Here is a 230686-nt window from a genome sequence, read left to right on the forward strand (position 1 = left end):
CCGACGACCGTCAGTTCGCGGCTCGCGGCGTCGGCGGTGCGGCGCTGGAATTCACTCACTTTGAGAATCACCTTCCTTCGCCGGAATGACCCGGATCAGGTTCGACGGTCAGCGGAGACGGTCCGCACTCTCAGCCCGGCTGTCCCGGGCTCCCGTGTGTTCGTGCGGTCCAGCCTACGCCCGGCCGAACCTCCTCCGGAGTCGGGCTAGCCTGGTCGGCGTGACTTCGACGCGCACCGAACAGGGTCTTGGAACCGACCGGCACCGGCGGCTCGAGTCGGCTCGGCTCTACCTCTGCACCGATGCCCGGCGAGAACGCGGCGACCTCCTCGACTTCGTCGGCGCCGCACTCGCCGGTGGCGTCGACATCGTGCAGCTCCGCGACAAGGGTTCGGCCGGTGAACGCGAGTTCGGCACCCTCGAGGCGCGCGAGGAACTCGAGATCCTCGCCGGGCTGCGGGAGGTCGCCGACGCGCACGGCGCACTGCTGGCCGTCAATGATCGTGCCGACATCGCGGCGCTGTCGGGCGCCGACGTCCTCCACGTCGGGCAGGGTGATCTCCCGCCGCGGGTCGCACGCGACATCGTCGGCCCGGACGTCCTCATCGGCGCCTCGACCCATGATCCCGAGCAGGCCGCCGTCGCGATGGTCGACGAGGACGTCGACTACTTCTGCGTCGGCCCGTGCTGGACCACCCCGACCAAGCCCGGCCGGACCGCGGCCGGGCTCGACCTCGTGACGTCGACGGCAGCGGCAGGGACCACGAAGCCCTGGTTCGCCATCGGCGGCATCGACGCGTCGCGGGTCGGCGAGGTGACCGCCGCGGGTGCCGGGCGCATCGTCGTGGTGCGCGCCATCACCGGCGCGACCGACCCGGCGGCCTCGGCTCGGGAACTCCTCGGCCTGCTGTAGACGCGCCTGCGCACAGACAAATCTGTTTGCTCCGCCCCACCACCGGGTCTATGGTGGACCGATCATGTTGTGCATGCCGAGCGCCCTCGTAACCCGCCGCAGCGGGGTCTGAATCTGACCGACCCCCCGCTGCGGGTCGGTTGCGCTCTCCAGTCGGTCATCCTTTCTTCGACCGGAATCGGCTTCAGAGATGCACACACTTCACCTGTCCCGACCATCCTGGCCGTGTGACGAGCCCGGCGCCCAGCTCACCGGCGCCCACCCCACCGGCCACCGCTCGGGCGCGCAGCCCACGGGCGATCCCCTCTCGGTCCGCTTCGGTCGCCCGCTTCCCCCGGGCCTTCGCGAAGAGGCGACCGGTATGACCCTCCAGGCGTTCACCACCGAATACGCGTCCGGCGGCACCATCCGGCTCGGGTCGTGGTCGATGTCCTCGTGCCGCGACGATCTCGTCGAATGCCGCGCCACGCTGGCCGTCGCCGACCGGATCATGTCGTGTACCGCCGTCGCCGCCGGTCCCGTCGGCGCGATGACCTCGATCCTCGCCGACGTCGGCGCCCCGGTGCAGATCGTCCGCCTTCATCAGCGCGAGGTCGACGGTCGCATCACCACGTTCCTGCTGTGCGAGAGCAACGGCCGGCAGGCGTGGGCGGCCGGAGAGGGTCGCAGCAGCCAGGAGGCGAGTGTCCATGCGCTCGTCGCCGCGGCCAACCGGCTGCTCGAGGCGGCCGGATCCGCCGAGACCGGCGGTGCTGTCAGGACCCCGGCGCAGTGATGCGTCAGCCCTGCGGGTCGAGCATCGCGATGCGCTCGCGCAGCGTCGGCCAGGCCAGGCCGAACGCCGGGTGCAGCGGGAGTTGGTCTACGCGTTTCTCGTCGACCCAGCGCAGCTCCGTCGATTCGAAGTTGGCGACCGTGCTCACCGGTTCGTCGGTCTCGGCGATGACGGTGGTGTAGGTCCAGCCACCCGGCGACTCGTGGGTGACGACGGCCGCCACCACGCGCAGATCATCACCGGAGATGCCGGCTTCCTCCTGGGCTTCCCGGATCGCGGTGTCGATGGCGCCTTCGTGCGAGTCACGGGCCCCGCCGGGCAGTGCCCAGGTGCCGCCCTGATGCGACCATGCGGCGCGGTGCTGGAGGAGTACACCCGTCGTCCCTTCGGGCAGGGGCGCCCGCAGCAACAGTCCCGCTGCGCCGTGGATCCCCCAGTACCGTGAACCGTCGGGATCGATCACCCAGCCGTCGCCGTCGCCGCGCACCACGCCTCCTCGCACCCCGGCCGACTCGGCCGGGTGACCTCCACCGTAAGTGAGACGCGCTCGACCTGCCAGGGACATCGGATTCCGGGCCCCGTCCGGGCCGGCGACGAAAGGTGCTCGCGCGGCGTCGAAAACCGTGCGGCGCCGCCACGTGCGTGGGCGGGTGCCGGGATCGGCGGCGACGATCCCCGCCTGCGACTCGGCCGTGAGCAAGGCCGGAGGAACTCCGCGCGATGGCATAGGCTGAAACGCGCACGACCCGGTGGACGATGAACTGACTGACACCACAGTGGGACGACCAGCAGCAGGGACGACCAGCAGCAGGAATGACCCGCATGTGGGGTGACACGACATCCGGCGTTGATCGCCCGGTCAGGAGAAGCCGGTAGGGGGACCCGGTGGACGAGGAACCGCACCGGAGACGATCCAGCGTTTGAGAAGGGATCAGGTAGGTGACCGGCGACGCGTCCTCCGTGCGGACGGCACTCACGCGTGGCGGTCGCACGATCCGACCGGCCCAGTCGTCGCCGCCGATCCGACAGGTGCTCGCCGATCGACGCGAGCTCGTCGCCACCGCGCGGGAACGCGCCCAGTCGCCCTTCCAGACCATTCGTCACTTCGCGGTCACGACGCCGGGCAAGCTGATCATCATCTGCGGAATCCTCGCCCTCGGCTGCCTGGGCACCGGACTGTATGCCTCGACCGTGCTCGAGGACCGCACCCAGACACTGCAGCGGCTCATCGACCGGACCGAACCCCTCGCCGAGGCCGCGCAGGTCCTCTACAGCTCCCTGTCGATCGCCGACGCCTCGGCCAACGCCGCGTTCATCTCGGGCGGCCTGGAGAGCCCTGAGCTGCGCCAGCGCTACTCCGACGCACTCGCCACCGCGTCGTCGTCGCTGATCCTGGCGACCGGCACGTCCAGCGAGCCCGGGTCGGGCATGACCTCGGACCGTGCCGAGCAGGCGGTCAGCGCCGACCTGGAGACCCTGTCCACGTCGATCCCGGTGTACAGCGGACTGATCGAGACGGCACGGACCAACAACCGTCTCGGCAACCCGGTCGGGTCGGCCTACCTGGGGCAGGCGTCGTCGATGATGCAGGACAAGATCCTGCCCGCCGCGCAGCGTCTCTACGAGCGCCGGTCGATGGCGATCGCCGATCCGCAACAGAGCCTCACCCGGCCGCCCTGGACGGTGTACGCACCACTGTTGCTGCTGCTCGCGGCGCTGGTGCTGACGTCGAGGTACCTCGCGCGCCGTACCCGGCGCCGATTCAACATCGGGATCGTCGCCGCGGTCGCCGCGCTCGCCGGCGGCACGCTGTGGCTGCTCGCGTCGGGACTGATGTCGGTCGCGGCCACCAGCGACGCCCGCACCGAGGGCGCCGATCCGTTGCGTGACCTGACCGCCGCACGCATCCTCACCCAGCAGGCTCGATCGGCCGAGACGCTGTCCCTCATCCGGCGCGGCGACCAGGGTGGGCTCGAACGCAGCTTCTCCGCGGCGACCAACGAGATCGGCGATATCGTCGACGATGTGCGCGCCGGGACCGAGGACGGACACAGCGCGGTCACCGTCGAACAGCTCGACGCGGTGACCGCCGCCCTCGCGGAATGGCGACGTACCGATGCCGCGGTCCGCCGCTACATCCAGACCGGGAACTTCGGTCTCGCCCGACTCCACACCGTGGGTGACGGACCGGACAGCTCCGCGCGCGCCTACACCACCGTCGACACCGGACTCGTCGACGCGATCACCACGGCCCGCACGTCCTTCCGCGACGACATCAACACCGCCCAGCGAGTGCTGGGCTTCACGGGCACGGGAATCCTGCTGCTCACCGTGTTCGCCGGTCTCGCCGTCATCGGTGGACTCATCCCGCGGATCCGGGAGTACCGATGAGGCGTCCGGGGTCGTACCGCAGCCGGGTGACCGTTCTGGTCCTGCTCGCGGTGATCGGTTTGCTCGCGACCGGTTGTGTCCGCTTTCCCGCGCCCGACTCGCCGCCGCCCACCGCCACCGCCGGACCGCCGGTCCTGCCCGGTGTCCAGGTCGACGTGCCGGTCGAGCCGCCGCCGAGTTCGGAGGCGTGCAACGCGACGCTGACACTGCGGCCGCCGGCAGAGATGCCCGCCCCCGGCCGGATGCCCCTCAACTCCACGATGGGCGGAATCCTCGAACGCGGCCGACTCATCGTCGGACTCGACATCGGGTCCAACCTGTTCAGCTTCCGCGATCCCATCTCCGGCGACATCCAGGGCTTCGACGTCGACATCGCCCGCGAGATAGCGGGCGCCATCTTCGGCGACGAGCGGCGGGTGGAGTTCCAGGTCCTGAGCTCGGCGCAGCGGATCGACGCCTTGCGGGACATGACCGTCGACCTGGTCGTCAAGACGATGAGCATCACCTGCGACCGACTCGAGGACATCAGCTTCTCGGCGCCCTATTATGTTGCGTCGCAACGAATTCTGTCCTTCCGTAACTCCGATGTCACCGGGCCCGCGCAACTCGGCGGCAAGCGGGTGTGCGCAGCGCGTGGAACCACCTCGATCGGCCGCCTGCAGTCCATCCAGCCGCAGGCCAGGATGGTCAGCACCACCACGTGGGCCGACTGCCTGGTCCTGATGCAGCAGGGCCAGATCGACGCGGTGACCTCCGACGACGCCATCCTCGCCGGACTGGCCGCGCAGGACCCGTGGGTGCGGGTCGTCGGGCCCAGCCTCGGTGAAGAGTTCTACGGCGTGGGCATCCCGAAGGGACAGGACGACATGGTCCGCTTCGTCAACGGAGTGCTCGAACGGATCCGCGCGACGGGCCGGTGGCAGCAGATCCGTGACCGCTGGCTGTCCATCCTCGACAGTGGGTACGGTGCGCCGCAGCCGTACTACCGGGACTGACACCCATGTACGACGACCACACAGGCAACGGCGGCACGGACGCGGAGCAGTCCGATGTCGGCACCCAGCGGGTCTCCCTCGACGACCTCATGGCCGACCAGCCGGGGGACACCGGGACGACGGCACAGGTCACCGACAGACGGGACGAAGGCCCGGCCGCCGACCAGGTCGGCACCCAGAAGGCTGATCTGAACGCACTCACCGAGGGCTCGGACGACACCACGGACCCGAGTCTGCGGGCCGATCCCGACATCGGAACCCAGGCGGCGGCACCGATGTTCACCGTCGGCACCGACCCCGACAGCAGGTTCGACGATCAGACCGACCGCGTCGTGCGATCGCGACCGGTGATGGGGCCGGACGAGGCCGATTCGGGTCCGCTCGGGAGACGTCTGGTGCCGCGTCGTCGGCCCCCGGTGCATGAACGGCGGCTCGGCAGCGGCCTGGTCGAGATGCCCAAGATCACCGACATCGAACCCGAAGACGCGGTCATCGACGACCCGGTGATCGCCGAGAGCAAGCGGTTCTGCTGGCGCTGCGGCAAGCCGGTCGGACGCCTCGAAGGCGAGGGTGCCGGTCCGCCGACCGGCGACTGCGTCAACTGCGGCGCGCGCTACTCGTTCGTGCCGGGGCTCGCGCCCGGAACGCTGGTCGCCGAGCAGTACGAGATCGCCGGTGCGATCGCCCACGGCGGCCTCGGCTGGATCTATCTGGCGATCGACCGCAATGTGAGCGATCGGCCCGTCGTTCTCAAAGGCCTGCTGAATTCCTCGGATTCGGAGGCCCAGCGCGTCGCGGTGGCCGAACGCCAGTTCCTGGCCTCGGTGAATCATCCCGGCATCGTCAAGATCTACAACTTCGTCGAACACGTCGACGACAACGGTGAACGCTTCGGCTACATCGTGATGGAGTACATCGGCGGGCAGACGCTGAAGCAGATCACCTCCGGGGACCCGCGCAGCTCACTGCTGTCGGTGGAGCAGGGTCTTGCCTACATCCTCGAAGTCCTTCTGGCGGTGGGTTATCTGCATTCGGTGGGGTTGGTGTACAACGACGTCAAACCCGAGAACATCATGGTCGGCAGCGACGAGGTCAAGCTGATCGACCTCGGCGCGGTCTCCCCGATCAACGGGTACGGTCACCTCTACGGCACGCCCGGCTTCCAGGCGCCCGAGATCGTGAAGACCGGCCCGCAGATCGCCACCGACATCTACAGCATCGGACGCACTCTCGCCGTGCTGACCGTGCCGATCGAGATGCGGCACGGCCGCTACGTCGACGGACTACCGGCGGCGTCGAAGACGCAGGTGTTCCGGGACAATCCGTCGTTCTACCGTCTGCTGCAACGTGCCACGGCTCCGGAACCGGCCGACCGGTTCGTGTCCGCGGAGGAGATGAGCACCCAGGTGCTCAATGTGTTGCGCGAGACCGTGGCCGTGCACACCGGAGTTCCCCGGCCCGCGTTGTCGACCGTGTTCACACCGCAGCGTTCGACTTTCGGCACCGATCTGATGCTGGCCCCCGTCGATGGCTTCTTCGATCCCGATCAGGCGGCGTTCTACGACCCGGTCGACATCGCCAACGCGTTGCCTGTGCCACTGGTCAATCCGCTCGATCCCGCGGCGAGCCTGCTCACCTCGGCGGCACTGTCGGATCCGCGACAGACCCTCGACTCCATCAACACCGCCCGGGCCGAGGGTTTCGCGTCGCTCTTCGGTGGTCGCCCGGTCGAGAGTGCACACCCCTCCAGGGAGATCGACCTGGCCGAGGCACGTGCGCACCTCCAGCTCGACGACGTCGACACCGCACTCGCCCTGTTGCGCGAAGTCCGTATCCACCATGGGGATTCGTGGCGCGTCGAATGGTACATGGGCATCTGCGCGCTGATGAACGACGAGCCGGAGCTCGCGTATGAGCGATTCGACGAGGTGCTGGGTGCGATGCCGGGCGAGGTGGCACCCAAGCTGGCCGTCGCGGGTACGGCGGAACTCATCGGTCGCTGGCTCGCCGACGAGAAGGGCCCCGGTAAGTCCGCGGACAAGATCGCCCGGCTGTATGACATCGCGCAGCACCACTATCACGACCTGTGGCTCACCGACCACAGCATCGTCACGGCGGCCTTCGGTCTGGCGCGGCTGGCGGTGGCGGCGGGTGACATCGACGCGGCGATCCAGCCGCTCGACGAAGTCCCCGCCACCAGCAGGCATTTCAACACCGCACGGGCGACGGCGATCATCGCGCTGGTCCATGGCCGGCCGACGTCGCAGGTGTCCCGTGAACAGATCGTCGAGGCGGCACGGCGGTTGGAGCAGATCCCCGACACGGAACCACGCAAGGCGCGCATGTTGCTCATCGTCCTGGGGACCGCGCTCGGGTGGATTCACGACAACCCCGACGACGCGGCCCAGGACAAGGAACCGTCGACGCTGCTCGGGTTCCCGTTCACCGAGTACGGAATCCGTACCGGCACCGAGCGTTCGCTGCGCCAGCTCGCCCGGTTGACGCGCACCAACCGGGACCACCGGTTCATGCTCGTCGACCTCGCCAACTATGTTCGGCCCAACACCCTGTTCTGAGAACGCATCCAGTGCCGGCCGAGAACCTCGGTGAGGCGTGCTTCCACCACAGATGAGGGGCGTGTGTGTGATGTCCACGCCGCGCCGCGGTGGGTTCGGCTCCTCCGGGCGTGGATGATCGGCGGGCCGGCAGGGTCCGTGGATCTCGTTGCGCACGTTGTTCATATGTGTGGCCAGCCGCTTCGGTGTGTCGGGTCGGCGGTTGATGTGCTCGGGGTTGGGTGGTGCTCCTGGTTCGCTGTTCAGTCGCCATGCGCAGCGGCCTTCATCGGGTCCGTGACGGACGATGCGGGTGGTGTACTGGCCGGGGTTCTTGCCGACCATGCGGTTGTGCCGTGGGCAGGCGGGGGTGAGGTCGTCGATGTCGGTGAGGCCGCCGTCGGCCCAATCCTGGTGGGCGTGGTGCATCTCGACCTGGGTGGCGGGTTGATCGCAGCCGGGTGCCGAGCAGACATCACCGTCGGGTCGGGCGAAGGAGGCCAGGCGTTGTCCGCGGGTGGCCAGGCGTGTGCCGCGTCCGAAGTGCAGCGGCACCGTCGTCTGGTTCTTGAACACGGCCAGCCACGGTTGGGCATCGGCTGCGAGGTCGAGGACGTCGGCGATCGGCAGCAGGGTGCCGGTGGCGGTGGTGGCGAGTCCGGCTTCGCGGATCAGGTCGTCGAGGTCGGCTTTGATGATCAGTTGTACGGGTAGGCCGCGGTGGGTCGTGCCGAGGAGTCCGTCGTCGAAGACTGCTTTCAGCAGCGCGTTGAGGGCGTCGTGGTTGATCTGCGCGGGGGTGCGGGCGTCACGTTCGGCGGCGGCGGCCAGGGTGTTGGGGTCGGCGTCTTCGAATGACCCTGTGGGCGAGTCTGGGTCGCCGGGGTTGTTCATGCCGGGTTTGGCCCACACGGCGAGCAGCATGGTCACGCGTGCGGCGAGTTCGGGTGTGAGGGTGCCGGTGAGTTTCGCTGTGCCGTCGGCGCGTTGGCGATTGATCCAGAGGTTGCGTCGCCGTGTGCGTTCGGTGTCGTCGGCGAGGGTGCCGTCGGGGTCGAGGTGGGCGATCAGCCGTGCACCCAGCTGGGTGATGTCGGCGGGGGTGTGATCGACGGCGATCTCGGCCATCTGTCGTTCGGCAGCCCTCACGTCATGCCCGACGGCGTGCGGAATCTGGTCGAGGACGTCGATGACGGCCTCGACGTGAGCAGATCCGACTCTGCCCTGGGCGAAAGCGGCTGCGAGTGTGGGATGTTCGGGTTCGAGTTGCTCGCCGTCGAGGCATGTGAGGGCGGCGGTCGCGGTCAGGTGTTTGCGTCGTCGCATCGGATTGGAGATCCGTAGGCGGTGGGTCATGAATGATGCGAGGGTGCGGGTGCCGGTCTTGCGGGGGAGATCGCGGGTCTCGACTTCCGCGATCTGCCGGTCGCCCGCGAATGTGGTTCGTGCGATGGCACGTTCGGTTGCGGCGGCGATCTCGATCAGCTCGGCGTCGGCACACGGCGACAAGTCGACCGTCTGCAACTCATCGATGACCCGATGCAGCTCGGCGACCAACTCGGCAGCACGCGGCTGTGGCGTAGCTGATTCGACTGGGATGGTCACCCCCCGGAGACGTCGAGCGAATACATGTTCGAATGTACCCGTTACTCCGCTCCCCGGCAATGGAATTCGAGGATCAGTGGCATCGACGATGCATGTAGGTGGGCTGCGCTATTGAGGCTCGCCGAACACCGTTCAGGGGCGGTATCGACCGCTAACCCGCCACCACCGCCGCCGATTGTCGCGCGATGGCGAGCTCCTCGTTGGTCGGGACCACGAGCACGTCGACCGCGCTGTCGTCGGTCGAGATCCGGCGAGCCTGCTTGGCACGCACCGAGTTCCGCTCCGCATCGACGATGACCCCGAAACCCTCGAGCCCCTCGAGTGCGCGGGCGCGGACGACAGCAGAGTTCTCCCCGACACCGGCCGTGAAGGTGATCGCATCGACACGTCCGAGCGCGAAGGCGTACGCACCGATGTAACGACGCAGTCGATGGATGTAGACGTCGAAGGCACGGCGCGCGGCGTCGTCACCGGCGTCCATCATCTCGCTGATCGTGCGGAAGTCGTTCTCGCCGCACAGTCCCCGGAGTCCCGATCGTTTGTTGAGCAACACGTCGATCTCGTCGACCGACAGGTCGGCGACCCGGTTGAGATGCAGCACGAGTCCCGGGTCGATGTCCCCGCTCCTGGTGCCCATGACGAGTCCCTCGAGGGGCGTCATCCCCATCGAGGTGTCGATCGGCTGCCCGCCCGCGATCGCCGACGCCGACGCACCGTTGCCGAGATGCAGGACGATCTGGTTGAGATCGGCGGCATCTCGCCCGAGGAACTCCGCCGCCCGAGCCGACACGTACTCGTGACTGGTGCCGTGAAAGCCGTAACGGCGGATCGCGTGTTCGGCGGCGACTTCCCGGTCGATCGCATACGTCGCGGCTGCATCGGGCAGACCATGGAAGAAGGCCGTGTCGAACACCGCGACCGAGGGGACATCGGGCAGCAGTTCCTGCGCCGCCAGGATGCCGACCAGATTGGCGGGATTGTGCAGCGGCGCCAACGGTGAGATGCGCTCGATCTCCGAGATGACCCTCGAGGTCACCAGCGTCGGCTCGTGGAATGACCTGCCGCCGTGGACCACCCGGTGCCCGACCGCCGTGAGTCCGGCGCTCGCGAGATCGGTGCCGTTGTCGGCGAAGAAGCGTTCCGCACGCCGGACCGCGGCGAGATGATCGTCGAGCGGCACTGTCTCGGTGACACTCTCACCGTTCTGGTCGTGTGTGATCGACGATCCCTCGTCACCGATCCGCTCGGCGATCCCCTCGGCCAGAACCGAACCGGAGTCCGGCTGAACCAGCTGATACTTCAACGACGACGACCCGGCATTGAACACCAGGACCGCCCCGGTGACGTCGCTCATCGGCGCGCCTCGGCATCGGAGGCGGCGGCCTCGGTGTCGGCCGACGCCGGCGCCCCGGCCTCGGGCTGCTGCGCCTGGATCGCGGTGATGGCCACCGTGTTGACGATGTCGGACACGAGCGCTCCCCTGCTCAGATCGTTGATCGGCTTGTTCAGACCCTGCAGCACCGGCCCGATCGCGACGGCCCCGGCGCTACGCTGGACCGCCTTGTAGGTGTTGTTGCCGGTGTTGAGATCCGGGAAGATCAGCACCGTCGCACGTCCCGCCACCGGCGAATCCGGCATCTTGGTCTGCGCGACCGACGGTTCCACCGCAGCGTCGTACTGGATCGGCCCCTCCACGAGCAGCTCCGGTGCGCGTTCGCGCACGAGTTCCGTTGCCGTCTTCACCTTCTCGACGTCGGCCCCCGCCCCCGATGTGCCCGTCGAATACGAGAGCATCGCGACGCGCGGATCGATCCCGAACGCCGCCGAGGTCTGCGCCGAAGAGATCGCGATGTCGGCGAGCTGTTCGTCGGAGGGATCCGGGACGATGGCGCAGTCGCCATAGGCGAGCACCTTGTCGGCGAGACACATGAAGAAGACACTCGAGACGGTCGAGACGCCCGGCTTGGTCTTGATGATCTCGAAAGCCGGCCGGATCGTGTGCGCGGTGGTGTGCGAGGCGCCCGACACCATCCCGTCGGCGCGTCCGGTGTGCACCATCATCGTGCCGAAGTACGACACATCGCGCATCTTCTCCTGCGCGCGTTCGAAATCCATTCCCTTGTGCTTCCGGAGATCGGCGTAGATGCGGGCGAACTCGTCGAGGTACTCCGAGGTGGCCGGATCGATGACCGCCACATCGGAGAGGTCGAGGCCGAGCTCGATCGAGCGTTCCCGGACGGCGTCCGGGTCGCCGAGGAGAGTGAGTTCGGCGACCCCGCGACGGGCAAGACGATTGGCGGCCCTCAGGATTCGATCGTCGTCGCCCTCCGGCAGGACGATGTGCTTGCGATCGGCCCGCGCGCGGGAGATCAGCCGGTACTCGAACATCTGCGGCGTCACGACCGTCGGCATCGACACGTTCAGGTTGTGCATCACCTGCTCCGGATCGACGTAGGTCTCCATGAGCGCCAACGCGGCCTCGATCTTGCGGACCGACCCCAGGCCGAACCGCCCCCGCGTGTGCGCGGCGGTACGGGCCGTGTCGTAGGTGCCCTGCGGGCAGCTGATGATCGGCAGCGTCGGCCGCAGACCGCTCACCAGCGCCTCGATCATGGGATGCGGCTTCAACCCACCGTTGAGGATGATGCCGGCGAGCCGCGGGAAGCCCTGTGCCGTATTGGCGTTCACAAGGGCGAGCAGGACATCCGACCGGTCGGCGGGTGTGATGACCACCGTTCCGTCGGTGAGCCGTTCGAGGATGTGCTCCACCGTCATCCCGCCGACCATCACCCGAAGCGCCTCGCGGTCGAGCAGGTCCTCGTCACCGCTGTACATCGTGGCGCCGAGCGCATCCTTGAGCTCCCCCATCGTCGGCGCGAACAGCACGGGTTCCTCCGGAAGGCACAGCGCCGGAATACCGGTGCTCCGCAACTGTTCCCGGATCTCCTCGAGGCGATCGGGATCACACCGGTTGGCGACCAGGGCGATGGGTGTCGCATGCGCGGCCGTCACCTCGGCGATCAAACCCTCGGCGAGCCCGTGCAATTCCTGCGGAGACCGGTCGATGGCCTTGACCGCCAGCACCATCGGCGCCGACAGGTTCGCGGCGATCCGCGCGTTGTAGCTCAGCTCCGAGGGGGTACCGACATCGGTGTAATCCGACCCGACGATGACCACGCGGTCGCACCGCGACTGGATCGCGTGGAAGCGGGCGACGATCTCGGCGATCGCTCCCTCCGGGTCGTCGTGGACCTGTTCATAGGTGACCCCGAGGCAGTCCTCATAGGGAATGTCGACCGAGTCGTAGTCGAGCAGCAGGTCCAGGATGTGGTCACGATCGTCGTTGCCCGCACGCGAGATCGGACGGAACACACCCACGCGGCCGCCGGTCGCCGACATCAGCGCCAGCAGACCGAGGGCGACGATCGACTTGCCGGTCTCACCTTCCGCCGAGGCGATGTAGATGCTCGTCGTGGTCCCGGCGACGGCGTGTTCTGCGCTCCCGGGTCGGTCTGCGTGCTCGGCGAGATCTGCATCCGTGGCCATGCGCCCCAGCATAGTGGCGCGCGACCGGGCCGCAGGGGTCGTCGACCGAGTGGGGTCGCGGGGTCGTCAGACCAGGATGCCGGGATTGCAGATGCCGGCCGGATCCAGCGACGCCTTCACCGCACGCAGCGCATCGAGTGCGAGCGGCCCGATCTCGTCGTGGTAGGCATCCCGATGGTCGCGGCCCACCGCGTGATGGTGCGTGATGCTCGCGCCCGCAGCCCGGATGGCCGTGTTGGCCGCGGATTTCGCCGACGCCCAGTCAGCCGACGGGTCCTCCCCGAACGGTGCGACGACCGTGAAGTACAGCGACGCCCCCGACTCGTACACGTGGCTGATGTGGCACATCACCAGCGGCGGTGTCCCCGACGCCGTGAGCGTGTCGGTGATCGCCGCCGTGACCGCCGCGCGCAACTCGTGCAGACGCGACCAGAAGGTGACGGTCTCCAACGTCTCCACCAGCACACCGGCATCGAGCAGCGGGTCCCGCAAGTAGGGAGCGGCGAATCTGCCGGTGCGCCAGGACTCGCCGGGCGCGGCCCCCGATGCCACACCCCCGGCGTCGACCAGAACCGACGACGCCGCATCCCGTCGCCGCGCGACCTCGCCGTCCTCGCCCTCATAACCGGCGATGACCAGGCAACCAGAAGCGCCGCTCGCTTCGCTCCCGGCGCCGTACCCACTCGGCCCGCTCGCTTCGCTCCCGGCGCCGGCAGGATCCGCGAGATTCAACGCCGTCTCCACCTCGTCCGACAACCGCAGCACCGTCGGCAGCGGGCCGTCCTGCGCGAGACGCCGGAGAGCGGTGGCCCCGTCGGCGAACGACGGGAAACGCCACGCGTCGAAGACACGAGCCGACGGCGCGGGCCGAATACGTACGCGCACGCTGGTGATGATCCCGAAGACGCCTTCCGATCCCAGGACCAGTTGCCGCAGATCGGGACCCGCGGCCGAACGCGGTGCGGTACCCAGTTCGATGGTCCCGCGCGGTGTCGCGAGGACGAGCCCCTCGACCATCTCGTCAAAACGCCCGTAACCGGCCGACGACTGACCTGCCGAGCGCGTGGCCGCGTACCCGCCGATCCCGGCACCCTCGTAAGACTGGGGAAAGTGTCCGAGCGTCCAACCCTGTTCCCGCAGAAGCGCTTCTGCGGCCGGACCGCGAAGACCGGCCTGCAGGTCGGCGACCCTGGAGATGCTGTCGATCTCCAGCAGCCGGTCCAGCCTGCGCAGGTCGACGCTCACGACACCGGTCGTGCCCGAGCGCTCCGGCGCCAAGCCGCCGACCACCGACGTGCCGCCGGTGAACGGCACCACCGCGAGATCATGACGGCTGCACAGCTCGAGGATCGAGACGACCTCGTCGTGGTCGCCGGGATACACGACGACATCGGGCGCGTCGGTGGCGTCGCCGGCGCGCAGGCGCAACAGGTCCGGCGTCGAATAGCCACGGGTGTGCTGTACCCGTACATCGTCGGCGGCGGAGACGTGCTGCGCCCCCACGACGGTCGCGATCTGTGCGCGGAGCTCGTCCCCGATCCGCGACTCGGGCGGTGCGACGGCGGCCGGGTCGACACCGGGGTCCGGCTCAGCGCCACCCGCGAGCGCCGCCGCCGCGGCCGGGAGTTCGGTGGTCCGTGCCGGATCGCCCCAGCGGGGCCGGACCATCGTCACGACGGGCACCGCGGTCTCGTCCTCGCCACGCCCGCCCAGCATCTCGCCGCCCCGCTCGTCGCCGGTCATGCGCCGGGACGCCCGTCGGTGCGGGTGTCGGCCGAGCCGGCCGGCGGGGCGTCCCGCCGGACCACCGCCCGGACGACGAGTTCGGCGATCTCCTCATCGCTGAGGAAGCTGTCGGGGATCAGCATGAGCGAGTAGATCGTCCGCACCAGGAACTCCGCGGCGCCGCGCGGGTTCGGGAACAGCTGATCCCCGATCTCGGGCTCGAGGTCGGGCAGCGTCTCGGCGACGATCTGATGGATGAGCGTCGGGCCGGCGGAATCGCTGGTGGCGACCAGCGCGCGCACGATCTCCTCGGGCTCCTTGTGCAGGACGTACTGGAGCGCCTCGTGATCGCGGATGTAGGGCAGGACGTTCACGACCTGGGCACGCACCTTGCCGGCGGCATCGGGTGCGGTCTCCGACCACTCCATCAGCTTGACCCGCAGCAGCGACACCTCGCGTTCGACGATCGCGGCGACCAGCGCGTCACGTCCGCCGAACATGCGATAAGCGGTTGCCCGCGCAACCCCGGCGTGACGCGCCACCGATGTCAAACTCAGCGTCTTGGCACCGAAACGGGACACCAACCCCACTCCGACGTCCACCATCCGGTCACGATCCATGCGAAAACCGTAGCGAATCAGGATGCGGCGGGAACCGTCGTGGTGGTCGTCGTCGTGGTCGGAGTCGCGGTGGACGTCTGCTCGGGCACCGCGGCGTCCCCCGTGCTCGTCGCCGCGCCCCCGTTGGACGGCTCGCTCGTCTCGGGCGTCACGGGAGGGGCAGAGGGCGCCGGGGCCCGCGAAGAGCGGCGTGCCGACGGCGTCGTCCGCTCCGCCGTGGGCGCCTCGGCGCGCGCGACGATGGTCGTCTGCCGTGCCACGCGATCGTTGCCCGTGCCCCCGCCGCGGCAGTCGACGACGAAGGTCCGCGAGACGCCGGAGAACACCGCGGCACCGAGAGTTCCGCGCCCGTCCGGGCCCATCGCGGTGGTGTCGGTCGGCTGCAACGCTCCGCTCGGCGTCAGCGTGCAGACCACCGGCGGGGTTCGTGTGGCGTTGTTGTGGAGACTTATCTGCAGCCGGCTGCCGTCCACCCGGAACGCACATCCGGGGATGGGTCCCGACCCCGAGAACGGGCCGCAGACGGCACTCGTGGGAGCGGCCGGCGACTCCGCATCGACCACCGACAGCGTCGCGATAGCGCCCAGGGTCAGAGATCCGCCGATCGCGAGACCGGCGACGAGCTTGCGCATGACGGTGTCTCCTCGATTGCCTGCGCGGCGGGGGCCCGTCGCGACTCTGAGGGCATCGCCGCTGGTGACGATGCGTCAAGGCTACGCGCACCGACCGGGCCGCGCCGCCTCATCGGCAGGAGCCGTCGCGCGATCGCCACACCGGCGATACACATCACGCCGCCGACGATTCCGACGCCCGTCGGCAACTCGTCGAGCAGCGCCCAGGACAGGACGATGACGATCGCCGGGACCACCAGCGTCGTGGCCGCCATCGCACTGGCGTCGGTGCGGGCGAGGGCGTACGCCCACGTCGAGAAGGCGATGGCGGTCGGCCCGACGCCGAGATAGATCACCGCCCAGATCGCCGTGGCGTCAGCGTCGGCGAGTTCGGCGAGGGCCGTCGGCACGAACGGCGTGGTCGCGAGCAGACCGGCCAGCGCGCCCAGCCAGGTGGCCGTCAGCGCGTCGACCGTGCGCAGCGCCGACTTCTGGATGAGCACACCGGTGGCGTAGAGGATCGCCGCGCCGACGCCGAGCACGATCCCGAGCCAGTCGGCCTGCGCGTCGGAGGTCGCCGACCCGCCGAGAGCGATGAGGACGACTCCGGCGAAGGCGATGGTCATCCCGATGACGAGATGACGCGGGAAACCCTCTCCCATGAAGAGTCCCGCCGCGACGGCGACCAGGATCGGTGCCAGGTTCACGAGCAGCGCCGCGGTCCCGGCGTCGAGATGCTGTTCGGCCCAGTTCAGCAGCACCGTGTAGCCCGCGAACCAGGCGACGCCGTAGGCGATCACGAGGACGAGGGCCCGCCCACGGGGCAACGACATCCGCTTCGACGCGTCCGCGGATCGCCCGCGGAAGCGCACGATCAGCAGGATGACCGTCAGGGGGATCACGGCGGCCAGCAACCGGAGGAAGGCCATGGAACCCGGTGAGAACGTGTCACCGAGCGCGCGGATGCCGACGAAAGCCGAGGCCCAGAGCACGACGGTGATGAGGGCCGCGATCGCCGGCAACGACGCCACCGGTACGCGGAACCGAGACGACGACGCTGACTCTGTTGTCGAGGGCATGGACTCAGAGTGAGCCATACCGACCCGGTTTCATAGCCCGAAGCCGCGGCGGGCGCGGTTTCGGGCTATGGCTTCGGCAGGGTCAGCCGAGCTTGCGCAGGCGCGGCGCCAGATCGCGCTCGAAGTTCTCGAGGAACCGCTGCTGGTCGTGGCCGGGAGCGTGGAACACGAGGTGGTTCAGTCCGGCGTCGGTGTAGAACTTGACCTTCTCCACGGCCTCGTCGGGATCAGAGGAGACGATCCAGCGCTTGGCGACCTGCTCGATCGGCAGTTCGTCGGCGAGGCGCTCCATCTCCGTCGAGCTGTTGACGCTGTGCTTCTGCTCCGGGGTCAGCGACAGCGGCGCCCAGAACCGGGTGTTCTCCAGCGCCAGTTCGGGATCGGGATCGTAGGAGATCTTGATCTCGATCATCTTGTCGATCGTGTCGACGTCGCGTCCGGCCTTCTCCGCACCCTCGGCCACCGCGGGCAGGAGCTTCTCGGTGTAGAGCTCGGGCCCCTTGCCCGAGGTGCAGATGAAACCGTCGCCGGAGCGACCCGCATAACGTGCGACGACCGGACCACCGGCGGCGACGTACACCGGGATCGGCTGCTCGGGGATGTCGTACATGTAGGCACCCTGCGTGTGGTAGTACTCGCCGTCGAAGTTCACTTCCTCGCCGGTCCACAACTCACGCATGAGCGTGATGGACTCGCGCAGACGCGCGAAGCGTTCCTTGAACTCCGGCCACTCGCCCTGGAATCCGGTCGCGTACTCGTTCAGGGCTTCGCCGGTTCCGACACCGAGCATGATGCGGCCGGGGTACATGCACCCCATCGAGGCGAAGGCCTGCGCGATGACCGCCGGGTTGTAGCGGAAGGTCGGGGTCATGACCGAGGTGCCGATCTGCACCCGCTTGGTGCGCTCGCCGACCGCCGCCATCCAGGCGAGCGAGAAGGGTGCGTGCCCGCCGTTGTGCCGCCACGGCTGGAAGTGATCGCTCACCGCAACCGAATCCATGCCGTGCTCCTCGGCCGCGACCGCGATCTCCACCAGCTCGCGCGGGTCGAACTGCTCCGCCGACGCCTTGAAACCGAGCTTGAGTTCTGCCATGTCCGTCGCTCCTCTACCGCCTGCCCGGATCGGCCCGCAAGTGCGGCCGAGTCGTGTTGTGATCTCTCCGACCAACCTAGAGCATCACGCGAAAGCTCGACGTCAGAGGCCATTCGGCGACCGAGGCCGACCACGAGTGGACTTGAAGTTGACTTGAAGTTCTACCGTGGACGTCATGAGCATGCAATCGGTCGCCTGGGACATGATGTACAAGTCCTCCACCCAACCGGACAGCAAGCGACTGCGCGGAGATCGCCGCGTCACGCTGCGTCGGATCGGCGACTTCGCACGGCCACACCGGAGGCGCATCGGCCTGTTCCTGGTGCTGTCGGTGTTCACGGCGGTCCTGACGGTCGTGACCCCTCTGCTCGCGGGACGAGTCGTCAACCTCATCACCCAGAGCGGGTCGGAGACGATGATCGTCTGGCTCGCCGTCGCCATCGCGCTGATCGCCGTCGCCGAGGCCGGTGCGGGCATCGCCGTCCGATGGCTGTCGTCGAACATCGGCGAGGGCCTCATCCTCGACCTCCGCCGCGCCGTCTTCGACCACGTCCAGAAGATGCCGGTCGCATTCTTCACCCGCACCCGCACCGGCGCCCTCGTCAGCCGCCTGAACAACGACGTGATCGGCGCGCAGCGCGCGTTCAGCGACACCCTCTCCGGCGTCGTCTCCAACATCGTGACCCTCACGCTGACGCTCGGCGTCATGATCGCGATCAGCTGGCAGATCACCCTGCTCGCACTGGTTCTCCTGCCGATCTTCGTGATCCCGGCTCGGCGGATGGGCCGCCGTATGGCCTCCCTGTCGCGCGAGGCCGCCGAGCACAATGCCCGCATGTCCACCCAGATGACCGAGCGCTTCTCGGCACCGGGCGCCACACTGGTGAAGCTGTTCGGACGGCCTGACCTGGAGTCACGCGAGTTCGCCGACCGCGCCGACCGCGTCCGCGACATCGGCGTGCGCCGATCGATGCTGCAGGCCTACTTCATGACCACCTTGATGCTGGTGTCGGCTCTCGCGCTGGCCCTGGTCTACGGCCTCGGCGGTTGGCTCGCCGTGCAGGACCACCTGTCCGCGGGCGCGGTCGTCTCGCTGGCACTGCTGCTGACGCGGATGTACGCGCCGCTCACCGCGCTGGCCAATGCCCGTGTCGAGATCATGAGCGCCCTGGTCAGTTTCGAGCGGGTCTTCGAGGTACTCGATCTGCGTCCGCTGATCACCGACGCACCCGACGCGATCGCGGTGCCGGGCACCGAGAGCGGACGGCCCGTGCCCGTCTCGATCCGCTTCGACGATGTGTCGTTCGCGTACCCGGCGGCCGACAAGGTGTCACTGGCGTCGCTGGAAGAGGTTGCCCAGCTGGACAATCGAGCCGGAACAACGGTCCTGCACCACGTGGACCTCGATGTCCCGGCCGGCAGCATGGTCGCCCTGGTCGGCAGTTCGGGAGCGGGCAAGTCGACCATCGCGAGCCTCGCCACCCGCCTCTACGACGTCGACGAGGGGTCGATCGAGCTGGCCGGGGTCGACATCCGGAAGTTGCAGACCGCGTCGGTGCATCGGACGGTCGGCCTGGTCACCCAGGACGGCCATCTCTTCCACGACACCGTCCGGGCCAACCTCGTCCTCGCGCGACCGGAGACATCCGACGACGAGATCTGGGACGCCCTGCGCCGTGCCCGCCTCGACGAACTCGTCGGCTCGCTCCCCGACGGGCTCGACACTGTCGTCGGCGAACGCGGTTACCGGCTGTCGGGCGGCGAACGTCAGCGGATGACGATCGCACGACTGCTTCTCGCGCAACCGTCGGTGGTGATCCTCGACGAGGCGACCGCCCACCTGGACTCGACGTCGGAAGCGGCGGTTCAGGAAGCCCTCGGCGAGGCACTCGAGGGTCGCACCTCGATCGTGATCGCGCACCGGCTCTCGACGATCCGGGCCGCCGACGAGATCGTGGTGCTCGAAGGTGGTCGCGTCGTCGAACGCGGAGACCACCCGACACTCCTCGCTCGCAACGGCCGTTACGCCGAGCTCTATCGGACGCAGTTCGCCGACGACGAGTCGGACTCGGGGACCCTCACCGCGTGAGCCCTCCGGGGCCCGCACCTCAGTTTCCGCGGACCCCACAGGTGCGCTACTTCGACCCGATCTGCGCTACTCACAACCCGCGCAGATCGATGTCAGGTAGCGCACCTGTTGTGCCGTCTCACCCGCAGGCCGGAAAGCTCTACCGGAAGAGGCGGTCGTGACGGCGTTCAGTCGTCGAGGTCGTCGAAGTTGTCGATGAGGCCGCGGCGGCGCGGGCGATCGTCGGAGTCCTTGACCCGTTCACTCAGCCTGCGGCGCAGCTGCATCGCGATGAGCACGATGTTCACGACCACGACGGCGACGCCGATCGCGACCCAGAACCAGCGGCCCTCCTGCCACCAGCCGACGGTCAGCCAGCCGATGCAGAAGATGAGGATGGTCGCGCCGACGATGGTCAGCGTCATCGAGAACGTCTGCGCGCTGCGCGAGAAGTCGGGACCGGTACTCACGAGAAACTCCTGCACTGTTCACTGCTGAGGTCGTACTGCTGAGGTCGTACTGCTGAGGTCGCGAGCCGGAAGACACTTCTGCTCAGGACTGCAGCACCATGACGACCGCGACGAGGATGGCCACCACCACTATCGCAGCGACGACACCCAGCACCTGCCTCGGGCCCGGCATCTCGCCGCCGCTGACCAGAGCCGTCGTCGTCCGGCGCCACCGCCAGGCACCGAGCAGGGCCAGGACGGCGCCCAGCCCCACCATCACGACACCGAGCACGACGTCGAGAGCCGGCGCCTCCTGGTCGGGTGCCAGATAGACCACCGCGATACCGGCGGCCATGAACCCGAGAGCCGTACGGACCCAGGCCAGCATCGTGCGTTCGGCGGCCAGGGTGAACCGGGCATCGACCGAGCCCGGCGGCCGGGGTGGGGTGTCGTCGGACAGGCCGGGAGCGGAGTTCGTCGCGTCGGGGACTCGTGGGGCTGGATCCGGTGCGCTCACGGCAACCAGCGTGCCATCAACCGGCCCGTTGGCTCGCCCGCTCGTCGGCTGTCTTGGCCTCCCGAACCGCCTCCACGGCGAAGGTGGCGGTCACCTCGACCGCGTCCAGCGTCTCCGGGTGCCGCGAGCTCAGCACCGGGAACGCGTGCACCTGCCAGGCGTAGCTGTGTGCGACGGCGACGACCCCCGCCTCGTCGAGGGACTCGACCAGGTCGATGACGTCGGGTTCGAGCATCTCACCCTCGGCGGTGACCATCACCGTGGGCGGGAACTCCGACAGGTCGGCGTCGGCGATGCGCCGAACCCCGGTCAGCGGGATCGGACCCTTGTCGAACTGGGGCGCCAGCCGGGCCATCTTCGACTTGGGCAGGTAGGCGTCGGACCGGCTCGACCGGTCGGGGTGGATGCCCAGATCCATGTCGAGCAGCGGGGAGAACCCGATCAGTGCGGTGGGCGTCGGCAACCCGCGCGCGACAGCGGCCTCGACCACCTTGGCGGCGAGGAATCCGCCGGCCGAATCGCCGGCGACGACGACGCGGCGGAAACCGCGCTCGTTGATCAGCTCCGCATACGCGTCGACCGCGTCGGTGATCGACGTACCGACACCGGCCTTCGGCAGCTGGCGGTACTCCAGCGAGAAGACAGGCACCTCGCAGGCCCGGGCCATGCGGGCCGAGATCGAACGATGCGTGCCGAGCCCGCAGACGACGAAGGCCCCGCCGTGCAGGTACAACATGGCCGTGTCGCTGTCCCGGCGCGACGGCCCGACCGGCATGATCAGCTCGGCAGGACGACCGGCGAGGACGAGCTGCTCGCGGACCACCCCTCGGGGTTTGGGACCGACGGCGACGATCCGGTCGATCAGGAACAGGCCCGCGAGTCCCGTCTTGTTGACCGGCCACAACGACAGGGCCGGCTTGAGGAGCACACGGGCGCCGAGCCACATGGGATACGACAGGAAGCTCGGCCGACGGTGGTGAACGATGGGCATCAGATTCCTCCTGGTCTGAGGCCGAAGCTACACCGGATGTCAGTCCGTTTCAGTACGTTCGTCCGGGACGGCGTTCACCGAGCCGAGGTCGGACGGTCACCTTCGTCGGCTATATTCTCGAACTCGTGACCAGATCGCGGATGTGCCCGGCAGGTGCCGGCTAGGTGCAGACACCACCCCAGTTCCTGTTGTCCGCGCAGGCAGACCCCCCTCGCACCCTGTGCGACGTCCTCACCGCGACCGCCCGGGAACATCCCGATGCCGCCGCCATCGACGACGGCGATATGACCCTGACCTACGGCCAGTTGCTGGCCGTGGTCCGACGCACGGTCACCCGTCTCGCCGAGGTCGGTGTCGGGCGTGGCAGCCGCGTCGGCATCCGCATGCCGTCGGGCTCACGCGACCTGTACGTCGCGATCCTGGCGACCCTCTACGCCGGGGCGGCGTACGTGCCGGTCGACGCCGACGACCCTGACGAACGGGCCGAGCTGGTGTTCGGCGAGGCCGGGGTCGACGCCATCGTCGACGCCGACGGCCCCCGATCGACGTCGACGACCGCCGATGCCACCGCGCCCGCCCGTCCCGCACCCGACGACGACGCGTGGATCATCTTCACCTCCGGATCGACGGGCAAACCCAAGGGCGTGGCCGTCACCCACCGCAATGCCGCGGCCTTCGTCGACGCCGAAGCCGACATGTTCCTGCAGGATGCCCCGATCGGTCCCCACGACCGCGTCCTCGCCGGCCTGTCGGTCGCCTTCGACGCGTCGTGTGAGGAGATGTGGCTGGCGTGGCGCAACGGCGCCTGCCTGGTCCCCGCGCCGCGCTCCCTCGTCCGTAGCGGGATGGATCTCGGGCCGTGGCTCGTGGCTCGCGACATCACCGTCGTCTCGACCGTGCCGACCCTGGCGTCCCTGTGGCCGCCGGAGGCCCTCGAAGCCGTGCGGTTGCTCATCTTCGGCGGCGAGGCGTGCCCGCCCGAGCTGGCCGATCGTCTCGCTGTTCCCGGCCGCGAGGTGTGGAACACCTACGGCCCCACCGAGGCCACCGTCGTCGCGTGCGCCGCCCCGCTCGGTGGAGGCGGCCCGGTCCGCATCGGATTACCTTTGCGGGGCTGGGATCTCGCCGTCGTCGACGCGCAGGGACAACCTGTCGCGGAGGGTGAGGTCGGCGAGCTCGTCATCGGCGGCGTCGGCCTGGCCCGCTACCTCGACCCGGCCAAGGACGCCGAGAAGTATGCGCCGATGCCGACCCTCGGGTGGGAACGCGCCTACCGCAGCGGCGATCTCGTCCGGTTGGACACCGCGGGACTGCTCTTCGTGGGTCGCGCGGACGATCAGGTCAAGGTCGGCGGCCGGCGCATCGAACTCGGTGAGATCGACAATGCCCTCCAGAATCTGCCCGGCGTCAGCGGCGCGGCCGCCGCGGTCCGCAAGTCCGCCGCGGGCAACAGCCTGCTCGTCGGCTATCTCGTGTCGGCCGATCCCGCATTCGACGTGTCCGCGGCACATGCCGAGCTGCGCAGGCAACTACCCGCGGCCATGGTGCCCACCCTTGCTCTCGTCGACGAATTGCCCACGCGCACTTCGGGAAAGGTCGATCGTGATGCGCTGCCCTGGCCCCTGCCGGGCAGCGACAGACCAGTCGATGACGATGTAGAACTCAGTGAGACCGAGTTCTGGCTGGCCCAGCTGTGGACCGATGTACTCGGATCGACCATCTCCAGCCCCGACGTGGATTTCTTCGCCGAGGGCGGGGGTTCGCTGGCCGCGGCGCAGTTGGTCACCGCGGTGCGCGAACGCCATCCCGACATCTCGGTCGCCGACCTCTACGACCATCCGCGCCTGGGCTCGATGGCCGAGATGCTCGACGCCCGCCGCCCGACCACCAGCATCGACGAGCGACACATCGAACCCACTCCCCGTTCGGCCGGTCTGGCGCAGCTGGCGCTCACCGTTCCGCTGACCACGCTCACCGGATTGCAGTGGGCGACATGGCTGGGCGTGGCCAACAACGTCGCCCTGCTCGCCGCGGACCGGATGGGCCGCACCGTCGAGTGGCTCGTCGAGATCAACTGGTGGGTGCTCCTCGCGGCGTTCCTGGTCTTCATCACCCCGCCCGGACGCATGTGCATCGCCGCCCTCGGCGCGCGACTGCTGCTCGCCGGCGTGACGCCGGGAGTCCATCCCCGAGGCGGGTCCGTCCACATCCGCCTGTGGGTGGCCGAACGACTCCTCGACGCCAGCGGCGCCGCCAACCTGTCGGGCGCGCCCTGGATGATCTACCTGGCCCGTGCCCTGGGTGCGCAGGTCGGCCGCGGCGTCGACCTGCACACCATCCCGCCGGTCACCGGGCTGCTCACGGTCGGCGACGGCGCCTCGATCGAACCCGAGGTCGACATCTCGGGATGGTGGATCGACGGCGACGCCGTGCACATCGGTGAGATCGCCATCAAGCGCGGCGCGTCCATCGGCGCACGGTCGACGCTGACCCCTGGGGCGGTCGTCGGGCGCGACGCCGTCGTCGCACCCGGTTCCGCGGTGTTCGGCCGGGTCAAGGCACGGCAGCACTGGGCAGGCTCGCCCGCCGTCAAGATCGGCAAGGCAGAGCATCCCTGGCCCGACCACCGGCCACCGCGTGCCGCGGGATGGGTTCCGGTGTACGGCCTGTCGTCGCTGGTACTCGCGGCCATCCCGCTTCTCTCACTGGCCGCGGGCCTCGCGGTCATCGGGTCCTGGGCGATGACCGCCGACCGGTTGCGCGACGCCGGGATCCGAGCGCTGATCCTGCTGCCCGCGGCCACCGTCACGAGCCTGTTCGTCTTCGCGGCGATCACCGCCGTGCTGGTGCGCCTGGCCGGGCTGGGTCTCCGCACGGGTTATCACCCGGTGCGGTCGCGCGTCGGGTGGCAGGTGTGGATCACCGAACGGCTGCTCGACGCCGCTCGCACCTACCTCTTCCCGCTGTACGCCAGCCTGCTGACCCCGGCGTGGTTCCGCCTCCTGGGAGCGAAAGTCGGTGCCGGGACCGAGATCTCGACCGCACTCGTCCTGCCGCGGTTCACCACCATCGGCGACGGCGCCTTCCTCGCCGACGACACGATGGTGGCGTCCTACGAGCTCGGCGGCGGCTGGCTCCACATCGACGAGGCGAAGATCGGCAAACGCTCGTTCCTGGGCAACTCCGGCATGACCGGGCCCGGCCGCAAGGTACCCAAGAACGGTCTGGTCGCGGTGCTGTCGGCCACGCCGGACCGGGCGAAGTCGGGGTCGAGCTGGCTGGGCAGCCCGCCGGTCCGTCTGCGGCGGACCGCCGCCGAGATCGACACCTCACGCACCTTCGATCCCCCGCTGCCGCTGAAGGTCGCGCGCGCCTCGATCGAGACGTTGCGCCTGCTGCCGGTCATGGTGTCCTACGGGCTGGGCCTCGGGCTGCTGCTCGCACTGCAGTACCTCGCGGTGCACGTCCACTACGGCGTCGCCGCGCTGGCGAGCGGACTCGTGCTGTTGGCCGTCGGGGCCATTGCGTGCGTGATCGCGGCCGCGGCCAAGTGGCTCGTCGTCGGCCGCATCACCGTCAGCGAACACCCGCTGTGGAGCTCGTTCGTCTGGCGCAACGAGCTCTCGGACGCGTTCGTGGAAACGGTCGCGGCTCCCTGGTTCGCCAACGCCGCGTCCGGCACGCCGATCCTGAACCTCTGGCTGCGGATGCTCGGTGCCAAGATCGGTCGCGGAGTGTGGTGCGAGACCTACTGGCTACCCGAGGCGGACCTGGTCACCCTCGGCGACGGTGCCACCGTCCAGCGCGGCTGCGTCGTGCAGACCCACCTTTTCCACGACCGGGTCATGGCGATCGACCGGGTGACCCTCGGTGCGGGCGCGACCCTCGGACCGCACTGCGTGGCGCTGCCGGCATCGGGGCTCGGCGAGTCCGCCACGGTCGGCCCGGCATCGCTGGTCATGCGAGGTGACGTCGTTCCGGCACACACGCGCTGGCAGGGGAACCCGATCGCGCCCTGGCCGCGCTAGGTCGCGACAGCTCAACGGCAGACCGGTGTTCGACCGGTCAGGCAGCCAGTCGAGTCAGATCGCGGGCTCGCCCGGAGTGGGCTGACCCGGGGCGGGCTGACCCGGAGTGGGCTGCTCAACCTTCTTCGGGAGGGTGAGCAGGGTGGCGATCGACAACGCGACCAGCATGATGCCGCCGACCCACGCGAGGACCTCCAGTGAGAAGGCCGGGAGGATCATCATCACGATGCCGGCGCCCACGGAGAGGATGCCCGACAGGATCAGGAACCACGTCGGGCTGTGGCCGGACTTGGTGACCGCGGCGTACAGGTCGGCGACGCCCTGGAAGATCCATCCGATGCCGATGAACACCGCGAGCAGCCACACCGCGTCGCCGGGGCTGAAGAGCGCGATCACGCCGGCCAGCAGGACGATGGCGCCGACGATGCCCAGCATGACCCGCACCCCGGTTCCGAGGAACGACGCCGCGAACGCCTGGTAGATGCGGAAGATCCCGGCGATGATCAGCGAGATCGCGAACAGCATCGCGACGACGACGATCGTCGGGCCCGGCCACACGATCGCGATCACGCCGAGCACGATGCCGACGATCGACGTGATGATGAGTGCGCTCCGGACGGCGCCGACCAACTCGTCCGGGAAGTGTTTGGTGTACACCGTGGCGAAAGTCATGGTCGGAGGTTATCGGTCCACGGCGCCGTCGGCGCGCTATTCACCCAGGCCCGGCACAAACCCGACCGCCCTCCTTGCGTCCGGGAGCAGGCAGGTAATAAGTAACGATGACCAACATCGCGTTCTTCGAACCGATCGACGCGCCCGGCGGCGAGCTCCGGTACCGGCCGACCACCTTCGCCGCCAGCCTCTGGGCCCCCGGGACGCTGAACGGGCCGGCGGTCTGCGGGCTCGCGGCGCGTGCGGTGGAGATGGAGTACGGCGACGACGAGTTCGTCCCGGCGCGCTGCACCATCGACCTGTTCAAGGCCGCGCGCGACATCACCACCTCGACACGGGTCCGTCCGGTGCGCTCGGGCGGGCGCATCCGGGTCGTCGACGTCGAGGTGGTACAGCATCCCGCCGACGCCGATGAGGTGGTCGTCGCCCGCGGGACCACCGTCTTCCTACGGACCTCGAGCAACCCGCCCGGCGAGCGGTGGCACCGTCCGCCGGAAGCGGTCACCTTCCGTCCTCCCGCAACCGACGCCGACGACCTCTCCCCCAGATTCGCCTCCGACGACGCCCAGGACAGCGTCGGCGAGTGGGAGAAGGACATGTCGAAGCACCAGAACGGGCACCGCAAGAGGATGTGGACCCGGGCCGCCCCGATCGTGCTCGGTGAACAGCCGACCCCGTTCCAGCGTGCGGTGGTCAGCGCCGAGTCGGCGAGCCTGATCTCGAACTGGGGCACCACCGGCATCGGATTCATCAACTGCGATCTCACCGTGGCGATCAGCCGCCTGCCGCGTGGTGAGCGCGTCGGCGTCGAAGCCGACGTCCACGTCGAGGACGACGGGGTCTCGGTGAGCAACGCGGGCCTCTACGACACCGACGGGATGTTCGGAACCGCCCTCGTGACGGCGGTGAACAACGCGGCGGCACAGATCGACTTCACCACCGTGGACACCTCGGAGCGCTATAGAGAGGCTTGAGCCCGCACGATTTCTTAGCGGCGCAAAGCACGTAGCGCACCTCACACATGTCTCTCAGGTCTTGATAAGGTCACGGCCATGACACGGCGCCTTTCACGGCTTTTCCTGGGTCTTGTCGTCTCCGTACTCGCTCTGGCACTGACGACCACCCTGGCCGCCTCACCCGCTCACGCCGCCCGACATGCGGCCGGACCTGCGACGATCGTCAACCGGTTGACCGGGCCGTTCGCGATGAACGACACCATCGGACGGTTCAACATCGTCGGCACCGACCTCGGCGTCATGTGGGACAACGGACGCGGCGAGATCCTCACGGCCTTCGGCGACACGCAGTCGTTCAACGGATGGTCACTGCTCTACGGTGAGCTCTTCTACTGGCGGTCCAATGTCCTGCTCCGCAGCACCGACAGGCATCTCAACGACGGCATGACCTTCACCTCGCACGCCGGCCGCCCCGGTCACGCGAAACGTCTGCTGAAGCCGAACGTCCGGCGTGAGGTCACGATCATCCCGACCGCCGGCGTCGCGGCCAACGGTAAGCAGTACATGACCGTCATGTCGGTCAAACGCTGGGACCAGCCGGGAATCTGGACCACCAACTGGGCCGGCCTCGTCGTCTCCGACGACAACGGCGAGAACTGGCGATCGGCCAACGCGTTCCGGCCCAACGGTGGCGGCAACAAGAAGTTCCAGATGGGCGCCTTCCTCAAGGTCGGCAAGACCGTCTACTACTACGGCACCCCCGACGGACGATGGGGCGGTGTGTATCTCGCGCGCGTGAACGAGAAGGACATCGAGAAGCTCGGCAAGTGGGAGTACTTCTCCTACGGCCGCTGGGTTCCGAACAACCCCGACGCCGCGACACCGGTGATGGGCGCACCCACCGGTGAGCTGTCGGTGCAGTGGAACGACTACCTCGGCAAGTACATCTCGCTCGCCAGCCAGGACGTCGGCGTGACCCTGCGTACTGCCGACAGCCCTTCGGGCCCTTGGTCTTCCGGCGAGATCGTGGCACCGTCGGTCGATCCGTACACCGGATACGCGCCCTACATCCACCCCTGGTCGAAGGGCAGCACCCTGTACTTCACCTACTCCATCTCCATCGGATACCAGGTGTACCTGATGCGGTTGCCGCTGCGTCGCGGCTGACCTCACCCGCGGCTTCAGCCTCCGGCGGACCGCCGGTACCCGATCGACAGGGCCCCACTCATCAGAGGCGCATCATCGCGCCCTGTGGACGTGGCATGACTCGATCCTGCAGACCTCCACCCAGAAAACTGTTGCCCACGTCACTCGCCGGGCGTACATTGGAGCAATCACTCCAATTGGAGTGATTGCTCCAATCGAAGGTTGCGACGATGACGTCCGTTCTCCCGCCCCCGACAACCCACCCGCCGGCATCGGCAGTGCACCGCGCTTTCGACATTCTGGGCGCCTTCGCGCACTCGCCGTCCGCTGGTGGAGTGTTGACCCTGAGCGACATCGCTCGTCGCACGGGTCTACCGAAGTCGACCGTGCACCGTCAGTTGAGAACACTCGTCGACGTCGGCGCCGTCGAGGTGGTCGAAGGCCGGTATCACGTATCCCTCAAGATGCTGTCGCTCCTGAAGACCTCACCGGAGTCCGTGATCCGATCCGAGGCCATGCCTCACCTCCTCGCCCTCCACCGCGCCGTCGGGCACACGATCCACTTATGCGTCTTGCGCGAAGCGGACGTCGTGTACTTGGAAAAGCTCCATGGGCCCGAGTCTCGCCTGTTCCCTACGGATGTGGGGATGTCTCTGCCGGCTCATTGCACCGGCGTCGGCAAATCGCTACTGGCGTTTGCACCGCCCGCCGACCCGCCCGGCGCCACGGGAGCACCTGCGCTCGCTCGACTGACCGACCGCTCCGTCGTGGACCCGCGGCGGTTACGCGCAGATCTCGCGCGCGTACGGCAGCGAGGAATCGCGACCGACGTTGACGAGGCCGTCCAAGGCCGTTCCTGCGTGGCACGTCCGATCATCGTGGGCGGCAACGCCGTAGCAGCCGTGTCCATCGGCTTCGAAACCACGAAACAGCCTGCCACACATCTGATCCCACCTCTGGTCACAATTGCTGATTCGATCAGCCGGGCTCTTGGCCGTCATCCGTCGCGAATCGGTCAACAGGCATGACCACGACACCCCCATCCGACACCAGACGTGCACGACGGGTCAGTGCTGCACGGGTCGCCCTGATGGATGCAGCGGAAGTCGAGATGGGCACTCGGGGGGTGGGCGCGGTATCGATAGCCGACCTCGTATCCGCGTCGGGTTGCCCCAATGGAACGCTCTACTACCACTTCGGGTCCAAGACCGGGCTACTGGCGGCCGTACTCGAAAGAGGATTCCGCAGAGTTCACTCCGATGTCGCAGCCGCCATGACCCCGGCGGTCTCCGACGCCGAGGCAACGATCGTCTTCTATGAAGCGGTGGCCCGGTCAGTCGACTCACACCCCGACTTCCACCGGTTGGTGGTGTCGGTGTTTCTGAATCACCTTGGGGGAGACGAGATCGGCTCGATCGTGGAACCTTTTCGTCAAGCCCTGTTGAGGGACGGCGCAGAGCAGATCCGCACGACGCTCGCCGAACGGGGCCACCCTACGACACCCGAGCACTGCCAGGATCTCGCCACATCGCTGAACGCCTGGCTCATGGGCCTGTTCATCCTCGGAGCACCTGACATTCCCAGCCGAGTGCGCGCCCACGTGGACGCACTCATCGAGGCCGCGATCCGACACACCGAATCGGGATGCTGATCGGGCCGCCGGGCTCGGCGCCGAGCGATCTGCGCAAGTCGACGAGTCAGCGGCCGCTCATGCGCCGTGCCAGCCGCGGAAACAGGACCTGCGCGTTCCGACCGATGCTCGCCGCAACCCCCTCCGGCAATAGCGGACTGGATGTGAGGTTTTCCAGATTCCGCTGCAGGACAGCGTCATCGGCGCAAGGTGCACCAAAGTCTGAGCCGTACAGGATGTGATCCGGCGACGTCACGCTCAGCACCGGCGCAAGCGAGCCCTGCGACGCAGACATGGCGGTGTCGTAGTAGACCTCGGCGAGGGTCGACCGGATGCCCTCTCGATGAACGCCGTCGTGCGGCACCCACTCAGCGTCACAGAGCAAGTCGAGTCGCCCCGCGAGTGCCGGCAGCGCCCCGCCGGCATGGGTGAAGATCACCTTCACATCGTGTGCGTCCTGAAGGGTGCCGGCCCACAACATACTCACGGCGGTCCGTGCGGTGTCGAACGCCACCTCGAACAACGGGGGTGGCAACGGGAGCGCTCCGGGAGTAAATGGGTTGGGGTGCACCAACACGGTTGCGCGGCGGCGACTCAGCTCGCGCCACACGGGACGGAATCGTTCCGCCCCCAGGAAGTCTCCATCGTAGGTGGCGCACAGGGCGAAACCTTCGGGCTGATGCTCTCGAACGACCCGGTCGATCTCATCCAGGGCCGCTTCCGGTTCGGTCAGCGGTAGAGCGGCGAGTAGACCGAAACGGGTCGGATCCCCCTGCACCGAGGCGGCACCGTAGTCATTGGATCGCCGCACCGCCTCGTGGTCGTAGACCGTCAGGTCAGACAAGAGTTGTGCACCGATTCCCATGCGTTCCATATGGTCTCGGGCTGGGTCGAGATCCAGCGCACGGCGATCGGCAGGCACAGTGAAGTGGCTGTGTACATCGATCCATCCCTCTGACAGGTCCGACATGTCGTGATCTCCTCGAATGTGACTTCTTCCCAGCGAGATTCGACCGTAGCCCCGATCGCCTCACCCGCCCTCGAAGTGTTCCGCGTTGCGGAACACTTCGTTGGCAATCGGTTCGGTTGTTGCGACAGTGATGTGAATCACCCATGTCGCAGTTCGTCTGTGACGCTTGCTCGAGAAAGGGCTTCGATGTCCGAACAGAAATCTGCACCGACCACAGCACCCGAGGTAGTACCCGAACACACGCCCGTCCTGATCGTGGGATCGGGTCCGGCGGGTCTGACGTCCGCACTTTCCCTGGCCCGACTCGGGATCCGGAGCATCGTCGTCACCAGGTATGTCGGTCTGGCACACACCCCGCGCGCTCACATCACCAACCAGAGGACTCTGGAGATCTTGTCCGACCTAGGGGTGGAGGTGCCCGTCCGTGAGGCAGGTCGGGTGCTCGAGGATCTGCCATACAACGTCTGGTGCCTGTCCCTCGAAGGGCCGGAGATCACCCGGACCACCGCCTGGGGTGCCGGCATCAGAGATCAGGCACGGTACCGAAGCGCTAGTCGGCATCTGCCTCTCAACCTCTTTCAACACCGGCTCGAGCCCATCCTCGCCGAGGCCGCCGTCGCCACGGGAATGGTCGATCTCCGTTTCGGGCACGAGTTCTTGAGGTTGCAGCAGGACGACACCGGTGTCGATGCGACCGTCCTCGACCGTCATTCCGGGCGCGAGTACCGGGTTCGCGCCCAATATCTGCTCGGAGCCGACGGAGCGAAGAGCCGGGTGCTGAAAGAGATCGGACTGTCGGTTCGCGGTGAGCTCGATCTGGGAACCAATGCCTTCGCCTGGATCAAGGCCGACCTGAGTCGCTACGTGGCGCATCGACCTGGCGCGCTGTACTGGGCTGTGGACAACGATTACGCGACATGGATTCTCGTCGACGGGTTCGACGAGTGGATTGCCGGCTGGGCGGTGCCCGACGGACACACGCCGTCGGAGGACGAGGTCACCGAGCACGTCCGGCGTTCGATAGGGGATCCACTCATCGACGTCGAGATCAAGCACATCAGCACGTGGTCGATCAATCATGCTGCCGCTGACCAGTATTCCTCGGGTCGAGTCTTCTGCATGGGCGACGCCGTGCACCAGCATCCCCCGGCGAATGGCCTCGGGAGCAACACCTCGATCGCGGACGCTTACAATCTCGCCTGGAAGCTGCACCTTGTCTTGACCGGTGTCGCGGGACCCGGCCTGCTCGACAGTTACTCCACAGAACGCGCACCCGTGGGCCGACAGATCGTCGATCGGGCCTACGCATCTGTGGCGAGGATCTACGCCCTCGGCCCCGCATTGGGTATCACCGGAGACCTGACCGCCGACCAGAAATGGAACGTGGTGAATGAAATTGGGGAAAATTCCCCTCGCGGAGCCCAATTGCGCGAGACAATCAACGACTTTCACGAGACGATGGACTTTGCTTTCAATGCACTCGACGTCGAACTCGGTTACCGCTATGACCTCGGTTACCCGGATCCTGCGCCCACTCCAGCCGACCCGGACGGGGTGGAGTACGTCCCGTCAACCGCACCGGGACAACACATCCCGCACGCATGGGTCGAATGCAGTCGTCGCCGTGTCTCCACTGTCGACCTGGTCGGACACGGAAAATACACCCTGATTCTCGGACGCGCGGGAGACGGCTGGCTGCCTGCGGTCGACCGTATCCGAGCGATCTACGGCCTACCGCTGGTCGTACAGGTCATCGGTGGGTCCCGCGGTTTACGCGACCCCATGGGTGAGTGGGAGCGGGTGCGAGGAATCGAGGACGACGGTTGTCTACTCGTCCGACCGGACGGACACATCGCCTGGCGCGCCAGGACAGCCGACGACACCACCGGCCTTGTCGACGCAGTCGCTCGAAGTCTCGGCTACGACCCTGGTTCGCCGCAGGAGCGGCCTTTCGCCTCCGAGCTGAACCTTCAGAACCAGTAATCAGATCATCCGTTCACAAGTCAACGAAAGAAGATTCAGATGACCATTTTCACGTCCCTCGGGTATGTCGTCGTCACCGGCCCCGCCGACGAGTGGGAGCGCTTCGCCACCGACAAGCTCGGTGCGGCGGCCGACCGTACCGATTCCGGGAGCATCCGGATCCGCCTCGACGACCGCGCCTACCGGATCGTCGTCGAGGACGGACCCGCGCAGGGCCCGCAATCCTTGACGGCACTGGGGTTCACGGTTGCCGACGGCGCGATGGACCGGTTGAAAGCTGAGCTGAAGGCGGCTGGTGTCGAGTTCCGGACCGACGACGACGCTCGCCGTCAGCGAGGCGTCCGTGGTGAACTGGTGCGATTCGCCGACCCCGACGGCAACGTCATCGAAGCGGTCACCGACATTCCAGCGGCAACGGAGCCGTTCGAGTCGCCGGCAGATGTCCAGTTCGTCACCGGCGACCTCGGCGTCGGTCACGTGTTCATGACGGGAGCGGGCGACCCGGTAGAGCTCTCCAACTGGTATCGCGACGTCCTCGGTTTCAAACTGACCGACACCATCGCGCTCACGGCGTTGCAGTCCGACGACGACGCAGTGTTCCTGCACTGCAACCCGAGACACCATTCGATCGCCGTGGCTCGCAGTCCGATCCTCCCACCCGGCCTCGGTCACATCATGCTCGAGGTCACCGATTTTCGCACCCTGGGCCGCATGATGACCCATGCGCAGGAAACTGCCGGCGACATCGTGATCACCCTGGGGGAGCATTCCAACGACAGGATGACCTCCTTCTACATCACCACCCCTTCCGGATTCGACATCGAGTACGGATGCAACGGGTTGCTGGTGGACGACGAGGTCTGGGTACCCGGACATTACGAGGCCCTGAGCAACTGGGGACACACCTTCGTCGGCCAGTTGAACTGACGAGATCATCCGGAGTCCCCGCGAACACTCTGCTCGAACCCCTTTCATGTCAACGAATTCCGACGGAAGCGACCAATGACCACCACCCATGACACGATCACCGAAGAGAAGACCAGCAAGTTCGTCCAGACACGGAAATGGAAGATCCACTACAACGAGGTAGGGACCGGCGCACCCCTGGTACTCCTCCACGGAGGCGGCCCGGGTGCGAGCGGGTGGTCCAACTTCGTCCGGAACATCCCATACTTCGCCGACCGGTATCGCGTTCTCGCAGTAGACATGCCCGGTTGGGGAAAGAGCGACACGGCTGTGCCCGGCGACCGTGATCACGTCGAGGCGCTCGAGCTAGTCCTCGACGAGCTCGGTCTGGATACAGTGAACATCGTCGGCAACTCCATCGGCGGGGCTACCGCGATCCGATTCACTGCCAATCACCCGGATCGGGTTGCCACACTGGTTCCGATGGGCGCTCCGGCACCCGGGCCGAACATCTTCGGTCCCCCCACTGCCCACACTTCGGGGATTCGCGCGCTCGCCCGAGCCTATTTCGACCCGACACCCGAGAACTTCCAGCAGGTCGTGGCGGCTTTGACCGCCGACCCCGAACTCGCAGCAGACGAGAGTATGGCGGCGAGCCGCTCAGAGGCAGCACTGTCCCGTCCCGATCATCTCGAGAACTGGCGTCAAGCGGTGATGCACGGCGGTGAGACGAACGGCCCTCCGCATCTCTACGAGGAAGTGGTGCCCGCGCTCGCCCGGATCGACGTACCGACCCTCATCGTGCACGGGCGCGATGACGCCGCCGTGCACTACGAAAATGCTCTACGCCTGCTCTCTATGATCCCGTCTGCCCGGCTCCACATCTTCAACCGCTGTGGGCACTGGACCCAGATGGAGCATCCTGACGAGTTCAACAGCCTCGTGCACAATTTCATCGCGGAGTCCTGAACCACAACAACCGGGTGGGTGGTCGCTACGGCGACCACCCACCCGGTTGTCTCGTCAACCGACTCACAACGACTTGTCGGGCAACCCGATAGAAACCTGACGGCCACGGGCCCGGAAGTCGTCTGGTGATCATCGGGCCCTTGCTCGGTCCGCCGACCCAGAAAGGCCCCCGGGGGGACATCCATTGCCTCAGAACACATGAGACCGCGACGGGCACAATGCCGCCGCGGTCTCGATGCCGTCGACCGTCGGGTCAGAGAGTGCGCACAGTCGCGGTGTCACGCAAATCCAGCGCGATGTCGACGATCAAATCCTCCTGCCCGCCGACGAGTCCGCGGCGACCGACTTCGAGCAAGATGGTTCGCACGTCGACCCCGTAGCGGTCTGATGCGCTCTCCGCATGGCGGAGAAATGACGAGTAGACCCCCGCATATCCGAGAGTGAGGGTCTCGCGATCGACCCGAACCGGACGGTCTTGCAGCGGTCGGACGATGTCGTCCGCGGCATCTTGGAGGGCGAAGAGGTCGGCGTTGTGCTTCCACCCGTACTGATCTGCGACAGCGACGAAGGGTTCGATCGGACAGTTTCCGGCACCCGCACCGTGGCCGGCCAGCGAGGCATCGACCCGAGTGGCTCCTGCCTCGACGGCAGCGACCGAGTTCGCAACCGACAGCGACAGGTTCTCGTGCGCATGGATGCCGATCTCGGTGGCGGGGTCGAGGACCTCCCGGTAGGCGAGGACCCGCTCTCGGATACCCGTCATCGTCAGTTTGCCTCCTGAGTCTGTGACGTAGACACAGTTGGCCCCGTAGCTCTCCATGAGGGCGGCCTGTCGGGCGAGCTCGACGGGTTCGGTCATATGGCTCATCATCAGAAACCCCGACACGTCCATGCCGAGCTCACGGGCCGTCGCGATGTGTTGAGCCGAGACATCGGCCTCGGTACAGTGCGTCGCGACCCGTACCGACCCGACACCGAGTCTGTGCGCCTGCTCGAGATCAGCTATGGTCCCGATCCCGGGGAGCAGCAAAGTGGTCAGCCGCGCGTGGCGCAGACGGTCCGCGGCGGCTTCGATCCACTCCCAGTCGGTGTTGCTGCCGGGCCCGTAGGTGAGACTGCCGCCCGCGAGGCCGTCGCCGTGGGCCACCTCGATACCGTCGACCCCGGCAGCATCCAGCGCGCCGACGATCGCGCCCACGTTCTCGGGCGAAATGCGATGGCGTACCGCGTGCATGCCATCGCGCAGGGTCACGTCCTGTAAGAAGATCTGGACCGCACTCATGCCCGGGCCCCTTCCGAGTCGTCGGTCATCCGCGACGCGACGCTGTCGGCGTACTGCACCGCTGCCGAGGTCATGATGTCGAGGTTTCCCGCGTACGCGGGAAGGTAATGCGCAGCGCCCTCCACCTCCAGGAACACAGTCACCTGATGGGTTGGGATACCTCCGTCGGCCGGAATGAGGGTGTGCACGGGCTGATCCGCCGGAACAGGCGTGATCTGTACTTGCTGCTTGAGCCGATATCCGGGGACATAGGCGGCGACGCGCGCCACCATGTCGTGAACCGCATCCACGATCGCCTCGCGATCGGCGGCCTTCGGCGCCGTCGCGAGGCAGAGTACGGTGTCGCGCATGAGCAGCGGCGGATCGGCTGGGTTCAAGATGATGATGGCCTTACCTCGGCGAGCACCTCCGACCGATTCGATTGCGTGCGAGGTCGTCTCGGTGAATTCGTCGATGTTGGCCCGAGTCCCGGGTCCGGCCGACTTCGATGCGATGGACGCCACGATCTCGGCATAGGCCACCGGCACGATCGAGGACACCGCTGCCACGATCGGGATCGTCGCCTGGCCGCCGCAGGTGACCATGTTGACGTTCGGCGCATCACGGTGAGTCTCGAGATTGACTGCCGGGACGACAAACGGGCCGATTGCGGCGGGGGTGAGATCGATCAGGCGCTTCCCGTACGGCGCCAACTTCTCCGCGTTCGCGACGTGCGCTCTGGCGGAGGTGGCGTCGAAGACGATGCCGACATCGTCAAAACCGGGCATCCTGATGAGGCCGTCGACTCCCTCGGCCGTCGTCGGGACACCAAGGCTTCGAGCCCTGGCAAGGCCATCGGAGGCGCTGTCGATTCCGACCATGGCGCCGATGTCGAGGTTATTCGAGTTTCGCAGCACCTTCATCATCAGGTCGGTGCCGATGTTGCCCGATCCGATCACGGCCACCGATACGGGACCCTTTGCATGCATACCGATCACTCCTGAATGAAAGTCGCTGTGACAGAGCCAAGCCCAGATATCGTCGCGCTGACGGTGCAGGCATCGATCACCGAGGCCATCGGTCCGAGAGCTCCCGAGAGGACGACCTGGCCTGCGCGCAGCGGCTGACCGTACTCTCTCGCCGTCACCGCCAGCCACCTCAGGGCATTGAGCGGATCGCCGAGACAGTCGGCGCCGGTCCCTCGGGAGACGACATGCCCGTCGACCGCCATCTCCATGATCACGTCGATCGGCTCGACCTCGTCGAGGCTGCCACGAGCGGCGCCCAGGACGAAGAGTCCACTTGAGCCATTGTCGGCGACAGTGTCCACAAACGTGATGTCCCAGTCGGCAATCCGGCTGTCAACGATCTCGAGCGCGGGGACCATGCAGCTCACTGCTTCGCGAACCTGTGCATACCCGAGGTCCCCCTCGGCCAGATCTGCCCCGAGCACAAAGGCCACCTCGGCCTCAACCCTCGGCTGCAACAACCGCCCCATCGAAATCGGCGAATCCTCCGGACAACGCATGTCGTCGAGGAGCATCCCGAAATCGGGCTGATCAACCCCCAGTTGATGCTGTACCGCGGTGGAGGTCAGCCCGACCTTCCGGCCGACGACTCTGGCGCCTCGCGCGACCAGGCCGGCGACGACTTCCTGCTGCACCGCGTACGCGCTCGTCGTGTCCTCCGGAGCGATGAGGTCACGGATGGGCTCACAAGGTATTCGGGTTTGCATCGCTGACATCAATCTGCGACGCGCGGCGTCGACGGCGTCGCCGTCTCTGCCCACGCTGTTCACGGCCTCGGCGCTACTCATGACTACTCCCGGTTGCTGATCGAGGAGGCGCTTTGTGCGCCCCCAGTGACCTTGACCGAGCGAAGTTAGTTGCACCAGTGCTCGTTCCGCCCACTCGAACACCTGCGGTGCGTATCACGGCCGGCGGTCGACGGGCGCGGCCGGCTCTCACACCGGCCGAAGGGACGCGCGGTAGCTGCCCGGCGGTCAGATCGTCAGGCGGAGTAGCCTGGCAGCGGTTTCCCCCGCCACTGCCCGCGCGGCGGCGGTGTCGAGCACCGAGAGCCGTTCCATGGGAGCATCTTCTGCCATGTCATAGGGATAGTCCGTTCCCAGAACCACCCGGTCGTGACCTGCGGCAGCGATCAGCGCCTCGAGAGTATCGGTGCGGTAGACCAATGAGTCGAAGTACAGCGACTCCAGATAGTCGCTCGGCGGCCGGGCCATCGTGCGCGATTCTGGACGTACCCGAAACGCATGGTCGGCGCGCCCGAGGTAGTGGGGAAAGTAACCGCCACCATGAGCACCGCACACGATCAGGTCCGGAAACCGGTCCAACACACCGCCGAACACCATGTGATACAAGGCTGTGGTGGTCTCCAGCGGCTGGCCGATGATGTTCCCGAGGTAGAACGACGAGAGACGGTCCGAGTAGTCACACCCCCAGGGGTGGACGAAGATCGGAACTCCCAATTCTTGCGCGGTGTCCCACAGCGGATCGTATCCGCGATCCGAGAAGTCCCGGCCACGCGCGTTGGACGAGATCTGAACCCCCCGCATTCCCAGTTCGGTCACCGCGTGGCGGAGCTGGTCGGCGCCGCAGTCCGGAAACTGCAATGCCACGGTTGCCAACGCCACGAGACGGTCGGGCGCGTGCGCAGCTGTGCATGCAAGCGACTCATTGATCGTTCGGACAATCACTTCCGAGAGCTCGCGGCCCGCCCAGTAGTGGTACTGAAGGGGTGTGACGCTGACCGCCTGTACGTCGACACCCATCGCGTCCATCGCTCCGAGCCGAACATCGATGTCGGTCATCCGGGTATGCCATTCGCCGGCGAATCTCTTGGCGTTGACCTCTATCGATTGCTTGCCGAAGAGAGTCAGCTGCGCGGCACGTTCGGCCGACGCCTCGGGAACACCGGCGATGACCCGATCTACCTCGTCGACGTAGCAATGGGCGTGGACATCGACGACCGGGCCGCCGATGATGTTCTGTGTCATGAGTAGAGATCCTTTACCTGCCGATTCCACAAAGCGGGATCACGATCGGCAATTCGACTGACGCCAAGCCGTTTCGGAACGGGCCGGTGCGGAGTTCTGGCGGAGCGTCCATGAGCGCAGCGCTCGCAACGATCGGTCCTGCGCGGACCACTGGCGTTGGCGTCGAGCTTAGGAGCTACGAAGGTCCCTGTGAACCGCGGATCACGGATACCGGCTATTCGCGCGACGCATACATCGGCGCGCGTGGGCTGTCTGCACGGACGCCGGACACGTCGAAGGCGACGATGGAGGCCGCTTTGTCCAGGCACTCCTGCCACTCGGCCGCCGGATCGGAGTCGATTGTGATTCCCCCTCCGACGCCGAGGACGGTCTGTCCCGCTGCATCGACGGTCACGGTCCGAATCGCCACGTTCATGTCCAGACCTACTGCGGGCGAGCGGACACCGATACTGCCGCAGTACACACCCCGCGGCCGCGATTCCCATTTCGCGATGAGAGCACGAGCGCGCAGTTTGGGCGTGCCGGTGACCGACGCCGGTGGGAAGGCAGCGGTCACGAGCGTACGATCGTCGACGATCGGCGCGACCTCGGCTTCTATCGTGGAGGCGAGATGCCATACCCCTGGCGCAGGAACAACGCGCAGCAGCTCGACGGCACTCACTGTCCCGACCTCTGCGACACGACCGAGGTCGTTGCGCACCAGGTCGACGATCATGATGTTCTCGGCCACGTCCTTGTCCGATGCCCGCAGGTCAGCGGGGTCGCGTGACAATGGCAGGGTGCCCTTGATCGGGCTCGAGCGGACCACCGGTCCCCGTCGGGACAGGAACGTCTCCGGAGAGAAAGAGAGCACAGCCCCGCCGTGATCTCCGGTTTCCATGTACGCAGCCTTCCGTGATCCCAACGCGGACACGACATCTGCGAAGTAGTCGACACCGGATCCGACCAGGCGCCCCTCGAAAGCCGTACAGACACAGGCTTGATACACCTCACCACATCGAATCGCCTCGAGACACAGATCGATTGCCGACAGGTGAGGATCACTGCTGGGCACCGTCCAGTCCGCGCGCCACGACTTGTGCGGCACCGGTCTGAACGCCTGCATCACCCACTCCGGGCACGGCGCTCCGCACGTACTCGTCCACCACCAGCACCCAGCACGATCGCGACAAAGCACTGAATCCGCTGTACCCCCGACCATTGCGAAGACCTCGGCGTCGGTCGACTCGTCCGGGAAGGGTACGTACCCGAACCAGAACGCGTCGACGTCGTGGTCCACGCCGATTCCCTCCTGAATGAGGATCGACGGTGCGATCACCGCGGTGTGATCCAGCCAGTCGCCGATCAGAGCGGCCGGCGCCGGGATGCCGCGTTCACTTGCCGCGCGGTGCAGGGACCGGAGCAGTTCGGTGGCCGAGACGTCTTCCGCTCCGATCCGGAACGTGTCCCGCCCGGGAGGGGATGTCATGTGCCGGTGATCTTCTCGTCGCCGCCTTCCCCGGGTTTCTCCCTTGGGGTCAACGGGGATCGGGTCACAAGGACCCCTCCGTGTCCGCATCCAGACGATCGTCGGACGTCGACGAGCCGTCCGCGTTGTCGCTCGCCGCGGTTGAACTGTGGTCGTCGGCGGCTGACTCTCCGATCTGATCGAGAGAGAGACCATGCGCGCACGCCATTGTCACGCTCGCGCAGAGCGCGGTCGATCGTGGGATCGTGTCATCACCCACCGCTCGCGGCGACTTGCGCCGATTCAATGGACTCCACATGTCAGTCAGCCGCTTTGACGAGACCACTCGATGACGGAAAGGACTGGACGCCAACACTTCCGGACAACCCGGCCACGATGAAGGACCGGAGGAACTCGGCCTTGTCCGCGTGCGGCACAGCCCCCAGGCGGTGGGCTCGCGGCTCGGCGACACTCTGGGTCAAGGCACCGACGCTGAACAGGTAGGCCCACTCGTGGAATCCCGGAGGGCGGTCCGGAAGTGCCGAGCGCAGCGCGTCGATGAATGCCACCGCGAGCGGATCGAAGAATCTCTCCATGACCGGCCTGTCGACATTCGACGGATCGGCCGTCTCGCGCAACACCAACTGTGCGAACCATCGATCCTGCGGATCGTCGTGTAAGGCCAGGGAAGGCCCGATCAATGCGTCGATGATGGCAGGCAGAGCATCGGGTGACGATCGATCCTCGATGCCCTGCAGGAGCTGCAATCGTCGCTCGTTCACGTACTGCCGGCGAGCAAAGATCTCGGTGTACAGCGACATCTTGGTCTCGAAGTGGTAGACCACCAGTGCCACTTTGACGCCTGCGTAGTTCGCCACCTGGCGCATGGTGGTCCCGTGGTAACCCTCTGTCGCGAAGAGGCGTTCACAGGCGTCGAGGATGAGATCACGGGTTCGTTGCCCCTGTGCCGATCTCTTCACTTCCGAAGGTCCGGGCCTTCGGGCGTCAGGGCCCCCGGCCGTCGGTTCCGCGAGTCTTGTCAGGTCGTCGATCGGGTCCACAACCCTCCGTGGTCCAGGCGGTGAGGGGGTAACGCACTCACCTGGGATCAATGACCCGAAAAGCGAGTTCCTGTTCACCGCTCGTACCGCAACGTAGATGAGACCACCACCTTAACCCTGTACGTACGTTTAGTCCATCCATTGCTTTTGCATTTGTACGTACGTACAGTCAGCGTTCGAGTCGGTCTCCGAGGGGGACATTCGCCTACGGAAGGAACACAATGGCGCTCGAATCAAGAAATCCTGCGGATGGGGTTCTGCTGCAAGAGGTCCCGGAGATGACATCCGACGCGGTCGAGACCGCTGTCCAGTCGTCGTGGGATGCGTTCGCGCGATGGCGGGCCGTCCCGATGAAGCAGCGAGCCGACCTCGTTCGCGCGCTCGCGCAGGGATTGCGGAAGAACCAGAAGCAGCTGGCGGAACTCGCCACCCTCGAGGTGGGCAAGATCATCGCCGAGTCCGAGGGCGAAGTCGAGAAGTCCGCTGTTTTCTGTGAGTACTACGCCGACAACGCCGAGCATCTCCTCGCCGCGCATCCGATCGACGGGGGCCAGTGGGAGAACTGGATCGAGTACGAACCGGTCGGTCCCCTACTCGCGGTCATGCCGTGGAACTTCCCCTATGTGCAGGTCTTTCGATTCGCACCGGCCGCCCTGATGGCAGGAAACACCGTCCTGCTGAAACATGCGTCGAATGTGCCGCAGTGCGCGTTGGCGATCGAAGAGCTGTTCAGGGCTGCAGGTTTCCCGGACGGCGTTTTCCGATCGCTCCTCGTCGAACCGACCGCGGTGGACGGCCTGCTCGCCGATCCACGAGTCCAAGGTGTGACACTCACCGGAAGCGAACGTGCCGGCAGTGCTGTCGCCGCTGCGGCCGGTCGCCACCTCAAACGTTCGGTCATGGAACTCGGTGGATCGGATCCCTTCATCGTCCTCGAGGACGCGGACATCGACCAGGCCGTCGCGGCCGGCGTGACGAGCCGGTTCACCAACGCCGGCCAGGCGTGTATCAACGCCAAGCGACTCATCGTCGTCGACGCGATCGCCGACGAGTTCGAGGAACGTTTCGTCCGCGCCGTCGAGGCGCTGCGCCTCGGCGATCCGATGGACCGCGACACGCACATCGCCCCGGTCGCCGAGCCGCGCTTCGCACAGACACTCAAACGACAGGTCGACGACTCCATCGCCGCAGGCGCTGTCCTGCGTACCGGCGCTTTCCTCGACCGCGAGCCCGGCACCTACGTCAAGCCGATCGTCCTCACCGGCGTGACGGCGTCGATGCCCGTCTTCCGGGAGGAGACTTTCGGTCCCGTCGCCGTCATCGTGCGCGTCCCCGACGAAGACGCCGCGATCGCCGCCGCCAATGACTCTGCCTACGGGCTGGGCGGATCGATCTGGACCGGAGACACCGAACGCGGGAAACGGATCGCACGCCAGGTCCAATCCGGCATGGTGTTCGTCAATGCCATCGTGGTCTCCGATGCGCGCCTTCCCTTCGGAGGTATGAAGAACAGCGGATACGGACGTGAACTCGGCCCCTGGGGTCTCCGGGAATTCACCGAGATCAAGTCGATCGCCGTCGCCGAACCACGGGATCAGTGATGACTTCGGACATGCACCAGTCCCTCGACAGCGACCTCGTCTCGCTTTTCGGCGTCGCCACCCGGGTGGTGGATCTCAGTCAGCGCCTGAGTAACTCGACGTCCGCCCACGAGACGATGCCGCACACGATCGAGTACTTCGAGCACGAACAGACCGCAGAGTCGGTGAGTCCGGCACTGGGCCTGCGGCCCGAACATTGGTCCCACCGGCAGGCGTGGGCTTGGGAGCGCGTCACCCTCACCACCCATTCGGGTACGCACATCGATGCCCCTTACCATTACGGTCCCGTCGATGATGCCGGCCACCGCCCGCGTACGATCGACGAAGTTCCGTTCAGCTGGGTCATCGGCAACGGTGTTGTTCTCGACATGCGGGAATGCACCCGGGACGACGGAATCACCGCCGCTGACATCGAGGCCGGGCTCCAGCGGATCGATTATTCGATTCGGCCACTCGACATCGTGCTCATCCGCACCGACGTTTCCCTCCATTACGGCGAGCCGGGTTACGACCTGCTCCACCCGGGACTCCGGCGCGATGCCACGGCCTACCTCGTCGAACGTGGCGTACGACTGATCGGCATCGATGCGTGGGGCCTGGACCGCCCGATGGACGTCATGGCTGCGCAGGCGCTGGCCGGAGACACCGATCAGCTGTGGGAATCACACAAATACGGTGTCTCCCATCAATATTCGCAGATCGAGAAGCTATGCAACCTCAACCTATTGCCCGCCAAGGGACACGGCTTCCACGTTCTGGCATTGCCGGTCTGCCTCGAACGCGCGAGTGGCGCATGGTCGCGGGTCGTCGCGCTCGTACCCGAGGTGTGACCGCGCACGATGGGGCACCCGTCGAACGGCTTCGCCGCTTCCGGCCCGCGGAATTGGACACTGAGCAATCAGCTGTCTACAACTCCATCGTCGGCGGCCCCCGTACACAAAGCCGTCAGTCCTTCGACATCCTTGCTCCGGACGGGACGCTACACGGGCCCTTCAATGCGATGCTGCTCAATCCGCACGTCGGAGATGCACTGCAGCGCCTGGGTTCGGCCATCCGCTTTCACACCGAACTCGAACCGCGGGTCCGCGAGGCGTGCATCCTGCTCGTCGCCAACACCCTCAACAGCGATTTCGAAAAGTACGCCCACGAAACAGTGGGCGCCGGCGTCGGACTCACCGGACAAGAACTCGAGATGCTACGAATCGCGGAGGCCGACTCGTTGCCATTTGCCGACGGGAGCCCCGAGAGGCTCTGTCTCGAACTGGTACTCCGACTGATCAGAGACGAACAGATCGACGAGCCCTTCTACACAAGGTGCGCGGATGAACTGGGCCGACCGTGCCTGTTCGAGCTCAGCGCGCTGGTCGGGTACTACCGACTACTCGCCACTCAACTCGACCTCTTCGACGTACGCCGACCGGATATGACGAGCGGATAGGACACATCAGTGCATTCCAAGGTGTTCAGCACGACCGCGGACGCGGTCGCCGACATCAAGACCGGGTCATCCCTGGCAGTCGGCGGCTTCGGCCTGTGCGGGATCCCCGATCAACTCATCGCCGCGCTGCGGCGCCTGGGTCCCCGGGAGTTGGAGATCTTCTCCAACAACTGCGGGGTCGACGACCACGGGTTGGGCCTCTTGCTGGCGAGCGGTCAGGTCAAGCGTGTGACCGCATCGTATGTGGGAGAGAACAAGGAGTTCGAACGCCAATACCTGAGCGGGGAACTCGAGGTCGAGTTGACGCCCCAGGGCACACTTGCGGAGCGACTGCGAACGGGCGGTATCGGAGTACCGGCATTCTTCACCCCGGCAGGGGTCGGGACTTCCGTTGCTGACGGTGGAATGCCCTGGCGCTACGCCCAGGACGGTGCCATCGCGATCGCGTCGCCGGCAAAGGAGACGCGCGCCTTCGGAGATCGTGAGTATGTGCTCGAGACGTCGGTCACCACAGACTTCGCACTCGTCCATGCTCGCATGGGTGACACGGTGGGGAACCTGGTGTTCGACAAGACCGCAATGAACTTCAACCCGCTGGTGGCGATGGCCGGGCGGGTCACGATCGCCGAAGTGGAAGAGTTGGTGCCGCAGGGCGTCATCGACCCGTCGCACGTGCACACACCCGGGGTCTTCGTCCAGCGAATAGTCGACACGGGCCCACAGGACAATCGGATCGAGAAGCGCACAGTTGCGAGCGCGACGACAGGAGGGTCCCGGTGAGCTTCACACGGAGGAGGGGCTGGACACGGCCCGAGATGGCAGCGCGTGCCGCGGCGGAGATGAGAGACGGGGAGTACATCAATCTGGGCATAGGATTGCCGACCTTGATCCCGGACCACCTCGACCCCGCCATCCGTGTCACATTGCATTCGGAGAACGGCATTCTCGGCACGGGGGGATATCCCACCGACGATCAGGTCGACCCTGACCTGATCAACGCGGGAAAAGAAACGGTCACCGTTCGACCTGGCGCAGCGTACTTCGATTCCGCCGTCTCCTTCGGCATGATCCGAGGCGGCCACATCGACACCGCCGTCCTGGGCGGAATGCAGGTATCCCAGAGTGGGGACCTCGCCAACTGGATGGTTCCCGGAAAGATGGTGAAGGGCATGGGCGGCGCAATGGATCTGGTCCACGGTGCCAAACGGGTCATCGTCCTCATGGAGCACACCGATCGCCACGGAGTCAGCAAGATCGTCGAAGAATGTACGCTGCCACTCACTGGTAGACGCGTCGTCGATCGCATCATCACCGATCTCGGAGTCCTCGACGTGATCGACGGTCATCTCCGACTCGCCGAGCTCGCACCGGGAGTTACGACGGATACGGTTGTCGAAGCAACCGATGCGCCGATCGTCGTAGCCGCGCATTGAACCGAGTTCCGGCGACCTGCACCGAGCGGTCACCTCGAGACGAGAGCTGATGAGCCATGTACACCCCAGCCCCACGACTTGATGTCAGCGACGACGATCTGATCGTCACAGGCGAGAAGGATCATGCCGCTGGGTTGAAAGCCGTGTTGGTGTCGTTGCAGCGCGGTGTGGAGCAGATGGGGGTCGGGCGTACGGTTCGTACCCTGACAAAGCTGAACCAGCGCAACGGCTTCGATTGCCCTGGTTGTGCCTGGCCAGAAACGCCTGGACACCGCAAACACGCCGAGTTCTGCGAGAACGGCGCCAAAGCGGTGGCCGAGGAAGCCACCCGCCGCGTCGTCGACCCCGAGTTCTTCGCCACGCACCCGATCGCCGAGCTACTCCAGCGCAGTGACTACTGGCTGGGCCAGCAGGGCCGCATCACCCACCCGATGGTGCTGCGACCCGGAGCAACCCACTACACACCGATCGACTGGAACACAGCACACGCGATCATCGCCCGCGAACTCAACGCGCTGGAATCGCCAGACCAAGCCGTGTTCTACACCTCCGGCCGCACCAGCAACGAAGCCGCGTTCCTCTACCAACTCATGATCCGGGCATTCGGCACCAACAACATGCCCGACTGCTCCAACATGTGCCACGAATCATCCGGATCCGCGCTGACCGAGACCATCGGCATCGGCAAAGGCTCGGTATCGGTACCCGACATCGAACACGCCGACCTCATCCTCATCGCCGGCCAAAACCCCGGCACCAACCACCCCCGCATGCTCTCCACCCTGGAACAAGCGAAAGCCAACGGCGCCCGCATCATCGCCATCAACCCACTACCCGAAGCCGGACTCCTACGCTTCAAAGACCCCCAAAAACTCCACGGCATCATCGGCCACGGTGTCGCCATCGCGGACGATTTTCTCCAGATCCGCATCGGCGGCGACCAAGCACTCTTCCAGGGTTTGGCCAAACTCGTCCTCGACGCCGAAGACGCCGCACCCGGCACCGTCCTCGACCACGACTTCCTCACCGACCACTGCACCGGCTGGGACACCTACGCCGACCACATCCGCCAGGTCGACCTCGACGTCGTCGTCGAGGCGACCGGCCTCACCCTCGACCAGATCCGCACCACCGCACACGCGCTCATCACCTCACGAGCCACGATCATCTGCTGGGCCATGGGATTGACCCAACAAACCCACGGGGTCGCGACCATCCAGGACGCCGTCGCCCTGCTGCTGATGCGCGGCATGATCGGCAAACCCGGGGCAGGCGTATGCCCCGTCCGCGGACACTCCAACGTCCAAGGCGACCGCACCATGGGCATCTGGGAAAAGATGCCCGAGGAGTTCCTCGACGCCCTCGACACCGAATTCACCATCACCAGCCCCCGCCACCACGGACTCGACGCCGTCGACTCCATCCGCGCGATGCGCGACAGAAAAGCGTCGGTGTTCATGGCCATGGGCGGCAACTTCGTCGCCGCCACCCCCGACACCGAAGTCACCGAAGCCGCCTTGCGTAATTGTTCACTCACCGTGCAGGTGTCGACCAAACTCAACCGCTCACACGTGGTGACCGGACGCACCGCGCTGATCCTGCCGTCTCTGGGTCGGACTGACAAAGACATCCGCGGTGGTCGCACACAACTGGTCACAGTTGAGGACTCCATGTCCATGGTGCATCTGTCCCGCGGCGGCCTCACCCCCGCCAGCAAACACCTGCGCAGCGAAGTCACCATCGTCTGCGAACTCGCCCAACAACTACTCGGACCCCACCATCCGGTGCCCTGGCAGCAGTTCGCCGACGACTACGACACCATCCGCGACTCCATCGCCCGTACCGTCCCCGGCTTCACCGACTTCAACACCCGCGTACGGCAACCCGACGGCCTCGCCCTACCCCACCCACCCCGCGACGAACGCCGCTTCGACACCGCCACAGGCAAAGCCACGTTCGTCGTCAACAGCCTGCGGTGGGTGCCCATACCCGCGGGCCGACTGATCCTGCAGACCATGCGCAGCCACGACCAGTACAACACCACCATCTACGGACTCGACGACCGCTACCGCGGCATCAAGAACGGACGACGCGTGCTGTTCATCAACCCCGCCGACATCGAAGCGCTGGGGTTCGACGACGGGGACCACGTCGACCTCGTCTCCGAATGGACCCGCCCCGACGGCACACTCGAAGAACGCCGCGCACCCAACTTCCGACTCGTCACCTACCCCACCCCCATCGGCAACACCGCCGCCTACTACCCCGAAACCAACCCCCTCATCCCCCTCGACCACGTCGCCGACGCATCCAACACACCAGTGTCCAAAGCAGTCACCATCCGACTCGAACCCCGCGACCTCTGAACTGTCTCGCCCCGCCTGAGAGCTACCCGAAGCCGGCCGGCACGACGTGCCCGTGGCCCGACACCGTCGAGCAACCGCTCGAGACCCGAGCCTACTTCTGGGGGGAAGGTGACTCCGCCGTCGTTGTGCGACCGGCGAACGGGGGTAGACCGAAGAACGGCTTCCTGCTGTTCGAGTCCTCGGCCACCACACGATGACGCTGGCTCCCCAGCCCGGTGATACGTATGTCGATGACGTCACCCGGCACGAGCCACTTACCCCCATGCACGGCGCCGTTTCCGGGAGGAGAACCCATCATGAGCAGATCCCCGGGCAGTAGCGAAAGTCGTTCGGAGGCATACGCGAGGTACGTCTCGGGCGAGAAGATCATGTCGTCTGCCGGCCAGTCCTGCATGCGCTCACCGTTGACGTCGAGCTCGATCTGCATCTCAGAGCGGTCCGGGAAGAACTGCTTCGGAACGACCAGGGGCCCGGCCTGTGTGAATGTCGGCGGGTGCTTCGCGATCCAGTCAGCGTTCCACTTGATGTCGTCTCGACTGAACAGCTCCCCGGTGTGCATGTCGTTACCGATCGTGTATCCCGCAATGAAATCCCCGGCCTCTTCCGGGCTGAGATACCGTGGCGCGCCGCCGGCGATCACGACGGTCAGCTCTGCTTCCCAATCATGCTGCACACCCACCGCGGGCAACACGATGTCGTCATCAGGACCCACCAGTGACCCGTGCGCCGCCAGCCAGATGAAGGGCATCCCCTGCGCGCGGGTTTCCTGAACGAACGTCAGGTTGCGCTCGTAGAAGTCTTCATCCGACTCGCCTTCACGACGCTGCTTCTGATAGTTGCCGTCGTTGAAGGTGTACATCTCTGCGGCATGCTGCCGATAATTGGAACCCGCACAGAGGATCTGAGGGCGCACGGTGGGGGCCAACAGTTCGTAGTCGCCGAGGCCCCCGCCGGTGGCCGGCGCACGTGACGCAATCCGCTCCAGAGCGTCGAAGGCTCGGGGCCAGTCGCCATAGAGTGAATCCTGGTCCGGGAATTCGGCGGACACGTCGACGATCTCTCCACCCGGACGCACAAGTGCATTGATGACACGACCCTTGTCGAGCAATCTCGCCAACCCAAACGTGTTCTCAGCCAGACCCGTCGCCGGATCGATTGCAGTCATGACGTTCACCTCTGAAGAGTCGGAAAGCACACCAATACCCATGTCGCCCCGGGGAGACGCGTTGGCGCGCCGGCGTCCGGAACTCCCGGATCGATCCCAATCAGGCTGGATATCAGAGGAATTCGTCGGCCGACTCGGTGAGCGCCTTGGATTCCGCCCAGCCGCACGGACGACCACAACTCACGTGCAGCACGCGATCGTCCTTCCTCGAGCCCCAGCAGCGTCCGACCACGGTTGCGGTCGCGTGGTGGCCGCACTGCGGGCATCGTTCGAAGAAGTCAACCCGCTCGTATGTCCACGTCCGGACCGGACGGGACAACCACGCCTGCGGCCCTGATTCACCAGTCACGTTGCTTCTCCTTGCCTGTGGCCCTACCGCTGCCGAAGCACTTGCGCGCCATCACGCCTCAGGTCATGATGTCGCGAAGCTCGAGCCCTTGCAGCTCGTCGACGTACTCGCGAATCTTGTCCGGATTCATCGGCGCTCGCGTTCGGAGCGCTGTCTTGAACATGAGGAATGGGTGGGCACCGACGGTCAAAAGGGCTCTGTAGTCGAGCGTTTGCAGTGCTGTGCGCTCATCGTCGGTCAGGTCGAATCCGGCGGCGAAGTCGGACGGGTTGTTCACCACACGCCGCGTCTGCTCGGCGGATGTATATATTGTCCAGAGAGCCTTGTTCAATTCGTACGTACTCATTCTTCATCTCCTTCATGAAGGCAGGCCTCATCCCACTCGAGGTACGCCTGGGCGAACGTCACGGGCGCGGATGTCAGCTCGCACCAACTGGGAACACGTCCGCCGGCCACCCCCCACCCGACGAGATGCACCATGAACCCTGGCGTGCCGTTTCCGTGCGCGTAGAGCTGTTCCCACGTGCACTCCGGAAGAAGGTCGTCGACCCTCCCCGTCGTAAACAATTCCCAGGTACGAAGATCCCAGGCCGTCACTGGTTCCTTCGAGTAGTTCAGCATCGCCGGGCCACCGACCGAGTTCTTCATGTGCCCGGTGGCGATCACCGCGACCCGGATGTCCGCTGGGTAGGCCTCGATGACGTCTCTCAGTGTTCGTCCGAGGTCGAAGTATCGCCGGCCCGGTGGAAGCGGTGGCAACAGGACGTTGGTCCAGAGCGGGACGACGGGGATGTCTTGCTCGGGCCGCACGTACGTGAGGGGAACCGTGAATCCATGGTCGATCTGGTACTCGTTGGAGGCCGTCAGGTCGAAGTGGCGAGCGAGACCCTCCTCCAGGATATGTTGTCCAAGAGCATGATCACCGGCGGTCGCATAAGGAGGAAGGCCGTAGACCTCCAGCTCCCACGGGAAGGGGCCGGTGGTGCGGGCACTCTTACCCACCGCGAACGCTGGAACCCCGTCGTAGAACCATTGATTGAAATGGTCGCCGGAGGCCATCACGATCACATCAGGCTTCGCAGCATGCAGGGACTGCCGCACCCGTTCGAAATTGTCGAGCATTCGGCGGAAGATCGGATGCCCGTCCTCGACAGCGGCGAAAGCTCTCGAAAGGGTCGGATCGTGCGGAACAATGCAAACATGCACTAGGCGTGCCACGTCATCTCCTCAGTGGTGGTCTGGTATCCGAAAATTGTTCGCCGCGAGAGAGAATCGATCGCGGCGGCGGGTATTCCGACTGGCGAGAAAGCGAGGGAACAGTCCAACGGTCGGCGGCCCGCAATCGTTGAGCCCCGGGAGGTGGTCGGCCCTGGAGCCGACCGACGCCGCGAACCCGAGGCAATCGCCCAGACGCGCCCCGACGCCGGCCGGTTCGCGTGTGCTGTTACTGAGCTCACATGGGTTCACCGTAGCGGGTGCGCATTCGACGAGGAACAGCGTCATCTGGATAGGTGCCATTCGCCCTATCGATAGCCGATTCGGCCCCAAACCGGCAGCACGCGTTCGCTCGGCACTGCAGCATGTTCGGTACACGCACGATCGACCCTGACCGGTATTCATGAGACTGATGGTCCGTATAACGGAACACCGCTTCCCGGATCGATGAGGTTCAGGTCACACTGGTGTCAGCAAGCAATGCGGATCCCAGCGGCCGACGATGTGGTGACACCTCCGCCCTCCGCCGCTGACGCGCGCTCAAACCCACCAGGCCGCAACAGGTATGGCATTCTACAGATTGGCACCTACATGACCGACGAGAACCTCACCACAGGACTGGCCACAGGAACTTTCGGACTCGCCAGGCTCTCCGAGCCCGAGCGCACGTTCCAGGCAATCGTCCGCCCCGACGGATCAGTTCTCGATATCAGCTCGGATTTTCCGACTTCATCGACGCTGTACCGTGATTGGGACCGAACCTTTGATCGCCTGGTTGCATTGAACGAGACAGGCGTTCCTCTCCCTGAGCCCTACAGCCATTTCGGTGTTCTGCCACCGACCGAGCACCCTCAGGTTCTGGGTGCGGGGTCGAACTACTTGCAGCACGCGGCGGAGATGTACACCCACACAGGTGAATACGAGAAACTCCGGGCTGAGGGCGAGTCGAACGAGTCCTTCTTCGGCCGCAACATGGAATTCATGAAGACGCGTCGGGCCACGGGTATCCCGTTCATCTTCATGGTCACCCACGGCGCTGTCGTCGGAGCCACAGATGACATCGTCCTGCCTCCGATCGGCGTCAAGCACGACTGGGAAGGCGAGCTCGGGCTGGTGCTCACCGGAGACTCACCACGCTTCATGGACCCGGAGGAAGCCATGTCGCACATCGCGGGCTTCACGATGATCAACGACATGCACACGCTTGACTACTTCACTCGCTCGGATATCCGCTGGAGCCACGACTGGATCATCAAGCAGCAACCAGGGTCCAAGATCGCCGGCCCATTCGTGGTTCCCAGACAGTTCGCCGATGCTCTCGGTGACATACGGATCGAACTGCGGGTGAACGGTGACGTCAAACAAGACTGGCCGACCTCGGACATGATCTTCAGCCCCGGCGAGATCGTCGCGTACGCATCCGAGCGCATGAAGATCCTCGCCGGCGATCTGGTCATGACCGGTTCTCCTCCGGGTAACGGTGGCGTCCACGGCCAGTACCTCAGCCCTGGCGATGAGGTCACGTTGCACCTCACCGGGCTCGGTTACCAGCGAAATTCCGTAGTGGCGGAACCGCTTCCGGTGGGTCGCACCCCGTTCTACGGGCTTCCTCCCCAGGACTGATCCGACTACTTCTACCCACGCCGAACCGCCCTCACCGGGTTACACGAGCCACCATGTCGAAAGGACGCGATCATGAACACCTACTCCGCCAAGGCGGTCGTCGAGCAACTACGAGGCCCCGTCGTGGGCGACATGAACTGGCTGTGGGGGCAGCTGGAGCATTCCGGGTGGGTCAAAGAACAGCTCTCCTGGAAAGAGACGTGCTACATCGGCGACTGGTCTTTCATCTGGCAGAAGCGGTTCTCCGGACCTGATGCGCTTCGGCTCTTGTCCGATCACAGCGTCAACAGCTTCGAGAAGTTCGAGCTGTGGCAGGCCAAGCACCTGTCGATGTGTGACGACAACGGGAAGATCATTCACGAGGGAATCGCCATCCGCGAAGGTGAAGACCAGTTCATGATCTACGCGCTTGGTTGCTACTACCTGGAATGGCGTGCACAGCGGCTGGGATATGACGTCACGGTCGAAACGCTGGAGGGATACAGCCTCCAGGTATCGGGACCGAACGCACTCAAGACACTCGAGAAGGCATCGGGAACCACACTGCGCGACATCAAGTTCATGCACGTCGGCCACATCGAGATCGCCGGAACCCGGGTCGGGGCCCTGCGCCAGGGGATGGCCGGTGAGGTCGGATTCGAACTGATCGGCCCGATGACCGATCGCGACAAGATCCACGCCGCCGTGATGGACGCCGGCGAAGAGTTCGGCATCGAGGAAATGGGTGCCCGGGTCGCAATGATCAACCACCTCGAGGCCTGCTTCCCGACAATCGGCTGGGACTACATCCCGGCCATCTTCGGACCCGACATGGTGTCTTATGTGGACAAGATCCGCACCGAGATCCCCGGCCTGCTCGAAATGTTCATCCGCATCAAGGGCAGCTTCGAGTCGGACGATCCAGCCGACTGGTACCGCAGCCCCGTTGAGCTCAACTGGGGCCGGAACATCAAGTTCGACCATGAGTTCCGCGGCCGCAAAGCGCTCGAAGAGGAAGTGGCGACGCCTCGCCGCAAGATGGTCACCCTCGAATGGAACGCCAACGACGTGATCGACGTCTATGCGTCAGCTTTCGATCCGAGCCGCCCGATGTACACGCCCATGGAGATCCCCCGCGACATGCGCGGTCATATCGTCGCCGACAGTGTGCTCAATGCCGACGGCGACGTCGTCGGTGTGACGACATCCCGGGGTTACAGCGTCTACTTCCGTCGGATGTTGTCGCTCTGCACGATCGACGTCGCACACGCCGAACCAGGAACCGAGGTGGTGGTCGTGTGGGGAGACCCGGGTACTCCGCAGAAGCAGGTCCGGGCGACCGTGGCCCCCGCTCCCTACAAGGAAGACAACCGGAGGGCTGACCTGACCGCAACGGTCTGAAATGCCGAACCTCCCACGCTGACCGTTACGTCACCACTTCGAAAGAGATCCGCCGTGCCACAGTCGCTTCAAGACAGAATCAACGAGTCCGGCAGCCCGGTCGAACTGCTACGCGGGGTACCCGCACTCAACTACCCGTTCTGGTACCCGCCCGAATGGTCCACCTGGTACGACGAGCAAAAGGCATGGATCGAAGGCGCAGTCCTCTTCGACCAGACCCACCACATGACCGCGGTCACCTTCCGTGGCCCCGACGTCAAACGCCTGCTCAGCGACACCGGTGTCAACAGCCCGGCGAACCTGGGCAACAACCGGGCCAAGCAGTTCGTCGCGTGCGCACCCGACGGACACGTGATCGGCGACGCCATCCTGTTCGGACTGGCCGACGACGAGTTCAGTCTCGTCGGGGTTCCGAGCGCGGCGAACTGGGTCGAGTTCCAAGTCCGGCGAGGAAATTACGACGTCGAGGTAACGCGTGACGAAGCCACCCTGTTCAATCGTTCCGGGCAACGTCGGTTCTGGCGATTCCAGTTGAACGGTCCTCGGACCCAGGACATCATCGAGGCCGCCGCAGACGCGAAGTTCGACCACATCGGCTTCTTCCGGATGGGCGAACTGTCCATCGGCGGGACGCCCGTGTACGCACTCAACCACACCATGTCCGGCGTACCGGGCGAAGAATACACCGGCCTCGAACTATGGGGTCCGTACGAACACCTGCACACCGTGCTGGACGTCCTCATCGACGCCGGAACCGAGCTGGGGCTACAGCGCGGAGGAGCGACGTCCTATGTGACGACATTGGCCGAATCAGGGTGGATCCCGATGTTCGTTCCGGGCATCTACACACAGGACGACATGCTTGCCTATCGCGAGTACCTTCCGACGCACTCGCTGGAAAGCGTTCTCTCACTTCAAGGCAGCCTCGAATCCCACGACATCGAGGACTTCTACATGTACCCCTGGGACCTCGGGTACGGAAACCTCGTCAAATTCGACCACGACTTCATCGGCCGGCAGGCGCTCGAGGCCCGGGCCGACGAGTCCCGTCGTCGAAAAGTCTGGTTGCGCTGGAACACCGACGACGTGTCGCGCATCTCGCGAGACAGCATGTTCGGCACCGGTGAGCGACCGAAGATCATGTGCCTGCCGAACTGCACCCCCGTCACCGCCTACTACGACGCGGTACGAATCGACGATCGGATCGTCGGGGCATCGATGTGGGGCGGTCTGTCCACCAACATCGGTGAGGTCGTGAGCCTCGCCTCCCTGTACGAGGACGACGCACGCGACGGGGACGAGGTCGAAATCACCTGGGGGGAACCGGATGGCGGGGCAGGGCGGCAGTACATGCAACCGCACGTCCAGACGACGCTGCGGGCCACAGTCAGCACGCAACCGCCACGGACCCACTAGCCCGGGATTGAAGCCTTGACTCCCTACTCAGCCGCTGACAACCCATTCACACGCGATGCTCTGCGCGATGCCGTCCAGAGCGCACCCGTCGAGATCATTCCGTTCACCTCCACCGGCGACGCGGTACTCGAACACGTCCCCCGGTCCGTCCGTCTGACGGTGACCGCATCGCCAGGTCGCGGCCAAGACGCCACCATCGACCTCGCCGAGAGACTTTCCCACGCGGGTTATGCGGTCACACCGCACCTCTCGGCGCGCCTGATCCGGGATCGCGGCCACCTGGCCGACATTCTGAGCCGTTGCCGAGATTCAGAGATCACCTCGGCGTTCGTCATCGGAGGCGATGCCACCGACACCGCGACATCCTTCGCCGATGCGCTGGCTCTGCTCACCGCGATCCACGATGGCAGCAGTCCATTCACAGATATCGGTATCGGGGGGCACCCCGAGGGCATTCCCGGGGTGGACGACGCGGTCCTGATGAACGCGCTGTCGGCGAAGGCGATCCTCGCCGATCACATCACGACGCAGATCTGCTTCAATCCCGGCACCACTGTGGCATGGGCTGCAAGGCTCCGGGATTCGGGTATCGACCTCCCGATCCTGGTCGGCGTCCCGGGCGCGGTGCGACGAAAGAAGCTGCTCCGGATCTCCGCCACACTCGGTCTCGGGGAATCGACCCGCTTCCTGACCAAACAACAATCCCTGCTGTATAGGTTCTTCCGGCCGGGCGGATACCGCCCCGATCACATCCTGTCCCGGATCGGCCCTGTCCTCGGCGACCCGCGTTACGGGCTCGCGGGGATACACATCTTCAGCTTCAACGACCTCGATCAGACCATTGCATGGCGTCAGCGCACGCTATCAACCTCGACGGAGACACCATGAACACGGCGGTGATGGCACCCCAACCCACCTCAGCGGCGGGCCGAGACACCGCGGACATGGGGCGGTTGATGATCCAGTGCCCGGACCGGCCCGGAATCGTCGCGGCAGTCGGCACCTTTCTGTCCGAGCACGGCGCGAACATTGTCACACTCGACCAGCATTCAACCGAAGAGACGGGCGGACAATTCATCCAGCGCACCGAGTTCCACCGACCGGGCCTGGCGGCTGCGTGCGAAGACATGCGCTCGGATTTCGCTGAGCACGTCGCCGGACCTTTCGACATGGACTTTCGGATGACGGAGATCGCCCGACCGAAGCGCGTCGCCATCATGGTGTCCAAGACCGACCACTGTCTACTGGACCTGTTGTGGCGCAATCGACGTGGCGAACTCGACATGTCCGTGGCGATGGTGATCGCCAATCATCCGGACCTCGCGGAAGCCGTTCGCCCGTTCGGCGTGCCGTTCTTTCACATACCCGCTTCGCGCGACAATCGCGCCGACGCCGAACAACGACAACTCGAACTCCTGCAGGGAAACGTCGACCTCGTCGTACTCGCGAGGTACATGCAGGTGATCACCCCGGACTTTCTCGAGCGAATCGACTGTCCGCTCATCAACATCCACCATTCGTTCCTACCCGCGTTCATCGGCGCCGGCCCCTACCAGAAGGCGAAGCAACGAGGCGTGAAGCTCGTGGGGGCGACTGCTCACTATGTCACCGCCGAACTCGACGAGGGGCCCATCATCGAACAAGACGTTGTTCGGGTCACTCATGAGCAGTCGACCGAAGACCTGGTCCGCCTCGGCGCGGATGTCGAACGCACCGTTCTCTCGCGAGCCGTTCGATGGCACTGCGAGGATCGCGTCGCACGTACGGGCAACACCACAGTCGTCTTCTAGGAGAATCATGACAGCACAGATCATCGACGGCGTGGCCATAGCGCGGCAGGTCCGTGAAGGCGTCCGGTCAGAAGTGACGCGGCTCGTCGAATCCGGTTTTTCTGCACCAGGACTGGCGACCGTCCTCATCGGCGATGACCCCGCCTCTGAGGTGTATGTCCGGAACAAGCGCCGGGCCTCGGTCGCTGCGGGCATGTCCGATCTACATCAACATCTGTCCGGCGATGTTTCCCAGTCCGCCGCGGTCGAACTCATCGACGAGCTCGCCACGGACCCGCGGGTGTCGGGCATACTCTTGCAGCTGCCGACGCCTGGCCACCTGGATTCCGCCGCGCTGATCGAACGCATACCTGCTTCGAAAGACGTCGACGGACTCACCACGGAGAATGCTGGAAAACTCCTGCAGGGCAAGGAGGGTATCCGCCCATGCACGCCCTCCGGCGTGCTCAGCTTGCTCGACTCTCATCATGTCCCTCTCACCGGTGCCGACGTTGTCGTCGTCGGCCGCTCCGAGTTGGTCGGGAAACCCATGGCGCAGCTGCTCCTGGGGCGCGATGCGACCGTGACCGTGTGCCATTCCCGAACACGCGACCTCGTATCCGTTTGCCGCACTGCGGACGTGCTCGTCGTCGCCGCAGGCGTCCCCGACCTGATCGACGGCTCGGCGATAAAGCCCGGCGCCACCGTGATCGACGTCGGAATCCACCGGGGACCGAACGGATTGAGTGGCGACGTCCACTACCACTCGGCCGTCGAGACCGCCGGATTGATCACGCCGGTGCCCGGCGGAGTCGGTCCGATGACTATCGCCACGTTGCTGGCGAACACCGTGACTGCCGCAAAGATGCAACAGCGGGACACCGCCTCCGACGCCGGGGGCAGCGGGCGCGACCCGTCAACGGCCGGCGCCTGACCGTTACGACGGCCACCGGCCGCAGACAACGAGGTGTGACATGACCCAGAAGGACTCTCGCCACCAGCCGGCCGGCCGATGTCGTGTCATGGGGATAGTGAACGTGACGCCCGATTCCTTCTCCGACGGAGGCCGCTATGTCGACTCCCGATCGGCAATCGAGCACGCATTACAGATGTCGCTCGCCGGTGCGGACATGATCGATGTCGGGGGTGAGTCGACCAGACCCGGCGCGGAACGGGTCGATCCCGATGAAGAGATGCGACGAGTCCTACCCGTCATCGGTGAACTCAGCCGACTCGGCGTGTCGGTCAGCGTGGACACGATGCGCGCGTCGGTGGCCGCGCGGGCACTCGATGCGGGTGCCATATTGATCAATGATGTGAGCGGCGGTCGGGCCGATTCACACATGATCCCACTGGTCGCCGAGGCCGGGGTGGCGTGGGTGTTGAACCACTGGCGCGGTCACAGCCGGACCATGAGCTCTGCCGCGCAGTACGCCGACACTGTGACAGAGGTGCGCAGCGAACTGCTCACGCAGGCCGATCGAGCGGTGTGCGCGGGGATACGGCCTGAACAGATCATCCTCGATCCTGGATTCGGTTTCGCGAAGCGACCGCACGATGACCTCGCGCTCCTCGCCGGCATCGACGACATCGTGGCGATCGGGTTACGTGTACTCGTCGGCACTTCGCGAAAGAGCTTCCTGGGAACGCTCCTGCAGGACCAGGGCGTCCCCCGGCCGGTCCAGTCGAGAGACGCCGCCACCCTTGCCACCACGGTGCTGGCCGCGCGCGCCGGCGTGTGGGCCGTTCGTGTGCACGATGTCGCAGGGAGTGTTGACGGGGTACAGGTCGAAGCAGCAACGCGTAGGGCTTCCCGCGGCGACCACTCGACGCGCTCGTGTACGGGTCGCACGCAGCCGTGGCCGGCCATCTCGGGCGGGCTCGCGCCCTCGTTGAACACCTGAGATCGAGCGATGGCGCGAGAGGTCGATTTCAATCTGCTGCGCACGCTCGACGCGTTGCTGGTCGAACGCAGCGTTTCGCGGGCTGCCGAGAAGCTGATGCTGAGCCAGCCCGCGACCAGCGCGGCGCTGGCCCGTCTGCGGCGCCACTTCGATGACGAGCTACTCATGCGTGACGGGAACACCTACCGACTGACTCCGCTGGCGGCCCAACTCCTCGAACGTACTCCCGACGCCCTGAACGGTCTCGATCGCGTGTTCTCGCATCAGACGTCATTCGATCCCAAGGAATCAGGCCGCCATTTTGTGCTGTCCTGTTCGGACTACTCGTATGTCGGCCTCAGCGATCGCCTGGCGATGATCCACCGCGACGACTCCACTCGGGTCAAGGTGGAGCTCAGACAGCTCACCACAACTCTTCTCGCGGAAGCGCCGGACTCCCTCCAGACGGTCGACGGCGTGGTTCTGCCTCACGGGATTCTTCTCGACGCCAAGAACACTCCGTATCTCGACCTCCTCCGTGACGAGTGGGTCTGCCTCGTCGCCAACGACAACGATCGGGTTGGGGACACACTGACCCGCCAGAATCTCGCCGAACTCCCATGGGTCATCACGTCGTGGCGGCCGGTCACCGACACCAGCGCAATGCGCGAACTACGTCATGAAGGCATCGAACCGCGTATCCAGCTCATCGTCGACAGTTACGCGTCGCTCCCTGCTCTGGTGTCCGGGACGAATCGCATTGCGTTGTGCCAGAAACGACTCACTACTCGGGTGCAGGCCCGGTGGCCGGTGCGGGTGCTGCCCTGCCCGGTGACACTGACACCGTTGAGCCTTGCTCTCTGGTGGCACCCCTCACAAACCGACGATCCTGGTCACGAATGGTTCCGGCACATGTTGTCCGGCGACGGCCCGGCGGAGGCCAGCCTGTGAAGGACCCCGCTCGGGGCGGTTGACGTCCGTTCGCGGACGTCAACCGCCCCGATGTCATTCCTGGGCGCTCAGCTCTGGCCGAGCATGCCCTTCATCTGATCGATCTCGGCCTTCTGCGTCTTCTTCACTTCCGCCGCAAGTGCTTTGGTCGCCGGATCGACACCGTCGGTGAGGACGGCGTCGGCCATCGCGATGGCTCCCTCGTGGTGGCGGATCATCCCTTCGAGCCACAGCGTGTCGAAGGCCGAGCCCTGCGAGTTCCGCAGTGCCGTCATCTGATCCGACGACAACATGCCGGGCATGTCGTCGTGTCCACCGTGACCGCCGTGGGAGTCCGTCTCGGAGGGGTCGACGCCCCACGACTCGAGCCGGCTTTCCATCTCGGTGATCTCGGTGTTCTGCGCCTTCTCGATCGATGACGCGAGCGCGATCAGCTCGGCGTTGTCGGTCCTGCCCTCGACGAGTTCGGCCATCATCACCGCCTGACGGTGGTGCCCGATCATCGTCGAGGTGAACTCCACATCGGCTTCGTTGTGATCAGCCGATGCCGAAGCCGAGACCGACGAGACGGGCTGGGAGGCTCCCGTGGTGGTCGTGGCCGGCTCCTCGTCCGGCGAACATCCGGCAAGGGCGAGCACGGCAGACGCCGCGAGTCCGAGTCCGGCGACCGCGCGCACTCGGCGTCGAGATGTTTTGTGTGCGTACATGAGTGGGATTCCTTTGCTGCTGAGATCCGGCCGCGTCGATGCGCAGGCCGGTGGTGGAGAGAGGACGACATGGCGAACCGAGCGGTCCGCCGAGGTCTCCTCAGCAGCGGATCACCTGCAATTGCAGATGCGAGGGGATCGCCCAGGGTGGTGGACGGCCCAGCACGGTCGTGCGGTGTCGAACCGTGTCGGTGACGCGCGGCAGCACCGCCAGCGCCCAGACGAGCAGGACCAGCACCACGGCCGGGAGGTCGACGTCCGCCGCACGGGTGAAGACGCAGTCGTGGACGTGATCCCCGCAGTCCTCGGAGGCCGTCATCTCCGGCGCCGACACCATCACCGGCGACGCGACCATCGCGGCGTCGTCGACACCATGCGACTCAGGGTGCCCCGCAGAATGACCGGGCATCTCGTGCCCCGCGGTGGCCGCGGCAGGCGCGCCCGCATGTCCCGACACCACGGTGTGCATGAGCATCACGGCCAGGACGAGCACGAACACCAGCCCGCGTCGTCGTACGACCACGCGGTGACCCGGATGGCGGCGTCGGCTCACGGTGTCCACACTACGAGTTCACGACGCGCTGCTCGAGGCCCTCGCTGTGTCGTCGCGGGAGTCGGTGTCGGCGGGCTTCGGATCGGCGGCTTGCGCGTCGTCCTCCCCCGCGGCCGCGCTCTCGGCGGCCAACCGTCTCTGACGCGGGATCAGCCATTGCCGGTCGATGAGCCGGTAGGTCACCACCACCGCGGCCGCCAACGCCCAGCCGAGGACGATGTCGAAGATGTAGTGCTCGGCGGTGTAGACGAGCGCGAACGCCATCGCGAACGCGTACCCCATGTACAGCGTCTTGCCCAGGGCCTTCACCCGCGGCCACATGAAGAGCGCGAGCAGCATCGTGAGCCCCGCATGCAGTGAGGGGATCGCCGCGACCAGGTTGGACTTGCCCTGCCCGACTTCCACCAGGTTCGACGCGGCGTGGATGTTCAGGAAGCCCCATCCGCGCGAGGAGATGCGTTCGACGTAGGGGTTGGCGTCCGGATACTCGTTGTCGAGCGGACCGAGGAGGCCGCCCGGCTCCTTCGCCTCCTCCGAGTACATACAGATGGGGTCGCGCGGGAAGTCCTGGACCTCTGCCGCGGTGCATCGTGCGGCCGCCCACGGCGGCGCCCCGGGAACCAGTGTGTAACCGACCAGCGCGAGGAATGTGGTGGCCACGAAGCACGCCGCATACCGGCGCCATGCCGATCGGTCCTTCAGCCACAGCACGGCGGCGACGGCGTACGGGACGATGAAGTACGACATGTAGACGACGCTGACGATGACCTCCCACCAGGGCGGGCTCGCCTGCTTGAGGTTCTCCTGCAGCCAGGCGGTGGGATTGACCCCACCGGTCAGCCATGCGTCGAAGTCGATCGCGAGATGCCAATGTGTGGGCATGTCGACGATGCGTGCGACGTCGCGCGTCCAGTCGTAGAGGATCAGGATCAACGCGAACGGCGCCCAGTCGATGAGGATCGTGATGAACTTGCGGCGGCCGATGCACGCCGCCGCGAGTCCCAGACACATCAGGATGATCAGGCGCGTGCGGTCGAAGGCCAGGCCATAGAGCGCGACGTGGACCGCCATCAGAACGACCCAGGCGCCGATCGCGATGCGCCGGACCATCGTCAGGTCGCGACGGCTCTCGGGGTCGGATTCCATCTCTGCCGCGGCGGCCAGATCGTCGACGACCGGGGACATCTCCGGCGGATCGGCGTCGGCGGGAGAAGGTCTTGCACCTTCGGCTGCGGACGCACCATCGGGCGCCTTCGCGGCTGTCGTTTTCGTGGCCTCGCGCTCACCGCGCCCGGAAGGCCGGCCCGGTTGCGGGACGCCCACCGTCTCGTCGACACTCACCCGACACAATCCCGCCCGTCACACCCCGCAGGGCAACCACCCACTTAACCTGCCGTCAGTGTAATGGCCATCTTTTGTCCGCCACCCACCGCGACGGCCAGGCATGTCGCACTCGGGCTTCTCGGCGCGCATGGATTCGAGGCGCTGGGCTGGGGTAAATGACCGTTTTTGCCGGACCACTCGCCGGTCTCGGTGTTGTGGATCACACTGGAGCCACCGTTCGAAGGAGGTCTCGGTGCCCAATCGCTATCTGCGCTACGGCGACCAGCGCTACATCATCAACAAGGAGGCCGAAGCCCGGCTCAACCGCACGCTCGACGCGGTCTACGCCGACGGCACCCGCGGCCACGAGTGGCTGAACCTCTATCACGACAGCGCGGCACCCTGCCGGCTGCTCATCGCCCCCGGCGTACCGATCACCATCGAGACCGAACCCTGCCTCGGCGAATGAGTCGCCGCCGGCGCTGACCGCTACCGGCCGATGTCGGCCCCGACCACCGCCCGCCCGAGACCGGCGACGGGCATTCCGGGCCGTCGGTGGCGGCCACTATCGTTGTCGCATGCGCATCGGAGCACATCTTCGCGAGGACGCCGACCCACTGGCCACGGCCGAAGAACTCGGCATCGACGTCTTCCAGATGTTCGTCACGGATCCCCAGAGCTGGAAGAAGCCCCAGCCCAATCCGCGGGCGGCCGAGTTCCGGGAATCCGACATCGACGTCGTCGTGCACTCGAGCTACCAGATCAACGTCGCGAGCCTGAACAACAGGCTGCGGATGCCCTCACGCAAAGCCGTCGAACAGCAGGCAGCTGCCGCCGCGGAACTCGGCGCGTTCGGTCTCGTCGTCCACGGCGGTCACCTGCGGGACGGCGAGGACAGCGCCGAGGGATTCGCGAACTGGCGCAAGCTCTTCGATCGTCAGGTCGACAAGGGCGGCTTCGGCGTACCGATCCTGATCGAGAACACCGCCGGCGGCGACCACGCGATGGCCCGCACCCTGGAGGCGATCGACCGGTTGTGGGAGGCGGTCGGCGACTTCGACCAGGCCGGCTTCTGCCTCGACACCTGTCACGCGTGGGCGGGTGGCGAAGACCTGGTCGGGCTCGTCGAACGCGTCCGCCAGATCACCGGACGAATCGACCTGGTGCACCTCAACAATTCGCGCGACGAGTTCGACTCCGGACGCGACCGGCACGCCAACCTCGCTTCCGGCCACATCGACCCCGAGGTCCTGGTGGCGGTCGCCGAGGCGGCGGGTGCGCCGGTCATCCTCGAGACGCCCGCCGAGGGCATCCCCGACGATCTCGCCTACCTCCGCGAATCCCTCTGATCCGTCAGGTCATGAGACCGGGTAGGCCGCCACGTTCATCACGACGGTCCCTCGGCACGGACCTCCGGAGATCGTGGTCCGCCACACGCCCTTGAGCGAGCCGTCGCTCTGCGGCCGGTAGGTCGCGACCGACCGCGCAGGCCGCCACACCTTCGGGACACCCGCGCCCTGCCAGCAATCCCACTGCCAGCTGTAGCGATGTACCCAGGCGCCGTTCTGCCAGGTGTAGCGCGGCGGCTGGGGCAGCGTCGGGTTCGCAGGCTTGGGGCCGCCCACGACGGTCGCGGTGCACCTGGTGCGGAGACACTCGGTGACGAAGGTGTAGTCGTCGGCGAAGTCGGGTTCGCGTTGACGTGCCGCGAGGCTGGTCCCGGTCTTGGTCGCCGCGAACCTCTTGAGCGAGTACACCCCGTTCCACGCCGGCTTGGGTGCGGCGTCGGCCGGGGCGACACTCACCAGCAGACCGGCTGCCAGAGCGAGAATCGCGATCACGACCATCGCCGTCCGAGATGTGCCGATTCGGGATCTTCTCATGGCTCATTGGAGCGCACATCGAACCGAGATGTCGGAGTTGGGGGATTCTCGTCGGCGGGATCGACCGCCGGGGGCGTAGATCACACGTTCATCGATTGCCCCGACGCGAGGATGGGTCTATTCTTGGGGTTACCGGCGAGTAACTTAGCTCGAGCCGAACAGCCACATCGCCCGGCCGGTACGCGCCCTCGCGACGCGATCGGACCGGGTCGAGGACGCCAAGCACACGGCCACACCAGATAAGGAACCACGATGGGCCATTACAAGAGCAACATGCGCGACCTGCAGTTCAACCTCTTCGAACTGTTCGAGCTCGACAAGGTACTCGAAGCAGGCGACTTCGGTGACCTCGACCACGAGACCGCCGTCGACATGCTGCGCGAGGTCCGCGCGCTCGCCGAGGGCCCCATCGCGGAATCCTTCGTCGAGGCCGACCGCAACCCGCCGGTCTTCGACCCCGACAACCACACCGTGACGATCCCCGAGTCGTTCAAGAAGTCCTACAACGCCCTCGTCGAAGGCGGCTGGGACAAGATCGGCATCGCCGAGGAGCTCGGCGGTCTGCCCGCTCCCCGTTCGCTGTACTGGGCCATCGGCGAGATGATCCTGGGCGCCAACCCGCCGGTCTTCATGTACGCCGCCGGTGCGGGTTTCTCGAACATCTTCTACGACAACGGCACCGACGAGCAGAAGAAGTGGGCAGCGATCTGCTCCGAGCGCGGCTGGGGCGCCACCATGGTGCTGACCGAGCCCGACGCCGGTTCCGATGTGGGCGCCGGCCGCACCAAGGCAGTGCAGCAGGAAGACGGCTCCTGGCACATCGACGGCGTAAAGCGCTTCATCACCTCGGCCGATCAGGACATGACCGAGAACATCTTCCACCTCGTGCTCGCACGACCCGAGGGTGCCGGACCGGGCACCAAGGGCCTGTCGCTGTTCTTCGTACCGAAGTTCCACTTCGACTTCGAGACCGGCGAGCTCGGCGAGCGCAACGGCGTCTTCGTCACCAATGTCGAGCACAAGATGGGCATCAAGGCCTCGGCCACCTGTGAGGTCACCTTCGGACAGCACGGTGTCCCGGCCAAGGGCTGGCTCGTCGGCGAGGTCCACAAGGGCATCGCGCAGATGTTCGACGTCATCGAGCACGCTCGAATGATGGTGGGCACCAAGGCCATCTCGACCCTGTCGACCGGTTACCTGAATGCACTCGAATACGCCAAGGAGCGTATCCAGGGTGCGGACATGACCCAGATGACCGACAAGAGCGCACCGCGCGTGTCGATCACCCATCACCCGGATGTCCGTCGCTCGCTGATGACCCAGAAGGCATACGCCGAGGGACTGCGCGCGATCTACCTGTACACCGCGTCGCACCAGGACGTCGCCGCCGCGAAGATCGTCTCCGGCGCCGACGCCGAGATGGCACACCGCGTCAACGACCTGCTCCTGCCGATCGTCAAGGGCGTCGGTTCCGAGCGCGCCTACGGCACCCTCGGCCACGAGTCGCTCCAGACCCTCGGTGGCTCCGGCTTCCTGCAGGACTACCCGATCGAGCAGTACATCCGCGACTCCAAGATCGATTCGCTCTACGAAGGCACCACGGCCATCCAGGCCCAGGACTTCTTCTTCCGCAAGATCATCCGCGACAAGGGCCAGGCCCTGGCACACGTCGCCGGACAGATCCAGAGCTTCATCGACTCCGAGGCGGGCAACGGCCGGCTCAAGACCGAGCGTGCACTGCTGAAGACGGCCCTCGACGACGTCCAGGGGATGGCGGCGTCGCTGACCAACGATCTGATGGCGGCACAGGAGAACTCGTCCGAGCTGTACAAGGTCGGTCTCGGATCGGTCCGCTTCCTGATGGCGGTCGGCGACCTCCTCATCGGCTGGCTGCTCCTGCGCCAGTCCGAGGTGGCCCTCGCCGCACTGGACAACGGCGCCACCGATGCCGACAAGTCGTTCTATGAGGGCAAGGTCGCAGTGGCCAGCTTCTTCGCCAAGAACATGCTGCCCCTGCTCACCGCCGTCCGCGTCACCGTCGAGAACATCGACAACGACATCATGGAACTCGACGAAGCGGCTTTCTGAGCCAGAACCACCTGAGACGAGAACTCCCACCGGCGAATCCACCGGTGGGAGTTCTCGTTTCCTTCGGTCGGCGTAGATCCACCAGCGATGGACAGACACGCCCCCGATCTCGGGGTGGACCTGTCCATTGGTGGTGGGTGTGCCCGGTTCACACCGCGCGGGTCGACGGTGTCACTCGATCAGACTGAAGCAGTAACCAACGGGCCTGGGCTTTTCCGCGAAGTAGGTCCCGTCGGAATCGGTGCACTGCGGTTCACCCGACGTCTTCGAATCGACGCGAATGTTCGTCCCTCCGGAAACCGGTGAACCGCACTGGATCTCGCGCGTCTCGGCGAGCGCGTTGCCGCCGGTCGCGGTCGGCAGGAAGTAACACCGTCCCTCCTGATAGACCTGCGCCAGGCAGAGCGCGCCGTCCTCGCCCGCGATCCAATACCGGGAGTAGTCGGGACCGCACAGTCCCTCGGTGATCGCCTTGTCCGCCACGACATAGTGGAAACCGGTGTCCGCACAGGACACTTCGCGGGCCTTGAGCGTGTCCGGCTCCGCCGTCACCACGATGCACTCACCCACCGCGACGTCGCTGGTGTCCTGAACCCCACTCCCGCCCTGAGCCGCGCCGATCACCACTCTCGCCACCCCGCCGATCACGACGATCAGCAACAACGCACCGACGACGGCCAGCGCAACCCACAACCCCGTGCGCTTCTTCTTCGGCGGCGGCGGGAACGGCGGCCCGGGTGGATACGTCCCTCCCGGCATCGGACCCGGGTACGGAGGCGGGGCGCCATAGGGCATCTGATTCGGTGGCGGCGCCCCGAAGGTCCGGTTGGGCGGCGGGAACCCGCCGTGCGGTGGGTACTGCCCGGGCTGTGGTTGTGGCCCGAATCGAGGGTCCCCCGGTTGATACGGCGAGTTGGTCACGCCGCGAAGACTACCGGCACCGGTCCATGGGATCAGCGCACCGGCAGACCTCAACTCGACCGATGGACTTCGATCGAAGTCCTTCGGTCGGATTGAAGTCCGTCGGTCGGGCGATAGTCCGGGGGACCGAGCAGGTCGATCGGTGGGTGGACATCTGGGGTCGACGTCTGCGTGAGCTCAGACCACAAACCAATATCGACCAGATCGCCCCCTGCTGCCTGCCACGGCGAGTAGTCATGCGAGATAGGTGAGGCAGTAACCGGCCGGCACCGGCTTGGACACGTAGTACTTATCCTGGGTTGGGGCACATCGTGGTTCCGCCGAGATCTTTGTGTCGATGCGGAAGTTGATCGCGCCGGGCCGGAGGACTGGCTTGCCGCAGTCGATTTCGCGCATCTCCGCCAAAGCAGTACCGCCGGTCGCACTCGGTTCGTAGTAGCACCGACCCTGTTTGTACACCGGCGCCAGGCAGAGAACGTCACTTGTCCCCGAGCGCGCATGGACAAACCAGGACCTCGAGTAGTCCGGACCGCACGCAGCCTCATTGACAACCTTGTCCGCTACGACGAAGTGGAAGGTACCCACATCGCAGGATGCACGGTAAGTGCGCGCCTCGCCGTTGAGAGTCTTCATCGTCACGCACTCGCCGACGGCCACATCATCGCTAGTGGTGATAGTGACACTCGGTGGTAGTGAGTCCACCAACTTCGACATCATCACAAAGGCGGAAACAGCCACCACGACTGCCGTCACCCCCAGCGAGACCCACAACCAGGCGCGCTTCTTCTTAGGCCGCGGACGAAACGGCGGTCCTGGCGGGTACATGCCTCCGGGAATCGGACCACCGTACGGAGGCGGAGCCCCGTACGGCTGAGTCGGCGGTTGAAAACCCGGATGCGGAGGGTACTGCCCGGGTGGGGGTGGTGGTCCGAATCGCGGATCCCCCGACTGATATGGCGAATTGGTCACGCGCGAAGACTATCCCGAACCTCGCGATCGCTGCCCGTCGTATCCACTGTCGGATCTGTTGTCCGACTGGGACGCCTACCGGTCGGCCCCACCGGCGAACCTCAAATCGACCGATGGACTTCGATCGAAGTCCATCGGTCGAAACGAAGTTCGTCGGTCAGACGGCCTTCTTGCGCTTCCGCTGTCCCGCCCGGGCGGACACAGCCGCGCCGAGCAGGATCATCCGCATGGTGCGCTCGGCGGCATCGGCGAGGAGTTTCTCGCCGTTGGCCACGGCCTCCGACAGCGGCATGGGAACCGGAATTATCGACGCGATCGCGCCGATCCCCACGTCGTGCACGGACGGGGCACCATGCCCGAGCGAACCCGCGAGCGCGACGACAGGCACACCCCGCAACTGGGCGCGGCGCGCCACCTCGGCGGGCACCTTTCCGTGCGGGGTCTGGAAGTCGATGGACCCCTCGGCCGTGATCACGAGGTCGGCCTTGCCGATTCGATGGTCGAGGTCGATCCCCGACAGTCCGGAATCGAGCAACGCATCGAAGCGTGAACGTAGGACGCCGCCGACGGCGGCCAGTCCCGCCCCCAGCCCGCCCGAGGCGCCGGAACCCGCCCCGTGGCGATAGTCGTTGCCGGGCAGCCCATCCCGCTCCAGGACGCCCGCCCAGACGTCGAGCGCCGCCGACAACGAATCGACCTGGGCCGGCGTCGCACCCTTCTGCGGCCCGAAGACCCGCGCCACGCCGTGCGGCCCGGTGAGCACATTGTGTGGATTACCCGCGATCACCATCTCCGTCTCCCGCAGCCGGGGATGCAGGCCGGCGAGGTCCAGTGCCACGGCTCGAGCGAGTTGATCTCCACCGCGACCGATCTCGCGACCGTCGTGGTCCAACACGCGCGCCCCGAGAGCCTGCAACGCACCCGCGCCGCCGTCGCACGTACCCGAGTCCCCGCACCCGACCAGGATCGCCGAAACACCGGCGTCGAGCGCCGCGGCGATCAGTTGTCCGACACCGAAGGTGGTGGTGGCGCCGGGATCTCGCTGCCCGGCCGGAACGAGCGCCAAGCCCGCGGCGGCGGCCATTTCGACGACGCCGATCCGGTTCCGGCCGACGCCCACTTCAGCCCAATGCGATTGCACGGGTTCACCTGTGGGACCGCAGACGGTCAGTTCGTGGAGCCGGCCGTTACCTGCGGCCGCCAAGATGCGCGCCGTTCCCTCACCCCCGTCGGCGATGGGCGCGATGTCGACGCGCACCCCGGGAAGGGTGCGCCGAACCCCCGCGGCGATGGCGGTGGCCACCGACAGGGCGTCGAGGCTCTCCTTGAAACCGCTCGGGGCGACCAGGATTCGTTGCGGAACTCGGACAGACATCGGGACTCCTGTTGATCGATGGGACGGCAGAACTCGCACCCGCAGGCAGAGTCGGTGATAGTCGCGGCGCGACGGTCAGGACGAGAGAAGGGGAAGCCCGAGGTGGGGCCACACCCAGCAGGCGAAGACGATCAGCAACCCCAGCGACACCGGCGCGAGCAACGCCGACATCCCGAGGAGATGCCGCGGTTGGTAACCCGGCACTTCGGCACTCGCGGCGAACATGGCCACCGGCTTCGCCGAGCTCGTCAGTGTGATGCAGAATCCGGCGGCCGCGGTGGACAGGAAGGCCGCGGCCACGGGGTCGACCCCGACAGCGGGGGCGGTGACGACGATGATGGGGATCAGCACCGCCGAACGGGCCGAACGAGATTGGATCACCAGGTGCGCGAGTAGTGACACGGTGGCCGACACGACGACGAACACCATCGCGGCCGCCGGGCCGCTGTCGGCGATGGAACCGAAAGCCCGGTCAGCCAACCACTGTGCGGCGCCGCTGGAGTTGAGGGCCATCCCCAGCGCGAGGGTCGCGGCCATGAACAGCAGAAGCGTCCACGGGATGGTCTTCAGCGCCGCGCCCAGCGTGGTCGCCCCGACCGCAGGGGCGGACGCGGCCAGCGCGCCGAGCACCGCGACGATCGCCGGGTCGACGCCGTGCAGAGGCTCAGAACACCAGAGCGCGACCACGAGTCCGAGAATGACCGACACTCGTCGTTGAGCGGTCGTGAGCGGGCCCGAAGTCGCCGTTCCGGTCGACTCGAAAGCAGCCGGCGGCACGCGCAGTGGACGCGCCCGTTCGTCGTGGTCGGTCATCAACCACAGCGCGACCTCTGCCGCCGAGTGCGACCACACGACTGCCAGCGGCACGCCGAGTACCGCCCACTGCAGGAATCCGATACCGGTTCCGGTTGCCGCCGAGACGATCTCGGCGGTGATGAGGTGTGCGCCGGCACCCAGGAGCGATCCGACCGCCGAGAACAGGATCACGAACGGGAAGACCAGCGCGAGACACAGCACCAGTCGCGGCCTGTCACGCAGCACCGCGGCGAGGGCGAGGAAGATCGGAAGCGCGAGGGCTGCGCGCCCGGACGTCGCCGGGATCGCGAAAGTGGTCAGCAGCAGCGCTGCGGTGAGGAGATGGACCAGCTGGCGAGGCGTGCGGGCTCGGCGAACGACCCGCGCCGACACACGAGCCGAGAGGCCCGACGCCGTGATCGCGGCCGCGATCACGAAGGCACCGATCAGAAGCCAGATCACCCCTGAGCCGAGGCTTCCCACGAAGGCATCGGCGTCGATGATCCCGAAGATCACCAGGGCGATGCCACCGCCGAGGGCGACGTAGGTGTCGTCGAGGGGCGAGAAGATCCACGCCCACACCGCGACCAGGAACACGAGCAGGGTGACGACGGCGTCGAACGACAGCTCCCCCGACCATCCGGCGTGCCCGACGAACGCGCCGGCGACCACGACGACGACCAGTCCTGCTGCCGCCCACGGGGACAACGCTCCGCCGAGGATTTCCCGGAGGGGCCGGCGCGGCGGTGGCGGCACCACCCTTTGCACAGGCGGGCGCGTCGCGAACATCGTCACCGGCCCCGGGTGCCCCGGGTCTCGGTCGATCGTGTGCGGAACGTTCATGCCGACAACTATCGGGCGCCGGCGTGACACCTCCATGAGACGCGAATGAAAGTTCTTTCACACGAGCAGGTCACGAAGAACGAACAGACGCACCGCCGGATCGGCAGTGCGTCTGCTCATCGACGTCGATCGTCGCGAACGCTGTTCAGCTGCCCTGGAGGAGCAGGTTGTCCTTGAGGAGCATGTCGGGGTCACCGACGCAGAAGGCGCGGAACAACAGGTAGCTGTTGGGGTTGCTCTTGACCAGCTCCTTGTCGTGCCGGTCCGCGAATGCGTTGACCGTGGCGATCTGTTCGTCGTCGGTGAGCGACAGGTAGGTCTCGCAGGTCATCTCGTCCGGGTCGGTCGCCGCACCCGACTGCGGCGGGATCGCCGCCCGTGACCGGGTGGTCGAACTGGTCGTGGCGGGTGCCGACATGCTGGTCGTCGCTGTCGACGATGCCGGTGTCGACGATTCTGGTGTCGTCAGGGCGATCGGCGAGACCTCGGGGACAGCAGTCCCCGAGGTCTCGGTGGCGCACGCGGCTGTGATCAGCACGGCCGCAAGCGCTCCGATCAGACCCACGCCGCTGATTCGGCGGGCGTCGATCATCGTGGTCTACTTCGGTGGCATCCGGATGCCGCCGTCGACGCGGATGACCTCGGCGTTCATGTAGCTGTTGGTGACCAGTTCGACGACCATCGAGGCGAGCTCGTCGGGTGCGCCGAGGCGATGCGGGAACAGGACCGACTCGCCGAGCTTGGCCTTGAACGCGTCTGCGGCTTCGCCCTCACCGTAGATCGGGGTGTCGATGAGGCCGGGTGCGATGGTGTTGACGCGGATGCCGACCGCGGCCAGGTCACGCGCGACCGGGAGGGTCATGCCGACGACGCCACCCTTGGACGACGAGTACGACGCCTGCCCGATCTGGCCGTCGAAGGCTGCGACGCTGGCCATGTTGACGATCGCGCCGCGCTCGCCATGGGCGTCGAGCGGCTCGTTGCGGCTCATCGCGGTGGCGGCGAGGCGGATGAAGTCGAAGGTGCCGATCAGGTTGATCGCGATGACCTTCTTGTAGGCGTCGAGGTTGTGTGCCGAACCGAATTCGCCGTCGCGGCCGATGGTGCGCTGTGCCCAGCCGATACCGGCCGAGTTGACCAGCGCGCGCAGCGGGCCGAGTTCGGTGGCCGCGTTGATGGCGGCTTCGATTTGTTCGGTCGAGGTCACATCGACGGCGACGAACTGCCCGCCGATCTCCTTGGCGAGTTCCTCGCCCTTGTCCGCGTTGAGGTCGGCGACGATGACCTTCGCACCCTTGGCCGCCAGCTGGCGAGCCGCAGCTGCGCCGATACCCGACGCGCCACCTGTGACGATTGCACTAGCTCCGTTGATATCCACGTCCCGGAGCCTATCGAGCGATCTATCGTTCGGTAAAGCCCTTCGGTGGAACAGTCCACACCGCCGTGCGGGGGCGACGCGGGGCAGATGGGCTTCAGACGCACTTCACGATGGGTTCGGGCGCGTACCGCACGGTCCGGGTGGCGCGGTTGATCTCCCGACCGGTGCGGGCGTCCTTGACGACGCGGGTGTCCGATGTCGTGAAGCCCTTGCTGCCGCTGCTGGGGATACAGTCATCGCCCCGTGGCACCCGTACACGCTGCGGTTCGGTGGTGGCGAAACGTTCGCCGGTGATCGACTCCACCTCGAAAGCCTTGGTGCCCCAGAGTCTGACGGTCACCTCCGAGGGTGACCACGAGGTCTCGATCAGGACGCCGTGACGGGTGTTGTTGCGGAACTTGAGGTCGATCGCCCCCTCGAACACCGTCGCCTCGCGCGCCTCCGGATACCGCGAGATGTAGTACGCGTGCTCCGTGTGGTCGACATCCTCGAGGCCGGCGAAGTAGGCGGCGTTGTAGAGGGTCGTCGCGAACTGGGAGATACCGCCGCCGACAGCGGTCGACGCGCGGCCGTGATCGATGATCGTCGAGTCGACATACCCCTGCGCCGAACCTCGCGGGCCGGTGTGTCCGTTGAGCGAGAACACCTTTCCCGGCATGACCAGCGCGCCGTCGACCTCTTCGGCGACGAGCCGGATGTTCTCGCCCGATGCGCTCGAGAAGCCGCCGGTGGTGTACTCGCTGATCAGTTCGCGGACGCCGAGTTTGCGGGCGGCGTCGGTGGTGAGCCGGGGTTCCACGTCCTTGTAGACGACCTCGACCGTCCGATCGCCCCCTTCGCCTGCCGCGCGCGTCGCCAGTCTGTCCAGTGTTTCGGGCCAGTCGATCGACGCGCCGTCGACGCCGGGCACCACGGTCGGGCGACCACTCTCGAATTCGAACCGCGCGTCGACGGGCGCGCGCTGCGAGGCATCGAGGTCGGGCGCGAGGATCTTGCGGGCCGTGGGCTCGTCGGCGCGGGGAACCAGCCCGCCGCGACCGTCGGGGCCGAAGGTCAGCATCGCCGCCAGGTCGCCCGCGGGAACCTCGACCGTCCGCTTCCGGCGATCGACCAGCCGCATCGGGGCCGATGTCACCCGCTCCGCCGGTCCGGCGACCGTTGCCGCGACGACCTCGGAGCTGACGGTCGGCGAGAACGGTTCCATCGGGAGGTCGACGGGCGCGCCGTCGAGCCAACGGTCGACGAGCGTCGCGGCCGCCGCGTCCCGGGCGATGCGTTCACCCGCAGCCGGCTGATCCCCGACGGGTCTGGTGCCGTCGTAATGCACGCCGCCTTCGACCGCGGCCTTCTCCAGCGCTTTGCGCTGGGCATCGAGGGCGGTGTCCATCGCACGACGATCCAGGGTGACGACCGGCTCGACGTCGTGGTCCCATCCGAAGAGGGCAGCCAACCGGGTGAGCGGATTGCGGGGCTGTTCGAGCAGGCGGGCTCGCGTCGCATCGAGATCGAGGGTGAGACCGAGGTCGGACGGGGCGACCTCGGCGGATCCCTCGGGCGTGCGCAGGATCACCGGCTGCTCCGAACGAGCGGTCAGCTCGTCGAGGACGGGTGCCAGCGTGGCGGAATCACGGCCTCCGGCGTCGATGCCGCCGATGACGGCGTTGCGTGCGGAGTCGGAGCGGGTGACGACGAATTCGGCTGCGAGCACCAGCGTGATGACGGCGACGAGGGCCAGTACGGCGCGTAGGGCATGGCGGGCTCGTCGTGCGCCTGGGGTCACAACTCCATCCATCACGGCTGACAGCTGGGCCAGTCGGTGGATGGCCGCAGAACCACGGTCGGAAACGTAGGCGCTCCGGCCGAGCTGTCGGGTCGGGGGTCTGACAGCGCAGCCGGAGCTATACACATGTTTACGCTACTTTTCGGCTGACGACATCTCCGGACACCGATTTCTGTCGAATATGTGACGAAGTACCCGCTTTCGTCCCACGAAACCGAGACGGATCGGCGAATGTGTCGCTGATCCGTCTCAGTTCGTGAGATCCAGGGCCCGATCGGCCTTTTCGGTCCTCGCGGTCGGACGACGCGGTGGGGTGTCGCGCTGCAGATCAGCCTTCGATGATCGCGGTGACGCCCTGGCCCCCGGCGGCACAGATGGAGATGAGCGCGCGACCGCCGCCGTTCTCCTTGATCTGCTTGGCCGCCTGCGCCACGATCCGGCCGCCGGTGGCCGCGAACGGATGCCCGGCCGCCAGCGAGGAACCGTGGACGTTGAGCTTGCTGCGATCAATCGAACCCAGCGCCGAGTCCAGTCCGAGGCGCTCCTTGCAGTACTCCTCGGACTCCCAGGCCTGGAGGGTGGCCAGCACCACGGAGGCGAACGCCTCGTGGATCTCGTAGAAGTCGAAATCCTGCAGGGTGAGGCCGTTGCGGGCCAGCAGGCGCGGCACCGCATAGGTCGGCGCCATGAGCAGGCCGTCCGGACCGTTGACGTAGTCGACCGCCGCGGTCTCGCTGTCCACGAAGTAGGCGAGAACGGGCAGGCCACGCTCGGCGGCCCACTCGTCGCTGCCCAGCAGAACGGTCGACGCACCGTCGGTGAGCGGGGTCGAGTTGCCGGCGGTCATCGTCGCGTCGCCGAGCGAGACGCCGAAGACGGGCTTGAGCTTGGCCAGCTTCTCGGCGGTCGAGTCGCCGCGCAGGTTCTGATCGCGCGTGAGGCCCATGAACGGGGTGATCAGGTCGTCGAAGAAGCCTGCATCGTAGGCGGCCGCCATGTTCTGGTGGCTGCGGGCGGCGAGTTCGTCCTGGTCGGCGCGCTTGACGCCGAACTCCTTAGCGGTGATGGCGGCGTGTTCGCCCATCGACATGCCGGTGCGCGGTTCGCCGTTGCGCGGGATCTCGATGCCGAGCTTGGTCAGCAGCTTCGCGGCATTGAGGACCTGGTCCTTCGTGCTACGCGAACGGTTGACCTGCAGCAGCTGGCGGCGCAGGCCCTCGCCCACGGCGATCGGGGCGTCGGAGGTGGTGTCGACACCGCCACCGATCGCGGCGTCGTAGCGGCCGCGCGCGATGCCGTCGGCGACGGTGGTGATGGCCTGCAAACCGGTGCCGCATGCCTGTTGGATGTCGAAGGCCGGCGTGTACGGCGACAGGGCCGAGCCGAGCACCGACTCACGGATGAGATTGAAATCACGGGCGTGCTTGAGCACGGCACCACCGGCGACCATGCCGAGCTGCTCGCCCTGCAGGTTGAACCGGCTCACCAAGCCGTCGAGGGCGGCGGTGAACATCTCCTGGTTGCTGACCGTCGCGTACGCCTTGTCCTGGCGGGCGAACGGGATGCGGTTGCCGCCGAGGATCGCGACCGGGCGTTCGCTGCGGGTCTTGGGCTTGCTGGTGGGGTTGGACTGTTCGGCCACGTCGATCTCCCAGGGTCGTGTGCGGTATCTATAGCGTATTCTTACTCATCAGTAAGTTCGTTGTCGAACGACAGTCAGAGGAGATCAACGTGGCCGCCAACGGAAACACTGGCCTGTACTCGAGCTTCGTCCATTCCGCGCCGGGCGCTTTCATCGCGAAACAGGCCGGACTCCCCGTCCCGCCACCGCTGCGGCGCTACAAGCCGTCCGAGCCCGCATTGCCGGGACCGGTGCTGCTCGGCGGATCGGGACGGCTCGTCGAACCGCTTCGGGAGATGCTCTCGACCGACGACTACGACCTCATCCAGAACGCGACGACCGGCCGCAGCGCCGACAAGTACGGCGGTCTGGTCTTCGACGCGACCGGCATCACCTCCCCCGCCGAACTCCGTCAGCTCTTCGAGTTCTTCCAGCCCGCCATGCGCTCGACCGCGCCTTGCGCGCGGTTCCTGGTCATCGGCACCACGCCCGAGCTGGTCACCGATCCGTCGGAGCGGGTTGCCCAGCGCGCTCTCGAGGGCTTCACGCGCTCGCTGGGCAAGGAGCTCCTCAAGGGCTCGACGGTCCAGCTCGTCTACGTGTCGCCCGACGCCAAGACCGGACTGACCGGCCTGGAGTCGACCGTGCGCTTCGTCCTGTCGGCCAAGTCCGCCTTCGTCGACGCCCAGGTCATCCGCGTCGGAGGCGCTGACGCCACCGCGCCGAAGAACTGGGACAAGCCGCTCGAGGGCAAGGTCGCCGTGGTCACCGGTGCCGCCCGCGGCATCGGCGCCACCATCGCCGAGGTGCTGTCGCGCGACGGCGCCCACGTCATCGCCGCCGACGTTCCGCAGGCCGGTGACGCGCTCTCGGAGACCGCGAACAAGGTCGGTGGCACCGCCTTCCCGCTCGACGTCACCGCGGCCGACGCGGGCGCCAAGCTCGCCGAGCATGCCCTGGAGCGTCACGGCGGCATCGACATCATCGTCAACAACGCAGGCATCACCCGCGACAAGCTGCTCGCCAACATGGACGACGCCCGCTGGGACGCCGTGATCGCGGTCAACCTCATCGCACCGCAGACCCTCGTCGAGACGCTGCTCGAGAAGGGCGCGCTGCGTGAGGGCGGCGCCGTCGTCGACGTGTCGTCGATCGCCGGCATCGCCGGTAACCGCGGCCAGACCAACTACGGCGCCTCCAAGGCCGGCGTGATCGGGCTGGTCGACGCCTACGCGCCGATCCTGGCCGAGAAGGGCATCACCATCAACGCCGTCGCGCCGGGCTTCATCGAGACCAAGATGACCGCCGCGATCCCGCTCGCCACCCGCGAGGCCGGACGCCTGATGAGCTCGCTGCAGCAGGGCGGCCAGACCGTCGACGTCGCCGAGACCGTTGCGTACTTCGCCAATCCGGCGAGCAACGCCATCACCGGCAACGTGGTCCGCGTCTGCGGCCAGGGATTCCTGGGGGCCTGATGGCGAAGACGATCACGCTCCCCGCCGCGCCCGGCACCGGCGAGCTGTACGGCAAGGCCGTCACCGCGCTGCTGCCCGGCATCGGCAAGCCGCCACGCGTCCCAGCTGACGCCGTCGCCCCGGACACCCGCTACCGACTGGACGGCATCCGGGTCGATTCGTCTGCCCTGCAAGCCTATTGCCACGCAACGGGGCAGCGGTTCGGCGATACCCTGCCGCTGACGTACCCGTTCGTGTTGCAGTTCCCGGTGACCATGAAGCTGATGACCTCCGACGAATTCCCGTTCGGTGCAGTCGGTTCGGTCCACATGACCAACAGGATCGAACGCAAGCGCCCCATCGAGGTCGGCGAACCGCTCGACATCGTGACGCATGCCGAGAACCTCCGCGAGCACCGCAAGGGCATCCTCATCGACGTCATCAGTGAGGTCCGTGTCGGCTCCGAGCTGGTGACCACCCAGACCGCGACGTTCCTCAAGCAGCAGCGGACCAGCCTGTCCGACGAGCCGCGCGGGCCGGAACCGAAGTCGAAGACCCCGCCGCCCCCGGACGCGATCCTCGCGGTCGACCTCAAGAGGATCCGCGAGTACGCGGCCGCGTCGGGCGACCGCAATCCGATCCACATGGGCAACCTGCCGGCCAAGGCCTTCGGCTTCCCCCGGGCGATCGCCCACGGGATGTGGAGTGCTGCGGCGGCTGTCGCGAACGTCGAGGCACAGCTTCCCGACACCGTCACCTACGACGTGCGGTTCGGCAAGCCGATCCTGTTGCCCGCCAAGGTGAACCTCTACACCCGCCGCATCGACGGCACCGGCGGCTTCGACATCTCGATCCGCGATCGTCGCAAGGGTTTCCCGCACCTCACCGCCACCACGCGCGAGGGCTGAGGGCTCTCGCTCACCTTTTCCGTTCCCGCTCACCGACATCGAGTGAGCGGGAACGGAACGTGTGAGCGGGAAGCGCCGTCAGGAGTCGGTACCGACACCCTTCAGGCCGCGCCAGGTGATGCCGACGAGGAGGTTGGTGGCCTTCTCGAGGTCGACGTCGCCCTCGGTGATGCGGTCGGCCACGGCCTCCGCGGCGCCCACGATCGACACGGCGGTCAGTTCGAAGTCGAGGTCGCTCGCGCCCTCGACGGTCGTGCCCGCCTTGATCAGTTCGGTGACCATCTCGGTGACACGCTGCCGGCTCTCGGAGACGATGCCGGCGAACCCGGCGGTACCGATGGCGACGCGGTAGAGCACGCGCCACGACTGACGATGTTCGTGCACGAATCGGAGGAACTCGCGGATCACCGTGACGGCCTGCTCGCGTTGCGACAGCGAGGGGTCGAAGCCGACGCTCATGGCGTCGATGAACAGCCCGGATTCCCGGGCGATACAGGCGCTGAAGAGTTCGTCCTTGGAGCCGTAGTACAGGTACAGCATCGGCTTGGAGATCTGCGCCTCGGATGCGATGGCGTCCATCGACGTCTCGCGGAAACCGTGCTGCGAGAACACCTTGACGGCGGCGTCGAGCATCTGTTGCTCGCGCACCGCGCGCGGCAGACGCTTGGTTCCGCCCGACATGACCACTCCGTTCGACGACACACTCTCGTCCTCAGACGATATCAAGAACTTACCAATCGGTAAGGTGAAACCCCACCCGGGTCCGCCGGCCCGGGACGCCTCAGCAGTCCAGCATGCCCTTCGACCGCAGTATCCGCACCACCTTGGCGTCGAGTCGCTGGGGGGCGAGACGACCTTGCACGACCGCGCGTTCGAGGTTGTCGAGCACGGAGGAGACGCGGTCGGTGGACAGCCACAGCGCGACGTCGCCGCCGGCGAGGACGAACCGCTCGACGGCCTGCTCGATGGGGTACTGCGCGCTGATCGCCGCCATGCCGGACAGGTCGTCGGAGTAGATCACACCGTCGAAACGCGGACCGTCGTATCCGACTCCCGTACGCAACATCTGGATGGCAGGACGGCTGATGCTCGCGGGCAGACCGCCGGTGAGCCCCGGCACGATGAGGTGACCCACCATCGCGCCCGCGGTACCCGGATCGCGGAGCAGGCTGCGGAACGGAGCGAGGTCGCTGGTGCGGAGTTCGGGCAGAGTCGGAACGGTCACCACCCCGAGGTGCGAATCGCCCGAACCGTGGCCGTGACCCGGAAAGTGCTTGTACACCGGCGTGATTCCCGCGGCAGCCAGCCCGGTTGCATAGGCGCGGGCGTACTCGGTGACGACCGCCGGGTCGTTGCTGAACGAACGGTCGCCGATGACCTCGTCATCGGATTCATCGCTGACGTCGGCGACCGGCGCGAAGTCGACGGTCACGCCGAGCCGTTTGAGTTTGCGACCCACATCGGTGGCGATGGCCGTCACCTGGGCGGGCGTCTTCGTCTGGGCGAGCTCACGAGGTGACGCGTGGTCGATCCCCAGCGCCGACAGCCGCGAGACGCGACCGCCCTCGTGGTCGACCGTGACCATCAGCGGGATCGACGAATTCTGCGAAATACGTGCCGCCGCACCGCTGGTCAGGATCGCCTTGTCGGTCCAGCTGCCGACGAAGATGCCGCCGATCTCCTCGTCCTCGACGATCTGCTGCGCGTCGGAGGCACCGGTCACCCCGACGACGAGCAGCTGCGCCAGCTTCTGCCTCGTGGACAGTTTCGCGAGTTCGATTGCACCGCAAGCGTTCGCGACCGGGGTGGCACTCGGCGACGTCGATGAGGACATCGGCGCCTCGCTCGAGGACGAGTAGGACGGCGTCGGTGGCGGTCCATCCGCGGTCGAGCCGGTGCAGGCCGCGAGGGCGACGCCCAGACCGGCGACGGTTGCCGTCGTCAGCGCGTTCCGGTTCCATCGGGGTCGGCGAGTTGAGCCCATGGCACGAGTCTGGCATGTAATCTGAGCCAATGGACGTGGGGTCCATTCCGACCGGGTCCGCAACCGCATCGAGCGGTGGCGGTGACAACGATGCCGCGCAGACCCTGATGATCGCCTACGACGGTTCGCCCAACGCCGATCGCGCCATCCGCTACGCCGGCCAGTTCCTGCGCGCACGATCCGCGGTGGTGGTGACCGCCTGGCAACCCGGCGGCATGACCCCGGCTCGGATGTCCACCCTTGCCAGCGGGATGCAGCCCTTCATCGACACCCAGCTCGACGCCGGTGTCGACCGCGCGCTGGAAGAAGAGGCGTCCGCGGTCAACGGGCGTGGCGTCGAACTCGCCACCGAGTGCGGACTGGCCGCACGCGGCCTGCTCGTCGAGGTCGAGTCGACGGTGTGGGGTGCCCTCGTCGCCGCGGCCGAGGCCCTCGACGTCGACCTCCTGGTCACCGGCACGCGTGGGGCGTCGGGCCTCAAGGCCCTGCTGCGGTCGAGCGTCGCCGAACGCGTCCTCAAGCACTGCCACCGCCCGGTGTTCATCGTGCCGGCGAAATGCGAGAGGGAACCGCAGGTCACCCCGTAACGGCCCGGATGTCCTGATCTGTGGGATGCATGGCCTGGACGCCATGCCCGGACTGGGAAACCATGGCCTCATGACGCGACCGGTGGTGATTCTCGGGTTCCCCGGGGTGCAGGCCCTGGATGTGACGGGTCCGGCCGATGTGTTCACGACCGCATCGCTCGCGTTGACCGACCGGGGATCGCCGATCTCCTACGACCTCCGCCTCGTCTCGCAGGCAGGGCAATCCGTCGGGACAGGCGTCGGCATCGAGTTCGCCGCACACCCGCTGCCCGACCCGACCGCGCCCATCGACACCCTGGTGATTCCCGGCGGCACCGGCGTCCACGATGCGACCCGGGACGCCGAACTCGTCGGATGGATTCGACAGACGGCACGACGTGCCCGCCGCGTCGTCAGCGTGTGCAACGGCGCGTTCCTGGCCGCCGAGGCGGGTCTCCTCGACGGCAAACGCGCCACCACCCACTGGGCCGTCACCGGGCTTCTCGCCGAACGTCATCCGTCGGTCCAGGTCGACGCCGAAGCGCTGTTCGTACGCAGTAGTGACCGGATCTGGACTTCGGCGGGGGTGACCGCCGGCATCGACATGTCGCTGGCACTCATCGAGGAGGACCACGGCACCGAACTCGCCCAACTCGTCGCTCGATGGCTCGTCCTCTACATGCGTCGCCCCGGCGGTCAGAGCCAGTTCGCGCCGCCCGTATGGATGCCGCGAGCGCGACGGACGGCGATCCGGGACGTCCAGGAGCGCATCGAAGCCGAACCCGGACGCCCCCACCGCATCGACGAGCTCGCGCAGTGCGCGGCGATGAGTGCGCGCCACTTCTCTCGTGTCTTCACCGAGGAGACCGGGGAGGCGCCAGGCGCCTACGTGGAACGGGTCCGGACCGATGCGGCCCGGCGCGCGCTCACCGAGAGCGACGAGACGATGCCGGTCATCGCCGACCGCTGCGGTTTCGGTACCGCCGAGACGATGCGACGCGCCTTCGTCCGACGACTCGGCGTGCCTCCCGACCAGTACCGGCGAACCTTCCGCTGACCCCGACCCCCTGCGACCCGCCACACCCGATCCACGCACACAACGAAAGGCCCTTTCCATGACCCAGATCGCGATCGTGCTCTATCCACAGTTCACCGCGCTCGACTTCATCGGTCCGTACGAGGTGTTGCGCAATCTGCCCGACGCCGAGGTCCGGTTCGTGTGGCACGAGCCGGGGCCGATCGTCGCCGACTCGGGTGTACTCGTCGTCGGTGCCACCCACTCGTTCGACGAGACACCGTCCCCCGACGTCGTCCTGGTGCCGGGGGGGCCGGGCTTCTTGGCGACGTCGAAGGATCAGAAGGTTCTCGAGTGGCTGCGCGCAGTGCGTCCGGGAGCCTGCTGGACGAGCTCGGTGTGCACCGGTTCGGTCGTACTCGCGGCGGCCGGTCTACTCGACGGACTGCCCGCGACGACCCACTGGGCGGCGATGACAGCGCTCACCGCGCAGGGCGCCCGCGCCGTCTCCGACGAACGCATAGTGCGGGCACTGCCCGACCAGGACGTCGTCACGGCGGCCGGGGTCTCGGCCGGCATCGATCTCGCACTGTGGCTGGCCGAGCAGATCGCCGGAAAGGCCAGGGCCGAGGCGATCCAGTTGTTCATCGAATACGACCCGCAGCCGCACATCGATTCCGGCCACCGATCGAAGGCGTCCACGCGCACGGTCGCCTCGTCCACGCTCCTGATGACACGGGGCATCGAAACTCCCGAACTGCTGAAGGCCGGCATGCAACTGCTGTGGGATCGTGCCCTCGTCGGTGTCCGAGCTCGGCGCTGACGACCTGTCCCGCACCGCGCCGATCAGCAGGTGTCCAGCGGTTCGCCGACCGCGCGATGGTAGTTTCGTCGCCATGACCAACAACCGCCTTGTCGCCGGAGCCGTTGCCGGAGTCGCCGGCATCCTGGTAGGACTCGGCGCGGTGTTCCTCGGCGGCTTCCTGGCCTCCGAGAACAGCCCGTCCACCGACCTGAACAACATCAGCCCGAACAACGGATTTGTGCAGGGTTCGGTGGACTACGGTTCGCGCGGCGGAGCCGGCGAGACCAACTGACGCCTCGACGCCGCAGGTCACGGCGTCGTCTGATCGACAGCAGCAGCAACTGAGCAGCCCGCCCACGCCCCTGGATCGTCCGGCCTTCGGTCGTCGACATGTCGGGGTCGTCGCAGCGATCGCCTTGATCGTGTGCCTGTTGCAGTCCCCGGGGCGGATCTCCGCCGACACCAAGCTCGACCTCACCGCCGATCCACTCGGCTTCCTGGCACGTGCCGCGCACCTGTGGACGCCCGACGCGCCCATGGGACAGGTGCAGAACCAGGCGTACGGCTACTTCTTCCCGCACGGCGCGTTCTTCGCCGCCGGCGACCTCCTGTCCATCCCGCCATGGATCGTGCAACGCCTGTGGTGGGCACTGCTGCTCACGGTGGGGTTCGTCGGGATCGTGCGGCTCGCGGAGGCGTTGCGACTCGGCTCGCCTGCTTCACGGGTCATCGCGGCCACCGTCTTCGTGCTGAGTCCGAGGGTGCTCACCACGCTCGGGTCCATCTCGTCGGAGACGTTGCCGATGATGCTGGCACCGTGGGTGCTCGTGCCGGTGGTGCGCGCACTGGACACGCGCGGCGCCGACGACGATCCGCCGCTCTGGCGTGAGGCCGCACGTGCGGCGGCCGCGGTCGCACTGATGGGAGCCGTCAACGCCGTCGCAACGCTGGCGGCCCTCGGCGTCGCCGCCCTGTGGTGGCTACTGCACAGTCCGCGCGACCGCCGCTGGTGGCGATTCGGCGCTTGGACCGCGGCCGGCCTGACCCTCGCCTGCGCCTGGTGGGTCGTGCCGCTGCTGATCCTGTCCCGGGTCAGTCCACCGTTCCTCGACTACATCGAGTCATCGCGGGTGACCACCCAGTGGACTTCGCTCACCGAGGTGCTCCGCGGCGCGAGCTCGTGGACGCCGTTCGTCTCACCGGAGCGCGTCGCCGGGGCGGTGCTCGTCACCCAGCCGGCCGCGGTCCTCGCGACGGGGACGATCGCCGCCGCCGGGCTCGCCGGGCTGTGCATGCGTTCCATGCCGTTTCGCGGTCGCCTGATGAGCATTCTCGGTGTCGGCCTCCTCGTGATGTGCGTGGGCTACGCGGGCGGACTCGGGTCACCGATCGCCGAGCAGATCCGCGTCTTCCTCGACGGCTCCGGCGCACCACTGCGCAACATCCACAAATTCGAACCGCTCATCCGCATACCGCTGGTGCTCGGCATCGCCCACCTGTTGGCGCGGGTTCCCTTGCCCGGCACCGCGAGTGTGCGACAGACATTGTCGGCCTTCGCCCAACCACAGCGTTCGCGGCCGGTGGCGGCGACGATCGTGCTGCTCGTCGCCGTCATCGGAGCCGGATCACTGATGTGGACCGGCCAGCTCGCGCCGGGCGGCACCTACACGGCCATCCCCCGCCACTGGCAGCAGACCGCGGACTGGCTGGCCGAGCACAGCCGGCACGACACCGACACCGACACCGACACCGACGATGGCGCTCCCGCCTCCCGTGCGCTGGTGGTGCCGGGTGCCCCGTTCGCCGATCAGCTGTGGGGACTCACCCGCGACGAACCCCTGCAACCGCTGGCCGACACACCGTGGGCGGTCCGCGACGCCATCCCGCTCACGCCGCCGGGGGCGATCCGTGCGCTCGACGCCGTGCAGCGCGAGATCGCCTCGGGGCGAGGTTCTCCGGGCCTCGCCGCGACTCTCACCCAGCAGGGCATCGGATACGTGGTGTTGCGTGCGGACCTGGATCCCGAGACCTCACGCTCCGCTCGACCCCTGCTCGCCCAGCAGGCACTCGACGAGTCGCCCGGACTCCGGCGGGTGGCCGTGTTCGGACCCGAGATCGAACCGTCGACCGTTCGGGGTGTGGTGCGGGACAACGGGCTTCGTCCCGCCATGCCCGCCGTGCAGATCTTCGCCGTCGACGCACCACCGAGATCGGGGCGTCCCGGCACCGGCCCCGTGCTGATCGACCGCGACGAACTCCCCCGTGTGGCAGGCGGTCCCGAGGCCGTCGCCGAACTCGACGAGGTCCGTGCGCGACAGGGCCTTCCGCCGCTGGGACCGGTGTTGCTCGACGCCGACGCCCGTCGCGCGGGCATCACCGGCGGCCCGCTGATCGTCACCGATACGCCCGGCGATCGGGAGACCGACTTCGGGCGCGTGGACGACCACAGTTCAGCGATCCGCACCGCCACGGACCCGCGTCGGACCCAGAACGCCGCAGCCGACTATCCCGTCGACGGACAGCCACTGGTTCACGGAGAGTGGCTGCTGGACAACGAGAGCGGTGAGGTCGAGGTGTCGACGTCGGGTTCGGCGGCGGATGCGGTGCAACCCGGGCAGACCTCGGCCGCCAACTCCGCGGCCGCAGCGTTCGACGGCAATCCCCAGACCGCGTGGGTCAGCGGCGGCCTGGAAAGCGCGGTCGGCCGGTGGATGCGCCTCGGGTTCACGACGCCCAAGACCGACCTGGCGGTGACGCTCACCACGGCGAAGGCACTCGGCCCCGACGTCACCAGCGCGCTGATCACCACCGAGGCGGGGAGCACCGTCGTCTCCGGATTACGTCCGGGCGAACCGATGACGGTGACCGCGCCGAGCGGCCCGACCCGGTGGGTGCAGATCCGCGCCCTCCGCACCGACGACGGCACGGCCGGCAACCAGTTCGCGCTGGGCGAGGTCTCGGTGTCGGACCTGCGGACCTCGACACCGCTGCCCATCCGCCATCGCGTGTCGCTTCCCGAGCTCGAGGCGGGCACCCCGGTCGCGCAGTGGCTGCTGTTTCAAGAACTCACCGGCCGCGCCTCGTGCGTCTCCGATCCGGCGCGCGAGATGGTCCGGTGCGCACCGGGTCTCGGCCTGTCGCCGGAGACACCGTCGGTCTTCGGGCGGGCGCTGTCCGTCCCTTCCGATGTCACCGTGTCGCCCACCGTGATCCTCCGGCCGCGGCCCGGTGACGCCCTCGACCGGCTCCTCGCCGTCGACGACGGCATCGTCGCGACGGGCCCGCGGCCCGTCACCGATCCGCGTGGCGGTCCGGGCGCGGCGGTCGACGGCGACCCCGGGACGTCGTGGACCGCACCAGAGATCCCGGACCAGGCCGGCAGGGACAGGACCGGCACGGACGGCAAGGAGACCGACGAGAACAGTCCCACCCTCACCCTGCGGCTGCCGGCCGCTCAGCAGGTGGAGTCGGTGAAAATCGTCGCTCCCCGTTCATATCCCGCGGCCCCCACCGAGGTGGCCGTCGACCTCGGCACCGGTGAGCAGATCCGAGAGATCGGCGAAGACGGTGTCGTACGGCTGGACCCCGCGGTCACCGACCGCATCGAGATCACCCTGCTCGCCCAGACGGACCTCATCGACGTCAACAGTCTGGGTTTCGCCAGCCCCGCACCGCCGGGAATCGCCGAGGTCGAGGTGTCCCCGGCGCCTGCCGGGCGCGGCACCACCGAGGACACCGACAATCGAGTGGACGACCGGATCGTCGAGATCGGGTGCGACGACGGGATCGGTGTCACCGCGGCCGGTCAGGTGATCCGGATGTCGGCGCGGACGACGGCCGCCGCACTGCGGGCCGGCCAACCCGTGGTCGGACGTGCCTGTGGCGCAGCCAAACTCGCGCTCCCCGCGGGTCGACAGGAGGTGTCGGTCAACCCGGGCGAGGCGTTCACCGTCGACGCCCTGTCACTGGTCGACGGGGCGCCGGTCGCACCGGCGGTCACCACGACTCCCTCGGTGACCGAATGGTCTGCGGCCCATAGGTCGGTGGAGGTCGGGTCCGGCCCGGAGCGCGTGCTGACGGTGCCGGAGAGCACCAATCCCGGATGGATCGCACGACACGACGGACGTGAGTTGCGTCCGGTCGTCGTCAACGGCTGGCAGCAGGGCTGGGTGGTGCCGGCCGGGACGACGGGAACGATCGAACTCACCTACCGGTTCGACTCCCTCTACCGTTGGGCGCTGTCCATCGGCCTCGTGGTGATGGTGTTGCTGCTCGTGGTCGCCTGGTGGCCGCCGGGACGCCGACGCACCGCTGTGCATCAGGTCTCGATGTCGAGGTCGGCGCCGCCGGGACGCGGCACGCTGATCGCGGCCGGTCTGTCGATCGTGGCGGGCACGTGGCTGCTGTCGGGATGGTGGGGGTTGGCGACGGGGCTCGCCGTCGTCGGCATCACCGCCGGGGTGAGGCAGAAGGTCGGTGTCACAGCCGTGTTCGTGACGATGATGGCGGCGACCATCGCACTCGCCGCCGGCCCGTGGCACGCCTCCGGCGGTTACCACGGGTTCGAGTGGTGGGTTCAGCTGCCGGCTCTGCTCGCGGTGTCGACGGCGTCGTGGCTCACGTTCTGGTCGTCGCTCGACGAGACGTCCGCCGCCTCCGACGGAGACGCGCGCGTCGCCGCGGACCCGGGCTCCTCGGCGCTCGAACGCATTCGTCGACGATCCTCGCGGCTGCGCAACCAGTTTCGGGCCGGCTCCTCGATGAATGCGTAACCGGCCGCGGCGATTCCGACGGACAGGCCGAGCGTGATCGTCAACACCAGTAGGGTGTTGCCGTTGAACGGCACGATGCCGAACAGCGGGAACACCACGGCGAGAACCGCCACGTGCCAGATGAAGATGCCGTACGACCATCGGCCGAGGGCCAGCATCACGCGCGAGGTGAGGACCCGGAAGGGGCCCGGGTTGCAGACGAGCGGCGCGAGGAGCGCGTACCCGCACAGTGCGCCGAGCACCATCTTGGTCGCGAACTCTATCTCGGTCACCTCGCCGAGGCCTGTCGGTCCGGCGAGACGGGTGCACGCCAGACCGTAGGCACCGACGAATACGGCGAACATCAGCGGGCGGTTCGCGCTCACGCGGATCGTCAGCGCCGTCCAGCGTCCCCGGGGCGCACGATCGATGTCCGCATCGCGGTCGAGGACACCGGCGATCTCGGCCAGGACGAGACCCGCGATGAACCACGGCAGGTGCCCGAAGACCCAGTTCTTGGTCTCGACCCCTTCGGCCACCGGCAGTGCGGTGCCCACCCACGCCCAGCCGAGGCTCAGCAGAGCCAGGGCCGCGAGCGCCGGGATGCGCGCCGTCACACGGGTTCCGCGCAACCGGAGCAAGGCGAAACCGAGGACGGGGAGGAGCGCGTAGAAGGCGATCTCGACCGAGAGGCTCCACATCTGGGTGAGACCGGCGGTGAGGGTCAGCGGGATGAAGACCTGCGTCAGAGTCAGATTGGCCAGCCACACCTCGAGGCCGGCACCTTGGGCTTCGGGCAGCAGCAGGATCACCAGGACCACGACCACGAGGTAGGCGGGCCAGATCCGGACGACCCGATGGCGGAGATACCGCGGTACCGACGGGTGTCCGGAGCCGTGGTGCGCGGCGTCGACCCAGGGTCGCCACAGGAGGAATCCGGAGAGGGCGAAGAACAGCGCGACCGCGAGGTCGAGGCGGCCGAGCACGGGCCCGAGGATGCCGATCTCGACCGCACGTGTCTGGAAGGCGACGTGCGTGGTCAACACCCCGATCGCCGCGATCGCCCGCATGCCCTCGAGCTGCGGGTAGAACCGTCTCGCGGTGGCGGGGACGGCAGCGTCGGCGGGTCGGGCGGAGTCGGTGCTGGTCATGCTGCTCACAGGGTAGCCGGGGCCCGTTGCGTACCCTCGCCACCATGTCTTCGTCGTCCATCGGTCCCGTGCCGGAGCACGCGTCGCACCCACGCCGCTGGTCGACCGCGGACCTCCTCGGCCCGACGCTGATCTTCCTGGGCAGCTTTCTGCTGGCGGTGACCATCGCCTTGCCGACTCTGCTGGTCGGGAATTTCCGCACGGTCCCGCTCAGCACCGACTTCACCACCGTCGCCACCGCCGAGGACGCGACGATCTTCGATCGGTGCTCGCTCGAGACCCGTTCGGCCCGCACACTCGACGCCGACCTCGTGCGCCAGCAGCGCGTCGTCGCGGTGCAACCGTCCGACGAACACCGGGTGACGGTGCAGGCGGGCACGTCGATCCAGGCCCGGACCCTGCGCGTCGACGACCGCGAGGTGGAGCCCGGTGATCCGCGGCCGGGCAGCGACGCCACCGGCGCCGGGCAACCCTGCAACGACGCCACCGTCAGTGCCATCAAGGATCGGGTGACGCTCGACCGGAAGAACGCCCTGCCGCGCCTCGCCGCGCGGGGGGCGTCGGAGATCCAGTACGACAGCGACCAGGCTGCCGTCCTGGTACCGGACCGGCGAGGTTTCACGTATCTGCTGCCATTCGACACGGGTTCGAACGACACCGAGTACTTCGACGCCATCACCCGGACGACCGTGCCGCTGGTCCACACCGGCGACACCGAGGTGCGGGGTCGTGACGTGGCGCGGTTCCGTGCCGAGATCCCGGACACCGATCTCGCGCGAGAGGCACTCGGCCGGCCCGTCGGCACCTACGTGTCGATCACCCGGCCCGCTTCGTGGTTCGGCGTGGACGGCCCGTCCGGGCGTCCGCTGACCGCCACGCTGCATCACCGGGCGTCGTGGGACCTGGCCGTCGACCCGCAGACCGGCACGATCGTGGATGCCACGATCACGGTCGACGAGGTGTACCGCTTCCCCGACGGCACTCCCGGCGTCCCGACCGATTTCGAGCTCCCGCACATGCGTGCCACGTTCACCTACGACGACACCACCCAGGCCGAGATGTCCGACCTGGCAGCGGATCTCGCGAAACCCATCCTCATCTGGGGACGCCTGGTCCCGATCGGGACCGCGGTTCTGGGGATTGCGGCGTTGATCGTCGGGATGCTCATGATCCGGGGCCCGGCGCCGGGAGCGAAGCGAGCGGGCCGGATGTGACGGCGCCGGGAGCGAAGCGAGCGGGCCGGATGTGACGGCGCCGGGAGCGACGAAGAGGCACCACCCTCGCCGACAACGGCACGTTGTCAATCAGCGGGGTGATGCCTCTTCGTCGGAATCGCGGCCGGTCGGTTCACCGGCCTGCGATCAGGAAGACGCTTCTGCGGCGAGCCGGCCGAGGGTGTCGTTCAGCTGGTGTTCGGTGACGAGTGGGAACTTCACCTTTTCGAGCAGCTTCTTGTCGGTGACCTTCGACCAGTCGTAGGTGTGGCGGACCAGGGTCTCGTTGGGGCCCTGGGCTTCCAGCTCCCACAGCCATTCCCATCCGGGAGGCTCGGTGCCCGCGGGTGCGGTCTTCCACGCCAGCAGCTTGTCCTTGGCGTAACCGGTGACGTGGTTGTCGGTCTTGTAGTCGCCGCCCATGTGGTCGCCGGCCATGTTCATGGTGAACACGTCGCCGACTTGCTGGATGCGGTCGGCGTGGTCGACGCCGCGGATGAATCCCGATCCGTCGAGCGCCTGGTGCCGCTCGGGATTGGAGAGGACATCGAACACCGCGTCGACGGGTGCCTCGATGGTTCGTTCGACAGTGACATGTGTGTTCTCGTTGTCGCTCATGACACAACACTGCCGAAACTTCGGGCAGTCGGCAACGTGCCGGGTCGGGGTCGGGCGCCCTTCGAGGCTCGTCGCTTGCGCTCCTCGCACCTCAGGGACCGTGGACGGTGAGCCACTCGCGCTTCTCGCTCCCTGAGGTGCGAGCGCAGCGAGCCACGAAGGGCCACGCTCAGCGCGCGACCGCCCACGTCCCCAGGGCGGCGAGGGTGACGGCCGCCGCCGCGGTCGCGGCGACCGCCACGATGGAACCGGTGACCGTGAGGATCAGCAGCACCTCGACCGCGACCACCACCCAGGTGAGGAGTGCGACGCGCGTCCGGTCGCGTGCGATCGCCGACAACAGCACCACCTGGAGGACGGCGAGCGCGGCACCGATGTAGGCGAACAGCCAGAGGATCGGGACGAGTTCGTCGTAGCCGTCGCCGAACACGAGCGGAACCACCGGGCCCGCACCCCCGGCCAGCACGGTGAGGGCCACTCCGATACCGGCCACGACGGTCACGGCCTGCCGGAGCGAGGCCCGCGACCGGGCCGGGTCGGCGAGCCGCGGATAGAACACGACGCCGATCGCCTGCGGCAACCAGAACGCGACCTTGGTCGCGATGGCTCCCAGGGCATACACCCCGACGTCCACGGAGTCGAGCACCTGGGGCGACAGCAGCAGATCGACCGACGACGCGACGATCAGGACCAGCTGGACCTGTGACGCGCGGGCCACGCTGAGCACCCCGACCACCCCGGGTCGACCGGCCGCGCGCGCCTGCCCGGTGACCGACCACACCACCAGCCAGACGACCGCCGCCGCGATCCCGGTCCCGACCGTGCCGGCCCACAATCCGCCCGCGGGACCGGCACCGGCGGCGAACGCCCCGACGATGGGTGCCGAACGCAGCACGCCGACCGCGGCGAGAACCCACGCCAGCACGCGGAATTCACCGCGCCCCTGGAGCAGACCCTGTCCCGCGGCGACCAGGGCGAGCAGCGGGGCGGATGCCAGCGCGGCCGCGGTCGTGCCCACCTCGGTGCGCAGGAGGGCGGCCACGAGCGGCGTCGCGACGACCGTGAGTCCTACCACCCAGAAGGTGCTCAGGAGTCCGAGCCGCCGGAGCCGGTGTTCGTCCCGGCCCAGGACGACCTCACGGGCGACGACGTTCTGCAGCGCCATCGCAGGCACGCCGAGGACCAGCATCGCCGACAGCAGCACCGCGAACCGGCCGTACTCGCTGACGTCGAGGAAATGCGCACTGGCCGTGAGGTGCACCACGTACATGCAGACGTTGGCGACCATGGACCCCACCGCCACCGATCCGACGGCACCCACCGTGCCCGTCGTCCGGCGCGTCTGCTGCATGGTCCAAGTGTGCCGATCGGACGTGAGGCGCTTTGCACCGGCCGTCGTCGGTAGGCAACGATGGGAAGGCTGCTGTCCACCCAGTCCGAGAGCCCTCCAGACCGAGAGACCCTGATGTACGACGACAATCCCACCTACGATGCCGAGTCGACCGATGTCGGTTCGCGAATCGACCCGGTGCTGGCGCGCAGCTGGCTGCTGGTGAACGGCGCCCACTACGCCAAGTTCGAGTCCGCTTCGCGCTCGCGTGCCGACATCATCGTGCTGGACATCGAGGACGCGGTCGCTCCCAAGGACAAGGTCGAGGCCCGCGACAACGTGGTGCGCTGGATCGGACCCAAGGACGGGGAAGGTCCCGGCGCCGGTGAGTGGGTACGCGTCAACGGTTTCGGCACCCCCTGGTGGGCCGACGATCTCGAGGCGCTCGCCGGGACCGCCGTCGGCGGGATCATGCTCGCGATGGTCGAATCGGTCGATCACGTCACCGAGACCGCCAAGCGACTGCCCGGCCTGCCGATCGTCGCGCTCGTCGAGACTGCGCGCGGACTGGAACGCATCAGCGAGATCGCCGCGACGAAGGGCACTTTCCGGCTCGCGTTCGGGATCGGGGACTTCCGTCGGGACACCGGCTTCGGGGAGAATCCGCAGACCCTCGCCTACGCACGTTCGCGATTCACCATCGCCGCCAAGGCCGCCCATCTGCCCAGCGCGATCGACGGCCCGACGGTCGGATCGAGCGCACTGAAACTGAGTGAGGCCACCGCCGTCAGCGCCGAGTTCGGCATGACCGGCAAGATCTGCCTCACGCCCGGCCAGTGCGCACAGGTCAACGAGGGCCTTTCTCCGTCGCAGGACGAGATCACCTGGGCGCGTGAGTTCTTCGCGGAGTTCGAGCGTGACGGGGGTGAGATCCGGAACGGCTCCGATCTGCCGCGTATCGCGCGTGCGACCAAGATCCTCGATCTCGCGCGGGCGTACGGCATCACCGAGTCGGATTACGACGACGACCCGGTGCACGCGCCTCCGCCGTCGGACACCCACCACTTCTGATCGGCTCCCGCGCCGTGACCACCCGACGGCTGTTGCCGGTGCTGTACGCGACGAGCATCGGTGCGACCGTCGCGATCCTGGCGCCCCTCCTGCCGGGGCTCATCGGTGCGGGGCCGCGCCACCTGCTCTACCGCGATGCGGTCTCCACGCCGCGCACCCACGTCACCGACACCACACTGGGCATCGGCGACCTGCCGCCCCGCGCGGTGCCACAGGACTGGTTCCTCGCGATGACATCCACGGTCGTCGACGGCGGGGTCGTCGTGCTCGTGCTCCTGTCGGCCGCACTGGTCTGCACCGGGGTCGGCTACGGACGTCTCGCGGCCCGTCTCGTCCCGGGAGCCGGCCGGACCGGCGCGGTGGCCGCCGCGCTCGTGTCCGTGTGGAATCCCTATGTCGCCGAACGGCTCCTGCAAGGTCACTGGAGCCTGCTGGTGAGCTGTGCCGCCCTCGGTTGGGTCATCGTCGCGTGCATGGATCTGCACGAGCGGGCAGGTGTCGCCGGCCCGCTGATGTTGGGCGGCCTGCTGGCGGTCGCGGGTCTCACGCCGACCGGGTCCGTCCTCGCGGGCATCGTCCTCGTGGTGGCGCTGTGCACCACCCGGCCGGGTACCCGACGTGTCCTCGCCGCGATGACACTGTGGGTCCTCACCACGCTTCCCTGGGTGGTCACCGGTGTGATGAGCGATGCGGCAACCACGTCGACGGCGACCGGGGTCGAGGCTTTCGGCCTGCGGTCCGAGCCGTGGCTCGGACCGGTGGGTACCGTCCTGTCGCTCGGCGGGATCTGGAACGCCGACGCCGTCCCCGCGAGCCGCACCATCGGCTGGGCCGCGGTCGCGACGACGTGCCTGCTGCTCGTCGTCGCCGTCGGAGCCGTCCATCTGTGGCGGCGGCGCGCCCATCTGGACCCGATGGTCCGATCGCTCACGTTGCTCGCCGCGGGAACCACGCTCCTGTTGATCGTCAGCACCCTCGGACCCGCGCGGACGGCGACGGGGTTCGTCGTCGAGCACATCGGCGGCGGTGGTCTCCTGCGCGATGCCCAGAAGTTCTCGGTCCTGCTCGTCCCCGCCGTGGCCGTTGCGGTGGCAGCCGCCGCTGTCGCCGCCCGGCGCCGCGTGCCCGCGGGTTTCGCGCTGGCGGCGGTCACCCTGCTGGTCGTCGCACCGCTTCCCGACCTGGCCTGGGGGGTCGGTGGATCGGTTCGCGCCGTGGAGTACCCGGACGACTGGCAGGACGTGGTTCGGGCGGTGCCACCCGATCAGGGATCGGTGGCGCTGTGGCCGCCGGACACGGTGCGCCGCTACGACTTCGCGTCCGGGCCTGCGCTCGATCCGGCGGCGCGGATGTTGCGCGCCCCGGTCGTGGAGTCGGGGACGCTGACCGTCGACGGCGAGGTCGTCGACCCGCCCGGTGAGCATGCCGCCGCCGTCTCCGGTGTCCTCGCGGGCGGGGGCGACCCCGGGGCGCTCGCCGAGCTCGGCGTCGGTTGGGTGCTCGTCGAGAACGGCTCGACGCCTGCGGAACTCGCCGCGAACAGCCGGCTCGCCGTCGAATCCGCGAATCTACGGCTGTACCAGGTGGACGGCCCCCGGGACCGATCGGCCGGTTCCCTCGAACGGGCCGTGGCGACGGGCGCCCATCTGGTGTGGGCGGTGGTGCTGCTCGCGGGCCTTGTCAGCGGTGTCGCGAGCGCGGTGACCGCACGGCGTCGAACACCTCGAGGAAGCCGTCGCACGTCGCCGACCACGAGTACCGGCTCGCCTTGATGCGGGCGTTGCGGCCGAGTCGGCGCGTCTCGTCCGGGTTGTCGATCAGTTTCCTTGTCGCGCTGGCGAGTTCGTCCACACCGTCGACGAGCAGACCGGTGTCGCCGTCGTCGATGGAGTCGGTGAGTCCGGCCGCGCTCCGATAACCGATGGTCGGGACGCCGTGTTGCGCCGCCTCCACCACCGCGAGTCCCCATCCCTCTTTGCGGGACGGCATCAAGTGGACGCGCGCACCCGCGAGGAGTTCGTGTTTGCGTCGCTCGTCGACGTGACCGTGAAAGCGGACAACCTCCGTGACGCCGAGTTCGGCTGCCGCGGTCCGCAATTCATCAGACCACCAGCCGCCACCGATGACGTCGAGCCGGGCATCGACCCCTTCTCGACGAAGGCGAGCCACCACGGTGAGAGCGTCCTCGACCTGTTTGTGCGGAACCAGCCGCGACAGGACACAGAGACGCACCTGCCCCGACTCGGCGGCGGGCGTGCCGATGTCTGCCGGAAGCGGGTCGACGCCGTTGCGCACGACCGAGATCCGGTCGGCGTCCACCCCGAGGTCGACGAGCTCGGACTTCGACGGCGCCGACACCGTCACGTACCGGTTCCGGCGATGCACCCGGGGCGAGACCCGAGACTCGATGAACCATCCCACCCGCCCGAGCAACCGCCCGGCGACCGGCCACTGCTCCCGATGGCAGTGGTGGACGAGTACGACGGTGGGCGCGGCGGAGACGAGCGCCGAGAAGAAGGGGACGCCGTTCTGGGTGTCGACGACCACATCGGGACCGCGCCCCGCGAGCGGGCCGAGGCCGATACGCCCGGCGAGGATCGTCGCGAGCATGACCGGGTACACGCTGATCCGACCACCGGCGCGGACGAAGCGCATGCCGTCGCGGACCTCGTCACGGGCTGCCCCGCGATATCCGGACGTGAGAAAGGTGACGCGTGCGCCGCGGCGGGCCAACTCGGCACCGACGCGTTCCAGGTAGGTCTCACTGCCACCGCCCTGCGGGTGGCCGGTGTCCCGCCAGCACAGGAGCAGGACGTCAGAGGGTACGTGCATCGTCCGTCAGCCTACCGACCCGCACCGCCGGAGCAGATATCCGGCGCCCACGGGGCCCGGCTAGAGTGTGCCGACGATGGCGACCTCAGACTCAGCCCGTTCCGGACGATCCGCGATGGCGCGACTGGCCACCCTCCGACGCGCCGCCGGTCTCCTCGCCGACTTCCGATACGAGCAGACCGACCCGGCCCGCTTCTACGGGGCGCTGGCCGCCGACACCGCGGACATGGTCGCGGCGTTCGTCCCCGACCTCGACGAGGCAGTCATCCTCGATGTGGGCGGCGGTCCCGGATACTTCGCAGACGCCTTCCGCGCGCGCGGGGCCCACTACATGTCCGTCGAACCCGACCCCGCGGAGATGCACGCCGGCGGGTTGGAACACCGCGGTTCGGTACGCGGATCCGGCCAGGCGCTGCCCTTTGCCGACGGCTGCGTCGACGTGTGCGTGTCGTCGAACGTCGTGGAGCACACACCGACGCCGTGGGAGATGGCCGACGAGATGCTCCGGGTGACCCGGCCGGGTGGTGTGGTCATCGTCAGCTACACACTCTGGTGGGGGCCGTTCGGCGGTCACGAGATGGGCCTGACGCATTACCTCGGCGGGCATCGCGCGGCGCGGATGTACACCCGCCGCCACGGCCACCCGCCGAAGAACCTCTTCGGGACGTCACTGTTCGCCGTGCACGCCACGGACGGGCTGCGCTGGGCCCGGTCGGCGACGACGGACGGCGGAGCCGAACTCCTCGCGGCGTTTCCCCGTTACATCCCCCGCTGGATGTGGTGGGTGATGCGCATCCCGGGGCTGCGCGAGGTGCTCGGGACCAATCTGGTCCTCGTGCTGCGCAAACGCTGAGAGAGCCCGTGAATCCGGGTGCGCCCAGATCTACTCGGCGGCGAGGTCGGCGTTGCAGTTGAGCGTGCCGCCCTGGCTGGTCGCGGTGGCCAGCTGCTCACCGTCGACGAGGATGCTGCAGGTCACCGGTCCGCGTACGACGATCGCGGACATGCTGGCACGCGATCCCTCGAGATTCACGCGCTGCGACCAGGGTGACCCCGTCGCCGGGATCACCGTCGGCGACCCGGGTCCACGCCGGAAACTCAACGCGACGACGTCCCCGCTTCCGGTCAGCTGGTAGGTGACGGTTCCCGACCGCGGCGTCGTCGGCGGGGCCGACGTGGTCTCCTCGGTCGTCGTGGTGGTCTCTTCGGTCGTCAACGTGGACGTCGTCGGTTCGCTCGACTCCGTCGTCGACGACGAGGCCGCTGTGGTGCCGCCATCGTCGTCTCCGCCGCGCACGATCAGTGCGACCACCAGACCGAGCACGACCACCGCGATCAGCGTGACGAGCGCGAGGCCGATCGTGCGGCCCTTCGAGCCCGACCCCCGGGGAGGCTCCTCACCATGTGGGGCGTCGTAGGGCGACGCCGCGTAGGGCGATCCCCCCGTGTACTGGGGGTCGGGGTACCGGGGGTCGGCGTACTGGGGATCGACGTACTGGGGGTGGGCACCCGTCGGCGCCGGCCCTGGGTGCGGCTCGGTGTACGGGCCCGGGTAGGGCTGACCCGACGGCTGCTCGGTGTACGCCTGCGACGGCGGGGCCGACGGATCGTAGTCGGGATCGAACTGCCGGGTCTCCGGTGGATGATTCCGCGGATCGTTGGGGTCGCCCTCAGGTGGTCGGGTCATGCGGTCGATTCTGTCATCCCGCTTCCCGACCCGAGCCGTGGACGCGCGACGCCGGCCGTGAGCCGGCGAAGAACGCGCTGAGGACGAGACCCGCCATCAGATGTCGGCGATCGCCTCCAACGGCCCGGTGCGCGCGGCCCGAACCGCGGGCCACAGCGCGGCCAGCACGCCGACCACAGCTGACGCGACCAGCGTGATGACGATCAGCGACCACGGGATGACGGGCGCCCCCAGACCCCACTCCGCCAGTGTGCGGACCAGGGCCACGCCGATGACCGTCCCGAGGATCACGCCGAGCACGGCACCGAAGATCGAGATGAGGACCGACTCGAGGTAGATCGATCGACGGACCTGGGCGCGGACCATGCCGATCGCGCGCAGCATCCCGATCTCGCGTTTGCGCTCGACCACCGACAACGCGAGCGTGTTGATGATGCCGAGCACCGCGATCAGCAGTGCCAGGCCGAGCATCGCGTACAGCGTCCCGAGCATCTGGTCGATCTGCGAGGAGATCTGCCCCTTGAACTGGTCCCGGTCCTGGATCTGCACGGTCAGGTACTGCGCGGTCGCGTCCTCGAGTCCCGTACGCAGCGTGTCGAGGTCGGTACCGGGCGCGGCCGTCACGAACAGGGTGACGTTGACCCTCGCGAACGGCGGCACCAGCGTGTCGTAGACCTCGGGACCCACCACCCACGGCTGGAGTGCCTCGTTGTCGGCGTAGATCCCGGCGATGGGTACCTGGACCTGCGCGCCGGTCGCCGAGGTGAACGTCAGCACGTCACCGCGCTTCCATCCGTTCGACTTGCTGGTGCGCTCGCTGATGAGCATTCCGTCGGCAGGCAGTTCCGACGACGCGCCGTCCTGCATGTCCATCACGGTCACGCTGTTCAGCGGTCCGCCCAGCGCGGAGAAACCGGTCACCGCCTTGCCGTCGACCTTGGCCTGGACGATCCCGAACGAGACCACTTCGGCCACCCCGGGCACACCGTCGATCGCGTCGGTCACCGCGGGCGGTAGCGGCGACTGGTTGGTGCCCGCCACGATGTAGTCGGCGGTGATACCCGAGTCGACGGCGTCGTCGACCGTGCCCTTGAACGACTGCCCGAGGGTGCCGATGATGGCGACCAGCATGAGTCCCAACGTCAGCGCGAACGCCGTGGCCGCGGAGCGACGCGGGTTACGGACCGCGTTGGTCCGTGCCAGACGCCCGATCATCCCGAAGGGCGCACCGATCACGCGCCCGAGAACGCTGACGAACGGGCGCGCCAGGGCCGGGCCGACGAGCACCGCGGCCAGCACGGCACCCGCCGCACCGGCGCCGACGGTGACGGCCGGACCCGCACCCTCACCCATCGCACCGACGACGATCGCCGCGATCGATGCCACACCGATGACCGCGCCGACGATCGTGCGTTTGCGCAACGACGCCGACCCCTCGGCGGCGGATGCGCGCATCGCTTCGACCGGTGGGACCCGCGCGGCACGTGCCGCGGGCACGTACGCGCTGATCATCGTCACCACGACGCCGACCAGGATGCCCGCGATGATCGCGCTCGGCCCCACGGCCAGCTCACCCGACGGCAGACCCGAGGTCGCACTGGTCAGCGCCTTGAGTCCGGCCGCCAGACCGATACCGATGGCGAGACCGAGTACGCCGCCGAGAACACCGACGACGAACGCCTCGAACAACACCGATCGGGACACCTGGCGACGGCTCGCCCCGACCGCCCGCAACAGGGCGAACTCACGGTTCCGCTGAGCGACGATCATCGAGAAGGTGTTGTAGATGATGAAGGTGCCGACCACGAGACCGATCGCGGCGAAGGCCAGCAGGATGTACTGGAAGATCTGCAGGAACTCGTTGACCTGTTCCTTCTGGTCCGCGCGGACCTGATCGCCGGTGCGGACGTCGTAGAGATCGGCAGCGGCGCCGAGCTTCGCGATGACCCGGTCCTGCAGCTGCGTGGGCGAGACACCCTGCACCGCAGACATGTCCACCACACCGACGTGCTGGCCGTCGGTGAACAGGCGAGACGACGTCGCGGCGTCGAACTGGGCGTTCACGTAACCGCCCGTCGAACTGGGCAGGTCGATCAGACCCACCACGGTCACGTCCAGCGGCGCGGAGTTGCCCTGCCCCACAACAACCTTGGTCTTCGATCCGACCTTCAGCCCGGCCGCGTCGGCGGCGGAGGTGTTGAGGACGATCTCACCGGAGTTCGTCGGCGCGCGGCCACCCGGGAGGATCGCCGAGTCCGCGGGCGAGAGGGCCTCGGCGGGCGGGATGTAGGTGGTGCCGACGCTCGGTGCGCCGCCCGTCTGGATGGCCTTGCCGTCGGAGCCGGCGACCGTGACGAGCCCGTTGTTGTTGACGACGAGCTTGTCGACACCGAGTTCGCCGCGCTGCGCACGCAACTCGTCGACCACGGTGTTCGGCACGCCGGGTGACTGCGGGTCGGCGGGCGTCACCTGGACGGCCACGCCCTGCGCGGCGCTGTCGAAGATGTCGTTGAACGCCTTGGAGATGGAGCCGGTGAAGACGATCGAACCCGCCACGAACGAGGTGCCGAGGACGATCGAGAAGAGGGTCAGGAAAAGCCGGAGTTTGTGCGCGCGCAGATTTCGGAGCGAAACCCTGCGCATCACCGAGGAGGAGGCCACGGCTCAGTGTGCCCCGGTGGTCTCGGCGGCGTCCGACGACACGGAGGCGGGTTCGGCTGGGGCGGACGGGACGTTGTCGAGATTCTTCATGACCTCGAAGACGTCGTCGGCGGTCGGGCGACTGAGCTCCTGCACGATCTGACCGTCGGCGAGGAACACGACCCGGTCGGCGTACGACGCGGCGCGGGGATCGTGCGTCACGATCACGACGGTCTGTCCGAACTCGTCGGTCGCCGCGCGCAGGATCGACAACACCTCGCCCGAGGACCGGGAGTCGAGGTTGCCGGTGGGTTCGTCGCCGAAGATGATCGACGGCTTGCCGATCAGCGCGCGGGCGCAGGCCACACGCTGCTGCTGGCCACCGGACAACTCACTGGGCAGGTGACCAAGCCGGTCGGTGATGCCGAGCCGGGCGACGACCGCGTCGAACCACTCGGTGTCGACGGTGCGTCCGGCGATGTCGACGGGAAGGGTGATGTTCTCCTTCGCGGTCAGCGTCGGTACCAGGTTGAACGCCTGGAAGACGAAGCCGATCCGGTCGCGGCGGAGCATCGTCATCGCCTTGTCGGACAATGCGGTCAGATCGGTGTCGCCGATGTAGACCTTGCCGTCGCTCGCGACGTCGAGACCCGCGAGGCAGTGCATCAGCGTCGACTTTCCCGAGCCCGACGGTCCCATGATCGCGGTGAACTCCCCCTCCCGGAACGAGATGGAGACGCTCTTGAGTGCTTCGACGGCGGTGTCACCGACGCCATATCGTTTGGACAGGTTGTCGGCTCCGGCTGCCACCGCATGCTTGGGTGCCCCGAACGCGTCGTCACCGTCGCCGCGGGCGGCCCCATCAGTCGTCGTCATGCCCTCAACCGTGCCAAATCCTCGGCGATATGGCCATCGGGTATAACCCTGACCCCACCCTGAGGACCGTGACGTTCGGCACTGCTACTTCGGGAGCTGAACCTCGAACGAGTGGAGCCGGTTGGGAGAACCCACGTTCTCCGACACCGCGATGAGGGTGCGGGTGCGGTTCTTGGCGAACGGATCCTCTGGGTGCCAGTTACCCCATGCCAGACCCGAGATGTTGCCGGTGAGCAGGTGCGGCGTCGCGGTGGTGGAGAAGATCCGCCGCTTGGTCATCGACTTCTCACGCCCGCTCAGCTTCTTCTTGTTCGTCACCGAGGTGGCACCCCGGGTGGTCGTCCAGAAGATGTTCGCGAGAGTGCCCGGACCGCGTTCGAGGACCAGGAAGTCGGTCGAGTTGATCGCCAGGACGTCGGCGGCCACCTTGTTGGCGTCAGGACGGTAGACGAACTCCCGGTTCGTCTTGCCGAAGGTCAGCAGGCGGGCCGACCGGGCCGCGTCCTGGCGGAGCCCGCCGGCGGTCAGGACACTGATCTGGCCCTGGGGCCCCACGGCCAGACCGGTGAGTCCGCGCCGGCCGACCACGCCCGACTTCGACGCCGGTCGCCAATGACCGGGCAGCGGCAGATCGCGGAGTACCTGACCGATCGGACCGATCTGCCGGATGAACTGATGGTTGCCGCCGCTGACCACCGTGTAACCGCCACCGGTCTTGCGGATGCCCTCGAACTGGGCCTGCCCGGGAAGCATGGGAAGGAACCAGGGGCCGAGGACCGTGCCTCCACCGTTGATCCGCGGCCGACCGGTGAAGGCGGCCGTGACAGAGGTGTAGCCGATGTTCGCGGTGAAGAACCGGGCCGGGAGGACGTCCTCGGAGATCATCACGTAGCTGCCGTTGCCGGTGCGGTCGAGGCCGGCGATCCGGTTGACCGTCGGCAACCCGTCACCGATCGTCGTCGAATCGGTGAAGAACGCCGACACACCCGCACCTGAGGCCGGTATGGCCGAAGCGGGCTGAACTGCGAGCGGAGAGGTCAGGCCCAGCACGCAGGCTCCGACGATCGTGGCCCCCCACAGACGTAGTTTCATGAGGGGCACGATACCTCAACCGTCACTTCTGACCCATCCGTCATCGTCGGTCTCGGACTCGGTCGGCGTCAGGCCAGGCGCTGCTTCAGGGCGTCCAGCTCATCGCGCAGCGAACTCGGCAGCTTCTCACCCACGAAGTCGAAGAGCTCCTCGATCGACGGGATCTCCTCGCGCCACTCGTCGGGGTTGAACGCGAGAGCCTCCGCGACGTCCTCGGCGGGTACGTCCAGGCCGCTGACATCGATCGACTCCGGCTTCGCGACGATGCCGATGGGGGTCTCGATGCCCTCGGCCTCACCCTCGATGCGCTCGATGATCCACTTCAGCACGCGGCTGTTCTCGCCGAATCCGGGCCACAGGAAGCGCTTGTCGTCGCCGCGGCGGAACCAGTTGACGTAGAAGACCTTCGGCAGTTTCGACTCGTCGGCGTTCTTGCCGATGTTGACCCAGTGCTGCAGATAGTCGCCGACGTGGTAGCCCATGAACGGCAGCATCGCCATCGGATCGCGGCGCACGGTGCCGACCTTGCCCTCGGCCGCGGCGGTCTGCTCGGAACCGACGGTGGCGCCCATGAAGACACCGGTCTGCCAGTCGCGGGCCTCGGTCACCAGCGGCACGGTGGTCTTGCGACGGCCACCGAACAGGATCGCCGAGATCGGCACGCCCTGCGGATCGTCCCACTCGTCGGCCAGCGACGGGCACTGGGCGATCGGGGTGCAGTATCGCGAGTTGGGGTGTGCCGCCTTGTGATCGGACTCCGGGGTCCAGTCGTTGCCGAGCCAGTCGGTGAGGTGCGCCGGCGTCTCGCCGTCGATGTCCTCCCACCAGATGTCGCCGTCGTCGGTGCGAGCGACGTTGGTGTACAGGGTGTTACCGGCCTCGATGGTCTTCATCGCGTTGGGGTTCGAGGCGTAGCTCGTACCCGGTGCGACGCCGAAGAACCCGAACTCGGGATTGATGGCGTAGAGGCGACCGTCGGCGCCGAAGCGCATCCAGGCGATGTCGTCGCCCACGGTCTCGGCCTTCCAACCGGGGATGGTCGGCTGGAGCATCGCGAGGTTGGTCTTGCCGCAGGCACTCGGGAACGCCGCGGCGATGTAGTAGACCTTGTTCGCCGGGCTGGTCAGCTTCAGGATCAGCATGTGCTCGGCCATCCAGCCCTCGTCACGCGCGATTACCGAGGCGATGCGCAGCGCGTAGCACTTCTTGCCGAGCAGGGCGTTGCCGCCGTACCCCGAACCGAACGACCAGATCTCGCGGGTTTCCGGGAAGTGGGTGATGTATTTCTCGGTGTTGCAGGGCCACGGCACATCGGCCTGGCCGGGCTCGAGCGGCGCGCCGACGGAGTGCAGCGCCTTCACGAAGAAGCCGTCCTCGCCCAGGATCTCCAGGACGCGGGGGCCGACGCGGGTCATGATCTTCATCGAGAGCACGACGTATTCGGAGTCGGTGAGTTCGACGCCCAGCTTGGGGTCGTCGGAGTCGAGGGGGCCCATGCAGAACGGGATGACGAACATCGTGCGCCCGCGCATGCTGCCGCGGTAGAGCTCGGTCATCGTGGAACGCATCTCGGCGGGGTCGACCCAGTTGTTGGTCGGCCCGGCGTCCTCTTCGGCCTCCGAGCAGATGTAGGTCCGCGACTCCACGCGCGCCACGTCGGCGGGATCGGAGCTCGCGAGGAAGGAGTTCGGCTTCTTCTCCTCGTTCAGCTTGACCAGGGTGCCGGCCTTCACGAGGTCGGCCGTGAGGCGCTCCCACTCCTCGTCGCTGCCGTCAGACCACACCACCCGGTCGGGCTGGGTCAGCTCGGCGACCTCGGCCACCCAGGCCAGCAGTCCCGCGTGCTTCGTCGGAGCGCTACTCGGGTCCAGTCCGGGAATGGTGGCTGCGGTCATCGTTGGGGCCTCCTCCGAGGTGGTGGCCGCTTGGAATGGCCACCTGTCAGGTCGTCTCGTCGTCAAGGATACGTACACCGAACAGGCGCTAGGTCACGGGGTTCACCAGGTGCGGTCTACGCCACACCCGGGTGACAGATGACCAAAGTCCCTGGTGATCGCGCGCGCTCTGGTCTCGGCGTGCGACGCTACCGACGCGGGCGCCGGTTGTGTGTCAGCCGATCCGTCCCGAGCCGCCGGAGATCCACTCGCCGGTGTCCGGGTCGAGCACTGCCGAACGGAACTCGCCGTCGGCACCGATCTCGGTGATCTTGTCGACCTGCCCGTCCCGATCGCTGTCCGTGTACACGGTAAACCCGTCCGGCCCGTTTCGCGTGAGGGAGTCGTTGATCCCGTCGTTGTCGGTGTCGACCTCTGCCGGGCCGAGGTCCCAGATCCGGCCGTCGTCGTGCATCCACAGGTGGTCGTCGAGGTCGTCGGACGCGGGCGATTCGTGCAGCGCTGCCACCGAGTCGACCCCGGGGCGGGGATCGATCCCGGCATCGTCGAACAGCCCGGCGTCGAACAGGGACGAGCCGCGCCCCGCCCCGGTGTCGGGTACGTCGTCGTCGAATGTCGGGTCCATCGTGGTCACAGCTTTCCGTCGTCGTGCAGGTCGTCGGTCATGGCGTCGTCGTGCGGGTCGTCGGGGTGCGGGTCGTCGGGGTGCGGGTCGTCGGGGTGCGGGTCGTCGGCCGGGCTCGTCCCGCCACCGTCCCGGCCCTGTTCCGCCCAGAGTTGCTCGGCTCGGCTGGCGAGGTCCGTGCGTACGGCCGCCGCCCGCTCGCGGAGCGTGCGGTCCGCGCGGGACGCCTCCCCGGACCGCACGCGACGGATCTCCTCATCGAGCTCGGCGACCCGCTGCGCCACCTCCCGCGCGCGGCGTTCGTAGGCCCGTGCGATCTGACCGGCGATGCGCGTCTCGGCCGCCGCGGTCCGCAGACCCAACTGATGGTCGAGCGCGGATCGCGCATCGGCGAGCAGTTCGGTGGTCCGCGTGGCCCGCTCGGCCCGGTCGAGCGCCCCGCGCCGTACGCGGATGATCCATCCGGCGACCGCCACACCGAGAAGCAGCGTGAGGGGCATGCTGAACCACTGCAGGGTCTGAACCGACGCCATCGGCGCGACCACCAGACGTCCCACACCCAATCCGGTGGATGCGCCGATGATCACGAGCAGTGCGTCCTCGGCACTCCCGCGACGCGGGCGACGGCCCGGCCGTCCGGTGTCCAGAGGGACCGCGGACCACGGGTCGGCCGGAGTGGCCTCCGCGTCCAGGCCGACGAGCGCCGTGGCCCGTACCTCGTCGACGCGTTCGTCGGCGAGGCGCTGGATCGTCGCGGCGAGGCCGGCCCATCCCTCACGCAACCGGGCGCCGTGCTCGGGGCCGGTGGCCGTCCCGTCGTCGACGGCAGCCGTGGCCAGCGAGCGAACACCCGACTGGAGTTCGGCCGACGACTCGGCCCGGGCGCGGACCAGCCCGGCACGGACCGCGGCCAGCCGGTCGAGGCGCCCGCGGTCGCGTGCGACGAGCAACGCGCGCCGCTCGGCCAGCAGGTCGTCGACCGTGCGCTCCGGGGTCGAGGCGGACGCATCCGCGCCGACGAGGTGCTCGACGGCACCCAGGCCGGCCGCGACCCGAGCCCGTTCGAGGCGAACCGCGGCGGGCGCCCGGACCGCGTCGCGCACCCATTCGACGAGTGCGTCGACACCCGATTCGTCGACCGCACCACCGAGGGCAGCCGCCGCGGACACCCCGAACATCGGCAGGGCCGCGAACGGATCGAGGGTCTTGCGGTGCCCGCGCACGATCCGCGGCCACTCCCAGAAGGCGTCGATCTTGGTACACACCAGAGCGACGGTCCCGACCTGTGCCCGGGCGTGGTCGACCAGAAGCCGCTCCTCGTCTCCCACCGACGACGACGGATCCACGACCACGAGGGCCACCCCGGGCGGCGTTCCCGGGTCCGAGCGGGCCGCGATGTCGAGTTCCGGGGCAAGCGCGCGACAGGCGTCGGCGAGGGTCCGGACGCCGACCCCCTCGGTGCCGAGGACGAGCACGCCCGACCCCGTCCCGACGCGACCTGCGTCGAAGCCGGTCAGCTCCCGCGCGGCAGCGAGTGCGCCGGTGGTCACGGGACGGCTCCCGCAGCCGCGAGAAGTCGCTCGGCGCCTTCCCGGTCGACCCCGCCCGCGGCGGCGTCCTCGAGTACCGCGCGGAGCTCGACCTCGCGCCAGTGCCGCACCCGGCCCACCCGGGCGCCGATCGGATCGGTCAGATCGGTGATCCCGCTGGCGTCGCGCAGAGCCCGGTTCAGGGCGTCCACGCTGTCGGCGGCCGACGAGCCCGCGGCGATGAGAGCGAGTGCGGTGTCGATTCCGTACGCGTCGATGCGTCGGAGCAGGGCCTGCCGCATCATCCTCTCGTCGGAGCCGGGACGCCCGAGGAGGAACCGACCGGCCATCGACGGCATCTCGGCGCCGGCCGAGGCCAGCGCGCGCAACGCCGCGAAGTCGCCTGCATCGAGGTCGGCACACGCGAGCAGCTGCGAGACCGGGTACACCGGCGTGCCGAGCCGGGTCGAACACGTGGCCGCGACCCCGGCCGCGGCGTTCCAGTCACCGAAGGTGTCGGCCTTGCCCAACACGACGACGACCCGGTCGGACGGCAACGACGCCAGCAACTCGTGGTCCGCGCGTCGGGGCAGACCGGCGAGGACGAGGAGCCAGAGGTCGGCGTCGGCCGTGCCCCGCGCACCCTCACCCGGGCCGATCGAGATCAGGGACAGCCGTTCGCGCAGCGCGCGCGCCATCGTGTCGCGCCCCGCGCCGGGTCGGCCGACCACCTCGACGTGCAGGGGACGCAGGAACCGGCGGCCGGCCGCGGTCAGCACCGTCACCAGAGGCGAGGACGGCTCCACCAGGTCGGCGAGCGTGCCCGCCTCGGCGGCCGCGGACACCATGCCTGCCGCCCAGCGCCCACCCGGGGTCGGACCGGCCGCGGAAGCGGTCATCGCATCCCGCACAGTCGCCTCCCCCGGCTCGGAAACTCTCGGATGTCGGTCTCGGTGCCACCGATCGGTGTCACTCCCGTCGCGGCGTTCCCCTGGCGTACGCGACCGGATCGGCCAGGCGCACGCGAACCGCGGCAGGCCTGAGAATAATCGCCGATCGCCGCATCGGCGTCCGGAGCTCCACATCCCTCCGACGGGACCTCGCCCGCGCCCCACGACAGGCCGGGTGCCCCGCGACTTCGCCGATATCGGCCGATGCGCAACCATGGACGGGTGAACAACAGCCCCGACAGGTCCCGGTTGTACCCGCGTGTGACGAGTTTCCGGTTTCGCCGCGGGACCCTGACGACCGGACAGCAGCGGAACTGGGAGACGCTCTGGCCGGTTCTGGGTCGCGATCTCGAGATCGGTCCCGAGCGTGTCCCCGAGCCGCCTGTCGACCTCACGGCGCTGTTCGGCCGTGACGCTCCCAAGGTGCTCGAGATCGGCAGCGGGACCGGTATCTCGACCGCCGCGATGGCCTCTGCCGAGCCGGACGTCGACGTCGTCGCCGTCGAGGTCTACAAGCCCGGACTGGCGCAGTTGCTCGGCCTCGTCGACCGCAACGGGCTGACGAATGTGCGCATGATCCGCGGCGACGCGGCGATCGTCCTGACCGAGCTGATCCCGCCGTCGAGCCTGACCGGTATCCGCTTGTTCTTCCCCGACCCCTGGCCCAAATCACGTCACCACAAACGCCGGTTCGTCCAGACCGGCACACTGGAGCTGATGGCCGACCGCCTGGTCCCGGGCGGAGTCCTGCACATCGCGACAGATCACGCCGACTACGCGGAGTGGATCGCGGAGAAGCTCGCCACCCAGGACGCCGACCGTCCACACGTCGTGCAGCTGACCCGCGAGTCCCCGATCTCGCTGGAACGCCCGACGACGAAGTTCGAGGGGCGCGCGGAACGCGACGGCCGCTACGTCAGCGAGTTCGTCTACACGCGGCCCATCCCGCCGGCCACCGCGGCCGGCGACACCCCGACGGAGGCCCGCCATGAGTGACCACAGCCCGACCGGCTTCGCCGACACGATCTCCGGGCAGGCGGGCGCGCGCCGGATGCTGCTGGTGTGGGACGCCCCGAACATGGACATGGGCCTCGGAGCGCTGCTCGGCGGGCGCCCGACCGCCGCCCACCGTCCACGTTTCGACGCGCTCGGGCGCTGGTTGTTACAGCGGACCGCGGATGTGTCCGCTCTCACCGACGCAGCCGGGAGCGTGGAACCCGAGGCGACTGTTTTCACCAACATCGCCCCAGGTAGTGCCGATGTCGTGCGGCCATGGGTCGACGCACTCCGCAACGTCGGTTTCGCGGTGTTCGCCAAGCCGAAGCTGTCCGACGACAGCGACGTGGACTCCGACATGCTCGACCACATCGAACTTCGCAGGCACACTGTTGGACTAGCCGGCGTGATCGTGGCGTCCGCCGACGGTCAGGCGTTCCGGGAGCCGCTGCTCGAGGTGGTGGCCGACGGTGTGCCCGTCACCGTCATCGGTTTCCGCGAACACGCCAGCTGGGCGCTCACCACCGAGGAGCTCGAGTTCATCGATCTCGAGGACATCACGGGCGTGTTCCGCGAGCCCTTGCCGCGCATCGGGCTGGATTCGCTGCCCGACGAAGGCGCGTGGCTCACGCCGTTCCGACCGCTCAGCGCTTTGTTGCGCTGACCTGCGGCGTCGCGCGCCGGCGGGCATCGACGACGAGCTGTCGTCGGGACCGTGCGGGGTGCGGTCGGGGAGTGACGCCGAGGCCGTCGCCTCAGGGATCACTCAGGCAACACTGTCAGGATCTCTTGCGAGAACTGACAGAATCGCCACCGGCACTCCCGTAGTGCCCGACTCGTCGTACACGAAAGGACATCAGCGTGTTCCGGTTCATCGGCACATTCGTCTATCGAATGCGCTTCCTCGTCATCGCGGTGATGATCGCGATGATGGCCGGACTCGGACTGTACGGTCTCGATCTCGGCAAACATCTCAGCCAGAGCGGCTGGTTCGATCCCACCTCGGAATCGGACACCGGCGCGCGATACGCCGACCAGGCGCTGGGTCGGGACCACACCTCCGACGTCATCCTGATGGTCACCCCGCCGGAGGGCACCCGTGTCGACGACAAGGCGTTCGGCAAGAAGGTCGAGACGTTCGTCGAGGATCTGATCGCCACACACCCCGACATCGTCGGGCGTGCCGATCCCGGCATGTACGACCCGTTCCTGGTGCAGCCTGCCCAGAGCACGCTGCAGGACCGGCTGTTTACCGACGACGGCAGGCACGCGTTCATCAGTATCGGCGTGGCCGGCAACGACGACACGACCGTCCTCAACAACTACAAGATCATCGAACCGTTCTTCGAGGACATCCCGGAACGCTTCGATCTACCCGGCACGACGTTCGAACTCGCCGGCCTGCAGCCGGTCTCCGGTTCCATGGCCGAGGGCATGGACAAGGACATCCACCGAGCCGAGGTCCTCGCCCTGCCGCTGGTGGCGATCATGCTGTTCTTCGTGTTCGGCGGCGTCGTCGCCGCCTGCCTCCCGGTGCTCATCGGCGGTCTGACGATCGCGGGTTCGCTGGGCATCATGAAGATCCTGGCGCTCACCACCGAGCTCAACATCTTCGCGCAATCGGTGGTCACGCTGATCGGTCTGGGCATCGCGATCGACTACGGCCTGTTCATCGTGTCGCGTTTCCGCGAGGAACTCGGCGAGGGCTATTCGACGAAGGCCGCGGTCCGAAGAACCGTGATGACCGCCGGTCAGACGGTGGTCTTCTCGGCGACGATCATCGTCGCGGCACTGGCGTGTCTGCTGATCATGCCGCAGGGGTTCCTGAAGTCGGTGGCCTACGGCGCCATCGCGTCGGTCTCGCTCGCGGCGATCCTGTCGATCACCGTGCTGCCGGCGATCCTGGGCATCCTCGGTCCGCGCGTGAACATGCTGTCGATGGCCACGCTGATGAAGCACACCGTGGTCCCGCTGGTCCGCCGGTTCTCCACCGAGGAGCGGGCCGTGGCCATCGAGCAGCGGTACAGCGGCCGTATGAAGACGAGTCAGGAAGTCGAGAACGGCTTCTGGGGACGGCTGGCGACGTGGGTGATGAAGCACCCGGTCCGTACCGCGGTCCCCACCGTCCTGCTCCTGCTCGCGCTGATCATCCCGTTCGGGAGCATCCAGTTCGGCGGCATCAGCGAGAAGTTCCTGCCGCCGGACAATCCCAACCGCGTCGCACAGGAGAAGTTCGACGAGTACTTCCCCGCCGAGCGCACCGAGGCCATCAAGCTCGTCATCGTCTACGACGAGTCGAGCCAGGCCGACCAGGACAAGCTCGACGCCATCGCCAAGCGCGCCGACGCGGTCCCCGGATTCACCAACAAGTTCAGTGATCCCGACAAGTCGGACTTCGGGTCCTTCGACGCCGAGCGCTACCCGAACGTCGGGGTCTATCAGGTGTCGGCGGGCCTGCAGGACCGCAACACCGCGGCACAGGCCATCGACCAGTTGCGGGCCATCGACACCGAGGGCCTCACGATGTACGTGTCGGGCACCCCGGCCCTCACGCAGGATTCGATCGACGCGCTGATGCAACGGCTGCCGCTCATGGCGGTCATGCTCGTCCTCATCACCGGCCTGCTGATGTTCCTGCAGTTCGGTTCGCTGGTCCTGCCGATCAAGGCCGCGCTCATGACGGCTCTCGGCCTCGGCGCGACGCTGGGCATCCTGACCTGGATCTTCGTCGACGGCCACGGCGCGGAGATCGCCAACTTCACCCCCGGTCCCCTGTTCGCAGCGGTCCTGGTGCTCATCATCGCCATCGTCTTCGGTCTCTCCACCGACTACGAGGTGTTCCTGCTCTCCCGAATGGTCGAGGCCAGACAGAAGGGCGCGAGCACCACCGAGGCGATCCGCAGCGGCACCGCGCACACCGGTGGCATCATCACCGCCGCCGCGGCCATCCTCGTCGTGGTCACGGGCGCGTTCAGTCTGTCCGAGATCGTGATGATGAAGTACATCGCCTTCGGCATGATCGCCGCACTGATCCTCGACGCGACGGTCATCCGCATGCTGCTGGTGCCGTCGGTGATGAAGCTTCTCGGCGACGACTGCTGGTGGGCACCGCGCTGGATGCGCGTCGTGCAGCGCAAGATCGGCCTGGGCGAGGCCGTGCTCGACGACGAGCCCGACGAGCAGCGCGACGCCGCAGGCGGCCGGCCGATGAGTGCGGGCACCCTGGTGGCCGAGGCACCGACCTCGGTGATGGCGGCCGCGCGTCGCCAGCCGGTGGCCGCGGGCCCCGCGCCGGCCCGACGCCGCCCCGAAGCGGACGCGCGGCCGGACACCGCGCGCCCCGAGACCTCACGCCCGGATGCCTCACGCACTGCGACGGCACGCCCGGATGCCGACCGTGCGTTCACCAACTCCCGTCCCGCAGGCCCGCCGGGTCGGCGTCCGGGTGCGGCGCCCGCGCCCGGCTCGCCGAACGGCGCTCCGGGTCCACAACCCGGTGCGGGCCGCCCGGCCGGTGGCATGCCGGCGCCGACCCCACCTCGTGGGGCGCCGGCCCGAGTGGGACCCACCCCACCGCCCTCAGGCGGTCCCGCGCCCGAACCGGTCGAACGGCGGCCCGTCGCCCCGTATCGTCGCCCCTCGGTCCCGAAGAGCGACCGTCCCGACACCGGCGGCTGGAGTCTGGGCGAAGGCGGTATCCGTCTCGGCGACGCCGCTTCCGCCACCGATGACCGTCCGGCTCGCAGCCCCGAACCCGCGCCCGTCCGCCCGGCTCCCGCACCTGCCCGTCCGGCTGCCGAACCCGGTGCCGGACAACGCTCGCCGCTGGGACGACGGCCGGCACTCGACGAGACCGGGCGCCGCCCGCTCGCCGCGTCGGTGAGCCCGGAGTCCTCCACACCGTCGTCGCGCGGTCGTCGGGCCGCCGGACCTTCACCGATGGAGCGCGGACTGAGTTCCGACGCGGCACCTGCCGCCGCTCCTCGGCCCGACACCGGACCCACGTCCGGCGAGCAGGACACCCGCTCGGCCGATGACTCCACCCGCCGCAGGCGTCCGCGCACCGATCGTCACGCACGTTCCGACGACACCGGTGACGACGGTCAGATCAGCGTCCAGGAACTACTGAAGCGCAGTCGCTCGCAGAAGTGACCGGCCGGCGCGGCCCCGCTCACCAATTCCGTTCCCGCTCACCCGATTTTGGTGAGCGGGAACGGATCATGTGAGCGGCGAAACCGTCGCCCCGCAGCAGAACTCAGTCCTCCTCCAGACCGTGTTCGATGACGTAGCGAGTCAGCTCCACCCGGTTGCCGAGCTGCAGTTTGCGGAGGGTGGCCTGCACATGGTTCTCGACCGTCCGGTGACTCAGGTCGAGTCGCCGAGCGATCTGTTTGGCGCTCAACCCTTTCGCGACGAGCCGGAGCACTTCGGTCTCCCGGTCGGTCAGCACCGGCGCGGCGGGGGCGGTGTCGGGTTGCTGCGACATCCTGCGGTACTCGCCGAGCACGAGCCCGGCGAGTCCGGGGGTGAACACCGCCTGCCCGTCTGCGGTCGCCCGCACCGCGTCGACGAGTTCTTCGCGCGACGAGGACTTCACGAGATAGCCGCTCGCACCGGCTTTCACGGCCTCGAGCACGTCGTCGCGCTCCCCTGACGCGGACAGCACCAGGATGCGGGTACGCGGCGACACCTCCAGGACAGCGGCGGTTGCCTCGGTCCCGGTCCCGTCGGGGAGTTGCATGTCCATCAGGACGACGTCCGGGATGACGGCCGCGGCGCGCCGCCCCGCACTACCCACCCCGTCCGCCGTGGCCACGACATCGAAACCCTCGTCGGCGAGGTCGCGGGCGACGGCCTCACGCCAGATCGGGTGATCGTCGACGACCATGATCCGCAAGGGCCTCGCGGCCCCGTCGCTCCGGTCTGCACTCATGCCTTCTGCTCCCCTCCGCCGTCGGAGTTCTCGTCGCGCGGAATGGTGAACTCCCACTCCGTGCCCGCTCCCGGTTCGGTGTCCAATGTGGCTGTGCCACCGATCGATTCGATTCGACCCACGATCGACTTCGAGACCCCGACCCGCCCCTGCGCCACCGCCTGCGCGAGTCGGCCCTCGGCGATTCCGACCCCGTCGTCGCGCACGCTCACCACCACATCACCGCCCAGATCCTCCACGAGGATGAAGGCCCGCGCATCCGGTCCGGCATGATGCCCGACGTTGTCGAGGGCATTGACGACCGCGGCACGGATCTCCGCTCCGACGTGGGCCGAGACCATCACCGGCAGGGCCGGGGCGCTGACCGAGACCCGTCCGTCGGCCAGCGCGCGCAGCGTGGCGGCGAGGTCGACGCGCGTCGTGGCGGCGGGCACCATGTCGACGGGGTCGTCGACGTCGGAGATGAGACGACGCAGTGCCCGCTCCTGTTCCGCGGCCAGCGACGCCAGTTCACCTGTCGCGCCGCCGATCTCGCGACCGCGCCGGGCGATGAGGGCCAGCACCTGCAGCACGCCGTCGTGCACTTCGCGCGACAGTCGTTCCCGCTCCTCGGCCGCGGCGGCTATCCGCGCAGCACGGGACAGTTGCTCGTGCGACCGGCGTGCGCCCGCGGCCGCGAGCCCCACCGCCATTCCGGTGGCCACGATCACGATGATCGTCGCGTTGCGCCCGAAGTCGAGGTTGAGTTCACCCTTCACGAACGTGCTCGTCCCACCGACGATCAGCCCCGCCACGATGCCGCCGACCGGTCCCGTGAGAATCGCGACGGAGATGACGGCGTTGGTCGCCCACAGGGTGGTGGGCCAGGTCTGGTTGTTCCAGGCCCACTCGGCGCTCGCGACATACGACGTCGAGAGCATCAGCGCGCAGACCACCACCACCTCGGCACCCACCCAGTAGACGGTGCGGGCGTAACCGACGAAGTACCCGATTCCGCTCGCCAGTGTCCACGCCGACAGCATGCCGAACAGCGCCCATGCGGCTCCGCCCCGGTCGAGGTCGGGGTTGACCGCTATCTGGAAGCCGAGCGCATACAGGTAGGAGAGGAGGCGGAAGATCTGCGCTCCGCGCCAGAGCGGCCCCACCGGGTCGTTGTCGACGGCCCGCAGCATCGTGTCCGATCCGGGGGAGCGGAGCAGCCCCGCGGTCGGCGACGACGGTCGGTCCGGGGTCATGGTCGACGATCTCCGTCAGGCGCCTGCGCTCCGCGATCTTCCCCCTCGACGAGGGCCTCGGCCGCCGCGTCGGGATCGTCGGTGTCCCAGACGGGCGGATCCGGTTCGGCGATAGGCCTGTCGAGATCGTCGCCGGCGTCGTCGACGTGGCCCCGGAGCCGCCGGATGACGGTGTTGAGGAACGCGATCAGGGGCACGGCGAGCAGTCCGCCGATGATGCCTGCCGACACCAGCCCGGCCGCGATCCCGAGGACCACCGCGACCGGGTGGAGACGAACCGATCGACCCAGCAGGAACGGCTGCAGCACATGACTTTCGAGCTGCATCACGCCGACGACGATGGCGAGCGCGACGACGGCCGCGATCCAACCCTGGGTGACCAGGGCGACCAGCACGGCCAGCGAACCGGTGACGAGTGCGCCGACGATCGGGATGAACGCGCCGAGGAAGACCAGCGACGCCAGCGGAAGTGCCAGCGGCACTTGCAGGATGGCGAGACCGATACCGATACCGCAGGCGTCCACGAAGGCCACCGCGACGGTCGCCCGGACGTAACCGACCAGCGTCCCGAACCCGGCGATACCCGCCTCCCACACGCGATTCCGGTTCGCCTCCGGGACGAGTTTGACCGAGAACTGCCAGATCTGCCCCCCGCCGTACAGGAAGAAGATCAGCAGGAACAGGGTCAGCAATGCGCCGGTGACGATCTCGGTGGCCGTGGTGGCCGTGGCCAGTGCGCCGCTGGTGACCCGGTCCTGGTTGTGCTGGATGAAGTCGAGCGTGTCGGTGCCCAGATTGCGCACCTGATCGCGGTCGAGTCCCAGGGGCCCGTCGATGAGCCATTCCCTTGTCTTCTCGACGGTCACGCGGACCTGTTCGGCGAGCTGCGGGACGCCGTGGATGAACTCCCGCACCACGAACGTCATGACCGCCGCGAGCAGACCGATGGCCACGACGAGGTTGAGGATCACCGCCAGGGCCCTGGGCACGCCGCGGCGGTCGAGGGCATCGACGCCGGGAACGAGCATGGCCGAGACGAGGATCGCCAGCGCGACCGGGACGAGCACTTCCTCGAACTCGCTGAACAACCTGGCCGCGACGTAACCCACCGCGACGATCAGCAGCAACCGCCACGACCATTCGGCTGCGGCACGCACCTGCGGGTGGACCTTTGCCCGGTCGAAGGACGCGAGGTCACGCGCCTCACGCGGCCGGTCGGCTCGTTCGGCTTCGCTCACGCAAGCAACACTAGACAGTGCGCGGACCCGATGGGGGTGGTCATACGCGACGGCCCCCTACCCTAGGGTGGCACGTATGTCGACGGAGGATGCGGGCTCGCCGGGGGGCGCGACACCCCCGGCCAAGCGTCCCCGCGTCTGGTGGATCCGGTGGATTCTCCTCACCGTCGTCCTGATCATCCTCACCGTCGAGGTCGTCCTGATCTGGCCCGAACTCAAGGGTGCCTGGCTCCGCATCGGGGAGATCGAATGGGGCTGGGTGGCTGCCTGTCTCGTCGCCGCCATGCTCTCGATGGACAGTTTCGCGCAGGTCCAGCGTGCGCTGCTCCGGTCGGCGGGGGTCCGCGTCACCCAGTGGAAGTCCTTGTCGGTCATCCTCGCGGCCAACTCGCTGAGCCAGACCATGCCGGGCGGGCAGGTGCTGGCGCCGGCGTTCACCTACCGCGAGACACGTAAGTGGGGTGCGACGCCCGTCATCGCGTCGTGGCAGGTCGTCATGTCGGGCCTGCTCGCCGGTATCGGTCTCGCCGTTCTCGGCTTCGGCGGTGCGCTGCTCGCCGGCGCGAAGACCAGTCCGTTCTCCGTCGTGTTCTCGGTGGCCGGTTTCCTGGCCGTCGCGGTCGTGCTCCAATATCTGGCCAGCCATCCGGAGTCGTTGAAGAGCACCGGTATCCGGGTGCTGGGCTGGGTCAACCAGCTCCGGAACAAGCCCGAGACCCACGGCACCGAGCGCCTCTTCGAAACCCTCGAGCAGCTCCGGGCGGTCCAGCTGGGCAAGCGGGACACGTCGATCGCATTCGGGTGGAGCCTGTTCAACTGGGTGGCCGACGTCGGCTGCCTGATGTTCGCGTGCTGGGCGGTCGACGCCCATCCGAGCATCTCCGGACTGATGGTCGCCTACGCGGCCGGCAAGGCCGTCGGCTCGGCCATTCCGCTGCTGCCGGGCGGCATCGGCGTCGTCGACGCCGTTCTCGTCCCCGCCCTCACCAGTGCTGGGATGCCTGCGGCCGACGCCATCACCGCCGTCCTGATCTACCGTCTCATCAGCTACGTGATCGTCGCGGCCATCGGCTGGGGCGTCATCGGGATCATGTTCCGCAGTCGAATCAAACGTGACGACACGTTCATCGACGAGGTCGAGAAGGACGTCGAGGCAGCCGCGGCCGGGCAGGATGGCGCACCCGAGCAGCTCGGGCCGGCACCGCCGACCGATCCTCAGACCCGGGCCGGCACGTCCTCCGGGCAACCCCACCCGGCCGAAACCCCCCACAGGTCCGACACCGATCCGCCGCCGGACCGGTACGGTAATCCATCATGCTGAGCTCGAACATGGCCGAGGGCTCCGAGACGGCCGAGGCGGGGACGTCCCCGGCCCGCGGAACCGCCACCGGACCCGTCGCGGCGCTGTTCGACGCCGTGGCGATCACCGTCTTCGTCCTCATCGGACGAGCCAGCCACGAAGAGGGGTACGCGCCGGTCTCCGTCCTGCACACCCTGTGGCCGTTCCTCATCGGGTGCGCCGCCGGATGGTCGATCACCTACGTCTACGCGCACGTCCGGTCGAGCGACTTCTTCGGCCACGACTTCCGGCCCGACCGTGTGGTCCCCGTGGGCATCGTCGTCTGGTTCTGCACGGTCACCGTCGCGATGATCCTGCGTTTCATCCTCAGTCAGGGCGTCGCGGTGAGCTTCGTCATCGTCGCCGCCGTCGTGCTGGCGCTCTTCCTCCTCGGCTGGCGCGCCGTCTTCGCGATGCTCGGGCGCCGCGCCTCGGCGTGAGCCGCCGCTACTTGATCGTGAAGTACTTCTGGGCGACCTGCAGTGCCGCGGTCCCCGATTTCGGCCCCTCGGTGTAGATCACGACGACCTGACCGCCCTGGAGACCCACGAACCATCCCGGCCCCTCGGGTCCGTTGGTCCCGACGAGGGCCCGCAGACCGGGTGCGCGGGTGAGGTCGCTCGCGTCGCCGGTCGCCGCGGTCGCGGTCATGGCCGCCAGCACCGGTTTCACGATCGCGGGATCGAGACCGCCGAGATCACCACCGGAGACCTTGGTCGGCACGTTCTTGAGCACATGGGGCGGCACCGACGACGCCTGCCCGGCGGCGCTGCGCGCCATCGCCACACCCAGCGCGGCCATGTTCGTCATCGACAGCGTGTTCTGACCGGGACGGAAGTCGATGGTCGAGATGCCGGGACTCGCGGGTGTCGGAACACTCGCGCCGGGGACGGTGAACTGCACGCCGAGACCGAGGCGGTCGAGCAACTCGTCGGCCCGTTCGGGTTGGGAACCGGCGGCGCGACCGACGGCGTCGAACACCGGGTTCAGCGTCGACCCGACGGGATAGGGCTGGTCGATGTCGATGCCGCGGTCGATCGCGTAGGAGTTCTGCGCCATGCCCAGGATCGCTCCGGTCTGGGCGTCGAGCGTCAGGATGGTCGCGGGTTGACCGACCTCCACAGCGGCGTCGCCCAGCGTGAGCTGGACACCCTGATCGACGGTCGAGAGCACGTCGGGTCCGGGCGGGCCCTGCTTGCCGGCGAGGCGTCGCGGCGCACTACCGGGTCCGACCATCTCGACCTGCCAGCCCGCGGTGGCGTCGCGGATGGCCTGCCAGTAGTTGGTGATGCCGTCTTCCAGCGGCGAGGAGAGCCTGCGGTCGGCCATCACGAGCTGGTCGGTGCGGTTCACGGTGACGCCGGGCACGCGCCGCGGGTCGCCGGCGAGAACCTGCATGTCGGAGTCGCGCAGACCGACGGCGGTGATCGCCTTGCCGGGGGTCTCGCCGAGCTTGTCTTTGATGACCTGCGGCGTGATCAGGGGCGCGATGGGCGCGATGACGCCCGCGAGGGCCCGTGCCGATGCTTCGACGTCCCCGGTCCGGGTGGGGTCGAGAACGATCTCGTTGACGGGCTGGGCGTACATGAACACGCGGCCGGTACGGCTGCGCACGGTGGGAGCCGGTGTGGCGTCGGTGCGGATCTCGCGCAGGTTGCCGCCCGCGGGCAGACCCGGGTGCAGGATGGCCGGATCCCAGGTCACCTTCCAGCCCGACGACAGCTTGCGTGCGGTTCCGCCGCTGGTGGATTCGTAGACGCGACCCTTGTCCCACTTCCATGTGGTGGTGACCGAGAACGTCGCGGTGCCGTCGCTGTACTCCACGGGGTTCTCGACGTCGACCTCGACCTGCTGCGCCGACATCTGTTTCAGCGTGGTGGTGAGACTGTTACCGGCCTGTCCCGGCGCGGTCGTGAACTCGGCCGCACCACCCGCGTCCTGGCGGCTGAGAGCGGTGGCGAATGCGTCGATGGCGGCGGCGGCACCCGTGTGCGACGAGCCGGCGAATCCACAGGAGCTCACCATGACCGCACACGAGACCGCGGCACAAGCGGCTGTCGTTGCGCGCTTGACCCAGATCTTCATGACAACAATCTTCACTCTTGTCACACCCGAAATCGACGCCGCCAGCTTCCATTCGGGGATCAAGCCGGTCACGAACGCATCTCGTCGAGGGGACCTTTGACACTGCGACGCATGCACCATGGCCGCGGGTACCGGCCTCAGGGTGCGGCCCGACCGTTCACAGCCTGCCGGACTGCGATGATGGGCGCATGGCTTTCACGGTGATCCGGAGTGACGATCGTGCCCTCACGAGCACCGACTGGCTGAGCTCGCGGCACTGCTTCTCCTTCGGCGACCACTACGACCCGTCGAACACCCATTTCGGGTCCCTGCTCGCGGTCAACGACGAGCTGGTGGCTCCCGGCGAGGGCTTCGATCTGCACACGCATCGGGAGAGCGAGATCGTCACCTGGGTGGTGTCGGGGACACTGGTCCACCGCGACTCGGCCGGTCATTCCGGGGTTCTCCGCCGCGGCCTGGTGCAGCGGATGAGCGCCGGCACCGGCGTCGAACATTCCGAACGCAACGACCCCTGGCCGGGGCTGGCCGAGACCGGCACCGAGCCGGTCCGCTACATCCAGATGTGGGTCATGCCCGACCGCCACGGCCTCGACCCCAGCTACGCCCAGGCCGACATCGGGCAACGCCTCGACGCCGGCGGACTCGTCCCGGTCGTGTCCGGCGACCCCGACCTCCGAGCGGCGATCCCCATCGCCAACGCGGGTGCGACGCTCTACGCCGCCCGGCTCGCTGCCGGCAGTTCCGTCGACGTGCCCGCATCCCGGTACACGCACCTGTTCGTCGTCGACGGTGCGATCCGCGTGACGCCCGACGAGATCGCACTCGGGGCCGGCGACGCACTGCGCGGCGTCGACACGGGCACCGTTCCGATCCGGGCCGACGAGCCGTCCGAGGTGCTGGTGTGGACGATGGCGAGCGGGCTGGGCGGCGCCTGAGGGGCATGGGCGGGTCGCGGCCGGGGCGTGGGCTCGGCGATCCGCGCCTATCCTGACTCCGGTGAGGCCCGAATCCGAGACGCCCGACCCCACCCTGTCCGTACGGACCATCACCGTGCCGGCGACGAGGGACGCGATCGCCGCGGCGATCCGCGACGACGTGCTGGACGGCCGGCTCGCTCCCGGCGACCGCCTGCCGGAGCCCATGCTCGCCGAGAGATTCGGCGTCTCGCGCGTACCAGTGCGAGAAGCCCTGTCCCAGTTGCAGAGTGAGGGCTTCGTCAATCTCGAGCGATACAAGGGGGCGACGGTCTCCGGAGCGTCCCGTACCGATGCGCTCGAGGTGATGCAGGTGCGTCGCGGTCTCGAGGTCTTCGGCGCCCGGCTCGCCGCGGAGCGTCGCGGCGGGGAGTACGCCGATCAGCTACGCGCGATCACCGAGTCGGGTACGGCGGCCGAACAATCGCGGCGACATGACGCGGTGCCGCCCCTGGTGATGCAGTTCCACGCACTGGTCGCCTCGGCGTCGGGCAACGGCGAGCTCGCCAGAACACTCGACCGCACACTGCGCCGCATCGCCTGGGTCTTCGACCGGGAGGTCGCCGCCCGCGCCGATGGGTGCTGGCGCGACCACACCGCCATCGCCGGGGCCATCCTCGACGGCTCTCCGGTCCAGGCCGGCTACCTCATGGACGAGCACGTTCGCAAAGACGAGGATCTGGTCCGGACGTTGCTATAGGCAAAGTTCGTATACGACTCCGACGCGTTTAACGAGTAGGTAACGCGGCCTAACGTCGAAGACACGCAGAACGTATACGAATTAGCCCATGCACAAACTCCTCAGAGCCCGCGCCGGAACATTCGGCGTCACCGGGTGGTGGCGTACCGGTGTCTTCGGCGCCCAGCACGTCATCGTCATGTACACCGGATGCGTCACCGTTCCCCTGGTCTTCGGTGCCGCCCTCGGCCTCGACCGGCAGACCATCGGCATGCTCGTCAACGCCGACCTGTTGATCGCCGGCATCGTCACCATCATCCAGGCGGCGGGCATCGGTAGATTCCTGGGTGCCCGCATGCCGGTGGTGGCGGGCGCCTCGTTCACCGCGGTCACGCCGATGATCCTCATCGGACAGGAGTACGGCCTCAACGCGGTCTACGGCTCGATGATCGGTGCGGGTGTGTTCGCCATCTTGATGGCGGTCCCGTTCTCCAAGCTGCTGCGCTTCTTCCCGCCCGCCGTGCGCGGCGCCGCGGTCACGATGATCGGCCTCTCGCTCATCGGCAAGGCGGTGTCGATGATCTTCGACGACGAGCCCGCCGACGGCACCCGCCTGTCCCTGGCTCTCGGCATCGTCATCGTGGTGGTCGCGCTGATGCGCTACGGAACCGGATTCCTGCGTCAGGCAGCGGTCCTCATCGCCCTGGTGCTGGGCACCGGTGCCGCCGCGGCGATGTCGTTGACCGACTTCTCCGGGGTCGGCGGCGCCGCGTGGTTCGGCGTCCCCGAGCCGTTCTTCTTCGGCGCCCCGACCTTCCCGCTCGCCGGCATCATCTCGATGAGCATCGTGATGATCGTCATCTTCATCGAGTCCACGGCGTACATGATGGCGATCTCGGAGACCACCGGGATCGACGCCGACCCGCCGCGCATCGCCCGTGGCCTCGCTGCAGACGGCGTCTCCGCGGTTCTCGCCGGCGCGTGGACCTCGTTCCCGGACACCATCTTCGCGCAGAACGTCAGTCTCGTCCGGCTCACGAAGGTGACGAGCCGGACGGTGGTCGTGGTCGCGGGAGCGATCCTCATCGTCCTCGCCGTGATCCCGAAACTCGGCGAGACCATCGCCAGCCTGCCCGGCGCGGTCATCGGGTCGGTGAGCCTGGTGATGTTCGCGACCGTCGCCGGGACCGGCATCGCCACCCTGTCCAAGGTCGACTACCGCGACAACGACAACCTGCTGATCGTGTCCCTCGCGCTCGGGGCGGGCATGATCCCGGTCGTCGCGAAGGACGTGTACAGCAACTTCCCGGCAGAGGTGCAGATCATCTTCGGCAACGCGATCAGCAGTGCCGTGATCACCGCCTTCGTGCTGAACCTCTTCTTCCACCATCTACCCGGCCGCAGGCGTTCCGACCGCGGTGGCCACACCGATCCGCCGACGGCGGACCCCATCGCCGACAAGGAGACCGTGGCGTGACCGGCGTACGACTGCTGACCGTCCCCACCACCGGACCCGACGACACCGACGCATTGAACCTGTTGTCCGAGAACGGATCTTCCATCGAGAGCATTCTCGCCGTGGTCGGCAAGACCGAGGGCAACGGCTGCGTGAACGATTTCAGCCGGACCCTGGCCGCGGCGGCGTGGGAACCGCGACTGACCGATGCCGCGATCACGGTGTTCTCCGGTGGAACCGAAGGTGTTCTCGCCCCGCATGTGAACCTGCTCGTCGCCGACGACTCCCGCGACCCGCGCCACGATCGAGGCCTGGTCGCGGCCGTCGGGACCACCCCGGTGATCCCACCCGAGGAGCTGGGCCGCACCGGTCAACGGGAGGCGGTCCGCGACACCGTCGCCAAACTCCTCGTCGACCTCGGCATCGGTTCGGACGACGTGCACCTGGTGCTCGTCAAGTGTCCCCTGCTCACCTCGACCGACATCGCCGGATTACGCAGTCGCGGTGTCGAACCCGTGAGCGATGACACCTACGAGTCGATGGCGCGCTCGCGTGCCGCCAGTTCCCTGGGCGTCGCCGCGGCCCTCGGCGAGATCGACGACGACACGGCGCAGGCGGCACTCCTCGGCCTGCGCGAGGCGTGGTCCAACAGGGCATCGGCGAGCGCCGGTGCCGAGCTGGACACCTGCCATGTCCTCGTCCTCGGTGAGAGCCCGGTCGCGTCGAACCCGCTGCGGGCGTTGCACACCGAGATGACCGACGCCTATGACCTCGCCGCACTGCAGGAAGCTGCCGCGGTGGTCGCTCGCGCGGGCGGACGGATCCGGCAGTTGTTCGTCAAGGCCGAGTCCGATCCCACCGGGACCATCCGAGGGCTGCGCCACACCATGCTCACCGACTCCGACATCAACGCCACCCGTCACGCACGTGCCGCGGTCGGTGCGCTCGCCGCCGCGGTGAAGGGTGACGGAGCCGTGTACGTCTCCGGAGGCGCCGAACACCAGGGCCGTCCCGGTGGCGGCAGCGTCACCGTCGTCTACGAGGTCGATCCCCCGCACGCCGACACCCTCACTCCAGGAGCACTCCGATGACCACCACCGTCGACGCCCACCCCTACGCCTGGCCCTACGACGGCGCACTCGACGTGCGGCGGACCGCCCTCCTGCTGATCGACTGGCAGGTCGACTTCTGCGGTCCGGGTGGCTATGTCGACTCGATGGGATACGACCTGTCGTTGACGAGAGCGGGGCTCGCGCCGACCGCCGCCGTCCTCGCCTCATGCCGCGCCGCCGGGATGCTCGTCGTCCACACCCGCGAAGGTCATCGACCCGACCTCGCCGACCTGCCCGCCAACAAACGCTGGCGATCGGCTCGCGCCGGCGCCGAAATCGGTTCCACCGGACCGTGCGGCCGGATACTCGTCCGCGGCGAACCCGGGTGGGAGATCGTGCCCGAGGTCGCGCCCCTTCCCGGCGAACCCGTCATCGACAAGCCGGGCAAGGGCGCGTTCTACGCCACCGATCTCGACCTGATCCTGCGGTCGGCCGGAATCACACACCTGATCCTCACCGGGATCACCACCGACGTCTGCGTGCACACCACGATGCGCGAGGCCAACGACCGCGGATTCGAATGCCTGGTGCTGTCGGACTGCACGGGCGCAACCGACCACGACCACCACCTGGCCGCACTGAGCATGATCGCCATGCAGGGCGGGGTCTTCGGGGCGACGGCGACGTCGGCGCAGCTGCTGAGCACCCTCGGCACGGTCACCGCGGCCGTCGGCTCGTGAGGACATCGCGGCGGGCGGTCCTGGTGTGTGGCGTGGCCACCGACCCACCGGTGTGGGACTCGACGGCACGCGCTCTCATCGCCGTCGGATACGACGTCGACGTCCCGATCCGGCCCCAATCCGGTTGCCTCGACACCGAAGTCGAGTTCCTCGCGCCACGGTGTGAGGGCGCAGTGGTCTTCGCGGTGAGCGGGGGCGCCACGCTCGGCGTCGAACTGGCCGCCCGTGGCGTCGAGATGGCGATGGCCGTTCTCCACGAACCGGCCGCCGGGTCACTCGCTCCGGGTCTGCTCGACTCTGTCGTCGACGGGTTCGGGAAGTTCGGTGTTCCCGGTTTCGGGCGCGCGCTCTACGGGCCGGGTTGGAGTGCGGAGATGACGTCGGCCGACTCCACCGTCGTGGCAAGGGAACTCGCGATGTTCCGTGCCTTCGAGCCGCGCAAACCACTCGTCGACGCCGCGTCGGTGACCCTCACGGTGGGCGAGCGATCCTCAGCGGCACGGTACGCATCGGTCGATGCCCTCGCCGGCCTGTGCGGGTTCCGCCGACGCGTCCTCGGCGGGACGTCGCACGCGGCGCACCTGGACCACGCTTTCGGACCGGTGATCGACGAGCTGGCGTCCACGCCTGGTCCCTCTCGACTCACCCGCGGGTGACCGAGCACCCCTGATGCCGACCTGGTCCGGCCGGCACACACCCACCCCCAATGGACAAACGCGGCGCCCTGACGCCGCCGCGTCTGTCCATCTCTGGTGGATCTGGGCCCTACGCCGTAACCCGCTTCAACTCCTGACCGCCCGGTGGTCTGCCTGCAGGGCGTGCAGATCCTTTGCGGTCGGCGACTTCTCGATGGATTCGGGGTCGGGGTAGGTGTGCATGAGGCGGTCGACGGTGCCCGCGGTGGTGACGGCGAACCAGTAGTGCTCGTTGCGGTAGTGGTGGAACCGGTGATTGCGCCACAGCGTCCGGTAGAACGCGTGCCGGGGACGATAATCCGAGTGGATCAGGTAATGCGTCCACTCGTACACCAGCCCGATCGCGGCCAACACCATCATGAAGGTGAGTCCGCGTTGAGGACTGGCGAACACCACGAGGCCCACCGCGACGGCCGCGAGCACCACCGTGACCAGTACCTGCCACGGAATGAAGACCAGCGGGATGTCCCGCGGATCAGAATGGTGCTCACGGTGTTTGCGGGCGACGAGCGGGTCGATCGTGACCGGCCCGAGCCGCTTGGGCCGCCAGTGCAGGACGAAGACGTGGATCAGCCACTCCGCCGGCGGGAAGCTCGCGACCATCACCACGGGCACGAGGAGATCGGCGATCCCCCAGTCGCCCAGCCACATCCGCGCGGTGAGCGCGATCAACAGAAATGCGGCCATGATCCATGGCGACGGGTGCCGGAGGAACTCGGCGAACGCGGCGCGCAGGGTCATCGACCGGCGTGACCTCATGCGGCGTTCCTCGGCGGCGACCTGCCGCCGCGCTGTGGCGTCGATGTCGTCGGTGGACATCACTTCCCCTTTCCTGGTTCGGATTCGGCGTCTTCGAGTGCCCGACAGAGCTCGAGCAGAGCGGCCGTGGCGGGTGCGAGCAACCCACGGGCAGCGCTTTCCGCGCCATCGGCGTCGTGTGCCGCGATGGCCGCGACGAGCGCCCGGTAGCCCGCGATGTTGCCGACCTCGGGCTCCAGGACCGCCGCGAGTGCGGGGACCGCCGGCTCGTAGGCGGCGCGCAGCGAGTTGTACATGAGCCGGAACGCGATCGAGTCGGCCGCGTCGATCACCGTGCTCCAGAACTCCAGCGCCACCACCTGTTGTCCGACGGGATCCGGTCCGGCCGCAAGCTCGGTGACCACCGCCTCGAGCCTGGCGAGGTGGCCGTCGTCGGCTCGTTGCGCCGCCAGTCGGGCGACGTCAGGCCCGATCGCCGCCCGCGCCTCGACGATCGAGCGGGCCACCCCGGGCACGAGCGCGCCGCCCCGGATCAGCAGCCGCGGAAGCAGATCGAGTCCGCCGGCACGGGCGATGTCCTGAACCCGCGCACCGTCGCCTTGACGAATGGTGACGAGGCCGGCGGCGGCCACACGCTTGAGGGCTTCGCGCACGGTGGGCCGGGAGACTCCGAGGATGCGCGCCAACTCGCGCTCACTGGGCAGCGCCTCTCCCGCCGACAGGTCGCCGGACAGCACACCCTCGACGATCTGGTCGAACACGATCTCGGGTGCGGTCTGCTGCGACACGGGCTCGAACGGCATGAAGCGACGGTAGCGTCGAGCGGACAGGTGGTCAAGTGGTCAGACCACTGTGCCGGGAATGTCTGACCGCTTGGTCCGTTGTATCGACCATGAGCGATCAGAACGCAGCCCGAACAGAGTCCGTCTCGACCGCCACCTTCACCGCCGACGAACTCGAGTTCCTCGGGCGCCCACTTCTCGGGTTCTTCTCGACGGCCAGCGGTCCGACACCCCCGCAGCCCCGGCCGGTCTGGTTCGAGGCATCCGCGGACGGAACGATCCAGCTGTTCACCGGCCCCGACTCACTCAAGGTGCGGCGCCTCGCGGATGACCCGCGGGCGTCGATCGTGATCGCATCGCCGGCCGACGAACGCGAACGATGGATGTCGGTGTCGGGTCCGGCCATGGTCGTGTCCGACACCGCGGCCGCGCGAGAACTCGCCACCCGACTCGCCGAGCGCTACTGGGACCTCGACGATCCCGCCCGCGCACAGGAACTCGCCGAGATCGTGGCAGACGACTGGGTCCGGATCATCATCCGGGCCGAGAAGGTGAAGGGGTTCAGCTTCTGACCGTTCACCTCAACTGATCGAGGAGACGCAGCCACACCTCGCTGACCGTCGGATACGACGGGACCGCGTGCCACAACCGCGACAACGGGACCTCGCCGACGATCGCCACCGTCGCCGAGTGGACGAGTTCGGCGGTCTGCGCACCCACGAACGTGGCGCCGACGAGGACATCGCGCGTCGCGTCGACGACAAGGCACGCATGCCCGGAGTAGTCGGCATCGACGAGATACGAGCCGGCGACCGAGATGTCGCCATCGGCGACCCGCACGTCGACACCGCTGTCTCTGGCCTGCTGCTCGGTGACTCCCACCGAGGCGACCCCCGGTCGGGTGAACACCACCTGCGGGACCGCGCCGTGGTCGGCGCTCGCGACGAACCGGGGATCGTCGAGCGATCGCCCCTCCGCCCGTGCGGCGATCACGTCGCCCGCCACACGCGCCTGGTATTTACCCATGTGGGTCAACGCGTTTCGGCCGTTGACGTCGCCGACCGCGTACAACCACGACCGGTCCGCGACCGTCAGCTGATCATCCACGCCAATCGGACGACCCGGCGCGAGTCCCACCGTCTCCAGCCCGAGATCTCCTGTGGCCGGTGACCTTCCGGCGGCCACCAGGATCTCGTCGACGACCACGTCCCCCGCGCCGTCCCCGGCGAGACGCACGGTGGCCGGGCCTCCGTGGATGCGGCCGTAACCGGTGTGCGCGGCGTCGGGACGGTCGACGGACTCGATGGTGGTTCCGAAGCGGATGTCGGCCCCGCGAGCCCGCAGTGAGTCCGCGATCCGCTGGGAGACGAACGACTCCATCTTCGGCAGCAACCGGTCACCCCGGATGGCCATCACCACCTGGCGCACGCCGAGGTCGAGCAGCCAGGTCACCGCCTCACAGGCCACGACGCCACCACCGAGAACCAGGATGCGGTCCGGGATCTCGACGACGTTCGTCGCGTCGCGGGACGTCCACGGGTTCGCCTCGGCGAGGCCGGGGGTGGGCGGGATCGACGCCGTGCTCCCCGTCGCGACGACCACTGCATGCCGCGCGGTGACCACCGTGTCGCCGACGGTGACCTGTCGCTCACCCGAGATCCGCCCGTGCCCGCGGAGCACATGGACACCGGCACCTTCGGCCCAGCGAACCTGACCGGCATCGTCGTGCCCGAGGCCGGAATCATCGCGGCTGGTCACGGTGTCCCGCCAGCCCAGCACCGCGGCGGGGTCCGGCCGCTCCCCGCTCACCCGTTCACGCGCACCCGCCAGCGCTCGGGCACCCGCGAGCGCAGCCCCCGGACCCAGCAGCGCTTTGCTCGGCATGCACGCCCAGTACGAGCACTCGCCACCCATCAGTTCGTGCTCGATGACGGCCGCCGTGCGATCGCTGCCCCGGATGGCGTAGTCGGCGACGTTCTCGCCGACGGGTCCGCCACCGATCACGACGACGTCATAGATTTCGTCCATCCGTTCAGCGTAGGTGGAGTGCCCGCCTCGATGACGGGGATCGGTACCGCGATTTCCGCCCACGGCTGACGCGGCTGACGAATTGCCGATCGGGTGTCAGGATGGAACGCGTGACTGCATCGAACACAGACCTCAAGTCCGGCCTCGACCTCGAATGGGTCGACGAGTCCGTCCGCATCCAGGACGATCTGTTCGCGCACGTGAACGGGAAGTGGCTCGACTCGCATGTCATTCCCGAAGACCGTTCGGTCGACGGCGCGTTCCACGTGCTGCGCGACAACTCGGAGGAGAACGTCCGCGACATCATCACCGAGTGCGCGGCGTCAAACCCGGAGAGCGGGTCGGACGAACAGAAGATCGGCGATCTCTACGCGTCGTTCATGGACACCGACCACATCGAAGCCCTCGGGATCGGCCCGATCAGCGGCGAGCTGGAGAAGATCGCGGCCCTCGACTCCGTCGACGCGCTCGCTCGTCGCCTCGGCCGGCTGCAACGACACGGGACGGGCGGACTGTTCGGCTACTACGTCGACACCGACGCCCGCCAGTCCGACCGCTACCTCGTGCACCTCACCCAGTCCGGGCTCGGACTGCCCGACGAGTCGTACTACCGGCCCGGTTCCGACGGCACCGACAAGCATGCCGACACCCGGACGGCGTATGTCGCGCACGTCGAGCGGATGTTCGCGCTGGCCGGGTTCGATGACGCCGCCGCGCGTGCCGCAACCGTGCTCGACCTCGAGACCGCGATCGCCGCGGAGCACTGGGACGTGGTCCGCCGCCGCGATGCCGAGCTCACCTACAACCTGATGTCGCTGGACGAATTGTCGTCCACCGCAGACGGGTTCCCGCTCAGCGAGTGGTTCGGCGGGCTGGGCACCAGCGGCGATGCGACCTTCGGTGAGGTCGTCGTCGCACAGCCGTCCTTCGTGTCCGGGGTCTCCGGTCTCATCGGGTCACGGCCGCTCGAGGAATGGAAGACGTGGCTGACGTGGCGCCTGCTGCATTCGGCGGCCCCCTACCTCTCGTCGGTGTTCGTCGACGAGAACTTCGACTTCTACGGCCGCACCCTCACCGGCGCCGAGGCCAACCGCGACCGCTGGAAGCGCGGCGTCGGCTTCGTCGAGGCGGCGATGGGTTTCGCGGTCGGCAAACTGTATGTGGCCAAGCACTTCCCACCGGAGGCCAAGGCCCGGATGGACGAGCTGATCGCCAACCTCGTCGAGGCCTACCGCCGCAACATCTCCGACCTGCCGTGGATGACCCCCGACACCCGGGAGAAGGCCCTGGTCAAACTCGGCAAGTTCACCCCGAAGGTCGGCTACCCGGCCAAGTGGCGGGACTACAGCTCGCTGTGCGTCGATCGCGGCGACCTCATCGGGAACGTCGCGCGCGCATCGTCGTTCGAGCAGGATCGCGAGTTCGCGAAGATCGGCTCGCCGGTCGACCACGACGAGTGGTTCATGACGCCGCAGACGGTCAACGCCTACTACAACCCCGGCATGAACGAGATCGTGTTCCCCGCCGCGATCCTGCAGCCACCGTTCTTCGACCCCGAGGCCGATGACGCCGCCAACTACGGCGGGATCGGCGCGGTGATCGGTCATGAGATCGGCCACGGTTTCGACGACCAGGGCGCAAAGTACGACGGCGACGGCAATCTCGTCGACTGGTGGACCGACGCCGACCGGACCGAGTTCTCGTCGCGCACGCGCAAACTGATCGATCAGTACGGCGAGTTCACCCCGGTCGGCCTCGACTCCGAGTACAAGGTCAACGGCGAGTTCACGATCGGCGAGAACATCGGTGACCTCGGTGGGTTGTCGATCGGTCTCGTCGCGTATCAGATCGCCAACGAACCCGGCGCCGGGAGCGAAGCGAGCGGGCCGAATCCCGACGGCGCCGGGAGCGAAGCGAGCGGGCCGAATGACACCGGCGCCGGGAGCGAAGCGAGTGCGCCGCCGGTGATCGACGGGTTGACCGGCATCCAGCGTGTGTTCTTCAGCTGGGCTCAGATCTGGCGGACCAAGACCCGCGACGCCGAGGCCATCCGTCGACTGTCCATCGATCCGCATTCGCCGCCGGAGTTCCGGTGCAACGGCGTCGTCCGCAACATGGACGCCTTCTATGAGGCGTTCGACGTGAAGCCGGGTGACGCACTGTATCTGGACGAGGCTGAGCGCGTCCGGATCTGGTGAACGCGGTGCCCGACGCTGACGGAGGATCCCAGAACACGAGTTCCCCGGCGGCGCCGGGTACGGCCGGCTCTCTCGGGCTGGTGCGGGGGCGCGAACTCACGGTCGCTCTGCTCCGCCCGATCGGTGCGGCGGTCATCCTGCTCGCCGAGTATTTTCTGCTGCCCATCGACAAGGCGAGCGATCTGAACTATCTCGGGTTGGTGCTGGGCGCGGTTCTGCTGCTGGCGTTCTGCGTCTGGGAGGTCCGCAAGTTCGCGCACTCCGACCGTCCGGTCGCGACCGCGATGGAGATGCTCGTCGCGCTGGCCGGGTTCTACATCGTCGCCTTCGCAACGACGTATTTCCTGTTCTCCGAGTACGATCCCGGGAGCTTCAACGAGTCGCTCACCCGGGTCGACGCCCTCTACTTCTGTCTGACCGTGTTCACCACGACGGGTTTCGGTGACATCGCGCCGGATTCGCAGGGGGCGCGTATCGCGGTCTCCATCCAGATGGCGAGCACCCTGCTGCTACTCGGACTCGGCGTCCGGTTCCTCAATCTGCTGGTGACCCAGCGACGCCAGGTCACCGGACGGTGACCTGGCGTCGTTGAACGGGACCGGGGTTGAACGGGACCGGGTTGAACGGGACCGGGTTGATCCGGACCGCAGCTCAGGCGGCCGGGCTCAGTAGTCGTCCTCGCCGTAGACGATCATGCCGCGAATGTTGTTGCCCGCCAGCATGTCGTCGTAGGCCTCGTTGATCTGGTCGAGCCGGTAGGTCTTGGTCACCAGGTCGTCGAGGTTGAGCTTTCCGGCACGGTATTCGTTGAGCAGTGCCGGTACCTGCGTGCGCGGGCTCGCGCCACCGAAGATCGCGCCCTGCACGCGCTTCTGCATGAGGGTGAGGTCGAACAGGTTCATCTGGGCGTCCATCGACTGGAAGTTGCCCATGCCGACCACGACGACCTGCCCTGCCTTGCCGGTGAGCGCGAGGGCGGGGGCGATCATCGAGCCGTCGATCTCGCCCACGGTGAGGATCGTGGTGTTGGCCATCTTGCCCCACGTGATGTCACCGATCGCCTCGAGCGCGGCTTCCATCGACGGGAAGGTGTGTGTCGCACCGAGTTTCTCGGCCATCTGCAACTTGAACGGCACCGGATCGACGGCGATGACGTTGCGTGCGCCGGCGGCGGCCGCACCCTGGATCGAGTTGATGCCGACTCCACCGATGCCGACGACCACCACGGTGTCACCGGCGTGCGTGCCGCCGATCTCCACGGCCGAACCCCATCCGGTCGCGACGCCGCAGCCGAGCAGTGCAGCCGCCTGCAGCGGGATGTCGTCTTCGATCTTGACCAGCGACGCCTGGTTCACGGTGATGTACGGCGCGAAGGTACCGAGCATGCACATCTGCACGAGGGGGAGCCCGTCGGAGGTGAACGCGCGGTTGGTGTCGTCGGAGATGGACAGACCCGTCAGCAGGCGGGCTCCCTCGTCGCAGATGTTCTGCTGACCGCGCGAGCACGGCTCGCAGGTTCCGCAGGCGGGGATGAACGCGGTGACGACGTGGTCGCCTTCTTTGAGCTTCGTGACGCCTGGGCCGACCTTCGTCACCACACCCGCGCCCTCGTGGCCGCCGAGGACCGGCATCGGCGCGGGGCTGTCACCGGTCCGCAGATGATGGTCGGAGTGGCACAGGCCCGAGCTGACGAGCTTGACCTGGACCTCGCCCGCCACCGGGTCACCGAGTTCGAATTCCTCGATCTTCCACTCTTCGCCCGGATTCCGCAGAACTGCACCCTTGGTCTTCATACGTGCTCCCTTGCTCGTGCCGCCCCACTGGGGGCGTCAGATATCGCCGTCTGCTTATGCGACGTAGATCACATGGTGGTCGAACTCGGAGTCGGGCGCAGCAGATTCACCCGATCCATGGCACAAGATTGCGTGTGGTGTTCCAGCGAGCGGGTCAGTGCGCCATCCGGACGGTCGACGACACCGAATCCGCGGGCATGCAGCCGTTTTCTCGGCGCGGGTCGACCGCGCGCGCAGCCGACGCGTGTCACGATGAACGCATGCCGGACACGTCCGATTCGAGTCCCCGTCCCGTTCGCAGGATGCGCTGGCTCATCCCGGCCCTGCTCCTCCTCGGCTGGCTCGTCATCGGCGGTGTGACCGGCCCCTTCGCCGGGCAGCTGGCGAGCGTCGCGAGCAATGACAACAGCACGTTTCTCCCGTCCTCTGCCGAGTCGACGCAGGTCCAGAATCTGCTCGCCGATTTCCAGGACACCGACGAGATCCCCGCGATCGTCATCGCGGAACGGACCGGCGGGATCACCCCGGGTGATCTCGAGTTCCTGACCACCGCCACCGCGCCGCTGGCGGGCACCGACGGTTTCGGCCCGGCCGTCTCGCCGCCGATCCCGTCGGAGGACGGCGAGGCCGCCGAACTCTTCGTACCGATCTCCACGGAGGGTGAACCCGCCGACACCGTCGAAGTGCTGCGCGAGGCGCTGGCCGACGCGCCGGCCGGCCTGGACGTGGCCGTCACCGGCCCGGCGGGCCAGGTCGCCGATCTCGGCGAAGCCTTCGCCGGCATCGACGGCCTGCTGCTGCTGGTGGCCGGTTCCGTGGTGATCCTGATCCTCATCGTCGTGTACCGCAGCCCGATCCTGCCGTTCGTCGTGCTGGTCTCGGCGATCTTCGCCCTGGGCCTGGCGTCGGGGGCGGTCTACTTCCTGACCAAGCAGGGTGTCCTCGACCTCAACGGTCAGAGTCAGGGAATCCTGTTCATCCTCGTCTTCGGGGCGGCGACCGACTACGCGCTGCTGCTGGTCTCGCGGTATCGCGAGGAACTCATCGCCACCGACGACAAGTACGCGGCCATCCGGCAGGCGTGGCGGGCGACCATCGAACCGGTCGGCGCCTCGGCCGGCACGGTCATCGCCGGCGTCCTGTGTCTGCTGCTGTCGGATCTGAACTCCAACAAGAGCCTCGGCCCGGTCGCGGCGCTCGGCATCGTGGCGTCGTTCCTGGCGTCGATGACGTTCCTGCCCGCCGCGCTGGCGCTGCTCGGGCGCACCGCGTTCTGGCCGCTCCGACCGAAGTACGCGCCGTCCACCTCGGCCGACACCGGCGCCACCCACCGGCTGTGGAAGCGCATCGCCGACCGGGTGGCCGCGTCACCGCGCGCCATCTGGGCGGGCACGCTCATCCTCTTGCTCATCGGCGCCGCGTTCGCCCCGACGTTCAAGGCCGACGGCGTCGCCACGACCGATTACTTCATGGGAACCGTGGAATCGGTCGAGGGCGCGAAGGTGCAGGCCGAGCACTTCGACGCGGGCAGTGGGTCACCGACCTACGTCATCACCGCGGAGGCAAGCGGCGGCCAGGTGCTGGAAAAGGTGCGGGCCACCGAGGGTGTCGCGGGAGCCGACCTCGTGCGGGGCCCCGACCCCGCCGACACCGCCCCGCTGGTGCGCGACGGGAAGGTCGCGATCACCGCGACGCTCACCGACAACGCCGACTCGCTGGCCGCGCAGGACACCGTGATCGCCATCCGCGCGGCTGTCGACGGCGTGCCGGACACGCTGGTCGGCGGCACCACCGCGATCGACCTCGACACCCGCGAGACTTCCATCCACGACCGCAACCTGATCATCCCGATCGTGCTGCTTGTCGTCTTCGTCATCCTCGTGGCACTACTGCGCAGCATCCTCGCGCCGGCCATCCTGCTCGCCACGACGGTCCTGTCGTTCGCCGCGACGCTCGGGGTGGCGGCTCTGCTGTTCAACGGACCGTTCGGCTTCCCGGGCGCCGACCCGGTGGTGCCGCTGTTCGCGTTCGTCTTCCTCGTCGCCCTCGGCATCGACTACAACATCTTCCTGATGACGCGGGTGCGTGAGGAGACGCTCCGGCACGGGACGCGGCTCGGAATGATCCGGGGCCTGACCGCGACGGGCGGGGTCATCACCTCGGCCGGCGTGGTCCTCGCGGCGACTTTCGCCGCGCTCGCGGTGATCCCGCTGTTGTTCCTGTTCCAGGTCGCGTTCCTGGTGGCGTTCGGGGTGCTCGTCGACACGCTGATCGTGCGGACGCTGCTCGTGCCCGCCCTGACCCTCGACATCGGGCGACGGATCTGGTGGCCGAGCGCACTTGCGCGGAGCGATCACCGGGCGGAGAAGGTCGCTGCTGCAACGGAGTTCACCGATTCTGCGCCTCCGCATCCGGGAAAGGGTTAGCGTCGGGTATTCCACTCCCGAAGTGTCTGGCTGGTGACCGGAATGACTCTCATCGAACACAAGGCGCAGGGGCGTCAGGACTTCTCGTCGCTGCGTCAGGGCGGTCTCAACTGGGATTCATTTCCGTTGCGGCTCTTCGTCAAAGGCAACTCCCGGTTCTGGGACCCGGTCGCCATCGACTTCACCCAGGACGCACAGGACTGGGCCGAGCTGTCCGACGAGCAGCGCCGCAGCTCGACCTACCTGGTGAGCCAGTTCATCGCGGGGGAAGAGGCCGTCACCCAGGACATCCAGCCGTTCATGAAGGCGATGGCGTCCGAGGGACGATTCGGCGACGAGATGTACCTGTCGCAGTTCTGCTTCGAGGAGGCCAAACACACCCAGGTGTTCCGGCGGTGGATGGATGCCGTCGGTCTGACCGGCGACCTCCAGGCGTTCGTCGCCGACAACCCGTACTACCGCCGGCTGTTCTACGAGGAGCTCCCCGACTCGCTGCACGCGCTCGATCACGACCCGTCCCCGCGTAACCAGATCCGGGCGAGCGTCACCTACAACCACGTCATCGAGGGCAGTCTCGCGCTGACCGGATACCACGCATGGCAGAAGGTGTGCACCCGATACGGCATCTTCCCCGGGATGCAGAAGCTGATCCGCTTCATCGGCGACGACGAGCGACGCCACATGGCGTGGGGCACCTTCACCTGCCGACGCCACGTCGCGGCCGACGACTCGCTGTGGGAGACCGTCGGCGAGCGCATGAACGAGTTGCTCCCGCTCGCCCTGGGGATGATCGAGTGGGTGAACCAACAGTTCGAGGTCCAGCCGTTCGGCCTCGACAACAACGAGTTCCTCGGCTACGCCGCCGATCGTGCGCAGCGCAGGCTGTCGGCCATCGAGTCCGCCCGCGGACGACCCATCGCCGACATCGACCTCGACTACTCCCCCGAGGTCCTCGAGGACGCGATGGGCGAGGACGACGCGGCGCGCCTGCAGATGTGAGTCGTGACCGTCATCGCCGGTCGAGATCCACGACGCGGTCGGCGCGGGCCGTCACGAGCCCGCGGTTGTGGCTGATCAGCAGCAGGCCGGCGCCATCGTCGACGAGTTCGTCGAGCAGCGTCATCACCGCACGCGCGGCCATCGGGTCCAGCATGGCCGTCGGCTCGTCGCACAGCAGGATGCGCGGCGCCTGCACGATGAGCCGTCCGATACACGCACGCTGTAGCTGACCGTCACTGACCTGGGACGGGTATCGGTCCAGGAGCCCCGCGTCGAGTCCGACGCGGGCCGCGATCGGTTCGGCATCACAGTCGCGTCGCGCGATGGCCGCAGGTTCGGTGACGATCCGCCGCAGCGTCCACCGCGGGTCGGTGACGAGCCGGGGATGCTGGGCGAGTAGCCCGATGTCCCAGGGTCGGCGGTCGTCACCACGCCACTCGACCCGCCCTGCCGCCGCGGGAACCAGTCCGGCGAGGATGCGCAACAGGGTCGTCTTGCCGCTCCCCGATCGTCCGACGACACCGGTGACCGACCCGGCGGGCACGGTCACGTCGAGTTCGTCGAAGACGACGGTGCCGCCGAAGCGGGCGGTGAGGCCGGTGCCGAGCAGCGCGGTCATCGCACCGCCTCGAGGAACTCCGCCACATAGGCGTCGTCGGACGCAGCGAGCGCGTCGAAGCCGCCCTGCGCCACGATGCGGCCGGCGCGCATCACGGCCACCCGGTCGTTCGTGGTGTCGGCCCGCCGGCGCAGCGTCTCGATGTCGTGGGTGATCACCAGTACTGCCGCGCCCCTGAGCGCCGCCGCGGCGAGGAGGTCCCAGATCTCGGCCGCGAGGTGGGCATCCAGCGCCGAGGTGGGTTCGTCGGCGACGAGGATCGCGGGCTCGCCGGCGATCGCGGCGGCGATCGCGGCGCGCTGTGCCATGCCACCGGAGAGCTCGTGCGGGTACAGCCGCAACGCGACGGGATCGAGGTGCACCCGGCGGCAGAGTTCAGCGGCATCGGCCGAACCGCCGAGGGCGGCGATCACCTCGTCGAGCTGGGCACCGATCGTCCGGACCGGGGTGAACGAGGTGGCCGCCGACTGCGGCACATGGCCGACGCGGTGTCCGCGAAGCCGACGCCATCTCGGGTCACGGCCGAGAAGCGCGTCGTCGACGAACTCCTCCCCGTCCAGACGGAGTCGTCCGGTCGCGGCGGACCCGGGAGGCAGGAGCCCGGACAGCACCGCCGCGATCATCGATTTGCCGCAGCCGGACTCGCCGACGAGTGCGGTCATCGAACCGGCCGTCAGGTCGAGTGAGACGTCGTCGAGGACCCGGACCGCGGACCGGCGCCACCGCCCGCGGACGACGATCTCGACGCTCACGTCGTCGAGGCGGGCGCTCACCGCCAGACCTCCCCCGTCGGCGGCAGGGTGAGCCGCCGCAACGAGGCGGCCGCGGCCGCGCACGCCAGTGCCGTCACCATGAGCGCGATGCCCGGCACCGCGAGGGCCCACCACGCTCCGGTGAGGACGTCGCCGCGCGCCTGGCCGAGAAGGGTGCCCAGGCTCGCGGAGTCGGGCGAGAGCCCGACCCCCAGGAAGGACAGGGTCGTCTCGTGCCAGACCGCGTGTGGGAGCAGCACGGTCATGGCGACCAGGATCTGTCCGCTCACAGCGGGCAGCAGGTGCCGGGTCGCGACGAAGGTGCGCGATGCCCCGGACAGCCGCGCCGCCTCGACCCACCCCGACGACGTCGCCTCGAGCAGTTCGGCGCGCACCACCCGGGCCACGGCAGGCCAGTGGGTCAGGGCGATCGACGCGATGATCGCGACCGGCTCGCCCCGCCACATCGCGGCGATCACCACGCCGACAACGAGGTGCGGCAGTGCGTTCACGCCGTCGACGACTCGCATCACCAGGGCGTCGAACCATCCACCCACCGTCACCGATCCGACGCCGATCAGCACGCCCAGCGCCGTCGCGATCACGGCACACAGAGCGGCGATGAAGAGCGAGATACGCAGTCCCTCAGCAGTTCTCACGCCGAGGTCGTAACCCGAGTGATCTGTGCCCAGGCGGGCGTCGGCGCCGGGCGGGAGCAACGCCCCGGCGAAGTCGGCGGTCTGGTCACCCGCCACCAGGGGCACGCCGACGGCGAGAGACGCGATCACACCCAGGACGATCCACGGCGCGAGCAGGAGAGCCCGGTCGCCGAGCGTGCGGGCTCCGGTGTGTGCCGCCGTGGCGTGGGTTCGCTCGGTCATGCCCGCAGCCTGATCCGCGGATCGATCCACACCGCGGCCGCATCGGAGAGGGCGGAACCGACGAGCACCAGGATCGCCGACCCGACGGCAAGCGCGGCCAGCAGCGGGAAGTCGAGTGCCACCGCGGAATCGACCAGTGCCTCGGCCAGCCCCGGCCATCCGAAGATCGCCTCGACGATCGCGGCGCCGGCGATCAGTTCGGGGAGCCGTGTCCCGAGGAGAGCGAGGGTCGGCAGTACCGACACGGGGACGATGTGACCCGTCAGCAGTCTCCGCCCCGCGATGCCCCGGGCGCGTGCAGCGCGTATCGCATCGGATGCGGCGGCGTCGACGACGGCGGCGCGCATGGTCAGCAGCAACCACGGGATCATCGACACGGTCAGGGCCGTATACGGCAGTACCGCATGGGTGAGCAGACCGTCGACCGAATAGTCGTCACCGGGGCGTCGGGCACCAGAGGTCGGCAACCATCCCAGTCCGACCGCGAACACGCTGACCAGGATCAGCGACACCACGAACGGTGGCGTCGCGGCGAGCACGGCGGCGAGCGACGTGCACAGCCGATCGAGCAGGCCACCCCGGCGCATGCCGATGAACGCACCGACCAGGATGGCGACGACCGCCGCCGACAGCAGTGCCGCCGATGACATCCCCAGTGTGAACGGAAGGCGCTGGCCGATGACCTCGACAACGGGTTGTCCCTTCGTCGACGACCACCCGAGGTCGCCGTGGAGCAGGGCACCCCACCAGTTCCACCAGGACCGCAGCCAGTGTTGGTCGAGGTCGTAGGCGGCCGAGACCGCTTGCCGTTGCGCGGGGGTCGCCGACTGGTAGTTGTCACCCAGGTGAGCGGTGAGCGGATCGAAGGGAGACGCCGCGGCGACCGCGAAGATGCCCAGCGACACCAGGACCGTCGTGGGGATCATCAGCAGCAGACGACGAAGCAGCAGCACACCCGTGGCGCGCAGGCGGGACCTCCCCCGCGACGGCTGGCGGGGTGTGTCGACGAGACCTGCTGACCCCGCGGGCGTCTCGGGCGGGGCGACGACCGACGTCACGAGTTCGGTTGCCACGACGGGAAGTTCCACCACGGCCCCCAGGTCACCCCGTGCGAATGGGGCTCGAGGATCGGCGCGTCGTGGTGCCACCCCGCACCGCGGGAGACATAGGTGTGGTGGAGGAAGGCCAGGAACACGTAGGACGGTTGCTCCACATATAGCTGTTGAATTCGCTTGTACCGCAGATCGTTCTCCGGGCCGGGCGCGCTCATGCGTGCCTGATCGAGGAGCGCGTCGAGCCCGGGAGCGGTGAGATCGCCGGGGTTGGCGTACGGCGACGAATCGGGGATGCGGGTGTGCAGAGTGTCGTAGACCTGCGAGTCGATGCTGTACGGCGTCGCCCCTCCACCCAGAAGCACCGCCGCTGTTCCGAGTTCGGAGTCGATGTCGTCCCAGCTGGTGCCGCGGGTCAGCACTTCCACCCCGATCTTCTTCATCGACGCCGCGAACGCGACCGCGAGGTCGCGACGGAGAGTGTCCTGCGCGTTGTAGAGCAGCGGGAACGATGCCCGGTCTGTACCCCGGGTGCGGACACCGTCGGCACCGACCCGCCATCCGGCGTCATCGAGCGCGGCCGCCGCGGCCGTGGGGTCGAAGGCGAATTGTGCACCCGTGTCGTACACGGCGGTCCCGTACACCGAGGCGACCGGCGTACTGGCGGGTTCGCCCGCGCCGGCGAGCACGTCGTCGACGACGCCCTGCCGGTCGACGCCCAGGTTCAAGGCGAGCCGGGCGGCCGGATCGGCGGTGAACGGATTCGTCCCGGGCAGTGAGATCCCACGCCAGTCCGCGGACTTCACCGAGACCACGTCGATGCCGTCGCGACCCGCGAGACCGTCGGCGAGGCGCGGCGGCAGACCGGCGCCGTCGATCTCTCCGGCCGCGATCCGCTGCGCGCGCGTGTTGTCGTCGGGAACGTGGCTGTAGACGATGCGCCGGACCGCCGGACGGTCACCCCGATGATCCTCGCGGGCAACGAGAACCGCCTGATCGGGGTCGAGCGACTCGAGCCGGTACGCGCCCGTCCCCACCGGTTGGGTGTTCAGTGCCCACTCCGCCGCCGGCGCGTTCTCCACCCGCTCGGACGGCACGACGCCCACCAGCAGGTACGGCGACGGGTCGGCATCGGTGTTCATGCGGACCGTGACCGACTGCGCCCCTTCGGCTTCGACGGCGACGATCGGCGCGAAGTCGGTCGAGATCTCCGACGCGACCAGGGGGTCGGCCAGCGCCCGGTAGGTCGCGACGACGTCGGCGGCATCGAAGGCGGTGCCGTCGGAGAACGTCACACCAGTCCTGAGCGGTACCCGCCACGTCCGGGGCGCTATCCGTTCGGGTTTCGACTCGGCGAGCGCCGGGACGAGGTCGGGGACGCGGTCGTCACCGTCGGCTGCCGGGATGAGCAGACCGTCGTAGAGAGGTGAGACACCGAGCTGTGCGTAACCGAGCATCGGGTTGAAGTCGCCCAACTCCTGACTTTCGCCGAGGACGATCTGGTCGGTCGCCGACGCCCGGTCCGACGTCGAGCACCCGGCGAGTGCAACCGTCGCCAGGAGCACCGCGGCCCCGGCAGTGGCCGATCTCCGAACGGTCGACGACGTTCCCCCCACATCTGTGTGCACAGACATATGTTCTCCCGAACACACATTTGCCGCCAACGGAGGCGGTGGTGGACGATGGGCGGCATACCTGCAGACACCCGCCGAGGCGACGAGGAGTACCGGTGACCGACTTCGACCCGGACTCGTGGGCTGCGCGATTCATGCTGCTCAGCGACCCGACGCGGTTGCGCCTGGTCGCCGAGATGCACGCCCGGCCCGGTTCCACCGTCGCCGAACTCGCCACTCGTATCGGCATCACCGAGAACGCCGCCTCGCAGTCGATCCGCAAGCTGCGCGACCAGGGTTGGGTCCGATCGGAGAAAGTCGGCCGCATGGTCCACTACGAGGTCGTCGGTGACGCGATCGTGCATCGCATCCTGCACGACATCATCGGAGTCGGGCACCTCACCTCTCCAGATAGGTCGGATCATGCCCACCCGGTGACAACGGATTAGAACACGTTCTAGTCTGGTCGTCGTGGATGTCACCTTCGATGCGACCAAACGGGAACTGACGACCGACCAGGGCACGCTGCGCTATCACGAGGCAGGCGACGCCGACGCGCCACCGCTGATCCTGTTGCACGGTTCCGGGCCTGGCGTGACCGGTTGGCGCAACTACCGCGGGAACCTCGGGCACTTCGCGCGGACACACCACTGCTTCGTGATCGAGTTCCCCGGGTTCGGGGTGAGCGACGCCGTCGAAGGTCACCCGGTGCTGACCGCCGGCAGTTCGGTCATCCGGTTCATGGACGCACTCGGCATCGACAAGGCCGCGATGATCGGCAACTCGATGGGTGGCGTCGTCGGCATCAACCTGGCGATCAAGAAGCCCGAGCGTGTCGAGAAGCTCGTCACCATCGGCGGCGTCGGCCCGAATGTGTTCAGCCCCAGCCCCAGTGAGGGCCTGCGCCTGCTGCAGGAGTTCACCGACGCCCCCGACAGTGACCTCGACGGCAAACGGGACAAGCTGGTCCGGTGGCTGAACTCGATGGTCTTCGACCGCTCGCTCGTCACCGAGGAGCTCATCGAGGAGCGATGGGAAGCGGCCATCAATCCCGACGCGCAGAAGACGGCGCAGATGATGTACGGCTCAGCGGCTTTCGAGATGCAGCAGCAGTTCATGGCCGCCTCCGACAACCCGCCGTACTGGGCGTCGATGCACAAGGTCGCCTGCCCGACGCTGCTGACCTGGGGCCGCGACGACCGCGTCAGCCCTCCGGACATGTCGATGATCCCGATGCGTCTCATCCCCGACGCGGAACTTCACATCTTCCCCAAGTGTGGGCACTGGGTGATGATCGAGGCCAAGGCCGCCTTCGAGGCAGCCGTCACCTCCTTCCTGACCCGTTGACCCTCCGGGCGGCGCCGGTCCCGCCGCCGACCTCCGGGGATGGGTAACCTCGACCACCATGGATGGTGTCGACGTCATCGTGTCCCACTGGGCCGTGGCCCGTCCCGAGCTCGACGTCTCGGCCCTGAAGGTCTTCGGCCGGCTCCACCGCAGCTTCCTCGTCTACAAGGCGCGCATCGCGTCGACCTTCGACGAGCACGACATCACCGACTCCGGTTTCGACGTCCTCGCCTGTCTGCGCCGAGCCGTCCCCGACCATCGCCTGACCGCGGGCGAACTCGCCGAACAGACCCTCGTCACCACGGGCGGTCTGTCCCTGCGCGTGAAGCGCCTCGAGGAGGCCGGCCTGGTCACGCGCACGCGCGACAGATCTGACGCGCGTGTCGTCTATGTCGAACTCACGCCGGCCGGCTCGGAACTGGTCGATCGCATCGCCGACGAACACTTCGCGAAACTCGAGACGATGCTCGCCGAACTGTCGTCGGATGAGGCGGCCGACCTTGCGAGGCTGCTCGGGAAGCTGGAGCACTCCGCGCGCTTCGCCGTCCTGGGCGACGGTCTCGATCCGGGCGAATCGGATCCGATCGCAGCGCTCTGACCTCTCCGGTCGAAAAATTTTCTGCCGGGCCGTGATGGCCGACACACCCCATGTGACCTGCGTCTCCGCTGTTTCGCCGACGTAAAACCGGCGTTACAGAGCTCTGTACTGCGACTTCCCCGGTTGACCTCTTAGCGCTAAGGCTTTACAACTGTCTTAGCGCAAAGATATTCCTCCGGACCATCTCGGTCTTCTGCCCCGAACGGAATCGCATGCCCCTCGTGACCAGTACCCCCGAACACCTCACGGTCGACTCCCGTGATCTCGACGACCGCATCCACGTCGGCGGCCACTGGGAGGTCGGTGGCGGTGACCTGATCGAATCCGTCGACCCGTCGACCGGCCGGGTCTTCGCGACCCTGCACGCGGCGACACCGGCGGACGTGGACAGCGCGGTCCGGGCAGGTCTGCAAGCTGCGCACGAAAGCGGTTGGGCGAGCGCACTTCCCCACGAGCGCGCCGCGGTGCTGCACCGGATCGGCGACGGGATCGACGCCGCCCGCGATCGCATCGCGCGGCTGCAGACCCTCGACACCGGCAAGACCCTCGGCGAGACGACGGCACTGGCTGTGAGTGCGGCCAACACCTTTCGATACATGGCGGCTGCCGCGGAGACCTCCGACGGCGCGCTCACGACCCCGCGCGGCCCGTGGCTGACGATGTCGACGCATCGTCCGATGGGTGTCGTCGGTGCCATCACCCCGTGGAACTCGCCGATCGCGTCCGACGCCCAGAAGCTGGCGCCCGCGCTCGCAGCGGGCAACGCGGTCATCAGCAAGCCGCCGGTCTGGGCGCCATGGGTGACCTTGCTGCTGGCCCGTATCTGCGAAGAGGCCGGACTGCCGCGCGGCCTGCTCTCGGTTCTGCCCGGCCCTGGTCGGACCGTGGGCGAGGCCATCGTGCGTCACCCCGACGTCGCGAAGGTGTCGTTCACCGGTGGGACGAGCACCGGGCGCCACCTCGGTCGGATCGCGGCCGACAAGCTCATGCCGATCACGCTGGAGCTGGGCGGTAAGTCCCCGACCATCGTCTTCGCCGACGCCGATCTCGAACGCGCCGCGCAGGGCGTGCTGTATGGCATCTTCTCGTCGAGCGGACAGAGCTGCATCGCCGGCTCGCGAGTGTTCGTGCAGCGCAGCATCGTCGAGTCCTTCACCGACGATCTGGTGCGGCGCGCCAAGCAGCTGCGCATGGGCCCGGGTACCGACCCCGGCACCGACGTCGCACCGATGATCTCGGCCGCGCATCGCGACTCGGTGGCCGAGAAGGTCAACCGTGCCATGGCCGACGGCGCCGAAGTGCGCTGCGGTGGCGCGGTTCCCGTCGACGGTCCGCTGGCCGATGGTTGGTACTACCCGCCCACGGTGCTGACCGGGGTGGCCAACACCGACCGGATCAGCCAGGAGGAGATCTTCGGTCCGGTCGCGGTGATCATCCCGTTCGACGACGAGGCCGATGTCGTGGCGCAGGCCAACGACACCGTCTACGGACTGGCCTGCGGAGTGTGGACCGAGGACTACCGCCGCGCCCTGCGGGTCGGCGAGGCCGTCGACGCCGGAACCGTCTGGGTCAACACCTACAAGCAGTTCTCGATCTCGACGCCGTTCACCGGGCTCCGCGACAGCGGGCTCGGTACCGAGAAGGGACGCGAGGCGATTCGCCAGTACTCCGACCAGAAGAGCATCTACCTCGACCGCAGCGACGAGCCGATCGCATGGGGGCGCCGGCCGTGACCGCGCCATCCGTGCATCGCGACGACATCCACACCCCGACGGAAGGAACCACACCCATGACCGCCCCAGCCTCGACCACCGCAGCCTCGACCACCCCAGCCACATCAGACCACGACACCGCGCACCCCTATAGCCCCGCGTTCGCCGTCGCCGGTTTCGGATTCGTCTCCGGCGCACTGTCGGTGGACGAGCACGGCGTGGCCGTGCCGGGTGTCGAGGCCGCACTCGACGCGGCGATGGCCCGGCTCGGCGAACGACTGGCCACCATCGACATGACCCTCGCAGACATCGTCAAGACCACCTATTTCGTCACCGACGTCTCGCTGCGCGATGCCGCGAACCGTCACTACGAGAGCGTCTTCGACGCACCGCGCCCGGCCCGGTCGTTCGTCGAGGTGGCCGCGCTGCCCTATGGCGCGACCGTCGAGATCGAGGCGATCGCCCACTCGTCCTGACCGGACCACCTCCGCACCAATCCCACCCAGAACACCGAGAGGAATCATCACCATGACCGCACCAGAGAAGACCGTCGCCGACCTCGAGCAGCAGATCGACTCGTGCATCGCCAGCCGCGAGACCCGCCACGAGGACTGGGACACACTGGGTTTCCAGGCCGCCGCCGGCGGCGACCGCTTCAAGCGCGCCCAGATCCGCTACATCGGCTCGGGCGCCACCGGCAACCACGAGAACGACAACCGGACCCTGCCGTCGGACCACTTCACGTTCTCCAACATGCGCCTGCCCGCCGGGGCCGTCGGACCCGAGCACACCCACCACGACGTCGAAGAGGTGTTCTTCGTCCTCGAGGGTGAGCTCGAGGTCGCCGTCCACGACGTGGAGGACGGCACCAAGAAGGCGGTCCGTCGTCTCGGTTACCGCGACCTGATCCGCGTGCCCGCCGGCGTCCCCCGCAGCCTCGCCAACGTCGGCGACACCGACGCGCTGTTCTGCGTGATCATCGGCGCCGAGAAGCCGCAGCTGCCCACCTACCCGCCGAGCTCGGAGATGTTCGGCGTCACGCGCTGAGCCTCGTCCTGCCCGTACCCGAACCCGAGAGGTGCCCACCATGTCCGCAGACACGACGAGAGTCCTTCGCGTGCACCAGAAGACCTGGGAGGCCGACGGCGTCACGAGCATCACCCTCGTGGATCCGTCCGGTGCCGAACTCCCGCGCTGGGAACCGGGGTCGCATGTCGCGCTTCGTCTGCCGGACGGGCTCGTGCGGGAGTACTCGCTGTGCTCGGCGCCGGAGGACTCGTCGCGCTGGACCGTGGCCGTCCTCCGGGCCGAGAAGTCCCGGGGCGGAAGCACATATGTCCATGACCGACTGTCCGTCGGCGCCGAGATCGAGGTCGACGGTCCGCGCAACGCCTTCGCCGTCGACCCCGATGCCGCGCACCACATCCTGATCGCCGGCGGCGTCGGCATCACCCCGATCGTCGCGATGATGCGCCGGCTGGAGTCCGAGGGCGGGTCCTGGCGGATGCTGTACGCGGGCCGGTCACGACGGTCGATGGCGTTCGTCGACGAGGTGGCCGCGCACTCGGCGTCGGTCGTTCATGCCGACGACGAGCGCGGCGGATTGCCCGACCTGAGAGCGCTGTTCGAGGACGTGCCGCCCGGATCGGTGGCGTACTGCTGCGGGCCCGGCGCACTGCTCGACGCCGTCGCCGGCGTCGTCCCTCCGGAGATCCCCCTGCGCAGCGAACGTTTCGCCGCGCCGGTCGTCGAGGTGGACACCGGCGGGGACACGGCCTTCGACGTCGTCCTCGAACGGACCGGTCAGCGGATCCCGGTACCGGCCGAGAGGTCCGTGCTCGACGCCCTCGCCGACGCCGGCGTCGATGTCCCCAGCTCCTGCACCGAAGGCATCTGCGGAACCTGCGAGGTCGGGGTCGTTAAGGGCGACCTCGACCACCGCGACTTCGTACTCACCGACACCGAACATGCGAGCGGCCAGACGATGCTTCCGTGCGTCTCGCGTTGCCACTCAGCCGAACTCGTACTCGACCTCTAGGGGAATCCCGTGCTCTACTCCCAGCTTCCCGTTCTCACCGACCAGCCGGTGTGCCGACTGCGCAGCCTGCGGTCGGTCACACTGAGCGTCCCCGATCCCCTGGCCTCGCGGGACTTCTACCACGAGGTGTGGGGACTGAGCACGGTCGACGAGGACGGCGACCGGTTCTGGCTCCGCGCCACCGGCACCGAGCACCACGTCCTGGACCTCTGCCGGGGCGACTCGAACGCCCTGGGCGGCTTCAGCTTCGCGCTGGGGACACCTCGCGAGGTCGACGACGCCGCCCGCGCACTCGATCGGATCGGTGTACCGCTGCTCCGCGAGCCCGGTCCGCTCGACGACGCCGGTGGCGGTTACGGTCTCGCACTGGTCGATCCGGAGGGACGCACCGTCGAGCTGTCGGCGGACGTCCACGCCGTGTCGTCGCAGGAGCCGGCGGGCCGTCGTGCCATCCCGCGCAAGATCGCCCACGTCGTCCTGAACACCACCGACATCGAACGGATCACGGCGTTCTACACCCAGGTCCTCGGAATGCGGGTGTCGGACTGGTCGGAGCGCCAGATGTCATTCCTCCGGTGCAACTCCGAGCATCACGTCATCGCGCTGAACCAGGCGGCGTGGCCGGCGCTCAACCACGTCGCCTACGAGATGACCTCGATCGACCACTTCATGCGCGGCATCGGCAACCTGCGCTCCCACGGGATCTCGCCGCAGTGGGGTCCGGGCCGCCACGGCCCCGGCGACAACACATTCTCCTACTTCACCGATCCGGCGGGGCTCGTCTGCGAGTACACCTCCGAGGTGGCGCAGATCGACGAGGACGCATGGCTGTGCCGGACCTGGCGACGCACGCCCGAACTGTCCGATCAGTGGGGCACCGCAGGCCCGCCGACGACCGCGGTCCGCTCGGCGATGGCCGGCATTCCCGACCACGGTGTGAGCTCCCTGGTGACACCGCGAGACCCCGACTACTTCATCGCCTTGCCCGAACCCGTGGGTGTCGCATGATCACCGCCACACCAGTTCTCGAACGCGTGCACGTCGAGGCCCACCCGTCCGGACGCGAGGTCCGCGGCGAACACGACGCGGTGCTGCTGCACGGCATCGGCGGAGCGGCGTCGTCCTGTGCACCGCTCGCCGCACGACTCGCCGCCGCGGGACTGAACTGCTGGTGTCCCGACGCGCCCGGTTACGGACGTTCCCACGATCCACGCGCCGGCGTCGACCCGGTGGACGAGATCGCCGACGTGGTGCGTGCGCTGTCCCCGGACCGGCCGGTCGTCCTGCTCGGCACGTCCTGGGGCGGGGTGATCGCGATGGCACTCGCGATCCGGCACCCCGGCCTCGTCAGCGCGCTCGTCGTCGCCGACAGCACCCGCGGCTCGGGCACCTCCGCGCACAGGGCGGCCGCCATGCGATCGCGCGTGACCGGTCTCGCCGACCGCGGCCCCGCCGCGGTGGCGGCCGAGCGGGCGGGGGCACTCACCGCCCCGGGCGCCGACCCCTCGATCACCGCCGAGGTCCAGCGCACCATGTCAGCCGTGCGTCTGCCCGGATTCGGGGTCGCGGCGGAGTTCATGGCCGCCACCGACCTCGGCGCCGACCTGGCCTCCATCACCGCACCCACCCTCGTCGTCGTCGGCGAGCACGACACCATCACCGGAGTCGACGAGTCGCGCCTCCTGGCCGAACGCATCCCCGGGGCCGTGCTACGCATCGTCCCCGACGCCGGACACGTCGCCATCCAGGAACGCCCCGGCACGGTCGCCGACCACGTCATGGACTTCCTCGGGAGCCTGCCGTGAACGCCGGCACGGTCGTCGTGACCGGTGGCGGGCGCGGTCTCGGCAGGGCCATCGCCGAGCGGCTCGGCCGGGACGGTCATCGGCTCGTGATCGCCGAACGCGACGCCGAGACCGCCGGTCGCGCGGAGGCCGCACTCCGCGAGAGCGGCCACGACGCGCTCGCCATCGTCACCGACATCGCCGACGTCGACTCCGTGCGGGCACTCGCCGATCGTCTCGACGACGACGGTGACCGGGTCGTGGGGTTGGTCAACAACGCCGCGATCGCCGACGGCGTCGGCGGTGCGACGTTCTTCGAACTCGCCGACGACGAGTTCGGCCGACTGACCGACGTCAATGTCCGCGGCACCTGGTCGGTCACGAAGTACCTGTGGCCGTTGCTCTCCCGCTCTCAGGGCGCTGTGGTCAACATCGCCTCCGACGTCGCCATGTACGGGTCGCCGCGGCTGGTGCACTATGTGTCGTCCAAGGCCGCGGTCATCGGCATGACGCGATCGATGGCCCGCGACGCCGGCCCACACGGTGTCCGCGTCAATGCCGTTGCGCCCGGGCTGATCCGGGTCGAGGCCACCGAGGGTGTTCCCGAAGACCGGTACCGCACCTACGCCGCCGGACGCGCACTCGACCGCGAACAGACCCCGCAGGACGTGGCCGGTGTGGTCCGCTTCCTGTTGTCCGAGGACGCCGCTTTCGTCACCGGTCAGACCATCGTCGTCGACGGCGGTTTCATCTTCCGCTGAACGACGCGGCCCCGCACCACCTTTCCCCACCACCAGCCCCGAGGAGTACCCATGGACCTGCAACTCGCCGGTCGCCGGCTGCTGATCACCGGCGCGAGCTCCGGCATCGGTCTCGCCACCGCCCGGCTCCTCGCCGAGGAAGGCGCGCGGCTGGCACTCTGCGCCCGGGACGAGGACCGCCTTCGCTCCGCGACAGCCGATCTCGCCGCGATCACCGACGTGGTCACCGCCTCGTGCGACGTCACCAGCCGCGCGTCGGTCGACGCATTCGTCGCCACCGCCGTTGATCGCCTCGGTGGTCTCGACGGCGTGGTCTGCAACGCCGGCCGGTCGCTCATGCGGTCACTCGACGAGACCACCGACGAGGAGATCCGTGACGAGTTCGACCTCAAGATCTTCGGCGCCCTGCACGTCATTCGTGCCACCCGTGCCGCGCTCGCGGCGTCGGACCGCGGCGCCGTGGTGATCGTCAACGCCATCCTGTCGCGGCAGCCCGAAACCCGCCTGGCAGTCACGTCCGCGGCCCGGGCGGGCCTGCTGAACCTGTCGAGCTCGCTCGCCGAGGAGCTCGCGACCGACGGGACGCGCGTCAACTCGGTGCTGCTCGGCCTCATCGACACCGGGCAGTGGCAGCGCCGGTTCGCCGAGAGCGGCGCCGACGACTTCGCGGCGTGGAGCGCGGAGATCGCCGATGACCGCGGAATCGCACTGGGACGCTTCGGCTCCGCCGACGAGCTCGCGTTTCCCATCGCCACCCTGCTCTCGCCGCGGAACAGCTACACGACCGGCGCCACGCTCGAGGTCGGCGGCGGGGTGCACCGCTATGTCTGATCGCGCTCTTGCCTGACACGAGTCCCGCCCTCCCCATACGAACCCAGCAACAGGAGATCCATCCGATGACCGAACACACCGAGAACCGCCGACCCACCGGCGGCGACGTCCTCGTCGAGGTGCTGCGCCGGCACGGCGTCACCACCGTCTTCGGGGTCATCAGCATCCACAATCTCCCGCTCGTCGAAGCCGTCGACCGCGACCTCGTGTTCGTCGAGATGCGGCACGAGGCTGCCGCGGTCAACGCCGCCGACGGATTCGCCCGCGCGTCAGGCGGTCTCGGCGTCGCGCTGACCAGTACCGGTACCGGGGCCGGAAATGCCGCGGGCTCGATGGTGGAGGCATTGACCGCGGGCAGCCGCGTCCTGCACATCACCGGACAGATCGAGAGCGAGTTCCTCGCACCCGGCCGGCCGGCCGCCAGTCGCGGGGTCATCCACGAGTTCCCGGCCCAGCCGCAGATGCTCGACGCGATCTCGGCGTACTCCACCACCATCACCGAGGCCAAGGACGTCGAGGCCGAACTCGAGACCGCCATCGCGCGGATCCTCGCCGCACCGTCGGGCCCCGCCAGCGTCGAATGGCCCACGGACCTCCAGTATCTCGCCTCACCGGACGCCCAGCGACCGGCTCCGTCGACGCCGGTCGCACTGCCCGTGGCCGACACCGACGCCATCGCCCGCGCCACCGATCTGCTGCGGAACGCGCAACGGCCTCTGCTCTGGCTGGGTGGCGGGGCCGCCGGTGCCGGTGACCAGGTGGCCGAGCTCGCGCGGAGCCTCGGCGCGGGCATCGTCACCAGCAACTCCGGACGCGGGATCGTCGCCGAGGATGTCCCGCTGGTCATCGGCAACTTCGGCACCACTCCCGCGGTACGAGCGCTGCTCGACGACGCCGACCTGCTCCTCGCCGTCGGCACGCACTTCCGGTCGAACGAGACGGCGTCCTACTCGCTGTCGCTGCCGGCGACCATGATCCAGATCGACGTCGAGCCGACGACGATCGGCCGGGTCTATCCCGCCACGGTAGGACTCACCGGCGATGCGGCACACACGATCACGGCGATCCTCGACCGCCTCGACACGGTCGCCACCGTCGACGAGTGGCCCGCCCGGGTGACAGCGGTCCGTGAGGAGGTCCGGGCCGATCTCACGACCTACATCGGCGGTTACGCCGAGATCTGCACGGCGATCCGCACTGCGCTGCCTCGCCGCTCGGTGATCGCCCGCGACGTGACGATCCCGTCGAGCCAATGGGGCAACCGCCTGCTCCCGATCTACGAGCGCGGCACCAACATCTTCCCGCTCGGCGGCGGCATCGGTCAGGGACTCGCCATGGGAATCGGTGCGGCGCATGCCCGGCCCGACGTCCCTACACTTGTGCTGGCCGGCGACGGCGGACTCGCCGTCCACCTGGGCGAGCTCGCCTCCCTGGCCGGGTCGGGCGCCCCGGTGATCGTGCTGGTCGTCAACGACGGCGGTTACGGAGTGCTGCGGAACATGCAGCAGAAGAACGGCTTCCGACGTTCGGGTGTCGACCTCCACACCCCGCGGTTCGACCTGCTGGCCGCGTCGATGGACATCCCCTACCGGCTCGTGCGGGGTCCGGGCGTCATCGCCGAGGCCCTCGAGGCCGCGGTGCAACGCGGCGGACCGTCGTTCATCGAGGTGGATGTCGAGGCCATCGAGCCCGCTCCCGGCCCGTTCGTCCCACCCGTGCACGTTCCCACCGAGCACAATCCGTCGGGGGCTTCGTCATGACCACCCCGGCCCTCTGGTGGGGTGATGACCTCGCGACGCGGGTGCGTTCGGGAGACCAGGCCCACGTCTTCGCCTCCGGTACCGATGTCGCCGACGCGGTCGCACTTGCCGTCGAGAATCCGGAACTCGTGCTCAGTCTCATCCTGGCCGAGCCCGCACCACTCACCGCGGAGACGACGAAGATACTTCCTTCCGTGCGGGTTCCGACCCTGGTGCTCGCCTCCGCGCCAGACGCCGACACCGATCTCGGTGCGGCGCAGACGCTTGCCGGCGACATCGACAACGGTGTCTTCGTCGTTCTCGACGGCGCCCCCGTCCCCGCGCACACCGAGTGCCGGGAGTCCTTCGAGGAGTGGGCCGTCTCATTCGTCGCGATCGCCGAGGGCCTCGCCGCCCGCGACGGCCGCCTCCTCGCCCAGCCCACCCCACTCATCGACGAAGGAGTTCTCCGATGATGACTCGCCCAGCCCGCGAGCCCTACCTCGAGACGCACCAGACACATCCGGAACCGCTGACCCCCTACGAGCTCAAGCTCGCCGGTTCCGTCACCGAGATCTTCACCGCGGGGGCAACGACTCTCGACGAGGTCACCGACGGCCTGAACGCCCTCGGTCTCCACGGACCCGACGGTGGTCCGTGGACCGCCGAGACCTTCCGCGCCGAGATGCGCAGATTGGGGAAATGACATGACAACCACACAGCCCACCTCCGACCAGAGGTCCGCGTCCCGCGAACGGCCCTCCGCGCGACGGACCCCGACCTACGCCGTGGGGACCCGCCGTCACCTCGACGCCGACGAGATCGCGGCGACGGGACTCCGGGACCGCTGGTACCCGATCCTCCCGTCGCGGATGCTCGAACCCGGCGCCATGGTCCCGGTCCGTCGGCTCGAGGTCGACTGGGTGCTGTTCCGCGACGCGCAGGGACGGGTCCGCATGCTCGAGGATCGGTGTCCCCACCGCAGCGCGCCGCTGTCGGTGGGCCAACATCTCGGGGACCGCATCGCCTGCGCGTATCACGGTGTCCAGGTGGACGGCGAAGGCACCGTCGTGTCGGTGCCGGGAATGCCGGGGTGTGCCCTCGAGGGCCGCCGGGCGACGGTGTCGCTCGAGGTGGTCGAGGCAGCCGACACGATCTTCGCCTTCCTTCCGCTCACCGCCGAGTCGGTGCCCACCCCGTTCGTGCTGCCCGACCGGCTGTCCGATCCGGAGGTGTCGTGGTTCGGCAACTTCGCCGAATGGGCGGGACCGTGGCGCTTCTACATGGACAACGTCCTCGACCCCATGCACGGCGCTTTCCTGCACCGCAATTCGCATTCGATGTTCGGTGGCGACACCTCGGCGCGGTTCCGCATCCGCGAGACCGACCGCGGCTTCTTCTTCGAGAAGACCGACCAGCGCGGCGTCAACTTCGACTGGGTCGAGTTCGTCCGCGGATCAATGGATTACGTCGACCTCGAGATCCCATACGGTCCCGGCGCCGGCCCCGGCGGGGTGTTCGGGATCGTCGGGATGAGCACGCCCATCGACCGCTCGACGTCGGCGATCTTCCATTGGCGCACCCGCCGCGTGTCCGGCTGGGAACGCGAGACCTGGCGGTTCCTGTATCGGACGACGCTGGAGGCCAAGCACTGGGAGGTCCTCGAACAGGACCGGCTGGTCCTCGAGGCGCTCGCCGGTGACGCCGACCGAGAGGAGCACCTCTACCAGCACGATCTCGGGGTCTCCCGTATTCGGCGGATCTACCGCGCCGACGCCGTCGCCCAGGCCGAACAACTCGTCGCAGCGAACGCATGACCGCCAGCGAGACGATGTTGCTCACCGTGGTGCTGCGCCACGATCAGAGTCAGAACCTCGAACAGTTGCAGGGTCGGCTCGACGAGAACGACTGGTGGCACGGCTTCCCGCCCGCCGGTTGCGAGATCGTCTCCTGGGTCGTCGCCATGGGGATCGGACAGATCGTGACCCTCCGGCTCCCGGCCGACCGGCTGCCCGCAGTGAACGTCGAACTGGAACGGCGGGCGTGGGGTTCTTTCGCCACCGACTTCTACCCGACGTACGACTTCCTACCGGTCCGCGAACGACTGACCCGCGAATCCGATGCGCGGCGTGCCGCGGTGACCTCATGACCCGGATCGGACACCCCGACGTCGTGGAACCGCCCCGTCCGGACATGTTCAGCAACGCCCGGGTCGTCGGCGACCAGTTCTTCCTGTCGGGCATGCACGCCGGCGGCTCGGACGGTCCGGTGGGTGGGAACGACACGCACGCACAGGCCGTCGAAACGTTTCGCCGCGTCCGCGCACTCACCGAGGCGTGCGGCGCGACGGTCGACGACATCGTCGTCCTGCGCATCTTCGTCACCGACATCGCCGACAAGGCGGCGGTCGGACGCGCCCGGAGCGCGATGTTCTCCGGGGACTTCCCGTGTTCGACCCTCGTCGAGGTGTCGGCACTGGTCGAGCCGGGCCTCAGCGTCGAGGTCGAAGCACAGGGATTTCTCCCGAAGGCCGCACCCGCGGCCGACTAGAATCACTCGAACCGGCGTCAGCCACGCCGACTACACACCTAGGACGCCATCGTGAGCGGACCAACTCTCAACTCCAGCCCGAACAACTCAGCACCGGCAGTCGACAGACCCAACTGGCCGGTCCTGATCCTCGCCTTCGTCGCCGTCGTCCTCGACGGCTACGACACCATCGCCCTGGGCCTCTCGGTACCGGCGCTCAAAGAGGACTGGGGTGTGCCCGCATCCCACTTCACACCCGCGCTGTCGCTGACCAGCCTCGGTGTCGCCTTGGGCTACATCGCCGTCGGCCGGCTCACCGCACGCTTCGGCTGCCGCAACGTCATCCTGGCCGCGGTGATCGTCTTCACCGTCGGTAGTCTGCTGACGGCCTGGGCCGGCAACATCGTCGAGCTGAGCGTGCTGCGCCTGGTCACCGGCTTCGGTCTCGGCGCCGTCATGCCGGCGGCGGTGGCACAGGCGACCGCACTCAACCCGGCCCGGCACCGGCAGTCGATCGCGGTGTTCGTCACGATGGGCATCTCGATGGGAGCGTTGATCGCCGGACTGTTGGGCACACGGTTGGTGTCTGCGTACGGCTGGCCGTCGGTGTTCGTCGCCGGCGCCATCGCCTCGGCAGTCCTGTTCCCCTTCCTGTGGGTGTGGCTGCCCGACGAGCGCACGCTGACCGGTGTGGCCCCGGGTTCGGAGGCCCGCCACCACGCGGCCGTGGCCCGGCTGTTCGACCCAGAAGTGCGCGGGCGGACCATTCTGCTCTGGGGCTTCGCCTTCATGGTGTTCTCGGTCTTCTACATCTTCTCGTCCTGGCTGCCCACCCTGCTGACGAGTTACGGCTTCAGCACGGGACTGGCACCCCTCGGGTCGGCGGCACTGGGCGTCGGCAGCATCGTCGGCGCCGGGGTACTGATCCTCGGCGCGACCAGGTACCGGATGAGCTCGATCCTCGCCGGGACCACAGTGGCTGCGATCGTGTTCCTGATCCTGTCCGCCTTCCTCGGCGCCGACAAGGCGCTGCTGCTGGTGGTGTTCGGCGGTGTCGGGCTCGGACTGCAGGCCGGCATGATCGGGCAGGCCGCCGTCGCGGTGTCGATCTATCCGCAGGCCACCGCCGCGACGGGTGTCGGCTGGGCGTCCTCGATGGGCCGCCTCGGATCTGTGGTCGGCCCGATCGTCGGCGGCGCCCTGATCGGACTGGGACTGTCGACGAGTGCCATCGTGCTCATCGCGTGCGCTCCGGTCGCGGTCGCCCTGGGACTCGTCCTGCTGCTCCGCCGGACCGAGCCGAAGGTGCCGGACGACACCACAATCGGTGGCCGCACAACGATCGGTGGGCCGGCGAAGAACAGCCAGACGATGAACGGCCAGGCGATCGGCGGACCGGCCTGACATATCGAATTCGGTCGACGACCGGCGTATCGGGCACGTCCCGATACGCCGGTCGTCGTCTCGGCGCGGGGTGTCATCACGTCCGCGACCACAGCAGGTACCCGACCGCGAGCGCGAACACGCCAGGCCCCAGTTGCACGAGGTGATCGCGGATCACCGACTCGTCCAGGTCGGCTTCGGAGAATCCGACGCGGAGCGCGTGCTCGCGAAAGATCAGGCCGGAACGATCAGCGGGAATCGGGATCACGAACACTTGGACGCGCCCGGCGCCCGAACGGTTCCATCCCCCGATCCCCAATCCTAAAGAACCACAAAACCGCTGGTCTCGAGCCCGAGAGGTCTGCTGACCCCCGGTCCCTGAGGAGTGCCCGGAGCTTGCAGAAAGCGGCAACCCATCGCTCCCTGAGGAGCACCCGGAGCTTGCAGAAAGCGGCAACCCATCGCTCCCTGAGGAGCACCCGGAGCTTGCGGAGGGCGCGTCACGAAGGGTCCGGCGACCGAGTCAGGAAACCCTTCGTGGCTCGGTCTCAGGGAGCAGAGTTCGGTCGTAGTCCATGACGGCCGCCAGGCCACAGATGTTGAGGTGCGAGGAGCAGACAATCGCCGGGCCAAGCAAGAGACGAAGGAGCGCGTCGAGATCGACGAGCCCCTCGGTTCCCTGAATCGAATGAACCACAGGAGGTCGGGCCCCCGACCGGCAGACTTCAACTCGACCGATGGACTTCGATCGAGGTCCAGGGGTCGAGTTGAAGTCTGTCGGTCACGAAATGGGGCCTCGGGGCAGGTCTTTCGTGGCCCACGACGCAAGATTGCTCATCAGGGAGCCGAGATCGATGCTCGTTATTCCATTGCGCCCCAGCACCCCACGCTGGCATAGTTCCCGTTCGGCACGAGGACCAGCAGACCGGAGCGGGATACCGCGACGTGTTTCTGCGCGTCGGAATCCTCGTCCGCCTTCAGATGGCAAGGGATACCTCCCGAGCAGGTTCGAGTCCTGACACGGCGCCGCTCCCGGGAGCACGGGCCCGTCGGTCCTGTGGTCGTCGTCCGGGTCGTCCGCGACTCCGCGGCGCACCCCACCGGCCGGGCCCGCCCGCGAGCGGTGTCGCCATCCGAACTCTCTGTCCCGACAAGCATTGCGACGCAACGGAAAGGAGGATCGCCATGCTGTTCCACAACCGAATCACCGTCCCACCGGGCCACACCGTGCTGGCCTACCGGGGTGCGGAAGTCCAGACGCTGCCCACCGGTCGTCACCGCGTACGCATGCCCGACGCGACGCTGAGCGTCGACCTGCGTGAGCGCCTGATCCAGGTCGCACCGCAGGAGATCCTCACCGCCGATTCCATGGCGGTCCGTATCTCGATGACGTTGCGCGCCCGCGTGATCGACGCGGTCGCCTTCGTCGAGCGGGCCTCCGACCCGATCGGCGCGGTCTACCTGGCCGCCCAGATCGAGCTGCGTGAGGTCTGTGCCGGCGTCGCGTCGGACGACCTCATCCGACGCGGCGACACGGTCGACGTCGCCCCGATCCGCGCCGCAGCGGGCGCGGCCGCGAGCGCCGTGGGCATGGAAGTGCTCGACGTCGTCGTCCGCGATGTCATCGTCCCGGCCGAGGTACGCAGCGCGGCCCTCGATGTGATCACCGCCAAGACCCGTGGTCTGGCGAAGCTGGAGGCGGCTCGCGCCGAGACCGCCGCCCTGCGCGCACTGGCCAATGCGGGCCGGTTGCTCGACGCCCACCCGGCGCTGGCGCAGTTGCGTCTCGTCGAGTCCGTGCCCTACGGCGCGCGGGTGGTCCTCAGCGTCGGCGGTGCCGAGGTGCCGTCGGACGACTAATTCCCGCTCACCGAATCCGTTCCCGCTCACCCAGATCATGTGAGCGGGAACGGATATCGTGAGCGGCAGTGGAGATGGAACCGAGGAGCGCTCCGCTGCGTCGAAGTACCCATGCTGATGTTCCCCGCCGACCGGTTCGGACTCCTCCATCGTGACGCCGCACTCCGTGCCGGGTTCTCCGACGAGGAGCTGTCCGGGGCCGTCACCCGCGGCGAGTTGATCAGTGTGATCCCGGGCGTCTGGATCGCCGCCGCCGGTCAGCCCACAGGTGCGGACTCGGCCGAGAAGCGGCATCGCCTCCGCGCGCTCGCCGCCGCCACCTCGGAACGGGCGGACGGACACCCCCTCAGTCATACCTCCGCAGCTGTAGTGCTCAGTCTGCCGATGTTCGATCCCGATCTGTCCCTCGTCCACGTGACCACCGGTCGCACTTCGGGCGGCTCCATCCGGGCACAGCGACATATCCACGCCGCGCCACTCGACCCCGCCGAGATCATCCAGATCGACGGGGTTCGCACGACCTCGATCGAGCGCACTGCGGTCGACGTCGCCATCATGGGCACCTTTGCGCAGGCGCTCGTCGTCTTCGACGCCGCGCTGCGGCTCGGCGCGGACCGCGAGACGATGAGCGACCTGCTGTCCGGCCGCCGGCGTCGAAGCGCTCGCAACGCCAGGCGCGCCCTGCCGTTCGCCGACGCGGCGTCGGAGAGCGTCGGGGAGTCGTGGAGCCGGGCCCAGATCATCGATGCCGGCCTACCCACCCCCACACTGCAGCATGAGTACCTCATCGGTGGTGACAGGTACCGGTGCGACTTCGACTGGGAGGGGCTGCTCGTCGGCGAGTTCGACGGTCTGCAGAAGTACGGCGCGCTGGTGAAACCCGGCGAGACATCGGCTGACGCCGTCATCCGAGAGAAGATCCGCGAGGACCGGCTGCGGGCCGCCGGAGTGGTGGTCGTCCGGTGGACATGGGCGACGCTGCGGAAGGGCGAACTCGACGAGATCCTGCGACCGTGGCTGCAGAAGCTCGGGTTGCTCGCTGCATGACGCTCACTCTTTCCGTTCCCGCTCACTCGATTTCGGTGAGCGGGAACGGAAATGGTGAGCGAACAGCAAGAACCCCGGCCGGAACACGTCCGGCCGGGGTTCTTGAGTGTCAGCTCAGATCAGTACTTCTCGCCCTTGGCGGCCTTCTCGACGAGCGAGGCCGGCGGCTCGAAGTGCTTGCCGTACTTCGACGCGAGGTCGCGTGCGCGGTCGACGAAGCCCTGCAGGCCACCCTCGTAACCGTTGATGTACTGGATGACACCACCGGTCCAGGCGGGGAACCCGATGCCGAAGATCGAACCGATGTTGGCGTCCGGCACGGAGGTGAGGACACCTTCGTCGAAGCACTTGACGGTCTCGAGGGCCTCGGCGAAGAGCATGCGCTCCTTCATGTCCTCGAGCGGGATCTCCTTGGTGCCCGACTTGAAGTGCTCACGCAGACCCGGCCAGAGCTGGGTGCGCTTGCCGTTCTCGTCGTAGTCGTAGAAGCCCTTGCCGTCCTTACGGGCGGTGCGGCCGTTGTCGACCATCCAGTCGACGACGGCGTTGGACCCGTGCTGCGGGAAGTCCTTGCCCTCGGCCTTGGCCGCTGCCTCGGTCTCCTTGCGGATCTTCTGCGGCAGGGTCAGGGTCAGCTCGTCCATGAGCTGCAGCGGCGCGGCCGGGTAACCGGCCTGGGTGCCCGCATGCTCGATGAACGCAGGCTCGATGCCCTCGCCGACGGCCGCGATGGCCTCGTTGACGAAGGTGCCGATGACGCGGCTGGTGAAGAACCCGCGGCTGTCGTTGACGACGATCGGGGTCTTGCGGATCGCCAGGGTGTAGTCGATGACCTTGGCCAGCACGGCATCCGAGGTCTTCTCACCGCGGATGATCTCGACCAGCGGCATCTTGTCGACGGGCGAGAAGAAGTGGATTCCGATGAAGTCCTCGGACCGCTTCACGCCCTCGGCGAGGATGGTGATCGGCAGGGTCGAGGTGTTGGAGCCCAGGACGGCGTCGGGCTCGACGATGTCCTCGATCTCCTGGAACACCTTGTGCTTGACCTCGACCGACTCGAAGGCGGCCTCGATGACGAGGTCGACGCCCTTGAAGTCGGCGGCGTCGACGGTCGGGTGGATGCGGGCGAGCAGAGCGTCGCTCTTCTCCTGCGTGGTCTTGCCCTTGGCGAGAGCCTTCTCCTCGAGCTTCTCCGAGTAGCCCTTACCGCGCTTGGCAGCATCGAGGTCGATGTCCTTGAGGACCACCTCGATGCCGGCCTTCGCCGACACGTAAGCGATTGCCGCGCCCATCATTCCGGCGCCGATGACGCCGACCTTCTTGGCGGTGAACTTGTCGTAACCCTCGGGGCGCGAGCCGCCGCCGTTGATGTGCTGCAGGTCGAAGAAGAACGCCTTGATCATGTTCTGCGCGACCTGGCCGGTGACCAGCGAGACGAAGTAGCGGGTCTCGATGATGTCGGCGGTGTCGACGTCGACGTACGCGCCCTCGACGGCAGCGGCCAGGATGGCACGCGGAGCCGGCATGTTGGCGCCCTTGATCTGCTTGCGCAGCAGCGCCGGCAGGGCCGGGAGGTTGGCGGCGAACGCCGGGTTGGTGGGGGCACCGCCCGGGATCTTGTAGCCCTTGACGTCGAACGGCTGCTGGGCCTCGGGGTTCTCCTTGATCCATGCCTTGGCGGCGGGGATCAGTTCCTCGATGGAGCCGACGACCTCGTTGACCAGGCCGGTCTCCTTGGCCTTGGTCGGGTTGAAGCGCTGACCCTGGAGCAGGACACCCATGAGGGCGTTCTGGATACCGAGCAGACGGACGGTACGGACGACGCCACCGCCACCGGGCAGCAGGCCGAGGGTGGCCTCGGGCAGACCGATCTGGACACCCTTGACGTCCGCGGCGATGCGGTAGTGGGTGTGCAGCGCGATCTCCAGGCCACCGCCGAGGGCGGCACCGTTGATGGCGGCAACGACCGGCTTGCCCAGGGTCTCGAGACGACGCAGCACCTTCTTCATGCCGTTGGTCGACTCGGTGATCTGCGTGGCGAGCTCCTCCTTGGAGACACCGCTGCGATCGCTGGTCATGTCCTTGAGGTCGCCGCCGGCGAAGAAGGTCTTCTTCGCCGAGGTGAGCACGACACCGGTGATGTCGTCCTTCTCGGCCTCCAGGCGATCGACGGTCGCGGCCATCGACTCCTGGTAGAGCGCGTTCATCGTGTTGGCGCCCTGGTTGGGGTCGTCCATGGTCAGGATGACGACGCCGTCGGCGTCTTTCTCCCAGTTGATCATGTTGTCACTCATGGTGATTCGCAGAGTTCTTTCTCGTGAAGTGGCAGGGCCGGGAGAGTCAGAGACGCTCGATGATGGTCGCGACGCCCATGCCGCCACCGATACAGAGGGTGATCAGGCCGTAGCGGCCGCCGGTGCGCTCGAGCTCGTCGAGGCAGGTGCCGTAGATCATGGCGCCGGTGGCACCGAGCGGGTGACCCATGGCGATCGCGCCGCCGTTCACGTTGACCTTCTCGTGCGGGATCTTCAGATCCTTCATCCACTTCATGACGACCGAGGCGAAGGCCTCGTTCAGCTCGAACACGTCGATGTCGTCGACGGTCAGGCCGGCCTTCTTCAGAGCCAGCTCGGTGGCCGGGGTGGGGCCGGTGAGCATGATGGTGGGCTCGCTGCCGATCTCGGCGAAGGAGACGACGCGGGCACGCGGGGTGAGGCCGTTGCGCTTGCCTGCCTCCTCGCTGCCGATGAGCACGAGGCCCGAACCGTCGACGATGCCGGAGCTGTTGCCACCGGTGTGGACGTGGTTGATCTTCTCGACGCTCGGGTACTTCTGCAGGGCGACGTCGTCGAAGCCGGCCATGTCGGCGAGGGCGGCGAAGGCGGCCTTCAGCTTGCCGAGGCTCTCGACGGTCGAACCCGGGCGACGGTGCTCGTCGTGATCGAGGATCGTGACACCGTTGATGTCCTTGACCGGAACCACGGACTTGGTGAAGTAGCCGCTGTTCCATGCCTTTTCGGCGCGAGCCTGCGACTCGGCGGCGTAGGCGTCGACGTCCTCGCGCGAGAAGCCCTCGATGGTGGCGATCAGGTCGGCACCGATGCCCTGCGGGACGATGTAGTGGTCGTATGCGGTGGCCGGGTCGGTGAAGAGTGCACCGCCGTCGCTGCCCATCGGGACACGCGACATCGACTCGACGCCGCCGGCGAGAACCAGGTCGTCGAAGCCGGACGCGACCTTGGCCGCGGCGAGGTTGGTGGCTTCCAGGCCGGAGGCGCAGAAGCGGTTGATCTGGGTGCCGGGGACGGTCTCGGGGAGGCCGCTGTTGAGGGCGGCGGTGCGCGAGATGACCGCACCCTGCTCGCCGACCGGGGAGACGACACCGAGGATGACGTCGTTGACGTCTGCCGGATCGAGGCCGCCGTGACGCGACAGGACCTCGTTGATGAGACCGGAGACCAGGTCGACCGGCTTCACGCTGTGCAGCGAGCCGCCGCGCTGCTTGCCACGAGGCGTACGGATCGCCTCGTAGATGAATGCTTGATCAGGCACGAAAGTGTTCCTTTCACACGAACCACTGGTTGGTTACCCACCGAGGCTAACGCGGAATAACTTATTTGGCTATACCCGGTGGTCAAGAGGTCTGGTGTTCTGTCGAATGTGCGCTATGGTCTGTTCACCATGCCTGACCGCAAACCCACCTCTCGCACCCGGGGCGCCGACCGCAAGCGACAACTCGTCGACTCCGCGGCCGCGCTCTTCCTGCAGCGTGGGTACGCGCAGGTGTCGCTCGCCGACATCGCGCGCTCGGCCGGCGTCACCGCGCCATCGGTGTACCGGCACTTCGACGACAAACAGTCCCTGCTGGCGGCCGCGGTGTTGGCCGGCGTCGACGACCTCGAGACCTGTACGGATCGGGCCCTCACCGGCAGCGGGGACACGAGCTCGCTGATCTCGACGGTCTGCGACCTGGCCGTGCAGCGCCCCCAGGCGGCGTCGCTGTGGCGGTGGACCAGCAACTACCTGACCACCGAGCAGAACAAGCAGGTGGCGATCCGCACCCGCGAGGTGATCGGTCACTGGGCGACCGCGCTCGCCGCCCGGCGCACGGATCTTTCCGAGCGCGAGGCCGTGCAGCTGGCGTGGGCGATCCTGAGCGTCAGCGGCAGCCTCACCGTGCACCACACGCGCATGTCCGGGGCGCGTGCGCGTGACGAGATCGAGAAGCTCATCCGTCGGATCCTCGCCCTGAGCCCCGCTGCGGCTCCACCGTTCGCGACCTCGCCGACGGTCACCTCGGTGCCGGGCTCGCGTCGCGACGAGATCCTCGACGCGGCGGCCGAGCTCTTCGCCGACCGCGGGTACACCGACGTCGGCGTCGACGAGATCGGCGGAGCCGTCGGCATCGCGGGCCCCAGTGTCTACAAACACTTCCCGTCGAAGCTCGCCATCCTCGTCGCCATCGGTCAGCGCAGCGGGGCACGACTGGAGGCCGGGGTGATGGCCGTGTACGGCGCCACCTCCGACCCTGCGAAACTCCTGGCCGGCCTGGTGGATTCCTACGTCGAGACCATCACGAGCACCCCCGACCTGTCGGTCAGTTTCAACAACTCCCCCGCTCTTGCCGGCCAGCCGAGCGCCACCGATCTCGTCGACGTACAGCGGCGTTACGTGGCGAGGTGGGTGGATCTGCTCATGCAGGTCGACCCGGAGATCAAGCGCGATCAGGGCGCGGTCGCCGTGCACGCGGCGCTCTCGATCGTCAACGACGCCGTCCGCATGCGACGCGGCTCGGAGAGTCCGCAGTTCGCCGCGCGCATGGCGTATCTCATGAAGGGCGTGCTCGCGCTCTGATCCGCTCGGCTACGACAATGCCGGGTCGGCGAAGGCAGGCATAAGGGACACTTGGGTCATGCATGCGAGCCGTCCGACTCCCGAGACCTCCGAGTCGACCGAACCCCGCCACACCCGCGACGAGCTGGTCGCCGAGCTCGGCCTGTCACCCGAGTTCGCCGAGAAGGCTTGGAACGCATTCGGATTCGTCCGACGGCCGTCTTCCGACCGGGTCTTCTCGGACCGTGACGTGACCGCACTCAAGGTGTTCGCTAGCTCGTCGTCGGCAATGCCCGAGACCACCCAGATCGCGATGGCCCGGGCGATCGGCCAGACCATGTCGCGCCTGGCCGAGTGGCAGGCCGATCTGCTTCGGGAGATCGCCGACGATCCCGCCGTCCCCTGGAACGTCGAACAGATGAGCGTCGCCCTCGGCCAGATCCAGCAACTCATCTGGCGACGCCACATGGCACAGGCCATCGAGCGGCACGCCGACCATTCCGCAGCGGACGAGATCGACCTCATCATCGGTTTCGCCGACATCGTCGGCTACACAAGCCTTTCCCGACGCATCGACCTGAACGACCTCGAGACCCTCCTCGGATCGTTCGAGGACGACACCTTCGACGTGGTCGTCGACCATGGTGGGCGCGTGGTGAAGACACTCGGCGACGCGGTGATGTTCACCTTCGACGACGCAGCCGCTGCGGCGAGCGCCGCCCTCGACATCCATCAGCTCTCTGGCGACGACAACCTTCCGCCACTGCGCCTGGGCATGGCACGCGGGGCGGTGCTCACGCGGCTCGGGGACGTCTTCGGAGAACCGGTCAACATCGCATCCCGGCTCACCAGCTCCGCCCGCTCCGGCACCACGCTGGTCGACGACGCAATCGCCGACGCTCTGCGCGACGACGACCGGTTCTATCTGAAATCGATTCCCACGCTGCGGGTGCGCGGGTACAAGCACCTCAAGGCACGCGTACTCGAAGTGCACCGCGACGGGCCGCTCAACGACTGATCTCACTCCCTGACTGAGCCCGGGACCACCGCGCTGATCCGCACCTCGCTCGCCTTGACGACCAGGTACACCGCGAGGCCCGTGGCGAGTCCGAGGTCGGCGACAGCTGCCCAGGTCACCTCGGCGGCGACGAGCTGACCACCGACGTCGGTATTGACTACCGCATGGTCACCGCGGGGCACGACATCCCGAATCGTCGCGGGCAAGACGGTGCGCGGGCTGCCGTGCGGGGCATCGAGGTACACCGCGACAGCCCGCGGCGAGAACGTGGCCGCGACGGAAGCACCGGGCCCGGGCACATCTGACGAACTGTCCCCTGCCGAACCGACCACCCGTCGACCGTCGTCGTCGACGACGGTCGACGGTTCGTTCATGCTGCCCACGAACAGATTGAGACCGGAAAGTGACGCCGCGAACCGGCTGGTCGGACGTGTGAGAACGTCACGCGTCGAACCGGATTCGATGACGCGACCGGAGTCGAGCACGATGATCTCGTCGGCGAGCCCGAGGGCGTCCACCGGATCGTGGGTCACCATGATCGTCGTACGCCCACGGTCGGCCAGCAGGCTCCGCAACAACGCCCGCAACCGACTCGCCACGTCGACGTCCAGCGCACGAAACGGTTCGTCCAGCAATAGAATTCGTGGTTCCGCCGCGAGGGCGCGGGCGATTGCGACCCGCTGAGCTTGACCCCCGGAGAGCTGGTCGGGTCTGCGATCCGCCAGATCGTTGACCTCGGTGGCCCTGAGCCATCGATCGACGCGCGCACCGACCTCCTGTTTCGACAACCGCTGCGCCGACGGCGCGAAGGCCACGTTCTCCGCAACGGTCAAGTGCGGGAACAGGCGCGCGTCCTGCGAGAGGAGCGCGACTCCGCGCCGATGCGGTGGTACCGATCGCCGGGAGTCACGGAACACCTCCTCGCCGAGCGCGATCCGACTGGGATCGTCGGGACGCAGCAGCCCGGAGATCGCCCGCAGCATCGTCGACTTCCCGGCACCGTTGGGTCCGACGACGGCAGTCGTGCCACCGGCGGTGAACCGGTGCTCGATCTGCAGGAATGGCATCGCGTTGTCGATGGACACCACAAGATCGTCGTTCACACCGCGCCCGCCGCCCCACGACGCCGGCGGCTGTGCACGCCCACGACGACGACCAGCGATACCAGTACCAGGATGAGCGACAACGGGATCGCCGCCTGTGGGTCATCGATCGCCGACACATAGACAGCCAGCGGCGCCGTCTGGGTGATACCGGGAGCGTTGCCCGCGAAGGTGATCGTCGCGCCGAACTCGCCGAGCGCGCGAGCGAATGAGAGCACCAAGCCGGCCGCCAGCGAGGGTAGGACCAGCGGCAGGGTCACCCGCCACAGCGTGCGGGTCGGACCGGCACCCAGCGTCGCGGCGACCTCCTCATAACGCGTACCCACCACGCGCACTGCACCTTCCACGCTGATCACGAGAAACGGCAGGGCGACGAAGGTCTGTGCGAGAACCACCGCGGTGGTGCTGAACGCGATGTCGATCCCGGCGGTGTGCAGGTACTCGCCGACGATCCCGAGCCGGCCGAACGTGTACAGCAGCGCCAGCCCGCCCACCACCGGCGGTAACACCAGAGGCAGCAGGACGAATGAACGCAGGATCCGGACGATCGGCCCGTCGTACCGCGCGAGAACCACCGCCATCGGCACGCCCAGCACGAGGCAGATGACCGTGCTGGACGCTGCGGTCATCAGAGATAGTTTCAGTGCGTCAACTGATTCCCGGGAGGTGACCTGTTCGACGAAGGTGGCCCACGGAGACCTGAGGATCAGCGCCAGCGGAGGCAGGATGATGAGCGCGACACCGAGAGCGGCGACGACGAATGTCCATCCCGGCAGTCCCGCCGGTTCACGATAGCTGGGCAGCACTGTCCGTTTACGCCTCACGGCGCGCCGAAACCGGCTTCCCGCAGGATCTGCTGACCCTGCGGCCCGAGCACGAGGTCGACGAACTGTGCGCCGAGTCGCGCACCGTCGGCATCTCGTACGGTGGCGATCGGATAGGAGTTGAGAACCGCCGCGAACGCGGGATCGGAGACGGTGGCCACCTTGTTCCCCGCGGCACGTGCATCGGTCACGTACACGACACCCGCATCGGCCTGCCCGGTCGTCACCTTCGTCAGTACAGCGCTCACCGACTGTTCCTCTGAGACGGCGTCCAGGGTCACACCCGTCCGCTTCTCCACCTCGTCGGTCGCGGTACCGCACGGTTGCGCCGGTTGGCAGACGACCGTCGTGACGCCGGGCTTGTTCAGATCCGCGAACGACCGGATGTTCTCGGGGTTCCCGGGCGCGGTGACGATCAGCAATGTGTTGGTGGCGAAGATCTCGGGGTCGACGGCGAGGTCGCCGAGCTTGCGCATGTTCTTCTCGTCGGCGCTGGCGAACACGTCGGCGGGCGCCCCCTGCTCGATCTGGTTCGCGAGTGTCGACGAGCCGTCGAACGACAGCCTCACCGTCACGCCGCGATGACCGGCCTCGAACTCGTCGGCGATGGCGGTGAAGGTCTTCTTCAACGACGCCGCCGCCGAGACGTCGAGCGTGGCCGTCGGCGACGAGGGGTTCGCGCCGTCGGCCGCCGTACACCCGGCCGCCACCAGCGCTGCGGTGACGGCGAGCGACGCGAGACGCGTGTTCATCCGCTTCTCCTGTTGGTCTCGACGATGACTGTCGTCGCCTTCACCACGGCGGTGGCGACGACGCCCGGTCGCAGTTCGAGCTCGCGGGCGGCGTCCGCGCTCATCAGCGAGGTCACCTCGAACGGCCCGCATTGCAAGGTCACCTGTGCCATCACCCCGTCCATCCGGACGTCGGTCACGAGTCCGGTGAAACGGTTGCGCGCCGACCGCGCGACCGTCGCACCGTCGTCGGGCGCGACCGCCCGCTCCCGCGCCAGCTGTGCAAGGCGGACACCGTCGACGGTGGCGACCGGCCCCGTGTCGGTCTGCTCGAGGACGCCGGAGCTGATCCAGCGGCGGATGGAGTCGTCGCTGACCCCGAGCAGGGCGGCGGCGTCCTTGATCCGTATGGCGGTCACCCAGCCATCCTATCCGCATCCGCGGAAATATCGTCCCGCAATGTGCGCATCCTCGGATTCGAGAAGGGTTGACCTCAAGGGAACTTGAGGTCTTAGGCTGATTTTCGATCCGCCCGCCGGATTTCCCGTCGCCGGACCGATGAATTCGGTGGAGGGGGCCGGTCTGTCATGTCGAGGAGGACCGCGATCCGACCGTCGAACCCCGAGGGTTCCCCGAGATTTACCCCGTAGTCACCCGGACGCCGTGAAAATCGGTCGCGGTTGTCCGACCCCATCGATACCGTGAGGAATCATGAGCTCAATCACAGTTCCCGCCACCGCACCGGGAGACGTTGCGACGTCCGACGTCGCCATCGAGGCCATCGACCTGGTGAAACGCTTCGGCGACTTCACCGCGGTCGACGGTGTCAGTTTCACCGTGCCGCGGGGCTCCGTGCTCGGCCTGCTCGGTCCCAACGGCGCGGGCAAGACCACCACGGTCCGCATGATGACCACCCTGTCACCACCCACGAGCGGAACCGCACGCATCGCCGGTTACGACGTCCGGGAGCAACCCGGGATGGTCCGCCAGAACATGGGCCTCACCGGACAGGCTGCGACGGTGGACGAAATCCTCACCGGCCGTGAGAATCTGCGGATGATCGGTGGCCTCTACGGCATCGGACGCAAGACACTCGCACGCCGCTCGGACGATTTGCTCGAACAGTTCTCCCTGACCGAGGCCGGGGACAAACAGGTCAAGGCCTACTCGGGCGGTATGCGCCGTCGCCTGGACCTCGCGGTCAGCCTGCTCGCCACACCGCCGGTGCTGTTCCTCGACGAGCCGACCACGGGCCTGGACCCGCGTAGCCGCTCCGAACTGTGGGACGTACTGCGCGAGCTGGTGGCCGACGGCACCACGCTGCTGCTGACAACCCAGTATCTGGAAGAGGCCGACCAGCTCGCCGACGACATCGTGGTGATCGACAAGGGCACCATCATCGCCCACGGCACGTCACTCCAGCTCAAGGAGCAGGCCGGTTCGGCCAGCCTCGTGCTGACCGTCTCGCACGCCGACGATCTCTCCGCCGCGGAGGCGCTCCTCCGCAAGAACGGTGCGGAGGTGTTCGTCGACGTCGCCGCACGCCGGTTGACGACGGCGGCCGCCGGACTCGGCGACCTTCCCCGCGTCGCGGCCTGGTTCGACGAGAGCGGCATCGAGGTGGACGACTTCGGTCTCGCCCGCCCGAGCCTCGACGACGTCTTCCTGTCCCTCACCGGCCACCGCGCCGAAGATTCCGGAAACGCCGCGGACACCGACAATCCCACCGACGAGGAGCACTCCTGATGACCACCACTGCACACACCGACGCGGTGGTCGCGGACAAGCCGCGGATCCATCCGACAACCATCTGGCAGCAGGCCTGGATCATGGTCAAGCGCAACATGATCCACACCAAGCGGATGCCGGAGATGCTCTCCGACGTCACCATTCAGCCGATCATGTTCGTGCTGTTGTTCGCCTACGTCTTCGGCGCCTCGATCCAGACCGACTCCGCGTCCTACAAAGAGTTCCTGCTCCCGGGCATCATGGGGCAGACGATCGTGTTCACCGCGTTCATCGTGTCCACCGGCATCACCGCCGATCTCGAGAAGGGCATCATCGACCGCTTCCGGTCGCTGCCCATCCAGCGGTCGTCGGTGCTGATCGGCCGTAGCATCGCCAGTCTGCTCCACAGCTCGATCGGCATCGTCGTCATGGCCGTGACGGGCTTGGCCATCGGTTGGCGGATCAGGGGTTCGTTCGGAGAGGCGGTCCTCGCATTCGCGCTGCTCGTACTCTTCGGCTTCGCGATGATCTGGTTCGGCATCCTCATCGGTTCGTGGCTGCGGACGGTCGAGGCCGTCAACGGCTTCATGTTCTCGGTGCTGTTCCCGATCACGTTCCTGTCCAACGCCTTCGTCCCGACCGAGCCGATGCCCACCTGGCTGCAGACGATCGCCGAATGGAATCCGATGTCGTCGCTGGTGCAGGCGTTGCGCGTGCTGTGGGGCAACGGCCCGGCGTTCGGTCCGGGTACGGCGCTGCCCATGCAGCACCCGGTCGTGGCCACCCTGATCTGGACGGTCGCGCTGACGTTGATCTTCGCCCCGTTCGCACTGCGCGCCTACAACAAGCGCACCTCGGACTAGACGTCCGACGCGCTCCGCGACCCGCTCAGGCTGTCAACGTGATCGCCTGCAGCGGGTCGCTGTAGATCGCGTCCAGCGACACGGCGCCGGCTGCCTGCTGCTGCACCGTCGCTCCCGAATGCGACACGCGCACATCACGCTTGGCAACGATCGACGTCTCCCGCACGGCCTTCGCGACCGTCGGAAGACTCGTCGGATAGTCGGTGAAGGCCTGCCCGCCCAGGATGATGTGGTCGGGGTTGAAGATGTCGGCGATGAGGCCCACGGTCCGGCCGAGCACCTCCGCCCGCTCCTCGAGCAACCGTCGTGCGGTCACGTCCCCGGTCCGCGCCAGCGCGTGGACACCTTCGACATCGGCGACCGAGAGTCCCAGCGCCCGAGCGGCTTCCACCACACCGGTGTCACTGACAGCGGGCTCGAGACGGCCGGTGCGGTGCGGGTCGAGGAGTGTCGTCGCGCCGGTCGGGAAATGCCCGATGACCGGCGGACCGGCGGTCGGGGTGTGCACGGTGCCGCCCACGCTGAACGCGATGCCCAGCATCTCGCGGGCGTAGAAGTACAGGAAGCTCGACTGCTCGTCGTCGGGATTGAGGACGAGTTCGGCCGCGGCCATCGCCTCGACGTGAGAGGCCACCGACACCGGCAGCCCGATGGCCTCGGCGATGGTCTGCCCGACGGGCGCACCTTCCCACCCGAGTCGCGGATGGTCGACGACGCCGCCCTCGGCGACGCGGCCACCGAGCGCGACACCCACCCACAGCACCCGCCGCCCGGTCCATCGCTCGGCAAAACGCCGGGCGCTCAGGCCGATCGCGGTCAGGGCTTCCTCCGGCGTATCGGCGACCGGCGTGGGGATCTGGATCGCACCCACGACGCGGTGGAGCAGGTCGTGTGTGGTGATGGCCGTGACCTTGTAACCGATGTGGATGCCGAGGGTGAGGAACTCGGCCAGGTTGACCTCGAACGGGAGCCGGGGCCGCCCGATGGCGCCGGACGGTGCGAGGTCGGCGCGCTCACGGATCAGGCCGGCCTTGAGCAGCGCGCTGACCTGGCGGTTCACCGTCGAGATGCTGAGACCGGTGCGTTCGGCGGCATCGTCGCGGAACAACGGTCCCGCCAGACGTGCGGCCCGCAGGACCAGTGCGGCGGGCTTGGTCGACAACTCCAGGCGCGGGGTCGCGACGTGCACCCGGTGGTCCCCCTTTCCTGCTCCGCGTCGATCGGCGTTCGGGACCGAGGTCCGCGCCGGCGGTATGGATGACAACGGTACGGGCTGGCGAGTGCCCTGCGGACCGCGACGCACCGGGCGAACAGCCGGTTGGCGACGAACGAGCGGGGCCGGTGTCGGGCGCCCGAGCGGAGCGAGCGAAGTGCGGACAGCGCGGGGTGTGGATTCGGGAAGTGCGGTGGTCATGATCGTCCTCGTCGAGAAACCCGCTCGATGGCGGGGGGAGCCGGAGAGCCCTGGGAACAGGAACTCGAGACAACGACGCCCCGGGAGGAGAAGAGACCTGGCGGGGGTCGGCTCAGCGCATTCGACGACAACAGAGAACGCGTGCAAGTGGCAGACGACAGCCCAGCGCGGTGGTCACATAGGTGACCTCCGGGAGCTTGGCGTCGGCACTTGTCATGCCGATCAACCTAGCAACGGCCCAGGGACGCGGCAAGCGCACGAACACTCCCCCGACCGGCGGCGATGGAGCCGACAGACGCGTTCACCGGCGACAATAGGTCCGTCCCGGGCCCACCGCAGGGGTTGCACTCAGCGTGATCCCAAATCGCTGCGGACTCCCACACGCCACCTGCGGATCATCCGCAAGCGGACCCCGGTCGGGTTGCTGACTCGGGTCGAGCCTGTCGGAGGTCCCCGGTAGATTGTGAGCATGACCACAACCAGTCCCACGACTGCGCCCGACGCCCCGTCCGACGCCGAGTTCCTGGAGGTCACCGAACCTTTTCGACGCGAGATCATCGCGCACTGCTACCGGATGACAGGCTCTCACCACGACGCCGAGGACCTGGCCCAGGAGACCTTCCTCCGGGCGTGGCGGGGCTACCCGAAGTTCGATCACCGAGCGTCGGTGCGCACCTGGCTGCACAAGATCGCGACCAACACCTGCCTGACCGCCCTGCAGAGCTCACAACGTCGCCCACTGCCGTCGGGCCTCGGCGGCGACGCGTTCGACCCGGCCGATGATCTGCTGCAGAACCACGAGGTGCCGTGGCTCGAGCCGTATGCGGGTACCGTCGACGACATCGCCCCCGCCGACGACGCCGACCCGGCCTTCGTCGTCGGCGCACGTGAGTCGGTCCGACTGGCGTTCATCGCCGCGTTGCAACACCTGCCCGAACGCCAGCGCGCCGTGCTGATCCTGCGCGATGTGTTGCAGTGGCGGGCCGCCGAGGTCGCCGACACCATCGGTGTCACCACCGCGACCGTGAACAGCCTGCTGCAGCGCGCTCGTGAGCAGGTCAAGACCGTTCGTCCGCACCAGGACTCGGTCGGCGAGAGCGCACAGGAGACACTGGACGACACCGCGAAACGCGAGCTGCTGGCCCGCTACGTGTCGGCGTTCGAACGCTACGACGTCGACGCGATGGTCGAACTCTTCACCGACAAGGCGATCTGGGAGATGCCCCCGTTCACCGGTTGGTATCAGGGCGCCGAGAACATCGGCATCCTCATCCGCAACAACTGCCCGGCCGAGAAGGCCGGCGACCAGATCATGCTGCCCACGATCGCCAACGGACAGCCCGCGTACGGCCTCTACATGCTCGAACCCGACGGCGTTCATCGCCCGTTCCAGCTGCAGGTGCTGGAGCTCGATCCCGCGGCCGGCAAGGTCAGCCACGTCGTGGCCTTCTTCAGCGACACGATGGAAGCCGACTTCGCTCGGTTCGGCCTTCCCGCAACCCCTTACGACGCTCCCGCGCGTTCGGGCGAGCAACCCTGGCACTGAGCCGGGGCCGACCCGTCAGGCGTCGGGGGTCTGCGGGATCTGACCCGGATCCATCCAGACGACCTCCCATGCGTGCCCATCCGGATCGCAGAAACTCCGGCAGTACATGAACCCGAGGTCTTCGGGGTCACGGAGCACCGTGCCGCCGGCCGCGAGCGCACCGTCGGCGAGTCGGTCCGCGTGGGCTCGGCTGTCGGCCGAGATCGCGAGCAGGGATTCCCGGCCCCATGCCGGATCCGCCACGGCCGCGGCGGCGTAACCGGCAAACCGGCGTCGTTGCATCAAGACCACCATCGCCGAGTCGTTGATCGACATGCACGCGGTGCCGACGTCGCAGAACATCTCGTCGAAGCGGAACCCGAGCACGCCGAAGAATCGACGCGAACGGTCGACATCTGCCACGGGCAGGTTCACGAACAGCATCGGCGTCACTGGCGCGCTCCAGACGAGTCGGGGTCACTGGTACAGACCGGCCCGCCATGCCGAACTCATCGAAGCCCACATAGGGTGCAGCAATGGGTGTGATCTATCTGGTACGTCACGGTCAGGCGAATGCACTGGCCTACGGAATCGCCGACGCCACCGATGACCTGACCAACGGACCGGGCGGACTCACGACGACTGGTAGCACCCAGGCCGCACTGTCCGGTGGGTTCCTGTCCGGGCAGATCGACGGCTTCACCGCGGCGACCAGCGGCGACCTTCCCCGCCAGCAACAGACCCTGACCGGGGTGCTCGGCGCGTTCGCCGACAAGCCACAGCCTCATGTCGACCCGGGCTGGAACGAGTACTCGCTGCCCGCACTGGTCGGGGAGGCCACGCCCGAGATGTACCGCGACGGCCGCAGCTATCAGGAACAGCTCGACAAGGGACTGGCAGCCTGGATCGCGGCCGGCGAGCACGACGCCGCACCCGGCCTCGACGGCGGTCCCGCCGAGAGCTACCCCCAGTTCAAGGCCCGAGTCTCCGACGCCGCCGCGCGCGCCACCGAACTCGCCGGTTCCGGTCAGACCGTGCTGGTGGTGTCCTCCGCCGGAACCATCACCCAGTGGATCGCACAGCTGTGGGGCATCCCCGACGAGACGTGGCCGGCGATGGCCCGCACGATGGTCAACGCCTCCATCAGCAAGCTCATCGTCGGCCGGAGCGGCGTCTCGGTGGTGTCGTTCAACGAACACGGCCACCTCTCGGACCGCGAAGGTGGAATCGCCACCTTCCGCTGACCCGAGCCAGGAGCATCCTCGTGCACACCGGCCGGTGGCCCCGGCACGGTGGCATGCACCCGAACGCTCTGCTTCGGGTCGTCACTATGTGAGATTTCTGAGTTCCCGCTCCGCAAGGTTGTAGGCATCGTCCCTGTCGAGCGACTCCCCTCCGCGCTTGATCACGCGGGTGACCCCCCGACGCAGATCGTCTTGATACCGCGCGTCGATGACGTCGAACTCGAGATTCTTGACATAGATTCGCATCCGGTCGCGGAGCGAGCTGTCCGACTGGGCCGCCTCGACGACCTGAGGCAGAGTACTCGTCTGTACAAGTAGTGCATGCGCCACCTGTCGCGCACGGTGGTCACGGAGTCCGAGCAGCACTTCGCCGGGGGATGATCGGATCAGGTGGTCCTTCCACCAGTCGAAGTCGGACTCCCGGTCGACGGCGACGAGTTCCAGCCGCGGTTCTGACAGCGCGGTCGCCAAGGTCTCGATTGCGAGGTGCGTGTAGGTTTCACGTTCCGCCGTGGACAATCGGCCCAGGTGGTCGCGCAACTCCCGGCCGGCATTCTCCGCCGAGAAGCAGTACCGGCGAATCCCGTGAACGCTGCTGTCCAGCAATCCATAGTGGTAGTTCATGATGCGAAACGGACTCACGGCGCTGTCCAGTCCGACCGGCCGGCCTTTGCGCGCCGCTGCCGCCGAGAACTCCCAGCAGAACTCCCCCGGCGGACGCCCGGTCAACCGGTCGAAAAGCACAGGGCCGCCGAAGTAGCGGTGCGGGATGAGGGGGCCGGGTCCCCGTGAATACGCAATCGTCAGCCCGCCCGATTGTGCCTGACGGAGAAACCGGTGGTAGTCGAGGTAGACGAGTGAGGCCGTGTACCTCGCCAGCGGGGCGGGCCGCAACTCGCCGACGTGGTAGGCCGCATCGTAGAGGCGCAGTGGCCAGTCGTCGGACCACACGTCCCTGGCAGCATCGGCGATGATACTGCCTTCCATCGCGTCCGGACCCTCGTACTGAGCTCCCACCGTCGCCGCGCCGAGTAGTCCCAACAGTGCTGTCGACGGGGTGTCGAAACCGGTCTTGCCCTGCGCGGACGTGATGAGCAGGCCGAGGGAGTTCGCCAACCGGCCGAACCCCCTGTCGGGATCCACCGGAAGCACCGGATCGAGTTGTGCGAGGAGCCCGAGACCGGCTTCGGTGAACTCGTGCTGCTGGTCGCCCACACCCATTGAGGCAGTGACGAACTCGCCGAGGATCCGGACCTTCTCCGATGTTCGCTCGCTCGCGGAGTCGTCGTCGACGGCATCGCTGAGCGCGGTGGCGAGACCCCGTGTCGAACCTTGGTCGATGATCGACAGGAAGTCGGTCAGCTCACGACGGAGACTGCTGGAGAACGGGACCTCGCGGGTTCGTCGGTTCGCCGCGATCGCCACTTCGGCCAGTGAGACCTCGGGGGCCGAGCGGCCACTGGCGACTGATTCGTACGTTCTGAGTGTCCCCTTGCGAACCCATTGATTGACGGCCTGGCGACTGACCCCGATCATCCGGGCAGCCTCGGCTTGGGTGACGAGGTCGGTCGGCGGTTCGACGCTTGTCGTCCGATTACGGAGACGCTCAGCCGCGCGCTCGAGCGCTCGTACCAACTCGGCAACCGGTACCGCCCCGCCCTCGCCGAGTGCGAGGGCGAGTCGTTCCAGAGCCATGGAGATGGACTCGTCTCCGCCGCTGTACGCCACGTCCTGAATAATAGTCCGCGCTGTCAATAGCATCGCTTGACGGTCGCGTTTCCGCTCGTCTAGTCTGTGACTCGGGTTACACCGCGGGAGGTTCAGATGATTGTCGAAGAAGACCGAGACTGCATGTTGGCGCGGCGCGCTGCTCGGCTCCTACCGGAGCCCCCTCATGCTGACGATCCGTACGGCTTCCTCGCCTGGGAGGAACTCGTCCTGGACACCGCTCGTCGTCTGGGAGAGATGACATCGTGCGACACACGATCCCTCCCGCCCGACACCGACATGCCCGAGCCGGGTACCCGGGTGACGTGGCAGACGCTTCTCAAATTGGGCGCTTTGCTCAGATCCGATGTGGAACTGTCTCTTCGCGCGCAAGGGTGGTTCACGTCGACCACCGCCGAGCTGTCGGCGACCGGCGCGGCGCGGCGATACAGGTCCGAGCAGGGGTGCACCGGAAGCCGGGCCCTGTCGCTACGTTCTCGCGTCTGAGCACACCTTCTGACCCAGCCCCCCCCCGGCCCCGCGGTCGGGCCGCGAGAGCGACGTTCTCCGGCTCGGTTCCACTTGTTCGACCACGTCAAAACCCTGGTGCCGCTTCGGCACCAGGGTTTTCACGGTTCTATGACAGCGCCTCGAACCTCACGGCCGAAGCGCCCCGCTCACGTGGTGATGAACCCTGCGTACCCCTCGGATTCCACTCGCTTCAACCGCTGCACGAACTCCGGGAGCGAACCGACGTAGGCGAGATACGTGCGTCGACGTCCCGGGACGTTGTCGCCGAACACATAGGACTTGGTGTTCGCCCCAAGACCTTTCATCGCTTCTTCGACCACGTGCTCGGTCCACTCGGCCTCGGCGACGGGATCGGCTTCGATCCGCGAGACACCGTTGTCGAACGCATACTCGGCCAGACGCGCCATCCACTCGAGGACCCGCTCACTGCACCGCAGCGAGTTGCCGTGGCCACCCTTTCCGTGTGGGCCACCCATGATGAAGAGATTGGGGAAACCGCTGACCTGGATACCGAGGTACGTCACCGGCCCTTCCGACCATTTCTCGCGGAGCGTCAGGTCGTCGACCCCGTGGATGTCGATGCGATTCAATGCTCCCGTGAACGCCTCGAATCCGGTTGCGAAGACGACGATGTCGGCGAGGATCTCACCTTGGGCGGTGGCCAGACCGTCCTCGGTGAATCTTTCGATGGGGTTCTCGCTCAACGACATCAATTCGACGTTGTCGCGGTTGTAGGTTTCGAAGTACCCACTCTCACACGGCACCCGCTTCGTACCGAAGAGATGGTCTTTGGGGATCAGCATCTCAGCGGTCTTGGGATCCCGCACGCGCTCGCGGATCTTGTCGGCAAGGAAGTCGCAGTAAATCTGGTTGGCCTCCGCATCCCGGGCGATGTCGTGGTACATGCCGGTCCATTTCGCGAACCCCGGTGAGTTCCATGCCCTCTCGAATCGAGCGTCGCGTTCCTCGACGGAGACATCGGTCGACGCGACCGGATCCCAGTCGTGCAAGAACCCACTGAACGTCTGCCCCATCCGCTCGAACATCTCGGGATACCCGGCACGGATCTCCTGCATCAGTTCCGCGTCTATCGGAGAATTTCGCAGTGGCACAGCCCAATTCGGCGTGCGCTGGAAGACGGTCAGGTGACCTGCGGTCTTGCCGATCTCAGTGATCACCTGGACGCCGCTGGCACCGGTTCCGATCACGACGACCCGCTTACCCGTGAAGTCGACGTCCTCATCCGGCCACTGACCCGTGTGATACCACTCGCCGCGGAAATCCTCGAGTCCGGGAATGGCCGGAAACTGCGGCGCGGACAAGACGCCGGTCGCCGTGATGACGAAGCGTGCGACGTAACGAGCGCCGTCTGTTGTCGTCACATGCCACTGGTTTGCAGCCTCGTCGAAGATCATCCGCTCGACGCGCGTGTCGAAGTCGATGTCCCGTCGGAGATCGAACTTGTCGGCGACCCTGTTGAAGTAGCGCTCCAGCTCAGGCTGACCGGCGAACATCTCCTGCCAGTCCCACTCCTCCAGCAACTCCTGAGAAAACGAGTACTGATAACTGAAGCTCTCCGAATCCAGCCGAGCACCGGGATACCGATTCCAATACCAGGTACCCCCGACTGCCGGTGCCGCCTCGAGCACACGGACAGACAGGCCGAGATCCCGAATCAACATGAGCTCACGCATACCGCTCGCCCCCGCGCCGATGATCAGTACGTCGAATGTCGACACCTCGGCGGAATCTGGCGCGGACTGCGTGTCGGGCTGGCTCATTACTAGTCCTCCGGAAAGATCAGGGATTCTCGATCGCGTCGGCGTTCTCCGTCGACCTGGGCACGGGAACACGCCCTTCTGTGATGTCACTATAGTGTTCTATTGGTGTTTGAACAACATTGGCGGTCACTGCGCCCCTAGGTGTAGCTCGACCGCGGTGTCTCCGTCAGACCCCGACCTCGGCGGACAGTCCAACGCGCGTTCGGCAACCAGGTCGTAGTGGCGTTCCGGGGTTCCGAGCACCGCGGAGTCGGCGACCGCACGCTTGAAGTACAGGTGAGCCGGGTACTCCCAGGTGAAACCGGTACCACCGTGCAGTTGGATCGCGGTGGCGGTCACGCGGTAGTACGCCTCCGAGGCAACCGCGCGGGCGAGACTGGCCGCCAGCCGCGTGTCCTCCTCGCCCCCGTCGAGGGACCACGCACCGTGATAAGCGACCGACTTCGCCTGTTCGACCAGCATCAACATGTCGGCGCATTTGTGTTTGACGGCCTGGAACGCGCCGATCGGCTGGCCGAACTGAAGGCGTTCACGCGCGTGTGCGACGGTTCGGTCCAGCATCGCCTGGGCGCCACCGACCTGTTCGGCGGCCACGAATACCGCACCGACGCGGGCGGCGTGCTCGCAGGCGGCCTCGGTCATCGACGCGTCTGCGATCAGCTCGCCGCGGACGCCCGAGAACTCCAGCCGGGCCTGCCTGCGCGTGAGGTCCATCGTGGTCAGCGGTGACCGCTCCAGCCCCTCCTGCGGGACGTTCACGGCGAACAGCGATACCCCGGTGTCTGTCCGGGCCGCCGCCAGCACGACCTCTGCCGACATCCCGTCGGGTACATGCTCGGCGACACCGTCGATGATCCAACCGTCATCCGAAGGACGTGCGGTCAGGCTCGACGCATCGGGGTCGTAAGCCCCGTCCGCGATGGGCGCGGCCACGGTCAGGACCGTCTCGCCGCCGATGGCCGACCGCAGCAACGCGGCAGCCCGCTCTCCGTCGGCCGATGCCGCCGTCTGCACGAGTGCGGGGATCCCGAGGGCGAGCGTTCCGATGACCGGCCCACAGACCAGCGCGGCACCGAGCTCCTCGAAGACGAGGGCCTGAGCCGGGTGACCCACCCCGTCGCCACCGAGCTCTTCCGGCACCGACAGCCCGAAGACGCCGAGTTCGGTCGCCAGGCGACGCCACAGGACACGGTCGTATCCGCTCTCCGATTCCATCGTCTTGCGGACGATCTCCTCCGAAGAGAGGTCGGCGCAGAACTCACGCACCACGGCACGCAACTCGAGAAGGTCCTCGGAGAAGTCGAACTCTTGTGCTTGCGAGGTCATCTGGGGATCTCGTTCCATGGCTTTCCCTTGTCGTTCCGAAGCTCTTGCGGCAGCTTCAACACACGTTCGCCGATCACGTTGCGCATGATCTCCGAGGTTCCGCCCTCAAGCGTCGCAGCTCTCGACCGGAGGAATTTTCGCTGGACCGCGGTCGCACCGCTCTCGTCGTCCGGCGCCTCCGGCGAGTAGGTGTCCAGCAACGGACCGTCGGGCCCGAGCAGGTCGACGCAGAACTCGTAGATCGCCTGGTTCAGTTCCGATCCGACGAGCTTCACGATCGCGCTCTCCGGGCCCGGCGTCCCGCTCACCGCGGCGACGCGGGCCCGTTCGGCGGTGAGCCGGTGAGCATCCGCCCGGGCCCACAGCCGAACCAGCCGGTCCCTGGCGACCGGTGTCTGCCGATCCGGGTTCGCCTGCCAGATGGCGATGGCGTCGGCGATCGCTCCGCTCCCGCGGGCGGGGATGCGGTCGCCCAGAGAGGTGCGCTCGTCACCCAGCGTCCCGGTGGCCACGAACCACCCTGCGCCGACGTCGCCCAGGCGCTGGTCATCGGGAATCCAGACGTCGTCGAGGAAGACCTCGTTGAACGAGGCGCGACCAGTCATCTGCCGCAGTGGTCGCACCTCGATGCCGGGTGTGTCCATACGCACGATGAAGTAGGTCAGCCCCTTGTGCTTGGCCACGGTGGGGTCGGTGCGGGCCAGCAGCACGGCCCATGTCGACTTGTGGGCCAGGCTGGTCCAGACCTTCTGGCCGTTGATGCGCCATCCGTCGCCGTCCCGGACCGCCGACGTCGCCAGGCCGGCGAGGTCGGACCCAGCCCCCGGCTCACTGAACAACTGACACCACAGTTCCTCGCCGGTGGCGAGGGGGCGCAACAGTGTCGCTGCCCGATCGTGGGGAACGTAACGACTGATCGTGCCCGCTACGATGCCGTAGCCGATCGTGTTGACTGTTCGCGGTTCCGGGCCACCCGCGGCTCGGATGACGCGGTTGGCCACGGCTTGCAGGCTGCGCGGGGCCTCGAGCCCGCCCAGCCCCCGGGGGAAGTGGACCCATGCCAGTCCGGCATCGAACCACGCGCCCATCAGGTCGCGCAGCGGGGCTTGTCCGGGCGGGTGTTCGCGGACAACCCCGGTGGCGATCTGCTCGACCATCGTCGCGTCCGGGGTGACGGTCGTCGTCATGGGGCCAAACCTCTTCTCACTCGTCGATCACATCCGTTACGTATGCTCCAACTTGACTGTAACACTAATACAACATAACTATTGAGGGGAATGTCGTACGTTTCGACCTGACCGCGCCACGGTCCGAACCCGGTGAAGGAGTGTCCAGTGTCCCCAGCGCCGGTCGCGAGACGGGAGTACACCGCCGCGGAGGTCCATGCCCTGGCGGCCGAGCTCCGCACCTGGGGTCAATGGGGGCCCGACGATGAACTGGGAGCAGCGAATTGGGTCACCGCCGACACCGTCGTGGCTGCGGGACGCTTGATTCGTCGCGGTTGCGTGTTCCCGCTGGCGATCCCGATGGATCGCAACGGACCGCAGACCGGTCGGACCGCGCGGGTCAACCCTCAACACGTGATGCTTCGTCACGGTGGGGACATGCTCGCCGACGGCGACCAGGGGATCCGCGGAATGAGGTCGACCGACGATGCCGTTTACCTGCCACTGCAATCCGGCACCCAGTGGGATGCGTTGTGTCACATATTCTATGACGGTCAGACCTACAACGGCCACGGGCCCGGATCGGTGACCGGGAACGGTGCGACCCACAACAGTGTCACCACGATGGTGGACCGGGCGGTCGGCCGTGGGGTCCTGCTCGACATTCCTCGGATGCTCGGCCGGGACCACCTCGATCCCGGTGACGCGATCCAGGATTCCGACCTCCAGCGATGGGTCGACGAGACGGAGACGGCCGTCGGTGAGGGCGACTTCGTGCTCATCCGGACGGGCCATCTCGCGCACCGGCGCGAGTCCGGCTGGGGGGACTATGTGGCAGGCCCCAGCCCGGGGCTCGGGATCAGCGGCGCGGCATGGTTGGCGCGTCGCCGTGTGGCTGCGGTCGCCGCAGACACCTGGGGTCTCGAGGTGCTCCCGTCCGAATGCCCCGACATCGCCCACCCCGTGCACATCCTGCTGATGGTCAACGCCGGGGTCCGCATCGGCGAGATCTGGGACCTCGACCACCTGGCGACCGACTGCGCCGAAGACGGAGTGCATGAATTCTTCCTGACCGCGCCGCCCCTGCCGATCACCGGAGCGGTCGGTTCTCCGCTGATCCCGCTGGCGATCAAGTGACACCGCTCCACCTGGACCCGATTGACACGGAAGGCATCTGATGTCCGACTACCGCTTCATCTCCTACGAATTGCTCGACGACGGCCTGATCGCCCGCATCACACTGGACCGCGCTGGTTACCGCAACGCCCAGAACCGCACGCTCCTGGTCGAACTCGACCAGGCGTTCCTCCGCGCCGAGGCCGACGACACGGTGCGGGTGGTGATCCTGGCCGGCGCCGGCGAGGTGTTCTCCGCCGGACACGACATGGGAACCCCCGACCGGGCGGAGGAACGCGACCCGGACTCGGAGCACTTCCATCCGACGTTCACCACGCACGGCGCCACCAAGCGGAGCGCAGAGAAGAAGTCGGTCGAGGAGTGGCACTTCTTCTATCAGAATGCCTGGCGCTGGCGGAATCTCCGAAAGATCACCATCGCCCAGGTCCAAGGCGCGGTCCTCGCCGCGGGACTGACGCTGGCGTGGTCCTGCGACCTCATCGTCGGGGCCGAGGGAACGAAGTTCGCCGACCCGGTCGCGGTCCGGTTGGGGATGTGCGGGGTGGAGTACTTCGCACATCCGTGGGAATTCGGTCCCCGCAAGGCGAAAGAACTCCTGCTGCTGGGTGATTCGATCGACATCGAGGAGGCACACCGCCTCGGAATGGTCAGCCGGATCTTCGCTGCCGACGAACTCGAGGCGAAGACCTTGGAGATGGCTCGCGAGATCGCGCGTCGGCCCAGCTTCACCTCGCTCATGATCAAGGAGTCGGTCAATCAGACCCTGGAGAACCAGGGGTTCTACAACGCCCTGCAATCCGCGTTCAACCTGCACCAGCTCAATCACGCTCACTGGGCCGAGATCCACGGCGAGGGCGGCGATCGCGCGAAAACCGAAGACGGCGCGCTGCCGTGGAAGCTCGACCGGGGAGCCGGGAACAAGTGATGCGCGAAACCGACGCGGCCGAGGTTCCCGACTACTCCCGGATGCTCCGGTTGGACGACACGGTCCAGGTCGTGCTCGGGGCAGGACTCGGCATCGGGCGACAGAGCGCACACGCACTCGCCGCCGTCGGCGCGACCGTGGTGTGCGTCGACGTCGACAGTGAACGAGCCGGTCAGGTCGCCGGCGAGGTCGGCGGTGTCGCCTGGGCCGGCGATCTCACCTCTCGCGAGGATGTCGCGGCCCTCTTCGCCTTCGTGGGCAGCAGGCTGGGACGGCTCGACGGCGTCATCGACATCATCGGGGGTGCACGGTACAAGTCGCTGACGGACTTGACCGACGACGACTGGCGCTTCCATCACGACATCGTGCTCCGCCATGCCTATCTCACGCTGCAGTACGCCCACGAGTACTGGAGCGCGACCGACTCCGGCGGAACACTGACGTTCGTCGCGTCGGTCGCAGGGCTCACGAGCGCCCCGATGACCGCGGCGTACGGGGCGCACAAGGCTGCGCTGATGTCCCTTGTCCGCACCGCGGCGGTGGAATTCGGCCCCGACGGGATACGGGTCAACGCAGTCGCGCCCGGCGTGGTCCGGACACCGCGCGCACAGGCGAACCCGAAGTGGACCGACGAACTGCTCGAGTCCAACGTCGCCAAGACCCCGCTGCGCAGACTCGCCGTCCCGGCCGACGTGGCCGCATGCGCACTGTTCCTGACGTGCCCGTTGTCGTCACACCTGACGGGGCAGACACTGATCGTCGACGGCGGCAACACGATCGTCTACAACGTGGACACACCGTCCCCGTGAGACAGCCCACTCCGGTGGAGTAATTATGCTGCAGTTGTAGCAGAGTCCACACCAGCGGATACGCTCATATGTTAGTCTTCTCGCAGACTGATTAGGATTCGAGACGCGGATCGCCCGCGCGATCCCTGCGCAGCAGATTCGAGGAGTGTGTCATGGCCCGCGACCATACCGCCCGCGCCCGTATCCAGCAGTACCTGTCCTCTTCTGGTCCGATCGAAGACCCTTCGGGTTACGCGACCAAACTCCTCAAAGAAGCCATCGGCTACAGCGGGTCGTCGGTGGCCTTCATCCAGTTGATCGCGGCCATGGACTCCGAGGGGGAGATCGAGCGCGACATCCGGGGTAAACGCACGTACCGGATCTCGTCGGCGAAGCCGGTGGCGACCTCGTCGCCACGTGCCGGCATCGCCGATCCCGGTGTCGGATCCGGTGTGATCATCGACATCGACTACGACCGCCTGGCAAAAGCCATCGTCCGTGAATTCTGGGTGGCGGCCTCGGCGCACCAACCAGTCGCGACCCCGGCCGCTGATCGAGTCGTGGCCGACGTCGACCACATCGAGGTCGACCGCCGCCGCGAAGAGTACGCCCGTCGCCTCGAAGACGCCCGGAGCCATCTGGATCAACTCCTCTCCGAGGCTGCCGAATACGCCCGCCCCTGACATCTGGCCCACGACGAAGACCGCCCCGGCACTCAATGGTGCCGGGGCGGTCTTCGTCGTAGTGGTCAACCCTCGGTGGCACGCACCACATCGGCGGTATCGGGGGCGCCGACCCGTCGACGAATCCTGCTCTGGACGAACCACCGTCCGTCGACCTTCCGCAACACCCATTCGTTGATCGAGGCACTCACCAACCGGATGTCCGGCTCAGCCTGCTGGAGGATGAACGAGTAGTTGGACGCGACCGCCTCCGGCCCGTCGATCCGCACCGCCAGGTTGTTGCCCTGCATGTGCAGGCTCCGGCCGTAGAACCCGTCACCGTGTCGCGCCGTGCGGACAGAGAGGAACTCGCGCAGTGCTTCCACCCCCTCCCAGCGCACCACCGAATACGGATCGTCGGCCTGGCCCGAGGACACGTCCATGACACAGTCGTCGGTGAACAGGTCGAAGTACTCGTCGTCGAGACACGCATCCGCGTAGTACCCGTACCTCGACAACAGTTCTCGGATCGCCTTCTCGTCTTCGAGCTCGGCGACACGCGTTTCCAGCGCGGCCAACCTGGACTCGACGTCTCCTGCGGTCACATGACCTCCGTTTCTCTGATCAAATCTGTGTCAGCCGATGTACTGCTCGAACATGTCTCCCTCGAGCAACGTCGCCGCATCGCCGGCGTAGGCGATCTGCCCGCGCCGCAGCACATACGCGGTGTCGGCGATCGAGAGAGTGCGCAGCGCATACTGATCCACCAGGAGCACCGCGGCGCGCTGCTCCCGCAACGTGCCGATGAATTCGAACACGACATCGACAATGATGGGCGCAAGACCCAATGATGGTTCGTCCACGAGTACGAGCTCGGGACTCCGCACGTAGGCAGCGCAGAGGGCCAGCATCTGCTGCTCGCCGCCACTCAACGTACCGGCACGCTGACTCAGCCGACCCCCCAGCACGGGAAACACCGACGTGGCACGCTCGAGTGCGGTGGCGGCCTCACCTCGCGGCGCCTGCATCAGCAGGTTCTCCCGCACCGTGAGGTTCCGATACACCCCGCGTCCCTCGGGGACATGGCAGAGTCCACGTGAGGCGCGGCGGCTGGGCGCCACGCGAGTGACGTCGTCGTCGAACACGAAGACCGAACCGCTGGTGGGTTGGAGCAGCCCGCTGGCGACCCGCAAGGTAGTCGTTTTACCGGCACCGTTCGGCCCTATCAGGGCGGTGGTTCCGCCGGCGGGAACGGTCAACGACACGTCCCGCAGGACCTGGGTCTGTCCGTAGCTGCAGTTGATGTTCCGCAGTTCCAGGGCTGCGGTGCCGACCCCGGCAGCGGGGGTTGCCTCAATGCTGGTCATCGCGTTGCCATTCCTTCGGGCTCGTGGTCGGCGAGTGCCTCGTCGGCAGAACCGAGGTAGGCGGCCTGCACGACCGGACTCGTCCGGACCTCCTCGGGGGTTCCATGGAAGAGGAGCTCACCGAAGTCGAGAACATAGATGTCCGAACAGATTCCGAGCACCAGGGCCATGTCGTGTTCGACGAGGAGGATTCCGCAGCCGCGTTCGCGAACGACATGTTCGAGTGTTCTTCCGAACTGTACGGTCTCCGCCGGATCGAGGCCGGACGATGGTTCGTCGAGCAGCAGCACGTCGAAATGTCCGGTGAGACAACGCGCGAGCTCTACCAGTCGGCGCTGACCCGTGGACAGTGAGCCGCTGGGCATGTCCTTGAGATGGCTGATGCCGCAGAGTTCCAGCGCATGGTCCACCGCTACAGCGGTCTGCCGTCGTTCGGCGGGGCTCGCGACGATCTGCGCCCGGATGTTCGATCCGGCCAACGACGACTCAAGCCCCAGCGCGACGTTCTCGGCCACGGTGAGTGAATCGGCGAGCTGCATGAGCTGGAAGGTCCGGCCGAGACCCATTCGCCCTCGTTTGGCGGCTCCGGCCCTGGTGATGTCGGTCCCGTGAAGTCTGACCTTTCCCGTGGTCGGGCTCAGGATCCCGCTCGCGGCATTGAATGTCGTGGTCTTGCCTGCGCCGTTCGGACCGATCAACCCGGTGATCTGACCAACGGGTGCCACGAAGCTCACGTCATCGACAGCAGTCCGGCCGCCGTATTTGATCGTGAGTCCCTCGATCTCGAGGCCGGTCGCCTCGTCGCCCACCCGCCAGGGCGATGTGTCGACGTTGCTCGGTGCCGGTCTGCTTTCCGAGCGCCTCGATGAACCGAAACGCTTCTCGATCCACTCCCTGACCCGCATCGGCATCGGCTGCGCGCCACCCTGTGTGGCCACGAGAATCGCCGCGACACCGAAGACGATGTTCAGATAGCTCGCGATGTTGTCGATGTGCAGGTATGCGGGGACGACGGACGCCACCAACGCGACCACCGCGTACCACGGCTCCCGGAAGGGCATGATCATCAACGTCGCGATCAGGACCAAGGAGTAATAGGCGGTGTAGTTGTCATCGCCCAGGATGGCGAAGTGAACAGTCGACCCGTACAAGATGCCAGAGATCCCGGCGAAGTAGCCCGCGATGCAGAACACGATGATACGCAACATGTTCACGTTCAGACCGAGCGTACGGACCGCCAACGGAGCTCCCGAGAGCCCCTGCAGCGTCCGGCCGATGCGGAGCTGGTGGATGACCATCATCGCGATCGCGGTGATGACGAAGAAGGCCAGCACGACGTAGTAGTACCCGGTATCTCCCTCCAGCCCGGCAGGTCGCGGCATCTCACGTCCCACACCGGTCTGAGTGAAGAAGAAGGAGCGCGGGTACAGCAACTGTTCCACCATCAGTCCGAAACCCAGGGTGGCCAAGGCGAGGAACAGTCCCGACAGTCGGATGGCCGGCAGTGCCAGCAGTGCCGCGACCGGGACCACGACCAGAGCGCCGAGGAGAACAGAGACCAGCCATGGCAGATGGAGTTCCGACATGAATTGAGCGAATGCGGCGGCGCCGATGGCGCCGAAGGCCGCCTGACACAGCGAGACCAAGCCGGCGGTACGGACCAACAGCCCCAGCGAGAGCAACATGATGGCCTGTGTGAGTCCGATGGTGAAGTACGAGAGGTTGGCCCCCACCAGGAGTGGGACGAGTGCCAGCATCGCCACGACGACTACACCCACCCCGTAGCGCAGGCGGTCCGGCCCCTTCCACGGCACCACCGGGGGTTTCTCTGCACGCGGTGGCGCCTCGAGCTTCTTCTTCGGGATCACCAGTAGGGCGACCAGGAGGAAGAAGAACGGCAAGCTGGACGAGAGTCCGTTCAGTACTGGGTGATCCACGACGAACTTCGTCGAGATGCTCGCTGCGACACCGATGACCAGCGCGCCCACATAGGTGAGCGGGATGCTGGAGAACGCGCCGACCGCGGCAGCGCCGAATGCCTGCACCACCAGGAAGGTCATCGCCACTGCCTCGATGCCGGTGAACGGGGCGATCAGGACGCCGGACAGCGCGGCGAAAGTGGAGCCGATGATCCATGCGAGCTGCTGCACTCGACGGGAATTGGTCCCGTGCAGTTCGACAAGCTCGGGGTCGTTGACGACAGCGCGCATGGCCAGACCCGTGTGGGTGAACTTGAACAGGACGTAGAGCCCGGCGACCGCGATCAGGGACACCGCGGTGACCACCAGTTGTGCGTAGGTGATGTTGACGCCACCGACCTCCACGAATTTCGTCCCGTCCGGGATGTACTGCGGCAGGCTCAGCGGATCGTATCCGTAGTAGGCGGTCGCAATGCCCTGGACGAGCAGCACGAGACCCACGGTCGCGACGATCTTCATCGCGGGCCGTTGCTCGGCGAGCGCCCGACTCATGACGCCGAGAAGCACGCCGAACAACGGCCCGAGGACTCCGACTGCACCGATGAACGCCGCCCACCACGGCCATTCCTGGTCGACATTCAGGAAGTAGAAGCTGTACGCGGCCGCGGCCGCCACCGCTCCGTGCCCGATGTTGAAGATGCCCGAGGTCTTGTAGGTGAGCACAAGACCCGTGCCGGCTATGCCGAGCACCGCACCGGTGGCGATACCGGCGACGACAAAGGGAAGTAAGACGTCCATCGATGAGTCAGTTCCTTGCTGTCAGGGTGCGCAGGCGGTGGCCAGGTCGCCCTGGACGCCGTTGCCGGAATCTCCGCTGGGCGACACCAATTCGGGGGCATCGTTTCCGGCGTCGAACTTGAACTGCCAGAAACACTTGATCTCGGGCGACGGCTGACCCTCGGTGAAGGTCACCGGTTGCGGGAGCAGGCCACCGAGTGTCTCGTCCTTGATCGCGCGGTAGCCCGCGAAGACGCTCTGCCGGTTGACTTCTGCCGTGTTCTGACCCAGCGCCTTGCGGAAGAGTTCGAGGCTCGACCACGTGGTCGTGGCACTGGTGGTCGAGTAGTCCGTGTCCGGCTGGTACTGCTCCATCGCCGTCCGGAACTGCTTCACCGGCTCGGCGTCGGCCCACCATGGGAAACCGTTGAGCGTGCCGACCATCTTCATCCCGGACACCTTGCCGTACTTCTCCGGGTTGAAGCTCGTCGACGAGGTACCGAATGTGCCGTCGTAACCCTGCTGGATGCAGTCGGTCATGACCCGCACCGAAGTGTCCACGGACACCAGCAGAGCGACATAGTCGGCGCTGCGCTCGTTGAAATTCAGGCACTCCGCTGTGTAGTTGGCCGCACTCGCCGAGATTGTTACGGCGCCACCATAATCCAGCCCGTTGGCTTGCGCGGACGGGGCAAGTGCCTTCGACGCGTCGTCGGCACATGTGGCCGACTCCGCACAGACGCCGGCCACCAGTACCTTCGAGTCGGCCGCCTTCGCCGAGGTCGCCAGCGACTGCACGACCATTCCGGCGTTCGGTGCGGTGGTGAAGAAGTTGCTGAGGCCATTCCACACGGCCGCGTTGTATCCGGCCGCGCCGATCACCGGAATGCCCTGCTGCTGGAGGTATTCCCCTACCGCGCCCTCCGCCACAGCATCCGAGAGCAGCAGCGCGACGATGTCCTGGTCCTCGACCAGGCCGCGGACCGCCGCCTGAGCGCTGCCCGCGTTGTTCTTCGTGTCGGCGACCACGATCTCCACCGGTCGGCCACCGAGCCCGCCTGTGTTGTTGACGTTCGCGGCCCATGCCTCGGCGGCGGGCACTGCTGCCACGGTGCTCGACGAGAGCACGCCACTTTCGGACACCGCGTAACCGATCTTGATCGGGGCACCGCTCAGCGGCGGTCCCGAGGACGGCGCAGCGGTGCCGCCGTCGTTGCCACCGCAGGCTGTCGCCGTGAGGCAGACGGCTAGGACACCGACTCCCCACGAGATGAACCTCGAACGCTTCATGTCTCTCCTCTGGTGAAGGCGCGTGTGGCCGTTGGCTCGGAGCTGGCCGCCGACCGTCCGCAAGTTGTGCCACAACCAAGCTCTTATTTTGCTGTAGCTCGACTAGTAAACCACTTGAAGTGATCGCTGTCACCATTGAGAGTGAGTCGGTGCTACATCACAACAGCAACTTGCGGCGGCGGGTCCTCTCAGAATCCGATGTCTGGATCACCGGCCGGCCGCTGACGACCCCACCTTCGCCGCAGGACTCAGCGCGCTTCGCGCACTCCGGGAGTGAACGTCAGACTGACGCCCTCCATGCCCCACGAGAGACCGAGATGCTCGGTGGGACGACCAGCGGCCGGGTCGAGAGTCACCGACCCCAACCGCCGTCTCAGCTCCGAAAAGGCGATCCGGAGCTCGACCCGCGCGAGATGCACTCCGGCGCACCGGTGTGACCCCATTCCGAAGGCCAGGTGCGGCTTCGGGGTTCGGCCGAAATCGACCTCATCGGGGTTCGGGAAGTACTTGGGATCGCGGTTGGCGACCGCGAGCGGGAAGTGCACGCGCTCGCCACGCGGCAGCACCATGTCGCCGATCTCGATCGTCTCTGCCGTCACCGTCCTGGTGGGTACGGCCGGTGCGGTCCACCGCAGTAGCTCTTCGATCGCCGGGTCGAGAGCATCGGACGATGCGAACATCTCGTCCCACTGGTCAGGGTGAGTTCCGAGGTACGCGAAGCTCTGGGCGAGGACGCTCTGCACGGTGTCGAGGCCCGCAAGCATCAACAACAGGAAGAAGTCGAACAGGTCGTCGTCGGACAAACGCTCGCCGTCGATCTCGGCCCGGAGGATATGGGTCGTGGCGTCGTCACGGGGATCATCCCGCCGTTCGGCGATCACGCGCAGGACATACTCGCGCATCTGCGCGACGGCCTCACCCCGTACGCGCGCCGACTCCTCCTCCGTACCTCCTGGTGCCCCGTGGTGGATCTCGGCGACCCAGCGATTGAGGAGCGGCAGATCGTCGGCAGACCATCCCATGAGTGCCAGAAAGGTCGCGCCCGGGAACGGCATCGCGAACTCCTCGACGAAGTCGCAATGTCCTTTCTCGATGAACCCGTCGATCAGTTCGTTCGCGGCCTCGTACAGACGCGGTTCGAGTTCGGCGACCCGCGCGGGCGAGAGCAACGGGTCGAGCAGCTGCCGGAACTGCCTGTGGCGCGATCCGTCGAGTTCGATCGGGATCAGGGCCTTCTGCGCACCCTGGACGTTCTCGCCGTCAGGATCGTTGGGGAAGCTGACGAATCCGCGATTGTTCCGCCGCAGGACCGAGCTGATGTCGTCGTAGCGGGTCAGCACCCAGCACCCGTTGCCACGGGCAGACCAGGAAATCGGTGTCTGCTCGCGCCGTTCGGCGAGTTCGTCGAGTTGCTCCTGGATCGAGACGTGCCGATACGGGTCGTAGTCGCGGCGGAGCCGATCGCGCAATCGGTCGATGTCCGGGGAAGCGGTGGTCATTGGTCTGTTCCCTTCGAAGTGCGTCGGACGGCGGACGTGCCGGCCCCGGCAGGGTGGTGCTCACCACACTGTCCAGGACAATAGAAAGACTAGATCATGATTAGCTCTCTGCTGGGCCGTGCGCCTCCCAAATGGCTTCGGTCCAGCTCTGACGCGGATCTCGCGGTGATCTCCCACGCGGTGCCATGCGGGGCGAGCTGCCTGACAGTTGTGTTTTGATTATCACTGTGGTCTACGCTGGCCGGTGACACGCACCACTCATGCTTGGAGTCGCCCATGACACCCCGGCCGTTCACGATCGAGATCCCCGACGAGGTCATCGAAGATCTCGACCGCCGGCTCGCGTCGACCCGGTTCGCTCCGGACATCGACAACTCCGACGGTCGATTCGGCCTGTCGACCGACTACATGCGCGAGTTCGTCCGAGCGTGGCGCGAGGACTTCGACTGGCGGACGCACGAAGCGACACTCAATCGGTTGCCGCAGTACCGGGTGGACATCGACGGCGTCCCGATCCATTTCGCGGCGGTCGAGGGCACCGGCCCGGCGCGGATCCCTTTGGTGCTCACCCACGGGTGGCCATGGACGTTCTGGGACTTCCACCGGATCATCGGCCCGCTCACCGACCCCGGTGCGCACGGGGGTGATCCCGCGGATGCCTTCGACCTCATCATCCCGTCGCTGCCTGGGTTCACCTTCTCCACACCGTTGACGACTCCGGGGATCACGCACCACCACATTGCCGACCTGTGGGTCCGGCTGGTCCGCGACGTCCTGGGACATGACCGGTTCGCCGCGTATGGCGGCGACTGGGGTGCGCTGGTCACCAGCCAACTCGGCCACAAGTACGCCGACCATCTGTACGGCATCCATCTCAGCAGTGCCGGGTCGACCCCAAAGGGTTGGAATGTCGAGCGGCCCTGGGATCTCCTTCGACGCGCCGTCGATGCGGCCGCCCCGGAGAACCGCGAGAAGGTCGTCGCCTGGGAACGCCGCCGGATCGGGCACATCACCCCGCAGGTCGTCCACCCGCAGACGCTCGCGCATGCGATGCACGACTCCCCTGTCGGGCTCGCGGCCTGGATCACCGAGCGCCGCCGGGCGTGGATGGATCCCGCGTTGGACTTCGACGAGGTCTTTCCCCTCGACTTCCTGCTCACCAGTGCGACCCTGTACTGGGCGACGAACAGCTACGCCACCACCGCACGGTTGTACGCGGAGGCCCCGGCACACCCCTGGCAGCCGGCGCACTCGGCGCAACCGATGATCCAGTGCCCCACCGGCGTCTCGGTCTTCGCCGACGACGTCGCGCCCGGCGCCTCGCTGGACCGCCTCGGAGATCTCTACAACGTGGTGAACGTGAGCCGCCACGCGGTCGGGGGTCACTTCGGCCCCATGGAACGCCCCGACGAGCTGGTCGAGGACATTCGCACGACCTTCCGATCGTGTCGGTGAACTCGTCTCGACCGCCTCGTCGCGGCCGGCCGGAACGGGCCCGCAGCACCGTCGCCCGTCGCCAGTAGGATGGTCGGCACGCGCGGGCCGAGGAAGGACGGTAGAACATGACCGAGCCGATCGATCTCGAAGATCTGCGCAAGGCTCATCGCCGCGACTACGACCCCTACGAACAGGCGACCATCCCGGACCATCTCGCCGAGCTGGCCGACCGCCGACGGACTCTGCCGATCAGCTATTCCGCGCGCGGGAACGGATGCTGGGTGTTGACCCGCTACGACGACATCGCCGACATCCTGCGTCGGAACAGTCGGGGCGTCATCAGTTTCCCCAACGATCCCGACGGCATCAACACGCAGGGCTCCGAACGCGGGATGATCCCGATCGAAGTCGATGGGGCCCGGCACAAACACTTTCGACAACTGCTCGACCCCAAATTCAGCCCACGTCGCGTCGAACAACTGGCCCCGACGCTGACAGCCCTGGCCAACCGTCTCATCGACGAGTTCATCGAGAGCGGCGAGTGTGATTTCGTCCAGCAGTTCGCCGCACCGTTCGCGGGGGCGGCGGTACAGACCATCATGGGTTGGCCCCCCGAGGACATCGAGCAGATGAACCGGTGGGCGATGACCCTCCTCCATGGGGTCGAGGGTGGATCCCTCGAGGAGACAGCGGAAGCCAGGGCCGAGGCGCACCGCGAGATGCACGCGAGGATGCTCGACCTCATCCGAGACCGACGGCGGTCCCCGCGCACCGACGACGTGACCTCGGCGGCGCTCGACGCCGAGATCGACGGTCGCAAACTCGGTGACCTCGAGTTGTTCGACTTCTTCCTGCTCATGGTGAACGCCGGCCTCGCGACGGTGCAGAGCGTCCTGGCCCAGTCCATTGCCTACCTTGCAGACCATCAGGATCAATGGGCCGAGATGTTCGCGACACCCGAGTCGCTGGACGCGGCCATCGAGGAGCTGCTGCGCTGGACCTCGCCTGCCGTGCCGACGCGGACGATCGTGGACGAATCGATCGAGATCGGCGACCTCCACCTCCCCAGAGGCGAACGCGTGCACTTCCCACTGGCGGCAGCCAATCGGGATCCCGAGTTCTTTCCGGACCCCGATCGGGTGGACTTCGGTCGCGACCCCCGGCCGCATCTCGCGTTCGGGACCGGACCGCATCGGTGCGTCGGACGCCACCTCGCTCGACTCGAGCTGCGGATCGGTCTCACCGAGCTGCACCGACGGATGCCCCTCTTCGAGGCCGCGGATGACTCGCATCCGCGCCACCACCTCGGCCTGGCCTGGGGAATCGACGGCCTACGACTCCGATTTCCGCCTGGGACCCGCGAAACCCCTTTGCGCGAGCAATGATCCGGAGCGAGTAGCGACCTCGTCGGCGACGGTCTCGGTGCGCTTCCACTTCATCGAGATCACCCGCTCGGTGATTCTCCACCCGGACTCGGTGCGCCGCAGCGTGTCCCGATAGGACCCACCACCGCTCATCCGCACCAGGATCCGGTCTGCCGGGTCACCGGCCCATCGGCCGGTCTCCACGCCGTACTCCGAGTGGGCGGATGCGGTGTCGCCGTCAACTTCGATCACCGTGTTGTACAACGGATGCTGCGCGAAAACCCAGCCCGGGTCGGTTGCCCCGAGGCGCGCGCTCATCTGAGCGGGCGTCTCACGCCGCCCTCCCATGGGCGAGAAGTCGATGACAGCGTCCTCGGTGAAGACCTCGTTCCACAGCTCGAACCTGCGTTCGTCGAGGGCGACGGCATAGGTGCGCAAGGCGGTCTCTATCTCGACGCGATCCGTGTGCTCTGCCGGGCAACTCATACAGTCGACACCGCCTGCGCGGTGGGCACGGCGAACGCCAGGGGCTCGAACAGCTCTCGCGGCGGATAGACGTCGTTGAAGAGATCGCACGCGGTGGGTGCGAGTCGGACCTCGGACGCCTCGAAGATCTCAACGTCGCCCTCGTGCCGCGGATCGGCCAGATCGAAGGTGACCAGCGTTCTCCGCGGACCGGTTTCAGGTTCGTCGAGATCGCGGATACTGAGTTCGGCCTGTGCACCTCGTCGTGTGATCCAGGGGTCCGCGATCCGGACGAACAGCATCCCGAAGTGGCCCCCGAAGCGCACATCACCCCGGAACGGGAACACCGTCGCACCGTCGGGCGTCGGTGGCGTCACGGCGGTGTCCACCTCGAAGTAGATCGCGCCCGATTCCGTCGGTCTCGCGCCTCCGCTGATGCTCGATTGTCCGTCAGGCATCCGTGCGATGTAGTCGACAAAACTGTGCTTGATGCCCCAGAGGAGCCCGTGAGCGGTCATGATCCTCCATTCGTCCATCCACGCAGGCCGGAGGCCGTCAAAGGCCGTCCAATTGTGCTGTTGACGTCGAATGTACCTCATTACGACTACGCAAAGGGACGAAATTCCCCGGCCAGCGGGGATTTCTGTAGTTGTGCTCGTATAAGGTTTCGGTCATACTTGTGACTCACACAACAAGACTCTGTCTACACCTCCTAGGAGCAATCATGAGCAAGTCCGCCGTCCTGTGGAACGTTGGCGAAAAGTGGAACATCGAGTCGGTGGACCTCGCTTCTCCCGGTCCCGGTGAGGTCCTCGTCAAGGTCATGGCCAGCGGACTGTGCCACTCCGACGACCACTACGTGACCGGCGATCAGCCTGCCGCACTGCCTTTGGTGGGTGGCCACGAAGGCGCCGGGATCGTCGAGGCGGTCGGCACCGGAGTGACTCGGGTGAAGCCCGGCGACCATGTGGTGATGGTGTTCAACCCTCCGTGCGGCGACTGCCACTTCTGCAACACCGGTCGTGCCAACATGTGCATCATCGCCAAAATGGCAACCGCCACGCCCAGCACGCCGTTCGAGGCTCGCGGGCAGCAGTTCGGAGGAGTGGCGGAGCTGGGGACGTTCAGCGAGTACACCGTGATCGCCGAACAGCGCGCCATCAAGATCGACGACGACATCCCCTTCTCGTCCGCCGCGCTTCTGGGGTGCGCGGTCATCACCGGGTGGGGTGCCTCGGTGTATCTCGGTGAGGTCAAGCCGGGCGAGACCGTCGTCGTCATCGGCACCGGTGGAGTCGGCGTCAACTCGCTGCAGGGCGCGCGGAATGCGGGCGCCGGCATGATCCTCGCCGTGGACCCGGTCGATTTCAAGCGAGAGAAGGCGAAGCTGTTCGGCGCCACCCACACCGCAGCGAGTATCGCCGAGGCGTCCGAGATCCTGGCGGCCGAGACGAAGGGGGCGATGGCAGACGTCGCCATCATCTCCGTCGGCGTCGGCGACAACGACATGCTCCAGGACGTCACCCGGCTGACGGGGCCCGGCGGACGCACCGTCATCACATCGGTGACCCCGGCGGCATCCAGCACTGTCAACCTCAGCCTCTTCGAATTCACCCTCAGTGAAAAGACGTTGCGTGGCAACGTGTACGGAGGCGTCAACGTCTACCGTGACATCCCGCTGCTGCTGAACCTCTACAAGCTGGGCAAGCTGAACCTCGACGACCTGATCACGACGACCTATGCCCTCGACGACATCAACACCGGGTACGCGGACATGCATGCCGGCCGCAACCTCCGCGGTGTGGTCCTGATGGACTGAGGGTCCGCACCGGTCCGACCAAGACGGCACCGGGACGCCACGGTTCGTGGTGTCCCGGTGCCGTTTTCACGTCGCGGCCGAACGGGATCGGGTCGCGGTTGTCGTGACCCATCGCATCCGCCAAACCGACAGAGTCGCCAACCGACAGAAGTGGCCAACCGCCAGGGTCGCCGACCGACAAGAGAAACCCGTCTCCACGAGACCTCCATCGGAGATCAGGCGGAAACGGGTTCCCTACGTGGGGCAGGCGGCTAGTCCGCGCGCGGTCCCGGTGCGAACTTCAGATGCACGCTGCTGACCCCCCAGGCCAGTCCGAGGTGCTCAACCGGCGCCGGTTTGGTCGTATCCAGCTCGAACTCCGGCAACCGCCGAGTGAGCTCCTCCAGCGCGAGCCGGAGCTCGAGACGAGCGAGATGCACTCCGACACATCGATGCGGTCCCATACCGAACCCCACGTGGGGCTTCGTCGCCGGGTCCTGGTACCTCTCCAGGATCACCTCGTCGGGGTTGTCATATTGCGCCGGATCACGATTGGCGGCGGCCAGGGCGAAGTGCACCCGCTCCCCCTTGGGCAGCGTGAGATCGCCGACCTGCACCTCGTCCTTCACGATCGTCCGCGTCGGAACCGGCGGTGCGCCCCAGCGGACGAGCTCCTCCACCGCGGACTCGATGAGTGCGGGATCGTCCACCAGTCGCTTCCACTGGTCCTGCCGACCGGCGAAATAGACCATCGCCTGACCCAGCACACTCTGCACTGTGTCCAGGCCCGCCAGCATCATCAGCAGAAACAGATCGAAGAGTTCCGAGTCCGAGAGTTTCTCGCCCTCGATCTCGCACTCGATGGCGGCTGTCGTCACGTCCTCTCGGGCGGGTTCGCCACGACGTCGGGCGATCAGGCCCAACATGTACTCGTGGATCTCGACATGGGCTTTACCCCGTGCCGCATCGGATTCCTCCTGTGTGGCACCGGGGAGGCCGTGCATGACGACGTCGACCCAGTTGTTGAGGCGCTCGACGTCCTCCTCGGGCCAACCCATGATCTTCATGACCGTGACACCCGGGAACGGGAGGGCGAACTGGTTTCCGAAGTCGCACTCGCCTGCCTCGATGAATTCGTCGACCAGACGTGCAGCCCACGAACGCAGGTCCCCCTCGAGCCGGGCCACCCGCTCCGGTGAGAAGGCGGGCTCGAGCATACGGCGGAACTCCTGATGGCGCCGCCCGTCGAGTTCGATGGGGATCATCCCGACGTCGGAACCGGTCCGGTTGATGCCATCCGGTTCGTTGGGGAAGCTGATGAAGCCGCGATTGCTGCGCCGCAGCACGCTGGCGACGTCGTCGTACCGGGTCAGAACCCAGGTACCGTTGCCGCGCGCGGAGTAGCTGATCGGCAACGACTCACGCCGTTCGGCGAACTCGGCGAGCTGATCGGCGATGGGGATCTGCCGGTAGGGGTCATAGTCGCGACGGAATTTCTCCCGTAGCTCGGTGAGCGGTGTTTGGGTACTGGTCATGATTCCTCCAGGGTCGTGATCGGGCTGTCACAGGGAAGTGGATTGCGAGCTTCTCGTCCGTGCGGCCCGGATCGATGCGCTCGAGGGGTGCGCCGTCAGATGTCCAGCACGAGTCGAGGCGTCACCGCACGGCCGACACACACCATCATCGTCTCGTTCTCGGCACGCTCGGCCTCGGTGAGAATCGAATCACGGTGCTCGGGTACACCTTCGATGATGACCGTCTCGCAGGAGCCACACGTCCCTTCCTGACAGGAGACGACTATCGGGATGTCGTTCTCCTGCATGACCGCGACGATGGACTTGTCCGGCGGAACGGTGATGGTCTTGCCCGACATCTGACATTCCACCTCGAACGATTCGTTCCGGACCGGCTCGCCGATCTCCTTGGGCGCGAATCGCTCCAGGTGCAGAGTTCCCTTCGGCCATGGGGCGCAGGCAGACTCGATTGCCTGCAGGAGAGGTTCGGGACCACAGCAGTACACCGCCGTGTCCGCCCGGACCTTGCCGAGAAGCGAGGCCAGATCGAGGAGGCCGAACTCGTCCTGGGGCCGAACCGCGATGTGCTCGCCGTAGGTGTTCTCCAACATCTCGACGAATCCCATACTCGAGCGGGATCGCCCGCCGTAGAGCAGTTCCCACTCGACACCCCGCGCCTCGGCCGCGGCGACCATCGGGAGCATCGGCGTCACACCGATGCCACCTGCGACGAAGATGAGTTTCTCGGCCGGCTCGAAGGGGAAGTTGTTCCGCGGACCCCGCACGAGGATCCGATCGCCTTCGGCAAGTGTGTCGTGCAGGTATTCCGAACCCCCACGACTCTCGATCTCACGCAGCACCGCGATCTGCCACACCGACCGGTCGCCGGCGTCACCGCACAACGAGTACTGCCGAACGATGTCACCGGGAATCACGACATCGATGTGCGATCCGGGCTCCCATACCGGCAATTCGTGGCCGTCCGGGTCGGCGAACTCGATGAGCACGACGCCTTCGGCGATGGTTTCCTTCTTGGTGACCACGACGTTGCGGGCCTGTTCGGCTGACGTGTCGACGTGTCCGATGCTCGTGTCGTGGTCATCGACCAGTGACTCTGACAACTTGACCTCCAGATGATGCTCGTGCGCAGGTGCCCGCCTGTGGTCACGGTTATGGTTCCGTGCGCTTGTGTTCCATTTAACACGATAGTGGCACAATTGGAAAGCAGTAGAGCGGTTGCGCGTTGTGTGCTCCAACGCGCCCCCGGGGCGGTCTACGAAATTCCACCCGGCCGATCACTTCCCGGACAAAGACTGGGAAACAACATCTTTCGTGATCGATGACGCCCGCCGACGCCGTCGGTGCGTGCTGAGGCGCCGGCAGGCCTAGCATCGCTCGCCAACCACATATCAATGGTGTTGTGCGTCAACGAGACGTGGCGCGCCGGGTCTCCGACGCGCCACGATGCGCCTCACCCGGGCCCGGACGGAACCGGGCCCGCGCGTCTCACCTCGTCCGGATCAGTGCGCCCAGTTCGTCCCACTGCTCCTTGATCGTCTCGACGACCTCGTCGCTCGTCAACCAGTCATTCGACCGCAGCAACTGCGTGGTCTCCCGGTATTTGATGTACCGGTCGTTGTCGCGGGCCGCCCAGACCGCCAACCGATCGGCAAAGCCCTGGTCGGGCGAGACCGCGGCCACATCCTCGGTTTTGCCGTCCACGGTGATCTCGACCCCTGGGATTCGGTGATCCAGAGCGGTGGAAGAACTCCAGCAGAACTGCACCATCTCGTCGGTGGTCTTGTGGTAGCGGCCTGCCAGGCCGACGAGCGATGCCGCGCCCTCCTCGACCAGCTGCGTTTCGATCTGCGCGGCCAGAGCCCGCGCCTCCAGCGCAGCCGCCGTCATCCCCTGCCCGTAGACCGGGTTGAACGCCGCCCAGGCGTCACCGATGGTGAGGAAGTTCTCGGGCCGCCGCTCGACCGCGGCGTAGTCGCGCAGACGGTTCGTGGTGTCCCGCCAGATCGAGATCCGCTCCGGGAACTCGACCTCGTCGAGCGCCTTGTCGAGTTCGGGTACGCCGATCGCGGCCACGTACTCCTTGAGATCCTTCTCCTTACGCGGCGGGTAGTCGCCCGCCGAACCCTGCACGGTGAGAATCCAGCGGCGCTCACCTTCCACCACCCACATGGCCATGGCCCGACGGCCCGCCTCCGGCGTGGACGCATCCTCCCCGGCCGGAACCGAAGCCAGGGCTCGGAAGCCGGGGTCCCAGTTCTCCGGGACCCGAAGAAAGGTGCTCGCGTATCCCCAGTGCGCGTTGACGACGGTCTCGACGGGAGTGGGGAAACCCAACTCCGTCAGCCACTCCGGCGCCACCGAACGACGGCCGGTGGCGTCGATGACCAGATCCGCATCGATGACCTCGCCGTCGGCGAGCCGGACACCGGTGACCGCCCCGGCGTCGGCCACGAGGCCGACGGCCTCACGGCCGGTGACGAACGCGACCCCGTCGAGCTTCGTGGCGAGGTTGCGGATCGCCGCCTCGATGACGGGACGGCTGGCCATGATGAAGCGCAGGTCGGATTCGAAACGGGGTGACCAACCGATGCGGTCCAACCGCATCACGTCGGCGGTCGAGTCGAGATCTGCAGCTCCGAGCCGGATGGCTTCGTCCGAGAAACCCGGCAACAACTCCTCGATCGCGACGCGCCCGCCGGCGATGAGCGCATGGAAGTGCGCGCCCTGGGCAACCCCGGCCCGCTGTTGTGGAGTCTCCGGGAACTGGTCTCGGTCGAGGACGAGCACCTCGTCGAAGTGTCCGGCCGTCGCCGCTGCCGCCAGGCATCCGGCGATGCTCCCGCCGATGATGACCGCCCGGCCGAACCGCTGTCGCTCTGTGCGAGTCGCGGAGTCTCCAGCCTCACTCATGTCACGTATCTCCTGATCCCGATCGGTCTGACTCCCGCGATGAGCTGGGAGGTGGTAGCAGTCGTGCTGCCAAACAACTTGTGGACGATTAGACCACAATTTAGTGATACGCGAAAGAATGGGCGCCCTTTTACGCGCCTAGCTGGATGTCCGCCCCGGCTTCGCTCTGTGGCCGAGAGTTTGACTTCCTGCTACAACGAGTCTTTCATAATAGAGACATAACTAGTCCCGGGTGTGCCGACCGGCACCGAGAACGAAAGAGCCTCATGCCTGCCACATCGCCAATGCCAGCAGAGACCGTTCCCGTCCGTCTCGACGCCCTCGTGGTCGGAGCAGGCATCTCGGGTCTGCACCAACTGTGGACTCTACGCGACAAGGGCTTCGACGCACGGGTGGTCGAAGCCGGATCCGGAGTCGGGGGTACCTGGTTCTGGAACCGCTATCCCGGCGCGCGGTTCGACTCGGAGAGCTACTCCTACGGGTACTTCTTCTCCGAGGAGATCACGGCGGAGTGGACCTGGTCGGAAGAGTATGCCGGGCAGCCGGAGATCGAGGAATACCTCAACTTCGTCGTGGATCGCCTGGATCTCCGGCACCACATCGACTTCGATTCCCGTGTCGTGTCGGCGGTCTGGCTCGACGACCTCGGCGAATGGGAGGTCACGACCGACGGTGACACGACGTACCGGACCCGGTACCTGATCACCGCTCTGGGGATCCTGTCCAAGCCGGCGTTCCCGAAGGTTCCCGGTTTGGAGAATTTCTCCGGCGAGAGCTATCACACCGGCCTGTGGCCGCACGACGAGGTCGACTTCACCGGCAAACGGGTCGCGGTCATCGGAACCGGCTCGAGCGGGGTCCAGATCATCCCGATCATCGCCCGCACCGCGGCGTCGGTCACGGTCTTCCAGCGAACACCCAACTGGTGCACCCCGATCAACAATCACCCGATCACACCCGAGCGTGCCGCGGAACTCCGTTCCCGGGTCGACGAGATCTACTCGCTGACGCAGACGACACCGGCGGGTGGCATCCATGCGCCGATGACCTCCTCATCGCTCGAGATGACCGACGAGGAGCGTCGCAAGATCTGGGACGAGCTCTACGATGCCCCGGGAATGGCGTTCGTGCTCGGGAACTTCCGGGACGTGGCCCTCAGTCGCGAGGCGAACGCGAACCTGACCTCCTATCTCGCCGACCGTATCCGCGCGCGGGTCGACGACCCGGCCGTGGCCGACCTGCTGATCCCGACCGACCACGGTTTCGGGCAGAAGCGGCCGCCGTTGGAGAACGGATACTACGAGACCTACAACGAACCGCACGTCTCCCTGATCTCCACCTCCGCCGAGCCTCTGGAGAGCTACACCGAGACCGGAATCCGGACCAGCCGCGCGGAGTACGACTTCGACATGATCATCATCGCCACCGGGTTCGAGGCGGTGACGGGTTCGTACCGGCAGATCGACATCCGAGGACTCGGGGATGTCCCGCTCGCCGATTACTGGGTCAACGGTCCCCAGACATATCTCGGTCTCCAGGGCGCCGGGTTCCCGAACCTGTTCTTCCTCGGCGGACCGCAGAGTGCGTCCGGGATCATTCCGCGCGTCACCGAGACCCAGGCCGACTGGATCGCCGACTGCCTCGCGCACATGCGCGATCACGGGCTGACCCGGATCGAGACGAACCAAGAGGCCGTGGACGAATGGAACGACCACGTCATCGAGGGCATCCGGGGAACGTTGCAGGAAGATGCCGAGTCCTGGGCCTTCGAATCCACGGGAACGGGCCGGCGAGCGTACCTGCTGTATGCGAACGGGCAACCGACCTACCGCGAGAAGATCCGCGAGTCCGCGGCGGCCGGCTACAAGGGATTCGAGATGTCCTGACCGGTGGCCATATCCACGAGATCGGCGGCGAGGGTCATCCTCGCCGCCGATTTCTCATGTGCGGCAGCATATCCGGTCTGCGCCGAACGGTATCGGAAAAGAAGTGCGGACACGCCGAGCGGGAGTGGTCGATGACCACTCCCGCTCGGCGCTCCAGGGTCTGATCAGAGGTCGGCGCCGTTGCCGTAGATGATCTGCCGCTGGGTGTACTCCTCGAGCCCGGCCAATCCGTTCTCGACCCCGATGCCGCTCCACCGTGCTCCGCCGAAGGGGACGTGCGGGCCGTGGTTGATCGCGTGTCCGTTGATGTAGACCGTGCCGACCCGGAGCCGGCGGCCCACCGCGAGTGCCCGGTTGGGGTCGGAACTCCAGACCGAGCCGCCCAACCCGTACTTCGATCGGTTGACCTGGTTCACCACGTCGTCGATGTCGGTGTACGGCACCAACGGCAGCACCGGCCCGAACTGCTCTTCCTCGATGATCTCCGCCCCGGCGGGGACATCGGTGAGGATGGTCGGCGTCAGGAAGTAGCCGCGGTCGCCGACCGTCTCGCCGCCCGTGCGCACCCTGGCCCCAGCGGCGACCGCCGATTCCAGCAGTCCGTTGACCCGCTCGAACTGCGCCCGGTTGTTGATCGGTCCGAGCCGGACGCCCTCTTGATCGCCGGCACCCACCGCCACCGACTGCGCCACTGCGACAAGCGCATCGGCGACCGCCGGGTAGATCGACTCCGGCACGAAGACGCGCTTGGCGGCACCGCACACCTGCCCGTTGTTCACGAAGGCGCCCCAGAAGAGGTCCTCCGCGGCGGCGGCGACGTCGATGTCGTCGAGCACGATGGCCGGGTCGTTGCCGCCGAGTTCGAGGGTGACCCGCTTCAGATCGTCGGCGACCGCAGCGGCGACCGCCTTGCCTGCACTGGTCGAACCGGTGAAGCTGACCATCGCCGGGACAGGGTGTTTCGTCATCGCGACACCCACGGAGTCCCCGCCCGAGACAACGTTCAGGACGCCTGCCGGGAATGCATCCTGAAGGAGTTCGATGGCCCGTAGCGTGGCCAACGGCGTGTACGGCGACGGCTTCAGGACCACCGTGTTGCCCGCTCGCAGTGCGGGCGCGAACTTCCAGGCAGCCTGGATGAGCGGGTAGTTCCACGGGGTGATGGCGGCGACCACGCCCAACGGGATGCGTACCTGGGCGACGGCTCCCGGCGTGATGACCTCACTTTCCGGGATCTCCACATCGGCGAAGTAGCCGATCCACGCTGCTGTCCCATGGGCCTCGCCGACCGCGTCGGCCAACGGCTTACCCTGCTCGCTCATCAGGATCTGCGCCAGTTCGTCGACATTGGCCGTGATGACCTCGGCAGCCTTGCGGAGGGCCGATCGGCGCACCCCGTCGTCGGATGCCCACACGTCGAATGCCGCCTCGGCAGCGGCGAATGCAGCGTGGACCTCGGTGGGGGTCGCCTCGGGCGCTTCCGCGAACGGGACCTCGGTCGCCGGATTGAGAACGCTGAAGTACTCGGTCCCGGCGGGCTTGCCGTTGATGGTCATCGAGAAACGTTGTAGTTCTGACATTGTTGTGCCACCTTCGTCGCACGAGCTGCCCGAACCACTGCGCAGGCTGCCCGTCGTTGTTCCAGCAGGTTGGATGGTGAGTATGTTTGCAGCAGGGTTACGAGGATAATAAGCGTGACGGCCGTCTCTCCGCAAGGAATCCGCTGTCAGCACCACGTTCGACCCCGCTGTCCTGCGTTTGCATGCTCGGTCGCGGGCCCGTCCTCGGCATCATTCATTATTTGAATGACTACTGCGCTACCATTAGAGGATGTTTGCTGCCAGATCCAAGGATTTCGATTACATCGTCGTGGGCAGTGGTGCCGGCGGGTCAGTGGTCGCCGGTCGCTTGAGCGAGGACCCCCGAAACCGCGTACTCCTCATCGAGGCCGGCGGCCACGACCGCAACCCGATCCACCTGGTGCCCAAGGGCTTCTACTTCACCATGAACAGCCCCCAGGCCTCGAAGACCTACACGACCGAGCCCTATGGAGACGGCGAACGGGGATCCTGGCCCCGGGGTCGGATCCTCGGGGGGTCGACGACCATCAACGGGATGGTGTGGAACCGCGGTTGGGCTCCCGACTACGACTCGTGGGAAGAACTCGGGATGAAGGGCTGGAACTGGGATCGTTTCCTGACGGCCTTCACCGAACTGGAGGATCACGAACTCGGCGCAGGCCCGACGCGTGGCGTCGGAGGCCCCGTGCCGGTGTCGATCACCCGCCCGCGCGAGAAGGCGAGCGACGCCTTCATCGAAGCAATGGGACAGCATGGCATCGAGTTCGTCGACGACCCGAACAGCAGCGATGCCGAACGTGTGGGATATGTTGCGTCGAGCATCAAACGAGGGACGCGGATGAGCGCATCACGCTCGTTCCTGCGGACGGCACGACGCCGTGCAAACCTCACGATCGTCACCAACACCACAGCCGAGCGTCTCGTCTTCGAGGGGAAGCGTGCTGTCGCGGTCGTGGCTCGCGGCCGCAGAGGCGAGGTCACCTATCGTGCAGCGCGGGAGGTGATCATCTCCGGCGGGCCGCTCGAGTCACCGCAACTCCTGGAACGGTCGGGGGTCGGACGACCGGAGGTGCTCGAGGGCGCGGGTGTGCGCCCGGTGGTCGTGAGCCCCAAGGTCGGCGAAAACCTGCGCGAGCACCGGGGCATCATGTTCCAGGTCGAACTACAGGGTGTCGACGGCTTCAACAGGCAGGCAGCGACATTCGCGCGACAGATGTGGGCGGGTTTCAAGTATCTCTTCACTCGCGATGGGCTCATCGCCCACGGTGGCTACAACATCGTCGCCGCCTACAAGTCCGACCCGGCTTCCCCGCGGCCCGACACACACGCCTTCTTCACCCCGATCTCCACGTCGGCGGCCAGCCCGACCTCCGGACGCCTTGTCGTCGACAAGTTCCCCGGGGCCCGCTTCATCGTGTCACCGACCTATCCCACCAGTCAGGGCTCGATCCACATCACCGGCCCTTCATCGGATGACAATCCGACGATCATCCCGAACTACCTGCAGACCGAACATGACCGTGCACTGATCCCCAAAGTGCTCACCAAGGCTCGTGAGATCCTGGCTTCCGAACCCTTTTCGCGATACGTCGTCTCCGAGCTGGAACCCGGACCTGCCCTCGGCGCCTCGCCGGAGGCCGTCGTCGACTACACGATCAACAAGGGGGTCGCGGGAATCCACACTCTGGGCACCTGCGCCATCGGCCCCGACGATGACGATGTGGTCGACGACCGCCTCCGGGTACGCGGACTCGACAACGTACGGGTCGTCGACTCGTCGGTCTTCCCGTTCATGCCGTCCGGCAACTGCAGTGCACCGACCCAGGCTCTCGCATGGATCGCCGCCGACCTCATCCGGGCCGACAACTCGTGACCGAGAAGATCTGACCGACAACCGAATCCACCGTGCGAACCCACGAAAAGGCGCCCCTCCCGGGTAATGGGAGGGGCGCCTTCTCGGATGTGGTGGGCGTGGCCCCGATCAGTCCGGTACCGGCCGGAAGAACGGGACACGTCGATGGTCGCCCAGCGGGCCGAAGTGGACCTCGACACGTTGTCCGACCTCGACCGGGGTCGCGACGTCGGCTGCTCGGCTCAATATCCGGACGCCGCAGTCGAGCTGGACCAGCAGCACCCGGTAGGGCACCTGCTGCGCCAACTCCTGTGCGTACGCACGGTGGTAGACGACATGACTCCAGATGGTGCCGGAGCCGTCGAACTCTCGCCAGTGTGCCTGTCGAGACAGGCATTCCGGGCACACGCCGGACGCCGGCCACCGGACGTAGGCACAGTCGTCACACTGCTGGAACAGCAGTCGGTCCTCCGCGGCCGATTCCCAGAACGGGGAATCGTCGCCGGTCGTACCGAACGGGGCCTCATCGCTCATGACACATCCATACTGAAGATCGTGCTCGCGGCCTTCATCATTCCGAAGGTCGAGCAGTATTGGGCGGTACGCAGACCATCGATCTGGCGTTCCCCCGCGGTTCCCTGCAACTGTCGGAACAGTTCGCAGAGATGGAGAAAGCCCCACATGTAGGCCTCCGACAGCTGGCCGCCGTTGGTGTTCAGCGGAAGTGTGCCGCCGTATCCGATGGCACCGGAACGGAAGGCATCACCGACTCCGCCCGTTTCGACGAACCCGTAGTACTCCAGCATCTGCATGACCCAGACGCTGGTGGGATCCTGGATGTAGAGCGCATCGATGCCGTCGCGCTCGATGCCGGCGGCCGGATAGATCCGGTCCGCAACGCCGGCGATCCACGGACGCATCCACTGGTCGTCGTTCTGCCGGTCACGAAGTCCGGTCTGCTGCGCGATCCCCATGACGTGCACCGGTCGGTCGGCCAGCTCGCGCGCACGTTCGGCGCTCGCCACGATGAGACAGGCTCCACCGTCGGAGATCATGCACAGATCGGCTCGCCGCAAGGGCTCCACCAGGTAGGGCGCCGCGAGATAGTCATCGATCGACATCGGCTCGCGGAAGATCGCCAGTGGGTTGTCCTGTGCATACCGCCGCTGCGAGACCGCGATCTCACCGAGGTCGGCCTCCGTGGTCCCGAACATCGCTTGATGTCGCCGGAACGCCATTCCGGCGACACCTGCGACATTCAGGAATCCGTACACCGAGGCGTCGTCCTGACGCCCCAGTGGGTGGGAGAACCGATTGCCGTCGCTGCGCTGCGTCGTTCCGTAGACGATGGCGATGCAACTGGCCAATCCCGCCTCGATCGCCGCACAGGCGAGGTGGAGTGAGAAGTTGCAGGTGCCGTAGTCCAGTGTCGCGCTGTAGGCGGGATTGAGCCCGGCGAGCCTACCGATCTCGGTGTCGATCCCGAAGCCGCCGTAGGACTTGCATGTGATCAAACCGTCGATGTCGGACTTCTGCAGACCCGCCGAGGCCAGGGTCTGTCGCAGTGCCTCCACGGCCAGTTCGTCGGCCGAGATCCCCGGTACCGTCCCCTGGATGGTGTTGTCCGCCGCGATGATCGCGCTTGCGCCTCTGATTGCGCCTGGGATGTCCATCAGATGATGTTCTCCTCGGCCAGTGCGTCGACGTCGGCCTTCGACAGTCCCAAGATCTCGGCGTAGACCTCGTAATTGTGCTCGCCGTACGTCGGTGCACCCCGACCCACCAGGCCGCCGATGTACTGCGGGGTCTCACTCATGTGCACCGACGGCGCGGCCACGGGCCACCGGCCGAAGTTCGTGGCGTCGAGCTCGGTCAGCCAATTCAGGTGTCGGAGTTGAGGATCACGCTCGTAGCGGTCGGCCGCGGTCTGCGCAACCCCGGCGGCTATGCCGATGTCCTGCAGCCGTCGCATGAGCGCAAAGGGTTCACAGGTGCGAGTCCAGCCACCGATCAGTTCGTCGAGATCGGCCCGGTTCCGTTGCCGCGCCTCGAGAGTCGCGAACTCGTCGCGCTCCAGCCACTCGGAGTGACCCGCCTCGCGTGCGAGTCGAATCCACTCCTCTTGTGTCGCACAGGTGATCGCGATCCAGCGGTCGTCACCGACACATCGGTAGATGCCCTCGGGCGCTGCCGTGGAATACGGCGAACGGTTCCCGGCACGCTCGAAGACGCGACCGTTCACGTCATGGTCGAGCAGCGGCAGGGCGGTGAGATACAGACCGACCTCGCTCTGCGAGGCGTCGATCCACTGCCCCTCGCCGGTTCGCTCACGGTGATAGACCGCCGCCATGAGCGCCAGTGCGAAGCTGTAGGCCCCGTACCAGTCCAGATACGAATAACCCCACCCGGCCGGAGGGTACGGCTCCGGCAGACCACTCATGTGAGAGAGTCCGGAGAAGGCCTGGGCGACAGGGCCGACCGTTCGGAAGCGGCCGTAGGTTCCGTGACTGCCCATACCGGATTGCTTGGCGTAGATCACCTCGGGATTGATCTCCCGCAGCACGTCATAACCCAGTCCCCACCCTTCCATCACTCCGGGAGAGAACCCCTCGGTGACGATGCTGGATCGCTCGACGAGCCGTTTGGCCAGCTTCAGACCTTCCGGGTGCTTGACGTTCAGCGACAATCCACGCTTGCCGGGATTCTTGTTGTTGTACTGCGCACCGACAGGTCCACCCTGGTCCGCGGGCCATTGTGAGGGAACCGGCCCGGTCGCCTTCTCGCGCGCCTCGCGTCCGCCGACGGGGTTTCCGCCACGGCGCGGGTCCAGGTTCTTGTGCCATTCCACCTTGATGACGTCGGCGCCGAGCGCGGCGAGGAACCTCGTGGCACCGGCCGATGCGAGCATCCACGTGAAATCCAGGACTCGCAACCCCTGCAGGGGAAACGGCGTCCCGTGGGGCGTGAGGCGCGCAGGCTCCTCGGATGCGCGTGCGACGACGGGGGTGCGGGGTTCGATCGACAGCACCTCGGCACGATCCTCGTCGAGTAGCGGAGCGCGACGACCCGGCACCCACACCGAACCTTCGGTGACCCACTTGCTCGTCGGATAGCGAAGAGACCTCCCCAGTTCGGGGTGCTCGACGTCTGTGTAGGTCCCGCGAGCGATCCAGTGCTCGTCGTCGGCACTCTCGTGTGGTTGCCGGACCGGAACCCACATCAGGCCGGCTTCCTGGGCCTCGCGCCACGGCACGCTGTCGTACAGATAGCGACGCATCGTCTGTTCGACGACGTCCATGTTGCTCGCTGCACCGCCCTCCATGCCGGGCAGGACGCGGGAGTCCTTCTCCACCTCGTCGGACCCGTCACTGATCGTGCCGCCGATGCCCCACTTCTCGAGGAACGGACCGAGGAGCTTGGCGTTGCGCGTCATGGCCAGGTACCAGCGGCCGTCCTTGGTGCTGAAGATCGAGCGGTGCCGCGAGACCGTCGGCGCCGAATGCCGGCACGTCTGCCGATTGAACGGGGTACGCAGGGCCACCCACGACATGAGGTCGCCCTCGGTGTTCTTGGCGACCGCCTCGTGGATCGCGCAGGAAAGGTGCTGCCCGTGGCCGGTACGGTTGCGTGTGCTCAGCGCCGCGACGATGGTGAACGCGAGTTGTTCGCCGGCGATCGCATAGGAGTGGCCGAGCTGTGGGGCGATCGGTGGCGTGTCGTACTCGAGCGTCGGATCCGGATCGTAGCCGTTGTTCATCACCACGCCGCCGTAGGCGAGATGTACGAGGTCCGAGGCCTTGAGGTCCTTGTCGGGGCCGTCCTCACCGAACGGGGTCAGGCGCGCGTAGACCAGATGCGGATGTCGCGATCGCAGCTCGGCACTGCCCAGTCCGAGTCCGTCGAGGTGGCCGAGCGGCGTCGAGTCGATGACCACGTCGGCACCCGCGATGAGTCGTTCGTACTGAGCCTTGCCGTCCGGCTCGACCACGTCGACGACGATCGACCGCTTCCCCCGGTTGTACGCCCAGAAGTACAGCGACTTGTCGGGGTTCGGTACGTCGTCGACGAACGGTGCCGACATCCGGGAGGGGCTGCCCCCTGGTGGCTCGACCTTGATGACGTCGGCGCCGAGCCCGGCCAGCACCAGGCCGCAGTACTCCCCCTGGTGATCACCGATCTCCACGATCCTGATGTCGGACAGTGAGCCCGGGCGCTTTCCATCCTGCTGGCTGGTCATTCACAACTCCATCGTCGAAGGGGAAGGGTGCGGCATGCGATCGGCCCCCGCGGGGAGCGGCCAGTCGAGCCACGAGATGAGGGCCTCGCCGAGGACGAGTCGTCGGTCGGCATCGGAGAGACCCGGGGTATGGTCCCGAAAAGCCTCTACCAAGTGCACATACGGGACAGGGAGACGGGACAGGTCCGACCCGAAGAAGACGCGTTCCGCACCGAAACTCTCGACGAGGCGACACAGGGCCTCGTCGATGGAGGGGAACGGGTACTCCTCGCGGAGGAAACACGGCAGAGCCGAGGCCTTCACCGCTATCCCGGGGTACCGGGCCAGGTCGAGCAGTGGGGTGATGGCGTCCACGAGTGGTAGGTGATCATCCTCGATCGCGCAGTGGTCGACGGTGATCAACGCCTCCGGATACCGCTGTGCGAGATCGGCATACAGTTCGTGCCGGCCAGGCGCATAGATGCTCAGGGGGACTCGGTACCGTTCTGCCGCGCGGAAGAATCCGCTGCGCGTCGCTGCGGCCAACTGGCCGTCTACATCGCCGCGGTTGAGCGACAGTCGGATTCCGCGCATTCCAGCCGTATCCCGCCAGTCCGCCAGACGTTCCACCGCCTCGGGATCTGCGACGGGAAACCGGCACAGGGCACCGAAGAGCTCGGGTTGCGCCGCAGCCGCTTCGAGCACGTAGTCGTTGCGGCCGCCTTCCCACGTGGGCGCCAGCAGCAAGGCCGCGTCCACACCTGCGGCGGTCATCACCGCTCGCACCTCGGGTACCTCGAGCGGGACGCTGCGCTGTGGCTCGATGGCATCCGCCGGCCACGGGCGTCGTGGAGTGGACGCCTTCCAGACGTGTATCTGTGCGTCGACGATTCTCGGTGTCGTCGAGAGTTTCCCGTCCACAGCCAGCCTCAGGACGCGCCGTCGGGACGGCCGGCGTCGGCGTGCGCCGAGTCGAACTCCTCGAAGTCCGCCATGCTGAGATCGAGGTACTGATCCTCGTGCTGCTGACGCGTGAACGGCCAGATGATCGGGGTGCCGACCTCCTGGCTGTACCAGTTGTGACCCTCCGCATAGGTGGTCCCGGGCAGCGCTGCGCGGACCTCGGCGAGGAACTTGTCGGTGGCTTCTTCGGTTGGCGCATAGGCTTTTCCGGTTCGATCGATCACTTCGAGCAATCGCATCAGGTAGCCGACCTCGTGCGCGAGCGTGGTCGGGATGGTGATCGAGTTGACCGGCGCGAACGGGCCACAGAGCAGGAACATGTTGGGGAAGCCCGGAACTCCGACTCCGCGGAACGCAGTCACCCCGTCACGCCACGCCTGGTCGATCGTGAGACCGTTCGGTCCGGTGACGGCCATCGGACGCATGTACGCGTGGGCTTCGAATCCGGTCGCCCAGACGATCACGTCGAGCGGGTGCAAGGTCCCGTCCGCGTCGACGATCCCGGTCGGTTCGACGCGTTGGATACCACCGAACGTGGGATGCACGTTCGGCTGCTGGATCACGCGGTAATAGTTGGGCGTCTTCGCGATCCGTTTCACACCGAGCGGTTCGGTCGGGGTGAGTTTGGCACGTAGGTCAGGGTCGGGGATCTCCCGCTCGAGCATTGCGGTGAAGCGTCGCTTCATCTCCTCGCGATCCGGCCCGGGAACCAGCCGCCACGTCTCGTTGCCGTCGGTCTTGACCCTGAGCTTGGCCATGCGGTTGTCATAGCGCTTGGCCAGGAACGGCACCCGGAGGACGAGCTTCTCCCACCGCGTGTACTGGGGATTCGGCTTCACCTGCATCCACTGGGGTGTCCGGATGAAATGGGTCACGTCCAGGCCACGTTCGCCCAGTGCGGTCACGATCTGCACCCCGCTGGAGCCGGTACCCACGACACCGACTCGTAGCGAGGTGTCGTTCAGGTCGATCGTGTGATCCCACTGCGACGAGTGGAACGACCTTCCTTCGAAGGATTCGACCCCGGGCACCGAGGGCTTGTTGGGAATGCGCAAGAACCCGGTCGCGTGGACCACGACGTCCGCGACATAGGACGACCCGTCCGACAGCGTCAACTGCCACTGCCCCTCGACCCACTCTGCGGCCGTGACCTCGGTGGCGAAGCGAATGTGGGACGCGAGCCCTTGATCGCGTGCGAAATCGGCAAGGTACTTACGTACTTCGTGACCCGGGGCATACCGCTTCGACCAGTGATTCCCGCGCGCGAACGGGAACTCGTAGTTCCGGGTCAGCACGTCCACGTGCAAACCGGGATAGGTGTTGGCATCCCAGGTGCCGCCCGGAGCGTCCCTCTTCTCGAATATCGTGAATCGGTGGCCCGCGCGCTGGAGGTGGTAGCCGATGAACAGCCCGGACATTCCGGCACCTACCACGGCGACGGTCAAACGTTGGTTCATTGCTCTCCCTCCCCAACTGCATGGGGTAAAGCCGCCCGACGAGTGGCTATTCACGTAATCAGTACAACTTTAACATGCTAGGAACACCACTACGGTGCCGCCTGGCGCTCATCCTCACCTGGTCGGGATCAGGCCATCCCAGATCGCGGCTCGCCACTGATGCGGGTCCGGCACCACATCGACCCGGTCGGACAGTCGGGCGACCGGATGGGTCCGCGGGTCGTCGGCGGGCCAGCCCGGATCACCGGTCCGCACGAAAGATGACCAGACCCCGGCCATCAGGTCCGCGACCGTCTGCGGGGCCTCTCCGCGCAGACGACGCCCCCACTCCGCGTCCAACGTGTCGAAGACAAACGGGACCTCGATGGTGTGGCAGGCGCCCAACCGACCCTCGAATGTGTCTGGTTGCCAAACGAACTCGTACACGTGGGTACTCGCCGACGCCGCGGCGCGCGCCTCGAGCAGGCGCAGCATCGGCACGACCGCGAACCAGTCGGACTGCAGGGCTTCGTACAGGGTCGCGGGAGCGTCGGTGGCCAGGTGCCGGCGGTAGGCAGGCAACAACGCCTCGACCTCGGTACCGAGTCGCGCGACGAGGCTTCTCATCGTGGGCTCGTCGAGACGGGGAGCCAGTCCACCCGCCTCGACGAAGAGTCCGTACTCGTGTGAGTTCGTGCCGACCAGTAGGTCGACATCGGTACCCGCCCCCGCTCTTATCGCGGCGAGTGGCCAGTCCGGGAGGAGGTCGCCGTCGACGACCGGTTGGACCCCGAGGCGACTGAACTTCATGCCCTCCGGGGCTGGGCGGGCCGGGAGTCTGTCCAACACAGAATTCAGCGCTGCGTACAGCCGCGAGTCCGGGACCCCCGCGAGGGTCTCGGGCGTCATCGCCACTCCGAGTTCTCCGCTCAGTTCCGCCGCGACGTGCTCCGCCTCGGCACGAGAGTGCACATGGTGACCCGCCCCGCTCTGGGCGATCGCGCGTCGGAACAGGCCACGCGCCCGCGGCATCGCCAGTAGGGTGATCACGCTCATGGCGCCCGCCGACTCCCCGGCCACGGTGACCTGGGCGGGATCGCCGCCGAAATGGGCGATGTTGTCCCGGACCCACTCGAGCGCGGCGATCTGATCGAGGAGTCCGCGGTTGGGGACGCATCCCTCGATCGCGACGAAGCCCTCCACCGCCAGCCGGTAGTTGATGGTCACGACCACGAGCCCGCGGGTACACAGTCGCCCGCCGTCGAACGCGGCGGTGGAACCGGTCCCGGTGACGAATCCGCCGCCGTGGATCCAGACGAGCACCGGGGAGCGGCCGGCAAGATCCGAAGTCCAGACGTTCAGATTGAGTGGCTGGGCACCTGGACGTTTCGGCTCCGGGAGCAACTCGGCGATCGCGGCCGACCGTTGGGGCGGTGTGGACACGGTCGCCCCCCAGCCGCGCGCATCGACGTCACCTGGCTCCGGAGCCCGGGGCGGGGCGAAACGCAGAGAACCGCACGGAGCACTCGCATACGGGATCCCGCGGAAGCTCGAGACCTCGCCGTCACGCCGACCGGTGACGCGCCCCTGCCCAGTGACGACCTCGACATCCACTTCGATCCCCTACACCGATGTACTCTCGTGCTTGTTATTGTGTAACCATTATTTAAGCACAATTACGAATCGGGACAACATCGTCCCGCTCCGGTCATCGAGAGGACACGCTGTGGGTGGTTCGAGTCAGGCCGACCGGAACGAGCTCACCGGCTCCGATGGCTTGTTCCCGCTGACGCGCAGGGTGGTCAACGGCATCGAGTACGAGATCTTTGATCGCGATCCGCGCACGCTCCGCGATGCCTTTCTGGCGACCGCCGGGTTCGGCAGCATGGATGCGGTCGTCTACCGGGACGAACGATGGACCTTCGACAGACAATGGGCCGAAGTGGTCACTCTCGCACACGCACTGGGGTCCGAACTCAATGTGCGTCAGGGTGATCGCGTTGCTATCGCGATGCGCAACTTCCCCGAATGGATCTTCTCCTTCTGGGCGACCCAGCTGCTCGGAGCGGTCGCGGTGCCGCTGAATGCCTGGTTGATGCCCGACGAACTGAGTGGTCTCCTGGACCAGGCCAGGCCGTCCGTGGTGATCGCCGACGCCGAACGCATCGGTGCCCTCCGGCGACTGGACCTCCGCGCGATGGACGTCAAGCATGTCGTCGCCGTCCGTTCACCGGAGGATGAGCACACCATCGCCTACACCGACCTCATCGGCGCAGGCGGTCCGACGACTCCCCCGGATGCCGAGATCGATCCGCTGGACCCGGCGACCATCCTGTTCACCTCGGGCACCACCGGACGCCCGAAAGCCGTTGTCGGGACCCATCTCAACCACTCGGCGTCCTTGCTGAACAAGTTGATCCGGGCGGTCCGCGTATCTACGGACGGAAGTCCTCCCCAGATGCCGAAACCCGGGGTGAAGCTCGTATCGTTCCCGTTCTTCCACATTGCCGGGGTCAACACCCTCTACACCTCCAGTTATCCCGGTCACCGGATGGTCCTGCTACACAAATGGGATGCCGAGGAGGCCGCTCGCCTGGTCGAGGCGGAAAAGGTGACCGAACTCTCCGGCGCGCCGTACATGATCCAGACCTTCCTCGACGTCGCCCAATCCTCCGGTCACGATCTGTCCTCGTTGACGAGCCTGGGCATCGGCGGCGCATCCATACCGGCACATCTGATCGAGCGGATCCACCGTCAGTTCGACGGCGCGGTCAGTCCCAGGACCGGGTACGGCCTCACGGAGTCGACGTCCGGAGTGGTGGCGATCGGGGGGCAGGAATGGGTCGAGCACTCCGACAGTGTCGGGAAGGCTCTGCCGACGGTCGGGATCGCGGTCATCGATCGCGAGCTCGAACCGGTGCCCGTCGGCACCGAGGGAGAGATCATCCTCCGCGGTCCACAGGTGATCACGTCCTACCTGGACGACTCCTCGCCGGACAGCTTCATCGACGGATGGTTTCGCACCGGGGACCTCGGTCGCCTCGACGGGGACGGTTTCCTGCACATCTCGGGGCGGCTCAAGGATGTCGTGATCCGCGGCGGGGAGAACATCAACTGCGCCGAGGTCGAAGGGTGTTTGACCGGTCATCCGGATGTGATCGAGGCGGCCGTCTTCGGAACCCCCCATCCGACCCTCGGTGAAGAACTCGCTGCAGTCATCAGGCTCCATCCGGGCGCTGCGGCCGGCCCCGAATCGTTGCGTGGCCACGTACGCGAGCGGCTGGCATCGTTCAAGGTCCCGGCCCACGTCGTGACCACCGACCAGGCGCTGCCGCGGACCGCGAGCGGCAAGATCGTCAAGACCGACATCGTCGGCCGGATGGGACTGACGGACGAGTTCGCCCACGCGACCCCGAGTTGACCCGAGCGGCAGACGCGGCGTAGTTCTTCTCTAATTGTGTTGTAAATAACTTGTTATTAGGATGTACACATGTCACCTCAGTCTCCTCCCTCGACCCCTCTCGCCGGTGTGCGGGTCCTCGACTTGTCCAGGGTCGTCTCCGGCCCCTTCGGGTCGCTGATGCTGTCTGATCTCGGGGCGGAGGTCATCCGCATCGAGCAGCCCCCCGCAGCGGACACCGCGCCGGCTGCGGAGCCCGCCCCGCTGACCGAGGACGAGGCATTCGCCTGGGGGCTCAGCCGTGACAAGCATTCGGTGAGCCTGGATCTCAAGAACGACAAGGGGCGGGAGATCTTCCTCGGCCTCGTCGAACACGCCGACGTGGTGTACGACAATTTCCGTCCCGGTGTCATGCGTCGACTCGGACTCGGATACGACGACCTCGCGCAGCGGAACCCGTCGATAATCTCCTGCTCCCTCAGCGGCTTCGGCGCCGACGGCCCATGGTCGACCATGCCCGCGTACGACCCCATCGTGCAGGCGATGTCCGGCACGATGAACTACACGAGGCTGGGTATCGACACACCTCCCGTCCGGTGGGGTATCCCCATCGGCGATCTCTTCGCCGGGATCTACAGCGCAATCGGAATCGCCGCTGCCATCATCCACCGCGACCGCACCGGTGTCGGGCAACACGTCGACGTCTCGATGCTCGACGTGATGCTCGCGCTCAACTCCTACCGCGTCCCCCAAGCGCTGACCTTCGGCCAGGAACCCGACCCGGCGCCGTTCGAGGGCGGCCAGGGAACGGTGCCGTTCGGGAACTTCGAATGCAGCGACGGATGGGTCGCACTGTGTATCAGCCAGCGCATGTGGCCGACCGCATGTCGGATCATGGGCCGACCCGAGCTCATCGACGACCCGAGATTCGCCACCCAGCTCGCCCGGCATACACACCGCGACGCGGTGGTGGCTGTCCTGCAGGAGGTGTTCCGGACACGGACCGCCCTGGAGTGGGAAACCGAGATGATGTCCGCCGGAGTCGTGGTCGCCCGCGTCCTCGGTGTCGCCGAGGTCTTCGACCATCCTCAGGTCAGGGCTCGCGACATGGCCGTCCAGATCACCGACAACCTCAGCCGGAGTGCAACCGTCGCCGGCGATCCGCTGAAGTTCAGCGACTCCGCGTCGTGGCGGCCACCGCGTCCGGTGGGCGCCGACACGCGAACGGTACTGACGTCGCTGCTCGGATTCGACGACGCGGCACTCGAGCTGCTCCATGACGAGAGGGCCGTCCACCTGGGCACCGGTCACGGCGAGCCGCCGATCCCGTTGATGCGCAGAGTTGCTCCCGCATCGGCCGGGACCGGGGCCGGACCCGACAGCCGGGAGCGTCCACTATGGGGGACAACGGTTCTCGAACTCAACGGTGACGAGCCCAGCAAGGGGTTCGCGGCACAGCTGCTCGCCGACCTCGGAGCACGTGTCATCCGCGTCGACCGGCCGAATGGTCAAGCGCTGGAGCCCTATCCGGATCTCGAACGCGGATCGGCCTTCCGGTGTGGCCTCAACCGTGGCAAACAGAGCGTCACCGCCGACCTCAAGACCGACGAGGGTCGCGCCTACTTCACCGATCTGGTCCAGCACGCAGACGTCGTGCTGGACAACTACCGTCCCGGGGTGCTGACCCGCTTGGGCATCGACCACGCCGTCCTCAGCGGGATCAAGCCGGACATCATCACGTGCTCGATAACGGGCTTCGGGCACTCCGGTCCCTGGAGCCCATATCCCGCCTTCGACAACGCGATCCAAGCGCTCGGCGGCGGTATGAGCATCACGGTCGATCACACCCGGCCACACATCCCGATCCGGTGGGGAAACCCCATCGGGGGTCTGACCGGCGCGTTGTACGCCGTTCTCGGCGTTCTCGGCGCAGAGCGCACGCGGCGTGTCAGCGGAGCGGGAAGGCGGATCGATCTGGCGTTGTTGGACGCGCAGATCGCGTTGCTGTCCTATCGTGTCCCGCAGGCGGTGACCGTCGGTAAGCGGTTCTCCCCCGAACCACGCAGAGGAGGCAGCGGGTCGTTGCCGTTCGGCGCGTTCCGCACGGCGGATGCACGGTGGTTCGTGATCTGCATAACCCCGCAGTTCTGGGGACGATTCTGCGAAGCCGCCGGACATCCCGAGTGGGAGGATGATCCACGCTTCGCCACCGAGCCGCTCCGCCGGACCAACGAGGCCGAACTCTATTCACTGGTCGAGCCGAGTTTCGCCACCCGGACGGCCGACGAGTGGCAGGAGCTGTACTACGAGCTCAAGCTACCCGGGGCGACCGTCCTGGACCTCAACGGCGCATTCACCCATCCCCAGGCAATCGCCCGGGGGATGCGGATGTGTCTCCCCGACAGCGTGTTCGAGGACGGGGTCGAGGTCGCCGGCAGCGCGCTGCGATTCTCGTGGTGTGAGCCCGTCCCGGCGGCGTCTGCTCCGGTGCCCGGCGCAGACGCCGCCTTGGTGGATGCAGAGTTCGGCCTCAGCTCTACTCCTGATACCCGTCGTGATCACGCCGTCGCGGAATTGGCTGCGGTGACAGAGACACAAGGTCGCTGACGTGCTACCTCTCGACGGCATCACGGTGGTCTCGCTCGAACACGCCGTCGCGGCGCCGTTCGCCACCCGGCAACTGGCCGACCTGGGAGCTCGTGTCATCAAGGTCGAGCGCCCGGGCAGCGGCGACTTCGCCCGCGACTACGACACCTCGGTCAATGGGCTGGCAAGCTACTTCGTCTGGCTCAATCGAGCCAAGGAATCCCTGGCGCTCGACGTGAAGACACCGCAGGGACGGCAGATTCTCACACAGTTGGTCGACCGCGCGGACATCGTCGTGCAAAACCTCGGTCCTGGGGCAGCGGCCCGACTCGGTCTCGGCGCCGACGAGTTGCTGCGGCGCGACCCCAAGAAGATCGTGCTGGGCATCACCGGCTGGGGCAGTACCGGGCCCTGGGCCCATCGGAAAGCCTACGACCTTCTCGTGCAGGCGGAATCGGGGCTACTCACCTTGACCGGGACCGCTGAGGAGATGGCGAGGGTGGGGATCTCTGTCGCCGACATCGCCGCCGGAATGTACGGGTTCAGCGGCGTTCTGGCGGCCTTGCTCCGCCGCGAACGAAACGGCGAAGGCGCGGCCATCGAGGTCTCGCTCTTCGAGGCGCTCGCCGAGTGGATCGGACAACCCGCGCTGTTCGCCCAGGGCCGGGGGCGCCCCCCGGGCAGGTTCGGCGCGCGCCATGCGACGATTGCGCCTTACGGCCCTTTCATCGCCGCCGACGACCGCGTCGTGTTGCTGGCGGTCCAGAACGAGGGCGAATGGTCCCGTCTGTGCCTCGAGGTCTTCGGCGACCCCGGCCTCGAGGCGGATGCCCGCTACTCGACGAACACGCAGCGGGTCGCACATCGCCAGTCACTCGAACAAGTTGTGCAAGAAAATATTTCGAAGATGACCTCCGCTGAGCTCGCCGAGCGCCTGACGCGCGCTCGAATAGCCTTCGCCGGGGTCAACACCCTTCAGGACTTTCTCGACCACCCGGTGCTGAGCGCCAGGGATCGGTGGCGGTCCGTGCGGACCGCGAACGGACCAGTTCGTTCACTTGTCCCACCGCTGCAATTCGGAGATGTCACCGAGTTGGGAGCCGTTCCGGAGCTCGGTGAGCACACCGAGCAGATCCTCGGCGAACTGGGACTGGACTCGGACGAGATCGCGCAACTGATCGGCTAACCGCTACGTCGGACGGCGCCGTTGGGGAGCATTCCGAGTTCGGCGTTGCTCACAGCGTCATCCATCGCCGAGTCGACTTCCCGCTTACTGCCCCGAGGGATCCACAACCCCACGACTGCGGCTGCGGCCATCGACACGGCGAGCATGACGAATCCCATCGCGTAGGCCGACTCGGCCGGGAGACCGTGCTGCCCTACGGAGGCACTCAACAGTCCTGCGAACGCCGCTGTACCCATCGATCCGCCGATCGTGCGGATGTTCGCGTTCATCCCGCTCGCCGTACCCGTTTGATGTGCTGGGACAGAGGTGATCACCACTGCCGCGATCGTCGACACGATCAGACCGGTCCCGACGCCTTGAAAACTGATGGCCACGACTATCTCCCAGACGTGATCATGGGCGAGTGCGATCATCGAGTAGGCGATCGCAGTCATTCCGGCACCCCAGACGATCACGGCACGCGCCGAGGTCAGCCGGACGAGGCGGGCGGCGCACAGACCCGTGAGCACCGACAACGCCGACGAAGGTAGAACAAGCCACCCGGCTTCCGTCACGGACATGCCGAACCCGTAGCCCGAATCTCTGGGTGTCTGCAGTAGCTGCGGTAGGTACGCGAAGAACGAGAAGCTCGAATAACCGAACGCGAGTCCCACCGCATTGGCGGTCCATACGCCTCGACGGCGCATCATCCGTAGGTCGACCAACGGGTTCTCCACCCGCATCTCCGTCATCAACCATGCGACTCCGGATGTCAGACCGAGCACGCCGAGCCCGATCGAAGTGCTGCTGCCCCAACCCCAGTCCGCTCCTCGACTCACAACGAGCAGCGTCGACGCCAAGGTCACACCCAGAAAGACGGCAGGCACGGGGTTGATCCGTCCCCCACGGCCCTCGGCTTCCGGAATGAAGATCAGGGCACCGATCAAGGAGACCACGGTCGCCACTGCAGGGATCCAGAACAACCAGCGAAAGCCCAGGAATTCGACGATCGGTCCGGCGACGACGATGCCGACACCGAAGCCGATCGATGCGATGGCCGCAATGAAGCTCACCGCGCGACGGGTCCGCTCCAGCGAGAACACGTCGCGCAGGATGCTGAACGACAACGGCAGGACACCCCCGCCGATCCCTTGGACAACCCGCGCGGCGATGAGCCATTCCACACTGGGCGCAAGCGCCGACATGACCGAGCCGACTGCGAGCCCGGTGATGGTGATCACCAGCACGCGGCGTTTGCCGAACCTGTCTCCGGCCCTGCCCAGCAGAGGTGTGGCGACAGATGCTGACAACAGGTAGGCGGTCACCACCCACGACACCGTTGACTGATCCGTCCCGAAACTGTTCTGCAGGACCGGTAGTACCGGGATGATCAACGACTGGAGGAGCGAGAAGGCGATCACGGCGGTGGCGAGTACCGCCGTGATCGCATGAGGACGAAGTGTTTCGCTCTCCGTCGCGTCAACAGACTTCGCGGTGGCGATCATACGATCCGAATTCAGTGCGATCCCGCTCGCCCTGGCAGGCCGGTCGGAGTCGCAGATCGCACCGTGCGGATCGCCAACGCGTCCGGCGTCGTCGTGCTCGTCACTTCCAGGGCCATCCGACACTCAGGTACTGCGTCTCCATGAACTCTTCCATCCCGACGCGAGCTCCTTCTCGACCCAGGCCACTCTGCTTCATACCGCCGAAGGGCGCGGAGGGGTCTGACACCACACCGCGATTGACGGCAACCATCCCCGCCTCGATCGACTCGCCGAGTGCGAGTCCCGCTTGCATCGAGCCGGCGTACACATAAGCAGCCAGCCCCAGTTCGGTGCCGTTGACCTGCGCCATGAGCTCATCGACGTCCGACCACGAGACTATCGGCGCGACCGGACCGAAGATCTCGTCGGTGACCACCGGCGCGTCGGCCGGGACCGATGTCAGAACCGTTGGCGGATAGAAGAATCCGTCGCCATCGGGGACAGGGCTCTGAAACGCCACCGAGGCACCGGCTGCCACACTTGCGTCCACCAGGCTCGTGATGTCGTTCACGGCCGAGGGCGAGATCATCGGCCCGATGTCGCTACCGTCCGCAGACGAACCGACCCGCAGACTCGATACGGCTTTCACGAGCTGGTCGGTGAAGTCGTCGAGAACGTCGGCATGTACATAGAACCGATTGGCCGCGGTGCACGCCTGTCCGCTTCCACGGAACTTGGCGATCATCGCGCCCTCAACTGCGGCTTCGATGTGTGCGTCCGCGGTGACGATGAACGGTGCGTTACCACCCAACTCCATCGAACAATTCAGAACGCGATCCGCGGCCTGCCGCAACAGGTGGCTGCCGACCGCGGTCGAACCGGTGAACGAGAGCTTTCGCACGTCCTTGTCCTTCAACCACGCCCCCACCACGGTCTTCGAATCATCGGTGGTGACCAGGTTGACGGCCCCGTCCGGGAGCCCTGCCTCCTGAGCGATCCGCATCATCGCCACTGCGGTCAGCGGTGTCTCGCGGGCCGGCTTCACGACTACTGTGCAGCCCGCTGCAAGCGCAGGCGCGATCTTTCGGGCAATCATGGCCGCGGGGAAGTTCCAGGGCGTGACCAGCGCTGCAACGCCCACCGGGTGATGCGTGACGATGGTGCGGCTGCCGCCGAGTGGTGCTTCTCCATACTGTCCCGAAGTCCGCACACACTCCTCGGCGAACCACCGGAAGAACTCGGCTGCGTAGCGCACCTCGGAGCGGGCATCGGCGATGGATTTGCCGTTCTCCTTGGTGATGAGTTCGGCGAGTTCGTCTTCTGCGGCCAGGACCGAGCTGAAGATCTTCATCAGCACGTCGGCACGCGCACGCGGACTCGAGCCGGACCATTGAGGCAACGCCGACGCGGCCGCCCCAACGGCGTCACAGGCATCGTGCAGCCCACCGTTTCCCACATGAGCGACAACGGTGCCGTCTGAGGGATCGTGGACCGCGAAACGCTCACCGCCACCGTCTCGCCACTGCCCCCCGACGAGAACGGAGCGGACATACCCTTCGTCTAGGCTTGCGGCGAGGTGGCGAGCAGAGCTAGTCATGACACTACTAATACGCCAATCAGGTCACAAACACCAATGGAACATGATTAGAAGCTCCGAGGGCTCGCGCCGAATCGCACACATGGGCTGCTACCCCATGCCTCCACCCGCCTACGCCCGATGCAGGTTCGTCCCCGGCCTGGTGAGGACGACGTTCGGCAGCACCGCGTATCGGGAGAGCTGGGTGACCGAGTGGGCCAGCACGGCGACGTCCGCGGCCGTGATCATCTCCTCGGGACGAATACGGTCCTTGAGCCAGTCGGTCATGTCGGTGTTGACATAGCCCGGCGCGATCGTCGTAGCGCTCACACCGTTCTCCGACTCCTCGAGGTTGAACGTCTCGCACAGGGAGATCAGTGCCGCCTTGGTGGCCCCGTAGGCGGACAGTTCGGGCTCCGGATAGACACCGGTGATCGACGCGACCGCGATGACTTTCGCGGCTCCGTGAACTCGTGCGGTGTCGCGGAGGGTGGGCAGGGCGGATTGCAGCAGGATGAAGGGCGCGCGGACATTGACCTGGTACAACCGATCGAATCGCTTGACCGGCAATTCGGCCACTGACCCCTTCGATCCCATCCCGGCGTTGATGATCAACGCATCGAACCGCCCGAACGCCTCTGCGTGCGCGGTGCCGAGCGCGCTGATCGCCTCGGCATCGGTCATGTCCGCGGGCACGACCTCCACCCGCCCGGCCCCGCGTTCGAGAAGCTCGGCGGCTTTGCTCTCCAACGCATCACGCCCGCGCGCGCTGATGGTCAGATCCCACCCGTCGGCGGCGAACCGCTCGGCGATCGCCGCACCGATGCCGCGTGACGCTCCGGTCACCAGCGCACTCCGGCTGGTCGTAGACCCACTCATACACTTGCCCCTTTGTCCTCAACGAAAACGCTCGGTGACACCGACTTTCAGAAAACGATCAGCTGATGTGCCGCAAGCCGTCGGCGATGAACGCCGCGGTGGCCTCACCCGCCTTCTCCGCGCCGTCACCCGACGACGCACCCGACAGCGCCCGATAGGTGATCCCCTCGGCGATCACACCCAGCTTGAGATTCGCCAGACCGAGATAGAAATCCCAGTCACCGAGATCGGAACCGGTTGCAATGGAGTACTTCTGGGCGATCTCGTCGACCGACGCGTAGCGGTCGCTGGTCCAGGCCGCGGAGAATCCGAGAACTTGATCGAAGGCACCGGTGCGGTAGACACACATGAGCGCGACGTCGGTGAGCGGATCGCCGAGCGTCGACATCTCCCAGTCGACGACCGCAGCGATGCGGGATGGGTCATCGGCGTCGACGATGGTGTTGTCGATCCGGAAGTCGCCGTGTACCACCGACTCCCGCGCCTGCTCCGGCACGCGGGCGGCGAGCGCATCAACGAGCCGATCGACATCGGGCAGCTCGCGTGTCTTCACGTGACCCCACTGGCGAGCCCACAGCTTGACCTGTCGCGCCGCGAAACCGGCCGGCCGGCCGAACTCGCCGAGACCCACCGCGTGATGGTCGACCGCATGGAGGTCGGCGAGTGTCCGTACGAGCGCATCGAGGTTCTGGGCGACCTCGTCGTCGGAGAACGCGTCGAGATCGGCGGCGGTACGGACCACTCGCCCGTCGACGAATTCGACGACGGTGCAGGGCGCGCCGATGACGGAGCCGTCGGAGTCGAAGGCCACCGTCTTGGCCACGGGGACCGACGTCGACTGCAGCGCGCTGGTGACCGCCCACTCTCGACTCATGTCGTGAGCGGAGGGTGTCAACCCACCGGTCGGCGGCCGCCGGGCCACCCAGGTGGAGACGCCATCGGTCACCGTGTAGGTGAGATTCGACTTACCGCCGCTGATCAGCTCGATCGACAGCTCGCCTGCAAGCTCGACGCCGTTGTCGGTCAGTAACCGGCGCAGGCGATCCCGGTCCAGTGCGGACTCTGCCGACGTCATCGGGCACCCGCCGATGCCTTGGCTTCGAGCGCCTGCTGGGCCTTCTTCGCACGTCCGACGGCGCGGCGGGCGATCGCCCACCGGTGGACCTCGGAGGGGCCGTCGTAGATGCGGAACGGCCGGAGTTCCTGCGACAGGCGGGCCAACGGCAGGTCGGCGGACACGCCGAGGCCGCCGCACATCTGGATGCTGCGATCGGCGATCCGCGAATACGCTTCGGCAGCAAAGGTCTTGGCGATGGACGTCTCGTCGGAGGCGTGGTTGCCCAGATCGAGTTCGTGGCAGGCCTTCAGCAACAGCGCCCGAGTGGCGGCCAGGTCGATCTCGTTGTCGGCGACGAGCTGCTGGATCATGCCCAGGTCTCCGAGACGGCCACCGAATCCCTCACGGCGCGAGACATAATCGACGGCGACGTCCTGGCAGCGCTTTGCCGAACCGAGCCATCGCATCACGTGGGTCATGCGGGCAGGCCCCAGCCGGACCTGCGCGTAACGGTAACCCTCGTTGACCTCGCCGAGGATGTCCTCGTCGGGAACGAAGACATCGGTGAAGCTCACCTCGCAGTGACCGCCGATCATCGCCTTGTCGATGGTGTTGATGTGACGGCCGACGGTCAGACCCGGAGTGTCGGCGGGCGCGAGGAACATCGTTGCCCCGCCGCGGTCACCGGGCGCACCCGAGGTCCGCGCCATGATGATGAAGAAGCCGGCGCCTTCGGCGCCGGTGATGAAGTGCTTGTCGCCGTTGATCTTCCAGCCGCCGTCGACACGGACGGCTTCGGTGCGCAGTGCGTTCGGGTCGGAGCCGGCTCCCGGCGCGGGCTCGGTCATCGCAAATGCCGACCGGACATCGCCGGCGGCGAGCGGCGCAAGGTACTTGTGACGCTGTTCCTCGCTCGCGATGTGCGCCAGCATGTGCACATTGCCCTCGTCGGGTGCGCCGATGTGCAAAGCGATGGGACCGAAAGTCGAGTAACCGGCGGCCTCGAAGACGGGTGCGCGGTCGCACATGTTGAGACCGAGTCCGCCGAATTCGACGGGCGCGTGCGGCCCGAAGATCCCTGCCTCTTTGGCCTTCGCGTTCATCTCGCGGCGGATCTCGTCACCGCCGGCCGCCGTGATGTCACCGGCCGCCCCGTCCTCGATGGGCAGGACATAGTCACGGACGAAGCTCTCGGTCTTCGCGACCACGTCGAGCACGTCATCGTCGTGACGGAGGTCTATGGGCATGGTGACTCCTTAACGCACGGGCCGTTTCCGATTCAGCCCGCTCGCTTCGCTCCCGGCGCTGAACTGTTTCAACTCACTTGGTACTGACAGAGGTAGTACTGACAGAGGTTCCCCGAACGCCGACCGATCGCTCGTTCGGCGTCCCATACCTTGCCAGCCCGTGACTGCCGGGTCAAGCTCACCCGCGAAGTCGGCGACGACGCGGACGCGCCGTCGGACTCAGTCCGCGCGATATCCGACGAGTGCGCGGGCTAGCTGCAGGTTCCGCGCGATGAGTTCATCCGGGCCGAGGAGCCCGTCGAGCTTGAACCACGTGGAGACGCCGACACACATCGTCGCCACCGCGCGGGCCGCATCCTTCGGGTACTCCGTGGTGAAGTCCCCTGCTTCCACGCCGGCGAAGACGATCTCGTCGACCATCCGCTGCTGCCGGTCCCGGTGGCCGATGTAGGTCGGGCGGTAGGTGTCGTCGAGGCTGCGGATCTCGGTGGACCCCACGAAAGCCTGTTCCCGGCGATACATATGGAACCGCAGCAACGACTCGACAACGGCGTCGAACTGCCGGATCGGCTCGGGCCCCGCTTCGACGATCGCTGCCTCCGAACGCGCAAGCAGGTCGGTCATGGTCCGTTCGAGAAGTCCTTGCAGAAGCGACTGCTTCGACGGGTAGTGGTGATAGAGGCCCGGCACCGACAGGTTCGCCCGCGCCGCGATCTCCCGGACCGACGTGCCGTGATAACCCTGCTCGGCGAACGCGGCTAGGGCGGCTGCCAGCGGAATCGGGAGCTCGGGCTCGCCGTAGTCACGCCAGCCGTCCAGTGGTCGCTTCGCCGGTCGGAGGTCTGCTTCGCCGGATCCGCCACTCATGGGTTCAAACATATCCCCACGCGCAGCACTACTCACCATCGCCGTGGCGGCGGGACAGGCTGTTCTCCAGCATTTCCGCGGGTGACACCAGCAGCGCGATGCTCAGGTCCACGACATCGGCCTTGCTCAGATCGACGTCGCCCTCGAGCCACGCGGCGAGCAGGCGGCTCAGACCGCCCACCTGATAGTGCGCCACGCCGACGGCCGCGGACGGGCCGACATGGACGTCGAGGATCGCCGAGGTGCTCTGCAGTGTCAGCCCGGCGAACAGCGTCGTCGACTCCATGCGCTTGGCGGCGATCACCGGACTCTGCAGCGCCTGCGAGAACAGCAGTCGACCCTTGCGCCGGTCCGCGTCGATGACGTCGACGATGGCGGCCACCGCGCCGGCGACCTTGGCCCGCATGCTCGCACCCTCGGAGAAGGCGGCGAGGCTGGCCTGGGCGATCTCTTCGATGACCTCGTCGTACATGACACCGACGAGCTGATCCACCGATTCGAAGCTCTCGTAGAAGTACCGGGCGGTCAGCCCTGCGCGGCGGCAGACGCCGCGGACCGTCACCGCGCCCACGTCATCGGCGCCGAGCAGATCCAACCCGGCGTCGATCAACGCCGACCGGCGACGTGCGACGCGGGTGTCGCCCCCTTCGCCGCCGTAGGCCCGCAGGGTGGCGGCCGAGTCCGGCGCAGCGCCGGATCGGCTGTCCGGAGTCGATGGTGCTCGTCCCATGTTTCCTATCTTGACACCCCAGTAAGTTAGGTGTCTCATAAAACGGGAAACAGTCGTTTCCAGAATTCGAGCAGGAGGGGTGTTCGATGGCAACGGAGCCTATCACCAGTGGAAGTTCGGCCCTGTCACCACAAACGTCGACCGACGTGACAGCCGAGGTCGAGGAATTTCTCACCGCGGAGCGGCCGGACACCGAGTTCTTGCCAACGACCGCGCGGATGTCTCGCGCGGAGCTCGACGCCCTCCCCACCAGCGACCTCGATCCCCTCGGCATCGGCGTGATCGCCGGCGCCGCGAACGTGATCATGCAGCTCAGCCTGCCTGCCGTCGGATACGGCGTGTACGAGAGCCGCGTGGACTCGGGCAACCTGTTCAAGCATCCGATGAAGCGCGGACGCACCACGCTGAGCTACCTCGCCGTCGCCGGACTCGGCAGCGCCAAGGACCGCAAGGCCTACCGCAAGGCGGTCGGCAAGGCGCACGCACAGGTCCGGTCGACCCCGGAGAGCCCGGTCAAATACAACGCCTTCGACCCTGCGCTGCAGCTGTGGGTCGCGGCCTGCCTCTACCGCGGCACCGAGGACGTCCACCGGATCTTCGGCGGCGTCACCGAGGTGACCGACGAGCGCTACCAGGCCGGAGCGGTTCTCGGCACGACGCTCCAGGTCCCCCGCGAGATGTGGCCTGCCACGCGTGCGGACTTCGAGACGTACTGGAACGAGACGGTCGAGACCCTCGAGATCGACGACACCATCCGCGAGTACCTGATGTCGATCGCCCGCGCGGAGTTCCTCGGGCCCGTGATCTCCCGGTTGTTCGGCTGGCATTTCGAGATCATGGCCATCGGCTTCCTGCCGGAGAACTTCCGTCACAAGATGCGGGTCCGGCTCTCGCCGTGGCAGGAGTTGTACTTCGACACCCACAACGCGGTCCTGCGCGCCTTCATCACGCGCGCCCCGAAGTGGGTGCGCGCCTTCCCGTTCAACGTCCTGCTCGCCGACGTCCGGTGGCGGATGCGGACGGGACGCCCGCTGGTCTGAGCGGGCACCAGCAGGCCTACAACCGCCGCAACGCCTCGCGGTCGAGGTCGACGACGTCGGTGTGACCGGACAACCCGAGGGTGAGGTCGAGTTCGGCGATGATGTCGGCGACGACGTCGCGGGCACCATCGGAGCCGGCGAGCGCGAGCCCGTACATGTGCGGCCGGCCGATGCAGGCGGCGTCGGCGCCGAGCGCGAGCGCCTTGAAGACGTCGGAGCCGGTGTAGATGCCCGAGTCGATGAGCACCTTGATCCGCCCGTCGACGACGGGGGCGATCGCCTCGAGCGCGTCGATCGTGCTGATGGCGCCGTCGACCTGCCGGCCGCCGTGATTGGACACGACGATGCCGTCGACGCCGGCGTCGACGGCCTGCCGCGCGTCGTCGGGGTGCAGCACGCCCTTGAGGACGATCGGCAGTGAGGTGCGCTCGCGGAGTCCGGCGAGGTCGTCCCAGTTCAGCGACGGCCGGGAGTAGATGTCGAGAAACGTCTGCACCGCGCCGCGCGGCTGCGGCGACCTCAGGTTGTCGAGGAACCTCCCCGGCGCGTTGCGGGTGATGGAGACCAGCGTGGCGATCGCACCGAGCGAGATCTCGGGGCGTTCGTCGGCTGCGGCACGCAGTCGGTCGGCCACGATGTCGACGAACCGGCGGTCGGAGGTGTACTGCGCGATGCCCTCACCGCGCGCGAACGGGAGCGACCCGAGGTTCAGGTCCTGCGGCCGCCACCCGAGCATCGTCGTGTCGAGGGTGACGACCACCGCGTCGGCGCGAACCTCCTCGGCGCGGGCGAGCAGACTGTCGACGAGGTCGTCGTCGGTGGACCAGTACAGCTGGAACCAACGCGGCGCGCCGGGAGTGACCCGATCCATCTCCGCGGCGACGTCCTCCATCGCGACACTCGCCTGGTTCGAGAAGATGTAGGGCACGCCGAGTTCCGCGGCGGCGCGGCCGATGAGCGCATCGGCGCCGGGCGCGGCGAGCGATCCCGCACCGACGGGCGCGAACAGCACCGGGGCCGGTATGCGACGCCCGAACAGATCGACGGCCAGGTTCCGTTCCGAGACATCACGGAGGATTCGCGGCACGATCGCCCAGCGGTCGAGAGCCGCACGGTTGGCCGCCATGGTGCGTCCCTCACCGGCACCACCGGCGATGTACGCCCACGCCCGCGCCGACATGGCACGCTTGGCACGCCGCTCTAGCTCCGCGAAATCCGTTGGTACACGCGGTTTCCGCCGGTGAACACCGGCGGTGTAGATGTCGTTCTGGCGCGTCCGTCCGTATCCCGCGGTCATGGGTGGTGATCGTAACGCCGGGTCGTCGATCCCGGTCGGGGATCGCTCGCCGTCAGCGGGTCGCGACGGCCGTCGCGCCTGCCGCGGCGACAGTCACCGCGGCCACCGACGGCCACGCACCGATCTTCTTCGCCAACGGATGCGACCCGCCGAACGCGGCCAGGTAGCCGGCCAGCAGACCGCCCGCGACTGCGGGGCCCTTCGACACCGCCCACTGCCGGGTACACCAGGCACCGGCCGTGCCGAGCACCACCCCGCCCAGCTCACGGCGGCCGCTGTAGCGGGCGACCGCGAAACCACCGACAAGACCGATCGCCACCACGGGCACCGTTGCATCCACTGCCATGCGACTCACGCTACCGGCATGTCGCCGCCACCCATCCGCCCGCGGTTACCGCTCCGAACACGGGGTATCCGAGACCGACCCCGAACACCACGATCCGCGGATACACGTCCCTGAACCCGGACTCCGAAGGGCCCCGACATGACACCGACCGCAGAGATGACCGACTCGTCCGTACCGCCGTCATCCCTGTCGACCTCCACACTCCGCGAGCTCCACCCGATCGAGAACGCGACGACCGATCTGGAGCTCGTCGAGGAGGTCGTGGCCTCGCACTTCCGGCAGCACGCCGCCACCCTGCGACAGGTGGGACCCGAGCTGGCCCCGGCGATCGACGCCGTCTCGCAGCGGATCGGTGGCGGCAAGCGGTTGCGTGCCGCGTTCTGTCTCACGGGCGCACGGGGAGCCGCGCAGGGCTCGGCCGTGCCCGGGATGGTCGAGATGGCCGCGGCGATCGAGCTCTTCCATCTGGCCGCGCTCGTGCACGACGACGTGATGGACGACAGCGACACACGACGCGGACTGCCGACGGTCCATCGACTCTTCGCCGACGATCACCTCCGTGCGGGGCGTCGCGGTGACGCCGAGCGCCACGGCACCGCGGTCGCCATCCTGGTCGGTGACATGTGCCTGTCCTGGTCCGACGACCTGGCCGCGACGGCCACC

At 67.2% G+C, this 230686-nt stretch carries 199 protein-coding genes, 2 pseudogenes and 1 riboswitch (2 of these 202 running past the window's edge); of the genes and pseudogenes, 98 read left to right on the forward strand and 103 right to left on the reverse strand.

From position 1 onward, the window contains the following. A protein-coding gene (locus ACSUZC_RS21150) for an FAD-dependent oxidoreductase (RefSeq protein ID WP_439030414.1) crosses the window boundary here: on the reverse strand, positions 1-59 show its beginning. Its footprint begins 1072 nt before the window's first position; the window shows 59 of its 1131 coding nt (coding positions 1-59); it begins with the start codon at positions 57-59; its stop codon lies beyond the left edge, outside the window. Next, positions 55-166, reverse strand: a riboswitch (TPP riboswitch). (Overlaps the previous gene by 5 nt.) Before the next feature lie 54 nt (positions 167-220). Here ACSUZC_RS21150 and thiE point away from each other — a divergent pair. Next, positions 221-913 (forward strand): thiamine phosphate synthase, encoded by a 693-nt coding sequence (gene thiE, locus ACSUZC_RS21155; protein WP_439030415.1) that lies wholly within the window; start codon positions 221-223, stop codon positions 911-913. Between the two features lie 361 nt (positions 914-1274). After that, positions 1275-1688 (forward strand): hypothetical protein, encoded by a 414-nt coding sequence (locus ACSUZC_RS21160; protein WP_439033193.1) that lies wholly within the window; start codon positions 1275-1277, stop codon positions 1686-1688. 4 nt (positions 1689-1692) lie between these two features. On the opposite strand, the gene ACSUZC_RS21165 is transcribed toward ACSUZC_RS21160, so the two are convergent. Further along, entirely contained in the window at positions 1693-2175 is a 483-nt protein-coding gene (locus tag ACSUZC_RS21165) for an NUDIX hydrolase (protein WP_439033194.1), read from the reverse strand. Positions 2176-2627: 452 nt separating this feature from the next. Between ACSUZC_RS21165 and ACSUZC_RS21170 the strand changes: the two genes are divergently transcribed. Genes ACSUZC_RS21170 through ACSUZC_RS21180 form a run of 3 tightly spaced genes read left to right on the forward strand, consistent with a single transcriptional unit; the run spans position 2628 to position 7650 of the window. Next, positions 2628-4079 carry a hypothetical protein gene (locus ACSUZC_RS21170; RefSeq protein ID WP_439030416.1) on the forward strand — a complete coding sequence of 484 codons (1452 nt, stop codon included), beginning with the start codon at positions 2628-2630 and terminating at the stop codon, positions 4077-4079. Beyond that, positions 4076-5074 (forward strand): glutamate ABC transporter substrate-binding protein, encoded by a 999-nt coding sequence (locus ACSUZC_RS21175; RefSeq protein WP_439030417.1) that lies wholly within the window; start codon positions 4076-4078, stop codon positions 5072-5074. Before ACSUZC_RS21170 ends, ACSUZC_RS21175 begins: the two co-directional genes overlap by 4 nt. Before the next feature lie 5 nt (positions 5075-5079). Next, positions 5080-7650, forward strand: a complete 2571-nt coding sequence (locus tag ACSUZC_RS21180) for a tetratricopeptide repeat protein (protein ID WP_439030418.1) — start codon at positions 5080-5082, stop codon at positions 7648-7650. Here ACSUZC_RS21180 and ACSUZC_RS21185 read toward each other — a convergent pair. The 8 genes and pseudogenes from ACSUZC_RS21185 to fgd form a co-directional block, all read right to left on the reverse strand. Next, a pseudogene (locus tag ACSUZC_RS21185) lies at positions 7623-9228 on the reverse strand (DUF222 domain-containing protein). The gene ACSUZC_RS21180 and the pseudogene ACSUZC_RS21185 overlap by 28 nt on opposite strands. 157 nt (positions 9229-9385) lie before the next feature. Then, positions 9386-10588: an acetate kinase gene (locus tag ACSUZC_RS21190; RefSeq protein ID WP_439030419.1), complete on the reverse strand. Its 1203-nt coding sequence runs from the start codon at positions 10586-10588 to the stop codon at positions 9386-9388. Beyond that, positions 10585-12792 carry a phosphate acetyltransferase gene (gene pta, locus ACSUZC_RS21195; protein ID WP_439030420.1) on the reverse strand — a complete coding sequence of 736 codons (2208 nt, stop codon included), beginning with the start codon at positions 12790-12792 and terminating at the stop codon, positions 10585-10587. Before pta ends, ACSUZC_RS21190 begins: the two co-directional genes overlap by 4 nt. 54 nt (positions 12793-12846) lie before the next feature. Then, the gene (locus ACSUZC_RS21200) at positions 12847-14523 is read right to left on the reverse strand and encodes an FAD-binding oxidoreductase (protein WP_439030421.1); all 1677 of its coding nucleotides are present in this window, start codon (positions 14521-14523) and stop codon (positions 12847-12849) included. After that, positions 14520-15125, reverse strand: coding sequence for a TetR/AcrR family transcriptional regulator (locus tag ACSUZC_RS21205; RefSeq protein WP_439030422.1), 606 nt, complete (start codon positions 15123-15125; stop codon positions 14520-14522). Before ACSUZC_RS21205 ends, ACSUZC_RS21200 begins: the two co-directional genes overlap by 4 nt. Positions 15126-15142: 17 nt before the next feature. Then, entirely contained in the window at positions 15143-15757 is a 615-nt protein-coding gene (locus ACSUZC_RS21210) for a hypothetical protein (RefSeq protein ID WP_439030423.1), read from the reverse strand. Next, complete coding sequence (locus ACSUZC_RS21215; protein WP_439030424.1) at positions 15715-16815, reverse strand: DMT family transporter; 1101 nt, start codon at positions 16813-16815, stop codon at positions 15715-15717. The genes ACSUZC_RS21210 and ACSUZC_RS21215 overlap by 43 nt, the downstream gene beginning before the upstream one ends. An 82-nt stretch (positions 16816-16897) precedes the next feature. Continuing rightward, positions 16898-17908 carry a glucose-6-phosphate dehydrogenase (coenzyme-F420) gene (gene fgd / locus ACSUZC_RS21220; RefSeq protein ID WP_439030425.1) on the reverse strand — a complete coding sequence of 337 codons (1011 nt, stop codon included), beginning with the start codon at positions 17906-17908 and terminating at the stop codon, positions 16898-16900. A 175-nt stretch (positions 17909-18083) separates the two neighbouring features. On the opposite strand from fgd, the gene ACSUZC_RS21225 reads away from it, so the two are divergent. Further along, complete coding sequence (locus tag ACSUZC_RS21225) at positions 18084-19997, forward strand: ABC transporter ATP-binding protein (protein ID WP_439030426.1); 1914 nt, start codon at positions 18084-18086, stop codon at positions 19995-19997. Between the two features lie 167 nt (positions 19998-20164). Here the strand turns inward: ACSUZC_RS21225 and ACSUZC_RS21230 are convergent, their stop codons facing one another. From ACSUZC_RS21230 to ACSUZC_RS21240, 3 genes are all read right to left on the reverse strand, one after another. Further along, complete coding sequence (locus ACSUZC_RS21230; RefSeq protein WP_439030427.1) at positions 20165-20446, reverse strand: hypothetical protein; 282 nt, start codon at positions 20444-20446, stop codon at positions 20165-20167. 82 nt (positions 20447-20528) lie between these two features. Continuing rightward, a complete protein-coding gene (locus tag ACSUZC_RS21235) occupies positions 20529-20942 on the reverse strand; it encodes a YidH family protein (protein WP_439030428.1) in 414 nt (137 codons plus the stop codon). A gap of 16 nt (positions 20943-20958) precedes the next feature. After that, entirely contained in the window at positions 20959-21933 is a 975-nt protein-coding gene (locus ACSUZC_RS21240) for an alpha/beta hydrolase (RefSeq protein ID WP_439030429.1), read from the reverse strand. Between the two features lie 164 nt (positions 21934-22097). On the opposite strand from ACSUZC_RS21240, the gene ACSUZC_RS21245 reads away from it, so the two are divergent. Then, positions 22098-25961: a Pls/PosA family non-ribosomal peptide synthetase gene (locus ACSUZC_RS21245; RefSeq protein WP_439030430.1), complete on the forward strand. Its 3864-nt coding sequence runs from the start codon at positions 22098-22100 to the stop codon at positions 25959-25961. Positions 25962-26015: 54 nt separating this feature from the next. Here the strand turns inward: ACSUZC_RS21245 and ACSUZC_RS21250 are convergent, their stop codons facing one another. Continuing rightward, positions 26016-26633 (reverse strand): HdeD family acid-resistance protein, encoded by a 618-nt coding sequence (locus ACSUZC_RS21250; RefSeq protein WP_439030431.1) that lies wholly within the window; start codon positions 26631-26633, stop codon positions 26016-26018. Positions 26634-26740: 107 nt separating this feature from the next. On the opposite strand from ACSUZC_RS21250, the gene ACSUZC_RS21255 reads away from it, so the two are divergent. The 4 genes from ACSUZC_RS21255 (at position 26741) to ACSUZC_RS21270 (ending at position 30386) form a co-directional block, all read left to right on the forward strand. Next, the gene (locus ACSUZC_RS21255) at positions 26741-27607 is read left to right on the forward strand and encodes a PaaI family thioesterase (protein WP_439030432.1); all 867 of its coding nucleotides are present in this window, start codon (positions 26741-26743) and stop codon (positions 27605-27607) included. 78 nt (positions 27608-27685) lie between these two features. Next, positions 27686-28756 (forward strand): DUF4185 domain-containing protein, encoded by a 1071-nt coding sequence (locus ACSUZC_RS21260; protein ID WP_439030433.1) that lies wholly within the window; start codon positions 27686-27688, stop codon positions 28754-28756. A gap of 209 nt (positions 28757-28965) precedes the next feature. Beyond that, positions 28966-29763, forward strand: coding sequence for an IclR family transcriptional regulator (locus ACSUZC_RS21265; protein ID WP_439030434.1), 798 nt, complete (start codon positions 28966-28968; stop codon positions 29761-29763). Positions 29764-29825: 62 nt separating this feature from the next. Next, positions 29826-30386 (forward strand): TetR/AcrR family transcriptional regulator, encoded by a 561-nt coding sequence (locus tag ACSUZC_RS21270; RefSeq protein WP_439030435.1) that lies wholly within the window; start codon positions 29826-29828, stop codon positions 30384-30386. A gap of 46 nt (positions 30387-30432) precedes the next feature. Here the strand turns inward: ACSUZC_RS21270 and ACSUZC_RS21275 are convergent, their stop codons facing one another. Then, positions 30433-31335, reverse strand: a complete 903-nt coding sequence (locus ACSUZC_RS21275) for an amidohydrolase family protein (protein WP_439030436.1) — start codon at positions 31333-31335, stop codon at positions 30433-30435. 186 nt (positions 31336-31521) lie between these two features. On the opposite strand from ACSUZC_RS21275, the gene ACSUZC_RS21280 reads away from it, so the two are divergent. The 3 genes from ACSUZC_RS21280 to ACSUZC_RS21290 all read left to right on the forward strand — a co-directional run bounded on the left by ACSUZC_RS21280 (position 31522) and on the right by ACSUZC_RS21290 (position 35193). Beyond that, entirely contained in the window at positions 31522-33318 is a 1797-nt protein-coding gene (locus ACSUZC_RS21280) for an FAD-dependent monooxygenase (protein ID WP_439030437.1), read from the forward strand. A gap of 39 nt (positions 33319-33357) precedes the next feature. Beyond that, complete coding sequence (locus tag ACSUZC_RS21285; RefSeq protein WP_439030438.1) at positions 33358-34245, forward strand: VOC family protein; 888 nt, start codon at positions 33358-33360, stop codon at positions 34243-34245. Between the two features lie 75 nt (positions 34246-34320). After that, positions 34321-35193: an alpha/beta fold hydrolase gene (locus tag ACSUZC_RS21290; protein WP_439030439.1), complete on the forward strand. Its 873-nt coding sequence runs from the start codon at positions 34321-34323 to the stop codon at positions 35191-35193. Between the two features lie 253 nt (positions 35194-35446). On the opposite strand, the gene dmpG is transcribed toward ACSUZC_RS21290, so the two are convergent. The 6 genes from dmpG to ACSUZC_RS21320 form a co-directional block, all read right to left on the reverse strand. Then, positions 35447-36475 carry a 4-hydroxy-2-oxovalerate aldolase gene (gene dmpG / locus ACSUZC_RS21295; protein ID WP_439030440.1) on the reverse strand — a complete coding sequence of 343 codons (1029 nt, stop codon included), beginning with the start codon at positions 36473-36475 and terminating at the stop codon, positions 35447-35449. After that, positions 36472-37443 carry an acetaldehyde dehydrogenase (acetylating) gene (locus ACSUZC_RS21300; protein WP_439030441.1) on the reverse strand — a complete coding sequence of 324 codons (972 nt, stop codon included), beginning with the start codon at positions 37441-37443 and terminating at the stop codon, positions 36472-36474. Before ACSUZC_RS21300 ends, dmpG begins: the two co-directional genes overlap by 4 nt. 5 nt (positions 37444-37448) lie before the next feature. Continuing rightward, positions 37449-38270, reverse strand: a complete 822-nt coding sequence (locus ACSUZC_RS21305) for a 2-keto-4-pentenoate hydratase (RefSeq protein ID WP_439030442.1) — start codon at positions 38268-38270, stop codon at positions 37449-37451. Between the two features lie 186 nt (positions 38271-38456). Then, entirely contained in the window at positions 38457-39500 is a 1044-nt protein-coding gene (locus tag ACSUZC_RS21310) for an amidohydrolase family protein (protein WP_439030443.1), read from the reverse strand. A 184-nt stretch (positions 39501-39684) separates the two neighbouring features. After that, positions 39685-40938 (reverse strand): aminodeoxychorismate synthase component I, encoded by a 1254-nt coding sequence (locus tag ACSUZC_RS21315; RefSeq protein WP_439030444.1) that lies wholly within the window; start codon positions 40936-40938, stop codon positions 39685-39687. A gap of 299 nt (positions 40939-41237) precedes the next feature. Beyond that, complete coding sequence (locus ACSUZC_RS21320; RefSeq protein ID WP_439030445.1) at positions 41238-41897, reverse strand: TetR/AcrR family transcriptional regulator; 660 nt, start codon at positions 41895-41897, stop codon at positions 41238-41240. Between the two features lie 302 nt (positions 41898-42199). Between ACSUZC_RS21320 and ACSUZC_RS21325 the strand changes: the two genes are divergently transcribed. The 6 genes from ACSUZC_RS21325 (at position 42200) to ACSUZC_RS21350 (ending at position 48816) form a co-directional block, all read left to right on the forward strand. Continuing rightward, positions 42200-43579: an NAD-dependent succinate-semialdehyde dehydrogenase gene (locus ACSUZC_RS21325; RefSeq protein ID WP_439030446.1), complete on the forward strand. Its 1380-nt coding sequence runs from the start codon at positions 42200-42202 to the stop codon at positions 43577-43579. Then, entirely contained in the window at positions 43579-44409 is an 831-nt protein-coding gene (locus ACSUZC_RS21330) for a cyclase family protein (RefSeq protein WP_439030447.1), read from the forward strand. Before ACSUZC_RS21325 ends, ACSUZC_RS21330 begins: the two co-directional genes overlap by 1 nt. A 170-nt stretch (positions 44410-44579) precedes the next feature. Beyond that, positions 44580-45017, forward strand: coding sequence for a carboxymuconolactone decarboxylase family protein (locus ACSUZC_RS21335; protein ID WP_439030448.1), 438 nt, complete (start codon positions 44580-44582; stop codon positions 45015-45017). 9 nt (positions 45018-45026) lie between these two features. Further along, positions 45027-45797, forward strand: coding sequence for a CoA transferase subunit A (locus ACSUZC_RS21340; RefSeq protein ID WP_439030449.1), 771 nt, complete (start codon positions 45027-45029; stop codon positions 45795-45797). A 35-nt stretch (positions 45798-45832) separates the two neighbouring features. Beyond that, positions 45833-46450, forward strand: a complete 618-nt coding sequence (locus ACSUZC_RS21345) for a 3-oxoacid CoA-transferase subunit B (RefSeq protein ID WP_439030450.1) — start codon at positions 45833-45835, stop codon at positions 46448-46450. 56 nt (positions 46451-46506) lie between these two features. Further along, a complete protein-coding gene (locus ACSUZC_RS21350) occupies positions 46507-48816 on the forward strand; it encodes an FdhF/YdeP family oxidoreductase (RefSeq protein WP_439030451.1) in 2310 nt (769 codons plus the stop codon). A 91-nt stretch (positions 48817-48907) separates the two neighbouring features. Here the strand turns inward: ACSUZC_RS21350 and ACSUZC_RS21355 are convergent, their stop codons facing one another. From ACSUZC_RS21355 to ACSUZC_RS21370, 4 genes are all read right to left on the reverse strand, one after another. Then, positions 48908-50023, reverse strand: a complete 1116-nt coding sequence (locus ACSUZC_RS21355; RefSeq protein ID WP_439030452.1) for a fumarylacetoacetate hydrolase family protein — start codon at positions 50021-50023, stop codon at positions 48908-48910. A 70-nt stretch (positions 50024-50093) separates the two neighbouring features. Next, positions 50094-50330 (reverse strand): hypothetical protein, encoded by a 237-nt coding sequence (locus ACSUZC_RS21360; protein ID WP_439030453.1) that lies wholly within the window; start codon positions 50328-50330, stop codon positions 50094-50096. A gap of 58 nt (positions 50331-50388) precedes the next feature. Further along, entirely contained in the window at positions 50389-50676 is a 288-nt protein-coding gene (locus tag ACSUZC_RS21365) for a hypothetical protein (protein ID WP_439030454.1), read from the reverse strand. Further along, on the reverse strand, positions 50673-51548 hold the full coding sequence (locus tag ACSUZC_RS21370; protein WP_439030455.1) for a hypothetical protein: 876 nt from the start codon (positions 51546-51548) through the stop codon (positions 50673-50675). The genes ACSUZC_RS21365 and ACSUZC_RS21370 overlap by 4 nt, the downstream gene beginning before the upstream one ends. Positions 51549-52136: 588 nt before the next feature. On the opposite strand from ACSUZC_RS21370, the gene ACSUZC_RS21375 reads away from it, so the two are divergent. The 8 genes from ACSUZC_RS21375 to ACSUZC_RS21410 all read left to right on the forward strand — a co-directional run bounded on the left by ACSUZC_RS21375 (position 52137) and on the right by ACSUZC_RS21410 (position 60567). Next, positions 52137-53168 carry a fumarylacetoacetate hydrolase family protein gene (locus tag ACSUZC_RS21375; RefSeq protein WP_439030456.1) on the forward strand — a complete coding sequence of 344 codons (1032 nt, stop codon included), beginning with the start codon at positions 52137-52139 and terminating at the stop codon, positions 53166-53168. A gap of 72 nt (positions 53169-53240) precedes the next feature. Beyond that, a complete protein-coding gene (locus ACSUZC_RS21380; protein ID WP_439030457.1) occupies positions 53241-54548 on the forward strand; it encodes a hypothetical protein in 1308 nt (435 codons plus the stop codon). A 54-nt stretch (positions 54549-54602) separates the two neighbouring features. Then, positions 54603-55964 carry a hypothetical protein gene (locus tag ACSUZC_RS21385; RefSeq protein ID WP_439030458.1) on the forward strand — a complete coding sequence of 454 codons (1362 nt, stop codon included), beginning with the start codon at positions 54603-54605 and terminating at the stop codon, positions 55962-55964. A gap of 15 nt (positions 55965-55979) precedes the next feature. Then, the gene (locus ACSUZC_RS21390) at positions 55980-56852 is read left to right on the forward strand and encodes a methylenetetrahydrofolate reductase (protein ID WP_439030459.1); all 873 of its coding nucleotides are present in this window, start codon (positions 55980-55982) and stop codon (positions 56850-56852) included. Beyond that, complete coding sequence (gene purU / locus ACSUZC_RS21395) at positions 56849-57754, forward strand: formyltetrahydrofolate deformylase (protein ID WP_439030460.1); 906 nt, start codon at positions 56849-56851, stop codon at positions 57752-57754. The genes ACSUZC_RS21390 and purU overlap by 4 nt, the downstream gene beginning before the upstream one ends. Next, complete coding sequence (locus tag ACSUZC_RS21400; protein ID WP_439030461.1) at positions 57666-58667, forward strand: bifunctional 5,10-methylenetetrahydrofolate dehydrogenase/5,10-methenyltetrahydrofolate cyclohydrolase; 1002 nt, start codon at positions 57666-57668, stop codon at positions 58665-58667. The genes purU and ACSUZC_RS21400 overlap by 89 nt, the downstream gene beginning before the upstream one ends. Positions 58668-58755: 88 nt before the next feature. Further along, positions 58756-59637 (forward strand): dihydropteroate synthase, encoded by an 882-nt coding sequence (gene folP / locus ACSUZC_RS21405; protein WP_439030462.1) that lies wholly within the window; start codon positions 58756-58758, stop codon positions 59635-59637. Positions 59638-59646: 9 nt separating this feature from the next. After that, the gene (locus ACSUZC_RS21410) at positions 59647-60567 is read left to right on the forward strand and encodes a LysR family transcriptional regulator (RefSeq protein ID WP_439030463.1); all 921 of its coding nucleotides are present in this window, start codon (positions 59647-59649) and stop codon (positions 60565-60567) included. A 68-nt stretch (positions 60568-60635) separates the two neighbouring features. Here the strand turns inward: ACSUZC_RS21410 and ACSUZC_RS21415 are convergent, their stop codons facing one another. The 3 genes from ACSUZC_RS21415 to ACSUZC_RS21425 all read right to left on the reverse strand — a co-directional run bounded on the left by ACSUZC_RS21415 (position 60636) and on the right by ACSUZC_RS21425 (position 63168). Then, positions 60636-61274: a DUF305 domain-containing protein gene (locus tag ACSUZC_RS21415; RefSeq protein WP_439030464.1), complete on the reverse strand. Its 639-nt coding sequence runs from the start codon at positions 61272-61274 to the stop codon at positions 60636-60638. A gap of 100 nt (positions 61275-61374) precedes the next feature. After that, on the reverse strand, positions 61375-61827 hold the full coding sequence (locus ACSUZC_RS21420) for a hypothetical protein (RefSeq protein WP_439030465.1): 453 nt from the start codon (positions 61825-61827) through the stop codon (positions 61375-61377). 18 nt (positions 61828-61845) lie between these two features. Next, positions 61846-63168: a phosphatase PAP2 family protein gene (locus ACSUZC_RS21425; RefSeq protein ID WP_439030466.1), complete on the reverse strand. Its 1323-nt coding sequence runs from the start codon at positions 63166-63168 to the stop codon at positions 61846-61848. Positions 63169-63403: 235 nt separating this feature from the next. Between ACSUZC_RS21425 and ACSUZC_RS21430 the strand changes: the two genes are divergently transcribed. Beyond that, a complete protein-coding gene (locus tag ACSUZC_RS21430; protein WP_004023724.1) occupies positions 63404-63619 on the forward strand; it encodes a hypothetical protein in 216 nt (71 codons plus the stop codon). 109 nt (positions 63620-63728) lie between these two features. Further along, positions 63729-64499: a deoxyribonuclease IV gene (locus ACSUZC_RS21435; RefSeq protein ID WP_439030467.1), complete on the forward strand. Its 771-nt coding sequence runs from the start codon at positions 63729-63731 to the stop codon at positions 64497-64499. 9 nt (positions 64500-64508) lie between these two features. Here ACSUZC_RS21435 and ACSUZC_RS21440 read toward each other — a convergent pair whose 3' ends face one another. After that, entirely contained in the window at positions 64509-64997 is a 489-nt protein-coding gene (locus ACSUZC_RS21440; protein WP_439033195.1) for a hypothetical protein, read from the reverse strand. A 288-nt stretch (positions 64998-65285) separates the two neighbouring features. Between ACSUZC_RS21440 and ACSUZC_RS21445 the strand changes: the two genes are divergently transcribed. Further along, complete coding sequence (locus ACSUZC_RS21445) at positions 65286-67121, forward strand: acyl-CoA dehydrogenase (RefSeq protein ID WP_439030468.1); 1836 nt, start codon at positions 65286-65288, stop codon at positions 67119-67121. Between the two features lie 171 nt (positions 67122-67292). Here the strand turns inward: ACSUZC_RS21445 and ACSUZC_RS21450 are convergent, their stop codons facing one another. From ACSUZC_RS21450 to ACSUZC_RS21485, 8 genes are all read right to left on the reverse strand, one after another. Next, entirely contained in the window at positions 67293-68042 is a 750-nt protein-coding gene (locus ACSUZC_RS21450) for an LppU/SCO3897 family protein (protein ID WP_439030469.1), read from the reverse strand. A gap of 234 nt (positions 68043-68276) precedes the next feature. Continuing rightward, positions 68277-68795 carry an LppU/SCO3897 family protein gene (locus ACSUZC_RS21455; protein ID WP_439030470.1) on the reverse strand — a complete coding sequence of 173 codons (519 nt, stop codon included), beginning with the start codon at positions 68793-68795 and terminating at the stop codon, positions 68277-68279. 373 nt (positions 68796-69168) lie between these two features. Then, positions 69169-70386, reverse strand: a complete 1218-nt coding sequence (locus ACSUZC_RS21460; RefSeq protein WP_439030471.1) for a glycerate kinase family protein — start codon at positions 70384-70386, stop codon at positions 69169-69171. A gap of 75 nt (positions 70387-70461) precedes the next feature. Then, positions 70462-72024, reverse strand: a complete 1563-nt coding sequence (locus ACSUZC_RS21465; RefSeq protein ID WP_439030472.1) for an SLC13 family permease — start codon at positions 72022-72024, stop codon at positions 70462-70464. Positions 72025-72169: 145 nt separating this feature from the next. After that, positions 72170-72616, reverse strand: a complete 447-nt coding sequence (locus tag ACSUZC_RS21470; RefSeq protein ID WP_439030473.1) for a hypothetical protein — start codon at positions 72614-72616, stop codon at positions 72170-72172. 6 nt (positions 72617-72622) lie between these two features. Further along, positions 72623-73402 (reverse strand): SDR family NAD(P)-dependent oxidoreductase, encoded by a 780-nt coding sequence (locus ACSUZC_RS21475; protein ID WP_439030474.1) that lies wholly within the window; start codon positions 73400-73402, stop codon positions 72623-72625. A gap of 94 nt (positions 73403-73496) precedes the next feature. Continuing rightward, positions 73497-75194, reverse strand: coding sequence for a VanW family protein (locus ACSUZC_RS21480; protein WP_439033196.1), 1698 nt, complete (start codon positions 75192-75194; stop codon positions 73497-73499). A gap of 316 nt (positions 75195-75510) precedes the next feature. Next, on the reverse strand, positions 75511-76824 hold the full coding sequence (locus ACSUZC_RS21485) for an acetyl-CoA C-acetyltransferase (protein WP_439030475.1): 1314 nt from the start codon (positions 76822-76824) through the stop codon (positions 75511-75513). A gap of 89 nt (positions 76825-76913) precedes the next feature. Here ACSUZC_RS21485 and ACSUZC_RS21490 point away from each other — a divergent pair, with 89 nt between their 5' ends. Further along, the gene (locus ACSUZC_RS21490) at positions 76914-78278 is read left to right on the forward strand and encodes a 3-oxoacyl-ACP reductase (RefSeq protein ID WP_439030476.1); all 1365 of its coding nucleotides are present in this window, start codon (positions 76914-76916) and stop codon (positions 78276-78278) included. Further along, entirely contained in the window at positions 78278-79165 is an 888-nt protein-coding gene (locus ACSUZC_RS21495; RefSeq protein WP_439030477.1) for a MaoC family dehydratase, read from the forward strand. Before ACSUZC_RS21490 ends, ACSUZC_RS21495 begins: the two co-directional genes overlap by 1 nt. Before the next feature lie 78 nt (positions 79166-79243). Here ACSUZC_RS21495 and ACSUZC_RS21500 read toward each other — a convergent pair whose 3' ends face one another. Both ACSUZC_RS21500 and ACSUZC_RS21505 read right to left on the reverse strand, forming a co-directional pair. After that, positions 79244-79846, reverse strand: coding sequence for a TetR/AcrR family transcriptional regulator (locus ACSUZC_RS21500; protein ID WP_439033197.1), 603 nt, complete (start codon positions 79844-79846; stop codon positions 79244-79246). Positions 79847-79946: 100 nt separating this feature from the next. Continuing rightward, positions 79947-81149 (reverse strand): glycoside hydrolase family 3 N-terminal domain-containing protein, encoded by a 1203-nt coding sequence (locus tag ACSUZC_RS21505; RefSeq protein ID WP_439030478.1) that lies wholly within the window; start codon positions 81147-81149, stop codon positions 79947-79949. 29 nt (positions 81150-81178) lie between these two features. Here ACSUZC_RS21505 and ACSUZC_RS21510 point away from each other — a divergent pair, with 29 nt between their 5' ends. The 5 genes from ACSUZC_RS21510 (at position 81179) to ACSUZC_RS21530 (ending at position 88307) form a co-directional block, all read left to right on the forward strand. Further along, a complete protein-coding gene (locus ACSUZC_RS21510; RefSeq protein ID WP_439030479.1) occupies positions 81179-81736 on the forward strand; it encodes a universal stress protein in 558 nt (185 codons plus the stop codon). 70 nt (positions 81737-81806) lie between these two features. After that, positions 81807-82772 carry a GlxA family transcriptional regulator gene (locus ACSUZC_RS21515; protein ID WP_439030480.1) on the forward strand — a complete coding sequence of 322 codons (966 nt, stop codon included), beginning with the start codon at positions 81807-81809 and terminating at the stop codon, positions 82770-82772. A 58-nt stretch (positions 82773-82830) separates the two neighbouring features. Next, the gene (locus ACSUZC_RS21520) at positions 82831-83553 is read left to right on the forward strand and encodes a DJ-1/PfpI family protein (protein WP_439030481.1); all 723 of its coding nucleotides are present in this window, start codon (positions 82831-82833) and stop codon (positions 83551-83553) included. Between the two features lie 73 nt (positions 83554-83626). Then, complete coding sequence (locus ACSUZC_RS21525; RefSeq protein WP_004023745.1) at positions 83627-83827, forward strand: DUF2613 domain-containing protein; 201 nt, start codon at positions 83627-83629, stop codon at positions 83825-83827. A 130-nt stretch (positions 83828-83957) separates the two neighbouring features. Beyond that, complete coding sequence (locus tag ACSUZC_RS21530) at positions 83958-88307, forward strand: DUF3367 domain-containing protein (RefSeq protein WP_439030482.1); 4350 nt, start codon at positions 83958-83960, stop codon at positions 88305-88307. On the opposite strand, the pseudogene ACSUZC_RS21535 reads toward ACSUZC_RS21530, so the two are convergent. Then, positions 88240-89437 (reverse strand): annotated as a pseudogene (locus ACSUZC_RS21535) (acyltransferase family protein); the annotation flags it as partial. The gene ACSUZC_RS21530 and the pseudogene ACSUZC_RS21535 overlap by 68 nt on opposite strands. A 44-nt stretch (positions 89438-89481) precedes the next feature. Between ACSUZC_RS21535 and ACSUZC_RS21540 the strand changes: the two are divergent. Further along, positions 89482-90651 (forward strand): DUF3068 domain-containing protein, encoded by a 1170-nt coding sequence (locus ACSUZC_RS21540; RefSeq protein WP_439030483.1) that lies wholly within the window; start codon positions 89482-89484, stop codon positions 90649-90651. Between the two features lie 147 nt (positions 90652-90798). On the opposite strand, the gene ACSUZC_RS21545 is transcribed toward ACSUZC_RS21540, so the two are convergent. After that, on the reverse strand, positions 90799-91269 hold the full coding sequence (locus ACSUZC_RS21545) for an SRPBCC family protein (RefSeq protein ID WP_238423142.1): 471 nt from the start codon (positions 91267-91269) through the stop codon (positions 90799-90801). A 169-nt stretch (positions 91270-91438) separates the two neighbouring features. Beyond that, positions 91439-92620 (reverse strand): lipopolysaccharide biosynthesis protein, encoded by a 1182-nt coding sequence (locus ACSUZC_RS21550; protein ID WP_439030484.1) that lies wholly within the window; start codon positions 92618-92620, stop codon positions 91439-91441. Between the two features lie 114 nt (positions 92621-92734). On the opposite strand from ACSUZC_RS21550, the gene ACSUZC_RS21555 reads away from it, so the two are divergent. Next, positions 92735-93670, forward strand: a complete 936-nt coding sequence (locus tag ACSUZC_RS21555) for an HpcH/HpaI aldolase/citrate lyase family protein (protein WP_439030485.1) — start codon at positions 92735-92737, stop codon at positions 93668-93670. 14 nt (positions 93671-93684) lie between these two features. Continuing rightward, entirely contained in the window at positions 93685-95442 is a 1758-nt protein-coding gene (locus tag ACSUZC_RS21560; protein WP_439030486.1) for a hypothetical protein, read from the forward strand. Here ACSUZC_RS21560 and ACSUZC_RS21565 read toward each other — a convergent pair. Next, on the reverse strand, positions 95351-96502 hold the full coding sequence (locus tag ACSUZC_RS21565; RefSeq protein ID WP_439030487.1) for a glycosyltransferase family 4 protein: 1152 nt from the start codon (positions 96500-96502) through the stop codon (positions 95351-95353). The genes ACSUZC_RS21560 and ACSUZC_RS21565 overlap by 92 nt on opposite strands. 115 nt (positions 96503-96617) lie before the next feature. Here ACSUZC_RS21565 and ACSUZC_RS21570 point away from each other — a divergent pair, with 115 nt between their 5' ends. Then, on the forward strand, positions 96618-97355 hold the full coding sequence (locus tag ACSUZC_RS21570; RefSeq protein WP_439033198.1) for a class I SAM-dependent methyltransferase: 738 nt from the start codon (positions 96618-96620) through the stop codon (positions 97353-97355). Between the two features lie 30 nt (positions 97356-97385). Here the strand turns inward: ACSUZC_RS21570 and ACSUZC_RS21575 are convergent, their stop codons facing one another. From ACSUZC_RS21575 to ACSUZC_RS21610, 8 genes are all read right to left on the reverse strand, one after another. Beyond that, on the reverse strand, positions 97386-98189 hold the full coding sequence (locus tag ACSUZC_RS21575) for a hypothetical protein (RefSeq protein ID WP_439030488.1): 804 nt from the start codon (positions 98187-98189) through the stop codon (positions 97386-97388). Between the two features lie 96 nt (positions 98190-98285). After that, the gene (locus tag ACSUZC_RS21580) at positions 98286-100832 is read right to left on the reverse strand and encodes an ABC transporter permease (protein ID WP_439033199.1); all 2547 of its coding nucleotides are present in this window, start codon (positions 100830-100832) and stop codon (positions 98286-98288) included. A gap of 21 nt (positions 100833-100853) precedes the next feature. Further along, positions 100854-101705, reverse strand: a complete 852-nt coding sequence (locus ACSUZC_RS21585) for an ABC transporter ATP-binding protein (RefSeq protein ID WP_439030489.1) — start codon at positions 101703-101705, stop codon at positions 100854-100856. A gap of 84 nt (positions 101706-101789) precedes the next feature. Then, a complete protein-coding gene (locus tag ACSUZC_RS21590; protein WP_439030490.1) occupies positions 101790-102797 on the reverse strand; it encodes an esterase-like activity of phytase family protein in 1008 nt (335 codons plus the stop codon). 68 nt (positions 102798-102865) lie between these two features. After that, positions 102866-104692, reverse strand: coding sequence for a phosphoenolpyruvate carboxykinase (GTP) (locus ACSUZC_RS21595; protein WP_439030491.1), 1827 nt, complete (start codon positions 104690-104692; stop codon positions 102866-102868). A 214-nt stretch (positions 104693-104906) separates the two neighbouring features. Beyond that, complete coding sequence (locus ACSUZC_RS21600) at positions 104907-105317, reverse strand: DUF6802 family protein (protein ID WP_439033200.1); 411 nt, start codon at positions 105315-105317, stop codon at positions 104907-104909. Positions 105318-105322: 5 nt separating this feature from the next. Then, entirely contained in the window at positions 105323-106867 is a 1545-nt protein-coding gene (locus ACSUZC_RS21605) for a hypothetical protein (RefSeq protein ID WP_439030492.1), read from the reverse strand. Beyond that, entirely contained in the window at positions 106864-107745 is an 882-nt protein-coding gene (locus ACSUZC_RS21610) for a hypothetical protein (RefSeq protein WP_439030493.1), read from the reverse strand. Before ACSUZC_RS21610 ends, ACSUZC_RS21605 begins: the two co-directional genes overlap by 4 nt. Positions 107746-108000: 255 nt before the next feature. On the opposite strand from ACSUZC_RS21610, the gene trmB reads away from it, so the two are divergent. From trmB to ACSUZC_RS21625, 3 genes are all read left to right on the forward strand, one after another. After that, positions 108001-108792, forward strand: coding sequence for a tRNA (guanosine(46)-N7)-methyltransferase TrmB (gene trmB / locus ACSUZC_RS21615; RefSeq protein ID WP_439030494.1), 792 nt, complete (start codon positions 108001-108003; stop codon positions 108790-108792). Then, positions 108785-109456 carry an NYN domain-containing protein gene (locus ACSUZC_RS21620; protein WP_439030495.1) on the forward strand — a complete coding sequence of 224 codons (672 nt, stop codon included), beginning with the start codon at positions 108785-108787 and terminating at the stop codon, positions 109454-109456. The genes trmB and ACSUZC_RS21620 overlap by 8 nt, the downstream gene beginning before the upstream one ends. Before the next feature lie 197 nt (positions 109457-109653). Beyond that, positions 109654-112944: an MMPL family transporter gene (locus ACSUZC_RS21625; RefSeq protein ID WP_439030496.1), complete on the forward strand. Its 3291-nt coding sequence runs from the start codon at positions 109654-109656 to the stop codon at positions 112942-112944. Positions 112945-113047: 103 nt separating this feature from the next. Here the strand turns inward: ACSUZC_RS21625 and ACSUZC_RS21630 are convergent, their stop codons facing one another. Genes ACSUZC_RS21630 through ACSUZC_RS21640 form a run of 3 tightly spaced genes read right to left on the reverse strand, consistent with a single transcriptional unit; the run spans position 113048 to position 116198 of the window. Beyond that, positions 113048-113725, reverse strand: coding sequence for a response regulator (locus ACSUZC_RS21630; RefSeq protein ID WP_439030497.1), 678 nt, complete (start codon positions 113723-113725; stop codon positions 113048-113050). Further along, positions 113722-114960, reverse strand: coding sequence for a MacS family sensor histidine kinase (macS, locus tag ACSUZC_RS21635; RefSeq protein ID WP_439030498.1), 1239 nt, complete (start codon positions 114958-114960; stop codon positions 113722-113724). The genes ACSUZC_RS21630 and macS overlap by 4 nt, the downstream gene beginning before the upstream one ends. Then, complete coding sequence (locus tag ACSUZC_RS21640) at positions 114957-116198, reverse strand: AI-2E family transporter (RefSeq protein ID WP_439030499.1); 1242 nt, start codon at positions 116196-116198, stop codon at positions 114957-114959. Before ACSUZC_RS21640 ends, macS begins: the two co-directional genes overlap by 4 nt. Before the next feature lie 76 nt (positions 116199-116274). Between ACSUZC_RS21640 and ACSUZC_RS21645 the strand changes: the two genes are divergently transcribed. Both ACSUZC_RS21645 and ACSUZC_RS21650 read left to right on the forward strand, forming a co-directional pair. Next, positions 116275-117519, forward strand: a complete 1245-nt coding sequence (locus ACSUZC_RS21645) for a lysylphosphatidylglycerol synthase transmembrane domain-containing protein (protein ID WP_439030500.1) — start codon at positions 116275-116277, stop codon at positions 117517-117519. Continuing rightward, positions 117513-117977, forward strand: coding sequence for a DUF3054 domain-containing protein (locus ACSUZC_RS21650; RefSeq protein ID WP_439030501.1), 465 nt, complete (start codon positions 117513-117515; stop codon positions 117975-117977). Before ACSUZC_RS21645 ends, ACSUZC_RS21650 begins: the two co-directional genes overlap by 7 nt. 7 nt (positions 117978-117984) lie before the next feature. On the opposite strand, the gene ACSUZC_RS21655 is transcribed toward ACSUZC_RS21650, so the two are convergent. After that, positions 117985-119622 (reverse strand): NTF2-like N-terminal transpeptidase domain-containing protein, encoded by a 1638-nt coding sequence (locus tag ACSUZC_RS21655; protein WP_439030502.1) that lies wholly within the window; start codon positions 119620-119622, stop codon positions 117985-117987. A 188-nt stretch (positions 119623-119810) separates the two neighbouring features. Here ACSUZC_RS21655 and ACSUZC_RS21660 point away from each other — a divergent pair, with 188 nt between their 5' ends. The 6 genes from ACSUZC_RS21660 (at position 119811) to ACSUZC_RS21685 (ending at position 125179) form a co-directional block, all read left to right on the forward strand. Next, positions 119811-120557: a pirin family protein gene (locus ACSUZC_RS21660; protein ID WP_439030503.1), complete on the forward strand. Its 747-nt coding sequence runs from the start codon at positions 119811-119813 to the stop codon at positions 120555-120557. Positions 120558-120618: 61 nt separating this feature from the next. After that, positions 120619-121296, forward strand: coding sequence for a GntR family transcriptional regulator (locus ACSUZC_RS21665; protein ID WP_439030504.1), 678 nt, complete (start codon positions 120619-120621; stop codon positions 121294-121296). Positions 121297-121384: 88 nt separating this feature from the next. Then, positions 121385-122752 carry a nucleobase:cation symporter-2 family protein gene (locus ACSUZC_RS21670; protein WP_439030505.1) on the forward strand — a complete coding sequence of 456 codons (1368 nt, stop codon included), beginning with the start codon at positions 121385-121387 and terminating at the stop codon, positions 122750-122752. Then, positions 122749-123822 (forward strand): ring-opening amidohydrolase, encoded by a 1074-nt coding sequence (locus ACSUZC_RS21675; RefSeq protein ID WP_439030506.1) that lies wholly within the window; start codon positions 122749-122751, stop codon positions 123820-123822. The genes ACSUZC_RS21670 and ACSUZC_RS21675 overlap by 4 nt, the downstream gene beginning before the upstream one ends. Further along, entirely contained in the window at positions 123819-124523 is a 705-nt protein-coding gene (gene biuH / locus ACSUZC_RS21680; protein ID WP_439030507.1) for a biuret amidohydrolase, read from the forward strand. Before ACSUZC_RS21675 ends, biuH begins: the two co-directional genes overlap by 4 nt. A gap of 32 nt (positions 124524-124555) precedes the next feature. Continuing rightward, entirely contained in the window at positions 124556-125179 is a 624-nt protein-coding gene (locus ACSUZC_RS21685) for an alpha/beta fold hydrolase (protein WP_439030508.1), read from the forward strand. A 126-nt stretch (positions 125180-125305) separates the two neighbouring features. On the opposite strand, the gene ACSUZC_RS21690 is transcribed toward ACSUZC_RS21685, so the two are convergent. Then, positions 125306-126037 (reverse strand): sterol desaturase family protein, encoded by a 732-nt coding sequence (locus tag ACSUZC_RS21690; protein ID WP_439030509.1) that lies wholly within the window; start codon positions 126035-126037, stop codon positions 125306-125308. Further along, a complete protein-coding gene (locus ACSUZC_RS21695) occupies positions 126037-126780 on the reverse strand; it encodes a FadR/GntR family transcriptional regulator (RefSeq protein WP_439030510.1) in 744 nt (247 codons plus the stop codon). Before ACSUZC_RS21695 ends, ACSUZC_RS21690 begins: the two co-directional genes overlap by 1 nt. An 89-nt stretch (positions 126781-126869) precedes the next feature. Here ACSUZC_RS21695 and ACSUZC_RS21700 point away from each other — a divergent pair, with 89 nt between their 5' ends. Further along, the gene (locus tag ACSUZC_RS21700) at positions 126870-127331 is read left to right on the forward strand and encodes a pyridoxamine 5'-phosphate oxidase family protein (protein WP_439030511.1); all 462 of its coding nucleotides are present in this window, start codon (positions 126870-126872) and stop codon (positions 127329-127331) included. 4 nt (positions 127332-127335) lie between these two features. Here ACSUZC_RS21700 and ACSUZC_RS21705 read toward each other — a convergent pair whose 3' ends face one another. After that, entirely contained in the window at positions 127336-128787 is a 1452-nt protein-coding gene (locus ACSUZC_RS21705) for a dihydrolipoyl dehydrogenase family protein (RefSeq protein ID WP_439030512.1), read from the reverse strand. 101 nt (positions 128788-128888) lie between these two features. Here ACSUZC_RS21705 and ACSUZC_RS21710 point away from each other — a divergent pair, with 101 nt between their 5' ends. Together ACSUZC_RS21710 and ACSUZC_RS21715 are read left to right on the forward strand one after the other, a co-directional pair. After that, the gene (locus ACSUZC_RS21710) at positions 128889-130985 is read left to right on the forward strand and encodes a M13 family metallopeptidase (protein ID WP_439030513.1); all 2097 of its coding nucleotides are present in this window, start codon (positions 128889-128891) and stop codon (positions 130983-130985) included. Positions 130986-130990: 5 nt separating this feature from the next. Then, complete coding sequence (locus tag ACSUZC_RS21715; protein WP_439030514.1) at positions 130991-131563, forward strand: potassium channel family protein; 573 nt, start codon at positions 130991-130993, stop codon at positions 131561-131563. A gap of 87 nt (positions 131564-131650) precedes the next feature. Here the strand turns inward: ACSUZC_RS21715 and ACSUZC_RS21720 are convergent, their stop codons facing one another. After that, positions 131651-132778: an NDMA-dependent alcohol dehydrogenase gene (locus tag ACSUZC_RS21720; protein WP_439030515.1), complete on the reverse strand. Its 1128-nt coding sequence runs from the start codon at positions 132776-132778 to the stop codon at positions 131651-131653. Between the two features lie 260 nt (positions 132779-133038). Between ACSUZC_RS21720 and ACSUZC_RS21725 the strand changes: the two genes are divergently transcribed. Beyond that, entirely contained in the window at positions 133039-135204 is a 2166-nt protein-coding gene (locus tag ACSUZC_RS21725; protein ID WP_439030516.1) for an MMPL family transporter, read from the forward strand. A gap of 42 nt (positions 135205-135246) precedes the next feature. After that, complete coding sequence (locus tag ACSUZC_RS21730; RefSeq protein WP_439033201.1) at positions 135247-136203, forward strand: R2-like ligand-binding oxidase; 957 nt, start codon at positions 135247-135249, stop codon at positions 136201-136203. A gap of 10 nt (positions 136204-136213) precedes the next feature. Here ACSUZC_RS21730 and ACSUZC_RS21735 read toward each other — a convergent pair whose 3' ends face one another. The 5 genes from ACSUZC_RS21735 to ACSUZC_RS21755 all read right to left on the reverse strand — a co-directional run bounded on the left by ACSUZC_RS21735 (position 136214) and on the right by ACSUZC_RS21755 (position 141141). Further along, positions 136214-136822, reverse strand: a complete 609-nt coding sequence (locus tag ACSUZC_RS21735) for an ABC transporter ATP-binding protein (protein ID WP_439030517.1) — start codon at positions 136820-136822, stop codon at positions 136214-136216. Continuing rightward, on the reverse strand, positions 136819-137595 hold the full coding sequence (locus ACSUZC_RS21740; protein WP_439030518.1) for an ATP-binding cassette domain-containing protein: 777 nt from the start codon (positions 137593-137595) through the stop codon (positions 136819-136821). Before ACSUZC_RS21740 ends, ACSUZC_RS21735 begins: the two co-directional genes overlap by 4 nt. Next, positions 137592-138455 carry an ABC transporter permease gene (locus tag ACSUZC_RS21745; protein ID WP_439030519.1) on the reverse strand — a complete coding sequence of 288 codons (864 nt, stop codon included), beginning with the start codon at positions 138453-138455 and terminating at the stop codon, positions 137592-137594. The genes ACSUZC_RS21740 and ACSUZC_RS21745 overlap by 4 nt, the downstream gene beginning before the upstream one ends. Then, complete coding sequence (locus ACSUZC_RS21750; protein WP_439033202.1) at positions 138452-139381, reverse strand: ABC transporter permease; 930 nt, start codon at positions 139379-139381, stop codon at positions 138452-138454. Before ACSUZC_RS21750 ends, ACSUZC_RS21745 begins: the two co-directional genes overlap by 4 nt. 128 nt (positions 139382-139509) lie before the next feature. Beyond that, entirely contained in the window at positions 139510-141141 is a 1632-nt protein-coding gene (locus ACSUZC_RS21755; protein ID WP_439030520.1) for an ABC transporter substrate-binding protein, read from the reverse strand. Positions 141142-141236: 95 nt separating this feature from the next. Here ACSUZC_RS21755 and ACSUZC_RS21760 point away from each other — a divergent pair, with 95 nt between their 5' ends. From ACSUZC_RS21760 to ACSUZC_RS21845, 18 genes are all read left to right on the forward strand, one after another. Beyond that, positions 141237-141569 (forward strand): ArsR/SmtB family transcription factor, encoded by a 333-nt coding sequence (locus tag ACSUZC_RS21760; protein ID WP_439030521.1) that lies wholly within the window; start codon positions 141237-141239, stop codon positions 141567-141569. A 22-nt stretch (positions 141570-141591) separates the two neighbouring features. After that, positions 141592-142467: an alpha/beta fold hydrolase gene (locus ACSUZC_RS21765; protein ID WP_439030522.1), complete on the forward strand. Its 876-nt coding sequence runs from the start codon at positions 141592-141594 to the stop codon at positions 142465-142467. Positions 142468-142525: 58 nt separating this feature from the next. Continuing rightward, positions 142526-143065: a MarR family winged helix-turn-helix transcriptional regulator gene (locus ACSUZC_RS21770; RefSeq protein ID WP_439030523.1), complete on the forward strand. Its 540-nt coding sequence runs from the start codon at positions 142526-142528 to the stop codon at positions 143063-143065. A 212-nt stretch (positions 143066-143277) separates the two neighbouring features. Next, positions 143278-144798 (forward strand): aldehyde dehydrogenase, encoded by a 1521-nt coding sequence (locus ACSUZC_RS21775; protein ID WP_439030524.1) that lies wholly within the window; start codon positions 143278-143280, stop codon positions 144796-144798. A gap of 56 nt (positions 144799-144854) precedes the next feature. Next, a complete protein-coding gene (locus ACSUZC_RS21780; protein ID WP_439030525.1) occupies positions 144855-145253 on the forward strand; it encodes a RidA family protein in 399 nt (132 codons plus the stop codon). 52 nt (positions 145254-145305) lie between these two features. After that, positions 145306-145824 carry a cupin domain-containing protein gene (locus ACSUZC_RS21785; RefSeq protein ID WP_388055898.1) on the forward strand — a complete coding sequence of 173 codons (519 nt, stop codon included), beginning with the start codon at positions 145306-145308 and terminating at the stop codon, positions 145822-145824. 40 nt (positions 145825-145864) lie between these two features. After that, on the forward strand, positions 145865-146815 hold the full coding sequence (locus ACSUZC_RS21790) for a PDR/VanB family oxidoreductase (protein ID WP_439030526.1): 951 nt from the start codon (positions 145865-145867) through the stop codon (positions 146813-146815). A gap of 9 nt (positions 146816-146824) precedes the next feature. Further along, the gene (locus ACSUZC_RS21795) at positions 146825-147823 is read left to right on the forward strand and encodes a VOC family protein (protein ID WP_439030527.1); all 999 of its coding nucleotides are present in this window, start codon (positions 146825-146827) and stop codon (positions 147821-147823) included. Continuing rightward, complete coding sequence (locus tag ACSUZC_RS21800) at positions 147820-148620, forward strand: alpha/beta fold hydrolase (RefSeq protein WP_439030528.1); 801 nt, start codon at positions 147820-147822, stop codon at positions 148618-148620. The genes ACSUZC_RS21795 and ACSUZC_RS21800 overlap by 4 nt, the downstream gene beginning before the upstream one ends. Further along, positions 148617-149360, forward strand: a complete 744-nt coding sequence (locus ACSUZC_RS21805; protein WP_388055890.1) for an SDR family oxidoreductase — start codon at positions 148617-148619, stop codon at positions 149358-149360. The genes ACSUZC_RS21800 and ACSUZC_RS21805 overlap by 4 nt, the downstream gene beginning before the upstream one ends. A 51-nt stretch (positions 149361-149411) precedes the next feature. Continuing rightward, a complete protein-coding gene (locus tag ACSUZC_RS21810) occupies positions 149412-150191 on the forward strand; it encodes an SDR family oxidoreductase (RefSeq protein WP_439030529.1) in 780 nt (259 codons plus the stop codon). A 65-nt stretch (positions 150192-150256) separates the two neighbouring features. Further along, the gene (locus ACSUZC_RS21815; RefSeq protein WP_439030530.1) at positions 150257-151951 is read left to right on the forward strand and encodes a thiamine pyrophosphate-binding protein; all 1695 of its coding nucleotides are present in this window, start codon (positions 150257-150259) and stop codon (positions 151949-151951) included. Continuing rightward, the gene (locus ACSUZC_RS21820) at positions 151948-152406 is read left to right on the forward strand and encodes an alpha/beta fold hydrolase (RefSeq protein ID WP_439030531.1); all 459 of its coding nucleotides are present in this window, start codon (positions 151948-151950) and stop codon (positions 152404-152406) included. Before ACSUZC_RS21815 ends, ACSUZC_RS21820 begins: the two co-directional genes overlap by 4 nt. Continuing rightward, the gene (locus ACSUZC_RS21825; protein WP_004018951.1) at positions 152403-152636 is read left to right on the forward strand and encodes a recombinase-like helix-turn-helix domain-containing protein; all 234 of its coding nucleotides are present in this window, start codon (positions 152403-152405) and stop codon (positions 152634-152636) included. The genes ACSUZC_RS21820 and ACSUZC_RS21825 overlap by 4 nt, the downstream gene beginning before the upstream one ends. 1 nt (position 152637) lies before the next feature. Continuing rightward, the gene (locus tag ACSUZC_RS21830; protein ID WP_439030532.1) at positions 152638-153747 is read left to right on the forward strand and encodes a Rieske 2Fe-2S domain-containing protein; all 1110 of its coding nucleotides are present in this window, start codon (positions 152638-152640) and stop codon (positions 153745-153747) included. Then, positions 153744-154079 carry a hypothetical protein gene (locus ACSUZC_RS21835; RefSeq protein WP_439030533.1) on the forward strand — a complete coding sequence of 112 codons (336 nt, stop codon included), beginning with the start codon at positions 153744-153746 and terminating at the stop codon, positions 154077-154079. Before ACSUZC_RS21830 ends, ACSUZC_RS21835 begins: the two co-directional genes overlap by 4 nt. After that, entirely contained in the window at positions 154076-154480 is a 405-nt protein-coding gene (locus tag ACSUZC_RS21840; RefSeq protein WP_439030534.1) for a RidA family protein, read from the forward strand. Before ACSUZC_RS21835 ends, ACSUZC_RS21840 begins: the two co-directional genes overlap by 4 nt. A 51-nt stretch (positions 154481-154531) precedes the next feature. Beyond that, entirely contained in the window at positions 154532-155863 is a 1332-nt protein-coding gene (locus tag ACSUZC_RS21845; protein ID WP_439030535.1) for an MFS transporter, read from the forward strand. Positions 155864-155939: 76 nt separating this feature from the next. Here the strand turns inward: ACSUZC_RS21845 and ACSUZC_RS21850 are convergent, their stop codons facing one another. Then, on the reverse strand, positions 155940-156110 hold the full coding sequence (locus ACSUZC_RS21850; RefSeq protein ID WP_439030536.1) for a hypothetical protein: 171 nt from the start codon (positions 156108-156110) through the stop codon (positions 155940-155942). 917 nt (positions 156111-157027) lie between these two features. Here ACSUZC_RS21850 and ACSUZC_RS21855 point away from each other — a divergent pair. Further along, a complete protein-coding gene (locus ACSUZC_RS21855; RefSeq protein ID WP_439030537.1) occupies positions 157028-157702 on the forward strand; it encodes a slipin family protein in 675 nt (224 codons plus the stop codon). A 111-nt stretch (positions 157703-157813) separates the two neighbouring features. Next, complete coding sequence (locus ACSUZC_RS21860; protein ID WP_439030538.1) at positions 157814-158749, forward strand: hypothetical protein; 936 nt, start codon at positions 157814-157816, stop codon at positions 158747-158749. A 119-nt stretch (positions 158750-158868) separates the two neighbouring features. Here ACSUZC_RS21860 and ACSUZC_RS21865 read toward each other — a convergent pair whose 3' ends face one another. Together ACSUZC_RS21865 and ACSUZC_RS21870 are read right to left on the reverse strand one after the other, a co-directional pair. After that, complete coding sequence (locus ACSUZC_RS21865; protein WP_439030539.1) at positions 158869-161043, reverse strand: 3-hydroxyacyl-CoA dehydrogenase NAD-binding domain-containing protein; 2175 nt, start codon at positions 161041-161043, stop codon at positions 158869-158871. 46 nt (positions 161044-161089) lie between these two features. Continuing rightward, positions 161090-162301, reverse strand: a complete 1212-nt coding sequence (locus ACSUZC_RS21870; protein WP_004018964.1) for an acetyl-CoA C-acetyltransferase — start codon at positions 162299-162301, stop codon at positions 161090-161092. Between the two features lie 129 nt (positions 162302-162430). Between ACSUZC_RS21870 and ACSUZC_RS21875 the strand changes: the two genes are divergently transcribed. Together ACSUZC_RS21875 and ACSUZC_RS21880 are read left to right on the forward strand one after the other, a co-directional pair. Next, positions 162431-163603 (forward strand): TetR/AcrR family transcriptional regulator, encoded by a 1173-nt coding sequence (locus tag ACSUZC_RS21875; protein ID WP_439030540.1) that lies wholly within the window; start codon positions 162431-162433, stop codon positions 163601-163603. A gap of 58 nt (positions 163604-163661) precedes the next feature. Continuing rightward, on the forward strand, positions 163662-164600 hold the full coding sequence (locus ACSUZC_RS21880; protein WP_439030541.1) for an adenylate/guanylate cyclase domain-containing protein: 939 nt from the start codon (positions 163662-163664) through the stop codon (positions 164598-164600). 2 nt (positions 164601-164602) lie between these two features. Here ACSUZC_RS21880 and ACSUZC_RS21885 read toward each other — a convergent pair whose 3' ends face one another. Genes ACSUZC_RS21885 through ACSUZC_RS21900 form a run of 4 tightly spaced genes read right to left on the reverse strand, consistent with a single transcriptional unit; the run spans position 164603 to position 167677 of the window. After that, on the reverse strand, positions 164603-165667 hold the full coding sequence (locus tag ACSUZC_RS21885) for a sulfate/molybdate ABC transporter ATP-binding protein (RefSeq protein ID WP_439033203.1): 1065 nt from the start codon (positions 165665-165667) through the stop codon (positions 164603-164605). Between the two features lie 32 nt (positions 165668-165699). After that, on the reverse strand, positions 165700-166509 hold the full coding sequence (locus ACSUZC_RS21890) for an ABC transporter permease (RefSeq protein ID WP_439030542.1): 810 nt from the start codon (positions 166507-166509) through the stop codon (positions 165700-165702). 14 nt (positions 166510-166523) lie between these two features. Continuing rightward, positions 166524-167279: a molybdate ABC transporter substrate-binding protein gene (gene modA / locus ACSUZC_RS21895; protein ID WP_439030543.1), complete on the reverse strand. Its 756-nt coding sequence runs from the start codon at positions 167277-167279 to the stop codon at positions 166524-166526. After that, the gene (locus ACSUZC_RS21900; RefSeq protein ID WP_439030544.1) at positions 167276-167677 is read right to left on the reverse strand and encodes a TOBE domain-containing protein; all 402 of its coding nucleotides are present in this window, start codon (positions 167675-167677) and stop codon (positions 167276-167278) included. Before ACSUZC_RS21900 ends, modA begins: the two co-directional genes overlap by 4 nt. 292 nt (positions 167678-167969) lie before the next feature. Here ACSUZC_RS21900 and ACSUZC_RS21905 point away from each other — a divergent pair, with 292 nt between their 5' ends. Together ACSUZC_RS21905 and ACSUZC_RS21910 are read left to right on the forward strand one after the other, a co-directional pair. Next, the gene (locus tag ACSUZC_RS21905; RefSeq protein ID WP_439030545.1) at positions 167970-169004 is read left to right on the forward strand and encodes an ATP-binding cassette domain-containing protein; all 1035 of its coding nucleotides are present in this window, start codon (positions 167970-167972) and stop codon (positions 169002-169004) included. Then, positions 169004-169849, forward strand: a complete 846-nt coding sequence (locus tag ACSUZC_RS21910; RefSeq protein ID WP_439030546.1) for an ABC transporter permease — start codon at positions 169004-169006, stop codon at positions 169847-169849. The genes ACSUZC_RS21905 and ACSUZC_RS21910 overlap by 1 nt, the downstream gene beginning before the upstream one ends. 25 nt (positions 169850-169874) lie before the next feature. On the opposite strand, the gene ACSUZC_RS21915 is transcribed toward ACSUZC_RS21910, so the two are convergent. Then, a complete protein-coding gene (locus ACSUZC_RS21915) occupies positions 169875-171038 on the reverse strand; it encodes an ROK family protein (RefSeq protein WP_439030547.1) in 1164 nt (387 codons plus the stop codon). A 694-nt stretch (positions 171039-171732) separates the two neighbouring features. Here ACSUZC_RS21915 and ACSUZC_RS21920 point away from each other — a divergent pair. Then, positions 171733-172809, forward strand: coding sequence for a sigma-70 family RNA polymerase sigma factor (locus ACSUZC_RS21920; RefSeq protein ID WP_439030548.1), 1077 nt, complete (start codon positions 171733-171735; stop codon positions 172807-172809). A gap of 15 nt (positions 172810-172824) precedes the next feature. Here the strand turns inward: ACSUZC_RS21920 and ACSUZC_RS21925 are convergent, their stop codons facing one another. Beyond that, the gene (locus ACSUZC_RS21925) at positions 172825-173241 is read right to left on the reverse strand and encodes a VOC family protein (RefSeq protein ID WP_439030549.1); all 417 of its coding nucleotides are present in this window, start codon (positions 173239-173241) and stop codon (positions 172825-172827) included. Positions 173242-173324: 83 nt separating this feature from the next. On the opposite strand from ACSUZC_RS21925, the gene ACSUZC_RS21930 reads away from it, so the two are divergent. Continuing rightward, positions 173325-174032, forward strand: coding sequence for a histidine phosphatase family protein (locus tag ACSUZC_RS21930; protein ID WP_439030550.1), 708 nt, complete (start codon positions 173325-173327; stop codon positions 174030-174032). A gap of 84 nt (positions 174033-174116) precedes the next feature. On the opposite strand, the gene ACSUZC_RS21935 is transcribed toward ACSUZC_RS21930, so the two are convergent. The 4 genes from ACSUZC_RS21935 to ACSUZC_RS21950 all read right to left on the reverse strand — a co-directional run bounded on the left by ACSUZC_RS21935 (position 174117) and on the right by ACSUZC_RS21950 (position 180564). Further along, the gene (locus ACSUZC_RS21935; protein ID WP_439030551.1) at positions 174117-175793 is read right to left on the reverse strand and encodes a hypothetical protein; all 1677 of its coding nucleotides are present in this window, start codon (positions 175791-175793) and stop codon (positions 174117-174119) included. A gap of 623 nt (positions 175794-176416) precedes the next feature. Further along, on the reverse strand, positions 176417-178051 hold the full coding sequence (locus ACSUZC_RS21940; protein ID WP_439030552.1) for a flavin-containing monooxygenase: 1635 nt from the start codon (positions 178049-178051) through the stop codon (positions 176417-176419). Positions 178052-178177: 126 nt separating this feature from the next. Beyond that, entirely contained in the window at positions 178178-179377 is a 1200-nt protein-coding gene (locus tag ACSUZC_RS21945; RefSeq protein ID WP_439030553.1) for an acyl-CoA dehydrogenase family protein, read from the reverse strand. Next, positions 179374-180564, reverse strand: a complete 1191-nt coding sequence (locus ACSUZC_RS21950; RefSeq protein WP_439030554.1) for an acyl-CoA dehydrogenase family protein — start codon at positions 180562-180564, stop codon at positions 179374-179376. The genes ACSUZC_RS21945 and ACSUZC_RS21950 overlap by 4 nt, the downstream gene beginning before the upstream one ends. Positions 180565-180711: 147 nt before the next feature. Between ACSUZC_RS21950 and ACSUZC_RS21955 the strand changes: the two genes are divergently transcribed. From ACSUZC_RS21955 to ACSUZC_RS21970, 4 genes are all read left to right on the forward strand, one after another. Further along, a complete protein-coding gene (locus tag ACSUZC_RS21955; protein WP_439030555.1) occupies positions 180712-181680 on the forward strand; it encodes a cyclase family protein in 969 nt (322 codons plus the stop codon). 40 nt (positions 181681-181720) lie between these two features. Then, complete coding sequence (locus ACSUZC_RS21960; RefSeq protein WP_439030556.1) at positions 181721-182605, forward strand: enoyl-CoA hydratase; 885 nt, start codon at positions 181721-181723, stop codon at positions 182603-182605. Continuing rightward, entirely contained in the window at positions 182605-183414 is an 810-nt protein-coding gene (locus tag ACSUZC_RS21965) for an SDR family NAD(P)-dependent oxidoreductase (RefSeq protein WP_439030557.1), read from the forward strand. Before ACSUZC_RS21960 ends, ACSUZC_RS21965 begins: the two co-directional genes overlap by 1 nt. Positions 183415-183566: 152 nt before the next feature. Continuing rightward, positions 183567-184076, forward strand: coding sequence for a hypothetical protein (locus tag ACSUZC_RS21970; protein WP_439030558.1), 510 nt, complete (start codon positions 183567-183569; stop codon positions 184074-184076). Positions 184077-184141: 65 nt separating this feature from the next. Here ACSUZC_RS21970 and ACSUZC_RS21975 read toward each other — a convergent pair whose 3' ends face one another. From ACSUZC_RS21975 to ACSUZC_RS21995, 5 genes are all read right to left on the reverse strand, one after another. Next, the gene (locus ACSUZC_RS21975; RefSeq protein ID WP_439030559.1) at positions 184142-184660 is read right to left on the reverse strand and encodes a nuclear transport factor 2 family protein; all 519 of its coding nucleotides are present in this window, start codon (positions 184658-184660) and stop codon (positions 184142-184144) included. Positions 184661-184690: 30 nt separating this feature from the next. After that, a complete protein-coding gene (locus tag ACSUZC_RS21980) occupies positions 184691-185422 on the reverse strand; it encodes an ABC transporter ATP-binding protein (RefSeq protein WP_439030560.1) in 732 nt (243 codons plus the stop codon). Continuing rightward, positions 185419-188139, reverse strand: a complete 2721-nt coding sequence (locus tag ACSUZC_RS21985) for an ABC transporter permease subunit (RefSeq protein ID WP_439030561.1) — start codon at positions 188137-188139, stop codon at positions 185419-185421. Before ACSUZC_RS21985 ends, ACSUZC_RS21980 begins: the two co-directional genes overlap by 4 nt. Before the next feature lie 21 nt (positions 188140-188160). Continuing rightward, positions 188161-189408: an ABC transporter substrate-binding protein gene (locus tag ACSUZC_RS21990; protein WP_439030562.1), complete on the reverse strand. Its 1248-nt coding sequence runs from the start codon at positions 189406-189408 to the stop codon at positions 188161-188163. A gap of 248 nt (positions 189409-189656) precedes the next feature. After that, positions 189657-190907 carry a cytochrome P450 gene (locus ACSUZC_RS21995; protein ID WP_439030563.1) on the reverse strand — a complete coding sequence of 417 codons (1251 nt, stop codon included), beginning with the start codon at positions 190905-190907 and terminating at the stop codon, positions 189657-189659. Positions 190908-191183: 276 nt separating this feature from the next. Here ACSUZC_RS21995 and ACSUZC_RS22000 point away from each other — a divergent pair, with 276 nt between their 5' ends. Together ACSUZC_RS22000 and ACSUZC_RS22005 are read left to right on the forward strand one after the other, a co-directional pair. Next, positions 191184-192362 carry an epoxide hydrolase family protein gene (locus ACSUZC_RS22000; protein ID WP_439030564.1) on the forward strand — a complete coding sequence of 393 codons (1179 nt, stop codon included), beginning with the start codon at positions 191184-191186 and terminating at the stop codon, positions 192360-192362. 107 nt (positions 192363-192469) lie between these two features. Next, a complete protein-coding gene (locus tag ACSUZC_RS22005; RefSeq protein ID WP_439030565.1) occupies positions 192470-193729 on the forward strand; it encodes a cytochrome P450 in 1260 nt (419 codons plus the stop codon). Here ACSUZC_RS22005 and ACSUZC_RS22010 read toward each other — a convergent pair. Beyond that, positions 193676-194194 (reverse strand): nuclear transport factor 2 family protein, encoded by a 519-nt coding sequence (locus tag ACSUZC_RS22010; RefSeq protein WP_439030566.1) that lies wholly within the window; start codon positions 194192-194194, stop codon positions 193676-193678. The genes ACSUZC_RS22005 and ACSUZC_RS22010 overlap by 54 nt on opposite strands. Then, positions 194191-194691 carry an HtaA domain-containing protein gene (locus ACSUZC_RS22015; RefSeq protein ID WP_439030567.1) on the reverse strand — a complete coding sequence of 167 codons (501 nt, stop codon included), beginning with the start codon at positions 194689-194691 and terminating at the stop codon, positions 194191-194193. The genes ACSUZC_RS22010 and ACSUZC_RS22015 overlap by 4 nt, the downstream gene beginning before the upstream one ends. 206 nt (positions 194692-194897) lie before the next feature. Between ACSUZC_RS22015 and ACSUZC_RS22020 the strand changes: the two genes are divergently transcribed. Continuing rightward, positions 194898-195992: a Zn-dependent alcohol dehydrogenase gene (locus ACSUZC_RS22020; protein ID WP_439030568.1), complete on the forward strand. Its 1095-nt coding sequence runs from the start codon at positions 194898-194900 to the stop codon at positions 195990-195992. 251 nt (positions 195993-196243) lie between these two features. Here the strand turns inward: ACSUZC_RS22020 and ACSUZC_RS22025 are convergent, their stop codons facing one another. The 3 genes from ACSUZC_RS22025 to ACSUZC_RS22035 form a co-directional block, all read right to left on the reverse strand. Next, positions 196244-197506: a cytochrome P450 gene (locus tag ACSUZC_RS22025; RefSeq protein WP_439030569.1), complete on the reverse strand. Its 1263-nt coding sequence runs from the start codon at positions 197504-197506 to the stop codon at positions 196244-196246. A 95-nt stretch (positions 197507-197601) separates the two neighbouring features. Then, positions 197602-198606 (reverse strand): PDR/VanB family oxidoreductase, encoded by a 1005-nt coding sequence (locus ACSUZC_RS22030; RefSeq protein WP_439030570.1) that lies wholly within the window; start codon positions 198604-198606, stop codon positions 197602-197604. A 385-nt stretch (positions 198607-198991) separates the two neighbouring features. Continuing rightward, positions 198992-200416, reverse strand: a complete 1425-nt coding sequence (locus ACSUZC_RS22035) for an FAD-dependent monooxygenase (protein WP_439030571.1) — start codon at positions 200414-200416, stop codon at positions 198992-198994. 284 nt (positions 200417-200700) lie between these two features. On the opposite strand from ACSUZC_RS22035, the gene ACSUZC_RS22040 reads away from it, so the two are divergent. Beyond that, positions 200701-202302, forward strand: coding sequence for a flavin-containing monooxygenase (locus ACSUZC_RS22040; RefSeq protein ID WP_439030572.1), 1602 nt, complete (start codon positions 200701-200703; stop codon positions 202300-202302). A 164-nt stretch (positions 202303-202466) separates the two neighbouring features. Here the strand turns inward: ACSUZC_RS22040 and ACSUZC_RS22045 are convergent, their stop codons facing one another. After that, positions 202467-203882, reverse strand: coding sequence for an aldehyde dehydrogenase family protein (locus ACSUZC_RS22045; RefSeq protein WP_439030573.1), 1416 nt, complete (start codon positions 203880-203882; stop codon positions 202467-202469). 250 nt (positions 203883-204132) lie between these two features. Here ACSUZC_RS22045 and ACSUZC_RS22050 point away from each other — a divergent pair, with 250 nt between their 5' ends. Continuing rightward, positions 204133-205755 (forward strand): GMC family oxidoreductase, encoded by a 1623-nt coding sequence (locus ACSUZC_RS22050; protein WP_439030574.1) that lies wholly within the window; start codon positions 204133-204135, stop codon positions 205753-205755. Positions 205756-205863: 108 nt separating this feature from the next. On the opposite strand, the gene ACSUZC_RS22055 is transcribed toward ACSUZC_RS22050, so the two are convergent. The 6 genes from ACSUZC_RS22055 to ACSUZC_RS22080 all read right to left on the reverse strand — a co-directional run bounded on the left by ACSUZC_RS22055 (position 205864) and on the right by ACSUZC_RS22080 (position 213963). Further along, complete coding sequence (locus tag ACSUZC_RS22055; RefSeq protein WP_439030575.1) at positions 205864-206268, reverse strand: Zn-ribbon domain-containing OB-fold protein; 405 nt, start codon at positions 206266-206268, stop codon at positions 205864-205866. After that, positions 206265-207407: a thiolase family protein gene (locus tag ACSUZC_RS22060; RefSeq protein ID WP_439030576.1), complete on the reverse strand. Its 1143-nt coding sequence runs from the start codon at positions 207405-207407 to the stop codon at positions 206265-206267. The genes ACSUZC_RS22055 and ACSUZC_RS22060 overlap by 4 nt, the downstream gene beginning before the upstream one ends. Further along, a complete protein-coding gene (locus ACSUZC_RS22065) occupies positions 207407-209971 on the reverse strand; it encodes a CoA transferase (RefSeq protein WP_439030577.1) in 2565 nt (854 codons plus the stop codon). Before ACSUZC_RS22065 ends, ACSUZC_RS22060 begins: the two co-directional genes overlap by 1 nt. Then, positions 209972-210871, reverse strand: coding sequence for an amidohydrolase family protein (locus tag ACSUZC_RS22070; protein WP_439030578.1), 900 nt, complete (start codon positions 210869-210871; stop codon positions 209972-209974). 8 nt (positions 210872-210879) lie between these two features. After that, entirely contained in the window at positions 210880-212370 is a 1491-nt protein-coding gene (locus ACSUZC_RS22075; RefSeq protein WP_439030579.1) for a flavin-containing monooxygenase, read from the reverse strand. Positions 212371-212484: 114 nt separating this feature from the next. Next, positions 212485-213963 (reverse strand): carboxylesterase/lipase family protein, encoded by a 1479-nt coding sequence (locus ACSUZC_RS22080; protein ID WP_439030580.1) that lies wholly within the window; start codon positions 213961-213963, stop codon positions 212485-212487. A gap of 112 nt (positions 213964-214075) precedes the next feature. On the opposite strand from ACSUZC_RS22080, the gene ACSUZC_RS22085 reads away from it, so the two are divergent. The 3 genes from ACSUZC_RS22085 to ACSUZC_RS22095 all read left to right on the forward strand — a co-directional run bounded on the left by ACSUZC_RS22085 (position 214076) and on the right by ACSUZC_RS22095 (position 219521). After that, positions 214076-215770, forward strand: a complete 1695-nt coding sequence (locus tag ACSUZC_RS22085) for a class I adenylate-forming enzyme family protein (RefSeq protein ID WP_439030581.1) — start codon at positions 214076-214078, stop codon at positions 215768-215770. 69 nt (positions 215771-215839) lie between these two features. After that, entirely contained in the window at positions 215840-218356 is a 2517-nt protein-coding gene (locus ACSUZC_RS22090; RefSeq protein ID WP_439030582.1) for a CaiB/BaiF CoA transferase family protein, read from the forward strand. Between the two features lies 1 nt (position 218357). Beyond that, positions 218358-219521 (forward strand): CaiB/BaiF CoA transferase family protein, encoded by a 1164-nt coding sequence (locus ACSUZC_RS22095; protein WP_439030583.1) that lies wholly within the window; start codon positions 218358-218360, stop codon positions 219519-219521. On the opposite strand, the gene ACSUZC_RS22100 is transcribed toward ACSUZC_RS22095, so the two are convergent. From ACSUZC_RS22100 to ACSUZC_RS22130, 7 genes are all read right to left on the reverse strand, one after another. After that, entirely contained in the window at positions 219518-221005 is a 1488-nt protein-coding gene (locus ACSUZC_RS22100; RefSeq protein WP_439030584.1) for an MFS transporter, read from the reverse strand. The two genes, ACSUZC_RS22095 and ACSUZC_RS22100, sit on opposite strands and share 4 nt — an antisense overlap. Before the next feature lie 100 nt (positions 221006-221105). Continuing rightward, positions 221106-222581: an NAD-dependent succinate-semialdehyde dehydrogenase gene (locus ACSUZC_RS22105; RefSeq protein WP_439030585.1), complete on the reverse strand. Its 1476-nt coding sequence runs from the start codon at positions 222579-222581 to the stop codon at positions 221106-221108. Positions 222582-222692: 111 nt separating this feature from the next. After that, entirely contained in the window at positions 222693-223439 is a 747-nt protein-coding gene (locus ACSUZC_RS22110; RefSeq protein WP_439030586.1) for an SDR family NAD(P)-dependent oxidoreductase, read from the reverse strand. A 58-nt stretch (positions 223440-223497) separates the two neighbouring features. Next, positions 223498-224514, reverse strand: coding sequence for a phosphotransferase family protein (locus tag ACSUZC_RS22115; protein WP_439030587.1), 1017 nt, complete (start codon positions 224512-224514; stop codon positions 223498-223500). Beyond that, complete coding sequence (locus ACSUZC_RS22120; protein ID WP_439030588.1) at positions 224511-225743, reverse strand: acyl-CoA dehydrogenase family protein; 1233 nt, start codon at positions 225741-225743, stop codon at positions 224511-224513. The genes ACSUZC_RS22115 and ACSUZC_RS22120 overlap by 4 nt, the downstream gene beginning before the upstream one ends. Before the next feature lie 219 nt (positions 225744-225962). After that, entirely contained in the window at positions 225963-226610 is a 648-nt protein-coding gene (locus ACSUZC_RS22125) for a TetR/AcrR family transcriptional regulator (protein ID WP_439030589.1), read from the reverse strand. Positions 226611-226638: 28 nt separating this feature from the next. Then, positions 226639-227340: a TetR/AcrR family transcriptional regulator gene (locus ACSUZC_RS22130; protein ID WP_439030590.1), complete on the reverse strand. Its 702-nt coding sequence runs from the start codon at positions 227338-227340 to the stop codon at positions 226639-226641. 86 nt (positions 227341-227426) lie between these two features. On the opposite strand from ACSUZC_RS22130, the gene ACSUZC_RS22135 reads away from it, so the two are divergent. After that, positions 227427-228380: an oxygenase MpaB family protein gene (locus ACSUZC_RS22135; RefSeq protein ID WP_439030591.1), complete on the forward strand. Its 954-nt coding sequence runs from the start codon at positions 227427-227429 to the stop codon at positions 228378-228380. A gap of 16 nt (positions 228381-228396) precedes the next feature. Here the strand turns inward: ACSUZC_RS22135 and ACSUZC_RS22140 are convergent, their stop codons facing one another. Beyond that, positions 228397-229677 carry an alpha-hydroxy-acid oxidizing protein gene (locus tag ACSUZC_RS22140; protein WP_439030592.1) on the reverse strand — a complete coding sequence of 427 codons (1281 nt, stop codon included), beginning with the start codon at positions 229675-229677 and terminating at the stop codon, positions 228397-228399. A 52-nt stretch (positions 229678-229729) separates the two neighbouring features. Continuing rightward, positions 229730-230023 carry a hypothetical protein gene (locus ACSUZC_RS22145; RefSeq protein ID WP_439030593.1) on the reverse strand — a complete coding sequence of 98 codons (294 nt, stop codon included), beginning with the start codon at positions 230021-230023 and terminating at the stop codon, positions 229730-229732. A gap of 138 nt (positions 230024-230161) precedes the next feature. Between ACSUZC_RS22145 and ACSUZC_RS22150 the strand changes: the two genes are divergently transcribed. Next, a protein-coding gene (locus ACSUZC_RS22150; RefSeq protein WP_439030594.1) for a polyprenyl synthetase family protein crosses the window boundary here: on the forward strand, positions 230162-230686 show its 5' end (the start). The gene runs 621 nt beyond the window's last position; only the first 525 of its 1146 coding nucleotides appear in the window; the start codon lies at positions 230162-230164; its stop codon lies off the right edge, out of view.

Origin of the sequence: Gordonia terrae, from assembly GCF_051789125.1 — a bacterium.
GTDB lineage: Bacteria > Actinomycetota > Actinomycetes > Mycobacteriales > Mycobacteriaceae > Gordonia > Gordonia terrae_A.

Coding starts and splice junctions, on each gene's coding strand:
- ACSUZC_RS21160 (WP_439033193.1), top strand. CDS start 1,275: ATGACCCTCCAGGCGTTCACCACCGAATACGCGTCCGGCGGCACCATC.
- ACSUZC_RS21175 (WP_439030417.1), top strand. CDS start 4,076: ATGAGGCGTCCGGGGTCGTACCGCAGCCGGGTGACCGTTCTGGTCCTG.
- ACSUZC_RS21180 (WP_439030418.1), top strand. CDS start 5,080: ATGTACGACGACCACACAGGCAACGGCGGCACGGACGCGGAGCAGTCC.
- ACSUZC_RS21190 (WP_439030419.1), bottom strand. CDS start 10,588: ATGAGCGACGTCACCGGGGCGGTCCTGGTGTTCAATGCCGGGTCGTCG.
- pta (WP_439030420.1), bottom strand. CDS start 12,792: ATGCTGGGGCGCATGGCCACGGATGCAGATCTCGCCGAGCACGCAGAC.
- ACSUZC_RS21200 (WP_439030421.1), bottom strand. CDS start 14,523: ATGACCGGCGACGAGCGGGGCGGCGAGATGCTGGGCGGGCGTGGCGAG.
- ACSUZC_RS21205 (WP_439030422.1), bottom strand. CDS start 15,125: ATGGATCGTGACCGGATGGTGGACGTCGGAGTGGGGTTGGTGTCCCGT.
- ACSUZC_RS21210 (WP_439030423.1), bottom strand. CDS start 15,757: ATGCGCAAGCTCGTCGCCGGTCTCGCGATCGGCGGATCTCTGACCCTG.
- ACSUZC_RS21215 (WP_439030424.1), bottom strand. CDS start 16,815: ATGCCCTCGACAACAGAGTCAGCGTCGTCGTCTCGGTTCCGCGTACCG.
- fgd (WP_439030425.1), bottom strand. CDS start 17,908: ATGGCAGAACTCAAGCTCGGTTTCAAGGCGTCGGCGGAGCAGTTCGAC.
- ACSUZC_RS21225 (WP_439030426.1), top strand. CDS start 18,084: ATGAGCATGCAATCGGTCGCCTGGGACATGATGTACAAGTCCTCCACC.
- ACSUZC_RS21240 (WP_439030429.1), bottom strand. CDS start 21,933: ATGCCCATCGTTCACCACCGTCGGCCGAGCTTCCTGTCGTATCCCATG.
- ACSUZC_RS21250 (WP_439030431.1), bottom strand. CDS start 26,633: ATGACTTTCGCCACGGTGTACACCAAACACTTCCCGGACGAGTTGGTC.
- ACSUZC_RS21255 (WP_439030432.1), top strand. CDS start 26,741: ATGACCAACATCGCGTTCTTCGAACCGATCGACGCGCCCGGCGGCGAG.
- ACSUZC_RS21260 (WP_439030433.1), top strand. CDS start 27,686: ATGACACGGCGCCTTTCACGGCTTTTCCTGGGTCTTGTCGTCTCCGTA.
- ACSUZC_RS21265 (WP_439030434.1), top strand. CDS start 28,966: ATGACGTCCGTTCTCCCGCCCCCGACAACCCACCCGCCGGCATCGGCA.
- ACSUZC_RS21270 (WP_439030435.1), top strand. CDS start 29,826: ATGGATGCAGCGGAAGTCGAGATGGGCACTCGGGGGGTGGGCGCGGTA.
- ACSUZC_RS21275 (WP_439030436.1), bottom strand. CDS start 31,335: ATGTCGGACCTGTCAGAGGGATGGATCGATGTACACAGCCACTTCACT.
- ACSUZC_RS21280 (WP_439030437.1), top strand. CDS start 31,522: ATGTCCGAACAGAAATCTGCACCGACCACAGCACCCGAGGTAGTACCC.
- ACSUZC_RS21285 (WP_439030438.1), top strand. CDS start 33,358: ATGACCATTTTCACGTCCCTCGGGTATGTCGTCGTCACCGGCCCCGCC.
- ACSUZC_RS21290 (WP_439030439.1), top strand. CDS start 34,321: ATGACCACCACCCATGACACGATCACCGAAGAGAAGACCAGCAAGTTC.
- dmpG (WP_439030440.1), bottom strand. CDS start 36,475: ATGAGTGCGGTCCAGATCTTCTTACAGGACGTGACCCTGCGCGATGGC.
- ACSUZC_RS21300 (WP_439030441.1), bottom strand. CDS start 37,443: ATGCATGCAAAGGGTCCCGTATCGGTGGCCGTGATCGGATCGGGCAAC.
- ACSUZC_RS21305 (WP_439030442.1), bottom strand. CDS start 38,270: ATGAGTAGCGCCGAGGCCGTGAACAGCGTGGGCAGAGACGGCGACGCC.
- ACSUZC_RS21315 (WP_439030444.1), bottom strand. CDS start 40,938: ATGACATCCCCTCCCGGGCGGGACACGTTCCGGATCGGAGCGGAAGAC.
- ACSUZC_RS21325 (WP_439030446.1), top strand. CDS start 42,200: ATGGCGCTCGAATCAAGAAATCCTGCGGATGGGGTTCTGCTGCAAGAG.
- ACSUZC_RS21330 (WP_439030447.1), top strand. CDS start 43,579: ATGACTTCGGACATGCACCAGTCCCTCGACAGCGACCTCGTCTCGCTT.
- ACSUZC_RS21335 (WP_439030448.1), top strand. CDS start 44,580: ATGCTGCTCAATCCGCACGTCGGAGATGCACTGCAGCGCCTGGGTTCG.
- ACSUZC_RS21345 (WP_439030450.1), top strand. CDS start 45,833: ATGGCAGCGCGTGCCGCGGCGGAGATGAGAGACGGGGAGTACATCAAT.
- ACSUZC_RS21350 (WP_439030451.1), top strand. CDS start 46,507: ATGTACACCCCAGCCCCACGACTTGATGTCAGCGACGACGATCTGATC.
- ACSUZC_RS21355 (WP_439030452.1), bottom strand. CDS start 50,023: ATGGGTATTGGTGTGCTTTCCGACTCTTCAGAGGTGAACGTCATGACT.
- ACSUZC_RS21365 (WP_439030454.1), bottom strand. CDS start 50,676: ATGAGTACGTACGAATTGAACAAGGCTCTCTGGACAATATATACATCC.
- ACSUZC_RS21375 (WP_439030456.1), top strand. CDS start 52,137: ATGACCGACGAGAACCTCACCACAGGACTGGCCACAGGAACTTTCGGA.
- ACSUZC_RS21380 (WP_439030457.1), top strand. CDS start 53,241: ATGAACACCTACTCCGCCAAGGCGGTCGTCGAGCAACTACGAGGCCCC.
- purU (WP_439030460.1), top strand. CDS start 56,849: ATGAACACGGCGGTGATGGCACCCCAACCCACCTCAGCGGCGGGCCGA.
- ACSUZC_RS21400 (WP_439030461.1), top strand. CDS start 57,666: ATGTCGAACGCACCGTTCTCTCGCGAGCCGTTCGATGGCACTGCGAGG.
- folP (WP_439030462.1), top strand. CDS start 58,756: ATGGGGATAGTGAACGTGACGCCCGATTCCTTCTCCGACGGAGGCCGC.
- ACSUZC_RS21410 (WP_439030463.1), top strand. CDS start 59,647: ATGGCGCGAGAGGTCGATTTCAATCTGCTGCGCACGCTCGACGCGTTG.
- ACSUZC_RS21415 (WP_439030464.1), bottom strand. CDS start 61,274: ATGTACGCACACAAAACATCTCGACGCCGAGTGCGCGCGGTCGCCGGA.
- ACSUZC_RS21435 (WP_439030467.1), top strand. CDS start 63,729: ATGCGCATCGGAGCACATCTTCGCGAGGACGCCGACCCACTGGCCACG.
- ACSUZC_RS21440 (WP_439033195.1), bottom strand. CDS start 64,997: ATGGTCGTGATCGCGATTCTCGCTCTGGCAGCCGGTCTGCTGGTGAGT.
- ACSUZC_RS21445 (WP_439030468.1), top strand. CDS start 65,286: ATGGGCCATTACAAGAGCAACATGCGCGACCTGCAGTTCAACCTCTTC.
- ACSUZC_RS21460 (WP_439030471.1), bottom strand. CDS start 70,386: ATGTCTGTCCGAGTTCCGCAACGAATCCTGGTCGCCCCGAGCGGTTTC.
- ACSUZC_RS21465 (WP_439030472.1), bottom strand. CDS start 72,024: ATGAACGTTCCGCACACGATCGACCGAGACCCGGGGCACCCGGGGCCG.
- ACSUZC_RS21470 (WP_439030473.1), bottom strand. CDS start 72,616: ATGATCGACGCCCGCCGAATCAGCGGCGTGGGTCTGATCGGAGCGCTT.
- ACSUZC_RS21480 (WP_439033196.1), bottom strand. CDS start 75,194: ATGGATGGAGTTGTGACCCCAGGCGCACGACGAGCCCGCCATGCCCTA.
- ACSUZC_RS21495 (WP_439030477.1), top strand. CDS start 78,278: ATGGCGAAGACGATCACGCTCCCCGCCGCGCCCGGCACCGGCGAGCTG.
- ACSUZC_RS21500 (WP_439033197.1), bottom strand. CDS start 79,846: ATGTCGGGCGGAACCAAGCGTCTGCCGCGCGCGGTGCGCGAGCAACAG.
- ACSUZC_RS21505 (WP_439030478.1), bottom strand. CDS start 81,149: ATGGGCTCAACTCGCCGACCCCGATGGAACCGGAACGCGCTGACGACG.
- ACSUZC_RS21510 (WP_439030479.1), top strand. CDS start 81,179: ATGGACGTGGGGTCCATTCCGACCGGGTCCGCAACCGCATCGAGCGGT.
- ACSUZC_RS21515 (WP_439030480.1), top strand. CDS start 81,807: ATGACGCGACCGGTGGTGATTCTCGGGTTCCCCGGGGTGCAGGCCCTG.
- ACSUZC_RS21520 (WP_439030481.1), top strand. CDS start 82,831: ATGACCCAGATCGCGATCGTGCTCTATCCACAGTTCACCGCGCTCGAC.
- ACSUZC_RS21525 (WP_004023745.1), top strand. CDS start 83,627: ATGACCAACAACCGCCTTGTCGCCGGAGCCGTTGCCGGAGTCGCCGGC.
- ACSUZC_RS21540 (WP_439030483.1), top strand. CDS start 89,482: ATGTCTTCGTCGTCCATCGGTCCCGTGCCGGAGCACGCGTCGCACCCA.
- ACSUZC_RS21545 (WP_238423142.1), bottom strand. CDS start 91,269: ATGAGCGACAACGAGAACACACATGTCACTGTCGAACGAACCATCGAG.
- ACSUZC_RS21550 (WP_439030484.1), bottom strand. CDS start 92,620: ATGCAGCAGACGCGCCGGACGACGGGCACGGTGGGTGCCGTCGGATCG.
- ACSUZC_RS21555 (WP_439030485.1), top strand. CDS start 92,735: ATGTACGACGACAATCCCACCTACGATGCCGAGTCGACCGATGTCGGT.
- ACSUZC_RS21565 (WP_439030487.1), bottom strand. CDS start 96,502: ATGCACGTACCCTCTGACGTCCTGCTCCTGTGCTGGCGGGACACCGGC.
- ACSUZC_RS21570 (WP_439033198.1), top strand. CDS start 96,618: ATGGCGCGACTGGCCACCCTCCGACGCGCCGCCGGTCTCCTCGCCGAC.
- ACSUZC_RS21575 (WP_439030488.1), bottom strand. CDS start 98,189: ATGACCCGACCACCTGAGGGCGACCCCAACGATCCGCGGAATCATCCA.
- ACSUZC_RS21580 (WP_439033199.1), bottom strand. CDS start 100,832: ATGCGCAGGGTTTCGCTCCGAAATCTGCGCGCGCACAAACTCCGGCTT.
- ACSUZC_RS21585 (WP_439030489.1), bottom strand. CDS start 101,705: ATGACGACGACTGATGGGGCCGCCCGCGGCGACGGTGACGACGCGTTC.
- ACSUZC_RS21590 (WP_439030490.1), bottom strand. CDS start 102,797: ATGAAACTACGTCTGTGGGGGGCCACGATCGTCGGAGCCTGCGTGCTG.
- ACSUZC_RS21595 (WP_439030491.1), bottom strand. CDS start 104,692: ATGACCGCAGCCACCATTCCCGGACTGGACCCGAGTAGCGCTCCGACG.
- ACSUZC_RS21600 (WP_439033200.1), bottom strand. CDS start 105,317: ATGGACCCGACATTCGACGACGACGTACCCGACACCGGGGCGGGGCGC.
- ACSUZC_RS21610 (WP_439030493.1), bottom strand. CDS start 107,745: ATGACCGCTTCCGCGGCCGGTCCGACCCCGGGTGGGCGCTGGGCGGCA.
- trmB (WP_439030494.1), top strand. CDS start 108,001: ATGCGCAACCATGGACGGGTGAACAACAGCCCCGACAGGTCCCGGTTG.
- ACSUZC_RS21620 (WP_439030495.1), top strand. CDS start 108,785: ATGAGTGACCACAGCCCGACCGGCTTCGCCGACACGATCTCCGGGCAG.
- ACSUZC_RS21630 (WP_439030497.1), bottom strand. CDS start 113,725: ATGAGTGCAGACCGGAGCGACGGGGCCGCGAGGCCCTTGCGGATCATG.
- macS (WP_439030498.1), bottom strand. CDS start 114,960: ATGACCCCGGACCGACCGTCGTCGCCGACCGCGGGGCTGCTCCGCTCC.
- ACSUZC_RS21645 (WP_439030500.1), top strand. CDS start 116,275: ATGTCGACGGAGGATGCGGGCTCGCCGGGGGGCGCGACACCCCCGGCC.
- ACSUZC_RS21650 (WP_439030501.1), top strand. CDS start 117,513: ATGCTGAGCTCGAACATGGCCGAGGGCTCCGAGACGGCCGAGGCGGGG.
- ACSUZC_RS21655 (WP_439030502.1), bottom strand. CDS start 119,622: ATGAAGATCTGGGTCAAGCGCGCAACGACAGCCGCTTGTGCCGCGGTC.
- ACSUZC_RS21660 (WP_439030503.1), top strand. CDS start 119,811: ATGGCTTTCACGGTGATCCGGAGTGACGATCGTGCCCTCACGAGCACC.
- ACSUZC_RS21670 (WP_439030505.1), top strand. CDS start 121,385: ATGCACAAACTCCTCAGAGCCCGCGCCGGAACATTCGGCGTCACCGGG.
- biuH (WP_439030507.1), top strand. CDS start 123,819: ATGACCACCACCGTCGACGCCCACCCCTACGCCTGGCCCTACGACGGC.
- ACSUZC_RS21690 (WP_439030509.1), bottom strand. CDS start 126,037: ATGTCCACCGACGACATCGACGCCACAGCGCGGCGGCAGGTCGCCGCC.
- ACSUZC_RS21695 (WP_439030510.1), bottom strand. CDS start 126,780: ATGCCGTTCGAGCCCGTGTCGCAGCAGACCGCACCCGAGATCGTGTTC.
- ACSUZC_RS21700 (WP_439030511.1), top strand. CDS start 126,870: ATGAGCGATCAGAACGCAGCCCGAACAGAGTCCGTCTCGACCGCCACC.
- ACSUZC_RS21705 (WP_439030512.1), bottom strand. CDS start 128,787: ATGGACGAAATCTATGACGTCGTCGTGATCGGTGGCGGACCCGTCGGC.
- ACSUZC_RS21710 (WP_439030513.1), top strand. CDS start 128,889: ATGGAACGCGTGACTGCATCGAACACAGACCTCAAGTCCGGCCTCGAC.
- ACSUZC_RS21720 (WP_439030515.1), bottom strand. CDS start 132,778: ATGAAGACCAAGGGTGCAGTTCTGCGGAATCCGGGCGAAGAGTGGAAG.
- ACSUZC_RS21725 (WP_439030516.1), top strand. CDS start 133,039: ATGCCGGACACGTCCGATTCGAGTCCCCGTCCCGTTCGCAGGATGCGC.
- ACSUZC_RS21730 (WP_439033201.1), top strand. CDS start 135,247: ATGACTCTCATCGAACACAAGGCGCAGGGGCGTCAGGACTTCTCGTCG.
- ACSUZC_RS21735 (WP_439030517.1), bottom strand. CDS start 136,822: ATGACCGCGCTGCTCGGCACCGGCCTCACCGCCCGCTTCGGCGGCACC.
- ACSUZC_RS21745 (WP_439030519.1), bottom strand. CDS start 138,455: ATGACCGAGCGAACCCACGCCACGGCGGCACACACCGGAGCCCGCACG.
- ACSUZC_RS21750 (WP_439033202.1), bottom strand. CDS start 139,381: ATGATCCCCACGACGGTCCTGGTGTCGCTGGGCATCTTCGCGGTCGCC.
- ACSUZC_RS21755 (WP_439030520.1), bottom strand. CDS start 141,141: ATGTCTGTGCACACAGATGTGGGGGGAACGTCGTCGACCGTTCGGAGA.
- ACSUZC_RS21770 (WP_439030523.1), top strand. CDS start 142,526: ATGGATGGTGTCGACGTCATCGTGTCCCACTGGGCCGTGGCCCGTCCC.
- ACSUZC_RS21775 (WP_439030524.1), top strand. CDS start 143,278: ATGCCCCTCGTGACCAGTACCCCCGAACACCTCACGGTCGACTCCCGT.
- ACSUZC_RS21780 (WP_439030525.1), top strand. CDS start 144,855: ATGACCGCCCCAGCCTCGACCACCGCAGCCTCGACCACCCCAGCCACA.
- ACSUZC_RS21785 (WP_388055898.1), top strand. CDS start 145,306: ATGACCGCACCAGAGAAGACCGTCGCCGACCTCGAGCAGCAGATCGAC.
- ACSUZC_RS21790 (WP_439030526.1), top strand. CDS start 145,865: ATGTCCGCAGACACGACGAGAGTCCTTCGCGTGCACCAGAAGACCTGG.
- ACSUZC_RS21800 (WP_439030528.1), top strand. CDS start 147,820: ATGATCACCGCCACACCAGTTCTCGAACGCGTGCACGTCGAGGCCCAC.
- ACSUZC_RS21810 (WP_439030529.1), top strand. CDS start 149,412: ATGGACCTGCAACTCGCCGGTCGCCGGCTGCTGATCACCGGCGCGAGC.
- ACSUZC_RS21815 (WP_439030530.1), top strand. CDS start 150,257: ATGACCGAACACACCGAGAACCGCCGACCCACCGGCGGCGACGTCCTC.
- ACSUZC_RS21820 (WP_439030531.1), top strand. CDS start 151,948: ATGACCACCCCGGCCCTCTGGTGGGGTGATGACCTCGCGACGCGGGTG.
- ACSUZC_RS21825 (WP_004018951.1), top strand. CDS start 152,403: ATGATGACTCGCCCAGCCCGCGAGCCCTACCTCGAGACGCACCAGACA.
- ACSUZC_RS21830 (WP_439030532.1), top strand. CDS start 152,638: ATGACAACCACACAGCCCACCTCCGACCAGAGGTCCGCGTCCCGCGAA.
- ACSUZC_RS21835 (WP_439030533.1), top strand. CDS start 153,744: ATGACCGCCAGCGAGACGATGTTGCTCACCGTGGTGCTGCGCCACGAT.
- ACSUZC_RS21840 (WP_439030534.1), top strand. CDS start 154,076: ATGACCCGGATCGGACACCCCGACGTCGTGGAACCGCCCCGTCCGGAC.
- ACSUZC_RS21855 (WP_439030537.1), top strand. CDS start 157,028: ATGCTGTTCCACAACCGAATCACCGTCCCACCGGGCCACACCGTGCTG.
- ACSUZC_RS21860 (WP_439030538.1), top strand. CDS start 157,814: ATGCTGATGTTCCCCGCCGACCGGTTCGGACTCCTCCATCGTGACGCC.
- ACSUZC_RS21865 (WP_439030539.1), bottom strand. CDS start 161,043: ATGAGTGACAACATGATCAACTGGGAGAAAGACGCCGACGGCGTCGTC.
- ACSUZC_RS21875 (WP_439030540.1), top strand. CDS start 162,431: ATGCCTGACCGCAAACCCACCTCTCGCACCCGGGGCGCCGACCGCAAG.
- ACSUZC_RS21880 (WP_439030541.1), top strand. CDS start 163,662: ATGCATGCGAGCCGTCCGACTCCCGAGACCTCCGAGTCGACCGAACCC.
- ACSUZC_RS21885 (WP_439033203.1), bottom strand. CDS start 165,667: ATGCCATTCCTGCAGATCGAGCACCGGTTCACCGCCGGTGGCACGACT.
- modA (WP_439030543.1), bottom strand. CDS start 167,279: ATGAACACGCGTCTCGCGTCGCTCGCCGTCACCGCAGCGCTGGTGGCG.
- ACSUZC_RS21905 (WP_439030545.1), top strand. CDS start 167,970: ATGAGCTCAATCACAGTTCCCGCCACCGCACCGGGAGACGTTGCGACG.
- ACSUZC_RS21910 (WP_439030546.1), top strand. CDS start 169,004: ATGACCACCACTGCACACACCGACGCGGTGGTCGCGGACAAGCCGCGG.
- ACSUZC_RS21920 (WP_439030548.1), top strand. CDS start 171,733: ATGACCACAACCAGTCCCACGACTGCGCCCGACGCCCCGTCCGACGCC.
- ACSUZC_RS21930 (WP_439030550.1), top strand. CDS start 173,325: ATGGGTGTGATCTATCTGGTACGTCACGGTCAGGCGAATGCACTGGCC.
- ACSUZC_RS21935 (WP_439030551.1), bottom strand. CDS start 175,793: ATGCTATTGACAGCGCGGACTATTATTCAGGACGTGGCGTACAGCGGC.
- ACSUZC_RS21940 (WP_439030552.1), bottom strand. CDS start 178,051: ATGAGCCAGCCCGACACGCAGTCCGCGCCAGATTCCGCCGAGGTGTCG.
- ACSUZC_RS21945 (WP_439030553.1), bottom strand. CDS start 179,377: ATGACCTCGCAAGCACAAGAGTTCGACTTCTCCGAGGACCTTCTCGAG.
- ACSUZC_RS21950 (WP_439030554.1), bottom strand. CDS start 180,564: ATGACGACGACCGTCACCCCGGACGCGACGATGGTCGAGCAGATCGCC.
- ACSUZC_RS21960 (WP_439030556.1), top strand. CDS start 181,721: ATGTCCGACTACCGCTTCATCTCCTACGAATTGCTCGACGACGGCCTG.
- ACSUZC_RS21965 (WP_439030557.1), top strand. CDS start 182,605: ATGCGCGAAACCGACGCGGCCGAGGTTCCCGACTACTCCCGGATGCTC.
- ACSUZC_RS21970 (WP_439030558.1), top strand. CDS start 183,567: ATGGCCCGCGACCATACCGCCCGCGCCCGTATCCAGCAGTACCTGTCC.
- ACSUZC_RS21980 (WP_439030560.1), bottom strand. CDS start 185,422: ATGACCAGCATTGAGGCAACCCCCGCTGCCGGGGTCGGCACCGCAGCC.
- ACSUZC_RS21985 (WP_439030561.1), bottom strand. CDS start 188,139: ATGGACGTCTTACTTCCCTTTGTCGTCGCCGGTATCGCCACCGGTGCG.
- ACSUZC_RS21990 (WP_439030562.1), bottom strand. CDS start 189,408: ATGAAGCGTTCGAGGTTCATCTCGTGGGGAGTCGGTGTCCTAGCCGTC.
- ACSUZC_RS21995 (WP_439030563.1), bottom strand. CDS start 190,907: ATGACCACCGCTTCCCCGGACATCGACCGATTGCGCGATCGGCTCCGC.
- ACSUZC_RS22000 (WP_439030564.1), top strand. CDS start 191,184: ATGACACCCCGGCCGTTCACGATCGAGATCCCCGACGAGGTCATCGAA.
- ACSUZC_RS22005 (WP_439030565.1), top strand. CDS start 192,470: ATGACCGAGCCGATCGATCTCGAAGATCTGCGCAAGGCTCATCGCCGC.
- ACSUZC_RS22010 (WP_439030566.1), bottom strand. CDS start 194,194: ATGAGTTGCCCGGCAGAGCACACGGATCGCGTCGAGATAGAGACCGCC.
- ACSUZC_RS22015 (WP_439030567.1), bottom strand. CDS start 194,691: ATGACCGCTCACGGGCTCCTCTGGGGCATCAAGCACAGTTTTGTCGAC.
- ACSUZC_RS22020 (WP_439030568.1), top strand. CDS start 194,898: ATGAGCAAGTCCGCCGTCCTGTGGAACGTTGGCGAAAAGTGGAACATC.
- ACSUZC_RS22025 (WP_439030569.1), bottom strand. CDS start 197,506: ATGACCAGTACCCAAACACCGCTCACCGAGCTACGGGAGAAATTCCGT.
- ACSUZC_RS22035 (WP_439030571.1), bottom strand. CDS start 200,416: ATGAGTGAGGCTGGAGACTCCGCGACTCGCACAGAGCGACAGCGGTTC.
- ACSUZC_RS22040 (WP_439030572.1), top strand. CDS start 200,701: ATGCCAGCAGAGACCGTTCCCGTCCGTCTCGACGCCCTCGTGGTCGGA.
- ACSUZC_RS22045 (WP_439030573.1), bottom strand. CDS start 203,882: ATGTCAGAACTACAACGTTTCTCGATGACCATCAACGGCAAGCCCGCC.
- ACSUZC_RS22050 (WP_439030574.1), top strand. CDS start 204,133: ATGTTTGCTGCCAGATCCAAGGATTTCGATTACATCGTCGTGGGCAGT.
- ACSUZC_RS22055 (WP_439030575.1), bottom strand. CDS start 206,268: ATGAGCGATGAGGCCCCGTTCGGTACGACCGGCGACGATTCCCCGTTC.
- ACSUZC_RS22060 (WP_439030576.1), bottom strand. CDS start 207,407: ATGGACATCCCAGGCGCAATCAGAGGCGCAAGCGCGATCATCGCGGCG.
- ACSUZC_RS22065 (WP_439030577.1), bottom strand. CDS start 209,971: ATGACCAGCCAGCAGGATGGAAAGCGCCCGGGCTCACTGTCCGACATC.
- ACSUZC_RS22075 (WP_439030579.1), bottom strand. CDS start 212,370: ATGAACCAACGTTTGACCGTCGCCGTGGTAGGTGCCGGAATGTCCGGG.
- ACSUZC_RS22090 (WP_439030582.1), top strand. CDS start 215,840: ATGTCACCTCAGTCTCCTCCCTCGACCCCTCTCGCCGGTGTGCGGGTC.
- ACSUZC_RS22100 (WP_439030584.1), bottom strand. CDS start 221,005: ATGATCGCCACCGCGAAGTCTGTTGACGCGACGGAGAGCGAAACACTT.
- ACSUZC_RS22105 (WP_439030585.1), bottom strand. CDS start 222,581: ATGACTAGCTCTGCTCGCCACCTCGCCGCAAGCCTAGACGAAGGGTAT.
- ACSUZC_RS22110 (WP_439030586.1), bottom strand. CDS start 223,439: ATGAGTGGGTCTACGACCAGCCGGAGTGCGCTGGTGACCGGAGCGTCA.
- ACSUZC_RS22115 (WP_439030587.1), bottom strand. CDS start 224,514: ATGACGTCGGCAGAGTCCGCACTGGACCGGGATCGCCTGCGCCGGTTA.
- ACSUZC_RS22120 (WP_439030588.1), bottom strand. CDS start 225,743: ATGCCCATAGACCTCCGTCACGACGATGACGTGCTCGACGTGGTCGCG.
- ACSUZC_RS22125 (WP_439030589.1), bottom strand. CDS start 226,610: ATGAGTGGCGGATCCGGCGAAGCAGACCTCCGACCGGCGAAGCGACCA.
- ACSUZC_RS22130 (WP_439030590.1), bottom strand. CDS start 227,340: ATGGGACGAGCACCATCGACTCCGGACAGCCGATCCGGCGCTGCGCCG.
- ACSUZC_RS22135 (WP_439030591.1), top strand. CDS start 227,427: ATGGCAACGGAGCCTATCACCAGTGGAAGTTCGGCCCTGTCACCACAA.
- ACSUZC_RS22140 (WP_439030592.1), bottom strand. CDS start 229,677: ATGACCGCGGGATACGGACGGACGCGCCAGAACGACATCTACACCGCC.
- ACSUZC_RS22145 (WP_439030593.1), bottom strand. CDS start 230,023: ATGGCAGTGGATGCAACGGTGCCCGTGGTGGCGATCGGTCTTGTCGGT.